This is a genomic window from Olleya sp. Ti.3.14 (assembly GCF_038154885.1).
In the GTDB taxonomy this organism is placed as follows: domain Bacteria; phylum Bacteroidota; class Bacteroidia; order Flavobacteriales; family Flavobacteriaceae; genus Olleya.
Map to the genome: position 1 here is coordinate 1 of NZ_JBAKAO010000002.1, position 230,686 is coordinate 230,686.

Genomic DNA, 230,686 nt, shown 5'->3' on the forward strand with positions numbered 1-230,686 from the left:
AATGTATTATCTGTTGCTGGAGAACCTGCTCCAGTTGGAGCTCCTGTTCCAGCTGGTTGAACAACTACTTCCCAAGCAGCTTCTGTCCCTCCTAAGGTCCAAGATAAATCTACAGATGTTGATGTTACTGCGTCTAAAGTAAGTCCTGAAGGGTTTGGACATGTAGCGTTGTATATAAGCACATTGTCAATTAGCCAATACCAAGCCCAAGAATCGGCATCATTATATATAAATCTAACTTGCATAGCTGTGTTAGCATACGCTGTAATATCTATATGTTGTTGGTCTGGTGCATTAAAGCCACCTATACTAGCGGTTTGATTTAATACTTCGACCCAAGTAGTACCATCAAAAACCTCAACGATAGCATTGTCTGCTCCAATATTTCTGTAATATTGGTCAAAATCTAGAAATAGTGCAGTTGCTGCCGAAGCATCAAAAACAGGAGACGTTAACGTTTCTAATAATAAAGTCCCGTTTCCGTTTGCATCACTATCTGCTATAGCTGCATTTGTGCCATCTAAGCTTGAAAAACCTCCTTGAATTCCAGAAATCCATGAATCACCTGTTGCTGCTCCTGCATCTGTTATCGTCCAGGTTGCAGGTATGGAGGCATTAAAATTTTCTTGTAAATAAGTTTGTGAATTAGCTTGCCATCCTGTTAGTAGAAATAGTAAAGCTAAAATGAACGTAGTTTTTTTCATTTTAATGAGATTGGGTGTTAGTTTATTTTTTTGAAAACCTTGCGAAAAACACAAGTTGGTTATTTAAAGGTATACTTTTATTAAGAATAATTTAACACAGATAGACGTAATGCGTTTTTTTTCGACGAAAAGAGCATTAATTGTTAAAATTGTAAGATTTATATATGGTGTTTAGAATATTATTTGGAAATTATCACGTTTCTTTTTATTTCATTGCCAAATTCATCGACTACAACAAGTGAATGTTCTCCAATTTCGGGCTTAATTGCGATATCATGAATATCTGTAGTTTGACCAATGTAAGTTTTGTCTATATACCAAAAAAGAGTGCTATTTTTTTTAGAATGTGCAACTTTTAAAACGAGTTCGTTCGTCGTTTCGTTAAAATCCTTAGGTAGATAAATAGTACTTTCATTTTTAGGATAAATAAATTGCATTGTGACTTCATTTTCACCTAAACAATCAAATCTAAAAGTTGGTAGTGATTTATAAAATGGATTCTTTTTTTTATAATAGTATTCCATTAAAGGAGGAAGTGTAAACCAAGACTGAGTGTTAATGTTGTTTAGGTCTTCGCAAGAGGTATTAACCTGATAAGTGTTTGTTTTGTCTAGGTGAATTAACTTATGATAAGGACACGGTTTTGTTTTGAGACCACTTAGTTGTACGTATTGAAGCTCTGTATCTAAACAGTTAAGCGAGGCTCTGTAGCCACTAAGTCTACAGATTCTAGTTTCTTGCATTTCATCAAAAGGTTTTTTAAACCATTGACTATTTGGAAGCGCATCAAATACGTCAAATAAAATTGGAGCTGCAGATTGTACGCCAACTAATCCTGGTCTACCTTCTCCGTCAGCATTACCTACCCAAACACCTACAACATAATCTTTGGTTGTACCAATTGCCCAAGCATCTCTAAAACCGTAGCTAGTACCTGTTTTCCAAGCGATTTGTTTAGAATTGTCAAAAAACTCCCAATTGTCATCGCCTTCTGGTCTGTTTACCTCCTTTAAACTTTGATACGTTAGATAGATTGAGGCAGCATCAAAAAGTGTTTTTTGATTAGTTTTTTTTCCAAAATCAATGGTTTGCGAGTCGTAGAAAGTAGGTTCGCAAAATTCATTAGAATAATACTCGCTTGAAGTGTCGTTAAAATGATTTATAGTAGAAGAGAACGCTGCATAACTTTTACATAAATCCCATAAATTACTTTCTGCTCCACCTAAAATTAAGGATAATCCGTAATGATTTGCATTATAGGTTATGTCTTTTAGTTTTAAATCTTTTAGATAATGATGAAATCTATCTAAACCAAACGCTTGTAACATTCTAACCGCAGGAACATTTAAAGAGCGTGATAAAGCGCGTTTTGCAGGAACAGCTCCATCAAATTCTTTATTAAAATTTTCGGGACTATAATTTCCAAATTGAGAAGGTATGTCTGCAACTAATGTGTTAGGAAGTATGTCTCCTGCATCAAGCATAGCAGCATATAAAAAAGGTTTTAATATACTACCAGTACTTCTAGGCTTGTTAATTATGTCTACATTTTTTTGATGCGCTTTATCTGTTGGAGCGTTACCAACATAGGCTAAAACTTTCCTAGTTTTAACGTCTAAAACTAAAACAGCAATGTTATATATTTCATTTTGTTTTAAAATGTTATAATGATTAAAAACAATGCTGTTTACTTGTTCCTGAAGTTGTTTTTGAATTGTTGTTTTAACTCGTTCTCCTTTATTAGTTTTTGAAATAGTTTGTAGTAAATGAGGTGCTGTTTGTGGTAATGGATATGGTTTTTGTGGCAAGATTTCAGCTAAAGAAAGAGTATAGGTTAATGAATCAATAGTATTGTTTTCTAATAATTTTTTTAATAACCTGTTGCGTTTTTCTAGTAATTTTTTTTGATTTTTACCTGGGTAAATTAGGCTTGGTGCATTGGGTAAAACAGCTAAAGTTGCGCTTTCTGCCCATGATAAATCATGAGCATTTCTGTTATAATAACGCCAAGATGCAGCATCTATACCAACAACATTTCCGCCAAAAGGCGCATGACTTGCATAAAGCGATAATATTTTTTCTTTACTATGCCTTAACTCTAATCTAGTGGCTAAAATAATTTCTTTAAACTTTTCTAAATAGGTTCTTGATTTTCCTTTTCTAGATAGTCTAATAACTTGTTGGGTAATTGTACTTCCACCACGTTTGACTTCACCAGAACTTAAGTTTTCTTTTAAGGCTTTAATTATAGAGATAGGATTAAATCCAGGATGTTTATAAAAATAGTCATCCTCAAAAGCGATGACACACGTTTTAAATTTTTCCGGAATACTATCGCTTTCTGGAAAACGCCACTGTCCATCTTTTGCTATTTGAGCACCTAATAATACATTAGTGTTACTAGTAATAACAGTTGCTGTTGGATCTTTAAAAAGAATACTTGGTAAACAAAAAAAATAGGCTACTAATAGTATAAAAAACACTATTGTTTTTTTTAAATGTTTAGAAATAATAGCAATTAACCTATACATGAGTGCTACAAAAAGGCTTTAGTTGTTTTAATAATTGTGAATTTAAAAAAATACATTTATACTTGATGATAATATCTTAATTATAAACGTGAAAAGCTACCGACTTACTGTTAATATCATTTTATTTTTGTCTCTATTTTTTGCAACTCAAAATGCAATAGGGCAGTTGGGATTTTGTAATGGTAATTCTGGAGATATTATTTTTAGTGAAACTTTTGGAACTGGAATAGGTCAAAGTGCTTTACCTGCAGGAACAACAACCTATACCTATGCTAATGGGTCTGAGCCAGAAGATGGTTTTTATACGATAAGTAATACCTCTAACTTTTTTGATTGGTTTATACTTCAAGATCATACTTTAGATGATGTTAATGGTAAAATGTTGGTAATAAACTCTGATTTTACAACAGGTGAGTTTTACCGAACAACTATTAATGGACTTTGTGTGGACACATCTTACGAGTTTTCTTCGTGGTTAGTAAATTTGACACCTTCTACCGGATTTTGCGGTTCAGGAGCTATACCTATAAATGTAAGTTTTGAGATTTGGGATAGTACAGATTCTAATTTATTAGCCTCTGGTAGTACCGGAAATCTAGGTAGTTTACCATTTCCAGAATGGTTACAGTATGGATTAGTTTTTCAGACGCTTCCTGGTCAGACTTCCGTTATATTAAAGATGAAAAATAATGGTGTTGGAGGATGCGGAAATGATCTTGCAATTGATGATATTGTTTTTAAAAGTTGTGGAGATAATATATCAATAGCAGATGCATCAGCTTCTAATATGATAAGTTTATGTAGTAGCCAAACACCTTTTAGTACGTTTTTGACAGTAACACCAGATAATAGCGTATTTAGTACTCATTTTTATCAATGGGAAGAGAGTTTAGACGGAACCACATGGACCGATATTATTGGAGAAACAACTCAAAATATAACCATAAATGGTATTACAGATACTAGGTATTATAGGAGTAAAGTAGCTGAATCTGTTGCAAACTTAAATAACAACCTATGTAATGTTGTATCAGAAGTTTTTCAGGTAGATGTAACACCACTGCCACCTGTTCCAACACTTGCGTGCTGGGAAACCGCAACTATAAATAATACGACTTGTTCATGGGATATTGTTGGTACGCAACCAATTCAGCCTATTTTAGCATGCTGGGAAACAGCGATATTTAACACCACAACTTGTACTTGGGAAGTTTCTGGTGCGCAACCATTACAACCTTCAGGATTAGAATGTTGGCAAACCACTATATTTAATACTACTACATGTGTTTGGGATATTATTGGTGACCAGCCATTTAATGAAGAAACTGAATTTGTAAATTTCTGTCAAAATGAAACGATTACTTTACAAGCCATTACAGATATAATTAGTCCAACATATATTTGGGATACAGGCCAAACGACATCGTTTTTAGAAGTAGATGCTTCTGGCGTTTATACAGTAGAAGCAACAGATGGTTGTTTAACTACCATTATAACTTTTACTGTAGCGCAATTAGAAACACCATTAATTGAGTCTGTTACACCCAACGGAAACGATATTGTGGTAAACACAAGCAATACTGGTGATTTTGAATATTCTATAGATGGTATTAACTATCAAAATACCAATGTGTTTTTTAATATTGAAGGTGGTTTGTATACTATTTATATTAAAGCCAATGGATGTAATGATATAGTGACCACATCGTTTTTACACTTTTACATACCACAATTTTTTACACCAAATAACGATACAAACAATGATACCTTTGATTTAAAAGGAATCCAATATTTTCAGTCCTCAGAGGTTTATATATATGATCGTTTTGGTAAGCTTTTAAAAAGCTCAAAAAATAAATCCTTTTCTTGGGATGGTACATTTAACGGAAGTCCAATGCCTACATCAGATTATTGGTATGTTATAATAATAGATGGTCAGCGTCGTGTTGGACATTTTACTTTAAAACGGTAAGGATTTCTGCGAAAGCAGTATTATAAATTTAAAGTTTTTAATACAGATTTAAGTTCGGTTTCTTTTTGCGTTCCAATAATAAATTTACTTCCATCTTTAAGTGTGATAGATAGTCCTTTATTACCTTTTATGTTATAAACTGTTCCGTATTTAGTCCATAATCTAATTCCCCAACCACCAACAAAACCATAGTTTACAACTTCCATGGTTTTAACATCGTTTAATTTAACCTTCTTTTTTACAAAAGGATTAAAAGACATTCTAATTTCGGAATGGTCAATTTCTGTTTTTAAACGAATTAATCCAAAAAGCCCAATAACCAAAAAAAGGATTATTGTAAAAGCAATTAAGCCTTGATTAGATAAAGGTTTGTCTCCAAAACTTTGACCAATAATTAGTTGTTTATAAATACCGTATATTGGTATTAATCCAATGCCAATTAATAGCACCCAAAGCCACCATTGGTTAAATCTTTGCACTTCTTTAAAATTCATAGTTTTAGTATTAAAAAAATACCACTTTCGTGGGAAACTTTTATTTTTCAACTTCAATCCATTGTCCTTTGTTTCTAACAAAAAAGTTGTTATCGTACATTGCTTCAGCTTGTAATCCTGGTAAATAGTATTGTCCTAAATACGAAGCATTAAGCATGACGTTAAACGTGTTGGTTTTTTTAGGTCCTAAGTCAAAATAAAAATTAACACGATCGTCTCTAATATCTGTAAACCTAGCCTGACTTGAAGTTGAAGCTCCAAAGTCTGTAAAACGTGTATTTACTATTTCCCAACCTGATGGAAAAATTTGAGTCAATGCAACGTCATTTATGTTGTAGTCTTTAGTATTAGTAATTTGTACTGTTGCAACAAAATCTTGACCTTGTTGTAGTTTGGAAACATCAATTTTATTACCCTTTAAATCTTTGTAAATTATACTTGTGGTCAGACCTCTTTGTTCTGCTAACTCTTGACCTAATGGTAGTTTTCCAGAGTTTAAAACACGTATGTAAACTATGTTTTGTTTGTTGTTTTTAACGGTTATAGTGTTGCTTCCATCGTTAATTGCTAAAGTACGTTGTGCAATAGCATTTTTAGTATCTATTGTTTCGGTTTTACCATTAATTGTGTAGCTTAATTTCATGGCTTTTCCGCCATTAGCATTAACCATTTTAGCCATAGCTAGTAAGCTATATGCAGTGGTTTGTGTACTCATCCAACGTTGATTTGATAAATCATTAGCAATAGTTTCAGATAAATCTTTAACACGTTTGTCTTTGGTTAAAATCATAGTTTCTAAAGCCATCGCTCTGTTTCTGTCAACAGATCCATAGGTGTAATAATTATATTTTTGTGGTTTAAAGTTAATATTTGCAGTACTTGACACTTGGTTGCTGGCTTCGGTTTGACCAGCTAAAGCATAAGCAGCTGCTAAACGCCATTTGGCTTCGTTAGAAATTTCTGAAAATTCGCGTAAACGATTCATAGCTCCCAAATCTGCACTTCCAGCTAATGCTAAAGTGTATAAGCGATAGGCTTGTGCTAAGTCGGAATTATATGTTCTGTAGCTTGGTCTCCAACTTTGTGCAGCTTGTTTTTGGTATTTAATCCAATTACTTTTAAAAGTTAAAGGTAGAACAAATCCTTTTTTCTCTGCTTCTAATAAGAAATGTCCAGCATAACTAGTTCCCCAATCATTAGCACTATTTTCTCCAATCCAATAGCTTAAGCCACCATTTGGTCTTTGAAAATGACCTAAACGTTTGATTCCGTTTTCTATGTTTGCTTGGATTTCTTGTTTTTTATTGAAAGGTAAATCAAAAATATCTTGTAAAAATAACTGCGGAAATACGCTTGACGTGGTTTGCTCTACACAGCCATGAGGATATTGTACTAGATATTGTAATCTTCTAGTAAAATCCATTGGAGGCAATGTTGAAAACTCAACGCTTGCACTATTTGTTCCTGTAACACCAAATGTCGAAAAGTCAATAGTTTTAGATCCATTTGAATCTAAAGTAGCATCTAAGCTTTTAGACGAAATTGGATTTACGTTTTCGACATCAATCTCTACTTTATAAGTTGAAGACTCCCCATTTCCAGTTGCAATAACTTCAACAGTATTAATGCCTTTTGCTTTACTAACATCTAATTCAAAATAAGCCATTTGCTCATCTGGACGCGCAAAAGTTAGTGTCTTAGTTTGGTCTCCAACAATTGTAATTCCGTTGCTTAATTTTAATTTAACCGAGACGTTTTTTACGTTAGGTTCCATAGCAAAAACAGTAACAGGTAGTGTTACCTTTTCTCCTGGACTTAATTTTCTTGGAAGTGTAGCTAATACCATTAAAGGTTTTTTGACCTGTACAGATTTGTCAGTGCTTCCATAAGCTTCGGTTGTGTTATTACCTGCAACAACCATAGTTCTGACTGCTCCAACGTAATTTGGTAGTTTAATTTTATGTGTTTTTCTTCCGCCTGCTTCTAACTTAAATGGTCCTAAAAATTTAACTACAGGTTTAAATCTGTTAGCTTTTTTGTTTTTTCCATCAGCTGCATTTCCATCTCCTCCAATAGCAAAAACTTGTTCTATACTTCCGCTATATGCACCAACAACATCATCAAAAACGTCCCAAGTTTTAACGCCTAAAGCCTCTCTAGCATAAAAGGATTGCCATGCGTTTGGTGTTTTAAAACGTGTTAAGTCTAAAAGACCTTCTTCCACCATAGCAATAGTATAGGTCATGGCTTTGTTATTTTTTTCTGAAACAAATACTTCAAATTCTTGTTCAGGTTTTAATACGCTTGGCATTCTTATTTCTGGCTCTAATTTGGTATTTGGATCTTCAACCAATAACGGAATTACACCAAATAAGCGTAACGGTAAATCGTTAGCTGTAGATGCATGTGGTTGTAACAATGAAATATTAATAAATACGTTTGGAGCCATCTGTTTAGTAATTGGAATGTCTACAGTCGTTTCTCCTTTTTTAGTTTTTACCCATTTAGTTTGTAAGACTTCAGATCCGTTTTCTATACTAACTAATGCGCGACCTTCTGTACCTGATGGGAATGTGATTTTTGCAGTTTCGCCAACATTATAGTTTTCTTTATCTGCAGCAAACACTAACATTTTTGCAGCTTCTTTATCTCCAGAAGGTTGACGTTTCCACCAGTCTTTATAAAAGTATGCAGTGCGACCAGTCATGTGACCAGATACAGGGTCTTTTATGGTAATATAATAACGACCACCTTCATTATCTGGCACTTTAATATTAAAGGATGTTTTACCGCTTGCATTGGTATTTACCTTACTGTTTAAAAACGGTTTATGGTAGCTGCTTGATGTATATTGTGATAGGTTGTCGTAAGACGAGTTCCACCACCAACGCCATTCTATTTTATAGACTTTAATCTCTAAATTATTGCGCTTAATTGGTTTGCCTTGATCGTTTACGGTTACTAAATCAAACGTATGATTTTCGTCTGTAAAAAAGGAACCATAAGCTTTACCTTTAGGTGATTTTAAACCAACAAATGAGTTGTATGGAGCGTAAGGCTTGGTGAAAGCATCCATTGAAAAATCGCCTCCGTTTTCAAAAGCACGAACTAAAAATTGTGCATTTAGCATACCAGGAGCATCTTGTCCAATGTTTAAGTTTTTGGTAATATTTGCTAAACCTTCGGCATCTACATTACCTTCAAATATGGTAACCTCTTCTGTATTAAAGTTTTTTGATGGATCTAAAAATTGATAATCTTCGTAATTTTTAAAACCAGAATAAGAGGTGCTAAATTTTGCTTTAATTTCGGCTTTTACATTTTTAGCTGGAGCACCATGTAGCCAATTTACAGCTAGTTTTCCGTTTAATGGCGTGTTAGATTTAAGTATATCGTCTTCAAAATCTATTTTAATTTTAAGGCGATTAGGTTTTACAGTTTCGACTTTAAGTCCTTTATAAAATGTTGCTCCTCCAACGCTAACTTTTGCATTCCAGTTTCCTGTTTTGTCTTCAGTAGCAGTTGGGATATTAAATTGATAAAAATTATTTAAGCCTTGATTACTTATATTCTTATAAGCTAATTTGCCATTAGCATCGGTTACTTCTAATTTTACGGGATGTCCTTTTGGTAGCTTGTTTGCTATGTCATTTAGCATAAAAGTTAAATGAATAGAATCTCCTGGTCGCCAAACGCCTCTTTCGGTATAAATATAACCTTTTAGCCCACGTTGTAATGTTGCTCCTGAAACATCAAATTTACTAAGTGATAGCGAGTTTCCGTCGCGTAATTTCACGTAAGTGTTATTATTACCTTTAGACACTATTGCAAAAGCAGCTAACTTATCTGTTTTTATTTTTGCTAATCCATCGTTATCGGTATTAGTAGTTGCTAATTCTTGTTGTTGGAAATTATATAATACCACTTTAGCAGCAGGTTCTGGATTAGTGCTAAGTATATTGGTTACTGCAAAATGGTAGGTGTTACCAGCGCCTTTTTTTACAATAGCTCCTAAATTAGAACCAATTAAGTTTTGCGAAATCACCTTATTATTATAGTAAGCATCATTGCAAGGATTGTTGCGTTCTCTCCAATTATAATTATTGTCGCGATAGCTGTAAGTGATATTGTCCCAATATTCTTCTTCTCTTAAATCTTCGTCTTCTGTGGATGTGTAAGTATAATCTCCACCACCATAATAATAGTCGTCTTCATAATAGTAGTCATCCTCATAATAGTCCTCTTCATCATTGTTACTGACATTTGCATTGGCGTCACAATCGTACAACGAGTATGCTTTTTTATAATCTAACTCTACGCGATAAATTGCGCCTGGATCTGATTTTATATATTTAGAAAGATCAATGCTATATGTTTTCCATTTTCCATCATTTTCTATTGGGTTTTCAATTAGTTTTATGGTGTGTTTAGCAATACGACGACCAACACGTCTTATTTGGTTTTGATTATTACTTTCTAGAGTATTGTCTTGTAAGAATTGTAAGATATTATCTTCAAAAATTTTGATTACTCTAACGTCTACAGCGCTTAAGTTTACAGCTTCAAAATTGAATTTTAACTCTTGCGAATCTGGTAAAATTACACCACTATTAATTAGTTTAACTTGAGGTTTGACGTCTTCAAAAGCAATAGTCTCGCTAAATGGTGTTCTTAGTTTGTAATCGTCCACGTTTTTTATGCCTTGAAAAACATCGACTTGTACATTACCTGTAATTTTTGATTCAGGATAGGCTTTTAACACGTTTCCGTTTACTATAAATTTAGGGTTTTTGCTATTTTGGATAGTGACTAAACCATCAAAATTTTGCTGTTTTTTAATTGGGTCAGAAAAGTTAATTGATAAATATTGTTCTGGTGTCTGAATAACGTTTACAGACATGATTTTAAAATTATTTTTTCCAGGAATTGGAAATGTATTTTCTCCAGAGTTGTCTGCTTTTATTGCATTACCATTCCATTTAATTAAAATTTCAGAATCTTCAACTAAACGATTAATACTATCTATTTTAAATTCAAAATATTTTGAAGGCTGGCTCTTTTCGTTCCATTCAATTTTTAAGTCTTTTCCTTTTTGCGTTGCGCTAATTAGTTGTTTGGCTTGTTGTAACGTAATAATGTCAGATGCTTTTGCTACACCTAAAAGATATTGCCACTCCTTAGAGTAAGATTGTAAATCGTTAGTTTCAACAATAAAATTTGGAGTAATAGTTTTAAACTGAAACGTATAGCTGCTAAATTGTTTTGGAAGGTCTTTATATAATTCCCCTAAATTAATTGTCGCTGCATATTCTGTATCTGGTTTCAGGTTTTCATCAGGAACAAATCTTAAGGAGTGATCGTTTATTACAACAATTTTACCTTCAACGTAAGGTGAAATTTTAAACACATTTTTATCTAGCACTTGGTCAGGTTGCCATCCGTCTACCACTTTTGCTAAATTAATATTAATATTATCTGCCACAGACACACGTCCTGACGTTGTAAAACTAATGTAATCTCTAAATTTAAAAAGGTTATCCGTTTCAGTGACTTCTTTTTTACAAGAAGTAGCTAGTATAAACACGAAAAACAAGATTGATAGCGATTTTAATTTCATGGTAAATAGTATTATGTATCGTTTTATAGATGTAAGATCAATTGATGAGAAAAAAAACGTGATGTCTAGTTTTTATATCAAAAACTGATGTTAAAGTTATTGCAAATTTTGAATTTTAAGGCATTAATCACAGACAATTATTAATTATTTTCAATCTATTTTTTTGAATAAAAGCTTAACAGTATTATAAGACAGGACGTATTTTAAAACGAAGAAATATTAGTATATTCGCTAAAAATTAAATAATTCGTAAAAATTAAAGAAATATGCAAGCAGTTTCAACTGATTTCGGAATAAAAGAAGCTTTACAACAGTTAGGCTTAAAAGATATAAATGAAGGGACTTCAACAGGGTCTAATAATTTTGGAAGTGGAGATTTAATCGCTTCATATTCTCCTACTGATGGTAAATTAATAGGAAAAGTGTCTACAACAACTAAGGAAGATTACGAAAAAGTAATCACTACAGCGACAGAAGCTTTTAAAAGCTTTAGAGCGATGCCTGCACCACAAAGAGGTGAAATTGTAAGACAATTTGGTAATAAATTAAGAGAATTAAAAGAACCTTTAGGGAAGTTAGTCTCTTACGAGATGGGTAAATCTTTACAAGAAGGATATGGTGAAGTACAAGAGATGATTGACATCTGCGATTTTGCAGTAGGATTATCAAGACAACTTAATGGACAAACAATTCCGTCTGAACGTCCAGGACACGTAATGCGCGAGCAATGGCACTCTTTAGGTGTTGTTGGAATCATCTCAGCATTTAACTTTCCTGTAGCAGTTTGGGCCTGGAACACAGCTTTAGCATGGGTTTGTGGTGATGTATGTATCTGGAAAGGCTCAGAAAAAGCACCACTTTGCTCTGTAGCTTGTCAAAATATAATTGCAGAAGTTTTAAAAGACAACAATTTACCAGAAGGTATTTCTTGTATTATTAATGGAGACTACAAAGTAGGAGAGTTTATGACAACAGATCATAGAATTCCGTTAATATCTGCAACAGGATCTACTAGAATGGGACGTATTGTTGGAGCAACAGTAGCAGAGCGTTTTGGAAAATCGTTATTAGAATTAGGAGGAAACAACGCCATCATTATTACACCAACAGCAGATTTAAAAGTAGTTGTTCCTGGTGCTGTATTTGGAGCAGTTGGTACTTGTGGTCAACGTTGTACATCAACAAGAAGACTAATCATTCACGAATCAGTTTACGATAAAGTAAGAGATGCTATTGTTGGTGCTTATGGGCAATTAACAATTGGTAATCCTTTAGATGAAAAAAATCACATTGGACCATTAATCGATAAGGATTCAGTAAATACGTATTTAGCTGCAATTGAAAAAGCAAAAGCGGAAGGAGGTAACGTACTAGTAGAAGGAGGCGTTTTAGAAGGTGAAGGTTATGAGTCTGGATGTTATGTTAAGCCAGCTATAATTGAAGCAGAAAACAGTTTTGAAATTGTACAACACGAAACTTTTGCACCAATTTTATATTTAATGAAATATTCTGGTGAGGTTGAGAACGCAATTGCTGTTCAAAACGGAGTAGCACAAGGATTATCGTCTGCAATCATGACTAACGAAATGAAAGAAGCAGAAAAATTCCTATCCTTTGCAGGATCTGATTGCGGAATAGCAAACGTAAACATTGGAACATCTGGAGCAGAGATTGGTGGTGCTTTTGGAGGAGAAAAAGAAACAGGTGGTGGACGTGAGTCAGGATCTGATGCTTGGAAAGTATACATGAGAAGACAAACAAACACAGTAAATTATTCAGACGAATTACCTTTAGCTCAAGGTATTAAGTTTGATTTATAATAATTATTTTTTCGCTTTCGCGGAAATTAAGCCACATCGAAAGATGTGGCTTTTTTTTGTTTTAAGCTAACTTTTTACGTCGTTGGTCGATTTTTAATGGTCTATATTTCATTTAGTTAAGATAAATGTTAAAAGATTTTTAATTTTTTAATAACTTGATAGTCATTAACTTAAAACCAAACCATAATGAGTAAAAAAACCGGTTATCTTCTGGGTATTTTGCTGACCATTATCTTAGGTACAATTTTGTACTGGTATTTATGTTGTAAACCATGTCTTGAAGCAGATAAATTTGCTATAGATAATACAACAGATACAGAGGATGTTTCAGTAAAAACAGATCAAAAAACAGCAACCATTAATGCATTTACAGTAAAAGATGTTAATGGTGATTTAGATTTTCAAATTAATGATAATTTAAACTTTAAAACCTCAAGCCCTTTAATTATTGATTCTATCGCATCCACTGTGGATGAAGGCGCAAATAAACTTATCGCGTATTACAATAGTAATCCTAATAAACTATTAAATATTTATGGTCATTACCGTAGTGATGAGGTTAATAACTCTGTATTTTCAAATTTAGGTTTAGCACGTGCCAATGCTGCAAAAAATTATTTTGTATCAAAAGGTATGGCTTCAAAAAATATTAATACTTACGGTAAATTGGATGATAATTTTAACGCTAATACAGAAGGTGTTCTGCAAGGACCATTAAGTTACGAGGTAAAGACTATTGCTGCAGGAGACACAAGTATTGAGGAGTATACCAAAAAGTTAGGAGACACCATAAAAGCAGATCCTTTAATTTTATACTTTGATACTGCTCAAGCGACCATTAGTTTGTCGGATAGTCAAAGACTAAAAGTTTCAAATATGGTAAAATATATAGATAAGGTTGATGGTGCATTAATTACTGTTACTGGCTTTACAGATAATACTGGCAGTCGACCAACTAACATAAAATTAGGGCAAGGACGCGCTGATTTTACAAAACAATATTTAGTCCAAAATGGAATAGACAGTAGTAAAATACAGTCATTTTCCAAAGGTCCAGATTTACCTATTGCAGATAATGCTACAGAAGAGGGTCGCGCAAAAAATAGAAGAGTAGAAGTAACCATTAACTAACAAAAAATAAAAATTATGAATGTATTATTAACTATAAGTATTCCATGCTGGTTAATCCCATTATTAGTAGGAGCAATATGTGCAATATTAGGCTATTTATTAGGTCGTTTATTTGGAGGTAGCAATCAGGATAATAGCAATAACATAGATTTAAATGTTTATAAAAATAGAATTAGCAAGTTAGAAACCGATTTAGCTGCCTGTAAAGCAAGTAAAGATGGCGTGTCACGATCGTCTGGAGCTGGTAATACCGCAACTTCATTTACTTCAAATGTAACACCATCATCAACTTCAGCAATTAAAAAAGATGTTGTAGCTAGTGCTGCTCCTATAACTCCTAAGGTAACCGATTCATCTGCTATTGCTTTTGATGCAACAGCAGCTAAAACAGCATTGGGTAAAAAAATAAAACAAGACGATTTAACTGTGGTTGAAGGTATAGGACCAAAAATTAAAGAGTTATTCCATAGTCATAACATTACTACCTGGAATGCTTTAGCAGGTTGTACAGTCCAAAAATGTCAAGAGGTACTTAAAAGTGGAGGTAAACGATTTGAAATACACAAACCAGGCACTTGGCCTAAACAAGCAGATTTGGCTGCAAAGGGATTGTGGCAAGAGTTAAAAGATTGGCAAGACCAATTAGATGGAGGAAAATAATAATTGTTTTAACAAATCAAAAAAGCCAATATTTACAATTGTAAATATTGGCTTTTAAAGTAATTTAAAACCTTATTCAATGCCGAAACTTTGTCGGGAGAATCAAGGTTTTTGTGTTAATTAATGGGTTTGCTATTGCATAATAGCTGCATTAATTAACTATTTATAGTTGTTGTTTAAGTTTACTTTAAACAATAACTTTAATCTTAATTGTATTTTACTTTGCGTAAAATACGCAAGACGTCTTTGTACTTTCTGTATATTTCTGGAAGCGGTTTTAAATATGGTTTTGCCTCATTTAATTTGTCCAAAGCTTCATGAAATAAATTCAGATAACAAATAAGATACGTATCAGGTAGGTTGTTTAGATCTTTTATTTCGTTATTATTTAAAATTTGTCCTTTTTTTAGTTTTTCTAAAATCACATTATTACTATTATATATGTGGTGTAATACCTTTTTGTCAAATTGTGGAGGATTAAATACTAAGGTAGACTCTATGTTATAACTAACATTATCATTAAAATTAATAACAGTTTTTTCTAAAGGATAATATTTATAAGAATTTTGAAGTCCTAGTTTTAAGTATTCAATAATCGTAAAAGAATCTTCATTAAAAGTAATTGCAACTTCATCTAAAGTTGAAAAAAATAAACGGACTTGCTCATTAATAAGCTCAATGTCTACTCTAGAGTAAAACGTTTCATCTTTAACTTGCTTTTTTTCGCCTGACCAACACAGTACAAAATATTCTTTAAAAACAATATAATTAGGGTTGTAGTCTTGGCGTTTTTTCATAAAATCAAAAACTCCATCTAAAGTATATTGGATGTTGTTTTGTGCGTGATTTTCTATAGCTTCTACAATCTTAGAGTTTACATCTAGTATTTCGCTGTTAAATACTTTAGGCATACTAATGCTGCCATCTCTAAAAAAGACTGATCCACCGTAATATTTCCAAATGTTTTTTCTAAGTGATGTCAAACCATTATTGGCACGTATAGTAACTAATCCAACGACTTTGTGGTCTGGTAAGTGTGGAAAAGGAATGTTCTCGTATTGTACAATTGGTGGATTTGATAAATAAGCGTTGATTAAGTTTTGGATTTTAGAATCGTCAAAAAAATCAACGCCAATTATTGTGTTATCTTCATCCTCTACGCCTATAACTATGTACGAGTTGTTTTTTGGGTTAGAATTGGATAAAGCGCAAACATGTTTTAAAAATTTAGCTTTACCTTCTTTTTGATTAATATCAATTTTTCGCTTTTTATCATAAAAACTATTCTCATCGTTATGTGCAAGTAAGTTTTTAATAAGTAAGCGTTTATTAATCATGGATTACTCTTTTTTTACAATAATTGAGGTTGCTTGAGCTGTACAAAACATTAAAACATCAGCAATGTTAACATGTGCTGGACGTGATACTGCAAAATAAATAACCTCTGCTAAGTCTTCTGGCTGTAGCGCTTTGTAGCCTTTGTATACATTATCTGCTTTGGCGTCTCCTTTAAATCTAACCTGAGAAAATTCTGTCTCTACCAAACCAGGATTTATGGCTGTGACTTTAATGCCAAAAGGATTAAGGTCAATACGCATCCCTTCTGTAAGTGCAACAACAGCATGTTTACTTGCACAATACACATTGCCTTTAGGGTAGACTTCTTTTCCTGCAGAAGAGCCTATGTTAATAATGTGTCCAGATTGGCGAGCAGTCATTTGTGGTATAATGGCTTTGCTAACGTATAACAACCCTTTTACATTAATGTCCATCATAGCATCCCAATCGTCTAAATCGCCATCTTGTATTGGGTCTAATCCATGTGCATTTCCTGCATTATTAACTAATATGTCAATATGTTTAAATGTTTCTGGTAAACTATTAATTGCCTTAAATACTTCTTTTTTGTCTCTAACGTCAAAATTTAACGTGTAGACATTAGTTTGTTTTTCTAAAGCTTTTTTAATGGTGTCTAATCTTTCTTGACGACGTCCACAAAGAATTAAGTTAATACCTTGTTTTGCAAATTCATGAGCTGTTGCACGACCTATTCCGCTAGTTGCTCCTGTTATTAATGCTGTTTTATTCATTTAATTATGTCTTGTTTAAGCAATTATTTGTTTTTAGTTTTTGATCTTGTTTTTAAGGTACTTTATGTCCTTGACTGGCTACCAAAATTAAAAACCAATCTTCTAATTCTAAATTTATTTTTGTTGCTGCAATTGCGCCAGATAATCTGTTGCTATTTGTGGTGCCAACTACAGGTGTGATGTTGGCAGGATGTTTTAATATCCAAGATAAAAGTAATTGATCTTCAGTAGTATTGTATTTTTGCGATAATACTGCTAATTGTTTATGTATTCTTCTTGTTTGTTCTGTGTCTTCCTTAAAAGTTATACCTAAAGGGGACCAACACATAGGTTTGATATTGTTTAGTAGCATGTCATCCAATGTGCCATCATGCATTGCTGTATGATGAGTCAGAGAAAATTCGATTTGATTTACAGAAACATCAATTTTTTGAGATAATAAATTGGTTTGAGAAGGTGTAAAATTAGAGACTCCAAATTCTTTTATTTTACCTTGTTGTTTTAGTGTTGTAATAGCTTCAGCTACTTCGTCAACTTGTAATAAAGGACTAGGTCTGTGCAGTAATAATAAATCTAAATAGTCCGTTTTTAAGTTTTTTAGGGATTGCTCTGCAGACCAAATTATATAATCCTTGCTATAATTATAATGTTTAACTTTTAATTGCGGACGTGCATTGCCAATATACTCTATTCCACATTTAGAAATTAATTGTATCTGGTCTCGGTCTATATTGCTTTCCGCGAAAGCGTTACCAAACTCAGCTTCTGTTGTATAATCGCCATAAATATCTGCATGGTCAAATGTAGTAATCTGATTATTAATACAATGGTGCATTAATTTGATGTATTCAGTTTTACTTAATTGTTTTCCCCATTTTCCCCAAGTCATGGTTCCAGCAATTACTTTAGAGTACTTATTTTTTGTCATAGTTTAAAATCTTCAATAAAAGTAAAACATAAATTACTCTTAAAAGTCTAATAAACACCCTATTTTTAACCAATTATTAACACGATTGCAATAAAAAAATTAACAATTTGCACCACTTGAATTAGAATAGATAGTTCATTGCCTTTAAAAATATTACATAATGGAACAAACAAGTACAATTGATATTAAATCGATTAACGAGAAAATTGAAAAGGAAAGTGCATTTGTAGATTTACTAATGCTTGAAATGAATAAAGTTATCGTTGGACAAAAACACATGGTCGAGCGATTATTAATTGGACTATTAGGACAAGGACACATTTTGTTAGAAGGTGTACCTGGTTTAGCAAAAACATTAGCTATTAATACATTATCTCAGGCTATTGATGCTAGTTTTAGTCGTATACAATTTACACCAGATTTATTACCGTCCGATGTTGTTGGTACCTTAATTTTTAATATGAAAGAGAATGATTTCTCTATCAAGAAAGGGCCAATCTTTGCTAATTTTGTGTTAGCGGATGAGATTAACAGAGCACCTGCAAAAGTACAATCTGCTTTGTTAGAAGCCATGCAAGAAAAGCAAGTGACCATTGGAGACGAAACCTTTAAATTAGATAAGCCATTTTTAGTAATGGCAACTCAAAACCCAGTAGAACAAGAAGGGACGTATACTTTGCCAGAAGCACAGGTGGATCGTTTTATGCTAAAAACGGTTATAGATTATCCTAAACAAGCCGAAGAGCAACTAATTATGCGTGCTAATTTAAAAGGTAATTGGGACAAGGTAAATCCTGTCGTATCTGTAGCGCAAATATTAAAAGCGCAGGAAGCAGTTAGAGAAGTCTACATGGATGAGAAAATTGAAAAATATATCTTAGATATTATTTTTGCGACACGTTATCCAGAAAACTATAAACTAGCAGATTTAAAACCGTTAATTAGCTTTGGTGCTTCACCACGTGGAAGTATTAATTTAGCAACAGCAGCAAAATGTTATGCATTTATAAAGCGTCGTGGTTATGTAATACCAGAAGATGTGCGTGCTGTAGTGCATGATGTGTTGCGTCACAGAGTTGGAATTACCTATGAGGCTGAAGCCGAAAATGTAACATCTGTAGATATTATTAATAAAATAGTTAACGAAATTGAAGTTCCATAATTGAGTTATTACTAATTTTTTTTAATTGTAAACTCAAGACTGCATACTGCATACTTAAAAAATGGATACTAAAGAATTACTAAAAAAAGTACGAAAAATAGAGATTAAGACACGTCGTTTGTCTGATCATATATTTGGTGGAGAGTACCACTCAACCTTTAAGGGTCGAGGTATGACTTTTTCTGAAGTAAGACAATACCAATATGGTGATGATGTTAGAAACATAGATTGGAATGTTACTGCACGTACCAATCAACCACATATTAAAGTTTTTGAAGAAGAAAGAGAATTGACCATGATGTTAATGGTTGATGTCTCTGGATCAGAATTATTTGGTACAGAAAACCAATTTAAAAGTGAAATTGTTACCGAAATTGCTGCAACATTAGCCTTTTCTGCAACGCAAAATAACGATAAAATTGGATTGATTTTATTTTCCGATCAAGTCGAATTATATATACCACCCAAAAAAGGACGTTCTCACGTTTTACGAATCATAAGAGACTTAATAGAATTTGAGCCTAAAAGCAAACAAACCAATATTGTTGAAGCTTTAAAGTTTTTACGTAGCGTGATGAAAAAGAAGGCGATTGTGTTTGTAATGAGTGATTTTATTGCTGACGATTACCAACAAACCCTTAAAATAGCTGCAGGAAAGCATGATATTACAGGGATTAGGGTTTTTGATAAACACGAGGCTAGTATTCCTAATTTAGGAATGGTGCAGATGGAAGATGAAGAAACTGGCGAATTAATGTTAGTAAATACAGGATCAAAATCAGTAAGACATAATTACGCTAAGTTTTATAACCAGAAAGTAGTCTATTATAAAGATAGTTTTGCTAAATCTGGAGCAGGTAGTTTAGCTTGCAGAACAGATGAGAGTTATGTAAAAAAACTATTAGGTTATTTTAAAACTAGAGGATAATTAATTAGAGTAAAGTAAAAACTTAACAGTGAGCACAAAAATAAATTATAATAGGTTGGGTACAATTAAGACTATAAGCATAGGTCTTGTTGCTTTTACCTTTTTGCTTTTACCATTCATTTCTTTTTCACAAGTTAAAGCTACAATTGATTCTACTTCCATTAAAATTGGCCAACAAATTACTTATAAGATTGAGGTAGAAACTGATACTTTAAATAGCGTAGTGTTTCCGGTTGGTCAAACTTTTATGCCTTTAGAAATGATTGAGGCCTATAAAACAGATACAACAAAGCAACAAGCTAAATATAAGCTGATTAAAAAATATGGATTAACCCAGTTTGATTCTGGTCAATACGTTATTCCTAAACAAAAAATAATTATTGCAGGTAAGCAATATATAACAGACTCGTTATTAGTTACAGTTAACAACATAGTTGTAGACACAACAAAACAAAAATTATTCGACATCAAACCTATGATAGCGGTTGAAAAACCAGCTAGTGATTGGTGGAAGTATGTTTTATTAGCACTAGTAATAGTAAGTCTAATTGGATTTTTAATTTACTGGTTTGTATGGCGTAAAAAACCTTTAACAGAAGAGGAGCAAATAGCTTTACTACCACCTTATGATAGAGCAAAATTAGCTTTACAAAAATTAGACGAGAGCAATTACCTGGCTTATGATAAATACAAAGAGTATTACTCAGAGTTAACCTTAGCAATCCGTAAATATTTAGACGAAAAAGTTTACGACAGAGCTTTAGAAAGCACCACAGACGAACTAATTACACGTTTAGAAGTATTAAGTGATGGTAATCAAATTGAATTAACAAAAGACCATATTAAAAAAATCGAATCGGTTTTAAAACGTGCCGATTTAGTAAAGTTTGCAAAGTCTGCTCCAGATGTAGAGTTAGCAAAAATTGATAGAACAGTAATTGATCAAGAAATTGATTATGTAAAAGAAGCGTTACCAGAAGCTTCAGAAGAAGAAAAACTTTTAGATTTAGAATATAAAAAACAACAAGAAAAAAAGGAGTTTCGTCAAAAAATATGGGTGACTATCGCTGCCATTATTTTTATGTTGGGACTAACATTTGCAGCATTTAGTTACAGGTATGGTTTTAATTATGTCGTAGACACTATTTTTCAAAAGGACACAAAACAATTATTAGAAGGTGGTTGGGTTGACAGTGATTACGGTTTTCCGCCAATAACTATATCTACTCCAGAAGTTTTAAAGCGTGATGAAGTAGTAATACCAGACGATTTAATCGATAAAATAAAAATCTCTAGTTTTAAATATGAACTAGAAGATAAGTTTACGGTAGATATCACATCTACAGTAGTTAAAAGCACACAAGATCAAGAAGATGCACCTTCTCCAGAAACTAATGTATTAAAAGCTATTGAAGATAATTTAAAAGCTATTGAAGCAGATGGTGGAAGAAACATAATTTCTAACAAAGACAAGTTTAAAACTCCAAATGGAGCAGAAGGAGTTAAAACATCCGGAACATTTGATTATCCAATAGATGACGATAAAGAGGATTATGTAAATGGACAATTTGTAATTTTAAGTTTTGCAAATAAAGATGTAACTCAGCAAATATTAATTACATATTTGAAGGATGATATTTATTTAGACCAAGTTGTAGAGCGTGTTTTAGCGTCTATAGAACTTAATCAAAAAGAAGACTAATGTTAGACGGAATTACATTTTTAAATAAAGAATTTTTCTGGCTGTTACTGGCATTACCATTAGCAATAGTTTGGTATGTTTTTAAGCACAAACAGCAAAACGCACAACTAAAAATATCTAGCCTTAAAGGGTTTAAAATTACTAATTCTTGGCTGCCAAAATTAAAACATTTACTATTTGCTTTGCGCCTTTTGGCTTTAGGTGTTTTAATAGTTGCATTAGCAAGACCACGCACATCAGAGACTAACACAAAAACCAAAACAACTAGAGGTATAGATATTGTTATGGCAATTGACGTATCTGCAAGTATGTTAGCAAAAGATTTAAAACCTAACAGGTTAGAAGCGCTAAAAAATGTGGCTTCGAAATTTATAAAAGGAAGGCCAAATGATAGAATTGGTTTGGTGGAATATGCAGGAGAAAGTTACACAAAAACACCAATTACTAGTGATAAGTCAATAGTTTTAAATTCACTTGAGGATATTAAATACAATACCATCATAGAAGGTGGTACAGCAATTGGAATGGGATTAGCAACAGCTGTTAACAGATTAAAAGATAGTAAAGCTAAAAGTAAAGTCATTATACTATTAACAGATGGAGTCAATAATTCTGGTGTGTTAAATCCAAAAATTGCTAGTGAGCTGGCTGTAGAGTTTAATATAAAAGTATATACTATTGGTCTTGGTACTAATGGTATGGCTCTGTCACCAGTGTCTGCATTGTCAAATGGTAGGTTTCAGTATGATAGAGTCCAAGTAGAAATTGATGAAGATTTACTAAAAGATATTGCTAAAGTTACTGGAGGACAATATTTTAGAGCTACTAATAATCAAAAATTAGAGCAAATCTATACTGAAATTAATAAGCTTGAAAAAACAGAAATTGATGAAATTAAATTTACAACTTACCAAGAGCATTTTAGACCCTTTGTTTGGATTGCAGGACTGTTATTGTTAATTGAGTTTTTAATCAGAATAACACTATTTAGAAGCTTTGTATAAATTATCAGTATAAAGCAATTGTAAAAAGTTTAAAATAAAAAGATAGTTGGCATAAATAGTAATGTTGGTTAGCTTAAAATAAAAAATAAATGTTTCAATTAGAAGAAAAAATATGGTTTTGGACACTACTGGTAATTCCAGTATTAGTGCTCTTCTTTTTATTGCTACTATTATGGAAAAAGCAAACACAAAAAAGATTTGCAAACGCAACGCTTTTAAAACGACTTAGTCCTAATAAATCAATATTTAAATCGGTATTAAAATTAGTGGTTTTATGCTTGGCTTTTGCTAGTTTAACCTTAGCTTTAGTAAACCCTAAAGTTGGTACAAGTCTAGAGACTGTAAAACGAGAAGGTGTAGATATTGTGTTTGCGGTAGATGTTTCTAAAAGTATGTTGGCAGAAGACATTAAGCCAAACAGATTAGAAAAATCACAACAATTAGTCTCTAAAATTATTGATAAACTAGGTAGCGATCGTGTAGGTATTATCGCTTACGCAGGAAAAGCATTTCCGCAATTACCAATAACAACAGACTATTCTGCAGCAAAAATGTTTTTGCAAAATCTAAATACAGATATGCTATCCTCTCAAGGTACTGCAATTAATGAGGCAATTAACCTTGCAAAAACCTATTATGACGATGACCAACAGACAAATCGTGTTTTAGTAATTTTGTCTGATGGAGAAGACCATAGTGAAGCTGCAGTGCAAGTTGCAGAAGAAGCAAGTAAAGAAGGCATAAAGATATTCACAATTGGTGTTGGAGACGTTAATGGAGGACCAATACCTTTAAGACGTAACGGAGTCCTACTTAACTATAAAAAAGATAAGCAAGGCGAAACCGTTATTACTAAACTAGACGAGGACACTTTAAAAAACATAGCTAATCAGGCAAATGGTACTTACATAAATGGTGCGATAACAGACAAAGTTGTAAATCAAATGACGGACATTTTAAATAAAATGGATAAAACAGAATTTGAAGCTAAGCAAGTCGCTAATTTTGAAAGTAGATTTCAATGGTTTTTAGGTTTAGCTATCTTACTACTTTTTATAGATATTTTCTTGTTAGAAAGAAAAACAGCTTGGCTGAAAAAATTAAATCTATTTAACGAGAATTTATAAAACCCTTAACATCAACAATTGCAAGCCTTTAGTATATTTGCGAGTTATTTAAATTAAATGAAACACTTTTTAACATACATATTTTTATTGGTATCCTTATCAATCTTAGCTCAAGATAATACGGAAGATAAAGCTATAATTAAACAAAAGTTAGAAGCTCAAGGTTATACTGCTCAAGCTAATGCTTTAGCAAATAATGACGATTTTATTGAAGCCGAAATGGAATACCGTAAAGCACTATCTTTACAGCCAAAGCAAGCAGCAGGTGCCTATAATTTAGGGACTCAGTATTTTAAAAAAGGAGACTTTGAAGAGTCATTATACAGACATCAGCAAGCAGCTAAAAATGCCACGTCTAAAGAAGAAAAACATAAAGCCTTCCATAATATAGGAAACATACTAATGGAAGAAAAAAAGTGCAAAGAAGCGGTTGAAGCTTACAAAAGCGCTTTAAGAAACAATCCGTCAGATGATGAAACGCGCTATAATTTTGCGTTAGCAAAGGAGTGTGCAAAACAGCAAGAGGACGACAAGCCTCAGGAAGACGATAAAGACGGAGAAAACGATAAAGATAAAGATCAAAATAAAGACGAAGATCAAAAAGAAAATAACGAGAAAGAGCAAGAAGATAAAAATAAAGAGGATCAAGGAGAGCAAGACAAAAAGGAAGGTGATCAAGATAAGGATGAAGATGGTAATCCTAAAGATGATCAACAAAACGATCCCAAAGAAGGTGACCAAAAAAGCGAACAAAATCAACCACAACCAGGTCAAATGTCACCACAGCAAATAAAAAACTTGCTAGAAGCCATGAATAACCAAGAGCAAAAAGTACAGGAAAAAATAAATGCAGAAAAGGTTAAAGGCGTAAAACAACAAACAGATAAAGATTGGTAACTAACATTTTATATTGTATTAATTAGATGAAATTACTGAAACACATATGTATCCTTTTATTAGCCTGTACAACAAGTTTTACTTTTGCACAAGATGAAGATGCGGTTCAGTTTCAAGCAAAAGTTAGTAAAAAAAGATTAGGCTTAAATGAGCGTTTGCGTGTTGATTTTCAAATGAATAAAGATGGTGACAACTTTGTGCCACCTAGTTTTTCAGATTTTATTGTAGTTGGTGGACCAAATCAATCGGTTAGCAACTCTTGGAATGGTAAAACAAGACGTTTTACTAAAATTTACAGTTACTTTTTAGCGCCTAAACAAATGGGTACGTTTTCTATTAATCAAGCTAAAATCGAGATTGATGGTCAAGAGTATAAGACATCACCAATAAGTATTACAGTTACAAAAGCTATTGAGAAGCCTGAAGATCCAAACGATCCAGATTATTTATTACAAGAACATATCCATTTAGTTGCGGAAGTATCTAATACTAATCCTTATCTAAACCAGCCCATAAGTGTTGTTTATAAGTTATACGTTTCGCCAACCGTTGGAATTAGTAATTACAGAGAAATAGAAAGTCCAGTTTATAATGGTTTTTGGAGCCAGAGCATGGATGATCAGAGAATAAAAGCTCAAAACGGAACTTATAAAGGTGAAGATTATAGATTTGTAACACTACGTAAAACCGTTTTATACCCTCAAAAAACCGGGAAATTAGTCTTAGAGCCATTAAGTTTGGATCTTACTATAGACGTGCCAACCAATAGACGAGACATTTTTGGTAATCGTATAAAAACACAAGCACACAGAACAATTACTGCAAGCGTTAGAACAATTAATGTAAAAGCTTTGCCAGAAGAGGGTAAACCAGATAATTTTACAGGAGCAGTTGGTGATTTTGTATTTAGTTTGACAACAACAAAAAATAGTCTTAATGCAACAGAATCTCTACAGGCTAAAATTGAGGTTTCTGGTCAAGGAAATTTAAAATTATTTGAGTTGCCAAAGTTAACAACGCCAAGTACCTTAGAGGTTTATGAGCCGGAACACCAAGAAAATGTTAGGACCAACATGGCAGGTATGCAAGGTAATATTTCAGACCTATATACGGTTGTGCCTCAATATAAAGGTAAGTTTCCGATTCCTCCAGTTAGTTTTTCTTATTTCGACTTAAAAACCGAAACATATAAGCAAATTAGCTCTGACGAAATAGTAATAAATGTATTAGAAGGACCAGTTTACGCAGAAGCGGATAACAAATTACCTGTGACCAGTAATGGTAAACAACCTGTCGTTTTAAATGAAAATCAATTCGCTTTTATAAAAGCAGATTCAAGTTTTACAGCAATACAAACCGATAATTTTTTAAACTCGACTATATTTTGGACTAGTCTTTTAGGACCTTTATTAGCAATTCCATTGGCCTTATTTTACAGAAGAAAACGAGAAGAGCGATCGGCAGATGTAACAGGAAACAAAAAACGTAAAGCAGATAAGTTGGCTAAAAAGTATTTAACTGAAGCTAAAAAAGCACTAGGTCAAAAAGAAGCTTTTTATGTTGCGCTAGAAAAAGCTTTGCACAATTATCTCAAAGGTAGACTTAATATTGAAACCTCAGATTTAAGCAAAGAAAAGATTGCAAAATTATTATCCGATAGACAAGTAGATAGTCAGGTGATTGTAGCTTTTGAAGCGATTTTAGAAAATTGCGAATTAGCAAGGTATACGCCAATTACTAACGTTACAATGCAGCAAGATTACGATAAAGCAGCAACTACAATCAATTTAATAGACAAACAGATTAAGTAGCGTTAATACATACTGAAAGCTAGATTTGACTCATTTTTAGGTAAAATATATTAAGGCAGAAAGCGGATTACATGAAACATTTACTTTACATATTATTTTTTTTCATAGGAAACTTGGTGGCTCAAAACCAATCCGTTTTTGAGCAAGCCAATGCGTTATATACAGAGGGTAAATTTGAAGATGCTATTACAAAGTACCAAGCAATATTAGACTCCAAACAGCACTCTGCAGAGTTGTATTACAATCTAGCTAATGCACACTATAAATTAAATAATATAGCACCTAGCATTTATTATTATGAAAAAGCTTTGCAGTTAAAACCCAACGACACTGAGATACTTAATAACATCGCATATGCTAAAAATATGACTGTGGATGCCATACAAGAGGTTCCGCAATTAGGTATGTCTAGATTTTTTAATAAGTTAACCAATGCCTTTGCTTTTGATGATTGGGCTAAAATAGCTATAGGCTTTATTTTAGCATTTGTAGCGTTATTTTTGGTATACTATTTTACAGATAGTACGACTCGTAAAAGAGCAGCTTTTAGCTCTAGTGTCGTATTTTTATTTTTATCTTTAATAAGTTTAGGTTTAGCGTTTCAAAAACAGACACTAGACAAAAAAGATAATCCAGCAATAGTATTTGCTCAAAAAAGCGAGGTAAAAACTGAGCCAAATAGCGTAGGGACTGACGCTTTTGTGTTACATGAAGGTACTAAAGTACAAGTATTAGATACTATTAATGATTGGAAAAAAATTAAATTAGCAGACGGTAAAACAGGTTGGATATTATCCAACGACATAAAGCTGTTAAATAATTTTTAATTATTCCTTAACACTAAAATCGTACTTTAGTTATATATTTGCCTTTCTTATTTAGACAAATATGCATAAAAAGATAGTTTCCATCTTCTTTACAATTTTATTTTTGGCGCTTATAACAGCTCCATCTATAATTATTGCTATGGATGATACTGTGGATGTATCTGTGTTTTATAGTTTGTCAGAAGAAGAGGAAGAGCACAAAAATGTAAACTTGACTTTTGTATTAGAAGACACAGAAGATGCCTTTTATGAAGCCTCTAGTATTAATAAGTATTTAGGTTACCACTTCAAAACCTATCCTAAACCACACCTTAATTTAATTTCCCCACCTCCCGAATTCATTTAATAATAAATTAGTCGGACTATTGGTCCATTTAAAATAATTATTAAAATATTACCAATAACAACTGTTATTGGTACAAATGAATTTATATATGTTTAAAACATTAAAAAATGACTTACCAGCGAGTATAGTCGTGTTTTTTGTAGCATTACCTTTATGTTTAGGTATTGCTTTAGCAAGTGGTGCGCCACTTTTTTCTGGTCTAATTGCCGGAATAATTGGTGGAGTTGTAGTAGGAGCTTTAAGTGGTTCTAAAATTGGAGTAAGTGGACCTGCAGCAGGATTAGCAGCAATAGTTTTAACAGCAATTGGATCATTAGGAGGTTATGAAAACTTTTTAGTAGCAGTTGTATTAGGAGGAATTATTCAAATAGTATTTGGTATTTTAAAAGCTGGTATTATTGGTTATTACTTTCCGTCATCAGTAATTAAAGGGATGTTAACAGGTATTGGAATCATTATCATTTTAAAACAAATCCCTCACTTTTTTGGCTACGACGCAGAGCCTGAAGGTGCTGATAGTTTTATAGAAACGTCAGGAGAAAATACGTTTTCTGCAATATTAAATATTACAGATAACATTACCATGGGATCAATGGTTATTGGTTTAATAGGTTTAGCTATTTTATTATTATGGGATAAAGTACTGTCTAAAAAAGGTAAAGTGTTTCAAATTGTCCAAGGACCTTTAGTGGCAGTAGTATTAGGTATTGTGTTTTTTGTTGTAACACAAGGCTCTAGTTTAGGTATAGCAAACACACATTTAGTTAGTGTACCAATTCCAGAAGATTTAGACTCGTTTATAGGACAGTTTAGTTTTCCTAATTTTACAGCAATAACAAATCCTCAGGTTTGGATAGTTGCTTTCACAATTGCATTGGTAGCAAGTTTAGAAACGTTACTATGCGTTGAGGCAACAGATAAAATTGATCCAGAAAAAAACGTAACGCCAACTAATAGAGAGTTGTTAGCTCAAGGAACAGGAAACATCATTTCTGGTTTAATTGGTGGTCTGCCAATTACACAAGTAATCGTACGTAGTTCTGCAAACATCCAATCAGGAGGTCGTAGTAAAATGTCTGCTATTATTCATGGTTTTTTATTATTAATTTCAGTAGTATTAATTCCTAAATTGTTAAACATGATTCCTTTATCTGTTTTGGCAGCAATCTTATTAATTGTAGGATATAAGCTAGCAAAACCAGGTTTATTCAAAAAAATGTATGACATGGGTTGGAAGCAATTTGTACCATTTGTAGTAACAGTTGCAGGTATTGTTTTTATTGATTTATTATGGGGAATTGGTTTAGGGTTGTTAGTTGGAATTGTAGTAATATTAATTAAAAGCTACCAAAATTCACACTTTTTACACATCGAAGATAATAGTAACGGAAAGCATAAAATTAAAATGACTTTTGCTGAAGAAGTTACTTTTTTTAATAAAGGTGCTATTTTAAAAGAATTAGATAGCTTACCAAAAGACACGTATTTAGAGCTTGACGTTAGAAAAACAAGATATTTAGATAACGATATTATCGAAATATTAGAAGATTTTGCATTTAAAGCTAAAGAAAGAAATATTGATATTCAGTTAATATCAGAACGAGGTATAGTTGAAAATCCAGATAGTTTTATTGAGTTTTTTAAACTAAGACCAAAATCAGCCTAAATTTTAAATCATGAAAAACAATAAATATAAAATATTGTTGCTTTCAGATTTAAATAAGTCGGCAACATCAGAACTGATAAGTACGGTAAGTTTAGCAAGAATGTTAGAGGGAGACATCACTTTATTTCATGTTAAAAAACCGACTGACATTGTAGAAAGAGAAAGCCAATTATCTGCTATGCGATCCATTAATGAGGAGCATATTTCAACTAATAAAATAATTGAAAACCTGATTAAACCAGTTTGTCAGGAATATCAATTAAATATTGGATATGATGTTGCTATTGGTAATATAAAATTCGAAATTGAAGCATATATCAAAAACTATCAACCTGATATTATTGTTTTAGGTAAAAGAAAATCTAAAACCATTAACTTTATGGGAGATAATATTACAGATTATGTTTTAAAAACACACAAAGGATCAATTATGATTGCAGTACCAAACCAATCGTTGCAACCAAATCAAGAAGCAATGTTGGGTGTTTTAAATACAAACGATCAAGCATCAGACACTAATTTTATTGAAAGATTGATTAGTAAAACTAATCAGCCTATTAAAGCATTTAAAATAGTGTCTAAGTTAGAACAATCAAATACAACAACTAATAATAAAACGGTAGAGTATGTATTTGAAAAAGGAGATGGTGCAGTAGATAATGTTTCAAAATACGCTTTAAAAAGCAAAATTAACCTAATGTGTTTTGATAATGCCCAGCAGCAAAAGTCTAACACTAAAATTAAAAGTGTAATAAGTAAACTAAATGTTTCATTATTACTAACAGGACAACAATCAAAAATGCTACAGAAGTAGTCATTAATAATATTAAAATATACAAAAATGAAAGCACATACAAAAGAAACTCAGGCAACATTAACGCCTGATAAAGCAATACAGTTTTTAGTAGAAGGAAATGAGAGATTTCAAAACAACCTTAAAGCAAATCGTAACCTTTTAGAGCAGGTTAACGATACTAGTGAAGGACAATTTCCTTTTGCAACAATATTAAGTTGTATAGATTCTCGTGTTTCTGCCGAGTTGGTTTTTGATCAAGGTCTTGGAGATATTTTTAGTGTACGTATTGCAGGTAATTTTGTAAACGAAGACATCTTAGGTAGTATGGAGTTTGCTTGTAAGTTAGCTGGTACAAAAGTTATCGTCGTATTAGGTCACACTAGTTGCGGAGCAGTTAAAGGTGCTTGTGATCATGCAGAGATGGGTAACTTAACTAAGTTAATCCAAAAAATTACACCAGCTGTAAATGCAGTAACAGAACCTAAAGACGAAAGTTTACGTACCTCTAAAAACTTACAATTTGTAGATGAAGTATCTAAGAAAAACGTGCATTTAACAATAGATAGAATACACGCAGAAAGCCCAATTTTAACAGAAATGGAAAAAAATGGCGAAATAAAAATCGTTGGCGCTATGTATGATATTAATACAGGAGCAGTAGATTTTTACTAGAAAAAGTTAATTTTTATGAGGATTTTGAAAATGAAAAGGAATAAAATAATAGCAACACTAACATTTATGTTAGTGTTGCCTTTTTATGGGCTAAGCCAAAATAGTGATTTAGGTAACTGGTTAATCTATATTGGTAGTAAAGAGCTTAAAAATGGATGGAATATTCATAACGAAGTACAATACCGTAATTACGATGCTGTAGGAGATTTAGAACAATTATTGTTAAGAACTGGATTAGGTTATAACCTAACCGATAACAATAACAACCTACTAGTTGGTTATGGTTATATATTATCAGAAAATTATGTTGGAGAAACAGATCAAAAAGTATCTGTAAACGAACATAGAATTTTTCAGCAGTTTACAACAAAGCAAAAAGTAGGTGTGCTTAATTTAAGTCATCGTTACAGGTTTGAGCAACGTTTTGTAGAAGACGATTTTAAAATGCGATTTAGATATTTTTTAGGCTTAAAAATTCCGTTGCAAAACAAGGCTGATGGAAATAATCCATTGTACCTTTCAGCATATAACGAGATTTTTTTAAATACTAAAAGCCAAGTCTTCGACAGAAACCGTTTGTATGGAGGATTAGGGTATCAATTTTCCAAAAAATTGAGGTTAGAATTAGGATACATGAATCAGTTTTTTGAAACCTCAGGCAGAGATCAAATAAACGTTATGGCATTTGTTAATTTTTAAAAATCAGCAAAGTCATAATTTACTGTTAATAAAAGCTAATACTATTGGCTAAACTTTTATTGTTGATAAAAAATGTTAATTTAGTATAAAACCAACTTTTATACTATGAAGAAATTTTTTGCCAACTTTAAAGGAGATGCATTTGGAGGTATTACAGCAGGTATTGTTGCATTACCGTTAGCATTAGCATTTGGTGTTTCATCTGGTTTAGGACCTAGTGCAGGTTTATATGGAGCTATATTTATTAGTTTTTTTGCTGCTTTTTTTGGAGGTACACCAACGCAAATATCTGGTCCTACTGCTCCAATGACAGCAGTAAGTATGGTTGTAATTGCTGGTATAATTGCAACGCATGATGGTGACGTTACTAAGGCATTGCCATATATCTTAAGCGTATTTTTATTAGCAGGTTTAGTACAAGTTGGATTAGGCGTTTTAGGTTTTGGTAAATACATTAAATATATACCATACCCAGTTGTATCTGGTTTTATGACTGCAATTGGTGTTATAATATTAGTGACACAAATCTTGCCATCCATTGGTTATTATCCAAAAGAGGATACAGAATACGTCAACAAATTTAAGCCACAAGCTGAAGAGTTAATTTTAGAAAACATACTAAAAGAAGAAGCAGGAGAAGGCATTTTAGTCTTAGAAGATTTTAAAGAAACTATAAAAAGAGCAGGAGAGTTACAACCTGAAGACATAGCAAAAGAGTCTAAAACTTTAGCTAAATCTGAAGCTTCAGGCGTGTTAGGTACGTTAAAAATATTACCAAGAGCCATCCAAAATATTAATTGGTTAGAGCTTGCTTTAGCACTAGCTACCATTTTTATAGTATATGGTTTTAAACGAATAACAACTAAAATACCAAGTGCTTTAGTTGCTTTAATAGTGGTTTCCGGAGTAGCCTATGGTTTTGGTTTAGGTTATCGTCCAATTGAAGAAATACCATCAGGATTACCAATACCAAATTTTGAAATAATAACAGGTTTCAGCTTTGCTAGTATTTCGCCCTATATTTTTACAGCTATAACATTAGCGTTATTAGGTGCAATTGACTCATTACTTACTAGTGTCGTGGCAGATAACATGACAAAAACCAAGCACAATCCAAATAAAGAATTAATTGGACAAGGTATAGGTAATAGTATCGCTTCAATTTTTGGAGGTATTCCAGGAGCAGGAGCAACTATCAGGACTGTAGTAAACATTAACGCAGGTGGACGCACCAAATTATCTGGTATGATTGCAGGTGTAATGTTACTGTTTATCTTATTAGCATTAGGACCAGTTGCTTCAAAAATTCCAGCAGCAGTATTAGCGGGTATTTTAATTACTGTAGGTATTGGTGTTATGGATTATAAAGGTTTAAAAGCTATTCCTGCATTACCAAAAGACATGAAGATTGGACCTCTTAAAGTCAGCTCTGAAGTATTAATAATGCTTATCGTTTTAGTCCTTTCTAGTGTTTGGGATTTAATTTACGCAGTAGGTATTGGTTTAATTATCGCCTCGTTACTATTCATGAAAAAAATTGGAGACTTAACTGCACAACGTTCAGACGTTAAACCGTTAAAGGAAGAAGCTTGGTCTGACGAGACTAATTTCCCTGTAGCCTTAAAAGAAGAAGTATTTATTAAACACATCAAAGGACCATTGTTTTTTGGTTCAACATCAGACTTTCAGCAATTAGCAAAACAAATCCCAGGTACAGCAAAAACAGTAGTAATTAGATTGGGTCGTATGCAGTATATGGATCAATCTGGATTATATGCAATGGAAGACGTTTTGGTAGATTTAAAAAAACAAAACATAAATGTGTTGTTTGTTAACCTATTAAAACAACCACGATACATGATGGAACGTATTGGTATTATTCCAGAATTAATACCAACACAACATATTTTTAAAGACTTTAATTCATGCTTATATTGGATTAAAACTAATGTAGAGGATAAATTTTAAGGTAGTCAATAATGGATATCAAAAAAGTATTTAAGAATAATCAAAAGTTTGTACAAGGTAAATTATCCATAGATAAGGACTATTTCGAAAATTTAGGTAAAGGACAAAGTCCAGAATTACTATATATAGGTTGTAGTGATAGTCGTGTAACTGCCGAGGATTTAATGGGTTTAGGTCCAGGAGAAGCTTTTGTACATCGTAATATTGCAAATATGGTATCAGGTAACGACCTAAGTGCCATGTCAGTTGTAGAGTATGCAGTGGTACACTTAAAAGTTAACCACGTTGTAGTTTGTGGGCACTATGCGTGTGGAGGCGTAAAAGCAGCGATGCAATCCGCAGATTTGGGCGTATTAAACTCCTGGTTGCGTAACATACGTGATGTATATCGTATACATAAAGACGAGTTAAACGCAATACAAGACGACGAAAAAAAATACGATCGCTTAGTAGAGTTAAACGTAAAAGAACAATGTGTTAATCTATTAAAAACAGCTGCAGTACAAAAAGCATACAGAGATCGAGACCTAAAAGTACATGGTTGGGTATTTGATGTACATACAGGTAAGCTAATTGACCTAAAAATAGATTTTGATCATTACCTACAAGACATAATGGAAATTTATCACTTAGATTAAAGCTTAAACTTCAGATTCAGTAGTCGGTTCCTCTGGATCAATTATAGGCTCTTCCAATAAAGTATCATCAGACTTAATAATACTAGGAAAAATCATTGGAGCTAATGATTTTACAGGAGCATATAAAACAGAATCTTCAATATCCTCCTCCTGCACAAAAGGGATAGTGTTATTCATTTTATCAAAAACAATCAATAAAACACTTAAAATTAAACCAATTTTAAGCGCACCAAAAGCAGCACCTAAAAGTTTGTTTAAAATTCCTAAAGACGCAAAATCAGCTAACTTAGTTAACGCTTTACCAGCTAAGCTAATTACTAAAATTATAATCACAAAAGTAATAGCAAACGCAGTAGTATTAATTGTTTTTTCATTCCAAGATGTCTTATCCATTAAAAATTCGGCAACAAAATAGCTAAAATGGATAGCACCATAAACACCAGCAATTAAAGCAACAATGGATGCAAGTTCTACAAAAAGACCCTTAAACAAACCACGTACCAAACCAAATAATAGTAAAGCACCTAAAACAATATCAATTACAGCCATAAAGTTAGATTTTAGACAAATATAAATTAACTTTGCGACTTTAAAATTAATATGGCAAGAGACGAACAGTTAAAAGAGAGATGGCAAGAGGTTGTAACCAAATTATCAAACCAATTTGCAGATGGAGATACATTAGATTTAGATGCAATAATTTATTTAATAGGTGTACAAGAGTTAGGACAATTAGACCGTAAATTTAAAAAAGACCATAAGCTAGACCTTATGCATATTGCAATCTGTAAACTGCTAACACCTTATGGGTATTACGAGTTTGATTTTGTAGACGAAGACGGTTGGCCACACTACATAGCAAAAGAAGAATTACCAAATTTAAAAGCAGGAGAACAAAGCATCTTAATGAAAGAAGCCATAGTAAACTACTTTATAGAGACCGATTATATTAAATAAATTTTGGGCGTTACCCAAGGGTCGCGCTCTCGGCAGTCGCTTTTAATTTGCTTTAAGGCAAATAAAAGAGCTTCAACAAATGCCTCCATCGCTAACGCAAATCACGATAAAATTCATAAATTTGCCAATCATTTAGAAGATCATGATAGACAAGATAAAAGAACTTATAGCAGAAGCAGAAGCCTTTAAGGCACAAACCAAAGAAGAGGTTGAAGCGTTTCGTATAAAGTATTTAGGAAAAAAAGGATTACTTAATGACTATTTTGCCGAATTTAAAAACGTGGCAAACGACCAGAAAAAAGAATTTGGTCAAGTAATTAACACCCTTAAAACTACTGCTCAAAATAAAGTTAATGCTTTAAAAGAAGAGCTAGATAACAATACACAAGACGCAGGTATAAGTGGAGATTTATCAAGACCAGGACAACCAATAACCATTGGCTCACGTCACCCAATATCTATAGTAAAAAATCAAATTATCGACATCTTTTCAAACATTGGATTTAATGTTAGCGAAGGTCCAGAAATAGAAGACGATTGGCACAACTTTACAGCACTTAACTTGCCAGAATACCATCCAGCAAGAGACATGCAAGACACATTTTTTGTGCAAACCAATCCAGATATCCTATTACGTACCCATACAAGTTCTGTACAAGTGCGATATATGGAAAACAATAAACCACCAATACGTACAATATCTCCAGGACGTGTATATCGTAACGAAGCAATATCAGCACGTTCACACTGTTTTTTCCATCAAGTAGAAGGGTTGTACATAGATAAAGACGTCAGTTTTGCAGACTTAAAGCAAACCTTACAATACTTTACCACAGAGCTTTTTGGTAAATCTAAAATTAGATTGCGTCCATCATACTTTCCATTTACAGAGCCAAGTGCAGAAATAGATGTGTATTGGGGACTTGAAACAGAAACAGATTATAAAATCACTAAAGGAACCGGTTGGTTGGAAATAGGTGGTTGTGGTATGGTAGATCCAAATGTATTAACCAATTGTGGTATAGATGCAGAAGAATATTCTGGATTTGCTTTTGGTGTAGGTATAGATCGTATAGCTATGTTATTACATCAAATAGGAGACATTAGATTGTTAAGTGAAAACGATGTAAGATTTTTAGAACAATTTAAATCCGCGTTATAAATTACTGATATTCAAATAGATAATATTTAAAGCCGACTATTAACAGTTGGCTTTTTTATTTAACAACATTTTAACTTCGTTTAGTTCGGTTTGTTCCGAACTAAGCTATAGATTTGCAATGAATTTAGGTGTCACAAATCCTAATTCCCATAATAGAATTAAAATTATTTAATTAATGAAAGAAGAAATCTGCAAACAAAAAATGAACTTGGTTGAAAAACTAGGCGTTCATTTAGAAAACAGAGAGCAATTAGCACCTGTTGCTGCGCGTATTTTGGCTTTTATCATTTTAACTGGTAAAAAAGGAACCACGTTTGAAGAAATGGTAACAGTTTTATGTGCTAGTAAAAGTACTATATCTACGCATCTTAATCATTTACAGGATTTAAACAAGATTCAATACTTCACTAAAACAGGAGATCGTAAAAAGTATTTTGTTATTAAAAAGGACACCATTATTCAGCATATAGATAATATGGTTAGTCATTGGGATGAAGAGCGTAAAATACACGTAGAAATTAAGGATTATAAAGAAAGTATCAATAATGTTAAAATTGAAAATGATGATGAAAAATTTGATTTAAGTTTTCATAACGATTATATCAAATTTATAGATGGAGCATCAGATTCAATTAAAGCACTAAGAGAAAAAATAACAGACAATCAATTCAATATTTAAATAAAGTAAAAAATGAGACATAATAAATTATTAACAATACTATCACTAAGTGTATTCTTAGTCATTGTAAGTTGTGGTAAAAAAGACCAAAACAAACCAGTAGCAGAAGCTCCTCCAGCACCTTTTCCTGTAACGCAACTAGAAAGTAAAACCGTCACTGGTTATACTGAGTATCCTACAACTATTGAAGGTAAGGTTAATAGTGATGTAAGAGCAAAAACCTCTGGCTATGTAGAAAAAGTATACGTTGACGAAGGGCAAAAAGTACGTAAAGGACAAGTCTTATTTAAACTAGAAACACAATCGTTAAGTCAAGATGCAGGTGCAGCAAAAGCACGTGTTAATGTGGCACAAGTTGAGGTTGATAAACTAATTCCTTTAGTAGAAAAAAATATTATTAGTCCAGTACAATTAGAAACTGCTAAAGCTAATTTAGCACAAGCTAAAGCTAATTATAGTGGTGTAACTGCAAATATTGGTTACGCGACAATTAAAAGCCCTATAGATGGTTTTGTTGGCGCCATTAATTTTAGAGAAGGTGCTTTAATTAGCCCTAGTGATGCCACACCATTAACAACTGTTAGTCAAATAGACGAAGTTTATGCTTTTTTTAGTTTTAACGAAGCGCAATATATAGATCATTTACAACGCTCTGAAGGTCAAAATAAAGCAGAACGCATTAAGAATTCGCCAGACTTAACCTTAGTTTTAGCTAACGGAAAAGAATATTCTGAAAAAGGACGTATTCAAACCAGTACGGGACAAATTAACCAAAGTACAGGTACAATTCAAATTAGAGCTGCTTTTGATAATCCAAACGAAATTTTAACCAACGGAAACAGTGGTAAAATTAAATTTCCAATAGAGTATAAAGATGCTATTGTTGTACCACAAACTGCAACTTTTGAGCAGCAAGGTAATATTATGATTTTTAAATTAGGAGCAGACAATAAAGTAGAAACGTCTATTTTAAAAATTAAAGGCACAGTAGATAATTTATACGTTGTAGAGTCTGGTTTAGAAGCTAACGATAAAATTATTATCTCAGGAGTAGGAAAGTTAAGAAACGGTATGGCAATTGCACCTCAGGACACGTCTTTTGAGGAAGCTATTAAACCAGTTCCAACTTTATTTAGAAATTAGATAACCACCAAACATATTTATCATGTTAAAAACATTTATTGAAAGACCAGTGCTTTCGACAGTAATCTCTATTATCATAGTTTTACTAGGGGTTATTAGTATAACTAGCTTACCTATAGAGGAGTATCCAGATATAGCACCTCCAACCATTAAAGTTGTTGCAAATTATACAGGAGCAAATGCCGAGACCGTTTTAGAGAGTGTTATAATCCCTATCGAAGAACAAATTAATGGTGTAGAAGGGATGACATACATTACCTCTACAGCTTCTAACACAGGTGCAGCCGAAATTACCGTGTATTTTGATCAACAAATTGATGCAGATATTGCAGCAGTAAACGTGCAAAACCGTGTATCTAGAGCAACACCTTTATTACCACAAGAGGTAATACAAACAGGTATTACAACTCAAAAACAAGAAACAAGTGCATTAATGTTTATCTCAATGTATTCTGAGAGCGACGATTACGATGCTACTTTTATTCAGAATTACTTAAAAATTAACGTTATTCCAGCAATGCAACGTATTAGTGGTGTTGGAGATGTTAGTGTATTCTCACAACAAGATTATGCGATGCGTATTTGGTTAAATCCAGAAAAATTAGCGTCCTATAATTTAATACCTTCAGATATTTCTGCAGCTTTAGCTGAACAAAACCTAGAAGCAGCAGCTGGATCGTTAGGAGAAAATAATGGTGAATCATTTTCATATACTTTAACTTATAGCGGTCGTTTTAAAGACGAAGCACAGTACAGTGATATTGTTATTAAAGCATTAGGAAACGGAGAATTTTTACGGTTAAAAGATGTGGCAACTATAGAGTTGGATGCACAATCTTATGCATCGAACGCCATGAGTAAAGGTAATCCTGCAGTTTTTATGGGAATTTTCCAAACTAAAGGGTCTAACGCACAAGAAATTATTGAAAACATAAAAGTAACTTTAGAACAAGTAAAAGCAGATCTTCCAGAAGGCTTAGATGTTTTTGTACCATATGATACAAGTTTATTCTTAAATGCCTCTATAGATAAAGTAATTACTACTTTATTAGAAGCCTTTTTACTGGTATTCTTGGTAGTATTTATATTCTTACAAGATTTTCGTTCTACATTAATTCCTGCAATTGCAGTACCAGTATCTATTATTGGTACCTTCTTTTTCTTGAATGTTTTTGGGTATTCTATTAACTTATTAACGCTATTTGCCTTAGTACTTGCTATTGGTATTGTGGTAGATGATGCCATAGTTGTTGTAGAAGCTGTCCATGCTAAAATGGATGAAGGCGAGCATAACCCGAAAAAAGCAACTATTACTGCCATGAGTGAAATTTCTGGTGCCATTATTTCTATTACATTAGTTATGGCAGCAGTATTTATCCCTGTAACTTTTGTAACTGGACCAACAGGAGTATTTTATGAGCAGTTTGGTGTAACCTTAATTATAGCCATTTTAATTTCGGCAGTAAACGCCTTAACCTTAAGTCCAGCATTATGTGCTTTATTATTAAAAGAACATAAAGAAGATGAAGAGTTAAAAGAAAAAGGACCATTAAAACGTTTTTATACATTATTCAATCGTGGATTTAACGCTACTATTGACAAGTATGGAAAATCGCTGCAGTTTCTATATAAGAAGAAATTTGTTTCAGCATTATTATTAATCATTGCAGTAGTCGGTATTTATTGGGCTTCAACTACAACTCCAACAGGTTTTGTGCCAAACGAAGATAGAGGAATTGTTTTTGCTAATATAGAATTACCACCAGGAGCATCTTTAGATAGAACAGATGCAGTAGCAAGAAAACTATACGCTCAAATTGAAAACATTGATGGTATTGAAGCTGTAAACTTTATTAAAGGTAGAAGTTTAATAAGTGGTGCAGGTAGTAACTTTGGTTTTGGTATTATAAAACTTAAAAACTGGGATGAACGTGAAGATGCTTCACTTTCTGCGGAAGCGATAACAGGAAAATTATTTGGTGTAGCAGCAGGAATTCCTGATGCCAATATCATATTTTTCTCTCCTCCAAGTATACGTGGTTTTGGTAACTCAGCAGGTTTTGAAATTAACTTATTAGATAAGTTTGGTGGTGAGTTTACAGATTTAGATAAAGCCAATAAAGATTTTTCTATGGCTTTAATGAGTCATCCAGAAATTAAATACGCAACATCATCTTTTAGTACAAGTTATCCACAATATGAAATGGAAGTTAATGTACCATTAGCTAAAGAAAAAGGTGTGTCTGTAAGTAGTATCTTTTCAACTTTACAAGGTTATATTGGTGGAATTTATGCTTCAGATTTCTCTAGATTTGGAAAGCAATTTAGAGTCTACATTCAAGCTTTACCAGAAGATAGAGCAGATAAAGATGCTTTAAATAGCATGTATGTAAGAACGGATTCTGGCGAGATGACACCAATTACACAGTTTGTAACGTTAGAGCGTGTATATGGTCCACAATCGGTAACGCGTTTCAACTTATTTAATTCTACTATGATTTCTGGTGCTACAAACGAAGGTTTTAGTACAGGTGATGCCATTAGAGTTATTGAAGAAGAAGTTGCAAAATTACCTAGTAATTATACAGTGGCATATTCTGGATTAACACGTGAAGAGGTTAATGCAGGAAACCAAACAACGTTTATATTTATACTTAGTATTCTATTTGTATACTTTTTATTAAGTGCGCAATACGAAAGTTATTTACTACCATTTGCTGTCATATTCTCATTACCATTTGGTGTCTTTGGAGCTTATATTACTACTAAGTTTTTAGGCTTAGAAAACAACATATATTTCCAAATTGCTTTAATCATGCTTATTGGTCTATTGGCCAAAAATGCCATACTTATTGTCGAGTTTGCTTTAGCCAGACGAAAAAATGGAGAGAGTATTGTAGATGCAGCAATCCATGGAGCCAAATCACGTTTACGTCCAATTTTAATGACTTCGTTTGCTTTTATTTTAGGATTGATGCCATTAGCATTAGCAACAGGTGTTGGATCTGAAGGAAACAACTCGATTGGATCTGGAGCAGCAGGAGGAATGTTAATTGGTACTATTCTAGGAGTATTTGTTATTCCAATCTTATTTATATTATTCCAATGGTTACAAGAAAAAGTTTCGGGTAAACCAGCAGTACAAACTATTGAAGACTAAAACAATGAAATCAATATTAAAACATAGAAACTTTAGTAAAGGCGCATTAATACTAGTTGTTGCATTAACACTACAAAGTTGTTTTGTAGCTCAAGATTACGTGAGACCAGATTTAGATGCTGAAACGCAAGCACTTTACAGAACCGATAATTTACCATCAGATAGCGTATCTATTGCAGATGTATCTTGGAAAAATTTATTTACAGACCAATACCTTCAAAAATATATAGAAGAAGGTCTTCAAAATAATATGGATGTACGTATTGCTTTGCAGCAAATATTAGCAGCTCAAGCTTATGCAAAACAAGGTAAAGCTGGTTATTTACCATCAGTTAGTGTTGGCGCAAATGCAACGCATCAAGAGTTGTCAGAAAACAGTCAATTTGGAGCTTTATTTAGTGGTGGAATAGATACTTATGATATTACAGCTAACTTATCTTGGGAAGCAGATATTTGGGGGAAAATTAGAAGTAATAAACGTGCAACTCAAGCTGCTTACTTACAAAGTGTCGCAGGACATCAAGCGGTAAAAACGCAATTGATTTCTAGTATTGCGAATACGTATTATAATTTATTGGCTTTAGACGCGCAATTAGAAGTAACTAAACAAACCATTGTAACTAGAGAAAGTGGTGTAAAAACGATTAAAGCATTAAAAGATGCTGGACAAGTAACACAAGTTGCAGTAGACCAAAACATCGCACAATACAACAGTGCTAAAGCATTACAGGTAGATATTGAAGTTGCTATTTTTAAAACTGAAAACACGCTAAGTATTTTATTAGGAAAAACACCTCAAACTTTTGAAAGAAGTAGTTTAGATATCCAAAATATAGATCAAGATATAGTATTGGGTGTTCCTGCAACATTGTTAAGTAACAGGCCTGATGTCATGGCTGCAGAGTATGGTTTAATAAATTCGTTTGAGTTAACTAACGTCGCTAAAAGTAATTTATATCCTTCATTAACATTAACCGCTTCTAGTGGTTTAGAAAGCTTAGATGTAGACAATTTAATTAATGCCAATTCGATTTTTGCAAATATCATAGGTGGAATTACGCAACCTATTTTTAATCAACGAAAGTTAAAAACTCAAAGAGAAGTTGCTTTTGCACAACAAGAACAAGCGTTACTTAGATTTAAACAAACGTTGTTAGTAGCAGGAAGTGAAGTGTCTAATGCGTTATATACATATAAATCTGAAACTAAAAAGTTTGAGTTTAGAAAAAATGAAGTGGAAGCTTTACGTACAGCCGAAGCTAATTCTAACGAGTTACTTAAAAACGGTTATGCTAATTATTTAGACTTATTAACAGCTAGAGAAAGCGCTTTAAATGCGGAACTTAATATTATTAACAGCCAATTACAGCAACTAGTGTCTATCGTAGATTTATACGAAGCACTTGGTGGTGGATGGAGATAATAATGTAATCTAAATGAAATGATAACCAAAGCTCAATTGCTACAATGTGCTATTACTAAGTTTACTAGATTTGGTAGTAAGCACGTTACTTTAAACGATTTAGCAACTGAGCTTGGCATATCTAAAAAGACAATTTATTCTTTTTTTAAAAACAAAGAAGACTTAGTTACTGCTAGTTTAGAGAGTTTGTTAAACGAGTATAAAACTGATATAAATGGGATTGTTAGTAGCAATGGTAAAGATCCTATTTTGTGTGTTATATTAATTTACCAAAGAGGGTTTGAGTACTTAAAATATTTTAAGCCCTCTTTTTTATTTGGTCTAGAAAAATACTATCCAAAAGCTAATCTTTTATTTAATAATTTTATTGAACAACTGTCTAATAAAACGGTTTATAATTTATTTAAAAAAGCCCAAGATATTGGAAGTATAAAGCCAGATATAAATATAGAATTAGTTGTAAAAATCTATTTTTTTAGAGTGGATAATCTGCTTTTCAAGACAAACAACTTATTTGACTTATATCCTAAAGAAGAATTATTTAATCATTTTGTCATTTATAATATTAAAGGGATAGTAAGTGATGACTATTATAATCCTTATTTTGAATAACAAATAAAAAAAGCCTTAACAATTATGTTAAGGCTTTTTAATGTTTAGACTAAAACGGAGATTATTGTAATAAACTATAAACAAATTCTGGATAACCACGCTCTCCTGCGTTATTAGTTAAAGCTAAAAATTGTAACTTATAAAGGTTTCCATTTGCATCATTTACTATGTAAAATACATTTTCTTTTAATGAAGGAGAACTACTTGGTCCACCACTGTTTCTCCAGCTACTTCCAATGCTTCTTTGGTCTTCTGAGAATTGTGTATTGTCTACATCTGTAAGTGTAAAATTTTCATATGTTAACTCTGTTTGCGTTTCAGTATCTATTACATATGCTTTGGTGTTTTGCTTTGCATTAGTAACAACAAAATCAGAATAAAAGTATGGACCATAGCTATCTGCACCTATAAATACTTCATCTGTAAACGTTGTAAAACTTAAGTCCCATGCTTCTTTTGCTGGTTCAATATTAATTTCGCTATTGGCATCAAAGCTAAAAAAGGTATAATTATGAGTTGTGTTTTTTGCAATGGTAACTTCTTGGTGAGTCGTATCATCTAAATCAGCATATTGTAAAATATAGTTTGTGCCATCTTGCAATACTCTAACTTTTTTCCAACCTCTCTCGTCATCTGTAGTGTCAATACTTCCTGTTGCAGGAGTTTCTGTTCCGACAGTATAACCCAAGTTTACCAGGTATACTGGATTATTTGCATCTGTTGCTGTAATAGCAGAAAAGGCAGTACCATTTAACGCTCCATTTGGCGCATCAACATATTGCATGCTAGCTTGGTTATAAGTATTGGTTTTAACCATAGGTTGTAAATCTATAACTTCTTGATTTGTAGAAGTTACAGCATCAATATCTGTAGTTGATAATTGAGCAGCTGCCATTGCTATTGTTCCATTTATAACCACTCTAAATTCTGTGCCAGAGTAAAAACCTAAATCCCAAGAGTCACGTTGTACGCTTGTGGTTGTATTTGTACTTAAATCTACAAACACTTGATTTTGTTGGTTTGGACCACCAACTGTTGGTGCTATTGCTGCACCTTCTATAACAACGTCTATTGGTTGTAATGGTGTATTATCGTCATCGCTACTACAATTAGTAAAGACTAATGCTGTCATGCAAAGGGCTAAAGTAAAAAGTCTGTTTTTCATTTTATTGGTTTTTTAAAAATTTAAATTATATAATAGTTTTAGGTAATATGATCGACCGTAACCTAGTAATAGGCTACTGTTATTTGTACTATGTGCTCCTGTTGTATTTGCACCATTAATAGCAACGCTAGTGACATCCAATAGGTTTCTGCCACCAACTGTAGCTTGTAGTTTGTTATTAAAAAAGGATTTTTTTATGGACGCATCCATCCAACTGTAAGCAGCTGTGTTATATTTTTTAAAGGTGTTGTTTCCACTATCATCTGTACCTTCTGCAATGTAGTTTTGTTGTTTTCCGTTATGTTTTAAAAGGACGGTTAAAGCAGTGTCCCATTTTTTTAATAAATAGGTAGCACTTGTGTTAAGTTGTATGGCATATAAAAAGTCGTTTTCAGCATGGACTTCATCATTCATTATTCTTGACACGCCTTGTAAAGTTGCACCTAAATTAAAGGTCCAATAGTTGTGTTTTATAGTGTTTTCTGTTGTTATTCCAAATAATTTATAGGCATCAATATTGATATATTGGTATTGTAGTGGAGAAGGATTGACTAAGGCTAGTTCAATCTTGTCTTTTAGCTCTATGTAACTTAATTTTAAATTGTTAGTAAGTGTTGTGTTTCCAAACCAACTACGCTTTTTAAGATTTAAAAAAGTAGAAAAACCTTGTTCAGGATTTAGGTTTTGGTTGCCTCTTACGTCGTGATTAGAATCTACAAAATAGTAGTATAATTCTTCAAAATTTGGAGTTCTGTAAGACGATCCAATACTGGCTCTTAATTCATAACCTTTATTTAGCAAATATCTTGCACTAAATGACCCTAGAAATTGCGATTTAAATTTTGAATTATATTCATAACGCAATCCTGGACGTAAGGACAATTTGTTTGTTAATTTAAATTCTGAAGAAGAAAACACTGCATAATTGTTTTGCTTTTGGGTTTTATCTTGCTGTGTTACTTCACCTGTAGCTTGTGTGTCAAACCCTTTTATAAATCTAGCTTCATAACCCAATTGATAATTATAGAAGTCATGTTTTGAAAGGTTGTTTATGGTTCCTTTGGAGAAAAGGACATTGCTAGATTGATAGGTTTCATCCGTTTCATTATTTTTATTTTTAGTTAAAATAAAGTAGTTAAACTGGTTTAAATCGCGTTTTTGTGTTTGATAAGATATGGACGCATTGTAATTTGCACCAGAGTTTAATGATCCACTAATATTTAAATTGTTTACAAAACGGTTGGTTGTAAATATTTTATCTGTTGCAGATGGATTACTAGTTTGTGATTGCACATTAATATTTGCTCTAACTGCAGCATCGTAGTAGTTTAAATCTTCATTAAAAAACTCAAATTTGTAAAATAATCTAAATTTATTGGCAGTATAATTAATACTAGCTTTAGAGGTTAATTGTGTTTTTGGTAACCAATCATATCCTCTTAATCCATCATTGATATAGTGGTTTTGACCTTTTTTATTATTAAAAAAACCAGCAAATTGGTTGCGGTTAAATCCAATTTTTGCAGACCATTTTTCGTTAAAATTATGTCCAATATTTAATCCTTGGATATGTCTACCTTCATCACACAAAGCGTATTCATCGCTAACGGTTTCTTCTTGTATAAACGTTTGTATTTCCCAGTTATGGTTAACCGTTTTTTTAGTAATTATATTAATTACACCAGACACAGCGTTAGCACCATATTCTACTCCCATTGCACCTTCAACGATTTCAATACGTTCGATATCGTCTAAATTTATTTGCGTTAAATCAATATTATTACCAACACCATTATCGCTTACTAAAGGTATATTATCCACAAGAATATTAAAATACTGAGCATCTAAACCAAAAAAAGAGATTGTTGATCGTCCAGTCTGTGCACTTGGTATGATGTTTAGATTAAGGTTAAAATTTAACAAGTCTGCTAAATTATTTGCAGCTTGCTGATCTATTTTTTTTCTATCAATAACAATAACGTTATGCACAGATTTTTTAATCGATTGTGGATTGTATTGACCTGTAATGACAACTTCATCAAGCTTTTGGACTACTGTGGTGTCGTTGACAATAGCTTTGTTTTTTTGTGCAGTTGTTATTCCAACTAAAAAAAAAGAAAAATAAACCGTTAAATATTTTTTATTTAGAATCATTCTTGATTAAATTTGCTGCAAATATAAACGTTATTTTAATTCAGTCTAAATAAGAACAATCTTTTTTCAAATAAAAAAAACAACCCATTTAAAATGAAACATTTAACAATTTTATCTATAGTATTTTTAGTATTTACGTTTACAATCAATGCTCAAAACAAAAAAAAGCAAGATCAGGAAGCAATTAAAAGCATGTGTGGCTGTTATGAAGTAACCTTTAATTTTGCAGAGACTTTTAACTACAGTCAAGACTCACTATACAAACCCTCAGAAACTAAAGTAGATAAAGGTTTAGAATGGGCTCAATTAGTAGAGGATAGTGATAACAAAATTTCGATTCAGCATTTATTACAGGTTGGAAGCCCAGAGTCTCCATATATTGTAAAACATTGGAGACAAGATTGGTTATTTGAAAACACAGATTTTTATATGTATAATGGTGACAATAAATGGACTTATGTGTCAAAGCCTAAAAAGGAAGTTAAAAATCAATGGACACAAAAAGTATATCAAGTAGATGATAGTCCACGTTATGAAGGCTCTGCAACTTGGGTACATGTTGATGGGAAAAGTTTTTGGGAAAATACAACAACAGCACCTTTACCAAGAAGAGAATACACAAAAAGAAGTGATTATAACATCACTTTAAGAGGTAATAGACACGAAATAACAAACACTGGTTGGGTACACGACCAAGATAATGATAAAGTGTTAAGAGAAGAAGGTAAAGAAGACGTCACTTTAGCTAAAGAAAAAGGTTATAACACTTATGTAAAGGTAGACGATAGTAAATGTCAAGCAGCACAAGATTGGTGGAAAGCTAATAGTGCAAAATGGGTTAAAGTCCGCACAAAATGGGAGTCTGTTTTTGCAAGACATCAAGATCTAGCTTTACAAGCTAAGGTAGATAATAAAGTATTATATAAGTATTTATTTGATGATGAAAACTATTCTACATCAGACCAAATAAATCCATTAATCGAAAGTTTTATAATAAAGTAAAATATAATTTGAATGAAAAAAGTAATTACAGTTTGCCTACTACTAATTAGTATGACGCTTAGTGCTCAGGACAATGCCTTTTTAGGTAGAGGTTTTTGGGGACCATCAGTAACCATCCAAGACGTTAAATCTAAAATAGCAGAAGGAAATAATCCAGCCGAATTAAACGAAAATAATTTTGATCCAGTAGTATATGCTATCCTACAATCTGCACCAAATGATGTTATTAAATACATACAATCATTGGATGGTAATGATGTTAATAAGTTAACACATGATGGTCGTACATATATCTTTTGGGCAGCGTATATTGGTAATGACGCCATAATGGAATATTTTATTGGCAAAGGTGCTAAAACAGATATTTTGGACGACCATGGATATACACCTTTAAATTTTGCTGCTAATGCAGGACAAACAAACATTAAAGTCTATGAGCTTTGTATAGCAAATGGCGCAAACTTAAAAAAAGATTTAGACCATAATGGTGCTAATGCTTTACTATTAGCAGCTCCAACCAACATTACATTAACCAATTACTTTGTGTCTAAAGGCTTAAGTCTAAAAAGTGTAGATAATAATGGTAACGGAATCTTTAATTATGTTGCTAAAACTGGTGATGTAGAATTGCTAAAAGGCTTAATAGAAAAAGGATTAAAAGGTACAAATCAAGCCTTTATTTTTGCAAGTCAAGGGACTAGAGGTAAAACCAATGGATTGCCTGTTTATAATTATCTAGAAGGTATAGGTTTAAACCCAAATACTAATTCTCCAGATGATGTATCACCTTTACATAATGTAGCAGCAAGAAGTAAAGATTTAGAGGTTTTAAAATATTTTATTGAAAAAGGTAATAGTGTAAACGCTGTGGATAAAAACGGTAACACACCTTTTTTAAATGCAGTTAGACAAAATAATATCGAAGTAATATCTGTGCTTTTACCACAAGTTAAGGATATTAATTATGCTAATAAAAAAGGAGAAACAGCTTTAATGCTAGCCATTCAAAATAATACTGCAGACGTGGTAAAATTAATATTGTCTAAAGATGCTAAAATAGATCTTGTGGATACCTACGGAAACAATTTGGCTTATTATTTAATTCAATCTTTTAGCCCAAGTAAAGAGAAAGATTTTACAGCTAAATTACAGCTTTTAGAAACTAAAGGATTTGAGTTTACAACACCTCAAAAAGATGGAAATACATTATTCCATTTAGCTTTAGATAAAAATAATGTAAACTTTTTAAAACAAATCAATCAATTTGATGTGGATGTAAATACTGCAAATAACGAAGGGTACACACCTTTACATTTAGCAGCAATGAAGGCTAAGGATAATACGCTTTTAAAGTATTTAATAGCTATTGGAGCAAATAAAAAAGCAACCACAGGTTTTGAAGAAACTGCATTTGATTTAGCCTCAGAAAACGAAATTTTAAAGAACAAAAAAATAGCATTAGACTTTTTAAAATAAGATATAATGAAAAACATAAAACTAATTTTTAGCATAGCTATTCTTAGCATAGCCTTGTTTTCTTTTACAACAATAAGCACATCTACTAAGTACAAATGCATGGTGCAAATGACCAATTATGTTGGTGAAGGTGCATACGTAGTCATCTCGTTAATTAATCCAGATGGGCAATATGAAAAAACATTATATGTTCAAGGAGATGATGAGGAGTGGTATAATGACATTACTGAATGGTGGAAATTTCAAGGTAAAGTCAGAGCAGATATTGATGCCTTAACAGGAGCTACAATTTCTGGAGGAGAACGTGCTATAAGTGTAATCCAAATCGAAGATTCTAAAATAGATGCAGGTTACAGTATACGTTTTGAGTCTGCAGTAGAGGATCAAGAATATTACACAAAAGATGTCCAGTTTTTACTAACTTCAGAGAGTGTAAAAAGTAAAACAGAAGGCTCAGGATTTATACGTTACGTACGTTTAATGCCAAATTAAACCCATATTTATGACCCTTTCTATTTGGAGATATAGTCACCTTACACTAGCTATAGCCTCATTTGTATTTGTTTTTCTAGCAACAATAACTGGTATTGTTCTTGCATTTCAGCCAATATCAGAGCAGATGCAACCCTTTAAAATAGAAAGTGTTAATCAGTTGGATATAGACCAAACGATAACGACGTTCAAGGATAAATATCCCGAAATTATAAATATAGAAGTAGATGCAAATCAGTTTGTGTCTGCTTCTGTAATTACTGCAGATGGTACCTCGTTAAATGGTTATTTTAATCCAAAAACCGCTGCTTTTTTAGGCGAAAAACCTGAAATTTCAACCTTTTTTAAATTTACTACCAATTTACATCGTTCGTTATTTTTAAAAGGAATAGGACGTTTTTTTGTGGGTTTAGGCTCGTTTTTGCTATTCTTAATAGCAATTACAGGTTCTATTTTAATTATTAAACGTCAAAGCGGAATTAAGCGCTTTTTTGCAAAAGTGGTTAACGATAATTTTTCGCAATATTGGCATGTGGTTTTAGGACGATTATCCTTAATTCCTATTATAATTATCACGTTAACTGGTGTGTATTTATCACTGCTTAAATTTGATTTAATTTCAGAAAAAAAGCAAAAACACACTGTTGATTTTCAAACTACAGCTTTCGCTGAAAAGCAGCCTGATACAAATATTTTTAATACTACACGATTAACTGAAGTTGTTAATTTAGAGTTCCCGTTTTCCGAAGACGAAGAAGACTACTACATCTTAAAATTAAAAGATAAAGAAGTCCTAGTCCATCAATATTCTGGACAAGTTTTAAGTCAGGTAGACTATCCAATGGTTACATTATTATCTAACCTAAGTCTAACATGGCATACAGGTAAAGGTAGTATCGTTTGGTCTATAGTATTATTGATTGCCTGTCTTAATATTTTATTTTTTATCTATTCTGGATTTAAAATGACCATTGAAAGAAGAAAAAACAAAGCATTACCTAAAAATAAATTTACTAAGGATAAAGCTGAGGTTATTATTCTTGTAGGCTCAGAAACAGGACAGTCTTATGCTTTAGCTACAGCATTTTTTAAGGGAGTAATAGCTAGTGGTAAAACAGTTTACATATCAGATTTAAATAGCTATACGACGTATAAAAACGCCAAGCAACTTGTTGTATTTACTTCCACATATGGCGAAGGTGAAGCACCTGTTAACGCTAAAAATTTTATTACGCTTTTAAAAAGTGTGCCACAAGAGCAAACTATAAATTATGCAGTTGTTGGTTTTGGGTCCTTAAAGTATAAAGCATATTGTAAATATGCCCAAATGGTGGATGCTAGTTTGCAATTACATCCCAATTTTAGACCTAATCTGCAATTGCAAAAAATCCATAACCAATCGCAATCTACTTTTAAAGATTGGTTACAGCAGTATAATACAGTAGTTGGTACAAATGTTAGTCTAATACTAGATAATCCAGCAATAAAAACTAAAAAGCAACAAACATTTAAAGTTATAAATAAAACGTTATTAAATGTTGACAATACGTTTGTATTACAGCTAAAACCTACCAAGAAAATTAATTTTAAATCTGGTGATTTGTTAGCTGTGTACCCAAAACAAGATGGAATAGAAAGGCTTTACTCGATAGGTAAAATGGACAATCAAATTGTTATAAGTGTCAAAAAACACGAGTTTGGTGTATGTTCTACTTACTTTAATACATTAAAAAAAGAGGACGTGGTTAATGCAATAATAAAACCTAATCCTACTTTTAATCTTCCTGTAAATGCTAAACGTGTCGTGTTAATTGCAAACGGAACAGGAATTGGTCCTTTTTTAGGAATGATAAACACGAATCCACAAACTGAAAAGTATTTATTTTGGGGTGGACGTACCAAGCAATCTTTAAGTTTATATCAAAAATATATAGATAGTGGATTACAACATAATACGCTAAGCAGTTTTAATGTCGCTTTTTCTCAAGAACAAAAAGAGAAAATTTATGTGCAAGATATTGTTGCTAAAAATGCAGCAACTATAACACAGGTTTTAGAGGATGATGGCATCATCATGATATGTGGCTCTTTAGCAATGCAAAATAATGTCTTGGAAGTCTTAAACCATATTACCACAACTAAATTACAACTGCCTATTAGCTTTTATATAGATAATAAGGTGATAAAAACGGACTGTTATTAATCTTGTAAAACTTAAATTATGTGCACTAATATAGAAGCTATTTCAAAAACCTCACAAGGCGAATTAAACTACTGTAAAGGATGCAAGCAGTTTCATTTTGAGTTTAATAATATTTATTTTGAATTTACGCCAGAACAATTTGAGCAATTTAAAGCCTACATTTTATTTGTTGAAGCAGACTATTGGGAACATAAATATGCTTGTGCAAATGTTAAGCGTAAAATACCAATCCCAACTTTGCAAGACAATTTGGTTTTAATGTTTGATAGGCAAGAAATTAAAGAGCTTAAAGTACTGGTTAGCGATAAAAACAAGGCTGTTTTTGATACTTTACTTAATGTAGACGATATAGATTACACTTATATTGTTAACTAGAATAGCTTAAAATTTATTATTATCTTAAATTTGCAGCTTAATACTATTTTAGAGTTTTTTTAAGTCATGAAAAAGGATATCCAAATACCAGTTGTAGAAAATGTTTATATAGCTATTGTTAATGAGTATAATGATATATACAAAACACAAGACTGGAACGCTTATATTATAAATGATAAAGCGGTTGATTTAGACATGGTATTGATTGTAACTAGCGGTTTTTCGGAGGATAAAATGACTTCTATTTTTAGAAAAAAACTAGACAAGCTACCTAAAAAAAGCTACGCTAAAATCGAGTTGATGCAAGAAGATTTATTTGCTTTAAACAATCAATTTAAGGTTACCTTTTTTGAAGGCAATACTATGTTTGACAAAACGTATACTTTTAGAAAAAACACAATTAATTTAAAGGCTTTACAACCTATACCTTTAATGGAAGCACGTGGTGTTTTGGTTAAGTAAAATTATAAAAGATTAGATAATACGGTTAAAAACAAATTGTGATTAGTCTTTAGCTTGGCTAATACTAGCGTTAGCGATTGCAGTGTAAATCCTTTTTATGAGGCACGATTAAAAAGATTGTAACGTAAAGCGCGACCCTTGGGTAACGCCCAAAATAAAAATGGTTGAAATTAAAAAGTCCCTTTGTTTAGCACAAAGGGACTTTTTTTAATCTAATTTATCGGTTAGTTTTTGAAACACTTTTTTAGCGTCCTTACCTTCGTATAATACAGCGTATACTGCATCTACAATGGGTAAGCGTGTTTTCTTTTTGTTTTTCTCGTTAAGTAAATGGGCACTTTTTGTTGCATAGTAACCTTCTGCTACCATACTCATTTCCATTTGTGCAGATTTTACGGTGTAGCCTTTACCAATCATGTTTCCAAACATGCGGTTTCTAGAAAATGTGGAGTAGCCTGTAACTAATAAATCGCCTAAGTAAGCCGAGTTGTTTATGTTACGTTTCATTTTGTGCATTTTCTTGATAAAGCGTTTCATTTCGCGTATTGCGTTGCTCATTAATACACTTTGGAAGTTGTCTCCATAACCTAAACCGTGTGCTATACCTGCTGCAATTGCGTATATGTTTTTTAGCATTACTGCGTATTCTGTACCAATAACATCGTCACTTGTTTTTGTTTTAATATAGTCACTGGATAAAACGTCTGCTATGGCTTGCGCTTTTTTCTGGTCTGCACAGGATATGGTTAGGTAAGATAAACGCTCTAAGGCGACTTCTTCTGCGTGACAAGGCCCTGCAATGACACCTATGTTTTCAAAGGGTATGTTATAGTTATCATGAAAATGCTCGCCTAATAGTTTTCCGGTTTCTGGAATAATACCTTTTACTGCAGAGACTACGTTTTTGTTGGTAATATCTACGGTAAGTTTTTGTAACTCAGAATGTATAAAAGCGGATGGTACTACAAAAATTAGTACATCTGCATAGGCAGCCATTTCGTTAATGTCGTTACTTAGTTTAAGTTGTTCTAAATGGAACTCGACAGAACTTAAGTAGCTAGGATTATGTTGTTCTTTTAATAAATGCTCTTTAGTATAAACGCTACGCATGTACCATCCTACTTCCTCTAGGTTTTCGCACAGCATTTTTACAATAGCAGTAGCCCAACTTCCGGATCCAAAAACAGCGTATTTTAATTGTTGACTCATATAAGGGATTAAATTCTATATCAAAAATACATAAAATTTTACTTCTTTAATTTTATCTAATTAACAAACCATTATCATTTTTGGCACGCCTTTTGAAATTAGTCTATTATCAATCCTTAAAACGACACATTATGAAGACAATAAAACTACTTTCAGGTTTTGCTTTAATAGCAATATTATTTACCTCTTGTTATAGCGAGGTTATTGTAGACGACTATAATGGTTATAATGAGCCAGTACCAGTTAGTATTAACCAAGTGCTTAACTCGCACGAGTTATGGTACGTTGCAGTGGATGAAACTATAGGTTATGGCGAGTCTCCTTTTTTACAGATAGCATTCACCATTTCTTTTAGAAACGGTACGCTGTACGCTAATAATAATTTAGTTGGTATTGGTAGTCAAGGTAACGGATTTGGTATCCCAATTGGAAATTATAATGCTTACAACATGATATTAGACGTAGACCATGATATTGATGGTTATGATAGCTTTGATGTGTATCAAATAGATAATAATACCATAGAGTTGTACAACCCGTTTACAGACACCTCGTACTTTTTACATGGTTACCAACGTAGCACTTTTGATTATGATTATGTGTTTTATGACAACTTACAATATTTTTTACAAGAATATGAAGCTTGGGAAAAAACATACACAAGCAATTATGGTGCTTTAAATGAGTTTGATAACGAAAATTATTTGCAATTTTTATCAGGCGGAAACGATAACACGTTTAGAAGTAGTCAGGATCCAAACGGAATTAATCCAAACAATTTATATTGGGATTACTCAGGATTTTATAACGTAGGAAACTTTAGCGGAAACATGTACTTAAAGTCATTAGTATTAGATTATGATTATTTTGATAATGAGCAGTTTGAGTTAAGTATTATCAATGATCAACGTATAGAGTTATTCCATCCAAGTTCTGGAACCGTTTACGAGTTTACTGGTAGAGGATATATCCAATATTTAAAGGTTGGTACAGAACTTAATAGAGCTAAAACTTCTGGTCTTAAAAAACGTGTACAACACACTAAGAAACAAGATAATCCTAGAGAAAACTCTAGAGCTTAATATATTGAATTAGTCATTTAGTTAGTTTAAAAACCGCTTAGAGCAAGTCTTTAAGCGGTTTTTTATTGTATACTTTAACAAAGACTTGGCATAAGAGTTGTTAACATAAGTTGCAGTTAGACAACTAATTTTTTAACTTTATAAATATTAAATAACACTAAACAACAATCATAATTATGGGATTATTTTCATTTATTAAAAATGCAGGAGCTAAAGTTTTTGGAATAGGAAAAACTGATAAAGAAGAAGCTGCAGCAGCCGAAGCAGCAGAGGTTAAAATGGAAACATTAGCTGCTAGAAAATTAGAAGAAACAGCAAGCGATTTAGACTTACAAGTAGAGGGTTTAAGTATCTTTATAGATGATGATGCAGCAACCATTACTGGAGTAGCAGCAGATCAAGCAACCAAAGAAAAAGTAGTATTATTAGTTGGTAATAGTGATGGTATTGCAACTGTAGACGACCAGATGACAGTAGCTGTAGCAGAAGTTGAGGTGCCAGAAGCACAGTTTCATGCTGTAGTAAGTGGAGATACTTTAGGTAAAATAGCGAAGCATTATTATGGTAACGCTATGAAATATCCAGAAATTTTTGAAGCCAATAAACCTATGCTTACAGATCCAGATAAAATTTATGTTGGGCAAGTATTACGTATACCTGCTTTAGACTAAACGCATTATATATTATATAAAAAACGCCAACTTAATAGTTGGCGTTTTTTTTGTTTTTTACTTAACGTCATTTATAATATTAATAACATGTTTAGTAAAATAAGCTAGCATAATTAGTAATCCAACTATATTTAACCAAACAACTTTTTTGTTTGATTTTAAGTTTTGTTTGATGTTTACTGAGATAGTGTAAATCACGTAAATTAAGCCAATTGTAAAAATGTATTTCAAGGTTGTGTCTAGCTTTATCTTATTTTTTTTCTGTTTTAAAATATATAAAAAATGGCATTATTATAAATAACACAACTAGAATAGGGATATAATTAAATTTGTAGTCACCTCTTAACATATGATTATTAACTAACCAAAAAAATCCATAACCAAAAAGAGTAGCAATAAATGATATGATATAATAAAGTATAAACTTTTTTAATGTTTTCATGTTTTTTGAGTTTAGAGTATTTGAATTCATATACCATTCTTTTTTAAAAATGATTAATTAGGTTTTTATATAATTCTATAATTGGTTCTATTGGGTCAGTCCAATTATCAAATTCTAGATTATAGTTAGTTTCAATGCTCCAAACATTATCATATTGACAAGTTATATTTGGATCAAATTTTTCTTTATTAGCAATTTCACTCAGTATGTTTAATGCGTTGTTTTTACTTAAGAAGTACTTTAGATTTGAATGTTCTGTCGTAACATTCAGTCTGCTTTTTTTTTGTAAAAACAGATTTTTTAAATGAGATGTGGTATTTACAGTAAAAGGTATTGGATGAAGTGTGTCATTTAGTTGACAGCGTATAGTTGCAATATAATTGGTTCCTGTCTGATTTATTATGGTAAAAAGATTGCCTTTATAGGTAAAGGTTATTTTATAAATAACGTTAGGACTGCGGACTCCCATACCAATGGATATGTTTTCATCTGTAAAATAAAATTCCCCATTTTCTTTTTCGGCTAAATTCTTGAAAAATTCTTTGTACATATACTGTTGATTGTTACTATATCCAATTTAGTAAAAATTTTAGAACTAATTTGAAGGTTTAATCTTATCTATAAAAATTCATTTCATCTAAATAAGACCAAACGTGATTTGGCAGTAACGGTTTTATGTTTTTACCAGCTTTGATACTGTTTCGTATTAAAGTAGACGATATCTCCATTATTGGAGCCTCAACATGGTGTATTTTTGGGTGGTTATCAAATTGGGTTTCTACTTTACCTTCACTTATTCTAGGATAGACATAAATGTCGTGATGGTCCAAAATTACCTGATAGTTTTTCCATTTATGGAAGCTTTTTAAATTGTCTTCTCCCATAATTAGCGCGAACTCTTTTTCAGGATATTTCTCTGTTAAATAGGCTAATGTATTGACTGTATAATTGGGTTGTGGTAAGTTAAACTCGATATCACTTTCTTTAAGCGTATCGTAGTCTTTAGTCGCTAGATACACCATTTCTAAACGATGATGGTTATCTAACAGCGTGCTTTTTTTCTTAAATGGATTATGTGGTGTTACCACAAACCAGATTTGGTTTAAGTCGCTATTTTCCACTAATTGGTTAGCAATTATTAAATGTCCAATATGTATTGGATTAAAAGATCCAAAGTATAAGCCTATTTTCATTGCGTTGTCAATCCTAGTATAATCTGGTTGTAATTATTTATTAATAAAATCGCTAACTAAATGCTCTGCTTCGTTTAGCGCTTTTTCAAGATTATCATTTTCTATGATAACATCAAATAAAGGTGCTGTAGCTAGTTCTGCACTGGCTTTACTGATGCGCATGTTAATTTTGTCATCACTTTCTGTCTTACGCTTTTTTAAACGTATTTTAAGCTCGTCAATACTTGGTGGCTTCACAAAAATAGCAATGGTTTCTTCTGGAAATTTACGTTTTATACGTAAGCCACCAGACACATCAATATCAAAAATCACATTTTTGCCTAAAGCCCAAATACGCTCGACTTCGGTTTTTAAAGTCCCATAAAAGTTATCTCTGTATACCTCTTCCCACTCTAAAAAATCGTCATCTTTTATGTGTTGTTTAAAATCTTTAGCAGATAAAAAATAGTAATCCTTGGCATGCTCTTCCGTACCACGTTTTTCTCTAGAGGTTGCAGATATTGAAAAGGCTAAATTTAAATGGTCTTGCTTTAGTAAATGTCTAACAATGGTTGTTTTTCCGGATCCCGAAGGAGCTGAAAATACGATTAGTTTACCTTGTTTTTTAGTGTTTTTAGTCAATGTGCTAATAATTTTTAATGTTGGACACTACTATTACAACTCGTGTAATGGTGGTTAGTGTGGTTGTTTTTTGTGTTTTTTATCTGTTAAAGAACATTAAGTAATTGTTCTTTAATTTTTTCTAATTCGTCCTTCATTTGCACAACTAATTGCTGCATAGGTGCGTAATTACTTTTTGATCCAATGGTATTGATTTCTCTACCAATTTCTTGAGCGATAAAACCTAGTTTTTTTCCGTTAGAGTCTACACTGTTTATACTTTCTATAAAGTAATTTAGGTGGTTGTCTAGACGTACTTTTTCTTCAGTAATATCAAATTTTTCAATGTAGTACACCAGTTCTTGTTCAAAACGGTTTTCGTCATATTTTTCTTTAAGCTCTTCAACCCCTTTACGTAGACGTTCTTTAACACCTTCCACACGATCAGGATCCATTGCAATAACTTGTTGTAATAAATCTGCAATGTTTTTAATACGGTCGTTAAAGTCTTGTTCTAAAACTTTTCCTTCATTAAGTCTGTAGTCTTTTAAACTATCTAAAGCGACATTAATTTCGGCTTCAATTTGTTTCCACTCAGTGTTATCAATTTCTTCCCTAACAGTATTTAAAGCATCAGGAAAACGTACAGCCATTTTAAGTAATTCCATCTCGTTACCATCATTATACACTGCTTTTAATTGCTCCATATATTGCTTTACAACAGGAGCATTAATTTGTGTCGAGGTATCATCTGCAGTGGTTTCTACGTATATAGAAAAGTCAACCTTACCACGTTCTAATTGCTTAGCCATTAGTTTACGTAAGTCTAGCTCTTTCTCTCTGTAAATTGAAGGCATACGTGCATTCAAATCTAGGTTTTTGCTATTAAGCGATTTTAACTCGATAGTTATTTTTTTTGTTGGTAATTGTAATACAGATTTACCATAACCTGTCATTGAATATATCATATAAACACTAATTAATTGCTACAAAGGTAAGTAAAATGTTAACGCCTAAGAAATCCAAATTTTATTATGCATGCAGAATATATTATTGTAATTTTGAAATAACAAAAGTTAACGACTATGTATAAAAAAGATTTTGAAATTAGATGGAGTGATATTGATGCTAATAGACATTTAGCAAACTCGGCTTACATTAATTTTATGTCGCATACCAGAACCGCTTTTTTACAAGATCATGGGTTTTCTTTAATGGCTTTAGGTAAAGCTGGTATTGGTCCTGTGGTGTTCCATGAGCATGTTCATTATTTTAAAGAAGCGTTTTTAGGACAGCCAATTACGGTTAGTTTAGAAGTGTCAGGATTAAGTGAAGATGGTATGTTTTTTAAATTTGACCATAATTTTTATAATAGTAAAGGACAAAATTTAGCGTTTTGCGAAATCTCGGGAGCTTGGATAGATTTACATACCAGAAAGCTTACTGGTTTATCTGAAGACTTATTAGATATGGCTAATAAATTTCCTAGAACAGCAGACTTTACCATATTGACTAAAGAAGACATGCGTAAGCATGGACGCTTGCCTAAGGATTTAATACTTTAGGTTTTTTAGTTACCAAATACACGCCAAAAAATATTAACGAAGACGCTGTTAGTTTAACTACTGTAACTGCGTCACTACCTGCTATTACTGCATATATACCAGCAATTAATGGTTGTAAGTATATAAACACTGTGACAGTAGAGGCTCTTAGGTGTTTTAATGCTAAAGGATTAAGTAAGTAGGTGCCAAAGGTTGCACCTATAATAACAAACACTACAGAAAACCATATGTAAGGTGTGAAGGTTGCTGTGTTTATGGCTAAAATATCATTAAATCCAAAAGGTAAAACCATAAAAAAGCCTATTAAAAATAACCATCTTATAAAAGTAAATGGATGGTAGCGATAGGTTAGCTTTTTAATTATTATAATGTATATACTATAAGAAATGGCATTTAGTAATATCATGATATTTCCTAAAAAGACATTATCACCTGGACTTGCGGATTTACCATAGACGGTAAGTATTGTTGCACCTGCAAATCCAAAAAGCACACCTAATATTTTGATTTTTGTAATTTTTTCTTCTAAATAAAATGAAGATAGTAATAATACGATAATAGGGCTTATTATCATTATTACAGAAGCGTGTATTGGTGTGGTTAATGCTAATCCTTTAAAAAATAAAAGCATATTTGTTGCCACTCCAAAAAAGGCTGCATAGATTAGGGTTAAAAAATCTTTTCGTTCTATTTTTTCTTTTGGTCCTAAGCTACTAAATAGCCAGAATAATATTGCTGCGCCACCAACACGTAGTACAATAAAACCAAATGGCTTTATAAAACCACCTACCATAACGTCTTTAGCAAAGGTGTAGTTTAGTCCGTAAAGTACTTGGACCATAAAGGCTGCTAATAATGCCCAATACCTAGTTTTCATTAAGTGCTAATTTGGTCGATGCTGTGGTTTTTTTGGAATTGCCAATAAAAATAGACTGATTAATAACTACAACTGGTCGACTTAAAAAGGTGTAGTGTTCTAGTAGGTACTGTTTGTAATCTTTTTCGGTTAGGTTTTGATCTTTAAGTCCCATGTCCTTGTATAGTTTAGCACGTTTGCTAAATAAGGCTTCGTAACTACCTGATAATGCTGCTAAATCTTCAACTTGTTTTACGGTTAAAGGGTTTGCTTTTATGTCTTGTAATTCAAAATCTGATGGTAGATTAAGCTCTTTTAAAATACGTAAGCAAGTACTGCAGGTTTTAAGATAGTATACTTTTTTCATGGTACATTTTATTTTTTGCTAAGGTCGTTTTTTTTGTTAAAAACTACTTCATTTTTTTATTAAAACTAGTCCTTGCAAGGCGAAGCTTCCGCGAAAGCGTTATGTATAATTGGAAAATTACAAGAGCGTGCTATAAAGCACATGGTATTGGCTTTATGATGTAATTGGTTGGCTTTATTAATCATGCGTGCGTCTGCAACTGTGACTTTTGGGTGTAATGTGACGCTGGTAAATTGACCGCTTCCATCTTTGTTTTCTTGCATTATGCCTTCTGCATGGTCTGTGTAGTCTGTAACTATTATATTGTTGGTTGCACATAGGTGTAAGTACCATAACATGTGGCATGATGAGATGGATGATAGTAGTAACTCTTCTGGATTATAACGTGTGTCATCGCCTAAAAAGGTAGGGTCTGCACTTGCTAGTATAGTTTGCGATTTATTAGGGTTTGTAATGGTGTGATTACGTTTATAATCTTTATAATTAGTTGTCCCTTGACCAAGATTAGCTGTCCACGTTATAGTTGTTTGGTAGTTGTGTGTTTTCATGTTATAATTTTAAACACTAAAGTTAAAAATTGAAGTCTAATTAGTTTTATTTTTTTTAATTTACTTTCTTGTACAAAAAAATAAAAACCATGGACTTTACATTTGATGTTACGCTAAAAAACAGAGCGATTTTTAAACAATTTTTAGAGACTTTTACGCTAGAGCAATTAAATAAAGTCCCAAATGGTTATAGTAATAATATTTTTTGGAACATTGCGCATACTGTTGTAACGCAACAATTGCTAGTGTATAAGTTTTCTGGGTTACCTATGGTTGTTAGTGATGCACTTGTTGAAGCATACAGAAAAGGAACAAAAACAGAACGAGCGGTTAGTCAAGCTGAAGTTGATGAAATAAAGGATTTACTAATTAGTACTATTGAAAAAACTGAGGAAGATTATAAAAACGGTGTCTTTAAATCTTATCAAGAGTATACTGTGTCTACTAAAAGTACTTTAAAAAGTGCAGCAGATGCTATCGTGTTTAATAACTTTCATGAAGGGATCCACTTGGGTTATATCCTTGCGCTTAAAAAAAATATTTAGTAGTTAATATATTGGTCTACTACTGTAAAAGGTATGGTAAACTCTAGTAACTGTGTGTTGACATGACCTAAGTCAAAATTGTCGTATATTATAATTACTCCGTTGTCATTAAAGCCAATGGTTTCTGGTAGTTTAAAGTCGCTAGTGTCGTTGTTTATGCTTGTGTAAGTAGTCATTAACTCCTTGTCATAATACTTTTTGACAATAGCTTTAAAAGCGTCAATATCGTTAATAAGCTCTTTTGTTGTTAATGATTTTCCATTGGTTAAATCAAAATTAAAAAACTTAAACTTTAAGTTGCTACTTGCTGCTCCAGTGTTGATACTTCCATTCATAGATATACTAACTAACGCTTCGTTTTGGTAAGATACTTCTCCATCAATTAAAGCTTCCCATCTTGGAAATTTACTTTCAAAATCGGATAAAAATGATTTATTAAAGTTTGTGTAAGCCTCGTTAAATGCTACAATGCTTTCTTCAATAGTTTCTTTTTTACTTTTAGCACTATCTATATTTAATATCTGACAAGCAAAATTGTTAAGTGTAGCATTTATGTTTTTTGCAGTTTTGGTTTTACCATTTGCTTTAGGCAAAACGATTTCTACAAAGGTTTCTTTTTCATTGGATATTTGAGTTTCAGAAAAAGTAATAGTCTTGTCTTTTTGACAAGAAGTTATCATTATTAAGCAGTAAACTACAGTAATAAGTAACGATTTAGAGTTAAATAAAGTGTTAAACATAGACTAAAGATATTGTTCTAGTTTGAATACAGCGAATTAAAAACTATTTTTATTGTTAACAAAAGTTTTCTTCATGAAATTTAATACAAAAACAATACATGGTGGTCAAAAACCTGATCCAGCTTATGGTGCAGTAATGCCACCAATATATCAAACATCAACCTATGCACAATCAACACCAGGAGGACATAAAGGCTTTGAGTATTCTAGAAGTCATAACCCAACAAGGCAGGCTTTAGAAAATGCATTTGCTAGTTTGGAAAATGGTGATTTTGGATTAGCATTTGGATCAGGATTGGCAGCTATTGATGCAGTTATGAAATTATTAAAACCTGGTGACGAAGTCATATCTACTAACGACTTGTATGGTGGTACTTACCGTTTGTTTACTAAAATTTTTGAAGGATTTGGTATTAAATTTCATTTTGTTGGTATGGATAATGCTGCCAATATAGATAAGTACATAAATACAAACACTAAATTAATTTGGGTAGAAACTCCAACAAACCCAATGTTAAACATTATTGATATTGCAGCTGCTTCAAAAATTGCAAAAAAGCATAACGTACTATTGGCAGTCGATAATACGTTTGCGACACCTTATTTGCAGCAACCTTTAGATCTTGGTGCAGATATTGTTATGCATTCTGCAACTAAATATCTTGGTGGACATAGTGATTTGGTCATGGGAGCCCTAATAGTAAAAGATCAAGACTTGGCTAAAAAACTATATTTTATACAAAATGCTAGTGGAGCAATCTGTGGTCCTCAAGATGCTTTTTTAGCTTTGCGCGGAATAAAAACATTGCACGTTAGGATGCAGCGTCATTGTGAAAATGGTAAGGTTGTAGCCGAATTTTTAAAATCGCATCCTAAAGTTGAAACAGTCTATTGGCCAGGATTTGATACGCATCCTAATCATACCATTGCTAAACAACAAATGAAAGATTTTGGAGGCATGGTTAGTTTTGTTACTAAAGGAAATAATTATGATCAAGCGATTAAATGTATTGAAAATCTTAAAGTATTTACATTAGCAGAATCCCTAGGTGGTGTCGAGTCGCTTTGTGGGCATCCAGCAAGTATGACGCATGCTAGTATTCCAAAAGTAGAACGCGAAAAAATAGGTGTTGTTGATAGTATGATAAGATTAAGCGTTGGGATAGAAGATGTAGAAGATTTAATAAACGATTTACAACAAGCCTTAGGTTGATATCTAGGTTGTAGGCATAAAAAAAGGTCCAGTTTTAACTTGACCTTTTTTTAATATTGCTTTGATTAATTAATCAAGGTAATAAATGTATCCTACATTTAACCAGACTAACCAATCATTGTATTTGTTATATTCTAACTGGTGATTTAAACCATCAATCCAATCGTTAAAATAATATTGACCTCTAAGGTCTAACATTAAATCAGCCATAGTATTTAACTTATATCTTACACCAATACTTGAAACTACAGACCAAGTAGAACCACCACTAACATCAATAGGATTTTCTAAAGGAGGTCTAGACCAAGGGTTATAAAAATTATTTAAGTTATTAATATTTCCAGGGTCACCTTCGCCAAGGTATGACGTACTAACTTTAGGATTAAAAGATACATAATGCGCACCTAAACTAACAAATGGAGCAAATCTGTAACCAAACGCCTGAAAAGATCTAATGCTTAATGGAAAATACTCTAATTGCATTCCAATATCAAAATTATTGGCTTCACCAGAGTGTGCTCTTAATCTATCTGCATCAGCACTAGTTTGTTCTGGTTGAACAAATAAACCATGATGATCTAGTTTGGTTTTGTTGTAAGAAATTTCTGTACGTAATTTAAAGTGATCGTTAAAGTAATTGTCTGTAGTGTAGCAATTACAATCTGCTTGATAAGCAAAATTAATATAATGCACCAATCCAATACCAAAACCTGTGTTACCAGAGTTAGTTGAAAAATCATTTCGTTCTCCAAAATCAGATTTAAAAGCAACAGGTCCAGTAATTATCCCAATTTCATGAGAGAAGCCTAACTGAGAAAATGCGTTACTAGTACTTAACAATATAAGTGTGACTAGTATCAATTGTTTAAGGTTAAACATAATAAGGCTATAGTTTAGAGGCTATTTATTAAGCAAATATATAAAATCACGACGAACATACAAATTTTACAGATAACACGTAGCCTTTTATTTTAAATTTTAATATTTATTAATTCTACTATAACGTTTGCGAAAATTAAAAAAAAATAGGTGTACAAATAAAGATAATGTATCTTTGTATCACATTTTTATGGATTGTATAACACTATCGTAATTATTTACATAATGAAAGATAAAATTGAAGCATTTTTAGATTTAGTAAAACAAAAAAATGGCAATGAGCCAGAGTTTTTACAAGCAGTACACGAAGTTGCAGAAACTGTAATTCCGTTTATAGAAGAAAATCCAAAATATCAAGGTAAGATGTTGTTAGAGCGTATGGTAGAGCCAGAACGCACAATAATTTTTAGAGTACCTTGGATTGATGATAAAGGAAATACACAAGTTAACAGAGCTTTTAGAGTTGAGTTTAACTCGGCAATTGGGCCATACAAAGGTGGATTGCGTTTTCATCCATCAGTAAACCTAAGTATTTTAAAATTCTTAGGATTTGAACAATTATTCAAAAACTCTCTTACAACTTTGCCAATGGGTGGAGGAAAAGGAGGAAGTGATTTTGACCCTAAAGGAAAAAGCGATAACGAGGTCATGCGTTTTTGTCAATCTTTTATGACAGAATTATTTAGACATATTGGAGCAAACACAGACGTGCCAGCAGGAGATATAGGAGTTGGTGGACGTGAGATAGGATATATGTTTGGACAATACAAACGTTTAAAAAACGAATTTACAGGAGTATTAACTGGTAAAGGATTATCTTATGGTGGATCTTTAATCAGACCAGAAGCTACTGGTTATGGTACAGTATACTTTGCAAAAAACATGTTAGCAACTAAAAACGATTCATTTGAAGGTAAGACAGTTGTTATCTCTGGATCAGGAAATGTTGCACAATATGCTTGTGAAAAAGCAACCGAGTTAGGAGGTAAGGTAGTAACTATGTCAGATTCTTCTGGATATATTTATGATAAAGATGGTATCGATGCAGATAAATTAGCATATATCATGGAAATCAAAAATGTTAATAGAGGTAGAATTAGTGAATATGTAGATAAGTATAGCTCAGCAACCTTCCATGAAGGAGAAAGACCTTGGAGTGTTAAATGTGATATTGCTATGCCTTGTGCTACGCAAAATGAGTTAGACAAATCTGAAGCTGAAACTTTGGTAAATAATAATGTTATTGCTGTTGCAGAAGGCGCAAACATGCCAACAACACCAGAAGCAATTGAAGTGCTTCAAAAAGCTAAAGTATTGTTTTCTCCAGGTAAAGCATCTAATGCAGGTGGAGTTGCTACTTCAGGTTTAGAAATGAGTCAAAACTCTTTACGTTATAATTGGACTAGAGAAGAAGTAGATGCTAAACTAAATCAAATCATGGATGATATACATGCATCTTGTGTAAAATATGGAACTCAAAAAGATGGAACCGTAGATTATGTTAAAGGAGCAAATGTTGCTGGATTTGTTAAAGTTGCAGACGCTATGTTAGCACAAGGAGTCGTTTAAGATTTTATTGTAATTTTTATAAAAACCCCTTAGTTGCTTAATGTAACTAAGGGGTTTTCTGTTGTATAAAACAGACACACAATACAATAAATTATAGTATTTTTGAGTTTTATTAATTTACTTTTATAAATGTCTAAAATCAAAATAGTTTTCAATGTGTTTGTTATAGTGCTTAGTTGTCTTTTTGTGGTTAAGACTAATGCGCAAGATTTTTCTGACTCTTGGAAGGGTCATTTCTCATATTTAGACATTAAGGATGTGTCTCAAGGAAGCACTAAAATTATTGCTGCTGCAGAAAATGCTGTATTTATTTATGACAAAAACACTAATGTATTAGATAAACTTTCTACAATTAATGGGTTATCTGGAGAGACTATTTCTGCTATACAATATATAGAGGACAGTAGTTTGATACTACTAGGTTTTGAAAATGGTTTAATTCAAATTTATAAAGAAAGTGATAATACTATTTTATCTGTTGTAGATATTCTTGAAAAGCCAACAATTCCACCCAGTGATAAAAAAATTAATCATTTTAATGTTTTTGATGGCAAAGCATATGTTGCTACAGATTACGGAATTTCTGTTTACGATATAAATAATTTAGAGTTTGGTGACACTTATTATATTGGTTCAAATGGTACGCAAATAGTTGTTTCGCAAACCACTATTTTTGAAGATAAAATTTTTGCAGCAACCTCTATAGGTATTAAAAGTGGAGCATTGTCAAACCCAAATTTAATAGATTATCAAGAATGGAACCATTTAGTAGGGTTTTATTGGTTAGGTATACAGGCAGTTGGTGATAAGTTGTTTGCGTCAAGAACAAATAGAAGTGTTTATGAATATACAACTAGTGGTGTTCAGCTTAAAGCAACTTATCCAAATAATATTGTAGATATTAGAGCTTTTGACAATCAATTAATTGTTACTACAGAGAAAGAAGCTAATGTATATAATCCAGAGGGATTTGTAAATTTAGCGCAAGTAGGAAACATACCAGAATATATTACTAAGTACACATGTGCTGTAATTGATGAGACTAATCAGATTTACGTAGGTACTGTAGGAACACTTTCAACAGCTAAACCTGGTTATGGTTTGTTAAAAACAAATGTTACAGACACCTCTATTCAAGAGGAAATACATCCTGACAGTCCATTATTAAATAAGTTTTTTAAAATAAAAACTTTAGCAGGTCATATTTATGGAACACATGGAGGTTATGATGTAACATATAACCCTTATGCTATTACCACGATGAGGTCGGGAATTAGTCATTATTTTGATGATGCATGGCAGAATATAGTTTATGATTCCATTCGACCAATTGCGGATTATCCTCTGTCATTTTCTCACGTATCTATCAATCCATTCAATCCTGATTTGGCCTACATTAGCTCGTCTGTATTTGGTGTTTTAGAAATAGAAAATAATCAGCCAAGTGAATTTTTTAGTAGTGAGAACAGTACCATCCAGCCATTTTTCACATTCAATAGTTTTGTTTTTGCTTCAACTTTTGATAGTCAAGGAACATATTGGGTTTTAAATGCAAGGTATGAGTCTCCTTTAAATAGGTATAAGGATGGTGAGTGGACTTCATATAGCTTTTTAGATTTGATAGATCCAGCAACCAGTAATAATGGTTTTTCATCCATAGTTTTTGACGCTAATAATAATATTTTTATGGGTACTCATCAATATGGTCTAATAGGATTTAACGAAAATGGAGGGAATTATATTTTTGAAAATATTGTTGAAGAAGAAGAGAATATGCCTTCTCCATCAGTAAAGTGTATTGCTATAGACCGTAATGGCCAACTATGGTTTGGTACAGATAAAGGTTTAAGAATTGTTTATAATACAGAGCAATTTATGTCAGGATTTCCAGAAGTTGATAATATTGTGGTGCTAGATGATGGTATTGCTAGAGAGTTATTATTTCAACAATACATAACAGATATCGAGGTAGATGGATCTAATAATAAATGGATTGCTACATTAGATACAGGTTTGTATTATTTTTCGTCAGACGGTCAAGAAACCATCTTTCATTTTACAAAAGATAATTCACCTTTACCTACAAACGATGTTTTAGATGTAGATATTGATAGTGTAAACGGTATTATATATATAGCAACAGACAAAGGTATGGTGTCCTTTCAGTCAGATGCCTCTAAACCTAAAAGCACCTTAGAAGATGCTTACGTATACCCAAATCCAGTACGACCTAATTTTAATATCCTAACCGAGAAGGTTAAAATTAGAGACATATCAGAAAACGTAAATATTAAAATTGTTGATATTGAAGGCAATTTGGTAGCAGAAGCAGAGTCTAGAACAAACTCTAGATTTAAAGGTTATAACCTTGAAATAGATGGTGGTACAGCATTATGGAATGGTAAAAATTTAGGAGGTAATATTGTGGCATCTGGTGTTTATCTAATCATGTTAAACGATTTAGATACCTTTGAAACTAAAGTGTTAAAAGTGATGGTGGTTAGATAATGTTAACAACAACAAACGCTATTGTTCTCTCAAAACTTAGATTTAAAGATAACGACTTGATTGTTAAGTGTTATACTCAAAAACAAGGTGCGGTTAGTTACTTGCTAAAAGGGGTTTTATCTTCCAAAAAAGGCAATAAAAAAGTAGCTTACTTTCAATCGTTATCTCAACTCCAATTAAAAACAGACTATAAACCTAATAGGTCGCTGCAATATATAAAAGATGTAAAAACAGATTTTTTGTATACTTCACTTCATACAAATATATTAAAAAGTGCAATTGTAATGTTTTTGGCTGAAATCTTAGCTCAGGCATTACAAGAAGAAGAACAAAATGATGCACTTTATAGATATATACAAATCACATTACAGTGGTTAGATGCTAATGATAGTTATTCAAATTTTCATCTATTATTTCTTTTGGATTTAACTAAGTATCTTGGTTTTTATCCAGATCAAACAGAGATTGATACAGCTTCATATTTTAATTTAATGGATGGCGAGTTTCAGCATGAAAACAATTCTAAATATGCCATTACTGGCGAAAATTTAACACTATTAAAACAGTTGTTAGGCATGACATTTGATGATATAAAAACCATTAAAATTAGTGCAAAACAGAGGCAATCATTTTTAACTATAATTTTAGTCTATTTTGAACTACATTTAGGCAACTTTAAAAAACCAAAATCTTTACAAATCCTCAATGATGTTTTTAATTAAAAATATGAAATTATTATTAAGTTTATATCTAATAACTTTTTTTACACTTTCCTTGTCTGCTCAATCAATTACAGTGATTGATATAGACTCTAATCAACCCATTGCAGGCGTAGCTATTTACAATAAAAGTCAATCCAAAAGTCAAATTACTAATATAGATGGTATGGCTGATTTAAGCAATTTTAATGCTTCAGAAGTGCTATTCTTTCAGCATATTTCTCACACAATACATCAAGTTAAAAAAAGTAATATTACTAATAGTAAAGTCTTCCTTGAGTCTAATGAACAAGGTTTGGACGAAATTGTTATTTCTGCCTCAAATTTTGGACAAACAAAAAGGGAGATTCCTAAAACAATAGCTACCATAAATGCCAAGGATATAAGCTTTACTAATCCTCAGACTAGTGCAGATTTATTAGAGGGAACAGGTCAAGTATATATACAAAAAAGTCAATTAGGTGGTGGTAGTCCAATGATTAGAGGTTTTTCTACCAACAGATTACTAATTACTGTGGATGGAGTAAGAATGAATAACGCTATTTTTAGAGGTGGAAATCTTCAAAATGTTATTTCTATAGATCCTTTATCTATTCAAAATACAGAGGTAACTTTAGGTGCAGGTTCTATTATTTATGGTAGTGATGCAATTGGTGGTGTAATGAGTTTTTATACTAAAAAACCTGAGTTTTCTTATACAGATACGCTTAACGTAAAAAGTAATGTATTGATGCGTTATGCCACTGCTAGTAAAGAAAAAACGGGACATATTGATTTAAATTTTGGTCTAAAAAATTGGGCGTTTTTAACTAATGTTAGCTACACGGATTTTGGAGATTTAAGAATGGGTAGTCATGGTCCTTCAGAATATCTAAGACCAGAGTTTGTAGTGACAAATAATAATCAAGATGTTATAGTGCCTAATGATAATCCCAAAATTCAAAAAACAACAGGTTATGATCAAATTAATGTTATGCAAAAGGTTAGTTATAAAGCTAACGATGATTTAGATTTTGATTTAGGATTGTTCTATACCACAACCTCTGATTACTCAAGATATGATAGGTTGATACGTTATAGAGGTGATGATTTAAGATCTGCAGAATGGAATTATGGACCACAAAAATGGTTTATGTCTAATTTAAGCGTTACAAAAAGAAGCAGTAATGCAACGTTTTATGACAACATAAAAACAACTTTAGCTTATCAAAATTTTCAAGAAAGTAGAATGGATAGAGATTTTCAGGATACTGATAGAAATGTTAGAGAAGAGTCTGTGGATGCGGTTTCGTTTAATATAGATTTTGAAAAAGAACTAAGCACGACATCAAAAATATTTTATGGTTTTGAATATGTATACAATAAAGTAGGATCAATTGGTTTTACTGAAAACATAGAGAATAATACTACTTTAAACACAGTATCTCGTTATCCAGATGGTGCCACTTGGCAAAGTGCAGCTCTTTATGCTAGCTACAAATTTAGACCAACTAAAAAGTTTGTTTTTCAGACAGGTTTAAGATATAATACAGTAATCCAAAAAGCAGATTTTACAGATAATAACCAGTTTTTAGATTTACCATTTTCAGAATCTAATAATACCGCAAATGCTTTAACAGGGACTGCAGGTGTAACGTTTGTGCCTAATGAGACATTACAATGGAAATTTAACTTGTCCTCTGCTTTTAGAGCACCAAATGTTGATGATACGGGAAAGGTATTTGACTCAGAACCAGGATCTGTTGTAGTGCCAAATGATGATTTAGACCCAGAATATGCCTATAGTGGAGAGTTAGGTTTAAAGTTAAATTTTGACAAAGTGGTTATTTTTGATATGGCAACATATTATACTTATTTGGATAATGCTTTGGTTAGAAGGGATGGTACTTTAAATGGTGAATCACAGATTATCTATGATGGCGAGTTAAGTAATGTGCAATCAATGCAAAACGCTTCTAAATCTTGGATATATGGTTTTGAAGTTGGAGCACAAGTTAATTTTTCGGATGCTTTTAAATTAACATCCCAATACAATATTATTGGTGGTACAGAGGAAACAGATGGTGTAGAAGTACCAGTTAGACATGTTGTGCCTAATTTTGGAAACACACATTTAGTATGGCAAAAAAATAGGATTAAAGTAGACGGTTTTGTTAATTATAATAATGCGTTGTCATTTGACCAACTAGCACCTTCAGAAGCTGAAAAAGATTACATATACGCATTGGATCAAAACGGTAAGCCTTACTCACCATCTTGGTACACTTTAAATTTAAGAACGCAATACGAAATTGGTGATGCTGTAGTGGTGTCTGCTGCTTTAGAGAATATTACAGATCAACGCTACAAAACGTATTCTTCAGGGATTGCGGCTCCAGGTAGGAACCTGATAGTCTCCTTACAATACACATTATAACAAAAAAAACCTCAATGTAAATATTGAGGTTTTTTTATAGTTTATTTTTTTAAAGCTTTTTTACTAAGTATTATGCCATTACTTAATTCAATTTGTGCAATATAAGCAGTTGGATTAAGACTTGTAAGGTTGTAAGTTTCGGTATTATTTTCTCCTTTTAAGTTGTATAATAATCTACCCAACATATCATAAATTTTTATAGATTTTATGGTCAGGTCTTTGTTGTTTAATGAAAACGTCACAGTATCATTCTGGTCTTCGTAAATAATTAAATTCTCAGATGTAATAAGTGTTTCGTTAACAGATAAACTAGGTTGAGTAAATACAATTTCAAATCTATTATTAAATTCACCTGCTTCTGAAGTAAATGAATAATCTCCTGCATTTAAATCTTGATAAGTGTTAGTAAGATTATCTTTTAAGTAAATCGTGTTGTTTGATAAAAATTCACCTTGAAACTGATTAATAGATATAGTATAAATTGTTGGTGTATTAATGTTATTGAAAAAACCTAGGTTTATAGTTTCGTTTAAATCTAAATCGCTTGGTGATTTACCTTGAATTGCTAATTTTTTTGAGTCACTTGGTAATACTGAGTAAAATGAAAAATCAGCAATGGTTGCACCATTTTTTTTAGCATCGTAATATGCTCCATCATTGGCAGCAGTTGCACCAGGAACATAACCAATAACTGTTTGGTTAAACAAACCTGTATCTGTTGTCATATTTAACCATAATTTGTTATTTGTAATTGTAGCTGTAGCTGAATTTGTATTGGATGCTCTAAAAAACTGAGTGTTATTATTTTTAACACGCATGGCATTATTAAAAGTAACAGTACCAGTTGCAGATGCAGGATTGTCTGAATATGTTACAAAAAAACCTTGACCAGAAGGTATGTGTCTAGTAGGTGTTATTCCGTCTCCACCAGCAAGTTCTGCTGTTCCATTAATTCTAGCATAGTCACTAAACGAAAAATTTAAGGCTTGATTACCATTAGCTGTACCATCAGGAGCTGTTGCGTGTGACCATAAATATAATTCGCCATCAAGTTTACCATTGGTTGGATTAGATTGGTAATTGTTTTCTGCAAAAAATAAATCAACATCAATAGCAGAAGGATATGGATTACCTATTAAATTCCAGTTGGTGTCATTTGTTTCGGTATCATTTCTCTCAACAGGAACCGTTATATTTCCATTATTTAATGTACCCCTAAATGAATAGCTATAACTACCAGCTCCAAAAATGAAAGCGTCTTGAGAATGTGTAGCAGTATAGCCAACGCCAGGAGCCATTAAATCGCTAGATCCTTTTAAAAACCAAACATCTCCATTGTCATCGATGTCATCTACTCCAGGACCATTAACTAAGGTGTTATCATTATTTGTTTCGTATTGTGAGTCAACAAAGTTTGCTGCGTTAAATTCAAATCGTCTATATTGACTAGATTGAAACAAGGCGTTGCCAAAAGTTTCGTTAGCAACAGGAGAACTCCAATAGGTGTATTCATACCATTGATTAATAAAGGACGTATTTCTTTCTACTACAGCTGCATTATCTGTTGTAAAAAAGGAACTGCCTGTATCATCATAAGTTGCAGAGTTGTCTACTTGTACAAAAGAGCCTGTATTTTGAATAGCTATACGACCATTATTTGTTACATCTGTAATAATTTGGACATACTCGTTAGATGAAACGGTAAGATTAACTCCAGGATTTATAACTAGGCTACAAGCAGTAAAACTAGGTTGACCAACAGTACTAGTGTTGTAGTTGCTAGCCAAAATAGCAGTGGTAGATCTGTTTGGAGTTGTTGGTAGCCAATTTGTGCCATCCCAAGTTACAGTTGAGGTGCAATTTTGCGTTCCCCAAATCTCAATGTTATCTATAGCTATATCTTCATGATTTCCGTTTAATCGTATTCTAATATTTATGTCTAAAAGGTTACCAGTTCCGGTAATGGGTCTAGTATGTTGTGTAAAGGTATCTGTAATTGCTACACCATCACCAATGCCATCAAAATCAGTATCTATTAAAGGCGCTCTGTTTGCGCCAACATTATCATTTTCTATCCATAATAAATTAGAGTTGGTTCCGCTATTATCAATTTCGTATGTAAATCTTACATTATCACCATTATCCCAATGTTCTGTTCTAGTTCCACCGTTAGTAGTTTGGTCGTCTTCCGCTAAGTGTACTCTAAATTCTAAGTTTGTATAATTACTTATGTCTATATTTTCAATAAACAGTCTAGCAGGTAAAGGTGCACCTTCACCATCTGTGTCTTGTGCTGCAAAGTAAAAGCCTCCTTGTAAATTATTAAATAAGACTCCGTTTGGACCATGGTTAAAGTCTGTTCCGTCTGTTCTTAAAAAGTAGTCGCGACCATTGTCTGTAAATTCGGTAATATTAGTCGTGTAGCCACCAGGAGTTTCAAAATTTAATTCAGCGATTTTAGTTTGTGATAAACTTAGTGAAACGGTAAGTAAGGAAACTATTAAAAGTAAAGATTTAGCTTGCATTGAGGGTTTTTTAAAAAGATTATAGCAAGTTAAATATAGGTTGTAGACCTTGTTATAACAAAAAACTTCAACTTTATTAGTTGAAGTTCTTTATTTAGTGATAAAGTGTAAACTATAATTACTGTTTGATAGCTTTTTTAGAAATTAATTGGCCATCACTTAATTGTATATGTGCAATGTAGGAAGCTTGACTCAGGTTTGAAAGGTTATAAGTTTCGGTGTCAGAGTTTCCTTTTAAATCATATAATAATCGACCTAAAACATCATATATTTTAATAGACTTTATGGTTAAGTTTTGACTTGTTAAGCTAAATGTTATATCGTTATTTTTGTTTTCGATTATCGAAATGTTTTGTTCGGATATTGTTTCTTCTGAAACAGATAAGCTAGTGTCTTTAAAAACAATTTCAAATCTATCATTAAATGTTCCTGTTTGTGATGTGAAGTTATAATCACTATTTGATAAGTCATGAAGACTTGACATTAAGTTGTCTTTTAAATAAACGGTATTGTTGGATAAAAAGTCTCCTTCTAGTTGTGCTATTGAAAACGTGTATACCGTTGCTGTTGTAATATTTGTATTAAATCCTACAGGTATAACTTCGTCTATAGTTAAGCTTTCTGGAGCCTTACCTTGTATTGCTAGTTTGTCAGAGTCTCCTGGTACTGATGTGAATATTTCAGCAGCATTATTATTATAAAGTGTTTTGTTAGCGTCATAGGCTTTACTGTCTTTTCCGTCTGTTGCACCATTTACATAAGCTACTAGTATTTGATGAAACACACCTGTGTCTGAGGTTAGGTTTACCCAAAGTCTATTGCTTAATGTATTACTAGATCTAAAAAACTGACTATTACTTGTTGCATCCGCAGTACGTAAACTATTATTAAACGTTACACTACTATTAGCAACTCCTTGTACAAAAAAGGCTTGACCCGATGGTATATAGCTGGTTGGTATAATACCATCTCCTCCTGCTGTGTTACCACTTCCAGTTGTAATGATGGCATAATCACTACTATTAAAATTTGCACCTTCATTTCCGCTTGCATTTGCGTTTGCAGGTGTATTGTGTGACCATAAATAAGCGACACCTTGTATAGAAGCAGCGTTACTAGTTAAAAATGCATTAGCATCTATTGCAGATGGATAAGGGTTACCAATTAAATTCCAGTCTTCATCTCCATTTGCACCATTATAAGCAATTGGGCTAGTAATAATTCCGGTGTTAAAAGCGCCTTCAAAAGTATAAGTGTATTGAGAACCGACAGAAAAGCCAATTGGCGAATGCATAGATATGTATCCAACACCTGGAGTCATAACTGTGCTTCCTGGTATTAATGCCCAATCATTTCCATCGTCATCAATTCCGTCTGGTCCAGGAGTAAAAGTATTGGTGTTATTGATTTCAGTTAAATTATCTAAAAAGTTTACAGCATTATATACATAGCGTCGACTTGGATTAGCAAAAGCTAAACCTTGTCCAATGGTAGTATTTTCAACTGGCGAACTCCAATAAGTGTATTCATAAATACTATTAAGTGGTGTCGTACGTTTGTTAACTAAGGATGCTCCATCAGTATTTAGCGTAAATGCTGCTGCATCGTTATTCTGAACAAAGTTTCCTTGCGTTTCGACATATAATTCTCCGTCAACAACAACGTCATTTTCAATTTCCACGTAAGTGTTATTATTTACGGTTAATCTAAATTCTGTTCCAGAAGGATTGCTATTAATAGTTAAAGAACATGCGCTAAAACTACCAAAATTTGCAGTATCATAACTATCGTTTATAATTACTTTGGTGTTTAAGTCTGGAGTACCATTATCCCAAGCACCTAAAGTCCATGTTGTTGTGCCTACGTTAATACGTGCTGCATTTGTAGCAGTACTACAAGATGCATCTTCAGTCACCTCGCAATAAAATTGGTAATCTTGTAGGTCTGCTCCTGTGATTGATAATGTGGTTGAGGTTTCTCCAGTGACTGTTCCTGGAGCAAAAGAGGTACTAATTATACTAGTCCATCCATTAGAAACCGTATCGTTATAATACCATTGATATGTTAACGTTCCTGAGTTTCCAGCTGTTGCTGCTGTAGTAAATACAATAGCGTCGTTACAATTATCTATATCCTGAGGCTGTAAAGTTATTGTAGGTGTATTAGCAAGTATTACAAACGTACCTAAGTTGCTTATGTCACCTGATGTTGCTGTCGTCCATTCTGTAGCATCAAATGCAGGATTCGGGCTAACCACGTCAGTATTTCTTCTATAGACATAGCCTGGAGCGCCAACTAGCGTGTCATGGAAATCATCCACAACAACGCCTGTTGCTATTAAGGTAAGCTCAAGCCTATCGTCTTCATTAAATCCTGCTGTAGAGCCACCAAAGATAAAATCATGTGCGCTTCCTGTGTCTGTACTAACCTTTCCTACCAATACTTGACCATCAGCTATTGTACTTCCTGTTCCTGTGGTTGGGAATGTATAAGCGTGTGAACTACTAGTGCTGGTTAATGTACCAAAACGATTAATTTCATATAAGGTTAAGTCGACAGTAGCTCCTGTTCCGTTAAAAATTTCAATATAACCTAAAGATCCTGATGAACTATCATAGATTTCCGTCATCATTAATCCTGTAGTGTTACCACAGCTTCCTGAATTGTCAATTAATGTAAATGGTGTACTTGCAGGACAGCCTAAATCATCAGTGATTTCAATAATTCCTGATGTTGCTCCTGTAGGAATTGTAACCTCCATTGTGGTCGCAGATAGATTATTAACTGTAGCAGCTAGTCCGCTTACGGTTGCTGTTGCTGTTGTTAAATTTGTACCTGTTATTGTTACAATAGTGTTTTCTGGACCAGATGTTGGTACTATTGTTATGCTTCCAGGATTGCATAATCCATTACCTTGTACTGTAAACGTAAAAGGATTCTCGTCTAAATCGTTATTAGTTATTGTAATGGTAGCAGTTCTGGTTCCAGAAGCTATAGGCGAAAATGTTATTTCAAAAAGACCTGGTGGATTTTGATTTGGTGTGACCGTAAAAGGTGAAGGATTTAAACTTATGGTAAAATCACCTGGATTAATTCCTCCAACAGTAATGTTGGCAATATCTAAATTAGCTGTTCCAATGTTTTGAATTCTATAAGATTTAGTTTGAGAGTTTCCTATGTTTTGAGCAGCAAATAATGTATTGTCTAAGCTGCTTGGTGTAATATCTCCATTAGCAATATCTGGAAAGGCTCCTAGATTTCCTTCTACATTAATCTCTTGTTCTGGTGTAGTACCAGTACCTTGTAGTAAAATAGTACAAGTGCCTTCATTTGCATCATTGTTGTTTATTGTAAGTGTAGCGTTTTTAACACCTATAGTCGTAGGCGTAAATCTAACAGTTACAGTTTGCGTACTACCTGCTGTAACAGTAAAAGGTGTTGCAGGTGTGACAATACTAAAGCTAGTTGCGTCTGTACCACTTAGTACTAAGGAAGCGATATCTAAATCTAAAGTACCATCATTATCAATATCAAAAGTAATGTCTGAATTAAATCCTGTGGCTTGTGATCCAAAAGCTATAGAGTAACCACAAGCTTGGTCTGTATTAGAGTCGTCCACTAATTGTAACTCTGGAATAGAACAAGGAGAAATTAAAGTGTTTGCTCCTGGTGAACCACCTGTTGCAACTTCTTGCCAGTTACTACCAGTATTAGAGTTATCTAGAGTAGCATCAATAACATGTAATGTTGAGCCATTATTGTCTGCACCATCACCATCATCATAAAATACACTATCAGCTATTGTTGTTCCATTTGCAGCATATAAGAAAATGGTATCACTAGTATTATTAAGATTATTTGTATTATTTGTCGAAGCACCTATACCATAATTTGGCGTGAAAGGGCAATCATTATTATAAACACCATCTCCATTACTACCTAATGATACAGTGATACACGTACCATCTGCAATACTTGTAGCAGCAGGAAAAGTAAACAATACACTTCCGTTATCTACAATATAATTACTTAAATCTTGTGCACTGCCTGAAACATTACATATTTCTATCCACTCATCATCATCGCCAGAGGAGTTGTAAGATAATTCAGTAATAACAACCTCTGCTAAAGGTGCTAAAACGTCTCCAGACAGTGCAACGGTTTTATCTGTTGCCAATGCACTTGTAGCTGTAATGTTACCAGAATACGTGTTAACTGTCAAACCAGAAATTAAGCGTGTGTAAATTGTTGTAGATGTTACTGTACCAACAGCTGGTGTTAAATTAACTGTAGTGCCAAAACCAGCTCCAGAAGTTGTTGAAATTTCAAAATTAGTTGGTGCAGTTAACACTAAATTTGAGGTTAGTAAAAAACCTTCAGCAGTAAACGTTTGCTCTGTAGATGGACCTGCTCCAAGTGTGTAGTCTAATCCTGTTAAAGCTGTTGGATTTAATACAATTGTTGGTCCTGTAGGAGCATCTCCTTCCAATAAAACATCATCTATAACCCAAGTTTCGTTATCCGAGTTATTAGACATTTCAATTTTTATTCTAAGATTTGAAGAGCTTGGTAAATTTGTGATTGATAAATAACTATACCCATCTGTCGTTCTGTTTCCACCACCTAAAGGAGCAAATATAGCTGTCGTATTGTTTCCATCGTAATTAATAGTTGCAACACCTGTTCCTGCGTTAGTGCCACTAAATCCCCATTTAGCGTTGTTATTTCCGTTAATTTCTAATTCATCGGAATAGGTTGTCCCACCATTAGTACTAATGGAAATTATTACATAATCTGAACCATCTGCACCATTACCTGAAGTGCCTGCAAAAGATGCTAATCTAACACTAAAGTCAATATTAGAATAAGTTGAAGCGTCTACAGGAGAAAACTCTATTGTTCCTGTTGTGTTATTAATACCAAAGCCAGTAGTTGCAGAAACGTAGTTTGGTGTATTAGGGAAAAGCCCTGAGCCAGTTATTGTTGTACCTGCCGAGTTTGTGTAATTTAAAGTGGGTAAACCACCATCAAAATCTTGCTGGCCAATTGTTGTTTGACCAAAAGTAAAGGTGACTGAAAATAGTAGTAGTAGAGCGAGTAGGATTTTTTTCATAATCAAGGGATTTGGGCAAGCAGCTAGTTAATGTGTTACAGTCAAATTGTTTCACAAAAATAATAACGTACCATCAAGTTAATCTTTAAAGTTTATTATTATAATGTTATTTTTAGCACATGAATGTAACTAATACTTTTACTGTAGACGAAGCTAAAAAAAAGCTAGAGCATTATTGTGCGTATCAAGAACGTTGTCACCAAGAGGTTAGACAAAAACTAAAAAGTATGCATATGATACCTGAAGCAACAGATATTATAATTGTACACCTTATGGACCATAATTTTCTTAATGAAGAACGTTATGCTAAATCTTTTGTTCGAGGTAAGTTTAGAATCAAAAAATGGGGTCGTCGTAGACTTTTACTCGAATTAAAGAAAAAGGATATATCCAAATATAATGTAAATCAGGCGTTTAGGGAAATTGAAGAAGCGGATTACATCGAAGTTTTTAATGATTTAGCCGAAAAAAAAGCACAAACTTTAAAAGAGACCGACAAATACAAGAAAAAGAAGAAGCTTATTGACTATTTATTGTATCGTGGTTGGGAAAATCATTTGGTTTATGATAAAGCAAATGAGCTGATAAAATAGAGCATAAAAAAACCTTTTAATGTATGACACTAAAAGGTTTTTTTTATGTTGTAATTTTAAGTGCTATAAGTTGAAAACAGCACCAACATTTACGGTAAATTGATTATGAATTTTTTCAGCAGGAGTTAAAATATCCGAATTGTATTTAGCAAACGTTGTTCCAAATTCTGAAAATATTCCAAAACCACTAGAGAAAAAGTAACGCATTCCTAAATGTCCACCAAAGTTTTTTAAACTTAAGCTAATACCAGGATATAAATCAAAATTATCACTGATGTTTAAAACGCTACCTAAGTTAGCATTAAAACGACCTTCAATCTCTACTCGATCTTCAAAATCTGCACTTAAACCATTATTTAAGTTTAATGCGTAACCAGTTACTATTCCAACAGAAATGTTTTCGCCTAAACCATAGTCGTAAGTTACCGTAATACCGTTAACGTTATCCTGAAAGTTTGCTCCGATTTGTAATTTTTGATCGCCTTTTCCTTCAAAAGACTGAGCGTTTACTAATCCTATAGTTAGTAAAACAGCTAATAAAAGTAATCCTCTTTTCATTTTAATTTGCTTTAAAGTTTTTGTTTGTATTAACAATGGCTTTATTGTTTTTCCAATTAATCCATTTTTGACCTTTAATACGTCGCATTAAGTTGTCAAAATTACGCATTATAAAGACATTGTATACTGCTTTGCTTAAATTTTTTGGATTTCTGGCTATTGCACGCAAGCTCATAGAAAAACCTGGTGTTATGTAGCGCATGTAATGCCAATAGCCTTCTGGCATGTATAAAACTTCTCCATGGTTTAATTGACATTGCCAACCATTAGCGTTTTTTAAAGCAGGCCATTTTGCAAGATCTGGATTAGAAAAATCTATATCTTCTCGTGTAATTAAAGCAAATGGGACTTTATATAAATGCTTGTTTTGTTGTTGGTCAAACAAAATAACTTGCTTTTCGCCTTCAAAATGAAAGTGAAAAATATTTGCTAAATCTATATCATAATGCATGAAGGTGTAGCTGTCGCGACCTCCAAAAAAAAGCATAGGTAATCCCTTCATTAGTCTTAAACCAAAGTCTGGAAAGCTAAAATCCTTTTGAAGCTGAGGGACTTCTTTTAAAATATTCCATAAAAATATTCTAAATTTTGTTGGCTCGCGTTTAAGCAAATCAACATAGTCGCTCATTTTCATTTTAGCGTGTGGCTCATTAAACCCATCTTTATGGTCAACAGGTCTGTCGTCATATAAAGGGACTGTTTTGTCTCCAGCAACTGTTTTAATATACTCTAAATTCCATTTAGAATATGCAGGCCAATCTGTTATAAACTGCTCAATAACAACAGGTTTTTGAGGCTTAAAATAGTTTTTAATAAATTCCTGTTTTGTTATTGTTTTAACTCTTGGTATGTCTTGAAGGTTTAAACTCAAATTTTTAAAATTAGGGTTCAAAGTTAATAAAACGTTACCAAAAAAAGTGTAAATGTTTGTGTTACACTTTAGTTAAAGTTAAAACGCATACCAAATAATACGTTACTTGGAGGCATTGGTGTAAAACCAGTTTCGATATAATCTGCATCAAAAATATTACTTGCAGTAGCTGTGAACTCTAATTGTTTAACGGATAAAATTAAAGAGGCATCCCAAACATTATAGCTTTGTCCTGTTGTACGTTCGGCATGTTTATAGACTATGTTTTGTCTAACATTTTTAAATAGTTGCGTGCTTAAGCGTGTTGTGTAATGATGCTTTAAAGTGTTTAAGGAGTATCGTGATAATTCTTTATTTTGATCTAAAATATCATCTTGTAAAAAGGTGTATCCAATAGCTAAGGATTGATTGTAATCTAAAATTTTAAAATTGTAAGAGCCATCTACTTCAAACCCCTTTGTGTTAACTTCTGCAATATTGGTCGCTGTATAAATAGTTTCAGCAGCATTAGGTCTTATAAAATCTATAAGGTTTTTTGCGTCTCTGTTAAATAAAGCAATCGAACCTGAAAAATTATTAGTGTTGTATTTAATACCAAGCTCTTGTGCAAACGCTTCTTCAGGCTCTAAATTTGCATTTCCAGAGGTTCTAAAATCATTATAAAATAAATCTGTATAGGTTGGGATACGGTAGGTATAACCAATGTTTCCGTAAAGCTTTATATTGTCGTTAACTTGGTAGCCAAGATCTAATCCAGGAAAGGCATGAAATTTAAAATCTGAAAAGTATGTTACTGCAATTCCTGGAGTGATATCTAGTTTATCCTTTAATAATTTAAATTGGTGTTCTAAAAATAAGTTAGTCATAAATCGATTACGATTTCCTAAATTATTACTTCTAATGTAAATTTTAGAAACATCCACACCAAAACCAGTAACACCAGCTGTTGAGGTGTAAGACGCATTTACTTCTGCTCCCATTTTGTCAGTAATGTGTAGGTTTCTAAAAAATGAAGGATCTTCTCGTTTTAGTAAAAACAAATCTTCGTTACGTTTCCAATATATACGAGGTTTGATTTTAAATTTATCTGTATTAAAAGTTGTTGTAAATCCGATTAAACTGTTTTTAGTTTCTTCATATTCATTAAATGTTGGATTGGTCGTGTAAAAGTTTTCTGCTCCAAATTTACGATCAGAAAAAGTTGTAATCATCTCTATAGCTTGTGCTTTTTTGTTAAACACACTTTTTATAAAGTAGTTAGTATTGTCGTAGTCTGAGTTGTTTCGGTAACCTTCAGATGTCATTTTGCCTACGTGAATAATGTGTGATGAGTTGTCTAATTCTGAGCCAACAGTAACACCTGCATTTAATTGACCAAAAGAACCAGTTTCTAAATTTGCCGAAACCGAATTGTTTAAATTAGTTTTAGTTACAATATTTATTGCTCCAGTAAATGCATTTTGACCAAATACTCTAGCAGCAGGACCTTTTATAATCTCGATACGTTCAATAACCTCAATAGGTAAGGCAGCGTTCATGGTGTGATGACCAGTTTGTGCATCGTCCATTTTTATACCATCAATTAATAATAGGGTTTGGTCAAAACCACCACCTCTAATATATAAATCGGCTTGACTACCAGCAGTCCCACGACGTCTAATATCTACTCCTGCAACCTGTTGTAATAGATCTGCAACATTGGTTGCTGCACTGTTTTTTATGTCTGAAGACGAAATAACAGTAATAGTTCTTGAGTTTTCCTTAAAAGGAAGCTCAATTCTAGAGGATGTAATTATAACCGAGTCTAATTGCTGTTGTTGCTCTAAATCTTGAGCATAAGATGTCAAAGATAATAGCCCAATTAAGGTAAATAAATGAGTAAATTTCATAATAAAATATATTTGCATTTTTTGCAGTGCAAAATTCGTAACTTTCCGGATCACTAAAGTAGTCCAGTTTTAAAACAATGAGTAGTCCGGTTGAAGGTATATTACAAACGTTAATTCACTTTGAAAAATCGCCCAATACTCCGATTTATATTCAGATAGCCCAACAAATGATAAATGCTATCCAACGTGGTTATTTACAAGAAGGAACAGTATTACCAGGAACTCGAAAATTTAGTAACGTATTTAATATAAATAGAAATACTGCTGTTGCGGTTTATGACGAGCTTGCCTCACAAGGTTGGGTGGATATTGTAGCTAATAAAGGCACCTTTGTGCTAATGCCAGAACGAAAAACTGCTGCCATAAAAGGCGTTTTACAAGGTGTTGAGCAATTAAAAACGTATCCAGAAACAGCGGGATTTCCGTTTCAATCGTCTTTTAATTTAGCTTCAACCGAAGAGTTTTCTGTAAGTAATTATGTGATTAACGATGGGCAACCTGATTTAAGATTGCATCCAACGCATCAATTTTCTAAATGGTATAGTGCTTCAATGAAGCGTTCATCTTTAATTTCTAAATGGAATCAAACACAAGAACAATCCTATATAACTTTTAATATTCAGTTGTGTAATTACTTAAATGCAACTAGAGGCTTTTATATAAAACCTAATAATATAGTAAGTACACGAAGTACAGAAATGAGTTTATATATCATTTCTCAACTATTAATAAAACAAAAGGATGTCGTACTTGTTGGTAATTTAAGTCATTATAAATCTAATATGATTTTTCAGCAAGCAGGCGCAAATTTAATTACTATTCCTGTAGATGCACATGGTATTGATGTGGATTTTATCGAAAAAAACTTTACTAAAAATAGTATTAGATGTGTGTATGTTTGTGCACACAGACAATATCCAACAACAGTGACATTGACAGCAGAGCGACGTTTAAAATTATTACAATTAGCTAAAGCTTATAATTTTGCTATAATTGAAGATGATTTTGATTACGATTTTCAGTTTGAAGGATCCGCTATGTTACCTATGGCTAGTGCAGATGCAGAAGGCGTAGTTATATACTTAGGACGTTTAGGACAATCTTTTTTTCCTAGTTTTCAAATAGGGTTTGTAGTGGCTCCAAAAAATATTATAAACGAAGCTAAAAATTATCTTCAAATTTTAGACAAACAAGGCGATTTAATCCAAAAGCAAATCCTTACGGAACTAATATCTGAAGGAGAAATACATAGGTTAATTAAAAAAAACGTTACTATTTATAAGCAACGACGTGATTATTTATGTGCTTGTTTAATGACTTATTTTAAGGATGATGCCACTTGGCAAGTTCCTGCAGGAGGTTTAGCGGTTTGGATAAATTTTAAGCCTAGTGTATCACTTGTAAAATTAGCCGAAAAAGCAAAAAAACATGATTTGTTTTTGCCAAAAACCATCTTGTATCAAAGTAAAACTGTTTGTGCTATACGTTTGGGTTTTGGGCATTTAAACGAGACTGAAATTGAAACCATTGTCAATATTTTAAAACGTTGTTTTGATGCGCTAAAGCATCCATCGATTAATTAATCTGTATAAACTATTGTGCCATGATCTCTGTATTGCTTTTTATCCATCCACTTAAAGTCGCCTGCTTTGGTTGCATCAAGCATGTTGGCGTTTAAGGCATCTGCAAGTAGTAAGGCAAGATTAAAGGCTTCTTCTTTGTTTTGTGTAGTGCTAGCTTCAATTTTTTTATTATTCGTGCAAAAAAGATTGATAGCATAAATGTTTTCTGTAATGTTTGTGGATGCTGCACTAACCCAAACCGCTGTAGTTATTTTAGTTGAAAAAACAGAAGCATAATCTATTCTTGGAAGAGGTAGCCATTTACCAAAGTTAAGACCTAATATAGAATAAGTTTTTCTGTAGGTATTAGATTTTAAATCTATTTGACAGCCTTCCGTTTGTAATAATAAAATGCTAAATGCTATCGGGACAATGCCATATATAAGTCCTGAAAACACAATGTACAAACATAGTATTGCAGTTGTAATACCAAGGATGGTTTTCCATATTGGTACTTTTTTAATGTAGTCTACGGTATATTTCATTTAAAAAAAATCTATTTAATATCAAATTCCGTGTTACAATCAGCACATCTGTATTTATCTTTAGAGTAGAAGGGAAGTGTACCAGAAATAAATCCAAAGATAAAAGCAAAAAAAGATTTAAGATCTTTAATGGTAGAAAACATCGCGACCTTAGTACTATTACAATTTGGACAGTGTATTGCCTTGCCTTCATCATCAATAGAGTATTTATTAATACTTTCTAAAATATGTTGCGCTTGCATAGCATCTGTAGATAAAACCTTAAGCTTAACGCCTCCAATAGCATTACTAACTAAAGGATCTGTATCTATAGTGATATTGTCACTTAAAAAGACTTCAATACCCTCAGATTCTAATCGTCCTTTTATTATTTGGGCTTCAGCTGTATATTGAAATTTAGCTATAGTTTTAAAGGTTTGAGACATAGACTATTGATTTGATGTTTGTGTTAAATATACGACGTGTTGTTTCATTTTTAAAATGAAATTAAATAAAATAATTATTGTTTTTCGATAATTTTATTATATTTGTTATTGTTAAACGATAATAATTATGAGAAAATTAAGTATTTTAAAAGCTATAGTAGACTTTTTTTGGATAATCTCACTTCCATTAATTCCTGTGTTATTTATTTTTATTGGGTTTGTAATATTTGATAATAGTTTGGATGGATTTCCTATAAAAATGAATGGCATTGAAATTAAGAGTTTTGATAGGTTAAGTAAAGCTATATTAATTACCTTAATGTGTTCTTATTTAATTTTAATGTATTGTGTATTTTTATTTAAAAAAGTGCTGAGGTACTTTAATAAAATTAATTTGTTTGACAATGTAGTTATCTATAATCTAAATAACATTGGTATTTGGTTAGTGATTGCTGCTTTTTTGCAAGGTGTCCCAACTTTTATTTATAAAATTTTGTACAAACAGAAATTAGAGCTTGAAATTGGTTTTAGTTCTTTTTTAATAATGCTTTGTTTTGGGTTATTTTTTATGGTACTAAGCGAAGTGTTTAAGGTCGCTAAGTATACAAAACAAGAAAACGATTTAACTATATAGCCTATGTCCATAATAGTAAATTTAGACATAATGTTAGAAAAGCGAAACATGAAAAGTAACGAGTTGGCTGAAATTGTTGGTATAACCACAGCTAATCTATCCATACTTAAAACAGGTAAAGCTAAAGCTATACGTTTTTCTACTCTGGAAGCTATTTGCAAAGCATTAGACTGTCAACCTGCAGATATATTAGAGTTTATAGAAGACTAATTATATAGTTGCTGTACAATTAGATAATTACGATCAATAAAACTTTAACATTTCACAAAGTTTTTGTTTACAATAATTCAAACATTTTACCTAATTTTACACATATGTTTGCACTTGTAGATTGTAATAATTTCTATGCCTCCTGCGAACGTGTTTTTAACCCTAATTTAATAGGAAAGCCAGTCGCTATTTTAAGTAATAACGATGGTTGTGTTATCTCACGTAGTGATGAGGCTAAAGCGTTAGGTTTGCCAATGGGAGCACCAATTTTTAAATGGGAATCCTTTTGTAAAGCTAATAACGTTACCGTTTTATCCTCAAATTATCCATTATATGGTGATATGAGTAGTCGTGTTATGTCTATTTTAAAGCAATATTCACCAGATATTGAAGTGTATAGTATAGACGAATCCTTTTTACACTTTCAAGGATTTGATAATTACGATTTTACTAAATATGGATTAGAGATAAAATCACGAATTTTAAAATGGACAGGTATACCAACATGTGTCGGTATTGCACCAACTAAAGCTTTAAGTAAAGTCGCTAATAAGATTGCTAGAAAGTATCCTGATCAAACTAAAGGTGTCTACGTTATAGATAGTGACGAAAGTCGTCTGAAAGCTTTAAAATGGCTGCCTGTTGAGGATGTTTGGGGATTGGGAAGGCAGTTGTCTAAGCAATTATTAGCAAAAGATTGCAGCACTGCTTACGATTTTACACAATTGTCTGACGCTTGGGTTCAAAAAAACTTTTCGGTTGTGGAGTCTAAGTTAAAACGAGATTTACAAGGGATTCCAACTTTAAAGTTAGACGAAATAGTTACCCAAAAAAAGATGATTGCAACTACACGTAGCTTTGATTATAGTTATTCGGATATAGAATATATTAAAGAACGTGTTGCGACCTTTGCAGTTAGTTGTGCCGAAAAATTAAGAAAACAAGGCTCTAGTTGTTACGTAATAATAGTTATGTTAAAAAGTGATAAGCATAAAAAAGAATTAGAACAGCATCGCATTAGTACAAGTGTAAATTTGACTTATCCCACTAACTCGTCTTTAATTATAAGTAATTGTGCCATCAGTGCATTAATGTCTATCTTTAAAAAAGGAATACAGTACAAAAAAGCAGGTGTTATTGTTACAGGGTTAGTGCCAATGGATAATCATCAATTACATTTGTTTGATCAAGAAAATCCAAAACATCAACCATTAATGAAGTCTATAGATAGTCTGAATGCTAAGTATAAAAATAATAAAATTAGGATAGCTAATCAAGACTTAAAGCGTACATGGAAGATGCGTCAAGATAGACTATCGCCAAAATACACAACCAATATAAACGATATTATAGTCGTTAAATAGTATAGTTAAAAATAATACCTTAGTAAACAAAACTATGATTGCACATAAATCAGGAAGCTTAACCTTCTTTACACCAGATGCTGTAGACAATGCAGCCGGACAATTTTTTGATACTGGAATTTCGGCAGGTTTTCCTTCTCCTGCAGAGGATTTTAAAGAGCATCGTTTATCATTAGACGAAGAACTTGTAAAAAATAAGGAAGCTACATTTTATGCTAAAGTAAGTGGTCAATCTATGATTGGAGCTGGATTAGATGATAACGATTTATTAGTTATTGATCGTAGTTTAGAACCTGCAAATAATAAAATTGCAGTTTGTTTTTTAGATGGTGAATTTACAGTAAAACGTTTAAGAGTCTCTAAAGATGAAGTGTGGTTGCAACCAGAAAACCCCAATTATCCAATTATTAAAATTACAGAGGATAATAATTTTTTAATTTGGGGAATAGTTACAAATGTGATTAAAAAGGTATAATTTTTATATTAGGTATAAAACAAAAAAAACGCGAAACATATGTTTCGCGTTTTTTATTATGATTTAATAATATTAGTCAGCCAATATTATTACTTTGTTTCCATTCATTTCAAGTGTACCAGAGTTTATTTTTAATAAAGTTGTGTTTTTATCACCTGATGTAAAGCGATCTGCTACTTCTTTATCTAGTACAATATTACCAGCTATTTTAACGGTTCCTTCTTTTAATAAAGACACCACTGGTGCGTGATTGTTTAACATCTCAAAGTCACCATTTACTCCAGGAACAGTAACGCTAGTTACTTCTCCTTTAAATAATGTTGCTTCTGGTGATACAATTTCTAAATGCATGTTTTTAATTTTTTAGATTAAGCTTCAGCAAGCATTTTTTCTCCTGCTTCGATAGCTTCTTCAATAGATCCTTTAAGGTTAAATGCAGCTTCTGGTAAGTGGTCTAAACCACCATCCATAATCATATTAAATCCTTTAATAGTTTCTTTAATGTCTACTAAAACACCTTTAAGACCTGTAAACTGCTCAGCTACGTGGAATGGTTGAGATAAGAAACGTTGTACACGTCTTGCTCTACCTACAGCCATTTTATCCTCTTCAGATAATTCCTCCATACCTAAAATGGCGATAATATCTTGTAATTCTTTATAACGTTGTAATAACTCTTTAACACGTTGTGCACAGTTGTAGTGCTCATCACCTAAAATGTCTGCTGTTAAAATTCTAGAAGTAGAATCTAATGGATCTACTGCTGGATAAATACCAAGCTCTGCAATTTTACGAGATAATACTGTTGTAGCATCTAAGTGAGCAAACGTTGTTGCTGGTGCAGGATCCGTTAAATCATCCGCAGGTACATATACCGCTTGTACAGATGTAATAGAACCTCTTTTAGTTGATGTAATACGCTCTTGCATTGCACCCATTTCTGTTGCTAATGTTGGTTGGTAACCTACTGCAGAAGGCATACGACCTAATAATGCAGACACCTCAGATCCAGCTTGTGTAAAACGGAAGATGTTATCTACGAAGAAAAGTACATCTTTTCCTTGTCCTTCTCCAGCTCCATCACGGAAGTATTCTGCTATAGTTAATCCTGAAAGTGCTACACGAGCACGAGCTCCAGGTGGCTCATTCATTTGTCCAAATACGAAAGTAGCCTTAGACTCTTTCATTATATTTTTATCCACTTTTTGAAGATCCCATCCGCCTTCTTCCATAGAGTGCATAAAGTCATCACCATACTTGATAATTCCAGACTCTAACATCTCACGAAGTAAATCGTTACCTTCACGTGTTCTTTCTCCAACTCCCGCAAAAACAGATAATCCACCGTGTCCTTTTGCAATATTGTTAATTAACTCTTGGATTAATACTGTTTTTCCAACTCCTGCACCACCAAATAATCCAATTTTACCTCCTTTTGCATAAGGCTCAATTAAGTCAATTACTTTAATACCTGTAAATAATACTTCCGTAGATGTTGATAAATCTTCAAATTTTGGAGCAGATCTGTGTATTGGTAATCCTGCATCTCCTGCTTTAGGTAGTTCTCCTAAACCATCAATTGCATCTCCAATCACGTTAAATAGACGTCCGTAAACATCTCCACCAATTGGCATTTGTATTGGAGCACCAGTAGCAATAACTTCTGTTCCTCTACTAAGACCATCTGAAGAATCCATAGCGATTGTACGTACAGTGTCTTCACCAATGTGAGATTGTACTTCTAATACTAATTTTGAACCATCAGTCTTGATAATTTCTAATGAATCGTAAATTTTTGGTAGTTCAGAACCAGCAGCGAATTCTACATCGATAACTGGACCTACTATTTGAGCAACTTTACCTGTAACTTTTGACATTACTTATCTATTTAATATTATGGTATTTAATTGAAAGAAAACACCTTCTGTTTTCGCGTGCAAAGATAGGTGTTTTAATTTAAAAAAAAAGGAGGATTTCCTTTTTTATCTATAAAAAAACACCTGCTATCTTAACACAGAATAACAGGTGTTTATAATTTATATAATTTTTGTTTTTATTGTAGTGCTGGAGAATATGTTACACCAAAGTCTTCTGCTTTAGCAACATTACCTGAAGCTACAAAGTTTGATCCGTAAGTTGCATCTATAGCTTCTAAAAATTTATTAGCCATTAAAGCGTATCCTCGTGCTGTTAAATGCACACCATCTAAACTTACTAAACCACCAGTAACTAGACTTGTTGATAAGTTGTAATCATCAAATTCTACTCCCATTACAGAGGCTTGACTTAAAATAGCGTTTAAATCTACTAAAGCTAGACCTTTAGAGTTTGCTACACTTGCAATAGTTGCGTTGTAGGCATCTGTTGCAGTTTTGATTTCAGCTTGTTCTGATGGTAATACTACCCATTTGTCTGCCAAAGGTAAACTAACACCTTCTACAGAGAATTGTCCTGCTAAGGCTTGTGGTAAACCCTGTCCCATTAAAGTTGCAACATTGGCAGTATTAACTGTTCCTATAATTGAAGAGCTAGGTAATACCAATAAATCAGCTTCAGTAGCCTGTCTTGATTGTCCATAAGTAGCACCTAATAAATTTGCTACTAATGGTGCTGCGGATGCAGGTAAACCAAATTGTGCTATAAAACCTGGGAAGGTTGGACTTGCATTTAATTGTTGAATTATGATTGCAGAAATATCTGCTAAACTTTCATCTTTAATAACAACAGGACTTGCTGATGTTTCAGAAAATACAATTGCTCTAGCTGGATCTACTGCATTAAATATTGGGTTTAAAGCTCCAAATATTGAGTTTAATAATGGTATTTGTGGTCCAAAGCTAGGGTTTGTAGGATCTAATGGGTTATGCGGTACAGTTGTAAAGTGTGGTAAGTCGGTAATGTATGGCACATTAGTTACAACTCCGTTAGGACAAACAGCAGTTAATTGATTAACCATATCAGTAAAAACTACATCAAAAGTTGCAGTAGGTGTGATAGGGTCTGATCCATCTCCACCTGTAGTTGCATATCCTAAAACATCATTACCACCAATTTCAGACAGTGTAAAAAATGTTGGGTTTTGTGCAATTGCATATTCTAACATTGAAATTGTTGAACTTGTAGCCATACGACCAAAGTAAGGGTTTGCAGTAGCGTATCCATTAAAATCTATATGTGTACTTTTAGCTCCAGGAACACCTACATTAGTAAAGATGCTACCATCTGCAGCTAAACTAGTTGTAATATCTGTTGTTGGTGTAGCAGGTAAAACTTGTGGTCCAGAACCATTAAAAAATAATCTTGGATTAGCCACAACTGTTGATCCAAATACAAGACCTCCAATATTATCATTCATTAATGGTAGCGTTATAGCAGTACCATTTACCTTAACAAATTGTTTAGATAATGTGTTTGGAAATGAATTTTCTTGAGCTGCTTTAAATAAAGCGCCATCAGTGTATCCAGAAGTAAATGATGCGCCTAAAGCTACGTATTTTGAAAAATCTACAGAACCATTAGTTAGTGTTGGTAATACAACACCTGTGTCTGGTTGTACATCTAAAAACTCTTCATAATCTGATTCATCATTACAAGATGTGAAGCCAATTGCAATAGCAATAAGTCCAATGTATTTTATGTTTTTTAAAGTCTTCATTATTATTAGTTATTAATAGTTATTGATGCATAATACATAGATCCAATAAATCCTGTACCAAAAGCAGTAAAGTACTCGTTACCTGTAAGGTTTGTAGCTCCTACTTTGATAACTGATTTTATGCTAGGTACTTCATAATTAATTTGCGCATCTAATACATGAAATTCTGGTACTATACCATTTCCAAATGTTGCTTCCCAGAAATAATCATCACTAAACCTATATGCGATGTTAAATCCAAAGTTTTCAAATAAATCTGTATGACCAAAAGTTGCTTTAAATTTGTGTTCTGGTGTATTAAAGCTAGTTTGGAAATCTGGGTTAGCAGCTTGATCAAAATCTTGTTTAGTAAAAGTATAACTTCCTCCTAGGTCAAATCCATTTAGTACTTTAGTAGAAAGTCCAATAGATGCTCCATAAGAGTTAACATCTGCATCAGAGTTTGTGTAAGCACTATAAGCTTGATAATCTCCATTAGCAATTGCTTGAGCAGAAAGTCCTCCATCACCAAGTCCTCCATTACTTACGGTTCCGTAAAAAGGAGCTATTACAACTTCTTGAGAAATAAAGTCTTCGTATTTGTTGTAATAAGCACTAATATCAACTATTACACTTTCGTATTTTCCTCTATAACCAACTTCAAGAGAAGTTACTTTTTCCGGTTTAATAATTTCAGGGTTAGCAACTGTTAATAAAGCTGGGTTTCCTGCAGCAGCAAAAGCTGTAACAGAACTTGCTGAATATGAGTTGTTGTATGCAGCTGCACCTGTTTGAGTAACTGTACTAGGTTGTCCAAACATGGTTTGACCTTCAAAACTAACATTAAAATCTCTAGTATATCTATTTAAGTTATCAGGAGCAGAACCTACTAAAATTGCTCTACCAGCATCTAATCCAATAAATAAATCTTGAGTTGTCGGGTTTCTAAATCCTGTTTGTACAGAAGCTCTAATATTATGATTTCTGTTTAAAGTTAAACCAGCTGATAATCTTGGAGAGAAGAAACCATCAAATAATTCTGATTTGTCATAACGACCTGATAAGGTTAATTTAAGCTCCATTTCTTCTGATAATTCAATATCTTTCTGTATTTGAGAATATACTCCAAATTCAGAATATTCAATTGGGCTTTGTCCATCAGTGTATATTGTACCACCAGAATTTAGTGTGTATTTTCTATAAGAACCACCAACTTGTATATCTGCAATATCCACTAAGTGGCTAAAGTTGTAATTTGCATCACTATGAAAATATTTTGATGCATCTTGAAATTTAGATCCAGTAGCTAAATTTGGATCATTTATACTTTTGTTAAATGCACTTTTAAATTGTGGCGATCCTGGTTCGTATCTTCCTGTGTCTGCTGCAGCTCTTGCTGCATCATGTTTTTGTTGGTCTGTTAATCCTAATGGGTTACCACCAAGTTCAATCCCAGCATAAGTTGCTATATAATCTCCAAACCAGTCTTCGTCGCTTTTCCAAGCTCTGTTTATGTTAATTCCTGTAAACACCATGTCATAAGAATCTCCTGCTTTGTCAGACACTTCATAAGCTCTAACAAAAAAGTTGTCGTTTCTTACTTCTAGTTTGTGTTGTTGTTGGAAAAAACCATCAATATTATATCTGTTTGTTCCTTGATAAATAGTGGTACCTGTTCCTACTTTACCAACATATGAAAACTCTAAACTGTTACCTTCAATTGGACGGTAATATAAACCCCAATCAGCTTTTACACTTTCAGCGTTATATTGTGTTAAGTCTCTTTCATTATAACCTGTTCTACTTACTACAACATCTGGTATAACACCTAGACCTGATGCAGCTCTAATGTTAGTTGAAACTTCATCACCATAGACATTTATTCCGTCATAATTTGTGTTTGATCTTGTTCTAGTTGGGTCAAGTTTATCAACTTCACTAGTCGCTTGCCAATCTGTACCTTTTAAGTAACCAAAGTTAATTTTTGCAGCAAATTTATCGCTAAACTTGTGTGCCATTCTTACACTTAAATCAGTATACGGATTGTCACCTGCAGCTTCTTGAGATGTTATACCTCTTTTAAAAGAAGCACTAATACCTTCATGATCAAATGGGTTTTTACTTCTCATAAATAAAATACCATTAAATGCATTTGCACCATATAAGGCAGATGATGCACCAGGTAATAATTCTACACTTAATACATCAGTTTCTGTCATACCTACTAAGTTACCAATAGGGAAGTTTAAAGCAGGAGTAGAGTTGTCCATACCATCAACTAATTGCATAAATCGTGTATTTGCAAAAGTTGCAAAACCACGCGTATTTACAGATTTGAAGGTTAAACTATTAGTGTTAACATCTACACCTTTTAGGTTTTCTAAACCATCATAAAAATCTGCAGATGCAGTGTTTTTAATTTCTTTTAATCCAAATCGCTCCACAGTAACTGGAGATTCAAAAATACGTTCTGGAGTTCTGGACGCAGAAATTACTACTTCGTCTAACGCTGTACCTTCATTAAGGACAACATTAATAATTTGTTTATTAGTTGTTACTTCAACATCTTTAGAAGCAAAACCTACACTACTTATTTGTATAGTGAAAGGAGGATTTTGATCAGTCGTTAACGAAAAGTTACCATCAAAATCAGTTGCTGTTCCTACTGATGTGCCAGTAATAATAATGTTTGCACTAGGAATTGGTTGCTGACTTACATCATCTACTACTGTTCCTGTGATCGTTGTTTGCGAAAAAGTTAGTCCGCAAAAGCACAAAAATACAATTGAAAGGATTGTTCTCATTTTTTAGATTTAGTTAATTTATAATGCCAATATACGTTTTTTAACGAAATTTTTAGAAAAAGTGAGAATAAATTATGCATGCATAATAAGTATTTCTAAAAAAAAGACGCTTTAAAGCTAATTATTCACAAAAAACAGGGTTGGTTTTTGCGTAATTAGAAGCTTTAAAGCGTCTTTGATGTATAAACAGTTATCTAATTACTCTACAGTAACAGATTTTGCTAAATTTCGTGGTTGATCGACATTTTTTTCAAGCATTACCGCAATATGGTATGATAATAGTTGAAGAGGAATTGTTGTAAGTAATGGAGTTAAAGACTCTATTGTCTCTGGTACTTCAATTACATGATCTGCAACATTTTTAACGTCTACATCTCCAGTGGTAACTATACCTATTATTTTTCCTGATCTAGATTTAATTTCTTGAATATTGCTTACAACTTTTTCGTAGTGTCCTTTTTTAGTAGCTATTACAAAAACAGGCATTTGCTCGTCAATCAAAGCAATTGGTCCATGCTTCATTTCTGCAGCAGGATAACCTTCTGCATGAATGTATGATATCTCTTTTAGCTTTAATGCACCTTCCAAAGCTACAGGAAAATTATATCCTCTACCTAAATACAAACAGTTTTTAGCGTCTTTATATATTTCGGCAACTTTTTTAATATGTTCATCTGCTTTTAAAGCTTCTTTTACTTTTTCAGGTATTAGCTCTAACTCTTGTAAATGATGATGGAAATCTGTATTTGACATACTTCCATTAGCTTTAGCTAACTTTAAAGCTATTAAAGTCAAAACAGTAATTTGTGTTGTAAAAGCTTTAGTTGAAGCCACGCCTATTTCGGGTCCAGCGTGTGTATATGCTCCTGCATTTGTTTCTCTGGCAATAGTAGATCCAACAACATTACAAACTCCAAAAACAAAAGCGCCTTTTGATTTTGCTAGTTTAATAGCTGCAAGTGTATCTGCTGTTTCTCCAGATTGAGAAATTGCTATTACCACATCCTTTTCTGTAATTACAGGATTACGGTATCTAAACTCTGATGCGTATTCTACTTCTACAGGTATTCTTGCAAGGTCTTCAAAAATATACTCGGCTACTAAGCCTGCATGCCATGAAGTACCACAAGCTACTATAATAATACGATTAGCATTCAAAAACTTTTCTATATTATCATCTATACCAGCCATGCGGATTATTCCTTCTTTGGCTAATAAACGACCTCTGTAAGTATCCCTGATTGCATTTGGTTGCTCATGGATTTCTTTAAGCATAAAATGCTCGTAACCACCTTTTTCAATTTGCTCAAGATTAAACTTAAGTTCCTGCATTGAGGGATTAACTTCAGTATCGTCCTTGATTTTTCTGATTTTTATTTTTTTATTTCGACGCACAATTGCCATTTCTTCATCTTCAAGATAAATAGCATTTTTTGTGTATTCAATAAAAGGAGAGGCATCACTTGCTATAAAAAACTCGTCTTCTCCAATACCAATTGCTAAAGGACTACCTAGTTTAGCTACGACAATTTCGTTTGGCTTGTTTTTGTCAAAAACAGCAATAGCATAAGCTCCTACAACCTCGTTAAGTGCTAATTGTACAGCTTTACCTAATTTTACGTTTTGTTTTTTCTTAACTTCTTCAATCAGATTTATTAAGACTTCTGTATCTGTATCTGATTTAAAAACGTAACCTCTTTTAATAAGCTCTGTTTTTATCGAGTCGTAATTTTCAATAATTCCGTTATGAATTATAACTAGATCACCTGAATTAGAATAGTGTGGGTGAGAATTTACATCATTTGGTACACCATGAGTTGCCCATCTTGTATGGCCTATTCCAATTGTTCCTTCTGTTGTGATTTCTTCTTTTACACGTTCTTCTAGATCAGCGACTTTACCTTTAGTCTTAGCTAATTTGATATCAGTACCATCATAAAGCGCAATACCTGCACTATCATAACCTCTGTATTCTAATCGTTTTAAGCCTTCCATTACAATAGAATAAGCTTCTCTATGACCTATATATCCAACAATACCACACATAATAATTTAATTTTCAGGTTCTGTATAAAAAATTTCAAAACTAGCTCTTACGTTTTCTGGAACAGCTGGTGTATTTCCATAAAGTATTGTTCCTTCTGGAGCGATAACTGAACTTTGAGGAATAATATTTACAATGTTACTTTCATTAGTATTAAATACTTTTGAAGTTCCAAATAAGTTAATATTATTGGTAACGTAAATACCTAGTTTTGTATTAGTCGAGTCATTTAATAAGATGTTATTAATATGCTCAGTAAGTCTAATTTTATATTTTACTCCGTTTCCGCTATCATCTCTTTCAAGTTTTGGAGAGTAAATTATTTTTGAGTTATAAGGATCTGTTGAGTTACTAGTTACATCAACAAAATAATCGATAATTGGAAGGTTATTTTTTAAATCATAAATCATTATCCTGTCTGGCTCTGATGTTCCTCCAGTAGAAGTACTATGATCTACATATAGATTTAAATTAGCTTCATTAATCAACCATTGTCCATTTTTACCTTTAAAGTATTCCCAAGAATCTTGAGTAGCGTTGTTTTCGTCAATAATGTTACCATTAAATAAGTCTAAAACAGTCATTGATCCTTCAAATCCTTTAATGAATAATTGATCATCACCAGAAGTGCTATTTCCGTCTGTTAATGGTGTAAAGTTTGAAAGGTTTTTAAAAGTATTAAACTTGTTACCGTTAAAGTTAAAGGTGTAGGTTCCTGTTTCTCTATCTCCTGCGTCATCACCATCATATTCATACTTAATTTCAACTTTAGCATTAGTAGTAAGGTCTAAAAACAGTAAGCTACCGTCAACAGAAGTATCGTTTTGTTCAACTTTTAAAATTAGTCCTCTAAAAAAGTTTTTAAAGTCAGCTGCATTTGTAATTGCAGGGTTTGCGCTTCCGTCTGCAGCAAAGATTATGTCTTCCCAAAAGTTAGCAGGTACAATACTTGGATCGTTTAAATCAACATAAATTCCGGGTGCTAATCTTTCTTCAACTTCAGGGTCTTCTCCTGGTTCAACTTCTGCTTGAATTACATGCTCTAAAGCACTAGGTGTAAATGTTTGATTAGGATCTGCAGGATAAAGTAATTGTTCTTCAAAAGCTTCTAAGTTTAAATTAGTGTAAGCGTTTGAATAATAAGCTTGTTCGTCCTCAAAATTTGTTTCAGGATCTAAGTTTCTTAAAAAGTAACTAGATTTGTAAATAGATAATTTAAAAGGGCTTGAAGAATCACCATATATTGAGTCTAGTGTATAAGTTGAGTTACCATCTTCATCAGTTTCAGTTACTGTAGAAAAATACGGAAGATATAATTTAACAGAAAGTATTGATGGATTGTCACCAAAATCTGGAGCTAAATCGTCAGGTGTAATTTGAGAGATAAAACTTGCAGCTGTTGATCCGTAATTAGGATCGTTATATATACCTAAAACATTACTAGATAAACCACTTGTTTGTACTCCCTCTAATTTTTTATTGTATGCTATAAAAGGGAATACTCTACTACTTGTAGAAAAATTTTGAGCACCTCTAATATCACTTTCTACATTTACAAAATCTTTGTCGCAAGCAATAGCGGTAAAGGCAATAATCATCAAAACGACTAATGGTTTGATGCTTTTTAATATAAATCTTTTCATAGATATTTCTTAAATATGGCAATATTGCGTTAGTCTAAAACGCTAGTTGTATAAAAATTAGTGTATGCTTCGCTAAATTCGTCTTTAGCATGAAAATCTAGAACAGGTTTTTTAGATTCTTTTAAATAGGATGTTAGCTCTTCAGGTAAATCTTCTGATCCAACAATTAAGGCGTCAGAGTTGTCTATTGCTACCTTCATTAGATTATTATAAGTAGGCTTAACTAAATCCTTTATTTGATCTTCATCAATATTATCAAATTTAATTTTATCAACTAATTTTGAATTTAACTCGTTTTCAAAGCCACTTTTATATACTGAAGTAACAATTTTACTTTCGTTAAATAAAGGTTCGTCTTTGTAAAATTGCTTTAAATATAGTGGTAGCAAAGAGGCTAACCATCCATGAACGTGAATAATATCTGGTGACCAATTTAATTTTTTAACGGTTTCAATAACACCTTTAGCAAAAAAGATAGCTCTTTCATCATTATCAGAAAATAAATTTCCATCCTCATCTGTAAGTGTTGCTTTTCTTTTAAAATATTCATCGTTATCTATAAAGTAAACTTGAATACGTTCTTTAGGTATAGAGGCTACTTTAATAATTAAAGGCATGTCTAAATCGTTCACAACTAAATTAATACCAGAAAGACGGATAACTTCATGTAATTGATGTCTTCTTTCGTTGATATTTCCATATCTAGGCATGAAAATTCTTATTTGTCCACCTTGCTGATTGATCATCCTAGGTGTTTCAAATGACATTGAAGAAATTTCTGTTTCCGGTAAATAAGGCACCACTTCAGATGATACATATAATATCCTCTTATCTTTCATATATTGTATAGCTTTTTCAGAATTATCATTAAAAAACACGCAAAAGTACAAAATTTTATGCAGATTGCCACTAAAATATTAAGTTTGCATCCGTTAATTAAATATTAAAAATGCTTGTATTTACTAATAAATCTAAAATTGGTGCCCATATTTCTTCTTTAAAACATGAGGGAGAAACTATTGGTTTTGTGCCTACTATGGGAGCTTTACACCAAGGACATTTGTCATTGGTAAAGGAAGGATTGGCTAATAACTCAAGGTTAGTTGTTAGTATTTTTGTTAACCCTACTCAATTTGATAATGCTGACGATTTAGCAAAGTATCCACGAACTTTAGAGGACGATGTTGCTCTTTTAAATACCGTTTCTGACAAAATAATTGTGTATGCACCAACCGTAGATGATATTTATGATGGTAATACAAAAGCCCAACAATTTAGTTTTGATGGCTTGGAGTTTGAAATGGAAGGAAAATTTAGAGCTGGACATTTTGATGGTGTAGGTACTATTGTTAAACGATTATTTGAAATTGTAACACCTAATAATGCTTACTTTGGAGAGAAAGATTTCCAGCAATTGACAATTATAAAAAGATTAGTGAGTAAATATCAGTTGCCTGTAACAATAGTTGGTTGTGATATTTTTAGAGAAAGCTCAGGTTTAGCTATGAGTTCTAGAAATGTACGTTTAAAACCTGACTACAAACAAGCAGCACCTTTTATATACAAAACACTTAAAGAAGCTAAAGTTAAGTTTGGCACAAAAAGTGCAGATAAAACAACAAAGTGGGTCCAACAACAGTTTGATAAACATGAGTTATTGCAATTAGAATATTTTATTATAGCTGATGTTGACACTTTAAAAACCGTAAAAAGAAAAAATAAAACTAACACTTACAGAGCGTTTATTGCAGTTTATGCAGACGACATCAGATTAATAGATAATATCGCTCTAAATTAATTATCTTTGCCCTATGCAAATACAAGTAGTAAAATCTAAGATTCACAGAGTAAAAGTAACAGGAGCTGACCTAAATTATATAGGTAGTATAACCATTGACGAGGATTTAATGGATGCAGCAAATATTATTCAAGGTGAAAAAGTGCAAATTGTTAACAATAACAATGGTGCAAGACTAGAAACATATGCCATTCCTGGCCCAAGAAGCAGTGGTGAAATCACATTAAATGGAGCAGCCTCAAGATTAGTTGCAAAAGACGACATCTTGATATTAATAACGTATGCGTTTATGGATATTGAAGAAGCTAAAGTGTTTAAGCCTTCTTTAGTATTTCCTGACGAAGCGACCAACCTGTTAAAGTAAATGTCCAAAAGGCTTCTAGTAAAAATATTAAAAATAACGCTCCCAATTTTATTGGGAGTTTTTTTAATATGGTATTCTCTATCTCAATTATCTTTTACCGATATAGTTCAGTTTGCTAAAAATGCAGATTATAAATACATTTTATTAGGTGTTTTTTTTGGCTTACTAAGTCACTTGTCTAGAGCCTATCGTTGGTTGTTTATGTTAGAACCTTTAGGTTATAAAATAAAATTAGGTAATAGTATAATGGCTGTATTTGCTACTTACTTAATTAATTACACAATCCCTAGAGCTGGAGAAGTAGCAAGAGCAACTATATTGACTAATTATGAAGGCGTCCCTTTTGAAAAAGGATTTGGTACAATAGTAGCAGAGCGTATAGCAGATATGATTGTCATGTTAGGTATAATAGCAATTACTTTGTTTTTGCAGTTTGACTTTATATACAGTTTTTTAGTGGATAAATTTGATTTTACTAAAATCCTTGTTGCAGGACTAATCTTAACGGTTTTTGCACTATTTTTTATTCTTTTTATAAAAAGAAGTCAGTCAAAAATAGCTTTAAAAATTAAAGGATTTGTAACTGGTTTGATTGAAGGAGCTCTTAGTATTTTTAAAATGAAAAAAAAGTGGGCCTTTATATTTCACACTTTATTTATTTGGACCATGTACGTGCTTATGTTTTATGTAACTACGCTAGCTTTTCCCGATTTAAACGCTATGCCATTTGGAGCTGTTTTAATAGGGTTTATTTTAGCAAGTTTTAGTATTGCAGCTACAAATGGAGGTATAGGGTCGTATCCAGAAGCTATTGTTATTGCTTTTACTTTATTTAATCTGCCAGTGGACCCAAGTCGTGCATTTGGTTGGATTATGTGGAGCTCGCAAACAATTTTGGTTTTTGTTTTTGGAGGAATTTCGTTATTATACCTTCCCTTTTTTAACCGAAACAAATAATTTGTAACTTACACCCAAACTTAATCATCACACATCATGAAACATATATTTTTTCTATTTGTAGGTTTATTTTTAACGTCTAACCTTAGTGCGCAAACTATATATAAAGAGCTTAACTCTGAAAGTCTAGGAGAAACTAGACAAATAAAAATCCAATTACCAAGAAACTACGATACATCAAGTAAAAAATATCCCGTTATATATGTTTTTGATGCAGATTACTTGTTTGAGCCTGTTGCAGGAAATGTGGACTATTATGCCTATTGGGAAGACATACCAGAGGCTATTGTTATTGGTGTTAATCAATACGGATTAAGAGAAAACGATTGTTATTATAGCGAACAAAACTCTCTGCCAATCGAAAGTGGTGCAGCCTTTTTTGAGTTTATTAGCATGGAGTTGGTTCCGTTTATAGATAAAACCTTCCGTACAGAAAACTTTAAAGTTGCTGTAGGACATGGTAAAACAGCAAATTTTATTAATTACTATCTGTTAAAAGGTATTCCTTTATTTCAATCTTATATTGTTTTAAGTCCAGAGTTAGCTCCAGATATGGCTAATTATTTAACAGAAGTATTTCCTAAACTAGAACAAAAAACGTTTTACTATTTAGCAAGTACTACCAATGATGCCTCAATAATTCATGAACAAACAGAAGCTTTGTCTAACGCATTAAAAGCAGTAGATAATAATAATGTTTTAAAAACATTTGAGACGTTTGATGGACCATCACACTATACATTACCCACTCACGCAATTCCTAAAGCATTAGAGAGTATCTTTTTAGTGTTTCAGCCAATTAGTAAAAAAGAGTACAAAGAAACAATTCTAAATCTAGAAGGCAATCCAGTGGATTACCTGACTGAAAAATACCAAATGATTGATGAGTTGTTTGGAATAGAAAAACCAATTTTAATTAACGATTTTAAAGCAATTGAAGCAGCTATTAAAAAGAAAGAGAATTGGGAATATTTTGAAGATTTAGGAAAACTAGCAAGAAAAGAATATCCAGATACATTATTAGGAAATTATTATTTAGGACGTTTTTATGAAGAAACAGGTGAGCCTAAAAAAGCAATGAAAACCTATCAATCAGCATATGTACTATCAGAAATAGCAGGTATTACTAAAGATCATGTTTTAGAATTATCAGAACAGATTAAAGCAGATTTTGGATATTAACTTATGGCTAAAGTAAAAACCACCTTTTTTTGTCAAAATTGCGGTACGCAATATGCTAAATGGCAAGGACAATGTAATGCCTGTAAGGAGTGGAATACAATTGTTGAAGAGGTTGTGCAAAAACCAGAAAAAAGCGATTGGAAAACACCGACTAATAATACAAAACGAGCATCAAAACCATTAAGAATAAACGAAATTGATTCCACTAAAGAAGCAAGATTAGATACACTTGATGCAGAGTTTAATCGCGTATTAGGAGGCGGAATAGTACCAGGATCTTTAACGCTTTTGGGTGGAGAACCAGGTATTGGTAAAAGTACATTGTTACTTCAAATTTCATTAAAATTACCCTATAAAACCTTATACGTTTCTGGAGAAGAAAGTCAAAAGCAAATAAAAATGCGTGCCGAGCGTATAAACCCGGAAAACGAAAGTTGCTACATTCTTACTGAAACAAAAACACAAAATATTTTTAAGCAAATAGAAGCCTTAGAGCCAAATATTGTAATAATAGATTCCATACAAACATTGCATTCTGATTATATAGAGTCCTCAAGTGGAAGTATCAGCCAGGTTAAAGAGTGTACGACAGAGCTTATTAAATTTGCTAAAGAAACCAATACACCAGTAATTTTGATTGGTCATATAACAAAAGATGGTAACATCGCTGGACCAAAAATATTAGAACACATGGTAGATACAGTGCTTCAGTTTGAAGGAGATCGTAACCATGTTTTTAGAATTTTACGTGCGCAAAAAAACCGATTCGGATCTACACACGAACTTGGAATATATGAAATGCAAGGTTCGGGATTAAGAGAAGTTTCTAATCCAAGCGAAATATTAATTTCAAAAAAAGATGACGAGTTGTCTGGTAACGCTATAGCAGCAACATTAGAAGGTATGCGTCCATTAATGATTGAGGTTCAGGCATTGGTTAGTACAGCAGTTTATGGTACGCCTCAACGTAGTGCAACTGGATTTAATGCTAAACGACTAAATATGTTGTTAGCAGTTTTAGAAAAACGTGCAGGCTTCAGGCTTGGCGCAAAGGATGTTTTTTTAAATATAACTGGAGGTATATCTGTGGATGATCCAGCAATAGATTTAGCTGTGGTAGCAGCAATTTTGTCCTCAAATGAAGACGAAGCTTTACAAGCAAATTTTTGTTTTGCTGCAGAAGTAGGTTTATCTGGAGAAATCAGACCAGTACAGCGTGTGGAACAACGTATACTTGAGGCAGAAAAACTGGGCTTCTCCACTATATTTGTATCTAAATACAATAAAATTTCTTTAAAAAATACAGCAATAAAAATCCAATTAATCTCTAAAATTGAAGACTTAGTAGATTTGATAATTACGTAGTGGATTTTATTAGATTCTTGCTTTCATGATTATTTTACTTTTTCGTGTTGCTGTTTTAAGCTTTTTTTATGCTCAATAATCAGAGTTTTAAACAGAATTCCTTAATTTCGCGACTCTATAACGAAATTAGAAAAAATGAGCGCAGGATTCACTGAATATAAAGGACTTAACTTACCAAACGTAGCAGAAGAAATTCTTAAATATTGGCAAGACAATAACATCTTTGAAAAAAGTGTAACAACTCGTGAAAACGCAGAGCCTTACGTGTTTTTTGAAGGACCACCTTCAGCTAACGGATTGCCTGGAGTACATCACGTTTTAGCACGAGCTATAAAAGATATTTTCCCACGTTACAAAACCATGAAAGGTTTTCAGGTTAAGCGTAAAGCTGGATGGGATACTCACGGTTTACCAATAGAACTTGGTGTAGAGAAAGAACTGGGTATTACCAAAGAAGATATTGGTAAAACTATTTCGGTGGAAGACTATAATGCAGCCTGTCGTAAAGCAGTCATGCGTTATACTGATGTTTGGAATGACCTAACTCAAAAAATGGGATATTGGGTAGATATGGAAGATCCATATATCACCTACGAGCCTAAATATATGGAAACCGTTTGGTGGCTTTTAAAAGAGATTTACTCTAAAAAGTTAATGTACAAAGGGTATACTATTCAACCATATTCTCCAAAAGCAGGAACAGGATTAAGCTCGCATGAGGTTAATCAACCTGGAGCATATCAAGATGTAACAGATACAACTATTGTTGCTCAGTTTAAAGCTATTGAAAGTACATTACCAGACTTTTTACAAAACGAAGGCGATATCCATTTTACAGCATGGACTACTACACCTTGGACATTGCCAAGTAATACAGCATTAACGGTTGGCCCAAAAATAGATTATGTTTTGGTGGAAACGTATAACCAATATACATTTAAGCCTATTAATGTAATTATGGCTAAGGCTTTAGTTGCTAAACAATTTGCAGGAAAATCGTTTAATCAAGTACAGACTAAACCAGAACTTTTAGACTATAAAGATGGTGATAAGCAAATCCCTTTTTATGTTGTAAAAGAATTTAAAGGAAAAGATCTTGTTGGTATCAAGTACGAACAATTATTACAATACGCATTACCAAATGATAATCCACAAGATGCTTTTAGAGTCATTGCTGGAGACTTTGTAACTACTGAAGATGGTACAGGAATCGTGCATACAGCACCAACATTTGGAGCAGATGATGCCTTAGTAGCAAAACAAGCTTCACCAGAAATACCACCATTATTGGTAAAAGACGATAATGGAAATTTAGTGCCTCTTGTAGATTTACAAGGTAAGTTTAGACCAGAAATGGGAGAGTTTGGTGGAAAGTATGTTAAGAATGAATACTATAATGATGGCGAAGCTCCAGAACGATCAATAGATGTTGAGCTAGCGATTAAGTTAAAAGAAGAAAATAAAGCCTTCAAGGTTGAAAAATATAAGCACAGTTATCCACATTGCTGGCGTACAGATAAACCAATCCTATATTACCCATTAGATTCTTGGTTTATTAAAGTGACTGATGTAAAAGAAAAAATGGTAGCTAATAATGATACCATTAACTGGAAACCAAAATCAACAGGTACAGGACGTTTTGGTAATTGGTTAGCCAATGCAAACGATTGGAATTTATCTAGATCACGTTATTGGGGAATCCCTTTGCCAATCTGGAGAACAGAAGATGGTAAGGAGGAAATCTGTATTGGATCTGTTGAAGAGCTTAAAGCCGAAATGCAAAAAGCAGTTTCAGCTGGTGTTTTAGCTAAAGATATCTTTGAAGATTTTGAGGTTGGAAACAATTCCGAAGAAAACTATGCTAAGTTAGATTTACATAAAAATATTGTAGATGGTATTGTATTAGTGTCACCTAGTGGCCAGCCAATGCAACGTGAAAGCGACTTAATAGACGTTTGGTTTGATTCTGGATCAATGCCTTACGCACAATGGCATTACCCATTTGAAAACAAAGAAAAAATAGATAATAACGAAGCTTTTCCTGCAGATTTTATTGCAGAAGGAGTGGATCAAACTAGAGGTTGGTTTTATACCTTGCACGCAATTGCAACAATGGTATTTGACTCGGTTGCCTATAAAAACGTAGTGTCTAACGGATTAGTGTTAGATAAAAACGGACAGAAAATGTCTAAACGTTTAGGTAACGCGACAGATCCATTTGAAACTTTAGATACTTATGGAGCAGATGCAACACGCTGGTACATGATATCTAACGCAAATCCATGGGATAACTTAAAGTTTGATTTAGATGGTATTGAAGAAGTAAAACGTAAGTTTTTCGGTACACTTTATAACACCTATTCATTCTTTAGTTTATATACTAACTTGGATAAGTTTAGTTACGCTGAAGCGGAAATTCCATTAGCAGAGCGACCAGAATTGGATCGATGGATTTTATCAGAATTGCATACTTTAATTCAGAAAGTTGATGAGTATTATGCAGAATATGAACCAACTAAAGCAGCACGTGCTATTTCAGACTTTACACAGGATTATGTAAGTAACTGGTTTGTACGTTTAAGCAGAAGACGTTTCTGGAAGGGAGACTATCAAAAAGATAAGATTTCGGCATATCAAACCCTATATACTTGTATGGTTACCATAGCTAAGTTGGGAGCGCCAATTGCACCATTTTTCATGGATAAGCTGTATTTAGATTTAAACTCAGTAACCAATAAAGAGGTTTTTGAGAGTGTGCATTTAGCAGAGTTCCCTAAGTTTGACGCTAGTTATGTTGATAAATCATTAGAGCGTAAAATGGAAAACGCGCAAACCATCTCTTCTTTAGTGCTATCATTAAGAGCTAAAGAAAAAATAAAAGTGCGTCAACCGTTGCAAAAAATTATGATTCCGATAGATTCGGAACAACAAAAAGAAGAAATTCTAGCAGTTGCGGATTTAATTAAGCATGAGGTAAACATAAAGGAAATCCAACTTTTAGAAGATGCATCAGATATATTAGTAAAACAAATCAAACCTAACTTTAAAACGTTAGGACCTCGTTTTGGTAAGGACATGAAAACTATCGCAGGAGCAATAAATAAAATGACTGCAGACGATATTAAAATTGTTGAACAAAAAGGAGAAATAGATGTTGATTGTAATGGAAAAATAGTTAAATTACAACGTGATGATGTCGAAATTACCTCTCAAGATATTGAAGGGTGGTTAGTTGCAAATGAAGGTAATATTACAGTAGCTTTAGACGTTACAATATCAGATGCTTTAAAAGAAGAAGGTATAGCTAGGGAGTTAGTAAACCGTATTCAAAATTTACGTAAAGACTCTGGATTTGAAGTAACAGATAAAATTAGTGTGCAATTACAAGAAGATGTTAACATCACGCAAGCGGTAAAAACAAACTTAGATTATATTAAAGCAGAAACTTTAACTGATGATCTAAAAATTATTAATCAATTAAATAGTGGTATAGAAATTGCTTTTGATGACGTAAATACCAAACTATTTATACAAAAAATTTAAAATTATGGCTTCAGATATTAATATTAGATATTCAGATAAAGAATTAGCAGGATTTAAAGTGTTAATCCAAGATAAAATAAAACAAGCTAAACATGATTTAGAGCTTATTCAAAGTGCGTATATGAATGACCATAATAATGGTACAGATGATACATCACCTACATTTAAAGCGTTTGACGAAGGAAGCGAAACAATGAGTAAAGAATCTAATTCAGCATTAGCGATTAGACAAGAAAAATTTATTCGTGATTTAAAAAATGCTTTAATCAGAATTGAAAACAAAACTTATGGTGTTTGTCGTGTAACTGGAAAGCTAATAAATGCCAAGCGATTAGAATTAGTACCTCATGCAACATTAAGTATAGAGGCTAAAAATATGCAACAATAATAAAAGATATAGTCTTTAATTTTATAAACGCTTCAATATATTTTGAAGCGTTTTATATTTAAAATAGTTTGACCTTTTGACACTTAAAACTACCATTTTATTAGTATTAATAGCAATTACATCTGTATGTGCTCAAAAAAGTACTGAAAAAATATGGAATGCAGATGTGATAAATACAATAGTAATAGATGGAGAAAATGTGTTTAATATTACTGTTTCAAATAGTCCATCTAACACTATCTTATTAAAGGTGAAAATTGAAGGCGAACATGCTAATCAACTAGTAATGGTTGACAGTATTGTAAACAAGCAATTGTATATATCCTCATCATTTCAACCATTATTTATAAAAGACAACGACAAATTAAGTGCGCACAAGGTTATGTCTGTAGAGTATCAATTGTTGGTACCCAAAAACATTAAATTAGAGATTAAAAGTAATATTGGATCTGTGGATTTGGTTGGAACGTATCCATCAGTTTTTATTGAATTAAATCAAGGAAATTGTAATCTTAAACAGTTTTTAGGAAATGCCTCCATTAATACAGTAAATGGTGATATTAATATCGAAACAGATCACGCAAAAGTAGAAGCTTTTACTAAAACGGGACAGATTACATTAACCCAATTTAAATTTTTAAAATTTAATCTAAATTGTCATACCATTAATGGTGATATAAAGATTACTAAAACTGAAAAATAGCACTACTTTTGTTTAATTAGATTATGAATTTAAAAAAAGCCACAGCATTAATTTTTGTTATTTTACTTATTGATCAAATAAGTAAAATTTACGTAAAAACACACTTTGTTTTGGGCGAAGATGTAACTGTTTTTAACTGGTTTAAAATTTATTTTATTGAAAATAGTGGTATGGCTTGGGGAACAAAACTAAGCGATATTTTACCATTTATGACTGATAGAACAGCAAAATTAAGCTTGACAGTATTTAGGGTTTTTGCTATTATTGGTATTGGATATTGGTTAGTTAATACTATTAAAAAGCAACAATCTAAAACATTAATATTAGCATTAGTATTTATTTTTGCTGGTGCCTTAGGTAATATTTTAGACTCTGTGTTTTATGGTGTTATGTTTGAAGACAGTATTAGTCAAGTTGCTTCTTTTTTACCTGGTCAAGGTTATGATAGTTTGTTACATGGTAAGGTTGTAGATATGCTATACTTTCCGTTATGGAAAGGCTATTTACCAGAATGGATTCCAGGAATTGGTGGAGATTATTTTACGTTTTTTGAACCTGTATTTAATATTGCAGATGTTGCAATTAGTATTGGTTTTGGAATATTAATTTTCTTTAACAGAAAAGCGTTTCCTAAAAACGAACAAGATTAAAATTTATAGACTTGTTTTGGCGTAGCACAATAATCTAAAGGAATATCTTTATCAAAAACATCTTCAATTTCAGCTTCAGCTTCAAAAAAGGATAAGCCAACTTTTAGGGTGTTGGGTTTGCAAGACGCTAATAAATTATCATAAAATCCTTTACCATAACCTACACGATTTCCTTTTAAATCAAAAGCTAAAAGCGGTACAAATACGACGTCTATATTATGGTTTAAAATCTCAATGCCATCTATTGGCTCTGGGATATTATAATCACTTAGTTTAAATGTGGTAGCGTCTGTTAGTAAATAATTGGTTAATGTGTTGTTGGTAAAATTACTTTTAGAAACAACTATGTTTTTATCCTTTCCTGATAAGATATTTAAAATATAATCGGTATTAACTTCATGTTGTGATGTGATAGTTAAAAATAAATGGTAAAAACTATAATCCCAAATGGGAAGGGTTAGTAACTGATTAGCAATAGTAATGCTTTGTGCTTCGATTTGATCTTGATTAAGTAAGCGTCTTAGTGATTTATATTTTTTTCGTAATTCAATCTTTTTCATCTTAAACTATTTTAAGACTTCTGTAGAGATATGAAACAATGCGTCACCTTGATAAACAATAGGTGATTGATTAATATTAATTATGTAACCAGAGTGTTTTGCTTTAACAAAGTGATTAAATTTGCCATAAGGATCTGTTATGTTTCCTATGTCATCACCTATTTTAACCTCTATACCAACTTTTATAGTAGCTTTAAACATACCAGAGTGTTTGGCACGCATCCATGAGCTTTCGGTTATTTTAATACACTCTTTTTTAGGTTCTGTAACCTTAAATTGTCTGCGTAACATCCCAAAATGATTCATGATGCGTTTTGCACCATTAACACCTGTATTAGTAACCGTATTGTCTAAATCAAAAGATTTTCCACCTTCATAAAGTAAGATGGGTTTTCCTAATTTGTTGCACGCGTTTCTAAACGATTTATTAAGGTTTTTAGAATATAAAATAAATGGTGCTCCAAATATTTCGGCCATTACATCATCATCTTCGCTGCCTTTTTCAATGCGTATTTGTGGTGCATTAAAACGATACGCACCTCCTGTATGAAAATCTACTATAAAATCTACATGTGGTACAACTTCATGTATCAACTCGTAAGCCACACGACTGGCTAATGACCCATTTTTTACTCCAGGAAACACACGGTTTAGATCACGACCATCAGGAAAAGCGCGAGCCATGTTTATAAAACCAAAAATGTTAAGTACAGGGATACAAATTGTGGTACCAATTTTAGGTTTATTTATCCCTTTAGAGATTAATTGTCGTACAATTTCAATACCATTAATTTCGTCACCATGTATACCTGCTGTAAATAAAATAGTAGGACCAGGTTTTCTAGAGCGTTCTATAATAATAGGAACATCTACTGGAGTTCTTGTATGTAACTTAGCAACATTAAAACTGACCTCTGCACTTTGACCAGGTTTTATAGCTTCACCTAAAATTTCTAAAACGTCGTTTGTTTGCATCAATTATTTTTTGGTATTTCTTTCTATGTAATTAATAATGCTTTTAGCAATGTTTTTACCTGTAGCATTTTCAATACCTTCCAAACCAGGACTAGAGTTAACTTCTAGTAATAAAGGACCTCTGTCCGATTGTAGCATGTCAACACCACATACTGGTAGCTTCAATGCTTGTGACGCTTTCATTGCAACGCTTAATTCAGCTTCACTTAATTTAATAATCTGTGCATTTCCACCACGATGTAAATTAGATCTAAATTCACCTTCTTTACCTTGGCGTTTCATAGCTCCAACAACTTGACCGTCAACTACAAGCGCACGTAAATCAGCACCTTTAGCTTCTTTTATAAATTCTTGAACAATTACTCTAGCTTCCAAGCCATTAAAGGCTTCTAAAACAGATTCGGCAGCATTTTTGCTTTCTGCTAACACAACTCCTAAACCTTGTGTACCTTCTAGTAATTTAATAATTACTGGCACGCCACCTACATGCTCTATAACTTCTTCAACGTCTCTAGAGTAGTTTGTAAAAACCGTTTTTGGCATTCCAATTCCGGCTTTACTTAATCTTTGTAAACTTTTAAGCTTATCTCTAGATCTTAAAATAGCTTCAGAAGATGCTGTTGTAAAAACATTCATCATTTCAAATTGCCTTACCACAGCGCAACCATAAAAAGTTATTGAAGCACCAATACGTGGTATAATTGCATCTACATAATCTAAATAACGATCTTTGTAGTAGATGGTTGGTTTTTCTTTTTCAATAATAATATCACATTTTAAAGGATCTATTATTTCTATTTTGTGGCCTCTATTTTCGCCTTCTTCAACTAAACGGTCTGTGGAGTATAAGTTAGCGTTTCTAGATAAAATTACAATGTTCATTTATTTGTTATAGTTAAAGGATTGGTTTTGTATATCGACATCTACTAAAAATTTTCGTTTTAAAAACTGTCTACCAATTAAAACCGGAAATCTCATATCGTCTCTTGTGCTTAAAGTTAAGTTAATCTTGTATGTTTTACCAAAAAAAACAACATCTGTTTTTATTTTATAACGGTTTTCTACAAAGCCATTGCTGCTTTTTACATCAGTAAAAGTGTAATCTTTAAAAACTTTAGTTTTACTATTAAAATTAGGATGACCTTTGCTGTAAAATGTGCAATGTAGGCCATCTTCTTTAACTTCTACCAGAGAGCAGTGTATTGCAGACGTGTAAGCACCTGTATCTATTTTGCAGTCTATTTCAAAAAGATCTAACACTGGAAAGTTAATTTTGTCTGTTCTTCCTATGGTTTTTTTTGTCATTTGTAAAGTTTAAAAAGAGGTGCAAGGTACTAAATAACTAAGCGTGATTAATTTATTTTTAGGTTAAAATTTAGGCGATAAAGGTTAAGTTGTTTTTAAATAATTACCTTTGAAAAACTATCAATTTTCTTCGATTTTAAAGTGTAAGATGAGTCAAACTTCTTTAGATGTACAACTTAAAACTCTTCCAGAATCACCTGGAGTTTATCAGTATTTTGATACAGAAGGTACAATAATATACATTGGTAAGGCAAAAAATTTAAAGAAGAGAGTAAGTTCGTATTTTACAAAAACTCACGAAAACGGTAAAACTAGAGTTTTAGTAAAACGTATTGCTAACATTAAACACATTGTTGTACAGACAGAAACAGATGCGCTTTTATTAGAAAACAATCTAATTAAAAAACATAGACCACGTTATAATGTTTTACTAAAAGACGATAAAAGCTACCCATGGATTTGTATAAAAAAAGAGCGTTTTCCAAGAGTATTTAGTACAAGACGCTATATAAAAGATGGAAGCGAATATTTTGGACCTTACACCAATATTAAAACGGTTTATACCTTATTAGATTTAATTAAAGGCTTGTATCAGATTAGAACATGTAATTATGATTTGGCAGAAAGCAAAATCGAGTCAGGAAAATATAAAGTATGCCTAGAGTACCATTTAGGGAACTGTAAAGGACCTTGCGAAGGTTATGAGGATGAGGAAAGTTATAACCAAAACATAAAGGCAATTAGAGAAATTTTAAAAGGAAATTTTAAAGAATCTTTAGGAGAATTTAAAGAGCAAATGAGCAAATATGCTCAGGATATGCAGTTTGAAGAAGCCCAAAAAATTAAAGAAAAAATTCAGGTTCTAGAAAAATATCAAGCCAAATCTACTATTGTAAATCCTAAGATTAGCAATGTAGATGTGTTTTCCATAGTTAGTGATGCAGGTCATGGCTATATTAACTTTTTGCAATTATCATATGGGTCAATAATTAGGTCACATACTTTAGAGATTAAAAAGAAGTTAGACGAGACTGATAAAACCTTACTAGAATTAGCAATTGTAGAAATCCGAGCACGTTTTAACTCAAGGTCTAAAGAAGTTTACGTACCTTTTAAAGTAGATTTAGGTCAAGATATAAAAGTAACTATTCCACAATTAGGAGATAAAAAACATATCTTAGACTTATCCGTTAGAAATGCTAAATATTACAGATTAGAGCGTTTTAAACAGGTAAAAATTACAGATCCAGATCGTCATGCTAATCGTATCATGGCACAAATGAAGGTGGATTTGCGATTAGGTGAAGAGCCAAGACATATCGAGTGTTTTGATAACTCTAACATACAAGGGACAAATCCAGTAGCAGCTTGTGTTGTGTTTAAAAACGGAAAGCCTAGTAAAAAAGATTATCGTCACTTTAATATCAAAACAGTAGAAGGTCCTGATGATTTTGCATCAATGGAAGAAGTGGTATTTAGACGCTACAAACGTTTGTTAGAAGAAAAACAACCTTTACCACAATTGATAATTATTGATGGAGGAAAAGGACAATTATCTTCAGCTTTAAAAAGTTTAGATGCTTTAGGGTTAAGAGGAAAAATAGCCATTATAGGAATTGCAAAACGATTAGAAGAATTATTCTATCCAGACGATCCAATTCCCTTATATTTAGATAAAAAATCAGAAACACTAAAAATAATACAACAGTTACGTAATGAAGCCCATCGCTTTGGGATAGAGCATCATCGTAACAAACGAAGTAAACAAGCATTAAATACAGAAATGGAAACCATTCCTGGTATTGGAGAAAAAACAATTGTAGAATTATTAAAAGTATTTAAGTCCGCAAAGCGAATTTCAAATGCTAAAATTGACGAGCTAGAAGAGGTTGTCGGAAATTCTAGAGCAACAAAAATTTATAATTATTACCATAAAGAATGAAGCAGATATACATTATAATTATAACATTATTAACGTTAAGTACCAATCTTAACGCGCAAGAAACACAAGCTGCAGAGCCAAAGGTTGGGCTAGTCCTAAGTGGTGGTGGAGCCAAAGGTTTTGCTCACATTGGTGTTTTAAAAGTTGTAGACAGTTTAGGGATTAGGGTAGACTATATTGCTGGTACAAGTATGGGAGCAATTATTGGGTCACTTTATGCTTCAGGATATTCAGGCAAACAATTAGATTCTATTTTTAAAGGCGTAAATTTTGATGACATTTTAAATGATAATATCCCAAGATCAGCTAAGTCAACCTATGAGAGAGAAATTTCAGAAAGATACGCAATAACACTACCCTTTGATCATCTTAAAGTAAAGCTGCCAACAGCATTATCTAAAGGGCAAAACACCTTTAATTTATTAACAAAATTGTTGCTTCATGTAAGTAATGAGGACGACTTTTCTAAATTACCAATACCTTTTTTCTGTATTGCTACAGATGTAGAGACTGGTCAGCAAGTTATTTTAGATAAAGGTAATTTACCACAAGCAGTTAAAGCATCAGGAGCTTTTCCTTCATTATTTCAACCAGTAGATATTGATGGTAAATTGTTAATCGATGGTGGTGTTGTAAATAATTACCCAATAAAAGAGTTAAAGGCAAAAGGCATGGATATTATTATTGGTGTAGACGTACAAGACGGATTAGCCAATAGAACAGATCTTTCTTCAGCACCACAAATTTTATTTCAGATAAATAATTTTAGAACCATTAATGACATGAAAATCAAGTCTAAAATGACTGATATTTATATTAAACCAGATATTTCTAAATTTAATGTCGTGTCTTTTGATGACGGAAATCAAATAATTCACAATGGAGAAGTTGCTGCAAAAAAAGAAATAGATATTTTAAAACAATTAAAAGCAAAGCAACATTACACACCAAGTAAAAAGCAAACAGACCTGTCTCCAGATAGTTTACAAATTAATTATATAGAAACTAACGGAATAGATAAATACACAAGATCTTACATCCTAGGAAAATTAAAAATCAGACCTTACAGCAAAATTTCATACAACGACCTATCAGAAGGCGCTAACAATATAGTAGCAACCAATAACTTTGACAGCTTTTTTTACGAGTTAAAACCAGAACAAGACAATACTTACAAGATAATCACCAATGTGTCCGAAACTAAAAAAACAACCTTTTTAAAATTAGGATTACACTACGATGATTTATATAAAAGTGCCATTTTGGCCAACATAACTAAAAAGCAATTTTTATTAAAAAACGATGTAGTGTCAATGGATTTTATAATAGGTGACCACGTTAGGTATAACTTGGATTACTTTATAGATAAAGGGATATATTGGAGTGTTGGTTTAAAATCAAGGTATAACGAGTTTAGTCAAGGCATTGTAGCCAACGCATTTTTAACACCAACACAAATTAACACAACAGGTGTAAATAAAATAAATGCCGAGCTCTCAGACTTTAATAACCAAGTCTACCTACAAACCCTTTTTAGAAACGATTTAGTATTATCACTAGGTGTTGAGCATAAAAAATTAAGAGTAAAAACCGAAACTATTTTATCCTCAGAAGATGAAACAGAGACACTTTTTGAAAACAGTAACTATGTCAGTCTTTTTGGAGAATTAAAATACGATACCTACGATAGTAAATACTTCCCGACAGAAGGCATGCTTTTCTCTGCGCAAGGTAATCACTATGTGTATTCCTCAGATTTTTCAAGCACATTTTCTCCATTTACAATTCTAAAAGCAGAGTTAGGATATGCTTTCAAAGTATCTGATAAATTATCGTTTAACTTAGTCACAGATGGAGGATTTAAAATAAACCCTAAAGCAAATCGCTTTTTAGACTTTGTGCTAGGTGGTTATGGTAATAATTTTATCAATAATTTTAAACCCTTTTACGGATACGATTTTCTGTCCATAGCAGCAGATTCTTACATTAAAGGAGGCGTAAATTTAGATTATCAGTTTTTACCTAAAAACCACATAATGGTAGCAGCAAACTATGCCAATGTAGAAGACAGGTTGTTTGATGGTACAGATTGGTTTTCATGGCCAGAATATTCAGGATACGCAGTAGGTTATTCGTTTGAATCGTTCTTGGGTCCCATAGAAGCTAAGTATACCATCTCTCCAGAGACTAAACAAAGCTATTGGTTTTTTAACTTAGGATATTGGTTTTAATTGGGCGTTTTGTACTTAAACCTTTAAGGGTTTAAATACAACCAGGTCATCCATTATATCTTTTTTTGCCATATATGGCAGCAAAAAAAGGATGCCATTACTACCCTTAACGCAAGGTTAGACGCAATGGTCTTTTTTTCAATTTAAAAACACTTCCTAAACTCATAAAATTTTACGATATTTGTTACACTATGAAGACAATTTGGAGCGATTTACTATCACATTTAAAATTCTTGATTAAGCGTAATCCAGAGTGATCTTTCTTCCTTGTTAAGCATTTAGTAAAGCGTCACAAGTTTCTTAGACGTTATTTTTTTCAATTTAAAACTATAACAAAATGCCATTTTATCATAAACTAGGAAAAATACCACCAAAAAGACACACCCAGTTCAGAAAAGCGGACGGTACATTGTACGCAGAGCAGTTATTTGGTACCATAGGATTTGACGGTATGTCAACAAACTCCTATCACGAGCATAGACCAACACAAGTAAAAGAAATTAAAAAACAATACAGTGTTGCACCAAAAATTGCTAAAAAAAACCATATACAATCCTACCGTTTAAAAGGGTTTCAAGTCAAACCAGAAAACGATTATTTACAGTCTCGTAAAACAGTACTTATAAACAGCGATTGTAGTATCATTTTAGCAGCACCAAAACAATCAACAACAGATTATTTTTATAAAAACACAGACGCAGATGAGCTTATCTTTATCCATAAAGGTACCGGAAAACTGCGCACACACCTAGGTAACCTAGACTTCAAATACGGAGACTATCTATTAGTACCAAGAGGTGTAATTTATAAAATGGATTTTGACACTGAGGACAATCGTTTATTTATTGTCGAGTCTAAAAGACCAATTTACACACCCAAGCGTTACCGTAACTGGTTTGGTCAATTATTAGAGCATTCGCCATTTTGCGAACGTGATTTAAGACAGCCACAAGAATTAGAAACACATAACGAAAAAGGAGACTTTTTAATGAAAGTTAAAAAGCAAGACGATATTTTTGAAATGGTTTACGCAACACATCCTTTTGATGTCGTAGGTTACGACGGTTACAACTATCCATATGCGTTTTCAATCCACGATTTTGAGCCCATTACAGGACGAATCCACCAACCACCACCAGTACATCAAACCTTTGAGACAGACGCATTTGTAGTTTGTAGTTTTGTGCCAAGACTGTACGATTATCATCCAGATAGTATTCCAGCACCTTACAATCATAGTAATATAGATAGTGATGAGGTATTGTATTACGTTGACGGAGATTTTATGTCTAGAAACGATATTGATGCAGGACACATATCCTTGCATCCAGCAGGAATACCACATGGTCCACACCCAGGAGCAACAGAGCGTAGCATCGGGAAAGTAAAAACAGACGAGCTAGCAGTAATGGTGGACACGTTTAAACCATTAATGGTAACTGAGGAAGCGCTTAAAATAGCAGACGAAGACTATTACAAATCGTGGCTAGAGCATTAAAATTAAAAAGGATTTCAAAACAATAATTAATTAAGATTGAAATAAAAATTCAAGAATTTTAAATGAGGACTAAGGGTTAGTTGGTAGCCTAAAGCTTTTATTCTTGTTGCTTTATTCTTTCTTCTATATAAAGTATTATGAGTAAAAAAGAAGTAAAATCAGTAGACTACGGTTTAGAAAAAATATTTGAAGGTGCGCAAGATTTCTTGCCACTTTTAGGAACAGATTATGTAGAGTTTTATGTAGGTAACGCAAAACAAGCAGCACATTTTTATAAAACAGCGTTTGGCTTTCAATCTCATGCCTACAGAGGGTTGGAAACAGGGTCAAAAGATTCTGTAAGTTATGTGTTAAAGCAAGACAAAATCCGTTTAGTACTAACAACACCATTAAACAGTAAGTCACCAATTAATGATCACATTGTAAAACATGGAGATGGTGTAAAAATTGTAGCTTTATGGGTTGAAGATGCTAGAAAATCTTACGAAGAAACTACAAAACGTGGTGCAAAATCATACATGGAACCAATCGTTGAAAAAGACGAATTTGGCGAAGTAGTAAGAGCTGGAATTTATACTTACGGAGAAACAGTACATATGTTTGTAGAGCGTAAAAACTACAATGGACAATTTTTACCAGGATTTGTAGAGTGGAAAAGTGACTATAATCCAGAGCCAGTTGGATTAAAATACATTGACCACATGGTTGGTAATGTAGGTTGGGGAGAAATGAATACTTGGGTAAAATGGTACGAAGATGTTATGGGATTTGTTAATTTCTTATCGTTTGATGACAAGCAAATCCATACAGAATATTCTGCTTTAATGTCTAAAGTAATGAGTAATGGTAATGGACGTATCAAATTCCCAATTAACGAACCTGCAAAAGCTGCAAAAAGATCTCAAATAGAGGAGTATTTAGACTTCTACGAAGGATCAGGAGTACAACATATTGCAGTAGCAACGGATGATATTATTAAAACAGTATCTCAGCTTAAAGCAAGAGGTATCGAGTTTTTACCACCACCACCACAAGCGTATTATGATGATATACCAAACCGTTTAGGTGTGCATATGGAAATGATGAAAGAAGATATCAGTGAGCTTCAAAAGTTATCAATTATGATTGATGCAGATGAGGAAGGCTATTTACTTCAAATTTTCACTAAGCCAGTAGAAGATAGACCAACCTTATTTTTTGAAATCATACAACGTATGGGAGCACAAGGTTTTGGTGCAGGAAACTTTAAAGCATTGTTTGAATCTATTGAAAGAGAGCAAGCTAAACGAGGAACACTTTAACAAAATTTTATAGTTTAGTAACAAAAAAATGCCATCAAATACTCAGATGGCATTTTTTTGTTTTATACTTTTGGAATAGTAATTGTATTATAAGTTATAATATAATCTGTAACTTAAAAATTAAGTTATATAATTACAATAGTTATGAAAAAACAAATACTTATAATATTAGCAATATTTACCGCTAGCATGTCTTTTGCTTTCCAACAAGAACCTGCTTTTAAAGATGGCGAATGGTTTAAATTTAAGATGAGCTATAGTGGTTGGATGAAAGCTGGTAACGCTACCCTTCAAGTAAAGGAAACTACACTAAACGGTAAACCAGTATTTCATGTTGTTGGAAAAGGTTGGACAACCGGAATGATTAAATGGTTTTTTAAAGTAGAGGATCGTTACGAAAGCTATTTTGATAAAAACACAATTTTGCCATACAAGTTTATCAGAGATATTGATGAAGGTGGTCACAAAAAAAATATCGAAATCGAGTTTGATCAAGCCAATAAAAAAGCGCTAGTTTATAACAAAAAACACGATACAAAAAAGACACTTACAACAAAGCCAAATGTACAAGATATGGTGTCTACATTTTATTATTTAAGAAATAAATTAGATACAAGTACACTTAAAGTTGGTGACGAAATTAAATTGGATATGTTTTTTGACGAAGAGAACTATGGTTTTAAGCTAAAATTTTTAGGAAAAGAAAATCTAAGTACAAACTTTGGAACTGTTGAAACACTTATGTTTAGACCATATGTAATGGCTGGACGTGTTTTTAAAGAAGAAGAAAGTTTAACGCTTTGGGTGTCTAATGATAAAAATAAAATACCTTTACGTATTAAAGCAGATTTAGCTGTGGGATCGTTAAGAGCAGATTTAGAAGCCTATAAAGGATTAAAGCACAGCTTCAAAATTATTGTAGACTAATTAAAGCATGAGTGTAGACCAAAAAATAACCAACCAGTTAGAAGATAAATATAACGCATTAGATCAAAATGTAAATACACATTTAGAGGGTTTATTGCATAGTAAGCCTATCGATTATTGGGACTACATTCAAACAGATGCGCTTTTAAACTTACAAGTACAACGCACAACTTTGCCAGACGAAATGGTCTTTTTAATGTACCATCAGGTAAATGAGTTGTTGTTTAAAATGATTTTGTGGGAGATTGACCAAGTCGCAAAAAAAGAAAATATAACAGCTTCTTTTTTTGAAACTAAAATCATGCGTATCAGTCGCTATTTTGATGTATTAACATCTTCGTTTACAGTAATGAAAGATGGAATGGATGTCGAACAATACAATAAATTTCGTAATTCGTTAACACCTGCAAGTGGTTTTCAATCGGCTCAATATCGTAAAATTGAATTTGCTTCAACCGAGTTAATTAATCTAATTGACAATAGGTTTAGAGAAACCATAGATCGTAATACTTCTTTTGAACATGCGTTTGAACATTTATATTGGCAAGCAGCAGGAAAGGACTACAAAACTGGTAAAAAAAGCTATACATTAACAGTTTTTGAAGCTAAATACAAAGACGAATTTATTAGATTTGCAGAATTCTATAACACACATAACTTGTGGACAATCTTCAAAAGTTTACCACAAGATGTTAAAGAAGATAAAGATTTAATCAAAGCAATGCGTCATTACGATTACACAGTAAATATTACTTGGGTAATGGCTCATTATAACACTGCAAATCACTATTTAAATATTGGTGGAAAAACTGCAGAAGCAACAGGAGGAAGTGAATGGGTAAAATATATGCATCCAAAGTATCAAAGACGAATATTTTTTCCGGATTTATGGAGCAAACAAGAATTAGAAGATTGGGGCAAAAATGTTTGATATTACTAGCTTTTGCTTTAGTAATAATTAGTTGTAAAAAAGAAGATAAAACACCAATAGACACTGTTTCGGTTATTGAGCCTGAAGAGGTTTATGAGTTTGGTTTTAAACTTAACGATTATATAGTTAAGCGCGATACCATTAGAAAAGGTGATAGCTTTGGCGAAATCTTACAACGTAATCAAATAGACTATTCTAAAATATTTCAAATTGCCCAACAAACAAAGGATAGTTTTGATATTACGCGATTACAAATTGGTAAACCTTATACACTGTTGTGTTCAAACGATTCGCTTCAACAACCAAAATGTTTTATATATCAACCTACTAAAACGGACTATGTTGTAATCAATTTTCAAGATTCAATTCATGCTTATTCAAGCACTAAGCCTATAAAATTTGTAGAGAAAGAAGTCTCAGGTGTTATCGAGTCTAATATTTCTGAAGCTTTTGCAAAGCAAGGTAAAAGTGTATTATTAGCTTATAAAATGTCTGATATTTATGCTTGGACGATTGACTTTTTTAGACTTCAAAAAAACGATAAATTTAGATTAATTTATACCGAAAAATATATCGATGATAGTATTTATGCTGGAATTGATAATATCAAAGCAGCTTACTTTCAGCACAACGGAGAAGATTTTTATGCTTTTGAATTTGAAACAGATACTGTTAGAGGATTAAAAGATTATTTTACCGAAGATGCAAAAAATTTAAGACGCGCATTTTTAAAAGCACCTGTCGAGTATAAACGTATTTCTTCTAGATATAATTTAAACCGTAGAATTGCTTTGTATGGTAATCGCGTAAGACCACATAAAGGGACTGATTTTGCAGCTAATATTGGTACGCCAATTAGAGCAACCGCAAATGGGACTGTAATTGAATCTGCAAAACGTGGCGGAAATGGTAACTATGTAAAAATTAAGCACAACTCGACCTACAGCACGCAATACTTGCACATGAGTAAGCGTAAAGCTAAAGTAGGCGATTTTGTTAAACAAGGAGATGTTATTGGTTATGTAGGTATGACAGGTAATACATCTGGACCACATGTCTGTTATCGTTTTTGGAAAAACGGAAAACAAGTTGATCCATTTAAACAAAAATTACCAGAAGCAGAGGCTATTTCGGATAGCTTAAAAGCTAAATATTTAAAATTTGTAAAACCACTTAAAACGCAATTAGATGAGATTGAATTTATCCTTCCAATTGACGAAAATCAAATTTTAGATATTCAAGAAACGTCTAAAAACTCAATAACTTATACTAAGTAATGGCATTACCTTCAATCAACCCGACGACCACTAAAGCTTGGAAAAAATTACAAGCACATTTTGAAAACGTAAAAGGTTTAGAAATGAAAGATTTGTTCGCTCAAAATAATGATAGAGCAAATCACATGGCTATTAATTGGGAAGATTTTTATGTAGACTATTCAAAAAACAGAATTACTTCTGAAACTATTAACTTACTACTAGAATTAGCAGAAGAAACAAAGTTAAAAGACGCTATTCAGTCTCAGTTTTCTGGAGAAGTCATAAATAAAACGGAAGGTAGAGAGGTGTTGCACACTGCATTGCGCGCTAAAGCTACAGATACGATTTTAATTGAAGGCAAAAACGTTATGCCTGAGATTTTTGAAGTAAAACAAAAAATTGAAACATTCTCTAATCAAGTAATTTCTGGAGCACTAAAAGGATATACAAATAAAGCCTTTACAGATATTGTAAACATTGGTATTGGTGGTAGTGATTTAGGACCAGCAATGGTTGTGGAGTCGCTTCAATATTATAAAAATCATTTAACAACGCATTTTGTAAGTAACGTAGATGGTGATCATGTTAACCAAGTTTTAAAAACATTAAATCCAGAAACAACTTTATTTGTAATTGTATCTAAAACATTTACAACGCAAGAAACGTTATCTAATGCTAATACTATCAGAACTTGGTTTTTAGAACATGCTAAACAAGAGGATGTTGCAAAACATTTTGTAGCAGTGTCTACTAATATTGAAAAGGTAAAGGCGTTTGGGATTGATCAAAATAATATCTTTCCAATGTGGAATTGGGTTGGAGGTCGTTTCTCGTTATGGAGTGCAGTTGGATTAACAATTAGTTTATCGGTTGGCTACAAAAATTTTGATTCGCTTTTAGCTGGAGCAAATAAAATGGATACGCATTTTAAAAGTACAGACTTTGATCAAAACATTCCAGTTGTTTTAGCCTTATTAAGCATTTGGTATAATAATTTTTTTAATGCTGAAAGTGAAGCTGTAATACCGTACACACAATACTTAACTCAGTTTGCAACGTACTTGCAACAAGGTATTATGGAAAGTAATGGTAAAAGTGTTGATCGTAATGGTGATCTTGTTAATTATCAAACAGGAACATTAATTTGGGGAGAACCAGGAACAAATTCGCAACATGCATTCTTTCAATTAATTCATCAAGGGACCAAATTAATTCCAGCAGATTTTATTGGTTTTGCACAGTCATTACATGGTAATCAAGATCATCAGGATAAATTAATGTCTAATTATTTTGCGCAAACAGAAGCTTTATTAAATGGTAAAACAAAAGCAGAAGTTGAAGCAGAATTTGAAGGTCAAAACCTTTCAGTAGAAAAAATAAAAGAATTAACACCATTTAAAGTATTTGAAGGTAATAAGCCAACAAATACCATCTTCATTAAAAAGCTTACACCCGAAAGCTTAGGTAAGTTAATCGCTATGTACGAACATAAAATATTTGTACAAGGAATAATCTGGAATATATATAGTTATGATCAGTTTGGAGTTGAGTTAGGAAAGCAACTGGCAAATAAAATTTTAAATGAGTTTGACAATCAGGCTTTTGATGATCATGACGGTTCCACGTTAAATTTGCTTAATATCTACAAAAAATTAAGGTAAGCATTGTTAAAAAATTTGTTTATTGGTTGATTTGATTTGTATTATGTAATACTAAAAAGTATACGTAACTTCGCTTTGTGTAAAATTGTTAACGTTAAGTTAATATTGCAACTATAATTAGTCGTATTTTTGCACAAAATTTGAAACTAACAAATCATAATTAAACACAATGAAAAACACAATTAAAGTTATGTTTTTAGCAGTAACACTTATGTGTACTGCATTTACTATGGCTCAAAGTACTGTTACAGGAACAGTTATGGATGCCGATTTAAACTCACCGCTACCTACTGCTAGTGTTGTAGAGAAGGGTACTACAAATGGAACTACTTCTGATTTTGATGGAAATTTTACTTTAAAAACTAAATCGCCTTCAGGAGTTATCGAAATTTCTTACGTTGGTTATGGTAAAATTAGTATGCCATTCAGCGGAGATACTGATTTAGGTAATTTATCTTTAATTTCTAACAACTCCTTAGATGAAATTGTAATTGTTGGATCTGGAGTAATTGACTTAGCTAGTGGTAGAAAGACACCTGTAGCTGTATCAACAATTAAAGCTGCGGAAATTCAAGAAAAAGCAGGAAACTGGGATTTGCCAGAAGTATTAAAATCAACACCTTCTGTACAGAATGTTAAAGGCGGAGGTTTTGGAGACGGTCAAATGTTTTTACGTGGTTTTGATCAAACTAATACTGCATTCTTATTAAATGGGCAACCAATTAATGGTATGGAAGACGGTAAAATGTATTGGTCTAACTGGTCAGGAGTAATGGATGTTGCTAATGCAATACAAGTACAGCGTGGTTTAGGGGCTTCAAAATTAGCGATTTCTTCTGTTGGAGGAACTGTAAATATTGTAACTAAAACTATTGATAGAAAAGAAGGTGGTTTTGTACAACAAATGATTGGTAATGATGACTACACAAAAACTACTGCATATTTTTCTACAGGAGTTAATGAAAAGGGATGGTCTTTCTCAGGATTACTAGGTCATTGGCAAGGTGATGGATATGTTGACTATACAGCTGGACAAGGACAAACGTATTTCTTTTCTGTAGGTTATCAACCAAACGAAAAAAATGCATTTAACTTTTTGCTTACAGGAGCACCACAATGGCATGCTGCTGCTGGAAGAGGATCTATAGGAACCTTTCTAGAAAATGGTAGAAAATATAACGACTGGAATGAATCAGGAGTTAATAGTTCAAACACAATTGACAAGGGAGGCATTTACCCAGGAGGTAGAAATATATACCACAAACCTGTAGCTAATTTAAGTTGGGATTATACTATTAATGATAATTCATCATTATCAACAGTTTTATATGGTTCTTTAGGTCGTGGTGCATTTGCTTCTGCAATAATAAATGATGGTGTTGGATATGCAAGAGGATCATACAATAACCATAACTGGTTTGGTCTAGTTTCTAATTATAATAACAAAATAAGTGAAACATTAAACCTAAACTTTGGTGCAGATGTTAGAACATATAACGGTGTTCACTTTAGAGGTGTAAATGAATTTATTGGAGGACAAACTTCATTATCTGCAAATAGTACATTTCTTGGAGATTATACTATTACTGATACTTATGGAGGGATTAATCCTTGGGGTATGGTATTTAACCCAAATACAGATGCAAATCAACGTTTAGGGTATAACTACGAAGAGACAATTACTTATTATGGTGTATTTGGTCAGTTAGAGTATTCTAAAGATGCTGTTTCTGCCTTTTTCCAAGGAGCAATATCAAATCAAGATCACCAAGTAACTAACGAGTATAGTTATGATGTTGCTACAGATTCTGATAAAGTATCTAACTTTGGTTTTAATGTAAAAGCAGGAGCTGCTTATGCAATTAACAACTATAATAAAGTGTTTGTAAATGCAGGATATTATTCTCGCCAACCTTTTCATGACAATTTATATGATAATGTTAGAAACAGTGTGGATTTAATTGTTCCTTCTGTTGAAAATGAAAAAATCACTGGTTTAGAAGCTGGATATCAGTTTGGAAGTGATAAAATATCTGCAAACTTTAATGTATATCATACTATTTGGGATAATAGAACAGATCCATCTAATAATGGTGAAAATCAAGAATCTGCTACTTATGAGTCATATCAAACACAAGGGATCAAGCAAGTTCATAGTGGTGTTGAGTTAGAGGTTTTTACAAGACCTTTTAATAACTTAAAAGTTAATGGTTTCTTATCTTTGGGTGATTGGAAATATGAAGGTAATGCAAGTAGAAGAACTTTTGATGGAGATGGAAATGAAATAGGAACTCAAACTGAGATTGATGTTGATGGTCTAAATGTAGGTGGTGCTGCAAAAGTTACTGGAGGAATAAACTTAGATTACGAATTTCTTCCTAGATTTAGTTTCGATACAGCATTCAATTGGTACAATGATCAACATTCAGAAGGATCATTTAGCAAAGATGCACCTCCTTTATCACTACCATCTTATACAACTGTAGACGCAGGATTATCATACAAAATGTTAGTTGGCGAAAATGGTAGTAATTCTTTACAATTCAGAGTAAATGTGAATAATTTATTTGATGAAGTATATTTAGAGTCTGTTTTTGGTTCTACTGAAGCTTCAATTAATGATTCTGAAAATTATAAAGGAATTAACAAAAGCAATAACGGACGTTTTGGTTATGGAAGAACTTGGAACGCTAGTATTCGTTATAACTTCTAAATCTAATTAAGAATAAATTTTAAAAGCCTCTTCAATTGAAGAGGCTTTTTTTATGTAATTAATTATTACCTTTATACCTTAACTAATAAACTAAAAATATATGTATTCAACATTAAAATGGTTACATCATTATTGGGCATATTTAGTGCTTTTTATGATTGTAGTGGCAACCTTTAACGCAGTGTATAAAACAGTGACAAAAAAGGAATATGAGGCTAGAGATTTTAGAATGTCTCTTTTTACATTAATTGTATCTCATATACATTTGTTAATTGGTATTGTGCTTTGGTTTGCTGCAGACTACTTCTCTGAAATGAGTATGGGCGAAATCATGAAAAATGCAACAATGCGATCAAATGTTGTTGAGCATCCTGTTGCTATGATTCTAGCTGTAGCCTTAATTACTATTGGATATTCTAAGCATAAAAAGAAACTAACATCTACTAACAAACTTAAGTCAATTGCAATCTTTTACAGTATTGCATTAGTTTTAGTGTTAGCTAAAATACCATGGAAAGCATGGTTAAATTTATAGTATAAAAAAAGCGACCTTAATTAAGGTCGCTTTTTTTATTTATATAATTTAAAAATTAATTCTTTTTAACTTCTGTTTCAGTTGTGGTGTCAGTGTCTTTTACCTCCTTAACTAGGTAGATGTAAACAGGGAAGTGATCACTAAACCCATTAGTAAATCCACCATCAGCAAAACTTCTTAAAGGATAACCTTTATAACGACCCTTTTTGTTTACTAAATAGTATTTATTAAATATACCTGCTTTATAGTAGGTAAAGTTTGAATAATCCTTGTCTAAAAAAGGCTTAGTTATCATGATTTGATCAAATAAACTCCATGCATCTCTATAGGCAGTAGTACCTAGTCCCTCTTTTTTAAACATATCAATATAAGGATTGTAAATACCTTTAAAGTCAACTTTGTTTTTATCGCTTTCAGCTTTTAAAACATCCTTAACACTAGAGTTTGTTGGATCATCATTTAAATCTCCCATAGTAATAATTTTTGCATAAGGATCTATAGATTGTAAACTATCAATGATACTTTTGTTTAGCTTAGCAGCAGCAACACGTTTTGGTCTGCTTCTAGCTTCTCCACCACTTCTAGATGGCCAGTGGTTAACAATAATGTGCATTGTTTCTCCTTCTAGTTTTCCTGTAACTAATAGTTGGTCTCTTGTGTTAACGCGTTTACGTGTTTTATCATCGTAAATTTTTAAAGTGTGTGTGCTTTTTGATACCACTTGAAATAATGATTTTTGATAAAGCAAACCAACATCAATACTTCTGTTATCAGGACCATCAAAATGTACTATACCATAATCCTTACCTAATAATAAAGGGTCGTTTACAACATCTTCAATTACATTAATGTTTTCAACTTCACAAATTCCGATAAGTGCAGGTGTGTTATTAGTAACGTCACTTCCAACATCTGCGATAACACGTGCCATGTTATGTACTTTTTTCTTGTACACTTCAGAGCGATCTGCTTTAAGTTCCATCATTGGACTAGCCTCATCATATTTTGTTGGATCATTAATCGTGTCAAATAAATTTTCAAGATTATAAAAAGCAACAGTATGTACTTTAAACTTCTTCTTTTCTTGAGCATTTACAGAAAAAACAACCGTTAAACAAAACGCTGCAGCCCAGAATTTAAAATTTTTCATGTATTCTAATATTATGTTATAGTTATGTTAATACAAAACTCCTGCCAAAAGTAGATATTTATTATAAATAATGTAAATTTGCACGCCTTAAATAATGATTATTTAACGGTTAAGCATTTTTATTAACTATAATTTCTAGTATGAAAAAAAGTTTTTTAATTTTTTTATTCGGAATTTTCTCAACGTTTACACTTGTTGCACAACAAACTACAGTTAAAGGTAGTGTTAAGGACGCAGTAACGGATGAGCCTATTCCAGATGTAACAGTATCCATTCAAAAAACAGTATTGACTGAAAAAACAGACGGGTTTGGTCAGTTTACTTTTAAGAATGAAGTCCCTTTAGGAGAGCAAATTCTTAAAATTGAAAAAGATGGGTTTACTACAAAGTTTTATCCAATCATTATCAACGAAGGTAAGACGCTTGATATCCAAGATATGACTTTAGATCTAGCGGTTACAAATGAGCAAGATTTATTTACCATTACTTTATCTGATGACGAGTTAAATGATGACACAAGTGGTTCTGATAATATTTCAGGATTGTTATCTGCTTCTCAAGACATTTTTCAGCGTACAGCTGCTTTTGAATTTAGTTCTTCATTTTTCAGAATTAAAGGTTTAGATTCTGACAACGCCAAAGTATTAATTAATGGTGTTGAAATGAATAAGCAAGATACTGGTCGTCCACAATGGAGTAATTGGGGAGGATTAAACGACGTTATGCGTAACCAAGAGTTAAGTTTAGGGTTAACACCATCAGCTTACACATTTGGAGGTGTATTAGGATCTACAAATATTAATACTAGAGCTTCTAATTACAGAGAAGGTGGTCGTATTACTTACTCTTCTTCAAACAGAAGTTATACAAATCGTTTAATGGCTAGTTATGCTTCTGGATTAATGGAAGATGGTTGGGCATATACACTTATGATTGGTAGACGTTGGGGAGACGAAGGTTTTCAGGATGCGTCATTATATGATTCAAATTCATTTTTTGCTTCTGTAGAAAAGAAAATAAACGATAAGCATAGCATTAACTTTACATCTATATACGCACCAAACAGAAGAGGAAAATCTTCTGCAAATACACAAGAGGTTTATGACCTTAAAGGTATTAAGTATAATGAGTTTTGGGGAGATTTTGATGGAGAGCAAAAAAATTCTCGTATTAAAGAAGTGGAAGAGCCAATTTTAATGTTAAACCATTATTGGGATATCACTGAAAAAACAAGCTTAAATACAAACATAGGTTACCAATTTGGTAAAGTAGGAAACAGTCGTTTAGACTATGCTGGAGGAGAAAATCCAAGTCCTGCATACTACCAAAACCTACCAAGTTATTTTCTTGAAGATGACGATTTAGCTGGTGCATATGAAGCTGAACAAGAGTTTTTAAATGATGGTCAAATTGATTGGAACAGAATTTTAGATGCTAACTTAACTAATAATATAACTGGTGCAAATGCTGCCTACGTATTATATGAAGATAGAAACGATGATAAGCAATTAACATTAAATACTATTTTTAATACTGAGATTAACCAAAACATTCTGTTTAATGCAGGTGTAAATTATAAAAAATTAGATTCTGAAAACTTTGCTGAAATTATTGATTTATTAGGAAGCACAACAGGAGCTTTAAATGTTGATTCTTTCAGTCAAAATCAATTTGATTTAAACAATCCTGACCAAGTTGCATTTGTAGGAGATAAATTTAGATACAACTATAATTTATACGTTAACGAAATATCTGGTTTTGCTCAAGCACAATTTAAATACAACAAAGTTGATTTTTATTTAGCAGGAAGCGTAACAAAAACAGATTACCAAAGAGAAGGTTTATATAAAAACGAAAACCAAGTATATATCGAAAACGGTATTGAAAGAGACAACTCATTTGGTAAAGGAGATAAAATCGAATTTACAGGATATGGTGCAAAAGCAGGATTTACTTATAAAATATCTGGTAAACATTTATTAGATTTTAATGGAGCTTATATCGCTAAAGCACCTTCTATTAGAAACACGTATACAAACTCAAGAGAAAGTCATGATTATGTTGGTGTTATTAATGGTGTAAATAATACAGATATTAATATTACTGAAGAGAAAATTTCATCAGTAGATGCAAGTTATATCTTTAGATCTCCAATTATCAAAGCTAAATTAACAGGTTTTTATACTAAAATAGAAGATGCTAACGAAGTAGGTTTCTTCTTTACACAAGGTAGTACTACAGGATTTATCCAAGAGGTATTATCAGGAGTGGAAAAACAACACATTGGTGGAGAGTTTGGTATAGAAGCACAAGTAACACCTACTATTAAATTAAAAGGTGCAGCATCTGTAGGACAATATACTTACAACAATAATCCAAACTTATATGTAACATCAACTTCAGAAGATTTTATTGATGTACAAGGTGGAGATGTTGTTAATACATCTGGATTAGTTAGTACATCTAACTTAAAGGATTATAAAGTGGCAGGTGGACCGCAAACAGCTTATTCAGTTGGATTTGAATACAGAGATCCAGATTACTGGTGGTTTGGTGCTACAGCTAACTTTTTTGATAATGCTTACATAGACGTAAGTCCATTATCTAGATCGACTGAGTTTTACACAGATGCAGATGGATTACCGTATAACGATTACGATCCAGCAATTGCAAAAGAGTTATTACAACAAGAAAAATTTGATAGCTACATGGTAGTAAATTTAGTTGGAGGTAAGTCTTGGAAGATTGGAGATAAATTTATTGGTTTCTTTGCAAGTGTAGGTAACCTTTTAGATAAAGAATACAAAACTGGAGGTTTTGAACAAGGTAGACGTGCGGATTACAGAGCTTTAAGAGATGATGTAAACCTTGAAAAAAGAGTTTTTGGACCTAAATACTGGTATGGTAGAGGTGCTAATTACTTTGTAAATGTGTATCTTAGATTTTAAAAAGAAAAAGAAAAATTATTAATAATTAACATTACAATTATGAAAACGAATAAATTTTTAACATTAGCATTTAGTTTTATGGCTTTATTGGCTGTAACTTCTTGTGTAGAAAATGACGATTATTCAGTTCCAGAATCTCAAGGAAATGAAGAGAATGCTGCCTTAAATAAATTACTTTCAAAAATTGAATCAGGAGAAGTTGAGTTACAAACAATAACTCAAGTTAAGTCTAACTTTGTACAATACGAAGCGACGCAATTTGTATCAGAAATAGCGGTTAAAGGTTATGTGTCTTCAAGTGACGAAACAGGAAACTTTTATAAAGAATTTTTTATCCAAGACAGTCCAACTGACCCAACACAAACTTTAAAGGTAGTGTTAAATCAAGCAGATACTTATAACCAATTTAATAAAGGTAGAGAGGTTTATATCTATCTTAAAGATTTATACATTGGTGAAACTAATACTGGTGATGATGTTGTAACTATTGGTGGTAAATTTGATACGTTTGATAACGATGTTTTAGAAATGACATCTAACCAAATACCTAACCACTTATTTAGATCAACAACTACAGAAACACTTATGCCTGTAGAATTAGAATTATCTGATGTAGGAGAAGAGCATATTGGTATGTTTGTAAAATTAGTTAACGTACAATTTCCTGCAGGTTTAGAAAACAAACCTTACGTAGATCCTACAGACGATTTTGATTCTCAAAGATCTATTGAAAGCTGTTCTGATTCTGGAACTTTTACTTTAGAGTCTAGTACATTTGCTGCTTTTAAAAATGAATTATTACCAACAGATGGAAAAGGTTCTATCTCTGGGATAGTAAACAAAACTTATGATGGTTACGACTTAATTATCAACTTAAATACTACAGATGATGTCGTAATGGATGGTTTTAGATGTGATCCTTTATTTCAAGATTCATTCTCTGCTGCTAACTTAGATAAGTGGACAACGTTTAGCGTTACAGGAGCACAAGAATGGTATTATAACAACTTTGGTAACCCAAGTGATAGTGCAACTATGAATGGTTTTGCTAGTGGAGCACAAACAAACGAAGATTGGTTAATCTCATTACCAATTGATTTATCTTCAGTACCATCTGCATTTTTATCTTTCCAAACAGTAAAACGTTATGGTGGTAATAACTTAGAAGTATTTTATGCTACAGATTATACAGGAGGAAATCCTAATACAGACGGAACATGGGTTGCATTAGCACCAACGTTAGATACTAACGAAGGTAGCTGGTCATCTTGGACAGATTCTGGTAGCTTAGATTTATCTGCTGCTGCTGGTGGAAATGTATTTATTGCTTTTAAATATACTTCAACAAGTTCTGCTGCTTCAACATGGGAAGTAGATAACGTAAAAATTTCTGCAGAATAATTTTTGCAAAAACTAATATCTAAAAAAAAACCTGCTACATTGTAGCAGGTTTTTTTATTCAATTTATGACAACATTCGATCAACTTTTTTTTACTGTTTTTACTGCGTTTAAAGCGCGTTTTAAACAAAAGTCTAATACTATTGCTTTAGTTTATATCTCTGCGTTACAAATCGCCTTATTCTTTTTATTAGGTGTTTTTACCGCAACATTTTTAACCAAAATGAATGCATCTACTATTTCAAGTCAAAAAGCATGGACCTTATTTGTGCTTATTGCGATAGCAATACATATTAAAAACTGGTTAAAGTACAGTGGTAAAACTAGAAAGGTACTTAACGCTAAGTTTAACAGAAGTAAAGCAAGCAGTCACAATCTAACATTATTGTTAAGTTTGCCTTTAGTTAGTTTAATACTTGCAATAATTTTACTGCAAAGTATGTAATCCTACTTAACGTATTAAAAAAAGCCTGCTATATAATAGCAGGCTTTTTTTATGTCTCATGATTTGATTATAACCAGTAATGGATTCAAAACGACCAATAGCCTATTTGGTCTTTATTTACAGGGTCTAACTCTAGACATTTGTGCTATAGCGACAACTCCCAATAAATTGATTAATGCAAATTTTAATAAAGAAGGGTAACAAAACTAAAAGCTTCTTTATATAAACGTGTATAACTAAAATTTAAAAATGTAAATCATGAAAACTCTATTAAAATTTTTATTAATCGTATTTGTATTTGCTTCGGCATTTACTACAAACGCACAACAGGATGACAATAACTATTTTCAATTGTCACCAAGAATTGGTTATGACTTTCCAAGTTATAACAATAACACACCTTTTATAGATTATAATGGTGGAATGGATTTGGGATTATCCTTAGATTATTACTGGAATTGGTTTGGTCTAGGGTTTGATTTTGATTACATCAAAAACCAACCAGAAAGCACCTATCCAACAGACAATCTTTTTTACGCAGGAGGAGGTCAAATTAATAATTTCATTTTGTCAGAAGATGATATTTCTAGAGTCTTCTTGGGTATAGGTCCAAACTTTCAGTATCGTAGTCAGTCTAGACGTTTCTCTGCAGAGCTGAATACAAGAGTTGGTTTAGCGTCAATAAAAGGTGGAAGAACATTGTTAACAGACGATCCTGCTTCAACACTATTAAACTTTCATTCTGGTTACGACCTATCTAGTGTTTTTAGTTTTAAAGGACAATTGCGTTTTACCTATTACTTAAACGATAATTTTGGGATTAATGTAGGTGCTTATTATTTAAAACATTTTAGTGCTACAGAGCAATTAGATCCAACATTAAATATAGCTGCAGGATACCATCCTTTTAACACGGTTAACGATGTAGACGTAAATTTTAATAGCCTAGATCAAAGTGGTCCAATGTTAAGAGAGGAACCTTGCGATTGTGATATATCTTCAGTAGGACTATTTGCAGGCGTAACTTTTAAATTTAATAAAAAAGAAAAAGAATCTGTTTGCGAAGTTTGTGGAGAAGACCATATGCCTAGATGTTGTGCAACTTGTGGTTGTGGTGTAACGGTTACTGCTAGAGATAAATATACAGATGAAACACTACCTTATACAGATGTTGTTTTAACGGATTTAAACGGAAATATTGTACAGTCTGGTATTACTAACGCATATGGTGTTGTGGTGTTTAATGATGTTGCCGAAGACAATTTAATTGTTAAAGGAAAATTATATGGTGTTAATTTGGAAGAAACAAGTATTACCAAGGAGGACTTTAAAGCTTGTAAGAAAGATGGTAATAGCATTCAAAAAGTTATTAGATATGGTGATTTAAACTTCATCTTAAAAGGAAACGTAGTAGAGTGTAATACAGACAAAGGTATTCAAGGGGTTGATATTCTTCTTAAAGATAAAGTTAAAGCTGGACAAAAAAATACGTTGTCTGACTTAGATGGAGCATTTATTTTTCACTTAAAACAAGCGTCTACTTATGCGTTAAACGGAAATAAAGATGGGTATTTTTCGAATGAAGTAGAAGTGTCTACATCAGATGTTGATCGTAATAAATCACTGTTTATTGATTTCGAAATGTGTGTGAATCCTTGTGGTCAAGCCATTAAATTAGATAACATTATTTTTAATTTAGATAAATGGGATATTCTTCCTGCAGCAAGACCAGACTTAGATTATGTTGTAAAATTAATGCTAGATAATCCAACTATTAAAGTGGAAATGTCATCGCACACAGACTCTAGAGGTAGTAACCAATATAACCAAGAGTTATCTCAAAAAAGAGCACAATCTACAGTAGATTATTTAATGACTAAAGGTATTTCTAGAGACCGTTTAATTGCTCGTGGAGCAGGAGAGTCAGAATTATTAAATCGTTGTGCAGATGGCGTGCAATGCTCGGAAAACGAACACACCATTAATCGTAGAACGGAATTTAAAGTTGTGTGTATCAATTAAATTAAAAGCTATAAATCAATGTCAAATTAAGGTAGTATATAAAACAAAAAACTGCCTTAATTTATTAAAAATTATAATCATGAAAACAATATATAAAATGAAAAACAACGATTCAGAATCTAGATTTTTCACATCAATAAAATTAGTAGTAGTAACCGTTTTAGTTTTATTTGCTTCTGCATGTAGTGATGACGAGGCTTGCGATTATACCACACCAACAGACACCTTTCCATTTTCATGTGACTCTGGTATGGACGTAGCGTTTTTAATAGACTATACAGGTAGTATGGGAGAAGCTATTGAAGGTATTAAAAGTTCAATTTCATCAATAGCAACAAGTATTGTAACAGAGTCTGGTGGTGATTACCGATTGTCGTTATCAGTTTTTGACGAGGTTACTGCAGGTACTACTCCTAGTTACAATACTCAGGTTGGATATGCTAATTTACCTGCTGCACAAAAACAAGTTATTACTTCAGGTACAACTACTGCGCAATACTTAACCATGATGGAGCCATTTGCTACTGCAAATCAAACAACTTTTAGCACGCAATTAGCTAATTTAAATAGTGCAAATATGTCATTGGGTTCTGGCAATGGTTTTGCAGAACCAGGAGCATTATTATTGGATCAAATTTTAAATAATAATTTTTCGGGATCTTGGAGATCTGGTATAACTAAATTAGTATTTATAATTACAGATGCACCAGCAGGTGGAGATGATGATATTAATACTGCTATTGATGATACCTTTTTAAATGGATTGGCTACTCAAGCTAATTTGGATAACGTACAGTTAGTTTTAGTATCGACATTAGCATCGTCTAATTATGAGCTAGAGCTTATTAATAATAATATTTTAGGAGATAAAATGATTGTCCCTAACTTTAATAATATAGCTGAAAATATTATCACACTAATCGAAAATATTTGCGACGGAAACGAAGAATAATCATTACATAATTTCAAAATTAGTCTAACAAACTCAAGACTGTTAATACAAATAGTCTTGAGTTTTATTAAATTTTAAACAATGAAAAAACTATTTAGACTACTAATAATGTCTCTTATTTTATCGTCATGTACAGATGCAAATAATGGTTTAACTAAAGCATTAGCTATACAAAACATTAAAGCTTGCGATGCAGAAAATCCAGTGGAATTTATAAAAGGAATTTATGTTGGTAAAATGACTTATCAAAATGCAGGAACAAGTCTAGTAGAGTTAGGTTACATTAAAAAATTAGCAAAATCTGGGATTGTAGTCTTGGATTCATTATCCTCTAGCAATCAACAAATGTCAGATCATATCAGGATAAATACCGTTTATAATGTTTCCATTAAACCAGAATATAAAAAGCATGTTACCAAGCAGAAGGACAATATTGCTTTTGTTAGATTAGTCTCTAGAGAAGTACAAGAAGTAACATCTATTTCATTAAAAAACGATGTTAGAGCAGAGGTGATGGCAACTTTTAAAAAGTTAAAAACACCATTTTATGACATTCAATTTGATCAATCAACCAGGTTAAAAACAAGACAAGATGTGTTTACAGAAGTCATTGGTTTTAATAAGTCTAATAAAGACGGTTGGACAAGCTGCTTTTTAAAAGAAAACAAACAGTAATAAAATATATTAAAAAGTAAAATACTAACTTAGTAATCTAGCTATTAATTTAAACCACCAACCAATGAAAAATTTAACATCAAAGTCATTACTAATCATTTGTTTAGTACTAGGGTTTTTACTCTTTCAAGAGTGTCAAAAAAACAACGATTCTTACAAAGAACCAATAGGTTTAATCTCATTAAAAAAAGCAGAAATGTATGAGAAAAACTATCTTGAAAATCAGTATAAATTTATAAACGAAAAATTAAATCAGCCATTAGTGGATACCATAGAAGGTGTCGACATGCAGGACAATAAATATATTAAAGACTCTAGAGCTATTCGTTTTAGTCTTGAAGAATTAGAAAACTACATAAAATACGTTAAAGCTTATACTGATAAAGAATATGCAAAAGACGAAATTAGTTTAAGAGTATATTTTGGAGCTAAAAATGTAAAATTTGAAAAAGATAAAGATAGCGTCATGCGATCAACCCTATTTTTTATTCCAACGGTTAAAGAAGTTACTAGAAACACTGAAGCTCCACATCAAAACATTAACCAGTTAAACCCACTTAACTATGGTAGTGCAGGAGATCCTGATAGTATAGAATATAAAACTAAAGGATAATCTAAATAATGCTTAGCCAAGATATTATATTAAGATTAATAATGTGGTTACCACAAATTGCAGCTTTTGTTTTTGCAATAGTAATGTGGCCAAAGTATAAAAATACTACACAACGTAATTTTATATACTTTTTAGGTTTTGTATTAATTATTGAGTGTTTAGGCTATCTATTACCAATTATATGTGATGTTAAAAGTGCCTATGTATATAATTGTTATACTATAATATCAGGATTGTTTTTACTTATTTGGTTTAAATCCATTTTACAAACAAAAAGACTGGTCATCGTCTTTATTTCTGTCTTTATTGTATCAATTGGTTATTGTCTGTTTTTTCAAGAGTTTGGTGTATTATGGAAAATCCCCTTAGTCGTTTTAGCAATTGCAATACTAATTTGTAGCACAGTATTTTTTTCTGATTTATTAGCCAAAAATGAGGTTGTCAATTTTAAAACCGATCAAAAATTTTGGATTGTTACAGGGTGTTTAGTGTTTTATATTGGCTATTTACCATTAGTATTGTTGCAAAAATATTTTGGGTTGTCAGGTATTTACTATCGTATTCCTATCACGATTAACATCAGTTTAATGTATGGATTTATAATAAAAAGCTTTTTATGTCTGAAAAAGAATTAATTTTCATAGCATTATTTTCAGTTGCTTTATTAGTGGTTTTATCACTAATATTTCTGTTTATGACGTTCAATAACCGTAAAAACAAACTCATCCAAGAACAATTAGAAACCAAACTAAACAATCAAAAACGACAACACGAGCTGGAACTTAATGCGCTTAGAGCACAAATGAATCCACATTTTGTACACAATTCGCTTAATGCCATTCAATATTATATTCAGCTAAACGAAGTTGAAAAAAGTGAAGATTACCTATCTAAATTTTCAAAATTAATGCGACAATTTTTTGAGTATTCTCGAAAAGAACGCATTTCGGTAGCGCATGAGATTTCGCTTTTAAAAAATTATTTAGATATAGAAAAGCTTCGTTTTGAAGACGATTTTGACTTTCAATTAAATATAGATAAAGCATTGGATACACAAGATTTATTTTTGCCTCCAATGATTTTACAACCTATTGTAGAAAACGCCATTAACCATGGTATCTTTCATAAAAAAGGAAAAGGAGAAGTTAGTATTGACTTTGTGAGCATCAATGATTATAGTTTTAAAGTTGAAATTACAGATGATGGAATAGGTATTAATAAGTCTAAACTTATGAATGCCAAAAAGAAACAAACGCATACAGAACATTCTAGTTTTGTGTTAGAAGAGCGTTTGACTTTACTAAAGGATAGTAAGCATTGGGATGTCGCGTTTACAATTCAGGATCGTGCAGATACATCCGATAAAACAGGAACCAAAGTCACCTTGATTTTTAAGGAAGGCTTAAATGAAGACGATTATGACCATTAAAACCATATTAATAGACGATGAGCGTAAAGCGTTAGCTATTTTAAAAAATAAGCTTCAACGTTTATGTCCTAATGTTCAAATAATAGCAGAAAGCCAAAGCCCAAAAGAAGGGATTGAGTTAATTAAAAGCCTAAAACCAGACTTGGTGTTTTTAGATATTGCAATGCCAGAATTAAGTGGGTTTGATGTATTAAAGCAATTTGAAAATCCTGATTTCGAAATCATTTTTGCAACAGCTTTTGATAATTATGCTATTGAAGCTATAAAGCATTGCGCTATTGGTTACTTGGTTAAGCCTGTTGATAATAAAGACCTGGTAGTAGCTGTGGCTAATGCCGAAAACAATATTGGTGATAAATCTGCGCTTCAAAAAAATAAACAGTTAATTGAAAACTTAGGTGTACAAACGTTTCAAAAAAAGAAAATTATAATTCCGTCTGTGGAAGGCTTAGAGTTTATTAAAATTGAAAACATTGTGCATTGCGAAGGCGAAGCGGGTTATACTAAAATTCATTTAAAAGAGGGTAAGCCATTATTAAGCTCCAATAGTATTGGGCATTTTAATAAATTATTAGAGCATAGCGACTTTTATTTAGTACATAAATCACATTTAATAAACTTAAGTTATATAGAAAAATACCTGAATGAAGGTTATGTAATCTTGACTGGAAATGCAAAAATTCCTGTCTCGCGTAATCGCAGACAGGAATTTTTAGATCAGCTTAAAAGCTGATATATTACTGTACAGTTAATGTGTACTGTGGTGTTTTATTTAATGGACAAAAGTATGTGTATTCTCCTTTTGCTAATGTTGTTGCGCTAGACGTTTGCGTTTCTCCATCCTTAACAACACTAGTTACGTAAGCAGTTTTAATGTGGTTTTCTGGGTTAGAAGCATCAGCACCTTTTTTAATTAGTACAAATCCAACATCTGTTCCAACCGCGTTATTTGCTATTTCGAAAATATAAGTCCCTTCACTTATAGTTAATCCTTTTTGAGTAAACTCACCCGTAGTTTGCTCTAATGCTACTGTTTTTACAGCATCATGTTTCATCATTTTGTCTTGTGCATTAACAGATACTAAAAGTGTTAATGTCATTACTAAAGTTGCGATTAATTTTTTCATTGTTATTTATTTTTAAGGTTTATAATTAATTAATTAAGATATTACTGTTTCTAATGGTTGTGCTACTGGAAAATCTACAGGGACTTGTGTTGTATTATGGATGTAGTTAGAGATTGTTTTATCACCAACTAAAGCAATAACATCAATTAAGTTTCCGTGGTTATAACCAGCGTCTAAGAAGTTGTTTAAAATTGTAGCGTCTGTTTTTCCTCTGGTTTCTGTAATGTTTTTAGCTAAAGCAGCTAAAGCATTAAATTTAGTATCAAAAGAGGCTTTTCCTGCTCTTAATTCTAAAATTTGGTCGTCTGTAAAACCATTCATTTTACCAATTGCAGTGTGTGCAGATAAACAGTAAATGCAACTGTTTACTTCACTTACAGCAAGGTTTACTACTTCTTTTTCTTTAGCTTTTAAAGAGGTTTTTGCATTTGCAAAATTCAAGTAGTTTTCTAAAGCAGTTTCGCTATTAGCATACGTTGCATATAAATTAGGAACAAATCCTACAGCTTTTTCTAATTGGTCAAAAATAGCTTGATTGGTTGCGTTTACTTCGTCTCTTTTAAGTGCTTTAATAGGTGTCATAATCTTATGTTTTTAATGTTGTGTTTTTATATAATTGAGTTGTCAATAATTCCTTTGTTGATTTCTGCATCACAATAGTAATCGTGTAATTGTTTATGCTCACAATGTTCTTGTGGATTGATAGATTTGGTTAGCTTTCTTTTTGCTTTTGTAAAGATTTCAATTAGATTGAATATAGATATGGTCGTTTTCATAATGCTCTTGTTTTTATATTACAGTGCAAAGATGCGACGCGAAAGCGGGTTTTAAAACGACGATATTACCTTAGTAATTGTCGATTTTTCCCAAATTGTATTTTTGTGAAGAAATAAAGGCCTTAAATAAAGTTTATAAACCCTTTTTAAAGTCAGAAAGGGTAATGCTAGTTTGTTTTTTAAACAATCTGCTTAAGTGTGAAGCATCCTCAAAACCAATATCGTAAGCAATTTGCTTAGCAGTTTTGTCAGTATACATTAATTGTCGTTTGGTTTCTAATACTAAACGCTCATGAATAATTTTTAAAGGACTTTGTCCCGATTTAGCAAAGCTATTGGATAGCGTTTTTGGAGACTTAAATAATTTTTCTGCGTAAAAACTAACTTGATGGGCTTCTTTAAAATGGGTTTCTACTAATAAGTTATACTGTCTTAATGTTTCGTCAGTAGCTTTATTAAGTGGTGCAGATGGTGTTTCATTTTTAAGTAAACGTGTGGTCTTTATTATAAATCGTGCTAATAACATTCTAAGCATTTCGGCCTGAATAGTATCTTCTGTTTCAATTTCATCTAAAAACATATCATGGAGCACATTAAATTTGTGTTGCTCATTTTCGTTTAAAGAAATCACCGGAATAGTATCATTCCCAAAAAATAAAACACCAGCACAACCCACTTCTTTGTCATGGTCTTTTATGCAATAAAACTCTTGGTTAAATTGATAGACTACGCTATCGTCCCCATCAATGTATTTAAAATTTTGGATAGGCGTTAAGGATAATATTTGATGCGGTTTTAAAACCAAAGGGACACCATCCACTTCTGCAGTAATGGTATTACTACCAGTAAGAATAAAGGTATAAAGCCCAATTTGCTTTGAGGTTGTAAATTGTTTTAAAAGACTTTGGTCAGAGATTTTTAATGTTCCGTTAGTGGAAAACTCTGTAAATGTTTTTAGCATAAGTATATAGTCTGATAAAGTAAGGCTACATTACATTTAAAAATAAATTTCTTGAGCCAATCTAAACGTATTGGCATGTGCCTCTACAATGGTTTTAATGTCTGGACTATAACCGCCGCCCATACTACACATAACTGGTATGTTGTTAGCTTTACAGGTTTCTAAAACAAATTGATCACGAGTTTTACAACCATCTACCGTCAATCCAAGTTTACCTAATTTATCAGTAGCAATTACATCTACACCACATAAATAGTATATAAAATCGGGTTGGAAATTTTTAATTAGTTTGGGTAATGTGTCCTGTAAAATAGAAAGATATTCCGTGTCTCCAACATTATTTTCTAAAGCAATATCTAAATCACTTTGTTCTTTTTTAAATGGATAATTATGTTTTCCATGCATTGAAAAAGTAAACACTGATGGGTCATCCATAAATATTTGTGCAGTTCCGTTACCTTGATGCACGTCTAGATCTACAATTAAAATACGTTTAGCTAATCCTTCTTTTTGAAGAAATCTGGCGCCAATGGCTTGATCATTTAACATGCAAAAGGCTTCTCCGCGATTAGTATAGGCATGATGTGTTCCGCCAGCAATATTCATAGCAATACCATTTTTTATTGCATATTTACTTGCTTTTATGGTACCATCTGCAATCACAATTTCACGTTCAATTAAAACCTCACTCAACGGAAACCCAATTTTACGCGCAGCACGCTGATCCAATGTAATATTAAGCAAATCGTAAAAATACTCGGGATCATGTACTGCTAATATTGGTGCTTCATTTAGCATTCTATTAGGTTCAAAAAAATTATCCAAAGTACAAGTGCCTTCATGGATTAATTGTTCAGGAAGCAACTCGTATTTTAACATAGGAAAACGATGTCCTTCAGGCAATGGATGACAATAAATAGGATGATAAGCTATTTTTAGCATAGGTAGATTAACGGTTCAAGTTTTAAATTTAAGACTAACTCTTTTCAAAAAAAAATTATCGAAGTTTTATAATTTAGTATCTTCTTAACAACTTATCATATACCTTTGTGCTTCAAATTAAAGTATAACATGGCAAGACTTAACTTTTTAGTTATTTCTCTTTTAATTGGGTTGTCTACCTGCTTCACTTCTGAGGTTGAGGTCGCTGCGGTCGTGCAAAATACTTTTCCACAACACACAGTACAGTCTAGTGCAGCCTTACACTCTCAAGGTATAATTGTTGATTCTCAAATTGATCTTACAGTTAACGTACAGCCAGAAGACAACATTACATTTTTTAAGCAATTTGCTGTTGTAAATGCAGTTAGTAAAGAGCAGCAAGAAAATTTCTTGGTGTATCAAAAAACTAGCAAGTCTATTGATGTTGGACTGTCTAAAACACAAATTATTTACCCTTTTCATTGGTTTACGTAAACGCAATTCGTTTTTATTAACTATTGCAACGCTAGTCTTTTACGTAAAGATTTAGTGTTGATTTATTATATATTAAATCAAAATATTAAAACAATGAAAATTTCATTCACACTACTAGCTATACTAGTAACATTAAGCGTATTCGTACCTTTTTTTATATTCATCTTTAAAGGTTTAAATAACACTACAAAAACAAAGCATAAAGCAGAAAATCTACTAAAATCTAATGGGTTTAAGTACAATCTAAAAGAGGTTTGGAACAATAAATTTATCGGTTTAACCGAAGATAAAAAAGTACTATCCTATGTCGCTTTTAAGCCAGACGAAAACCAAGTGTATAATTTTGAGCTATCCGAAATCAAGTCATGCGAAGTCATTTCCGATTATAAAAAAGACATAGATAAAGTAACAAGATTAAAGCATTTAGATTTAAAAATCTGGTTTTATACAGCTAACAAAGAAGCTGTAGTTATTAGCTTTTTTGATACAGATGAAGCCTTTACAGAAGATTATGAAGCACGAAGAATAGAAAACTGGAAAGACATTATTGATAATAACTTAAAGGTTACAGTCAATGCTAAAATGGCATCTTAACGTATTAAATTAGTCTTATTAAAAGCATCAATCTATAAGCTAGATTGACGCTTTTTTTATTTATGTAGTTTTAACTGTATGCGTTTACGCGGCACATCTACTTCTAAAACTTTAACAATTACTTGTTGGTGTAAATGGACATGCTCATTAACATCTTTTACAAAACTGTCGGATAGGTTAGAGACATGTATTAAACCACTTTCTTTAATTCCGACATCTACAAAACACCCAAAATTAGTAATGTTATTGACTATTCCTGGTAATAGTTGTCCAGCAACTAAATCGGTTATTGTTTTAATGTTTTGATTAAAAGTAAATACTTTAGCCTCTTCTCTAATGTCTAATCCTGGCTTTTCAAGTTCTTTAATAATATCTTCTAAGGTTAATAAACCAACAGTATCAGTACAATATTTTTTTAAATCTATTTTTTTAAGTAACTCTTGATTGCTAATCAAATCATTTAAAGTGACCTTTAAATCTTTGGCCATTTTTTCGACTATATTATAACTTTCAGGATGCACTGCCGAGTCGTCTAACGGATTTTTGGCCTCTCTAATTCTTAAAAAAGCAGCGCCTTGTTCAAACGCTTTTCCGCCTAAACGGGGTACTTTTTTTATCGCATTTCGGCTAGTAAAAACACCGTGCTCATTTCTGTAGTTAAAGATGTTTTCGGCTAACTTTGGACCAATACCAGAGACATAGCTTAGTAAAGATGTACTGGCAGTATTGATGTTTACACCAACACTATTTACGCAGTTTTCTACCACAACATCTAGTTCTTTCTGTAGTTTGCTTTGATCCACATCATGTTGGTATTGTCCAACACCAATAGACTTAGCGTCAATTTTCACTAATTCTGCTAAAGGGTCTTGCAGGCGTCGTCCAATGGAGACACTTCCTCTAACAGTGACATCGTAGTTTGGAAACTCGTCTCTTGCAATTTTTGAAGCAGAGTAAATACTCGCTCCAGCTTCGCTAACCACAAAGACTTGTATGTCATTTTTAAATTTTATTTTTTTAACTAACGCTTCCGTTTCTCTGGATGCTGTTCCATTACCAATAGCAATAGCTTCAATGTTGTAAGCTTCCGTTAAAGTGGATAGCTTTTTTATGGCACCAATGCTATCACTTTTTGGAGGATGCGGATATATGTTTTCGTTATGTAATAAAACCCCTTGTGCATCTAAGCAGACTATTTTACAGCCTGATCTAAAACCTGGATCAATCGCTAATACTCGTTTTTCGCCTAAAGGCGAACCCAATAATAGTTGTTTTAAGTTTTTTGCAAATACCGAAATAGCAGATTCATCCGCCTTCTCTTTCGCTTTTTGTAACGCTTCATTGCTTAAAGACGGGAATAATAGTCGTTTGTAAGCGTCGCTAATGGCTAGCTCAATCTGATCTGCGCAGGCATTTTCGCTTTTAATAATTCGTCTATCAATATTTTCTAACGCCTTTATTTTATCTATTTCAATTTTTACTCGAATAAACCCTTCTTTTTCAGCTCTTAAAATGGCTAATAATCTGTGCGAAGGGATGCGACTTAATGCCTCTTCCCATTCAAAGTAGTCTCTAAATTTTTGAGCATTTTCGTCCTCTTTTTTCGTTTTTACCACTTTCGTGGAAATCATAGCATGACGCTCCAATTGGTTACGTAAATTATTACGAATATCTGTTCGCTCGTTAATCCACTCTGCAATAATATGTCTTGCACCTTCCAAAGCATCATCAATCGTTTTGACGTCTCCTTTCACGTATTTAAATGCGATAGATTCCACATCGTTTGCATTTTGAGACATGATAACTTTAGCTAAAGGTTCTAATCCATTTTTTCTTGCAGTTTCTGCCTTAGTTTTTCTGCTTTTTTTAAACGGTAAGTATAAATCTTCAAGCGTTGTTAAGTCATTACAAGCTTTGACCTTGACTTGTAAAGGATCAGTTAAAACACCTTGCTCTTCAAGTGCTTTTAATATTGCTGTTTTTCGTTTGTCTAAAGCTTCAAATTCATCTTTAAATTTAACGATATCTCCAATTTGAACTTCATCCAAATTACCTGTTGCTTCTTTTCTATATCTGGATATAAAAGGAATAGTTGCGTCTTGATTTAGTAAATCAATGGTGTTTTTTACCGATGTTTCAGGAAGTTTTGTTTTGGAAATTATATAGTTTAAAAGCATAAAAAAAGACCTTATTTTTTTAGTAAATAAGGTCTTGTAATATATTTAACTCTGATTAATTTTCCGAGTAAAATCCTAAAGAATTCTAGTTTTCTCCAGATTGCATTTTAGCATCATTAATCATTTTTTCGTTTGGTAAAATGGCTACGTTTACACGTCTGTTTTTTGCTCTACCTTCTGCAGTGGTATTATCGTTAGTTGGTTGTGTTTCTCCAAACCAATTAGTAGTAAATCTGCTGCTGCTTAATCCTTGATTTGTAAGGTAGTTGGTTACAGCATACGCTCTGTTTTTGGATAGTGTCAAGTTGTTTTCTTCACTACCAACACTATCTGTATGACCAACAACTAAGATGTTAGTATCAGGATACTCTTTAAATACAGCTACAAGTTTGTTAAGTGTCTCTTGCGACGCACCATTAACATTATATTTTGCTGTGTCAAAATACACACCACTATTTTCGTCAAATGTTACAACAATACCTTCGTCTACACGCTCCACTGTTGCTCCTGGAATTTCTTCCTCAATTTTTTGTGCTTGTTTATCCATTTTGTTTCCAATAAGGATTCCGGCTCCACCACCAACAACTCCACCAATAACAGCACCTAATTCTCCGTTACCACCTTTGCCAACATTGTTACCAATTATGGCTCCTAAAATGGCTCCTCCAGTAGCACCAATGACACCACCTTTTTGTTTATTATTTGCATTTTTTACACTGCTACAATTAGTAAAGCTAAAAGCCATAGCAACTGTTAATGCACTTATTGATATTTTTTTTAATATAGATTTCATAGTTTTTATAATTTAGAAAAGTTCATGTTAATTGTAAATGGTTTACCATCAACTGTAAGGGTTTGTTCCCATCTCATGTTAGTTTCTGATAATTGGGCTAATTTTAATCTAAACCCTTGATTGGTTTCACTTTTCCCTTTAGCATCGGTTGGCTTTAATAAGAAGTTGTATAACCCTGTAGTTTCGTCTACCTCCTGAATAGTAAAGTTAAAGTTTCTTTCTCCTGTATTACAATTTGGAGTGTTTATGGTATAAATACCTGTATTATTATTTGGTATAAACTGCCAAGTACTTTGCTCAAAACATTCCTTAGATGTGTCATTTAATAATGATACATTATAAGTGCCTGATTGATTGTAATTAATGGTGTTTAAAACCCATTGACCTTTAATGGTTTTTTCTGATTGTCTTACTGTTTTTGAAGATCCACAGCTAAATAGTAGACTTAAAAACAAAACGGTTATTATTTGCTTCATGATTGTTTAATTTATTTTATACAAAGGTGCAACACTAATGTTAATGTTGTATTACAAGATTATTATCTTAGGTTATATAATTACCATTTTTAAAATTGTAATTGCTAAGGTAGAGAAGGTGTATGCTTGCGATTAGAAGAATTAATTGTCAAATTTAGTAAGCGTATATTCTCCAGTCCTTTTATTATAGTTTCCTAAAAAGTAGCTAGATTGATACTTAAATAAGGTTTGCAAATGTGCATTATTGTACGTTCTATTAGCGTCTTGAAAGTTTTTGATTTGATCAAATTCGTTTAACGGAATGTCACCTGTTTTGTGATTTAAATCGTTGTCAAATAAACAGCTTATTCTAGTAGATTTTGTTCGAGTGTAGCTATTAAAGCTGTCTAATATTAGACCATATGCAATTACACCAAAAGCGCCAAAATTGACCATTGCAAAACCTCCTCTATCTATTTCTACACTAGCTCCTAATGTTATAATTAAGTCTTCATTTTTTGAATAAGCAGTAATACCTATTTTAGACTGTGTTATTTTTCTTAAAAATTTAGAGGTTTTTTCTAGTTCTCTGTAATCATCAAATGCACCACCTTCCTGAATTATTGGTGTGTTTTTAAACGTGATTTCTTCTTTGGCGTTAATATTAAACGTTTTTATTAATCCAAAATCATCTAAATTATAAGCACTAAAACTTAAGTGATCTAATGTAGAATAAATGGTTAACAGTTTATCTTTATGAATAAAGGAATTAGAATTTGCGCCATGATGATTATTAGTATAACCTGTATTGATAATGCTATTAAAGCTATAAGAGTCACTTTCTAGATCTAAACTAATAACGTAAGTATACTTGTTAAAAAGATTATTGGTAATTGTAAGTTTATTATTGTCTACATATAATTTTGTAAACGCATTAGTTTGCTCTAAACTGTTGGGAACATTACTATTAACAACCTCAATAGCTGCGTAGTTCGGATTACCAAATAGCAAAGGATATAATGGGTAATCTCTGTCAATGTTATTAACTATTGCTTGCGATGATAAATCGTAATTGGTTGTCTTAATAAGACCCTTATCAGTTAATGTTCTAGATATTAAAACATCTTCTTTCCTACTAACAGATAAAATATGAAGCTTATTTTTTAAGACTAGATATTCGACTATTTTTTCTTTTTTAAATTCAATGTTTAAGTCTTCTGTTATTTTAAAATTTCCTGTTTTAAAACTTAACGAAACCGAACTAAAATGAGATTTGTTATTATTACTAAAAAACAGCGTATAAGTCTCTAGGTCATATATTGCACCAATTAAAATCTTACCCTTTTTAGGAATGATTACATTATTTATTGAGCCGATTAATTGTTTATTTTGATCATGAAGATTTCCAAAAATCACCTTTCTGTTTGTGAAAAACATGGCGATTTGGTTATTGTCTTCATTAACAACAGGAATAACGTCCTTAGGGTACAGTTGTTTTGTTTCTTCTTCAATATTAAATCCAACCCATTCTTCTTGAGCAGAAGTTAAGGTGCTAAAAACAAATGTAAATAGTATTAAGGCGTACTTCATAAACTTTTTTTACAATAATAATTTTGGTTAACTAATATGTAATCCATTACTAACATTAGCATCATCGGGATTTACAAATACTAATTTGCCTTCCGCATTTTCTGTCATTAAAATCATACCTTGACTCTCTACACCACGTAATGCTCTTGGTGCTAAATTAACTAAAACAGTCACTTTTTTACCAACAACTTCTTCTGCAGTAAAGCTTTCTGCTATTCCAGAGACTATTGTGCGTATATCAATACCTGTATCCACTTTTAAGATTAAAAGTTTTTTAGCTTTAGGCATTTTTGTAGCTTCTAAAATGGTTCCAACACGTATATCTAACTTAGTAAAATCATCAAAAGTGATTTCATCTTTTTGAGGCTCTACTACTTTATTAGCAGCTTCATTAGCTTTTTTACTTGCTTCTAGCTTATCTATTTGCTTTTGGATTGTTTCGTCTTCTATTTTACTAAATAACAATTCACCTTTACCTATTTGGTGCAAAGCAGGAAGTAATGTGTCTTTAGTCGATATATCGTTCCAAGAGTTTTCTGTTGTATTAAGAATGTTTTTTAATTTGGTAGAAGTAAATGGTAAAAACGGTTCTGATAATGTTGCTAAAGCGCTTGCTATTTGCAATGCGACAAACATAATTGTTTTGGTTCTAGCTTCATCTGTTTTAACTAGTTTCCAAGGTTCTTCATCTGCTAAATATTTGTTTCCAAGTCTTGCTAGGTTCATTAACTCCTGACCAGCTTCTCTAAAGCGGTAACGCTCTAAAGAGCTTTCAATAACTGCAGGATATGCTTTGACAGTAGCTAAAGTTTCTTCGTCTATAGCAGAAAAATCAGATGGTGTCGGTACAACACCTTCGTAGTACTTATTAGTTAAAACTACAACGCGATTAATAAAGTTTCCAAAGATTGCTACTAGCTCGTTATTGTTTCTTGCCTGAAAATCTTTCCAAGTAAAATCATTGTCTTTAGTTTCTGGCGCATTAGCAGTTAAAGCATAACGTAACACATCCTGTTGGTTAGGAAAATCTTGTAAATAATCTGGCAACCAAACAGCCCAATTTTTAGAAGTCGATAGTTTGTTGCCTTCTAAGTTTAAAAACTCGTTAGCTGGAACATTATCAGGCAAAATATAGCTGCCTTCTGCTTTAAGCATAGCAGGAAATATTATACAATGAAATACTATATTATCCTTACCAATAAAGTGTACTAATTTAGTGTCTTCATCCTTCCAGTATGGTTCCCAATCTTTACCTTCTCTTGCTGCCCATTCTTTGGTTGATGATATGTAACCAATTGGTGCATCAAACCATACGTAAAGCACTTTGCCTTCTCCTCCAGGAACAGGAACCGGAATTCCCCAATCTAAATCTCTAGTTACAGCACGAGGTCTTAATCCATCATCAATCCAAGATTTAACTTGACCATAAACGTTAGGTTTCCAGTCTTTTTTGTGACCTTCCAATATCCATTTACGTAAAAAAGCTTCGTGTTTATTTAAAGGTAAAAACCAATGTTTTGTTTCTTTTAAAGTGGGAACATTACCAGTTATTGCCGATTTAGGATTAATTAAATCTGTTGCATTATGTGACGTTCCACATTTTTCGCATTGGTCACCATAACTTTCTTCGTTACCACATTTTGGACACGTACCAATTACAAAACGGTCTGCTAAAAATTGGTTAGCTTCTGCATCATATAGTTGTTCTGACACTTCTTCAACAAATTCATTTTTATCGTATAAAGTTTTAAAAAACTCAGAAGCAGTATCGTGGTGAATTTTTGCTGAAGTACGTGAGTAGTTATCAAACGTAATTCCAAATTCTTCAAAAGAATCTTTAATTATTTTATGATAGCGATCTACAATTTCCTGAGGTGTAACCCCTTCCTTTTTTGCTTTAATAGTAATTGGCACACCATGCTCATCACTACCGCAAATAAAGGCTACATCGTTACCAGTTAGTCTTTTATATCTAGCGTAAATATCTGCTGGAACATAAACACCTGCTAAATGTCCAATATGTATTGGTCCATTAGTATAAGGTAATGCTGCAGTAATTGTATATCTTTTTGACATCTTTGTTATCTTTTGAAGGTGTAAAAATACGTAATTTGATAGCCATTTAGAAAAAAAATGTAATTTTACATTATGTCAAAAAAGAGATTATTATTGTTAGTGTGTTGTGCTGTTTTTTTCTTAGGAAATACAACAGGATTTGCGCAAAATAAAACCGAAACTAAATTGATACAGCCACCATATTTAAAAGCAGGAGATACTGTTGCTATTGTTGCGCCTTCTGGTGTTTTGAAAAATAGATTTGATGAAGTAAATCGTGCGAAGCAGCTTTTAGAAAGTTGGAAGTTACATGTCGTTATTGGTAAGCATGTTTTTAATCAGGCAAACCACTTTGCAGGTACAGATCAAGAGCGTTGCGAAGACTTTCAGATGGCCTTAGACGATCCTAAAATTAAGGCTATATGGTCTGCTCGTGGTGGTTACGGAACCGTTAGGATTTTGGATAGCTTAGATTATACCAAATTTTTAAAGCAGCCTAAATGGATTATTGGTTACAGTGATATTACAGCGTTACATAACCAAATACATAATTTAGGAGTGCAATCACTACATGCAATAATGGGAGTAAGTTTACCTGAAAATTTAGAGGACATTGCAGATAGTATTGCAACTTTTAAAAATACGCTTTTTGGACAACCTTTACGTTATGCTTTAAAGGGATCAAAATATAATAAATCTGGAGATGCTAATGGTGTTTTAGTAGGTGGAAACCTAACAATTTTACACACTATGTTAGGCTCTAAAGATAGTATAGATACGGATGGTAAAATTTTATTTATTGAAGAAATAGGAGAGTACAAGTATCATATAGATCGTATGTTACAAAGTTTAAAACGTGCTGGTTATTTTGATAATTGTAAAGGTGTTATCGTTGGTGACATGAGCAGAATGCGAAAAAACACAACATTATGGGGAACTTCAATTGAGCAATTAATTTTGGATGCGTTGTCTGATTATAATTTTCCTATTGCGTTTAATATGCCTGCAGGACATGAAAAAGATAACAGAGCTTTAATTTTAGGACGTCAAGTAGTATTAAAAGTAGATAAAAGTAAATCGACTTTAATTTTTGAAGAATAATGGCTAGTCATAATGAACTTGGTAAAAAAGGAGAGCAACTAGCTGTAGATTTTTTAATTGAAAACAAGTACGATATAATAGAACAAAATTATCGTTTTGATAAAGCTGAGGTAGATATTATTGCTCAAAAAGCTGATGTTTTAGCCATAATTGAAGTCAAAACAAGGTCCACAGATACTTTTGGAAATCCTCAAGACTTTGTAAAACCAAAACAAATCCAACGTTTAGTAAAAGCTGTGGATGAGTATGTTACGGTAAATGGATTGGATGTTGAAGTCCGTTTTGACATTATCGCAATAGTCAAACAGAATAATCAATTTAATATCAAACATTTAGAAAATGCCTTTTATCATTTTTAATTTGTCGTGATTGCTATAAAAAAGGTGTGCTAATAAAATCAGTACCTTGATGTTTAACTTTTTAGTTACCTATTCTTCTTTTTTTGGTTGAGTTAGTGTTTTAAAATAAGCTTCAAACGCTTTAAAATCGTATGGTTTTTTGATTATTTTTTTATCACTATCTAAAACAAAATAACTTGGTGTAGATTTTACGTTATAGTTGTTTCCAATCTCATTATCCCATTTTCCTATACCAAAAACATGGTAAAACTCAGGATAGTCATAGGTCATGTCTTTCCATCTGTAACGGTCTTCATCTAAAGCAATCGCAATAACCTTTAATTGTTTATTGTCTAAAGTTTTTACATACTTACGTAATTCTGGAATCTCTTCTAAACAGTGTGAGCATGTTGTGCTCCAAAACACGATTAGGTAATTATTAGACTCATCTAATTGATATAGGTTTTTTACAGTTGCCTCGCCTTCTTCATCATAGATTACTATTTCAAAATCTTGTCCAATATTACCAACAGATGCATTTTTAAAATAAGTTAAATCTTCTATCAATTGCGTGTCGTTTTCCGCCTTAGCTAAAGCTAATAAGTGGGTGTCCGTAATATGGTTAGCAACAGGTTCAACTTCTTCTAAAGCAAATTGATTCCATAAAATTTCTAACATTACTTTTTTAATCTTAGGATTGTTACCAATAGCTTTTACTACAGTGTCTATGTTATTTTTGTAGGAAGTAAGTTGGTCATTGCTATCACTAAAATTAAATACATAATTTAATGTTGCTTCAATTAAAAAGTTTGAATTTTGAAGTACTGGATTTCCAAAATTGATATGTTTAAAGTAGCTGGTTTTAGCATTTTCTGTAAACGTTTTGGCGTCAATTAAATTTTCAGGAATGTAAGGTTGGCTGGCAGTTATAAAATTAAGCACTAATTTACCTTCCGACGCCTTTTCAAACTCTGACTGCGTTGTTTTTAAGATGTCAATTATGTTTTTAAAATCTTTTTCTTTTTTACCTCCAGAAGAATAAAAAGCATTTAGGCTCTGTCCAATCATAGACATGCTATTATTGTAAGAAATCCAAAGTTTGTTTTCTTCGGAAGTTACAAATTCTAGACCTTTTTCTAAATCAAAGGTTAACTCAATATCCTCGTTGTTATACAAAAAATCGAAGTTATATTCGTCTTGTGGTTGTGCATAAACAATACGATACGTGCCAGGAGCTTGTGTTTTTTTAAGATTAAAAATAAAGCTTCCGTCTGCTGCAATATCTGCATTGTCTACAAAAATTGAAGTGTCTGCAGTAACTTGGTATAGAAATGCAAATTTAAATTGATCTGCTGGAGTAAAAGTTCCTTTAATTGTGTTTTGAGCCATCAAAAAGATTGGTAATATGGCAAATAAAAACAGTATTTTTTTATTCATTTTTTGTGATTTTCTTTTATAATTTCAAAAACTATTCCAATATTGGTTGTAAGGCAATTAAAGCTTTTTTAACCGTTTTTATATTGTCAAAGGTAAGTAATAAACGTAAGCCATTTCTGGTTTGTTTTTCTTTCATTTTACAAGCCTGAGGATGTGTTTGTACATACTGTAGTAATTTTGTAAAATTTGGACTTTGGTAAAAACTGCTTTGTTGATCATTAATAAAATAACAAATTAGCTTTCCTTGTTTCATTATTACTTTTTCAATACCTAATTTGGTAGCTACCCATTTGATGCGTACGCTATTTATTAAATCCACAACCTGTGTTGGTAACTCTCCAAAACGATCAATAAGTTGTGCTTCAAATTCGGTTAATTCAGCTTCGGTTTTAAAATTGTTTAATTGGGTGTAAAGACTTAATCTTTCGGCAATATTGTTAACATAGTCGTCAGGGAATAAAAGTTCCATGTCTGTGTCAATAGTAATGTCTTTAACGTATTCTTTATTTTCTAAAGGTTCATCATATAACTCTTTAAACTCATTTTCTTTAAGTTCTTCAATTGCTTCATTTAGTATTTTTTGATAGGTGTCAAAACCAATTTCATTTATAAATCCGCTTTGTTCACCTCCTAATAAATCTCCTGCTCCTCTTATTTCAAGGTCTTTCATAGCAATATTAAAACCACTACCTAACTCAGTAAACTGCTCTAAAGCTTGTATGCGTTTTCTGGCATCGTCTGTCATTGCAGAGTATTCTGGAGTTATAAAATAACAAAATGCTTTTTTATTACTACGTCCAACACGACCACGCATTTGATGCAAATCACTTAATCCAAAATTATTAGCGTTGTTAATAAAAATGGTGTTGGCATTTGGTACATCCAAACCGCTTTCAATAATTGTTGTACTGACAAGCACGTCAAATTCGCCATCCATAAAACCAAGCATCAAGCTTTCTAGTTTTTTACCTTCAAGTTGTCCATGACCAATACCTATTTTAGCATCAGGTACAAGTCTTTGGATCATACCAGCAACTTCTTTAATGTTTTCTATACGGTTGTGAATAAAAAAGATTTGTCCACCACGTTCTATCTCGTAGCTTACAGCATCTCTAATAGACTCCTCTGTAAATCTAATCACGTTACTTTCTATTGGATAACGATTAGGTGGAGGTGTAGTAATGACTGATAAATCTCTTGCTGCCATTAAACTAAATTGCAACGTCCTAGGTATTGGAGTTGCTGTTAACGTTAATACATCTACATTATCCTTTAAAGTTTTTAATTTTTCTTTTACAGCAACACCAAATTTTTGTTCTTCGTCAACAATAAGCAATCCTAGATCTTTAAACTTAACATTTTTACTTGCTAGTTGATGCGTGCCTATAATGATATCAACGTGACCTTTTTCTAATTTTTCTAAGGTTTCCTTTTTTTGTTTTGCAGTCCTAAAACGGTTAACGTAATCTACAGTTACCGGAAAGTCTTTTAAACGTTCTGTAAAGGTTTTATGGTGTTGAAAGGCTAATACTGTTGTTGGTACTAAAACTGCAACTTGTTTACCATTATCCACTGCTTTAAAAGCTGCACGAATGGCTACTTCGGTTTTACCAAAACCAACATCTCCACATATTAAACGGTCCATTGGACGCTCGCTTTCCATGTCTGCTTTTATATCTGCAGTTGCAGTAATTTGATCAGGTGTGTCTTCGTATAAAAAAGAAGCCTCTAGCTCGTGTTGTAAATAGCTGTCAGGTTTGTATTGGTATCCTTTTTCTAGCTTACGTTTTGCATATAATTTTATTAGGTTGAAAGCAACGTGCTTAACCCTAGATTTAGTTTTTTCTTTAAGAACTTTCCAAGCTTTACTTCCTAATTTGTATACTTTGGGAGGTTTACCATCTTTACCATTAAACTTAGTTATTTTGTGTAATGAGTGAATGCTTAGATATAGGACATCACGTTCTCCATACACTAATTTAATAGCTTCTTGTTTTTTACCTTCGACATCTATTTTTTGAAGTCCTCCAAATTTTCCTATTCCATGATCAATGTGGGTTACATAATCACCAATGTCAAGGTTTGTAAGCTCTTTTAAGGTTATGGCTTGCTTTTTAGCATATCCATTTTTAAGATGAAATTTATGATAACGTTCAAAAATCTGGTGATCTGTATAAACGACTATTTTAAGGTCGTGATCTATAAATCCTTGGTACAGTGATTGGGTAATGGTTTGGTAATGGACGTCTTGTTCAACATCGTCAAATATATCATGAAAACGTTTTGCTTGTTGCTCACTGACACAAGCTATATAGTTTGTGTAATCGTTATTATGATTACTATTTAGGTTATCTATTAATAAGTTAAACTGTTTATTAAATGTAGGTTGCGGTGTGGTATTATGTTGTATGACTTGTGTTGCACTAAAAATTGAGTCTGTACCAAGTTCTACGATGTTAAAATCTAATAGTTGTTTTTTTAGCTCGGCAGCATTACAAAATAATTCTAGTGGTTCTGCGTGTTTAATGTCTTTGTTTAATTTAACAAAAGCAGCAATTGCTTTGTCAAAAAAATCGTCCACACGATCAAAGGTTAAGTCAAAATTTTTGCCAAAAACGACTGTTTTTTGAGCAATGTATTTTAAAAAACTTTGTCTGGACTCGTCCATTAATTTATTAGCAACATTTGGTATGATACTAATTTTTTTAATTTGCTCTGTAGATAATTGTGTTTCTACATCAAAAGTCCTGATACTATCTACTTCGTCTCCAAAAAACTCGATTCGGTAGGGTTCGTCATGACTAAATGAAAACACATCTACAATTCCTCCACGTACTGAAAACTCTCCAGGTTCTGTTACAAAATCAACACGTTTAAATTTATACTCAAATAGGACTTCGTTAACAAAGTCTATTGATAGGTTATCATTAACGGTTATTTTAAGTGTATTACGCTCTAGCTCTTTTCTGGTGACTACTTTTTCAAACAGTGCGTCAGGATAGGTAACTATTATAGCGGGTTTTTTACGTGAGTTAATACGGTTTAAAACTTCGGCACGTAGAAGTACGTTTGCGTTATCAGTTTCTTCTATTTGATAGGGTCTACGATAGCTTCCTGGATAAAATAGGACGTCTGTTTTGTTAATGAGTTGTTCTAAATCGTTTAGGTAAAAAGCTGCTTCTTCTTTGTCATTAAAAATAAGTAAAAAGGGTAGCTGTGTTTGTTTAAAAGATTGTGCTACAACGTAGGATAATGATGAGCCTACAAGTCCTTTTAAATGTGTTTTACTTTGGGTTTGGGCAATAGCAGTTTGCAGTTTTTGCAATTGCAAAGACTGTAAATAGGTTTGCGAGATTAAGGTTTTACTCACTATAAATTTAGTTTGTGCAAATATAAGCAATGCATAAATTATTAGCTTTTAGATTTACAAAATTTAACTTTTTAGAAATATCCATGGGTAGATGCGTTAAGGATGGAGTGGTTTGTCTGAGCTCCTCGCAGAGAGCGAGCCACGAGAGCCTGGTTTTTTACACCTATTAAAGGGTGTAAAATAAACGCCCAAAAAAATAGAAACTTTTAATTTTAAAAGGTGTACGGTTTGACTATATTTGTAGTCTAAAATTAAACAAAAAAGTATGTCATTTTCAGATTTATTCGATAGTGGATTTAAAAAGCGTAATGAGGATCATTTTGCTGCAATTGTACGTGTAGCAATGAGTGATGGTGTGATTAGTGAGTCAGAAAAAGCGTTTTTAGATCGTTTAGCACGTAATTTAGATATTAGTGAAGGCGAGTATAAGCAGATATTAATTGATTATAAAGAGCATCCAATTAACCCTCCAACATCTTATGACCAACGTTTAGAGCGTCTGTATGATTTGTCAAGAATGGTTTGGGCTGATCATATTGAAGGTCCTAAGCAAACAGCTGTATTGGAGCGTTTATGTGTTGGTTTAGGTTTTAAATCTAGCAATGCTAAATATATTACGCATAAGGCTTTAGAGTTAGTGCATGAAGGTGTTGATTTAGATACTTTTGCTGAAGAAATTAAAACGATGAACAGATAATCCTGTTTGATAACTATAAAAAAAAGCGAACTTTAAAGTTCGCTTTTTTTTTATTTTAAATATTCTTCTATTTTGGTAATTAAGGCGTTTTCGTCAAATGGTTTTTGGATAACATCGTTAATTCCTGCTTTTTTATAGCGTTTTAAATCGTCTTTCATAACACGAGCGGTTAGCGCTATTACTGGGATTTTTTTATGTTCGCGTTCTGGCATTTTTCTAATTAGTTTGGTAATCTCGTCACCATAACTATTAGGTAATTTTATATCCATAAGTATTAGGTCAAACTCAGAGTTTTCTATTCTTGGAATAACGTCTTCTCCTTTTGTTACTATGTCTAAAAAGTAATTACCTCTAGAGGCTAATATTTTTAGTATGGATAATTGAGTAATTTCTGAATCTTCAACTAATAAAATACTGTATTTTTTATTTGATCGTGGTGAAGTTACAGCGTCTTTCTTTTTAGTTTTTATTTTATGGTTTTTATCTAAGCTAAAATTGATATTGGTAGAAAACGTGCTACCTTCCCCTTCTGTACTGTCTACGCTAATTTTGCTATGTGTTAAGCTTACTAAATGCTTGGCAATTGCTAATCCTAATCCTGCACCTTTGTAGGCTTGAGAGTTATTTAATTGTGTAAAACTTGTGAAGACATCTTCTATTTTGTCTTGAGGGATTCCTATTCCTGTATCTATTATTTGGAAGTGTATGCTTGCTTTTTGAGCTCTGATTTGGTTTAAAGACGCATTAAAGGTAATGGTACCTTCTTCTGTAAATTTTATAGCGTTTTCTAGAAGGTTGCTTAATACCTGTCTTAATCTTAAAGGGTCACCACCAACAACTTCTGGTAGGTTATCATTAAAATTAGTGATTAACTCTAATCCTTTTTGTTGTGCTTTAATTTCAAAAATACTTTTTATGTCTTCTAGTAATTGTCTAATATCAAAAGGACTAATAACAAGGTCTAACTTACCTGCTTCAATTTTAGAGATGTCTAAAATATCTTCTATTAATTGTTTTAGGTAAGTAGATGACGAGTCTATTACTTTTAAGTAATTTAATTGCTCGTCATTTAAATTGGTCTTTTTTAATATATCAGAAAACGTTAAGATTCCTGTTAAAGGGTCTCTTAACTCATGACTAAAGTTTGCAATAAATGCATTTTTAAAGGCTTCTTTTTCTTGTAGGTATTCGTTTTTTAACTCTAAAATTTGAGAGTTTATAACAGACTCATTTCTAACCTGAGCTGTTGTTTGGTAATTTTCATAATGCGTAGTAAGATCCAAAACAGCTACTAAAGGCGGTTGTTTACCGTCAAAAGTTTTTACAATAATGTCTGTTATTATAGTTTGGTTTTCAGGATTTGTTAAATGAATACAAGAAAATACGTGTCTTTGGTTTGGTTCTAGAAGTGTACTATGTATACTTTCAAAAAAAGGATGAATTGTGGAAATGTTTTTTCCAACGACCTTAGTAAATATAACATCGTCAGACTCTAATATTTTACCATCTAAGTCTACAACTATGTATTGATTTGTGGATTGCGAATATTCTTTTTTGTATTGTTCTAGCATTATTTTTTCGCTTGTTAAATTACAGCTTCTGCTAAATTAATAAAAACATCGTCAACGTTAGTACCAGCTTTTGCACTTGTATAAAAATCGACAAAGCGTCCAAAAACATCTTTGTTCTGTTTAATAAACTCGTTAGTAACCAAATCTTTTTTGTTACCAATAACTTTAATTGGTGTTTTTGGGTAGCGGTCTTTGATGTAATCTAAATCAGCTTCTATGTTTTGATAGGTTGCAGGTCTAGTCATGTCAAAAACATATAAAAAACCATTGGTACCTATAAGGTATGATGGTCTAGTATTTGTGATATCATCGTTTCCTTCTAAGTCCCAAATAACAAGCGTTATATCTTTATCTGTTTTTGGTATTGATACTTCTTTTTTTAAAATGTGTACACCAATAGTTACTTTGTAGTCTTCTGTAAATGTGTTTTCTACAAATCGTCTTATTAAAGAGGATTTACCAACACCAAAGTGGCCTATTAAAACTATTTTTTTAGATATTTTCATTGTCAAAGTAATCTTTTAGTTTAGTGTTAAAAATATCACTGTTTTCTAAATCTGTTTTGTTTATTATGTTTTGTGCAAAGTCTAGAAGTTTGTCTTCAAGTTTGCTTCTAAAGGTAGCTGTAAATGCACCTGAAATTACAACAGCAATATAATAATTAGAAAAATTTTGAAGATGAATGTGGTAGTTTTCATATTCTATATATTCTAAATTTTGAATTTGAGTTGTAAAGGCATCTTGCGCAAAACTTTTTATGGCTGTTAACATACCAGCAACCGTGTCTTGGTCTATTCCTTGGGTTTTTGAGTATTCTGATACAATTAGTCCAGAGCCACTTTCAATAACCATTATTTGCTCTATCTTAGATTTAAATTGATCGTGAATAATCATATCTCCTTCTGATACTCCTGATTTTTTTGATCTAAATTTTCTTTTTATCGAAGCCCAAGAAAAGGTGTTGTTTAAGCTTTTATTTATGTTTTCAGATAGGATTTGTATTTCTTTCTGTACATATTTTTTAATCATTTTACCCATTATTGGGTATAAGGCTTCAACTACTGCATCCTGAGAGTTTTTAATTTCTTCTTGTAACGTTTGCGTAATTGTTGGTCCTAATGTTTTTGGCATTTCCTTGATAAACGCTTCTAGTTTATCTTCTAGAATAGGGTCTATATGTTTAGATAAATTATTTTGCTTGTTAATTAAATCTTCAAGTTTTTTAAGCTTTTCTTCAATTGACAAGGCGTACTCATGCTCATCTTTAAGCAAGATGTCCTTAAGGATTTTTAATTTATCTTCTTGGTTCATGCGGAAGTCAATTTGTTATTGACTTATTTTTTCGCCTAATTTGGTAAATAGTTCACCTAAAAGTTTACGATCCACTTTTTTCTCGTTTAAATCGTCAACTTTATCTTCTAAATTGTTTTCTAGCTCTGTAATTCTAATATTAATATCAGTGCTTAGATTATCAATGTTTTGAAGTAACTCAGACTTAACTTCGTCCATCAAAGCTTCTAATTCTTTTTTCTTAGCAAGGATATCATTTTTTAGTGTTTCAAACTCACTATCGTAAGCTTGCATGTTTTCACCAAAAATAAGTTGCTTAATCGCATCTATTTTTGAAGTTGCTTCAGAAGATGCTTGCATGTTGTCTTCGTTGATTTTGTCTGTATTTGCCATCAGGATAATTTATGTTTCAAAAGTAGCAAAAAAATAAACACAATGTTAATTAATCAGCGTTTTGCATGAATTCTTCAGCTTTAAGTACCATGTTTTTGCTTCCGCAGAAAAAAGGAACGCGTTGGTGTAGTGCTGTTGGCTCAATATCCATAATTCTGTTGTAACCATTACTTGCCTTTCCGTTAGCTTGTTCTGCTAAAAAAGCCATAGGATTACATTCATACAATAATCTTAATTTACCGTCTTCATTTTTTGAGCTTTTAGGATACATATAAATACCTCCTTTAATCATGTTTCTATGAAAGTCAGAAACCAATGACCCAATGTACCTAGATGTATAAGGTCTATCTCCTTCTTCCATTTGACAGTATTTAATATAGTTTTTTACACCCTGTGGGAAGTGTGTATAATTACCTTCGTTTACAGAGTATATGTTTCCGTTTTCCGGAAACTGCATATCTGGATGTGATAAATAAAAAGTACCGATTGCTGGATTTAATGTAAACCCATTAACACCATGACCAGTGGTGTATACTAGCATTGTAGATGTACCATAAACCACATATCCTGCAGCAACTTGTTGGTTTCCTGGTTGTAAAAAATCTTCGATAGTTACAGGTGTTCCAACTGGCGTAACACGTCTATAAATTGAAAAAATAGTTCCTACAGACACGTTAACATCAATATTAGAAGAGCCATCTAAAGGGTCAATTAATACAATGTATTTATTTTGATTGTTATCATCTTGACTATTTATTGTAATAAAATCATCTTCTTCTTCACTTGCAATACCACATACAATATTACGATTTGTAAGGGTTTGGATAAATTTATCATTGGCATAGACATCTAGCTTTTGCTGGTCCTCACCTTGTATGTTTGTATCTCCTGCAGCACCAATAATATCTACAAGTCCAGCTTTGTTAACTTCATGGTTTACAACCTTGGCAGCAAGACGTATAGAGTTTATTAATCTAGAGAGTTCTCCGGATGTGTATTTAAACGAAGCTTGGTTTTCAATAATAAATTCTCCTAACGTTTGATTTTTTTTAGACATGTGTTTAGATGTAGTTGTTTGCACAAATATCGTATATTTTAACAATTATAACGTTGTAGTTGTCCATAATTTGGTATTATAAACATTCTTAAACTATATTTGATTAAATTAAAATTTTATGGAGTTTACAATTCGTTTTGCCGAAAAAAGAGATGTTCCGGCTATGCTTGACTTGATAAAAACACTAGCTGTTTTTGAAAAACAACCAGAAGCAGTCATTATTACAGAAGCAGATTTATTGGAACAAGGTTTTGGAAAACAACCCTTATTTACAACTTTTGTGGCCGAAAAAAATGATGAAGTTGTAGCTATGGCTTTAATATATATTCGTTTTTCTACCTGGAAAGGTAAGACAGTACATTTAGAAGATTTAATTGTTAAAGAAAACTATAGAGGAGAAGGTCTAGGTACTTTACTTCTTGACGAGGTTATCAAATACGGTTATAGTTTAGGTGTTAAACGTATATGTTGGGAAGTTTTAGATTGGAATGAACCTGCAATAAAATTTTATGAAAGTAAAGGAGCCACTTTACTAAAAGATTGGTTTTTAGTACAAATGGATCAATCAAGTATTGAAAATTACATCCAAAAATTATAAATGAGAGTATTTAAATTTGGAGGTGCATCTGTTAAGGATGCCAAAGGTGTTAAAAATCTAATTTCGGTTTTAGATCAAGTTGGACATGATAATACGTTAATTATTGTGTCTGCAATGGGTAAAACCACTAATGCTTTAGAGCAGGTTATAGGTAACTATTTTGATAACAAACCAGAATTACAGCAAGCTATACAAGCAGTTGTGACTTATCATAACGATATTATATCAGAGCTTTTTGAAAATAAAAATCATCCCGTTTTTGATATTACAAATGCGCTTTTTGAAGAGCTCACCACTTTTTTGAAAGCAAATAAATCTCCGGATTATAATTTTGTTTACGATCAAGTGATAGGATTTGGAGAGTTAGTATCTACCACTATAATTAGTCAATTTTTAAACTTAAAAGGATTTACTAATAATTGGATAGATGTTAGACAATTAATTAAAACAGATGACTATTATAGACGCGCAAATGTTAATTGGGACCTAACACAGCAGTTAATTACTAAACATGTTGATACTAGTAAACTTAATATAACTCAAGGGTTTTTAGGAAGCGACAAAAATAATTTTACAACAACTTTAGGTCGCGAAGGTAGTGATTATACAGCAGCCATTTTGGCTTATTGCCTAAGTGCAGATAGTGTTACCATCTGGAAAGATGTACCTGGTGTTTTAAATGCCGACCCAAGACACTTCAAAAATGCACAATTATTAAATGCCATATCATATACAGAAGCTATTGAGCTGGCTTTTTATGGAGCCTCAGTAATACATCCTAAAACATTACAACCACTGCAACGTAAAGAAATACCATTGTACGTTAAATCGTTTTTACAACCAAATGAAGATGGAACAATAGTTAGTAAAATTAAAGGAATTGAGCCAAAAGTACCCTGTTTTATAGTAAAGCAAAACCAAGTCTTATTATCATTATCTACTTTAGACTTTTCCTATATTGTAGAAGATAATATTAGCGAAATATTTAATTTGCTATCAAAATATAAAATGAAAGTTGATGTTATCCAAAACTCTGCGATTAGTTTTTCTGTTTGTTTTGATAATAATTACAATAATTTAGAGCCTTTATTGTTACATTTAAAAGCTAAATTTAAAGTGACATGTAATGATAACGTATCTTTGTACACGATTAGGCATTACAATCAAAAAGCAATTGCCGATTTGGAAGTCGGAAAAACAGTTTTATTAAAACAAATGTTTCAAGAAACACTACAAATAGTAACTAAATAAATCTATTGATTACATTTGTAAACTCTAATATGAATAAAATTAAATGGGATTAGTCACTGCAAAAGAAGTTTCAAAAGCTATAAAACTTGATAAATACGGGTTTTTAGGGACTTTTGTTGGTTGGTTATTAATGAAAGTTTTAAAGATATCTACTTTAAATAAAATCTATAATCGTAATAAACATTTATCACATTTAGAATTTTTAAACGGAATTTTAGATGAATTTCAAATTAAATTTGAAATACCTGAAGAGGATTTAAAGCGTTTACCTAAAGATGGCGCATACATTACAGTTTCTAATCATCCTTTAGGCGGAATTGATGGTATATTACTTTTAAAATTAATGCTAGAACAACGCGAAGATTTTAAAATAATTGCTAACTTTTTATTACATCGTATAGAACCGATGAAGCCATATATAATGCCTGTTAATCCTTTTGAGGACAGAAAAGATGCAAAATCTAGCATAGCAGGATTTAAAAGTGCAATTTCACACTTACGCGATGGTCACCCTCTAGGTATATTTCCTGCAGGAGAAGTGTCTACTTATAGAGACGGTAAATTGGTAGTAGATAGACCATGGGAAGAAACAGCTATGAAGTTAGTCCAAAAAGCTAAAGTACCTGTAGTACCAATATACTTTCATGCTAATAATAGTAAGTTGTTTTATAAGCTATCTAAAATTAGCGATATCTTTAGAACCGCAAAATTACCATCAGAGTTGTTGACTCAAAAAAGACGAGTGATAAAGGTTAGAATAGGAAAGCCAATCTCTGTGAACGATCAAGCCGAGCATGAGTCGCTTTCAGATTTTTCTGAATTTATAAGAAGAAAAACCTATATGCTATCCAATGCATTTGAACCAAAAGAAAAAATAATAGATTCTATTTCTTCTAGTTTAAAAGTACCCAAATCGGTAAAAGCACCTAAGCAAATCGTCACACCTGTTAGTCAAGAAGCTATGATTAAAGAGGTTGATTTTTTAAGATCTCAAGATTGTAAGTTATTAACTAGTAAAAATTACGAAGTGTTTTTGGCTACTGCCGAAAACATGCCAAACTTGCTGCGTGAAATTGGTCGTTTGAGAGAGATTACTTTTAGAGAAGTAGGAGAAGGGACAAATGAGCCTATAGATTTAGACCAATTTGATAATTATTACCACCATTTATTTTTATGGGATAGTGAAGCTAATGTTTTAGCAGGAGCATACAGGATGGGATTAGGATCTCAGATTTTTGCCAATTATGGGATTAATGGGTTTTATCTGCAAGACTTGTTTGGTTTTGAACCAGAACTGTATAAAATGATGAGTGAGTCCATTGAAATGGGTCGTGCATTTATAATAAAAGAGTATCAGCAAAAACCAATGCCTTTATTTTTATTATGGAAAGGTATTGTTCATACTACGTTACGTCATCCTGAGCATAAGTTTTTAATTGGTGGTGTTAGTATCAGTAATCAATTTTCAGAGTTTTCTAAATCGTTAATGATTGAGTTTATGAAGTCTCATTATTACGATCCTTATGTAGCCCAATATGTACATCCTAAAAAAGAATTTAAAGTAAAACTTAAAGATGCAGATAAGGACTTTGTATTTGATGCAACAGAAGCTGACTTAAACAAGTTTGATAAAATTATAGACGAGATTGAACCAGGAGCATTAAGGCTTCCTGTACTACTTAAAAAGTACATCAAACAAAATGCACGTTTAGTGGCTTTTAATGTTGATCCACTATTTAATAATGCAGTAGATGGTTTAATGTATATTAAAATTGAGGATTTACCAGAAAGTACAGTAAGACCTGTTATGGAAGAGTTTCAAGCAGAATTAGAGCGTAAAGTTACTGAGCAAAATGAGTAACAGAATTGTAATTTTAATTGCTTTTTTTGTTAGCACATTAACATTTGCGCAGACCTATTCTGGTACTGTACATGACGCAGATACAAATCAATTGTTATCTAGTGTTACCGTTTATTTTGATGGTACAACCATTGGAGTAATCACAGATCTTGATGGTAATTTTTCTATCACAACACAAAAAACTATAAACGCACCATTAGTAATTAGTTATATTGGGTACGAGACGTTAATAATTGATAAAAAAACACTTCAAAATAATCCTATAATAAAGCTTAAACCTCAAGCTACAGATTTGGACGAGATAGTCTTAACTGATGATGACTGGTCAAGAGAAAAAAAAATAGGATATTTTAAACGCGAGTTTTTAGGACAGTCAATCCATAGTGAAGATTGTAAGATCAAAAACCTTGATAACATTAGATTTAGATATAGCAAAGTAGATCAAACTATGTACGCTACAGCAAATCAACCCATAGTTGTAATAAATAAGTATTTAGGTTATAAAGTCGAGTATAACTTAGTGGATTTTGAAATCATGTTCCATACATCAGCAGCAGGATTTGATTATGTTAAAGAAGTATTTTACAGTGGTACTAGTATTTTTACCGAATTAAATAAAAAAGTAAAGAAACGTTATCTCAAAAACCGAAGCTTTGTTTACAAGACCTCATTATTATATTTTATGAGAAGTTTAGCAGCAAGTAATCTTAGGGAAAATGGATTTAAGTTATTTAAAAAAGAGGATGAAAAATCTTCCGATCCATTATTTGAAACCATTCAAAATGCAGTTTTTAAAACTGAAAAAACAGAACAAAACACTACAAAAGTCTCCTTTTTAGACGCTAATAAAGTCGTTGTTAGTTTTGAAAACTTAGAGCAAGCCTTTTTATTGCCAAACTCAAAAGATCTTACTTTTTATATAGACAGCTTTGGTATACACTTTCCTATTAACAATGTATTGTTTGGAGGTCTGTTTGGACAAGATAGATTGGTAAATATGCTACCATCGGATTATAATTTACAATAACTATTACTTATTGCAATTAACCTGAGTTTTTACAAAAAAGTCATTGACAACACGTCTACTTTCGTTTAATTGATCTAAATCAATCGTGTAAAATAGGTTTTTTCCTTTTACTTTTTGTTTAAGTAAACCAATTTTTCTAATCTCGCCAAGGTGTTGCGAGATAGTTGGTTGTGACAATCCAGTGCTTTCCACAAGCGCATTGCAATTGCAATCTTTGTTTTCGCTTATGTACTGTATCATGGCTATTCTAGCAGGATGACCCAATACTTTAGTAATACTTGCCACTTGATTTTGCGATGTATTAAATAGCTGTTTTTTTGAAAAGCCCATAGTCATTATATGATTAATATTATTATTAAAGTGATATTGCAATATCACAATGATAAATTTAATTAAAAAACCAAAATCAAGCAAGACTTTGGTTTTAAATTTGATTTTTTAAAATTATTTACCAAATAACCTTTGGAAAAAGTTTTTAGTTTTTTTAGTCGTTTCCTCTATAACTTCTTTAGCATCTTCTGCCAAATCTTCTAGTTTATCACCTGCTTCGTCTGCAAATTTTGAAGCTTTTTCTTTGGCGTCATCTAGCATCTCTTTTGCATCCTCGTTAATAAATTCAGTTGCTTTTTCTTTAGCTTTTTGATATGTTTCTTTAGCATCATCTGACAACTCGTCAAATTTTTCTCCTGCCTCTTTGGCTATTTTAGATGCTTTGTCTTTAGTATCGTCCATAAACTCTTTAGCATCTTCGTTTATAAACTCGCTAGCTTTAGCTTTTGCTTTCTCAAACGTTTCTTTAGCATCCTCTTTTAGATCTTCAAATTTAGACTCTGCTTTATCAACAACTTCTGATGTCTTTTCTTTAACAGCTTCTAAGGTTTCTTCGGATTTTTCTTTGACGTCTTCAGCTACATTATTTGCAGTGTCTTCTAAACTGTTTAAAGTTTTCTCTGCTTCACTTTCAATATTTTTGTGCTCTTCATTCATGATTTATCGATTTTATTTTTCTGAAAGCTAATATATTACAATAATTTATGATTATTTTAAAAATATTTTATCAATAGGTTCCCAAAGCTCAATTTTATTACCATCATTATCTAAAATCCAACCAAATTTTCCGTAGCTGTATTCTTCAATTTCACCTAGTACAGTTACGCCTTCTTCTTTTAAAGCGGATAGTAATTCTGTTAAGTTCTCTACACGATAATTAAACATAAAGTCTTTTTTAGAAGGCTCAAAATGTTGGCTATCTTCTTTAAAAGGACTCCATTGTGTCGAGCAGTCATTACCATCTTTATCTTTCCACCAGAAGGTTGAGCCATAATCATCCGTATCAAATCCTAAATGTTTTTGGTACCAATCCTTTGTTGCTTTTGGGTCTTTAGTTTTAAAAAATAGACCACCTATTCCTGTAACGCGTTTTTTCATTTTTTTAATTTTAATACAGATTCATAAATTGTTATCCATTCTTCAACACTCATTTTACCTAATAACTCCTCAATTAAATCGTAAGGGATGTCATCCATTTTTTTAAATCTGATACAACTTTTACCCATGTCTAATTTGTATTTACAATGTTTTGGGTACTCTGCAACAAACCAATCGTATAATTCTTTTTTTGCATATAAACCAGAATGATATATTGCTATAAAGTTTTTTTGAGAAGCTACATTAATAAAAGGTAAAGGCGGAAACGGTTTGCAATGGTAACCAGCTGGATATATAGATTTTGGTACATAATAAGCCAACATACTATAACCCATGCCTGCTTCCAAACCTTTTGGCATGTGTTGTATTATTAAATTATGCAGTTTAGTTATAGGTGCTTTTCTGTCTTCTGGAAGTTGATTGATGTAGTCTTCTGGTGTTTTTGCGGTTGAGGTCATTTGGTTTAATTTTATTTTTATGTAACTAGATAAACTGTGATTTAATTTTATCTACTATTGTTTGTGCTAGTTTTTCTTTACTTTCAATGGTCCATCCAGCTACGTGTGGAGATAAAATAACATTATCTGCTTTTATTAAATATTTGAAGGCTTCTGGCATTTTATTATCGGTAAAAAGATTTTCGAAGGATGATTTTTCATATTCTAAAACATCTAAACCTGCACCTAATATTTTTCCCGTTTTTAATGCTGAAACTAAATCTGATGTGACAACGCTTTTGCCTCTAGCTGTATTTATTAACCAAAACGGTTTTTTAAAACCGTTTATAAATTTTGCATCAATCATATTAATGGTAGATGGTGTTTCTGGTGTATGTAAACTTAATACGTCTGCTTGGTCTTGTAACTTAGATAAAGGTACTTGTGTAGCGTTAGTATCTGCTACGTTTGGTTTAAGGTCATAACATAAGACCTTAACGTCAAAGCCACGTAGTTTTTTTGCAAAGGCTTTTCCCATATTACCGTAACCAATTAAGCCAACGGTTTTACCATCTAATTCTAATCCACGATTGTCTTCGCGTAACCATTTGCCTTCTCTAACTTCTTTGTCGCCTTTATTAAGCTTGTTAAATAGACTTAATAGCATTGCTAAACTATGCTCTCCTACAGCATTACGATTACCTTCGGGAGCTGCAATTAAAGCTATGCCTTTACTTTGTGCGTAGTCACAATCTATGTTTTCTAGACCTGCACCAACACGTCCTATAAATTTTAGGTTGGTTGCTGCATCTAAAAAAGTTTTGTCAATACTAAATCGGCTGCGTATTATAAAACCATCGTATTGATTTATTTTTTGTTGGATGTCTATTTTGGAAGAGGTATAATCTTCGTGATTTGTAAAGCCTAAATCGTTAAGCTGATTGATTAGCAATGGATGATTGGCGTCAAGGTGTAATATTTTCATTTATTAGAGACTGTCTAAATGTGTTAAACAATTTTAATAAAAGTAATGTTTTTATGCGTTAGTGGTAGCAGTGACATCCTTTTTTTTGCTGCCATATATGGCAAAAAAAAGATATAACGGATGACACGACCTTTAGGTAACGCCCAAATTATTTAAAATCCTAAGATTGATTTTGCAATGATAAAGTACAGTAAAATACCAAAGACGTCGTTACTTGTTGTTATAAATGGTCCTGTTGCTACTGCTGGATCTATACCTCTTTTATCTAAAAATATTGGGATAAATGTACCAATTAATGCTGCCATTATAATTACAGCAACTAAGGCTATTGCTATGGTTATTGAAATTATATAGGGTGTTTTAAATGCAAAATGTGTTACTGCTATAGCGACTAAGGCTAGTGCTAGACCGTTTACTAATCCTAAGATAGACTCTTTAAATAAACGTTTTATGATGTTGCCATCTATACTGTTGTTGGCTAATCCTTGAACTACAATTGCAGAGGATTGTACACCAACATTACCTGCTGTTGCTTGTATTAATGGAACAAAACTTAGTAGGATTATAAACTCACCCATGGAACCGTTAAATCCTTCGATGATGCTGGCTGCTCCAAGTCCGCCAAACATGCCAATTAGTAACCATGGTAATCGTGCTTTAGTTAATTTAAGGATGCTATCATCTGCTTCTACATCTTGCGATATACCTGCTGCCATTTGATAATCTTTGTCTGCTTCTTCACGAATAACATCAACGATATCATCAATAGTAATACGACCTAATAGTGTTTTATTTTGATCAACCACAGGAATCGCTTCTAGGTCATACTTTTGCATGATTTTTGCGACTTCCTCTACATCTTCTTCCACGTACACATAGTCCACATTGCTGTTGGCTAATTCTGCTATTTTTTGATCACTTTTTGCTGTTAATAAGTCTTTTAGTGATAGTCGACCTAATAGTTTTTCTTGTTTGTCTACGACGTAAATAGAGTGTACGCGACTAACGTGTTGTGCTTGACCACGAATACGACGCAGACAGCCTGCTACTGTCCAAGTTTCGTAAACCTTGACAAGCTCTTTTGCCATTAAACCACCTGCTGTATCCTCGTCGTATGCTAATAGTTCTTGGATTTCGGCTTTGTGCTCTTGGTCTTCTATTTGAGATATTACTTCTGCTTGACGCTCTTCTGGAAGCTCTGCAATAATATCTGCAGCATCATCTGTGTCAAGTTCTTCTATTTCTTCTGCAATTTCTTTAGCAGACAGATTTTTTAAAACCTTTTCCCGATTGTCCTCATCTAATTCCATTAGGACATCAGATGTGGTTTCAGAGTCTAGAAGCTTAATAACATACATAGCCTCGTCTAGATTTACTTCATCTAAGATTTCGGCAATATCTGCGTAGTGAAACTCCTCTAAAAGCGTTTTAAGTGCTTTATCGTTTTTTTGTTCGATAAGTAACTCTACTTGCTCAATAAGTGCATCTGTAAGCTGAAATTGTATGTTTTGATTGTCTTCCACCAAATAATTATTTGTCGTTTTCGATTAGGCTAGTTAACTCTAAAAATTGGGCAACGCTTAGTTGCTCTGGTCGTTTGTCAAAGATAGGGTTTGCTTTTAAATTATCTGACAATTCCATTGTTTTTAAACTGTTACGAATGGTTTTGCGTCGTTGCTGAAAAGCTTGTTTTACTACTCTGAAAAATAGTTTTTCGTCACACGGTAAACTATAATCTGCTTTACGTGTTAAACGTAATACTCCAGAATCTACTCTTGGTGGTGGATTAAAAACGGTTGGAGGTACTGTAAATAAGTACTCGGCATCATAAAACGCTTGAGTTAATACAGACAATATACCGTAAACTTTACTCCCTTCTTTGGAGCAAATACGTTGTGCTACTTCTTTTTGAAACATACCAGAAAATTCTGGAATTTGATCACGAAGCTCTAATGTTTTAAATACAATTTGAGTTGAAATATTATAAGGGAAGTTACCAATTATTGCAAAAGGTTGGTCCTTAAAAGTCTGGCTTAAGTCGTATTTTAAAAAATCTTTTTCAATGATTCTTGGCGCTAAGTTTAGATAGTTGTTTTGTAGGTATTCTACACTTTCTGTATCTATTTCTATAACGTATGTTGTAATAGGTTTTTGTAGTAAGTATTTGGTTAAAACACCCATTCCTGGTCCAATCTCTAAGACGTTTTTATAACCATTTAAAGTTAATGCATCAGCAATGTCTTTAGCAATACCTTCGTCTTCTAAAAAGTGTTGACCAAGAAATTTTTTTGCTTTAACCTGATGGTTGTTATGTTTTTGATGTGCCATAAAATAGGTTGTTTTTCAGCTTAAGCTGAATTATTTAAACGTTACCGAATACTCGTCCACAATTTGAAGCTCTGTTCTAAAGGCTAACATTTTGTCTGCAAATTTTTTAAGACCTTCATTTCTAAGGTTGTCAGCGTCTTCTTTGTAATAGGCATCCAAAGCTTCTCTAGAATAGGATTTATATTGAATGGAATAGGTTTGTCCACCCATTTCTTCATCTACTAAAACCTTTGTAAGTGTTGCTTTTTCAAACTTACCAGTTGCTAACACTGTTGGTATGTGTTGCTTTATCCAGATTAACCACTCGTCGTGAGCACTATCATCTATATTTACTGTGACGTTATATATGTACATGGTCTATAAGTTTTTTGCAAATAACATAAGTTCTGAGTCGTCCTCAAAGGGTTTTACCATTTTTATGAAGTTAAAACCTAATTTTTCTATTAATTTAATGGATGCAACGTTATTATCTTTAGTTATTGCTCCAATTTTTTTAAGATCAAAGCTATTTTTTGCTAAATCTAATATTGCTAAAGACGATTCTAACCCATAGCCTTTACCTTCATATTCTGGTAACATTGCAAAGCCAATATCAGGTAATTCTAAATTTGCTCGTTTTGTTAAACCGTTTGTGCCAATTGGTTTGTTGTTTTCTGCTTTTAAATGCAATTTGTAAAACCCATAACCGTGCGTTTTGTAGTCATTTAAATGACCCTTTTTAATGCGTGCTTTGGCTTGGTTAATAGTGTTTACTTTACGGTCACCAATAAACAATTTAAATTTTGGAGTGTTAACTAAATCTATAAAAAATTGAGCATCATCCAATGTAAACTTAGTAATTATAAGTCGTTCTGTTTCTGCTACTACCATAATGTTAGTTTAAGGTGTCACCACGAAGCGCTCTAAATTTTTTACGAGCATCGACTGCGTATATGCTATCCGAATGATTGAACAATAATTGTTCGTATAATTTTTTAGCTTCTTCTGGTTGATTTAAGTGATTTACTAATAGTTCTGCTAAATTGTATAGTGCGTTATCTAATAAAATACTGTCTTTAAAGTCTGTTATAATACGTTGGTAATTTGACTTTGCGTTTTCAAATTCATTTTTAGTTTCGAATAATGCTGCTTGTTTTAGTAAGGCTTGAGGTACAATAACTTCTGTTTTATGATCCGTTAAAACGCTATTTAGAATACTAATGGCTTGGTCATTTTTATTTTGAAACGCTAATAAATCTGCTTTAGCATATTTAGTTAAAGCTACTTGTAGTGAGTCTTCTGCTCTGTTATCGCTAATTAGTAATTTTAAATCTAATGCATCATTAGCGGTTAATTGAGAGGTCGAGGATTTTAATATTTTTAGCTGTGATTCTGCCCATTTAAAATCACCTTTATAATAACTAGCTTTTGCAATCTTAAATCTTGCTTCCTGTGCTATGGTGCTGTTTTTTAGGTTGCGTTCTATTTGGGTGTAGTATATTAAGGCTTCGTTAAATTTTTCTTTTAATATTAATATGTCACCTAATTCTAATTTAACTGGAGCTAAATCATATTCTGAAATTTTATATTTTAATGTGTTTTTTAATATTGAAATGGCTTGATCTTGCTGGTTAAAATTAAAGGCTAAAAAGTGCGCGTAGTTAATTTGTAAATTTAGTGTTTGTGGTGTTTTACCATAGGTTTCAAAAAGCGTTTCATAGTCTTTCTGGATGTTGGGATAGTCGTTAGCACTGGCTATTTTTGTTTTAATTAATAGCACTTTTAAGTTACCAACAATTTTGGTGTCAATGTCTTGAGTGTTTTGAATTATAAAATTAAATACAGCTATGGCATCGTCGTATTGTTTTTGGTTTTCTGCAATTAAACCTAATTCTACCAAACGATCTAAGCTTTGCATTTGTCTTTTGTAAATTGCTTTTTCTTGAGCAAAAGCTTTATTGTAATCTTTTTGCTGAATGAATAACCAACTAAGCATCTCATTCCAGATTAAATCTTGTGATTGTTGAATTTTTTTTAAGAGTATTTTTTTTAAAAATATATTATTTTGATTGGAGGCATCATCCGAAATAAACTCGCTAATACTTCTTTTAATGGTGTTTAAATAACTGTAGCTAGTTTCTACTAAATCTATATAGCTTTCAAACATTTTTTCTACTTCACCTTGTGCGCCATAAATGCGTGCTAATTGCATATTAAACTCTAACCTAGGATTAAGTTGCATAGCTTTTTTGTATGTAGTTATGGCTTGGTTTAAAAGTGATAGATTTTCAAAAGTCCTACCAACGCGATAGGCATTATTTGTGTTTTCGTCTAAGGATTTAATTGCTTGATGATAATATTTAATAGCATTTATACTGTCGTTTTGTAGGTTGTAGTTGTAACCTAGTTCTACTAATAATTCTGGATATTTATTGGTATCAATTACTTCTAGTAGTCTTGCTTCTGCATCTTTATATAGTTCTAATTGTTGTTCTACTTTTACTAATTGTAATAAGTAGTTGGTGTTATTTGTGTTTTTGTTGTATAATTTTTTATAGCTGGTTAAGGCTTTTTCAAACTCACCATTTGTAAAATATTCGCGTGCTACTAAGTCCTCCTGTGCATTTAATGTCACAGAAAATATCAAGAGTATTATTAAAATGTAGCGTTTAATTATCATTGTTGTAAATATAAAAATACGAAAGCTAGTAAATGTAAATTATGTGCAAAAAAAATGCCCGAACTAAGTTCAGGCATTTAGCCAATCTAATAAATGTGCTATTAATCATATATATATTCAATATAAGATTCAATTACTTGATTGGGGTTTATCTATGTAATTTTACTTTTTATTGTTTTACTAGTGCTATTGTCTCTTTGTCGTTGCTTTGGTCGTTAGTTTTGTTTAAAACTTTCACCATAACAGCTAAAAGAAGCATGAAAAGCAGCAATCTTGCAACGGTTTTCATAATTAGTAGGTTGTTTTGGGTGTATCAAAGAAAACTTATTTTTTGTTAACCACAAAACAAAACGTATTAAAAACGACAAAACAACGTGTTTTTTAACGTTTAATCGATTAAATTAATTTTATAAATAAGAAAAAACCTACAAAATTAATTAATATATTCAAAACCTGTATAAGGGACTAATACGTCTGGAATCTTAATTCCGTCTGCTGTTTGGTAGTTTTCTAATATTCCTGCTAAAACTCTAGGTAGTGCTAAAGAGCTTCCGTTTAAGGTATGTGCTAATTCGTTTTTACCTTCACTATTTTTAAAACGAAGCTTTAAGCGGTTGGCTTGAAACGTTTCAAAATTAGAAACGCTTGATATTTCTAACCAACGGTCTTGTGCTGTAGAAAAGACTTCGAAGTCATAAGTTAATGCAGAAGTAAACCCTGTGTCACCACCACATAGTCTTAGGATTCTGAATGGTAAATTAAGTTCGTTTAATATTGCTTTAACGTGGTCAACCATACTGTCTAATGCTTTGTAAGAATTATCAGGATGCTCTACACGTAAAATTTCAACCTTATCAAATTGATGTAAACGGTTTAATCCACGCACGTGTGCACCATAACTTCCTGCTTCAACTCTAAAACATGGTGTGTAAGTGGTTAGGCACTTTGGTAAATCTTTTTCGTCTAATAAATCGTTTCTGTAAATATTTGTTGCTGGAACTTCTCCTGTAGGGATTAAGTAAAGACTTGGACTAACATTGGTAGCATGATACATTTGTCCATCTTTATCTGGTAATTGTCCTGTTGCTAGAGCTGAAGCTTCGTTTACAAGATGTGGTACTTGTACTTCCTCATAGCCAGCAGCTGTATTTTTATCTAAAAAATAGGCAATTAATGCACGTTGTAACTTAGCGCCTTTACCTTTGTATACTGGAAAACCTGCTCCAGCTATTTTTGTACCTAATTCAAAATCTATGATGTCATATTTTTTTGCTAGTTCCCAATGTGGTAATGCACCATCATGTAATTTAGGGATTTCACCTTCGGCATATACTTCTTCGTTATCCTCTTCGCTATTACCTTTTGGTACAGAAGCGTGTGGAATGTTTGGGATTTTGTATAATAGTTGATTTAAAGCTTCGGCTGTAGTAGTAAGCTTGTCGTTTAGCTCTTTAGATTCGTCTTTAAAATCTGCTGTTTTAGCTTTTAAAGCATTTGCTTTTTCGGCTTGACCGGATTTATATAAAATACCAATTTCTTTAGAGATAGCATTGGATTCTGCTAAAACTGCATCTAATTTAGTTTGTAAAGCACGACGCTCTTCATCTAAATTTATTACCTCTTCAATCAATGTAGAAGCATCTATGTTTCTAACTGCTAATCTATTAATAACTAAATCTTTGTTTTCTCTGATAAATGGTACTTGTAACATATGTTTTGTTTTGGGTGTTACTTCATGCTTTGGCACACTATAATTGTTGTGCTAGGTGACAATTTGTAACTTCAAATTATATGTTGTAAAAGTAGTAAGATTTTGGTTGCTTTAAAATAAATTATTTATCTAATTGCGAAGGTAATACCCAATCGCTGTGCTTAAAGGGTTGCCACTTGACACTAGCTAAATCTGTTTTAGTATTAATTAGCGTTTTATGAGGTCTTCCATTAACGCTTACTTTTGCACTAACGTACACAGCAATATCTTGACCTTTTGACTTGTAGTCCTTTTTTAAATGCTGTGCAAATTGCCATATTACGTCAGGTCTTGTAGTGACCAAGCGTTGTTGTTTTTTGGTTAAATAATCGTTTAAATTTATTAAGGTTTCTTGATTGGTGTTTTTATCGACTACTTTATAGGTTGCGTATCCAGATTTTGATCTAAGCATCATTCGCCAAGATAATCTATGACCTTCTTCTGTCCATAAAACATTATCGTTTATAAAATGATGACGTAAAGGTAGAATGATTTGAATTATAAAATATATGGTTGTAGCTCCTATTAAGATTGGTTTGTAATTAGGGATAATAACTTGGTTATCCTTATATAAAGGTTTGTTTTTAAGAAATATTTTTTTAACTAATTCTGGAGCAAAAAAGAATAAGCTAAATGCCAACGCTAAATAAGGAAAAATGCCTACTTGAAATACAATAGAATTAAATAAATGGAATATTATAGAACTATAAAAGGCTAGTTTTCTGGTTGGTTTATAAAGCAATAATGGAATTATTAATCCATCATATAAAATACCTCCATAAGCTACAAAAAAAGGTAAGTATTGATTTTGTAATAGTTGCCCAATAATTGGGTAGTTAATTTTGTTTTCTAACAGCTGTCTGGGTACGCTTAGGTCTAACCAATCAGGATACATTTTGGCAATGGAGGCGTAGGTGTATAATATTAACAATTGTGCTACAAATATCCATTTACACCAGCTAGGCATGCTTATTTTTTTTATCTCGGGATTGAGTTTGGCGTCAATTGATGCGTAATTATTAGCAGGCAAAAACACCATAATTCCGCTTAGTAAACATAATAAGTAATAGTGGTTGTTGTAGGATGATTTTTGCATTAAATATGTAGTTGTCCACATAACAGTAAATGCAATCATGCTTAATCTGTATTTGTAACCAACCATGATTAGCAGTCCAAAACAACCCATTATAAAGTAATACACATACATCCAATTACCAGGTAGTGGCTGTAAAAAATCAAAACCGATAAAGTTAAACGTAAATTTTGGTTCTATTAACGTATTTTTAATCCATCCAGTAAAAATGGCTCCTACGGATTCTAGAAAACACAACAGGCCAAAAATAATTCTGAAAACTATTAAAGCGCTATTGTCAATATGTTTAAATAGAAATTTATTTATCATACGTCTTTAAAAATTCTGATGCATTATGGTTGTCAATTTCTAATTGTTTTTTTAGTAAGTCTAGGCTTTCAAACTTTTGCTCATCTCTTAGCCTATGTAGTAGCTCAATTGATAGGGTTTTGTTATATAAAGATTTATTTAAGTTGAAAAAATGAATCTCGATACTTTGGGTAGTACCACTTACTGTTGGATTTGTGCCAATATTCATCATTCCAAATTCAAGTACATTATCTATTATGCCTTGAACGACGTAAACGCCTTGTTTAGGAATAAGTTTATAAGTTTCTTCAATTTTAAGATTTGCAGTAGGAAAGCTTATTGTTTTACCAATGCCTTTGCCTTTAATAATAGTTCCTGTCAGCATAAAATTATAGCCTAAGTACGTGTTAGCTGTTTTGATGTCTCCTTCGTTTAATGCAGCTCTAATTTTTGTAGAACTTATGGCAACATCATCTATATCTTGCATAGAAATCTCTTCTACATCAAAATTAAATTGCTCTCCAAATAGTCTTAGGTCATTGATGTTAGCATTTCTGTTACGACCAAAATGATGATCATAACCTATAATAACGTGCTTTGCTTTTAATTGATTGACTAAAATGTCCTCTACAAATGACTCAGCGGTTAATCTAGAAAAGTCTTTGGTGAATTTTTTTACAACCAAATTGGTAATTCCAAAACGTTTTAATAATAATTCTTTTTCACTTATTGTATTAATTAGCTTAATGTTAGCGTCTTTTTGAAGCACCATCCTTGGATGCGGGAAAAATGTTAATAAAGAAGGTTGAAGTCCTTTATTATTTGCAACCTCAACTAACTGTTTGATTATTTTTTGATGTCCAATATGAACGCCATCAAATGTGCCAATAGTTAATACAGTGTTTTGTGTTTGATTTGTTTTCAACTTTCTAATATTATACTACAAAAGTAAAAAAGCCAATTGGATTAAATCCAATTGGCTTTTAAGATTATTGTATTTATCTTTTTATTTCTTGATAAAAGGGAATGTTACAGCATTTCCGGCTTTAGATATTTTAATAAAATACATTCCATTACTAAATGGAGTAGTGTCTATAGTAAGATCTTGAGCGTTGTTAATGTTGTTTTCAGTGATTAACTGACCAAGCATGTTGTATACTTTGTATGCATTTGGTAAATCATTGTCATTAGCTGCTTTTATAGTTAATACACCAACAGATGGGTTAGGGTATATAGATAAAGTACTAGCTAATTCAAAATTATTAACTGATAAGAATGCTAATTGTGATCCAAAGTAATAAGTATCTGCGATACCTGTAGTAAATGATGCAGATAATATTAAGTCAGTACCAAACGCACTAATTGTAACAGGTACAACTTCGTTAGTACCTTCTTTTTTAACTTGTAACGCACTTCTGTTATTTCCAGTAGCAGTTTCCCAAGCAGCTATTTCAGCTTCAGTAAAGTAGAAGTTAATTGAAGATGCGTCACTAGAACTAGCATTTGTGGTTGTGATATCAAAAGTTTTAGCAGTTACAAAACCAGCAGCATCAGTTGCTCCAGCGTAAGATACAGCTGCAGCTCCAGCAGTTGTTGCATCTCTAGATACAGCTACTGTAGTACAACCATGAGCAAATCCTCCTGTGTTATCAATATCTAACATGATATTTCCAGTTGAAACATCTGTCGAGTAAGCTTGACCAGCAGCAGTTAAGTTAATTTGGTCAGGTGTTGTAGTGTTAACATCTGTTTGTACTAACGTGTTAACGTTTGATGTTACAGCAACATTATCTATAGCTAAAAAGTCTTGATCTGTACAATCCCAATGTCTAAAAGCAATATAAACATTTGATTGACCAGCAAATGCCGAAATATCAAACGTATGAGATATAATTGCTCCTGTATTTCCAGCATCACCTAATATTTCTGTCATTGAAGTCGCAGAATTTACTAAGGTTGCAATATTGTTTGTGTTACCTACATGGATGCTATATTTTTCTTCGTCCCAACTTGCTGCAGCCACTTGAGTAGTCCAGCTCATTGTAACTGTTCCAGAAGCAGCAGATAAATCTATTGCTGGAGTTACAGCCCAATTATCAGGAGTTAATGGAACTTGTATCCATGAACGTGACATTAAACTAGGACTTAAAACAACGCCTAATGTAAATTGATCTCCAAATGAATTACCATCACCATCGGCATCTGTGGTTGTCCAGTCAGAAATATCTTCATCTTCAAAGTCATCACTAAAATATGTAACATTTGCAGTGTTTGAAACTACAGCGTCATCATTTAATATGGTAACATTGTAAGGTACTGTTGATACCGTAGCATCACCTGTAGTTGTTAAATTTAAGGTTAATTCAATAGTTTCATCAGCTTCAACAAAGCTATCATTAAACACTCTTAAAGTAACAGCATTACTAGGTGTAGTTGATCCAGCAGGAAATGTTACAGAGTTATTCATTAACATAAAATCTTCATTTTCTGTAGCTGTTCCACTGTTTGATAATGTTACTGTAGAAGCTGCAGTACCACCTAAAGAGATTGTGAAATCAATTGTATAATCTTGGAAATTACAATCACTACCTTCAGCTATTTGTCCAGGGGAAGGTGTTCCAGAAGACGTGTTGATAAATGGAATTGTTGAAGAGTTACATGCATTAGAGCTAGCTAATTCCATTCTACGAGGCGAATTGGTCATTACAATTAACATTCTGTCCTTTTGATTTTGAGTAAAGTTATTCATACAGATATCGTTTGAATAATCCATATAATTGGTAGTTAAATCAGCAACACCATCACAAGTTGTCGTTGCTGGACAGTTACCACCACTAGATGTTTGTTGCGTTGGTGTATCTGCACAAAAATCATCTCCACAGTTAGCATCACCCCAAATATGTCTTAAACCTAGGTAGTGACCTACTTCATGAGTCATTGTTCTACCTCTATCATAAGGTGCGTTTAATAAAAAGCTCCCATCATTGCTACCAATATCTCCAAAAGTACTATATGCAGCTACAACACCATCCGAGTTAGCGCCACCATTATTTGCATTTAAACCTTGTAATCCTGAAGCATTAGGAAATTGTGCATAACCTAAAAGCGTCTGATCAGTAAATTGAACAGACCACATGTTCATATATTGTGTAGGATCCCAAATTGTAGCAGGTTTAAGCACTGTATCTGTACTACCTCCTGGTCCAGACCATGTTGTACCTAAAGCAGTAGAGTCAAAACGATTAATACCATTAGTTGGATTACCATTTTCATCTTGTTGAGCAAGACAAAATTCTATCTCAACATCAACTCCAGTTCCATCACCAGGTGTACCTGTTAATTTTCTAAAATCTTCATTCATTGCATCAATTTGAGAAATTACTTGTGCGTCAGTAATATTTGGTGCTACACCAATTGCTTGTCCTGAGTGAACAACGTGTACTACTACAGGAATTGAAATAACAACCATACTTCTGCTATCTGGATTTGCTAGGCGTTGTTGTTTAGCTTCTTCAATTTTGGTAGCCATCCAATCTTCAAATTGACCATCTGTAGCTCTTTCAGGAAATTGTTGAGCTAAGTAAGCTTCATATTCTGTGCTTGAACATTTTACATAACCCGTGTCCTCTAGACTACGAGCATTTTCAGGGGTTACGTTTTTTTGACCGTTATTTCTCTTTTCCTCTTGAGCTGTTAAGCTTAAAGTGAATAGTATAGAAAAAAGATAAAGTGTAATTTTTTTCATCAAAGGGTTTTTTAGTTTAATCCGATAAATTTATGGAAAAATTGCTAATTAGGGTGTTAAATTTTAAAAGGAATATTATTTTTTTACACATTTTATTAAGAATTCTCATTATTTTAGTCTAATAATTCAACTAAAACCAGCTGTCATGAAAACAAGATTACTCAATTTATTTAAAATACTTATGATGCTTTCATTTGTATTTTCCTATGGTCAACAGGACTATTGGATTAAATCTACCGAAGCTAAAACTTCTAATTTAGAAAAAGTTAGACGTGCTTCTTTTCCAGATGATTATCAAGTATTTTCCTTAAACGTTGCTAAATTTAGATTAGCAATTAAAGACGCTCCTTTAAGAGGTGAAAATATAGGTAAGTCTAATGTTATAGCTTACTTTCCTGATGCTACTGGTAAGTTAGAACGCTTTAGTGTTTCTGAATCTCCAATTATGGAGTCGGAATTAGCTGCAAAAAATCCGATGATTAAAACGTATAAAGCTGTAGGACTTGATGATCCAACAGCTACAATGCGGTTTAGTTTAACTCAATTTGGATTACATACAATGTCATTGTCAGGAAAAAGAGGGTCATTATTTATCGATCCTTACACTGTTACTAATGACTTTTATATTGTGTATCAAAGAACTGCTTTAGGTCAAGATTTACAAGGTTTTGAGTGTTTGACAGATGAAAACATAGAGCTTAGATCACTTACTAATGAAACAGCAAGAGCTTTAGCTGATACCGACGATATGCAACTGAGAACCTATCGATTAGCTCAAACCTGTAATGGTGAGTATGGAGCATTATTTGCTGGAACAGGAACAGATGCTCAGAAGAAGCAAAATATTCAGGCTCAAATGGCAATTACTATTAATAGAGTAAATGAAGTTTATGAAAGAGATTTGGCTATAACACTGGTGTTTATTAATCAAAATGACCAATTGATTTATTATAACGCAGCGACAGATCCTTGGACAGGAGAGTTTAATACAAAAACACAGGAAGTGATTTCTACAACATTAAATGATGAAAGCTTGTATGATATAGGTCATAATTTTAATACCTCTGGAGGAGGTAGTGCAGGTTGTTTGGGTTGCGTGTGTCTTGATGGTGCACCACCTTATACTGGAAATCAAAAGGGTAGAGGTTATACTGGACGACCAAATCCTACAGGAGACGCATTTGATATTGACTATGTTGCGCATGAAATGGGTCATCAATTTGATGGATGGCATAGTATGAATACTTGCAGTCGTTCAGGAAATGGTATGACAGAAGTAGAGCCAGCTTCTGGTAGTTCAATTATGGGTTATGCTGGTATTTGTGCTACTAACGTACAATCTAATAGTGATGCTCATTTTAACTATGTAAATATTAGAGATATATCTGCTAATATCCAACCAGGAGGAACTAGTGATTGTGGTGTGACTATGGCACTAACTAATCAACCTCCAGTTGCAGATGCAGGTTCTGATTATTCAATTCCACCAAGTACAGCTTTTGTTTTAAGAGGGTCAGCAACAGATCCTGATGGATTAGCAAGTTTAACGTATAATTGGAGTCCTAATGATCCGTCTCAGGCAACAACAAACGGAGCGCCACAACCAAATTGGACTACAGGTCCAATGTATAGATCTATATTGCCAACTGATTCTCCAGATAGATATATGCCAAGTTATAGTGATGTGGTAGCTGGTAATTTAACACCAACTTGGGAAGTGACTCCTGCTGTTGCAAGAACCATGAATTTTTCCTTTATAGTAAGGGATAATGCTAGTGGTTTTGCTAATGGTATTGGACAAACTGATGCAGATTTAATGGTGGTTGACGTTGTAGGTACGCAGCCATTTACTGTTGTAACTCCACCAGCTTGGGGTTCTGGAAGTGATCAAACTTTAATATGGAATGTTGGAGATACTGATGGAACAGTTATTAACTGCCAATCGGTAAATATTAAATTTTCTACAGATGGAGGTTTAACTTATCCAATAACTTTAGCATCTGGTACAGCTAATGATGGGACAGAAGTTGTGACTATACCTGCAATTGCTGATACAAATAATGCCAGAGTAATGGTTGAGGCTACGGATAATATATTTTATGCTATGTCTAGCGTGTTTTCAATAAGTAATACGCCTTCTTTTGTGCTTAATAATGCTACAGGAGCTCAAGTTGCTTGTAGTATAGATGCGGTGGATTATAATGTAGATATGATTACTGTTAATGGTTTTTCAGAGACAACTAACTTCACGTCTTCAATCAGTCCAGCATTACCAAGTGTAAATGTGATATTTACACCTTCAAGTTTAAATACTGATGGAACTACTCTAGTAAGCGTTTCTGGTTTACTAAGCGCTGCAGCTGGTGACTATACAATTACTATTACAGGTACGTCTGCTACACAAACTAAAGCAGTGGATTTACCTTTAACAATTATTGACGGTATCTGTGCATCTGTTGCTAATACAAGTTATCAAACTAGTACGACTTTAGTTCAATTTGCAGATATAAACAATACTTCTGGTAAACCTTCTGGTTATAGTGATTATACAGGGTCTACTATTGCAACTCAAACAACGGATGTTAATAGAGGATCTACTTATCCATTAGTAACACATCAAAATACAGATGGTAACTATACTTGTGTAACCAATGTTTGGATTGATTGGAATCAAAATTGTTTATTTGAAGCAAATGAAAGTTATGACCTAGGCTCTGCTATTAATGTAACAAATGGACCTTCAGGAAATTCTGGACTAATGGTTACGGTTCCTTCTGATGCACTTATTGGAGCGACAACTATGCGTGTAACTACAAAGTATGCATCTGCTTCAAACTCTTGCGAAAATGGTCATGATGCTGAGGTGGAAGATTACCGTATTAATGTAATGGCACCTTTATCTGTTACAGAATTTACTGATTTTAGTAGTTTTAATGTGTATCCTAATCCTAATAATGGAGAGTTTGTTATCCAAATGAATAATAATAATTTGTCTAGTGATGTTAACGTTGTTGTTTATGATGTTAGAGGACGTCGTGTTTTTAACGAGTCTTTTCAAAATGCTACTGAATTTAATCAAACTATAAAATTAAATAACGTAGAATCCGGACTGTATTTATTAAGTATTACAGACGGAAAGTCAACTGCAACTAAAAAGTTAATTGTAAAGTAATTTACTACTCAAAATTTATAAATAAAAAAAAGGAAGCTATTTAGCTTCCTTTTTTTATTTTCCATTAAAATTATTCATTGTATTATTGATTCCAGCAGTACCAAAAGATTTTACTATTTCTGCACTTTTTTCATAGCGTTCTGGAAGTTTTTTGTTTTCATCATCTTCCCATTCGCCTAATACATAATCAACCTGTCTTCCTTTGCTAAAAGCATCGCTTATACCAAATCTAAAACGATTATATTTTGAGGTGTTTAATTTTTCTTGAATGTCTTTTAATCCATTATGTCCTCCATCACTACCTTTAGTTTTAATCCTGAGACTTCCAAACGGTAGGTTTAAGTCATCTGTAATAACAAGTAAATTATCTAAAGGAATTTTTTCTTTAGTTAACCAATATAATACAGACTTACCACTTAAATTCATATAGGTGCTTGGTTTTAGTAAAATAAATGTTCGGCCTTTATATCTAAAGGTTGCAACATCTCCTAATTTTTGAGTTTCAAATGTAATGTCCTCCTTTGTAGCTAAAAAGTCTAATATTTTAAAGCCTATATTATGGCGTGTATTCTCGTACTTTTCACCAATATTACCTAAGCCTACGATTAAAAATTTTTTCATGGGATCTAATTCTTCAATAAAATTTGAGGATTTATTGTTTGTAAACAGTTTAAAAATCCATTTAAGCATAATGTCTGTTTTTGTAAAAATAAAAAAAGCATCCTAAATTAAAAGGATGCTTTTTGGTATTTAATTTTAAAAGAAATTTAATCTTTTACTGCAGCTACATCATCTGTTTCAGTTGCTGGTACATCATCTGCATCTTCATCTTCATCTTCATCGTCTACAGTTACTGCAGCTCTAGAACGTCTTACTAAACACACAACAGTGTTGTCTGGGTGCATAAAAGTGTAAGCTTCGTTTTCTAACTTAGTAATGTATAATTTGTTACCGATTTTAAGATCTTCGATATTTGCATCGATAAAATCAGGTAAGTTTCCTGGTAAAGCTTTAACACGTAAACTACGTTTGTTTTTACGTAAAACACCACCATTTCTTACACCTCTTGGGTTACCAATAAAGTTAAGTGGGATATCCATTGTGATTTCTTTGTCTTCAAATACTTGGTAGAAATCTACGTGTAAAATATTATCTGTTACAGGGTGAAATTGAATGTCTTGTAAAATAGCATTAAAAACTGTTCCACCTTCTAATTCGATTACAACTGTGTGCGCATTTGGTGTGTATACCAATTTAGAGAATGCTAACTCAGTTGCTGAAAAATGAACTGGTTTGTCTCCTCCGTATAATACGCAAGGAACCTGACCAGCATTACGTAAGGCTTTTGTTGCTTTCTTGCCCACGCTTTCTCTTTGAGATCCGTTGATTGTAATTGACTTCATTTTATTATTTATGTTTAATTATTAAATACGTTGTTGATGTAGTTATACGTTACTACATTAAAAATTTTGAGCTAATTGATTTATTGTAATGTACATTTTGCATGACTTCGGCAAATAAATCAGCACAGCTTAAAACTTTTATTTTTTTACTTTCTTGCTTTAATGGGATAGAGTCTGTAACGATTAATTCTTCTAATTTAGAGTTCTCTATTCTTTCGTAAGCATTACCTGATAATATTGGATGTGTACAAATAGCTCTTACACTTAATGCACCACGTTCCATCATTAAATCTGCTGCTTTTGTAAGTGTACCAGCAGTATCTACCATGTCATCTACCAATACTACGTTTTTACCAGTAACATCTCCAATTAATTCCATGTGTGAAATTACATTAGCTTTAGCACGTTGCTTATAGCAAATAACCACATCACTTTGTAAAGCTTTTGAATAAGCATAAGCACGTTTTGATCCTCCCATATCTGGAGAAGCAATAGTTAAATTGTCTAGCTTTAAATCTTTTAAATAAGGTAAAAAGATGGTTGAAGCAAACAAATGATCTACAGGTTTTTCAAAAAATCCTTGTATTTGGTCAGCGTGCAAATCCATAGTAATAATTCTAGTAGCTCCTGCTGCTTCCAACATTTTTGCTACTAATTTAGCAGCAATAGGTACTCTAGGTTTATCTTTACGGTCTTGTCTTGCCCAACCAAAGTAAGGTAATACAGCTGTAATGTGTCTTGCAGACGCACGTTTTGCTGCATCAATCATTAACAACATTTCCATTAAGTTTTCGGAGCTTGGATTTGTTGATCCAATGATGAAAATACGAGTTCCTCTGATAGATTCTTCGTATGATGGTTGAAACTCGCCATCACTATAAGTTGATGTTATTACTTTGCCTAAATCTGATCCGTAAGCATGAGCGATTTTCTCTGCTAACGCTTTACTTTGCGTAATGGAAAATATTTTAGCTTCTGGCTTTGTGTTTGGCATTGTTAATCTGTTGTTTGGTAGGTTTTTAGGCTACATGATTTTTAATGAGGTGCAAATTTAGTATAATTTTTGAGCTTTAAAAGATATTAGACGCTATTTTTAAGGGATATTTCTAAAATATATTTATTTTTGTCATCTCAAATTGCTCAAGTGGCGGAATTGGTAGACGCGTCGGATTCAAAATCCGATTCTTCGGAGTGTGGGTTCGATTCCCACCTTGAGTACATTTAAAGCCTTTATAATACTAAAATATAGTTTTATAAAGGCTTTTTTATTGGTTGTAATTAGCTAGTTGTTAGCCTGTTGTCTTGTTTGATCTTATTTTGAAGAGTCTCTAAATACAATATCAGTTTCTATAGTTTCAATGGTTGTATTTGTTATTTTCTTTTCTAGTTTATTGATTAAAAGTGTGGCTGCTCTTTCGCCAATAATCTCTCCATGTTGACTTATTGTACTTAATCTAGGATTGGAGTGTCTTGCTAAAATTCCGTTAGAAAACGCTAAAACAGATAATTCTGTTGGTATTTTAATGCCTTTTTCATGGGCTATTTTCATTGCAGCAATTGCTACGGACTCGTCAGAAGCAATAAGAGCATCAAAAGTATGGTCAAATAATGGTTTTACGACAGCTTCATGTTTTTTGTAATATATTTCATGAGTTGTTATTATAATGTCGTCGTCTTTTTCTAAATTATTATTTTTTAAACCAGCTAAATAGCCTTCATATCTTAGTTTTCCTATACTTAAGTCCATATTTGCGCCAGCAAAAGCTATTTTTTTACAGCCTTTATTTTTTAAGTAATTTACAGCGTTTACAGATGCCATAAAGTCGTTAGTGATTACTTTGTCACAATCTATGTCTTCAACAACGCGATCAAACATGACTAAAGGAATTTCTTTAGCAATACAAGATTTAAAATGATCAAAAGATGCTTCGGTTTCCGTTTCTTCAGCTACAGATAAGATAAAACCATCTACAACACCTGTGGATAACATTTCTATCGTTTCAATTTCTTTGTTAAGCGAGTCATTGGATATACAAGTAATTATTTTGTAACCTTTTTTTGTAGCTGTTTTTTCTATTCCTTTTAATACTTGCGCAAAGTAATAGTTAAGCATGTTTGGAATGATAATCCCAATGGTTTTAGTGCGTTGATTTTTTAAGCTTAAGGCGTTAAAGTTTGGTGTGTAATTTTTTTCTTTAGCGTAAGCTTTTATGTCTTCTGAAGTAGATTTACTAATCTCTGGGCTATCATTTAAAGCTTTTGAAACTGTCGAAATTGAAACACTAAAATGATTAGCTATATCTTTTAAAGTAATTTTTTTCATAGTAATTGTTATAAATAAACTTCTAGTAACTCACAAGATGTTGAAGATAAAGAAATGTTTTTAATACTAGCAGGAAGTAATACTGTTTCACCTTTTTTTAATGTAAAAACATCCTTTTTCCACTCAATTTCTACGTTTCCTTCAACACATATATATATTACAAACGAATCTATATTGTTGTAATCTTTATTTAGTGTACCATCAATTTTAATAAAATTGCTTTTAAAATAGGCCGAATGAACTAAATCATTAGATTGGTTAGTCGTTTTGTTATAGTTTGTTTTATAGCTCTCTTGTACTGAAAAATCTATAACGTCCTTTGCAAGTTGTGTATGTAATTCTCTTTTTTTACCAGTAGTGCTATCTGTTCTATCATAATCGTAAATCCTATATGTGATATCAGAGGTCTGTTGTATTTCGGCTAACAACACACCTGCACCAATTGCATGTACACGACCAGTTGGGACATAAAAAGTATCTCCTTTACTTACAATCTCATGATTCATTACGTCTAATATCTTACCATCCTTTAAATATTGTTCATATTGTTCTGGAGATAATTTTTCTTTAAATCCAATGATTAATTCAGCCTCTTTTTCGGCTTGCATAACATACCACATTTCGTTTTTTCCAAAAGAATTGTGTCGTGATTTAGCGACTTCGTTACTTGGATGAACTTGTATTGATAAGGGCGTTTTTGCATCAATAAATTTAATTAACAAAGGGAAGTTGTTTCCAAATGTAGTATAAACGGTTTCGCCTAAAAAATCGCCTTTATATCTTTGGATTAATTGTTTTAATGTTAACCCTTGAAGTGGACCTTCTAGTACAATCGTTTCGTCATTATTAACGTCGGATACTTCCCAAGACTCACCTATCATGTTTTTGGAATAGTTTTTACCAAGCTCAGTTTTTAGTTTTTCGCCTCCCCAAATTCTGTATTTATAAAGCGGTTGAAATTTTAAAGGATATAATTCCATAGGTATAAAAGGTGGTATTTTGAGGTCAAATTTACCAAACTATCGCTATATTTTATAGTTTTTTACTAAACTCTTTTTTTTAATCTGTATCGTGCTTATAATTTGGCTAGCGTTTTTGTTTTTATGTATATTTACCACAACCCTAAAACCTAATTTATATGTTCCAAGAATTTTGGATAAATGTACAGTATGGTATTAACCATGTATTAGATATCAACGCTTATGACCATGTTTTATTTTTAATTGTTTTGGCAGTGCCATATCTTTTTAAAGATTGGAAACGCGTATTGTGGCTAGTTACAATGTTTACTGTTGGTCACACTATCTCTTTGATTTTGGCTAGTTACGGAAAAGTAAAAATAGATGTTAATTTAATTGAGTTTTTGATTCCTGTTACTATATTAATTGTAGCTGTTTACAATGTCTTTACAGCAGGTAAGATAGCTAAAAGTCAAAAAATTGGACTTTTGTTTGTGTCTACCTTGTTTTTTGGTTTAGTACATGGTTTTGGTTTTGCTAGAGAGTTTAGGATGAGTTTAGATCAAGGCGATAATAAGTTGTTGCGACTTGTAGAGTTTGCATTAGGTATAGAGATTGCTCAAATTATAATTGTTTTTGTAGTCTTGTTTTTAAGTTACATTTTTCAAACTGTATTTAGATTTTCTAAGCGTGATTGGGTTATGGTAATCTCTGCAATTGTTGTTGGATTAGTAATTCCGATGTTGTTAAACAGTCCGTTTTTAGGTTAATTATCATTAAAATTTTCATAAACTTCATATTTAAAATTGTGATTAAAATATGAAGCGAGTATCTTCGTTTATATATAAGCGCATCATTTTATGCGTTATAATTTCTATTACCTAATTATGTCAGACCTAAAACAACTCAAATACGATAAAGCTTATTTAAGAATAGCTACAGAATGGGGTAAGTTATCCTATTGCAAGCGTAAACAAGTAGGAGCTGTTATAGTTAAAGATAGAATGATTATTTCAGATGGTTATAATGGTACACCAAGTGGGTTTGAAAATTTTTGTGAGGACGAAGAGGGTTACACAAAGTGGTATGTTTTACATGCAGAGGCTAATGCAATTTTAAAAGTAGCGTCTTCTACACAATCTTGTAAAGGTGCAACGTTGTACATTACAATGTCACCATGTAAAGATTGTAGTAAGCTAATACATCAAGCTGGCATAATACGTGTAGTATATAATCAAGGATATAAAGATAATTCAGGCTTAAAATTTTTAGAAAAAGCTGGAATAGACATCCAATTAATCGAACAATTAGAAGACTAATGTCCAAATCCAAAACATATTTTCCTTTAATTATAGGTGTTGCAATTGCAGCAGGAATCTTTATTGGTGGAAAATTAAATTTTGGTGATTCATCAGACAGATTATTTACATCTAATAGTAAAAAGGATAAACTTAATAGGTTAATAGATTATATTGATTATGAGTATGTTGAAGATGTAAATACCGATAGTATTGTAGACGTTACCGTTAATGGAATTTTGGGAAATTTAGATCCTCATTCAGTTTATATTCCAAAAGAAAATATGCAAAAAGTTGCCGAAAACATGAAAGGTAATTTTGTAGGTATTGGTATTAATTTTTACACATTTAAAGATACTATAACAGTCATTAAAACTATTGAAAATGGTCCAAGCGCAAGAGTAGGGATCGTTGGAGGAGATAGGATTATATCTGCAAATGGCGAGTCGCTTTTAGGTGGTGGCTATGATAATGATACTTTGATTGATAAGCTAAAAGGTGAACGCTACACACAGTTGCTTTTAGAGGTTTTTAGAAAAGGAGAGCCTAAGCTGTTAACTTTTAATGTGACTAGAGATGAAGTGTCAATTAAAAGCGTAGATGCAGCATACATGCTAACAGATAAGTTGGGTTATATTAAAATTAACCGATTTGCAGAAAGTACTTTTACAGAATTTAAAAAAGCATTACTAAATTTAAAGAAGCAAGGAGCAACCAGTTTAGCTTTAGATTTAAGAGGTAATCCAGGTGGTTTTTTAGAAGTAGCTGTAAATATTGTTGACGAATTTTTAGAAGATGATAAGCTAATAGTTTATACTAAAAATAAAAAAGGAAAAGAAGATAGGAGCTATGCAACTAAACGAGGTGACTTTGAAAAAGGACAGGTTTATGTAATGATAGATGAAAGCTCTGCTTCTGCCTCAGAGATTATTGCAGGTGCTTTGCAGGATAATGATAAAGGGACTATTGTAGGTAGACGTTCTTATGGTAAAGGATTGGTGCAACGCGAAATGAAATTAGGAGACGGAAGTGCGGTAAGACTAACAGTGTCTAAATATTATACACCAACTGGTCGATCTATACAACGATCTTACGACAATGGTAACCGAGATTATTATGACGATTATTCTGATCGCCTAAACAGTGGAGAGCTTTTAGACGAAAGTAAAATTGAAGTAGCAGACTCCTTGAAGTATACAACACCAAAAGGAAACATTGTTTATGGTGGAGGAGGAATAATACCTGATGTTTTTGTTCCGTATGACACTAAAATGCTAAACGAAACCTTGACTTTTTTAGAAAAAAGAGGATTATTAAATAATTTTATTTTTGAAGAGCTAGAAAAAGAACGTGACGTTTATAAAAACATGTCTAGGCAAGACTTTTTTAATAACTTTAAAATTACGGACGAAGTTGTAAAGTCTTTCGAAGATTTTTTAAAAATAAAAACACGCTCTAACATCGTATTTGTAGCTTATAAGGAAGAGGTTAAACATTATTTAAAAGCCACTCTAGCAGAACAGTTATATGGTTTTGGTGCTTACTTTAAAATATTAAACAAGCATGATATAATGATTGATAAAGTTATTGACTTATCTAATAGTGCAAATTAAATTTTATCGTGCACCTTAGTATGTTTGCCATTATTCCATAAAGTTAAAATATCGGTTCCTACATGTGCTCCACTTCCGGAAGCAATAGCAAACTGACTTCTCCAACCAGCCAAAGTTCCAGCAACATAAAGGTTGTGTTTTATTAAATGGTCTGTGTTTTCTAGCCAAATCCTATCTTTTTCAATCGCAGCTTTTGGATGAGGTTTAACGTAGTTTTCTAATCCAGATATGGTTAATAAATTAGTGTAGCCAACAGCAATAACAACGCGTTTTGTTGTGTAAGTTTTTTTGTTTGTAACAATGCTATAGCCAGATTCTGTTTCAATAACTTGTTCTGCTTTTTCCTTGCCAATCAGTATAACTTCAGGATATAATTGCGATAATTGTAATAAACCTTCTTCAAGTAAGTCCTTTCCTAAAGTGCCTGGTTTAAGTCCTAAAACATTATTAAACAATGCATTTTGTAAATGCGAATTTTTTTGATGCGTAATTAATGCAACTTTTTTTCCTTCAGCAAAAGGTTTTTTAAGTCCAGAACCTAAAATTAATGCGCAAGATAATCCTGCAGCTCCAGCACCAATTATTATAGTATCAAAATCCATTAGCTTTTGCTTTTAACTTCTATTTTTTTAGAAATACGTAAAATATGTACTAAGCAAATAGCGCATAATGAGGCTAGTATGGTGATTATTGCAACAATGCTTTTTCCTTCAAATAATGCAGAAAAATTAAGGTTTGTAGCATTATATATTATTAAAACAACAGATATTATAGTTGTGATGTATGTAAATAGTTTCATTAAAATAAATTTTTATAAAAATACAACAATTAGGTTAAAAGTACTTTGATATTGTCGGTAAACAGTTTGACAGCAATTGCTAATAAGATGACTCCAAAAACTTTTCTAATAATGCTAATTCCGTTTTGACCAATAAGGCGCTCAATGCGTTTAGATGTTTTTAAAACAATGTAAATTACAATTACGTTTAAGATTACTGCTATTATAATATTTTTAATATCATACTCAGCACGTAAAGACAGTAATGTAGTTAAACTACCTGGTCCAGCAATTAGTGGGAAAGCTAACGGAAATACAGATGCAGTTAAAGGGTTAGTGTCTTCTTCTTTGTATAGGGTTATTCCTAAAATCATTTCTAAAGCAATAAAAAATAATATAAATGATCCTGCTACAGCAAATGAGCTAACATTAATACCAATAAGATTTAATATGCTTTTTCCTAAAAACAAAAATGAGATTAATATAATTCCAGCTATAATTGACGCTTTTTCACTTTGTATATGACCAACTTTTTTACGCAAATCAATAATTATTGGAATGTTACCTACAATATCAATTACAGCAAAAAGCACCATAAATACAGTAAATATTTCTTTAAAATTTATTGGCATAACGTATAATTTTAATTATTTAATTTTTTTGCAAAAGTAGTCTTAATTCATTGAATTTTAGTGCTAAACAATGAATAAGTTTCTAGTTTTAAAATTATAGCGCTTACTTTATTTAGATGCTTTATATTTGTAAAAAAATAAGCTAAGTTATTTTATGTTTCAATTAGGTAAAACTATAGTGTCTGAGGCTATAATAGAAAAGGATTTTATGTGTAATCTTTCTGCATGTAAAGGCGCATGTTGTATTGATGGAGATGCTGGTGCACCTTTGTCTAAAGATGAAGCTCAAATATTAAAAGACATTTACCCAAAAGTAAAACCGTATTTGCGTAAAGAAGGTATTGCTGCAATTGAAGCTCAGGGAACGTCTATTGTTACCGATTTTGGAGATATAGAAACCCCTTTAATTAATGGTGCAGATTGTGCTTATGTTATTTTTGATAAGAAAAAAACTGCGCTTTGTGGTATTGAGGAAGCCTATAATCAAGGCGATGTAGATTGGAAAAAACCAGTCTCTTGTCATTTGTATCCAATAAGAGTTAAGGATTATACTGAGTTTTCTGCTGTTAACTATGATAAATGGGATATTTGTGATGATGCCTGCACCTTAGGTAAAGAATTGCAAGTACCAGTTTATAAATTTGTTAAAGAAGCACTTATTAGAAAATTTGGAGAGGATTGGTATACAGAACTTGAAAAAGTTGCCGAAAAAATGTCTAAATAATTCGGCTCTCCCAATAGCTTTAAATAAACTATAAAAATCATACTTTAATTCTCTTAAAGAAAAGTAAAAAAAGCTTTACTATTTAAGACTAAAATCTCATCTCTTTTTATTTTAATTTAAAAAGAAAAAGTGAGATAATTTTGTAATGCTCTATTCAAATAAAAACAATTTTTTTTAACATTATTTATATCAAATTTTGATACTAATTGACGTTTGTTATAAAATACGTTTTGAGTGCTTTTAGTAGCAACGTTTTTGTGGTGCTAATTGTAATAATTTACAAAGTAATAATAATCACAGTTTCATTTTTTTTATGCCATGTACGTATTTTATTTTTAATAATGCAAACAAAACAAATCTTTTAGGTTTAGTTGTATGTCGCTGATAAATAAGATGCTACAAAAGTATTTTTTGTTAAAGGTTACATAGTGACTAGAGTGTTAGTCAGTTAGAAGTGTAGTATGTATTTTAAATTTGATGTAAAAAAAATGACCATTAAATTACAACTTATTTTTGTTTGTTTATGTGTTTTAAGCGTTTAATTTCAATGTTAAAAAAATATTAAAATGTTAAAAAATCCGAAACATCAACAACAGCCACTTGTAGACCTACATTTCAACAATCGATGTTAAAAACTTTGAAAACATTTAGCTTAAACAAGCTTTTTAAATCATAGATTATTTCCAATCTTTGTTAGTCCCAAGTCAAAGCAAATAATCGCATATTATAATCACAGAAAAACATAGTACAATGTCGCAAGAAGTAGAGCCAATTTTAGCAGAAAATAAAGATAGATTCGTAATTTTTCCTATCCAACACCATGATTTATGGGAGTGGTATAAAAAATCTATGGCTAGTATTTGGACAGCAGAAGAGATTGATTTACACCAAGACATTTCAGATTGGAAAGAAAAATTAAATGACGACGAGCGTTACTTTATCAAACATGTTTTAGCATTTTTTGCAGCTAGCGATGGTATTGTTAACGAAAATTTAGCTGAAAACTTTGTAAACGAAGTACAGTATAGTGAGGCAAAATTCTTTTATGGTTTCCAAATTATGATGGAAAACATACATAGTGAAACGTATTCATTATTAATTGATACTTATGTTAAAGATGAAACTGAAAAAAATGGCTTATTTAATGCTATTGAAACGTTTCCGGCTATTAAGAAAAAAGCAGATTGGGCATTAAAATGGATAGAATCTCCTAGCTTTGCTGAACGTTTAATTGCGTTTGCAGCAGTAGAAGGGATTTTCTTCTCAGGTTCATTTTGTGCTATATTTTGGTTGAAAAAACGTGGTATTATGCCAGGTTTAACGTTTTCTAACGAGTTGATTTCTCGTGACGAAGGAATGCACTGTGATTTTGCAGTACACCTTCATGAAAACCACTTAGTCAATAAAGTGCCAAAAGAACGTATTAAAGAAATTATAGTAGATGCCTTAAACATTGAAAGAGAATTTATAACAGAATCTCTACCAGTAAGTTTAATTGGTATGAATGCTAATTTAATGACTCAGTATCTTGAGTTTGTAACCGATAGTTTATTAGATGACTTAGGTTGCGATAAGGTATATAATACCGCTAATCCATTTGACTTTATGGAAATGATATCACTACAAGGTAAAACTAACTTTTTTGAAAAAAGAGTTGGTGATTACCAAAAGGCTGGTGTTATGAACAAAGAAGTTGATGAGGATAAATACAATATGGATTTCGACTTTTAATACCGAAATCTAATCGTAGATAATTTTTATTGGATTATTTAGTTGTTATAGCATTGCATGCAACGCTTAACAAACTTTTTATACCCAACCCAAAAAAAATAATTAATACTTAAATAACTAACCTATTGAAAAACAGGTTGGTCTATATTTAGGTCAAGAAGTTAACCCCTTTTCTGAAAGGCAAATCAGAAAAGAATAATAAACAGTGTAAAGTATGTATGTAATTAAAAGAGACGGAAGAAAAGAGCAAATAATGTTCGATAAAATAACTGCTAGAGTGCGTAAATTGTGCTATGGTTTAAACGAACTTGTAGATCCATTAAAAGTTGCTATGCGTGTAATCGAAGGATTATATGACGGAGTTACTACTAGTGAACTAGATAATCTAGCTGCAGAGGTATCTGCAACAATGACAACATCTCATCCAGATTATGCACGTTTAGCTGCTCGTATATCAGTATCTAACTTACACAAAAACACTAAAAAGACATTTAGTGAAGTCATGCATGATTTATACATGTACGTAAACCCAAGAACAGGTAAAGAAGCTCCTTTATTGTCAGATGAGGTGTATAACGTGATCATGGAGAATAAAGATAAATTAGACTCGACTATTATATATAATCGTGATTTTAGTTATGATTATTTTGGGTTTAAAACTTTAGAGCGTTCATATTTATTAAAACTAAATGGGAAAATTGCCGAAAGACCACAGCATATGTTAATGCGTGTTTCTATAGGTATCCATTTAAACGATTTAGAAGCAGCTATCGAAACATACGAGCTGATGTCTAAAAAATATTTTACACACGCCACACCAACACTTTTTAATTCTGGTACGCCAAAACCACAAATGTCTTCATGCTTTTTATTAGCTATGCAAGACGATAGTATAGATGGTATTTACGACACATTAAAGCAAACCGCTAAAATATCACAATCTGCAGGAGGTATTGGATTGTCAATCCATAATGTACGTGCTACAGGTAGTTATATTGCAGGTACAAATGGTACTAGTAATGGTATTGTGCCAATGTTAAAGGTATTTAATGATACTGCACGTTACGTGGATCAAGGTGGTGGAAAGCGTAAAGGTAGTTTTGCAATGTATATAGAGCCTTGGCATGCAGACATCTTTAGTTTTTTAGATTTAAAGAAAAATACAGGAGCAGAAGAGTTACGTGCGCGTGATTTATTTTACGCCATGTGGATGCCAGATTTATTTATGGCACGTGTCCAAGATAATGCAGAGTGGACATTAATGTGTCCAAACGAATGTCCAGGATTATCTGATGTGCATAGCGAAGAGTTTGAAGCACTATATACTAAGTATGAAGCAGAAGGTAAAGGACGTAAGTCTATAAAAGCACGTGAGCTTTGGGAGAAAATTTTAGAATCTCAAATCGAAACAGGTACTCCTTATATGTTGTATAAAGATGCAGCAAACCGTAAGTCAAACCAGAAAAATTTAGGGACTATTAAGTCGTCTAACTTATGTACAGAGATTATGGAGTATACTTCTAAGGATGAAGTTGCTGTTTGTAATCTAGCGTCTATAGCGTTACCAATGTTTATTAAAAACGGAGAGTTTGACCATAAAGAGTTATTCCGTATTACTAAGCGTGTTACTAAAAACTTAAATAAAGTAATTGATCGTAATTACTATCCTGTTAAAGAAGCAGAAAATTCCAACTTCCGTCATAGACCAGTTGGTTTAGGTGTGCAAGGATTGGCAGATGCGTTTATTAAATTGCGTATGCCTTTTACTAGTGATGCAGCAAAAGCACTAAACCAAGATATTTTTGAAACCCTTTACTATGCTGCTTTAACAGCAAGTATGGAAGAAGCAAAAGTAGATGGACCATACCAAACCTATGAAGGATCACCAATTAGTCAAGGACAATTCCAACACAATTTATGGAATATCCAAGAGGACACTTTAAGTGGACGTTGGGATTGGGATAAGTTAAGAAGCGATGTTAAAAAACATGGTGTGCGTAACTCATTATTAGTAGCACCAATGCCAACAGCATCTACAAGTCAAATATTAGGTAATAACGAATGTTTTGAACCTTACACCTCTAATATTTACACACGTCGTGTATTATCAGGAGAGTTTATTGTAGTAAATAAGCATTTACTTGAAGATTTAGTAGACTTAGGATTATGGGATGATAATCTTAAAAACGAAATCATGAGAGCTAACGGTTCTGTTCAAAATGTAGATATTATTCCTCAGGACATAAAGGATTTATATAAAACCGTTTGGGAGTTAAGCATGAAAGACATTATTGATATGTCTAGACAACGTGGTTATTTTATTGATCAATCACAATCGCTTAACTTGTTTTTAGAAGGTGCAACTATGGCTAAACTAACATCTATGCATTTTTACGCATGGAAAAGCGGTTTAAAAACAGGAATGTACTACTTAAGATCTAAGAGTGCAGTAGACGCTAAAAAAATGACGGTTACAAAAATAAAGAAGGCAGAACCAGTAGAAGTAAAAGCTACGGTTGAGGTTGCAGAAAATGATGGTGTAGCTCAAAAACAACAAAAAGCAGCTAATACAGCAGCTAAGTTTGCAAATACATCTAGTGCAGAAGCAGAACCAATGACACCAGAAGAAATGAAAGCTTTAATTGCTCAAGCTAAAGATGCTGAAGGTGATGATTGCTTAATGTGTGGTTCTTAAATAAAAAAGCAGGTATATAAACTTGCTAGTATTAAGTGTTATGATAAAAAAAGCATCCACATTCGGATGCTTTTTTTTGTTCAAAAACTACAATAAATACTATATTACTAAACCAAAGTAAAGTGTTAATGGAGATACCGCAAAGTATAATATTACAATCAGAATGTAAACATTGTGAAACACCAGCAAAGGAAGAAGCTTCTTTTTGTTCTGAATGTGGATATCCAATAAAGGGTAGCGATCAGGATATTGCAAAGTTTTATGCTAAACGCGTAATGGATAAGCGTAAAACGGACAATGCTTACGAGAAAATAAAATCGGCTAGAAAAACCTTATTTATAATTGCAGGTATTATTACTGTATTTGGTTTTTTTATCTATTATAAAACTGAAGATATAGTGCCTTTAAGCATTAACTTGGTTGTTAGTATTGTTTACGTCGTTTTGGGTTTTTGGTCTAAACAACGACCTTTAATAGCTTTGATTTTAGGATTATTGTTATATCTAACTTTAATAATAATTACAGCTATTGCAGATCCTTTAACATTAGTAGCAGGAATAATCTGGAAAATATTAATCATTGGATATCTAGCCAAAGGGATTTACTCGGCATCCTCAATTAATAAAGCTGCGTAATGTCTATTTTCTGTAAAAATTGTAATTATATTTTTGAAACAGAAGTTAAATTTTGTTCGCAATGCGGACAGTCTGTTGTAAAAAATGTGTCTACTAATAAGCTTAAAAAGGTGTCTACCATTATTGGTTTTTATATAGCAATGTTGGTTTATATGTTGTTAGTTTATTACATAGATATCACGTTTCCTAATAATTTAGAGGCCGAAATTATTACAGTCCTAGGCTTTGCGTGCATTGTGATTGGTTTTGCGTCGTTTGATTTGCAACCCGTTTTACAATTATACCACTACAAAGATTTAAAACTTAAGCATCTTGCTTTTGCGATTGTTACACCAATATTAACAAGCACTTTTGTTTACTTTTTTATTGGGTTTATTAATAATTTTGTTGCGGATGGCGCATCTGTAAACTATTTTCAAGAGTATTTGTACTTGGATTATCCTTTATTTTGGGCAACACTATTTATTGCGTTAATGCCAGCAGTTATAGAGGAGTTGGCTTTTAGAGGCGTCTTGTTTAATGCCTTAAAAGAGGTAACAAGTACAAAGCTTACTATAATAGCGACAGCGTTTTTATTTGCGGTAATTCACTTTTCAATATTTTCTTTTTTGTGGATTTTTCCTTTTGGATTATTGTTAGGGTTTTTAAGAAGTCGCTATAATACACTTTGGTTAGGCATGATTATTCACTTTATCCATAATTTTATAATCTTAATGATTGATTATTACAATTTTTATAACTTTTAGACACAAAAAAAAGCATCCAAAATTGAATGCTTTTTTTAAAATATATGTGATGTCTAACTAGTTTTGTTGTGCCATTAAAGCAAAAAACTTATCAATGTTAGGCAGTATTAAAATTCGCGTACGTCTGTTTCTAGAACGTCCTTCGCTAGTGTCGTTATCTGTAACTGGTTTATAGCTGCTTCTACCAGATGCAATTAATTTTTCTGGTGCCACACCAAAGTCTTTTTGTAGTTTTCTAACTACAGAAGTGGCACGTAATACACTTAAATCCCAGTTGTCAGCTACTTTATCTGTACTGATTGTTCTAGAGTCTGTGTGACCTTCAATCATAACATCTAAGCTTGGCTCAGAGTTTATAACGTCAGCTAATTTTTTTAATATTTTGTCTGCTTTTTTGCTAATTCTGTAGCTTCCGCTATTAAATAGCATTTTATCAGAAATAGATATCATAACTACAGTTTCCTCGATGCTAATCGCGATATCATCACTTTCATCTAAATCTGTAGTGTCAACAAAACGTTTTAAGTTTAATGATAAAGCCATGTTCATTGAGTCTTCCAATGTCGTAACATATTTCATTACTTCTGGACTAACACGACTTAAAGTTTCGCGCATACCAACTTTAGCTTTTTCTGAAATAACAGCTTTGTTTCCAACTGCGTCAAATTTAGTCTGATTTTCTTCAGTTAAAACACCTACTTCATCAGTCAGATTATTGATTTTAGAATTATAATCATTTACTCTAGCTTCAATTTTTGCAAATTTAGCTTCTAATTCTTCTTTTTCAACCTGAGTCTTTTGTAGCTCGCTAGTTATTTGTCCTTTTTCTTGTTCTAATGCGACAAATTTCTTTTTAGAAACGCATGATGACAATATTACTAAAGCGAATAAGGCTATTGATGTTTTTTTCATAAATACATTAATTTTTTAGTTATTCTATTTACGAATGCTAAGCTGTTTTGGATGTTTTAATCTTGGGTTTATTGAAAACGATGTGTGCTTTCAGTTTAATTTTTAGACTGTAAACGCCTGTTTATTATGGTTTTAATTAGGTCAGGCTAAGTCTTTGTTTTTTAAATTTTGAATACCATAAAGTAGTATGGACTGTATTTAAAGTATTAGTTATTGATGTATAGGCATAAAAAAAGCTACCTGGTTAAGGGTAGCTTTTTAATATAAATGGTATTTAATTTATTCCTCTTCTAAAGTAGCAGGAGTTACAGACGCATCATGAGCGTTATGGTACTCTTCTAAAAGATTCATAGTAGCACTAAGTAAATCTTTAGTTTCTGATAATAAATTAAAATATAAGGTTGTATTTTTTGGACTAGACTCTTCAGTTCTTGTACGCTCTACTTGCTTAATAATTTTAGAGGAAACAAGTTCCATTATTTCATTCTTTCTTCCTAAAATATCTCCTATTTGTTCAAATGAGCGTGAGTTAAATGCGTTTTGTGTATTATTGAAAAACAAATCAAAACGTGCATCAATTTCTTTAAGCTCTTTTATTTGACTGAATTTTAATTTTTTATGATTGTTGTTTACGTGTTTATGACTCATTTTAGTGATGTAGTCTAACGACTGCGTCATGTCTTGTAAATAACCTAAAATATTGATGTAAAAGTTACTTGCGTTTAAGCTAGATTCATCTAAGTTTTTAATAAAATAAAAGATATTGTCTCTAAGCGCATCTACTTCTGTAGACAGTTTAATAACTTGTTTTTTATTCTTTTTAAGTAATGCGCTATCCTGTTTAGCTAAACCATTAATAGCATTAGTGTAAATTTTGTTTCCTCTTTTTACAACGTTAGCAATGTTTTTAGCACTTTCGTGAATTACACCTTGTACAGAGCTGCTTTCTGAGTCTGTTAAGCTATCCTCTGGAGCAGTTTTGTTAGACGTCTCTTTGTGTGATAAATAATTTCTAACTAGTAAAATAGCAGTTAATAATAATAATATTGGTGTCATCACTTTAGGATTCCACTTTATTAAAAACACGACTGTACCTGCAGCAAAAAAGGCTCCAATAGCAGTTCCAAACCAACCACCAATTACATTTAATACACCAGCAACTCTATATACAGCACTTTCGCGTCCCCAAGCACGATCCGCAAAGGATGTACCCATTGCTACCATAAACGTTACGTAAGTTGTAGATAAAGGCAGTTTCATAGATGTTGCAATTGCAATTAATACACCAGCCACCATAAGGTTAACAGAAGCTCTAATCATATCAAAAGCTGGTAAATCTTTACTTTGCGTTTTAGTTAAAGCTTTAGCAGCAGGCTTTTGAAAGCTTTTGTCAATTTTTGCTTGCGTTGATTTTGGTACAATAGCACTAAAGTAATCAGATAAAGCTGAGGTTCCTTTTACAATACCTCTAGATAACATGTTAGGTTCAAACTTTTCATGCGTATCACCTTGGCTAGATAAGTTAATTTCAGTTTCGGCTACTGTTTTAGCTTTTTTAGAAAACCATAACGTTAATACCATAATAGCTCCAGAAATAAACAACAATAAAGGCTCGGCTGGTACTTTTTTCTCTAAAATTGCCATAGAGAAATCTGCTGGTAATGTTCCTGAAGTAGCAAAGGCTGTTTGCATAGCTTCAAACGAGTGGTAAGCTGCCATAGGTACACCAATAAAGTTTACCAAGTCATTTCCTGAAAAGGCTAATGCTAATCCAAATGTACCAACTGCTATTACTATAATAAGAACACTTTTTTTAGTTAATTTTTGAAAAATATAAGAAAATAAAGTCCAGAAAATAACGCTTCCTATTAGTATGTATAATTCGTTCCCTTCTACAACACTATTAATACTTTTGTAAAAAGGAGTCCCTTTAAGACCTTTTAAAAAGATAAAGTAAGTTATTGAAGCTAACGATATACCACCAAAAATAGCTCCAAAATATTTAGATTTTTTTTCGTATTGAAAAGTAAAAATTAATCGCGATACCCATTGTACTAATGAGCCAACAGTAAATGCTATAAAGACAGACATTACAATTCCTGTAATAATTTCGACAGCTTTTTTAGTGTTAATATAGTTTCCTAAATCAGCAAATGTTTGCGTGTCTGAAGCACTAATTTTAATTAATGACATTACAACTGCTGCACCAAGTAGGTTAAATACAATCGATACAGTAGTGGATGTTGGTAAACCTAATGTATTAAAAAAGTCAAGTAGTAAAATATCAGTAATCATTACTGCCATAAATATATACATGATCTCCTCAAAGCTAAACATAGCAGGTACAAAAATACCTTTACGTGCTACTTCCATCATTCCGCTAGAAAATACAGCACCAATAAAGATACCTAAACTAGCAACTATCATGATCGTTCGCATAGAAATAGCTTTGGAGCCTATAGCTGAGTTTAGGAAGTTGATGGCGTCATTACTAACACCTACAACAATATCAACGATTGCTAATACTGTTATGGCAATCAACATAAATAAATAAATATTATCCATAGTTTTTAATTAAAATAAGTTTGCAAATATCTTTACTGTTTTCGAGTGCAATGTTATGACAATGTTATGTTTTATTGTTAAAAATGAAGGTCAAATCCAAGTCTAAAGGTAATGTTATCTTCGTTACCGCTTACAGTTGTGTAACTTAAATCTGTTTGTACTTTTAGTTTGTGTCCAACAATGTATCTAGATCCTCCTAAAGTGTACTGATCTGTCGGTAAGTTTCCGGTTACAGCATCATAAGTTACTGTGGTGTATCTAGCTGCAATTTCATAATTACTTTTAAATAAATAGCCTGCTTGTAAATTTAGGGCTTTACCTGTTAAAACAATATCTCCAGTTGGTGTTGTACCATCTGTGTCAATTGCTATAGGTTGATCGGCCTCTCTATTAGCATATTCTCCCATAAATGAAAATCCTTTGTATTTAAACATAGCATCTGCAAAAATAGTAGATATGTTGGTTTCATACAATGTACCATCACTTTTAAACAGGTAGTCGCCTAAACCGCTTCGTTCGCGTACAGCGTTTTCGTTAAAATTATAAGTGAACCCTAACATTAATTTAGGCTTAGATTCTCTTTTTAAATCTGCTTGTATATAGTCTCCTTTAGATTGAAACTTACCAAAAGGTAAAAACTCTAAACGACCTGTATATTGTAGACCACCTTCGTTACCTTCGGAGACATTACGACCTTCGCCTTGAGAAATAGCTAATTTTTGACGCATTAAAAAATCACCTCCTAAGTTTGATATGTGACGTAATTGTAGTCCTAAGTCACGATCAATATTAAAACGACTGTTTAATAAAGAACGATCAATTAATTGCAGATTTGCGGATGACACAACACGCTCTACATTACCTGGTAATTTTGTTTGTCCAGCCCAAAGCTCCCAATTATCAGCAAATTGCCACATAATTACAGCATCTAAAATATATCTAGGTGTATTACGATTAAATTGGTTTGCACCAGAAATATCTCTGTTAGATAAACCTAATTCTATTTTGTATTTTAATTTTGGACTGTAGGCAAAACCATCAAACTTTAAACGTGCACGTCGCACAATAAAGTTGTGTTCTGGACTAGTATATTGCGACCCATCATGATCCCAAGAGGATATAGATCTAACCTGAAAGCGAGGTGCAAATTTTATACTAAAAGAACTGTCCTTTGCTGTAAAATTAATTAGTCCTTTACCAAAGGACGTATCACTAATTTCTTGAGCACGCACAGTTAAGATTACGCACAAGAATAGTGCAATAGATAAAATAAGTTTCATTACAAGGTATTAGTTTTTGTCGCTGCAAAGAAATAACTCTAATGTTAACTTAATGTTTCCTAAGTATTAACCTTATAAAATTAATAAAAAAAAGACTGCTTTGGCCAAAAGCAGTCTCATTAGAAATCATAATAATGTAGTCGACAAAAACTAATAGATTATATGAAATACTAATTGTGTTGTCTTAAGACATCAACAAATATCAACACACAAAGTGATTTTAATGTAACCCTAATATTATGTAATTATTAAGGATTATTATGTTAATTTAATTTGTTTAACGATTGTTTTTCAGTGTTTTATAATTCCAATGTTAATTTAATGTTACGTAAATGTTGCATAAATGTTATGAATTGTATATCTTTGAAGTATAATGTTAAAACCCATAATTATGAAGAAATCAATTTTAGTTTCAATTGCTTTTTTATTTACTGTGGTTTCTTTTGCTCAAGACAAAAGGGATTTAAAACTTAATAAAAACACTAACTTAATAGAAGTTGTTTATTATCACGACAATGGAGTTGTAAGCCAAACAGGAGCTTATACGACAGATGGTAAGTTGCAAGGTGAGTGGTTAAGTTTTGATACAGCAGGCAAGAAACAAGTTTCAGCAAGTTATGATAATGGTAAAAAAGTCGGCAAGTGGTTTTATTGGAATGATACCACTCTTAAAGAAGTAGATTATAGTAATAACAAAATTGCTAATGTTAGCGAGTGGGAAGTAAAAAATCCAGTAGCTACTAGTAATTAAGTTATTATATCAAAAAAAAAGCCTTGCATTTGCAAGGCTTTTTTTTTGATATATATTTTGGTTTAATTGATTGTCCAACCAGCTCCCCAAGTTGTGTAATCTGTTCCAGTTGCAGAACCTTCTGCAGTGAAAAAGTCAGCATCTGTAAAAGTTACAGTAGTATCATTTTTAACTTTAGTTAAAACGTCAACAAAAGTTACTCCTGTTACCTGAAGATCGTCACTTACAACTCCGTTTCCTGTGTCAGCATCATCTAAATCAAAACCTTCAGCATATCCAGTAATCATTATGTTATTAAATATACCTTGTGTACCAGCTCTTAATCTAACTGCTTCTGATGAGTTAGCTGAACCCTCTCCGATAATAGAAACATTGTTTACAGTTGGCTTAGAAAATATTCCTGTAGCATTACTAAAGTCCGTATTGTAGCCATCAGCTTCTATTGCTTTATCGTCTGATGCTCTATTAGAGATGTAAACATTATTTAATGTTCCAGAAAAACCTTCAGTCCAGTCTACAGAGTCGTCTTCTGCATTGATTACAGAGATGTAGCTTGCATTAACTGTTCCTCCAAAAAATTCGATTCCATCATCTTTTCCTGCAAAAGCCTGGATGTAGTTTACAGAAGTTCCGTTACCTACGCCATAAAAAGAGAATCCGTTATTTTCAGATTGTCCATCTGCCGCACCACCAGAATACTCAACACGTACATAGCTTAAAGAACCAGAATTGTCATTTGCAATATTTCCACCGTAAGGTAAACTTGCAATCTCTGAAGTTGCAGTGTTGGTTCCAGTAACCGAGTTGATAGGTGCTTTTCCTAGTAAGATTAATCCTCCCCAATCTCCAGCAGCAGGACTTGTAGCATCAGATGTAAAAACTATAGGGCAATCTGCAGTACCATTAGCTATGATTTGTGCACCCTGAGATATTGCAATATATACATCTGCTCCAGATGATAATGCTTTAATAGTCATACATGGTGGAATAGTTAAAGTAGTTCCACTTGCCATAATTAAAGATCCATTTAACTTGTAAGTGTTGTTAGCATCTAGCGTTAAATCTTCTGTATAAGTTCCAGATAAGAAAATAGTTGAAGGGTCCGTTGAACCTCCTCCAGACGTATTATTCGTTACACTATTGTCGTTAATTACAATATCAGATGTGTCATCAGTTGAGCAAGAGAATACTGTTGCTGCTAATGCTAAGCCTAAAATTATTTGTTTTTTCATTGTTTTTAGTTTTTTAGTTGTACTATGTTTTTGTGTTATGTTTATTAAAATTTATATTTAAGTTGAAGTCCTATATTCATACCTCTTTTGTAATCTGTAACACCTTTTCCGTTTGCAGATACTACTAATACATCGCCTTGGTTTTGGTCTTCTCTAACGTATTGAATAGTTGGGTCTAAAAGGTTTTTAGCGCTTAAGTTGATTTCAAAATTATCATTGATTGTGTTTTTCCAGATAAAGTCTAATGTTGGTACGCTTTTTTCTACAATGTTTCCTAAATCACCAGAACCCAATGCGTCGATACGGTCAGAGAAGTATGAAAAGACTAAGTTGGCAACAGGCTTGTAGTTTTTAAATGTTGGAGAATAGCTGATGTCTGCATTTAGGATAAATGGTGAAGCACCTTGTAATTCATCTTCGGTTTTATTGAAAGCTAAATCAAAAGTACCATCTATGTTTTGGTATAAATCCTGTTTAGTTTTCATGTAAGTGGCATTTACTCCAAAAGATAAATTGGTGTTTTGATCTGCGTCCACTAATAAATCTTTTCTTAATTCAACTTCAACACCATAAACAGTTGCTTGATCTCCTGTTCTTACATAACGTTGTGTTCCTGTAGCGTCACCTACTACCACTAGGTTGATTGGGTTGTCAATTTGCTTTGTAAATGCACCTATTGAAAAGATTTCACTTTTACTAAAAAACCACTCATATTTTAAATCAATATTTAATACTTCAGAGTAACCAAGTGCATCTGGATTACCACCTATACGAGTTGATACGTCTTCGTAAACAAAAGGAGCTATTTCTTTAAACTCTGGTGTAGATACTGTTTTACTTGCAGATAATCTTAGGTTTTGATCATCCGTTAGGCTGTATTTAATGTTTAAACTTGGCAAAATAAATGTTTCTTCAGATACTTTAGAGTCTACACCATTGTTTCCTAAGTTGATCACGTTGTAATCAATACTTTGTTCAAAATTTTCTAATCTTACGCCTGGTACAAACAACCATTTTTCTCCTGCTTTAATTTGGGCATCTACATATCCAGCATAAATATTAAGCTTTCCATTGTAAGTGTTTTCAAAAAGTCCAGGTCTGTTAGTATTAGAAAGTGTTGGGTAAGGTTTTAGTACTTTAATTTCGTATAAACCGTTTGACGATTCAGTAAGATTTAAGTTGTCAAGATTAAAAACTGAATCAAAGTTGTTTACATCTGTTATTTGGTAGCCATTATCAACTATATCGTAACCATATCTAACATTATTAAATTGTCTTGTTTTGTTACGACCATTGTATCCAAAGTTAAATTTAAGATTGTCATTAATTTCGTAAGCTAAATTGATGCGACCATTGTATTCGTCATCTTCAATTTTTTGAAAGTAACGTTGGTTGTCAAATACTACATTGCTGTAAAAAGTAGGGTTAGTTGTTGGGTCATTATCTAAAGCATAGTCGTAGTTTTCTACACTAAAACGCTTACGGTCTGGTTGATCTGAAAACACTTTGTTGTATCCAAATCCCCAATCTAAATCAAAATTACCCGATTTGTGATTTCCTATTAATTGATTGACAAACATTTTAGTTTGGTCAAATTGTATGTTTTGTTGGTAAAACCCTTTATCTGTGTTTAGAATGGCATCTCTGCTTCTTCCATTACCATCTGTTCCATAATATCCAACCTCGTCAGAAGAGCTATTAATAAATACAGAATTAAAACTTAGGTTATTATCAGAGTTTATTTTGTAATTAATATTAGCCATAGCTGTTGAGGTTGTAGAATACTCATATTCTTCAGCAGCTTCAAATGCTTTTTTCTCCACTGTAGAAAAATCTACTGACCTACCCTGTCTGTATTCGTAGTTGTTTTCAAATCCACCAGTTACAAAAAAGCTTAATCTAGAACCGTTTTCAAAATTAAAAGAGCTACCACCTGATGCACCATAAGCCACATTTATTGGTGTGTCTACAGCTACAGGATCTACACCATGAGATAATATAATTGCAAATGGATTATGCTCATTTCTACCATAAAAACCAAAGTAACCTGTACCTTCACTACGTACAAAGTTTTTGTCAATAGCATTAGTGTTAAAGCCACTACCTGTAAAAGCAGTTGCAAAGCTACCACCTTTATGTTCTTTAGAAGTGATATCTACATTTCCAGCAGCAAAGTCTCCGTAAAATTGAGAAGCATAAGCTTTACTAATCGACACGTTTTGAATAACGTCTGATGAAAATAGATTTAAATCAATATTTTTTTTGTTAACATCATTAGATGGTAATGATAATCCATTCATGGTTGTGTTAAGGTATCTGTCTCCAAGACCTCTTACATATACGTTGCTTGATCCTTCTTGCTTAGATACACCAGATATTTTGGCAACAGCACCAGCAGCATCACTAACTCCTTTTCTTGATAATTCTTCTGCACCAATACTCTGTTTGATTTCGACCGCTTTTTTCTGGTCTAACAGCAATGCAGTTTCGCTTTCACGCTTGGTAGTAACCGTTTCTAAAATTACTTCGTCTAAAGACGCAGCACTTGCTCCCATTGCAATATCAATTGTTGTTGTTTTTCCAGCTTCCACTGTAGCAGCAATGGTTTGTGTTTGGTAACCAACAAAACTAAATTCTATATTATAAGCACCTGGCTTAAGGTCGGTAAATTGATATTGACCATTATCATCAGATGTTGTACCAATAGTAGTGCCTTTAATTAAGATGTTGGCAAATGCTAGCGGTTCGTCGTTAAATTCTTTATCAGTTAAAGTTCCTGATATCGAACCATTTTGAGAATAAGTTGCGATGCTAAATAAAGCAAAAAGTAAGTATGTTAAATTTTTCATTTTGACTATTAAAATTCTTGGTGCAAAGAAACCTTGATGTTGTAAAGTCAAGGTTAACTACAGATTAATAGTTAGTCACCAAAAAGTTAGCTAAAGGTTAACAGGGTCGTTTTGGTATCACTTTCTGTAAACATTAAGTTAACATTAGAAATGTACTTTACTTTATTTTTCAAATAGTTATCTTGCAATACTAAATTTTGAATATGAATTGGGAGCAATTACTATCGTTAAAGCGCTTTGGCGACACTAATAAAAGATTAAGAAAAGAACAAGATGAGACCAGATTAGGTTTTGAAGTAGATTATGACCGTGTCATTTTTTCGTCAGAGTTTAGAAGTCTTCAGGATAAAACGCAAGTAATACCATTGTCTAAAACAGACTTTGTGCATACACGATTAACCCATAGTTTAGAGGTTAGTGTTGTGGGACGTTCATTAGGTAGAAAAGTTGGACAAAAAATTTTAGAAAAGCATCCACATCTTCAAAATATACATGGCTATTTGCCCAACGACTTTGGTGCAATTGTAGCGTCCGCAGCATTAGCACATGATATTGGTAATCCACCTTTTGGGCATTCTGGTGAAAAAGCAATTGGCGAATTTTTTATTTCTGGTGAAGGACAGCATTACAAGCATGATTTAACCGATAGTCAATATCAAGATTTGTGTGATTTTGAAGGTAATGCAAACGGTTTTAAAATTGTTACTCAAAGTCGTGCAGGAAGAGAAGGTGGTTTAAGATTAAGCTATGCTACGCTAGGCGCTTTTACTAAATACCCAAAAGCCTCATTACCTAAAAAACCAACACAACATATTGCAGATAAAAAGTATGGTTTTTTTCAAACCGAAAAAGAATCATTTAAAGACGTTGCAGAAGAGTTAGGTTTAATCCCAAGAGGTGATGTGGCCAACTTAAGCTACTCTCGTCATCCTTTAGCTTTTTTAGTTGAAGCTGCAGATGATATATGTTATACAATAATAGACTTTGAAGACGGAATTAATCTAGGGTTAATTGAAGAGGAGTATGCATTAGAATATCTTATTAATTTAGTTCGAAATTCCATTAACACTAATAAATACCATAAGCTAACTAATACTAAGGATAGGGTAAGTTATTTACGTGCATTAGCTATTAATACATTAATTAACGAAGCAGTAACCATATTTATGGAAAACGAAGAAGCTATACTTAACGGTCAGTTTAGTATTAGCTTATTGGATAAAAGTAAGTATGAAGCACAAATCAATGATATTATAAAATTAAGCATTGATAAAGTGTATCAATCTAAAGATGTAGTAGATAAAGAAATTGCTGGTTATCAAATATTAAATTCATTATTAAATACTTACAGTAAAGCTGTCAATAATACTTTTTTAGGAAAAGCTACTAATTATGATAAGTTAATAATGAAAGGTTTACCGTCAACATTAGACTTTAATACAGACAGTTTGTATGTAAGATTGCTAAATGTGTGTCATTATGTGTCTTTAATGTCTGATAGTCAGGCAATTATTGAATACAGAAAAATAAAAGGGTTTAGTTTATAATTCGTATTTCTTCTAATTAAATGAATTTTTAACAATAAAACTCTTAAAAAAATATTAAAAACCGGTATTTTTATGCTCTTAAAAAAATAAAATGAAGAAGAAAATTATTATCCTAACGTCATGCGTTTTAGTATGTCTTGCTTTTTTTACCCTAACTAAAGTAAAAAACTCTGAAATTTCTGAGATGGCTAACGCTAAAGAAATTCACAAAAAACATTTAGAAAACAGTCCTTTTAAAGACGTTTTAAAATTAACTAAACCAGAAAGAAAAGCTGCTGGATTAACTCCTAACAAATACTACGAACAAGAATGGGAGTTAACAATGGATCCTATTTTAGGAAGACCAACAACAGAAAATCTTAAACAAATTAGAGAGGCTCAACAAGCTAAAAGACAAGCCTTTTTAGCCTCAGGTAGAGTTCCAGGAGATGCTATTGATAACAGTTGGACAGAAAGAGGTCCTAATAATGTTGGAGGAAGAACAAGAGCTATTATGTTTGATCCTAATGATACAACTAACCAAACCCTTTTTGCAGGTGGAGTTAGTGGAGGTTTATGGAAAAACACTAATATTTCTGACGCTAATTCTAGCTGGACTAGAATTGATATTCCAGAAAATTTAGCAGTTAGCTGTATCACTTATGATCCAAATAATACTAACATTTTTTATGTTGGAACAGGAGAATCTTACGTTGGAGGAGATGTAAATGGAGATGGCGTTTGGAAGTCTGAAGATGCAGGTACAACTTGGGCTAAAGTTTTAGGAGGTATCTCTGGACCAACAACAGCACAAACTATTATAAATAATATTACGGTTAATGCGCCAAGCAGTATTGCTGGAGATTATATCTCTAATCCTACAAGCATTTTTGGAGGAAGTATTGATACTGTAATTACAGCCGAGTTTATTTTAGCGGATGGATCTGTACCATTTACAGGTACTAACGGTCAAACATCCAATAATCCTAATGAAGGTTGTGGGCCATCAACTATAGATATGACTGGAAAAATCGCTTTGATAAGAAGAGGGGTTTGTACATTTATTGAAAAAGTTAAATCAGCACAAGATGCTGGAGCAATTGGAGCTATAATAATGAACAATGTGGATGACGCATTAATTAATATGTCAGGAGATGATGACTCAATTGTAATTCCTGCAGTTATGATATCTCAAGCAGATGGGGATCTTATTGAAGCAGCTATTAATGCAGGTACTGTAACTGGCTCTTTAAATCCGCAAATTGGTGTTTTAAATGGTAATTTAGTGCCAGGAATACAATTTATAAACGATATTAAAGTAAGAGATAATAATGGTGTTTCAGAAGTGTATGTAGCAGCAGGAGATAGTTTTTATGGAGCAGCAAGTACAGCAACATTTTTAACAGGTCCAGAGTTTGGATTATATAAATCAATTGATAACGGTACAAATTGGAATGAAGTAAATTTACCTACAACAACTTTAGGTAATAAGTTTTGTCCAAACGACATCGAAATTGGTGCAGATAACAAAATTTGGTTATCAACCACTAATAGTACAGTTTTTGGTGATGGTGGAGGAAACATCCTTAACTCTACTGATGGTGTAACGTTTACAGTTAAACGTACTGTTCCAGATGCTACTAGAACGCAAATAGCGGTTTCGTCATCTAATGCAGATGTGGTTTACGTATTAGCGCAAGGTAGTAATGCTGCAGCTCCAGTTTTAATGGAAAAAACAGTTGACGCTTTTACAAATAACTTAACAGTGAGTTTGCCTAACGATGCAGATACAGGTATTCCAGCTAATGACTTTACAAGAGGTCAGGCATTTTACGATTTAATGTTAGAGGTAGACCCTAATAATGACCAAACTATATTTGCAGGAGGTATTGATTTATTTAAGTCAAATAATGCAGGTGCTAACTGGAGTCAAATCTCTAAATGGTCAAATAATAATAACCTTGCAAGTTTAAATATTTCTTTAGTTCATGCAGATCAGCATGCAATGACCTTTGCAAATGGGTCATCAACAGTAGTTGCTTTTGGTAACGATGGAGGTGTATATTATTCTGCAAATGCAGGATCAAATACAACGTCAAGAAATAAAGATTTTAACACCTCGCAATTCTATACGGTAGGTGTAGCTCCAACAACAGCTTTTACAGGGGATTATTTTGCAGGAGGATTACAAGATAATGGAACACAATTATTTGAAAATGCTAATCCAAATCAAACAGATGCTACGATTGAAGCTTATGGTGGAGATGGTGCTTTTACATTTTTTGACCAAGACGGAACAGATCAATATTTTGTAAGAAACTACGTGTATAACTCAGGGATTAACGTTTATAATTTTGCAACAAGTTCTAATGTTACAATTAACAATGAAACTGCTTCAAATGGAGCGTTTATAAACCCTCAAGCATTAGATTCTAATTTAGATATTTTATATTCTAATTATTCGTCAGGAGGAAATAGTATTATTAGAAGATATTCTGGGATTAAATCTCAGTCTACACTTCAAGCAGCAAGTTTAACAGACCCATTATTAACAAGCACACCAACTGCTTTTACGGTATCTCCTCATACCACGACCTCGTCTAAAGTTTTAGTAGGTACAGTATTAGGAGATGTATTTTTAATAGAAAATGCAAATCTAGCTTCACCAACTTTTACACAATTAGATCCTTCAAATGTGATTTTTGGAAGTGTTTCTGATATAGAATTTGGAGCTACTGAAAACGAAATTTTCTTAACAGTTCATAATTATGGTGTTCAGAGTATTTGGTATTCTAACGATGGTGGTTTAGTATGGCAAGCTAAAGAAGGGGATTTACCTGATATGCCAGTTAAAGCCATTTTACAAAACCCTTTAAGTCCAAACGAAGTTATTATTGGAACAGAATTAGGTGTTTGGTTTACAAATAACTTCTCTGATGCTAATCCAAACTGGAGTCAAGCTTTTAACGGAATGTCAAATGTTAAAGTAACAGACCTAGATTTAAGAGATGACAATATGGTTTTTGCATCTACTTATGGTAGAGGAATCTTTTCTGGAGAGTTTAAAATTGATGCAAATGGTGACGAAGATGGTGATGGTGTTCTAAACGGAGTCGATAATTGTGTTAATACAGCTAATGCAGATCAAGCAGATGCAGACGGAAACGGTATTGGAGATGCATGTCAAGATACAGATGGTGACGGAATATTAGATATAAATGATAACTGTCCATTAATTGCAAATCCAGGTCAAGAGGATGCAGATGGAAATGGTGTTGGAGATACATGTCAAGATACAGATGGTGATACTATTTTTGATGATGTCGATAACTGTATAGCAGTGTCAAATACAGATCAGCAAGATACTAACGGAAACGGAATTGGTGATGTTTGTGATACTAGTTATACTAATGCAGATAATATTGCTTTACAAATTATTTCAGAAACTTGTGATGGTCAAGATAATGGAAAAGTAGTAGTTACGGTTAATGAAACTTACGTGGATTATGTTGCAACTTTAGTAGGTAATGGATTAAACTTATCTCAGTCGTTTACTAATGATACCTATACTTTTGAAGATTTACCTGTTGGCTCTTATACAGTTTGTGTCTCTGTAGATGATATTGCAATAGATTACGAGCAATGTTTTGAAATTAATATAGATGAAGCTGGTGTAATAGAATTACAGATTGCTAATAACAATACTCTTAATTCAGATACTACCAATGTAGAGGTTAGTAGAGGTACTGCTCCATTTACAGTATTATATAACCAAGAAGTTATCATGATTACTTCTGAAACTAATTTTGATTTAGATCTTGTTGGTAATGGAGAGTTAGAGATAAAAACTGCAAAAGCATGTGAAGGTACTTTTAGAAAAACAATTCAAAATGCGATAAGCTTAAAAGCTAGTCCTAATCCAGTAATTGATAATCTTAAAATAACAATTCCAAGTTCAGATTCTAAATCTACAATCGGAATTCAAATTTATGATGTTACAGGTAAGTTAGTACTTAATAATAACTACCAAAAAACTAGTGCAAATTATATTCAAGTTCCTTTTGCTAATCTAAATTCAGGAATCTATTTTATTAGAGTAGATTTAGATACTCCAGAGGTTTTAAAAATTATAAAAAAATAAAGAAAGATGAATAAGATATTTAAATTAATACCTGTATTAGCAATAACAGCATTTTTTAGTGCGTCTTGCAGTAGCAGTAGTGATGATGGAGGAGGTGCAGCTCCAGCTGTACCAAATACTGCTCCAACAGCAGTTTCAAATTTAGTGTACCCAAGTTCAGATTTGTTATGTATAGATAGTAACATTACATTTGAATGGGCTGCAGCAACAGATGTAGATAATGATGTTTTAGAATACACAATCAGAATTGCAACAGATAGAGATCAAACTAACATCATAGCACAACAAACAACCACTAATACTTCAATAACAATCCAATTAGGAGCAGGAACAGCGTATTATTGGAACGTTATGGCTTCAGATGGCGAGGATAATGCAGCAGCATCACCTACCTTAGCGTTTTATACTGAAGGAAACGGAGTAGCTAATTATGCTCCATTTACAGCAGCATTAAATGCACCAGCTTTAGATGCTTTTGTAGCTGCAGGAACAACAACTTTAGATTGGACAGGTTCAGATGTAGATGCAGGAGATACATTAACCTACGATTTATATTTTGGGACTTCTACAAATCCTGCTGTTAGTCAATTAGATTTAGCAACATCAACTTTTGATGTAACTACTGTTGCGGCTACAACATATTATTGGAGAGTGGATACTAAAGATAATAACGGAGTAAAAAGTATTGGTCAAGAGTGGTCGTTTACCACAAACTAATACACTATTTACCTTATAATTTTAAATGGCAGACTAATTTTTTAGTCTGCCATTTTTTTTAGCAGTCCACTTAGACTTTTAGAGTCAAGCTGAATAGATTGCTGTAATTCTAAAACGGTTCCGTGTTCAATAAACTGATCTGGAATTCCTTTTAGAATTACCGTATTTTTATAATTATGTTTTACTGAAAATTCAGCTATTGCGCTACCAAAACCACCTACAACTGAAGCGTCTTCAATAGTAACAATAGTCGTATGTGTTTTAAATATTTTATGAAGCATCTCCACATCCAATGGTTTTATAAAGCGCATGTCGTAATGAGAAAATGCTGAGGTATCTTCAATTAAATCGAATGCTTCAGTAACATTTTTAGCCATATTCCCAATTGAAAGTATTGCGGTTGTTGTCCCTTGTTTTATGCACTCACCTTTTCCAATTTCAATTTTAGAAAATGGTTGCTGCCAATCTAAATTTTGACCACGTCCTCTTGGGTATCTAATAGCAATGGGCTGTTTTAAACCCAACTGCGCAGTGTACATAATGTTACGTAACTCGACTTCATTTCTTGGCGCAAAAATTATCAAGTTAGGGATGCAACGTAAATAAGATAAGTCGTAAACACCATGATGTGTTGCTCCATCTTCACCAACTAATCCTGCACGATCTAAACAGAAAATGACAGGTAGGCCTTGTAAAGCAACGTCATGTATCACTTGATCATAGGCACGTTGTAAAAAGGTTGAGTAGATATTACAAAACGGAACCATACCTTGTGTAGCCAATCCAGCAGCAAATGTAACTGCGTGTTGTTCGGCAATTCCAACATCAAAAGCACGCTCCGGAATTTGCTCCATCATATATTTTAAAGAGCTTCCAGTTGGCATTGCAGGTGTAATCCCAATTATTTTTTCGTTTTGTTGTGCTAATTCAACAATAGTATGCCCAAAAACATCTTGGTATTTAGGTGCTTGTTTGGTGTTTGATTTTGGGTTTAGCTCGCCAGTATCTTTATTAAACTTTCCTGGTGCATGATAGGTAACTTGGTTTTCTTCGGCTTGACGTAAACCTTTTCCTTTAGTGGTGATTACATGTAAAAACTTTGGACCTTTTACGTTTTTTAAACGCTTTAATTCTGAAATTAATAGTTGTAAATTATGGCCATCTATTGGTCCGGAATAGTCAAAATTTAAAGCTTCAAAAATATTGTCTTGCTTTTCTGTGCCTTTTTTAACGTTAGTTAAATATTGCTTTAACGCACCAACACTTGGATCAATTCCAATAGCATTGTCGTTTAAAATAACTAATAGATTGGCATCTGTAACACCTGCGTGATTTAAGCCTTCAAAAGCCATTCCGCTTGCTATAGAAGCATCACCAATTACTGCAATATGTTGTGTGTCTAAATCACCTTTTAATCTAGAGGCAATTGCCATACCCAAAGCTGCAGATATAGAAGTAGAGGAGTGTCCAACACCAAACGTATCAAAGTTGCTTTCTGACCTGTTTGGAAAACCGCTTAAGCCACCAAGTTGTCTGTTGGTTTCAAAAGTATCGCGTCTACCAGTTAAAATTTTATGTCCATAGGCTTGGTGTCCAACATCCCAAACTAATTGGTCTTTTGGTGTGTTAAATACATAATGAAGCGCTATGGTTAACTCAATCACACCAAGACTTGCCCCAAGATGTCCTTCTTTTGTGGCTACAATATTGATAATAAAATCACGAAGTTCTTTAGCAATAATAGGTAAGTCGTCTTGTTTTAAAAGACGAAGCTGTGTTGGGTTTTGTATTTTATTAAGGAATTTAGTCATTGCTTTACAAATGTAGTACTTGAAATTGTATTTTTGATTTTTAATAGTCAACTTTCTGATATGATAAACCCATACGACGATACTTATTTTATGAAAAAAGCACTTCAGGAAGCTGAAGAAGCTTTTGATAAAGGCGAAATACCTGTTGGAGCTGTAATTGTTATTAAAGACCGCATAATTGCTAGAGCACATAATTTAACCGAGCTTTTAAATGACGTTACTGCGCATGCCGAAATGCAAGCCATTACTGCTGCTGCCAATTTTTTAGGCGGAAAATATTTAAAAGATTGTACGTTGTATGTCACTTTAGAGCCTTGCCAAATGTGTGCTGGTGCTTTGTATTGGAGTCAGATTTCTAAAATTGTTTATGGTGCAAGAGATGAGGATCGTGGTTGTATTGCATTAAATACAAAGCTACATCCTAAAACTAAAATGGAAGGTGGTGTGTTAGCTGAGGAAGCATCAGCTTTACTAAAACGCTTTTTTGTCGAAAAACGAAATTTAAATTAATAGATTGTTGTTTGCGGTTTAGTGCATTAGGGATAGAAACGACATCCTTTTTGTTTTACTAAAAAAACAAAAAGATACAGTGGATAGCGCGACCCTTTGTAGCTTTTCAGCGGAAAAGGGTAATGCCCAAATAAATTATTAAAATCGTCTTTTATCGCCTTCTTTTTTACGCATGTCTTCTATTTTTTCTTTAGTTAACATGTATTCTTTGGCGTCTCTGTCTTTCCATCTGTGGTACGTAAATAACGGAATGACTATGAAAAACAAACCTAAAACACCAAAGCCTATTAGTTTTTGTCCATAGTCAACTTCTAGCCAATAGCCACAAATTATGCTTGCTACAGATGCGATAAATGATAATGCGATTAGGTATTTCATGTTTTAATAGGACGTTATTTTTTGTAAAGATATAAAATGCGTTACTAAGTCGTAGTGTAGTTAATTAATTGACGTCTGTAAGCGGTTAATAATTTAGATTTTGAAACAAATCCAATGTATATACCATCTTTAATTACAGGTAAGTTCCAAGCGTTTGAATCTTGAAATTTTGTCATAACTGTTTTCATAGAGTCATTTTTATAATCAATAATATCTGGTGGATTATGCATTAAATCTTCTACTAAAGTCGAATCGTAAAGTGCTTGATTAAACATGATTTCTCTGACATCATCCAACAGAATTATACCAACTAAAGCTTTGTTTTTATTAACCACAGGAAATAGATTTCTGGTGGATTTTGCAACACCTTTATGTAACATATCGCCAAGCGTCATGTTTGGGTTTAGTTTTACAAAATTGGTTTCTATTACACTATCTAAAGACATTAGGGTTAAAACACTTTGGTCCTTGTTGTGGGTTAATAATTCGCCTTTTAAGGCTAGCTCTTTGGTATAGATGGTAAAATCTATCGCGTTTTTTTTAATAATGAATGACATACTTACAGCTATCATTAATGGGATAAATAATTCATATCCACCAGTAATTTCGGCAATTAAGAAAATGGCTGTTAATGGTGCGTGCAGTACTCCTGCAATTAATCCAGCCATACCAATTAAGGTGAAATTGGTCTCGGACACATTAAATCCTAAACCTAAATTGTTGATTATTTTGGCAACCACATTACCTAATGCGCTACCCATTACCATGGTTGGAATAAAGATTCCTCCAGCTCCTCCAGCTGCAAATGTGGTAGTCATTGCTATGGCTTTAAATACAGTAATCCCAATTAGTAATCCAATGACTACCCAAATATTATCCTTTAAATGGTCAAAAGGAGTTGTGCCTAATGCAGCTAAATGGTTTCCTGCTAATAGGTTATTTATAAATCCAAACCCTTCTCCATACAATGGTGGGATAAAATATAACATGACACCAATTGCTAATCCACCAATTATTAATTTTATTAATCTAGATTTAAAACGCTCGAAGAATTTTAAAATATAGAAATACATTTTAGTGAAATAAATAGAAGCAAATCCAGTTCCGATACCTAAAGCTACGTAAAAGAGAGTGTCTTTAATTTCGAATTTATCAGCAAAATTAAAGTTGAATAATAAGTCGTCACCCAAAAAAAAGTATGACGTTAATACGGAAGAGACTGATGCTATTAATAAAGGTAATAACGAGGCGAAGGTTAGGTCCAAACTAAATACTTCAACCGCAAAAATTATAGCTGCAATTGGCGATTTAAATATAGATGAAATGGCACCTGCTGCTGCACAGCCAATTAATAAAGTACGTGTTTGTTGATTAACATGAAACAGTTTGCCTAAGTTAGAACTGATTGCAGATCCTGAAGCAATAGCTGGTCCGAGTAATCCGACAGATCCCCCGAAACCAACAGTTAGAGGTGCGGTTATTAAAGGAATGTAAATTTTGGAACGCTCTATTAGTCCACTACGTTTTGATAATTTAAATAAAATAGAAGGTATAGCATGTTCTACCTTTTTTTTAGTCACATATTTTGTAAATAAATACACTAAAAACAATCCAAAAACTGGTAGTATAAAATAGACTTGATTTTTAGAAAACACGACTAGGTTATCTAAAGCACTTTCAATAGTAAACGTAATGTTTCTTAATGTTACCGCAGCCAATCCTGCCAATAGTCCAACTAGTCCACTTAAAATATAAGTAAAGTTTTTTTCGGAGATGTTTTTAATTCTCCAAATAAAAAAACGTTTATGTAGTGGCTGCTTTGGCATTAATTAAATGTAATAAAAAATCCTGCAATTTGCAGGATTTTTATTTTTATGACTGTAAATCTAATTTAAGATTTAATTCCTTTAATTGTGCATCATCAATTGGAGCAGGCGCGTCTATCATGACGTCTCTACCAGAATTGTTTTTAGGGAATGCAATAAAGTCTCTAATAGTTTCTTGACCTCCTAAAATAGATACTAATCTATCAAGACCAAAAGCTAATCCACCATGTGGAGGTGCGCCATATTCAAAAGCGTCCATTAAGAATCCAAATTGAGCTTTAGCTTCAGCTTCGCTAAATCCTAAATGTTTAAGCATGATAGCTTGCGTCGCTTTGTCGTGTATACGTATTGATCCACCACCAATTTCGTTTCCGTTAAGGACTAAATCGTACGCATTAGCTTTAACATCTCCTGGGTTAGTGTCTAATAATTCTATTTGACCAGGTTTTGGTGATGTAAACGGGTGGTGCATGGCGTGGTAATGACCGGTTTCTTCATCAAGCTCTAATAATGGGAAATCAATTACCCATAATGGTGCAAATACTTTAGGGTCACGTAAGCCTAAACGTGTTGCTAATTCCATACGTAACGCACTTAATTGTGCACGCACTTTATTAGTGTCTCCAGAAAGCACACAAACTAAATCGCCTGCTTTTGCGCCTGTTTTTTCTGCCCATTTAGCTAAATCGTCTTGGTCAAAAAACTTGTCTACAGAAGATTTAAATGTTCCGTCGTCATTACAACGTGAGTAAACCATACCTAAAGCACCAACTTGTGGACGTTTTACCCAATCAATTAATTTATCAATTTCTTTTCGTGTGTACTCGTTTCCGCCAGGAACAGCAATACCAACAACTAGTTCTGCCGAGTTGAATACGCCAAACTCTTTGTGTTGTGCAACGTCATTAAGCTCTCCAAACTCCATTCCAAATCTAATGTCTGGTTTGTCATTTCCGTATAAACGCATCGCATCGTCATATAACATACGTGGGAATTTGTCCACCTCGACACCATTTACTTCTTTAAGTAAGTGACGTGTTAAGTTTTCAAATACATTTAAAATATCTTCTTGCTCTACAAACGCCATTTCGCAGTCAATTTGCGTAAATTCTGGTTGTCTGTCGGCACGTAAATCTTCATCTCTAAAACATTTAACAATCTGGAAGTATTTATCCATTCCACCAACCATAAGCAATTGCTTAAAGGTTTGTGGTGATTGTGGTAATGCGTAAAATTCACCTTCGTTCATTCTAGAAGGTACTACAAAATCTCTAGCACCTTCTGGAGTAGATTTGATTAAGTATGGTGTTTCAACTTCAATAAAACCATTTCCTGACAAAAAGTTTCTAACCTCTTGCGTTACTTTAGCTCTAAAAATCAAGTTGTTTTTTACCGGATTACGTCTAATATCAAGGTAACGGTATTTCATTCTGATATCTTCACCACCATCCGTTTTATCTTCGATAGTAAAAGGAGGAAGTAAAGATTCATTTAGAATGTTTAATTCCGAAACTAAAATTTCGATATCACCAGTTGGGATATTAGGGTTTTTAGAAGCACGCTCAATAACAGTTCCTTTAACTTGTATAACAAATTCGCGACCAAGCTTTTGTGCTTGTTCCATTATTGCTTTTGGTGTGCGTTCCTCATCAAAAATAAGTTGCGTTATTCCGTAGCGATCACGTAGATCTACCCACATCATAAACCCTTTATCTCTTGATTTTTGTACCCAACCTGAAAGGGTAACTTCTGTATTTATATGTGATGCAGTTAACTCACCACAGTTATGACTTCTGTACATAATAGTTTATTAGAAATGCAAAAGTAAAAAATCCGAAGTAAAGACTTCGGATTTTTTGTTTAAATCATTTAAATGTATGTGCTAAACTGAAAATTTACTCTTCAATTGCAGTTTCTAATGTAATATTGTCTTCATTTTTGTCTGAAGAAAATTTATCTCTTATCCACATTTTTAATTTAATTGATAAGAAAAATAATATTGGAACAACTATTAATGTTAGGAAGGTTGCGATTAATAAACCGTAAATAACCGTCCATGCTAGTGGTCCCCAAAATACTACGTTATCTCCTCCCATGTAAATGTTAGGATTAAGATCTGCGAATAGTGTAAAGAAGTTAATGTTTAGTCCAATGGCTAACGGTATTAATCCAAAAATGGTAGTGATTGCTGTTAGTAATACTGGTCTTAAACGTGCTTTTCCTGCATTTACAATACTTTCAAATAGGTCTTCATTTGTAAGGTACTCATCTTTATCTAAATCTAATTTTGCTTTCTTTCTGTCAATAAGAAGTTGGGCATAATCTAATAATACCACACCATTATTTACAACAATTCCAGCAAGCGATATAATACCAACCATGGTCATCATAATAACGAAAGAACTTCCTGAAATTACAATACCACCAAATACACCAATAAAACTAAGGAAAATAGCAATCATAATTATTGTTGGTTTTGAAACCGAATTAAATTGAAATATTAAGATAAAAAAGATTAATCCAAGTCCAGTAAAAAAGGCGCCAACTAAAAATAGCATTTGCTTATTTTGCTCTTCAATTTGACCTGTGTAATCTATTTTGATACCTTTAGGTAAGTTTTCAAAACTTTTCATTTCGTTTTGAATTTGACTTACAATAGCAGCAGCATCTGTAAAACCTGGTGATAAAGCAGAGTAAACAGTTACAACACGTCTAGTGTCTTTGTGTTTAATAGCACTAAAACCTGAGTTGTTTTCGTATTTAATAACCGCAGAAACTGGTACACTTTTTATTTGGCCTGTATTATCTCTAAACGTAATGTTTTGATTAAATAAAGCACTTTTGTTATATCTGTTTTCTTTATTAAAACGAACATAGATATCGTAATCGTCACCATCTTCTTTATAAACACCTGCTTTAGATCCAAAAACTGAGCTACGTAATTGCTGTCCAACTTGCGCTGCACTAATACCTAGTTCTCCTGCTTTTTCTCTGTCAATGGTAACACGCATTGTAGGTTTGGCTTTGTTTACATCAATCTTTAGCTCGTCAATACCTTGAATGTTTTTGGTGTTAATAAACTCACGCATTGTTTCTGCTGTAGCAATAAGTTCATCATAATCTTCACCTTCAATTTCAATATTTATAGGCGCTCCAGCAGGAGGACCATTAGCATCTTTTTCTACCGAAATCAATACTCCTGGAAAAATACCTACTAATGCTGTTTGTACTTTTTGTCGTAAAACCTCACTGTCTTCGCCACGTCTAAATTTGTACTCACGCATAGAAGCTGTAATTTTAGCTTTGTGTGGCATTTCTGCAGCAGATCCACCATCGGTTTGCGGATTTCCTGCACCTTCACCAACTTGAGATACAGTGCTTTCTACTAAATAATTGTAGCCATCATCCATGTAATGGTCATCATTTAATACAGTAAATACACGTTGTTCTATCTCTTTGGTAATCGCATTTGTTTTTTCGATAGCAGTACCTTCAGGATATTCTATATAAACAATAATCTGATTTGGTTTGTTATCTGGAAAAAATTCTACTTTAGTTCGTTTAGCACCTAGAGACATACCAAATGCCACAAATGAGGCAATAAGTAGTAAAAAGGTACCAATACTTAATAGGTATGGTTTTCTTCCTGATAATGCCGCACGTAATTTACGCTCGTACCAGTTTTCTAAATTAACTAAAGCTTTGTTTTGGAAACTGTTTGCCCATTTTCTGATAAAGAATCGGTAAGCCCAAAGCATAACAGCTGTAAAAATCATTACAGTACCTAAACCTCTGTATGCTCCTCCAAAAATTAATATTAATATCCCAATGATAGCAATTATAGAGGATGTTCTTATGATTTGCTTTAAAGGCATGTCCTTATCTTCAATAGTCATGTACTTTGATACTAAAACCGAATTAAAAAATATGGCAACAAATAAAGAGGATCCTAAAACTACGGATAATGTTATAGGTAAAATTTTCATGAATTCTCCCATAATTCCTGGCCATAATCCTAAAGGAATAAAGGCTGCAACAGTTGTAGCTGTTGATATGATAATAGGAAAAGCAATTTCGCCAATACCTTTTTTAGCAGCCTCAATTCTGCTCATCCCTTCGTCCTCCATTAAACGGTAGACGTTTTCAACAACAACAATTCCGTTATCTACTAGCATACCAAGTCCCATAATAAGACCAAAAAGTACCATGGTATTTAAACTTTGACCTAATAATTGTAATATCATTAGCGACATAAACATGGACATTGGTATTGCAAAACCAACAAATAATGCATTTTTAAATCCTAAAAAGAACATTAAAACCGTAACAACTAGTATAACACCAAAGATGATGTTGTTTACTAAATCATCGACTTGACCAATGGTTTTTGAAGATTGATCGTTTACTACAGTAACAGTTAAATCTGGAGGAAATACATTGTCTATTGCATCTGCAACAATAACCTGAATTTGCTCTGCAGCAGCAACCATGTTTTTACCAGCACGTTTTTTAACGTCTAGCATGACTACAGGATGACCATACTCTCTAGCAAATGTTGTTTTATCTTCTTCTTTAAAAGATACTGTTGCTAAATCTTTAAGGTATATTGAGTTTCCGTTTTCTGCTTTTACAACAAAGTTTTCAAGCTCAGCAGGTGTTTCAATTTCACCTAAAACTCTAATAGTACGACGTTGTCCACTTGCTTTTAAGTTACCAGCAGACATCGTTAAGTTACCATTGTTAATAGCACCAATAATATCGTTAAAAGTAACTTGTGCTGCCATCATTTTATAAATGTCTACAGCGACTTCAACTTCTTTTTCTTGAGCACCACGAATGTCCGCTTTTTTAATTTCTTGCAGGTTTTCTATTTCATCTTGAAGATACTCAGCATATTCTTTTAGTTTTTGAATAGGGTAATCTCCAGAGATGTTAATGTTTAAGATTGGCATTTCTTCTGAAAGGCTTAATTCAAACACATCAGGTTCTACTTTTGCACCATTAAAGGTAGGCCAATCTTCGCCAGAAGTTTCTGTGTCAATTTCATCTTTTACTTTTTGTTTGGCTTGATCTACGGTTAAACCATCATCAAACTCGACTATTAATATCGAGTAGTCTTCTTGCGATGTTGAGGTGATTTCGACAACATTACTAACCGTTTTTAATTTATCTTCTAAAGGATCTGAAATTAATTTTTCAATATCCTCTGCAGTGTTTCCTGGGTAAATAGAACTAACGTATATTTTAGTTTCGTTTACTTCCGGAAAGTTTTCTCTTGGCATGTCAAAAAACGCAGAAATCCCTAAGTAAAAAATTACTGCAATTAGGACATACATCGTGGTTTTGTTATTTATTGCCCATGATGATAAACCAAATTCTTTATCGACTTGTTTTTTCTTTTTAGTCATTATTTAGTTGGTTTAGTATTTAATTACTTTAACAGTTTGTCCATCCTTTACACTACGTGCACCTTCTTGGATTAACTCGGCTCCATTTGTAATACCTTCTAAAACCTCGATCACATCACCTTGTGTTTTTCCGGTTTTAATAATTACTTTATTTACGGTTCCTTGATTATTATCCTTTTTGTCTTTTACGATGTAAACATATTGTTCGCCTTCAGCATTTTCAGATATAATGCTTTGTGGTACTAAAATAGCTTTAGGGTTAGTGTAATCATTTATTTTAAGCTTTGCAGTTAAGTTAGGTTTGATAGTTTTGTCCTTGTTTGGTACAGCAACCTCAATTTTAAATGTACGGTTAGCTACGTTAATAACATCACCTGCTTGACGGACTTTAGTGTCTATGGATGTTCCTAAAACTGGAAATTGAACAGTAACATTTTTTCCTTGTACTACAGTAGGAATATAGCTTTCTGGAACATCTGTCTCGATATACATATCGTCTAGGTTTACAATTTGCATTAAAGGTGTTTGACCTGCTCCAACAACACTTCCTTTTTCTGTAATTACGTCATCAATAGTTCCTGAAAACGGAGCTCTAACAACGGTTTTACTAAGTTGTTTTTGTAATTGGTTTATAGCTTCTTCTTGAGCTTCGTAAGATGATTTAGCTTGTAGGAATTGGATTTCGCTACCAATTTTTTGATTCCATAATTTTTGTTGACGTTCAAAAGTTGTTTTAGCTAAGGCTGATTGTATTTTAAGTTGCGCTAATTGTTGGCTTAATCCACCATCATCAATTTTTGCTAAAGTTTGTCCTTTTGACACACGTTGACCTTCTGTAACATAAACATTTGTTAAAATGCCACTATACTCTGGTGTTATAACCAATAGGTTTTTAGTTGTTACGTTACCTTGAAGCTCCAATACGTGATCAAAAACTTCTTCTTTTGCAAGGATTGTAGTAATTAAAGGAATGTTTTGAGTGGTATCTAAAGTTTTAATTCTTTCGTCTAATAATTTTATTTTGGTATTAATTTCTTCTTGTTCAGATACTAATTCTGCACGTTTAGTACGAATGTCTTCTAAATTATTTTTTTCTAGAATTTTTTCTACTGAGTTTTTTTTGTCTCCTCCACATGAGGCTAGTAAAACAGCTATAAAAGAAAGCGTTAATATATGTTTCATAATTAATATTTTGTAGGATTGATGATTAGTTAGTTGTGTTTAGTAAAGTTTCTAGTTCTGCTTTTTTGGTAATTACATCTAACATGGTTTGAAGTAACTCTTGTTGTGCAGTATATAATTGCGTTTGCGCTTGTCTAAGTTCAAAACTAGAACCAATTCCTTCAAAAAATTTGGTTTGATTTTTAGTTTCAATACGCTCTGCAAGTATTAAATTTTCTTTTTTGTTTTGATAATCTTCGATAGCAAATTGGTAATCGCTTTTTGCAGATTGAATTTGAAGATTAAGCATTTGCTCAGTTTCGGTAAGGTTTATTTCAGCCTTTTCTAAATTTATTTTGGCACGTTGTGTCGCTGCATTACGCATACCAGAGCTAAATATTGGTACATTTAAACTTACTCCAAATATGGAAGATCCAAACCATTTTTCGCTAGTGTTTGTAAAGTTAAATGACTCTCTGTTACCTGTGTAACCTCCATTTATAAATGCACTTAAACTAGGTAATGCTTTGCTTTTTTCTAATTTAACTAATAATTCTTTAGTTGTTTTATCGTTTTCTGCAATTTTATAATCAATGTTATTTTCTACATTATTTTCAGAATCTAAAAGTTGCATAGTTATGTTTTGAAGCGCAAGTGTGTCCAAATTTTCTGTTAAAACTATGTTGTCATTAATAGGCTTTCCTATGGTTAAATTTAACATCTGATAGGCTAAGTCTTTTAATCTTGTAGTATTGTTTAAGGTGCTTTTTACACTTGATAATGTTATTTTTAGTTGCTCGACACTTTCTTCTTCTTCTAAACCGTTTTCAAAAATCTTGGTGATATCGTTTAGATTTTTTTCTAAAACACTTATGTTTTTTTCTAAAATAGCAACGCTTTCTTCTGCTAATAGCACATTTCCGTAGGCGTTGATAACAGCTTTTCTTACCTCTAAATCAGTTTTTGTTTTTGCGTTTTTAGAAATTTCTAAATACACTTTAGCAGACTGTAATCCTACTAAATAAGAGCCATCAAATAATAATTGACTTAGGGTAGCAGTACCAGTTAGTGTATGTTGTGATCCAACTTGTATAATTTGATCACCAAAAACAAATACATTACGTTTTAATGCATTTTGGTAATCAACGGTTGCATTAAGTTGAGGTAAACCTGTAGCAGTAGTTTCCCATTTTTGTTTGATTGCAGCTTCAATGTCTAACGCTGCATTTTTTGATGACCTGTTATTTTCTAAAGCATAATTAATAGCTTCTTGTAAAGAAAACTCGGTTGGAGTTTCTTGAGAATAAACGATAGATGTTAGTGCTAAACTAAATGCTAATATTAGTTTTCTCATTAGTTAAGGGTGGTTTTGTTAATAAATTTATTAAGTGTAAGTAGTCCGTTTTCTGTACAAATGGCTCTAAGGTGATATTCCAAATAGCTTTCCATTAAATATTCCATAGTAAATAGTTTGGTAGGAAAAATGTTTTCATCTTTAATTCCAGACATACCATTAAAATACATTCTTGAAATAAAATCGACATCAATGTTTTTTCTAAACAAACCTGTTTGTACACCTTTTTCCATACTTTGTTTAACCGACACGTACATTTTTTCAAATTGTTTAAGGTGTAAAACGCTGTATATCTGAGGGTAGTATTTTTTTAATTGAAATTGAGGTGATGCTTTTTCGTTTTTTAAAAAGGTCATTACAAACATTTTAATGTCGTACAGCTCCTCAATAGGATTAAGTGATTTGTTTGAAATACAATCAATGCCATCACAAATGTTTTCAAACATGTGCGATGTGGTTGCTTCTACTAATTTTGTTTTATTAGCAAAATGCTGATAAATTGTTTTTTTAGAAATACCTAAAGCATTAGCAATGTCATCCATTGTAACGCTTTTAAAACCAAGTGATAAAAACAACTCGGCAGATTTATGTATAATTTTGTCTCTCATAATTTCGTGCAAATGTACAATAGGAAACTTTAAAAACAATAAAAGTTTCCAAAGTTTTAATTATTATTTAACATTGGACTTTTGCTAGACAATAGTTTGTTAGCAGTATTTGCTTTATTTTTGCAGGATGCAAAACATTTTATTTTATCAGTCTGCATTTACAGACTATTTAAAAGACTATTCGTCGCCAAAACAACCAGAAAACTTATATAGTCCAATACACTATATATTGCAATTAGGTGGTAAACGTTTAAGACCTGTGTTAACATTAATGACAGCAGAAATTTTTGGAATAGATTACCAAAAGGCATTAGATGCAGCATTAAGTGTAGAGGTGTTTCATAATTTTTCGTTAGTACATGATGACATTATGGACGATGCGCCTTTGCGACGAGGTCAACAAACAGTGCATGAGAAATGGGACCTTAATACTGGTATTTTATCTGGAGATGCCATGTTAATTATGGCTTATCAGTTATTTGAAAACTATAAACCAACAACATTTCAGGCGTTAGCAAGACTGTTTAGTAAAACAGCTTTAGAGGTTTGTGAAGGTCAGCAATATGATGTTGATTTTGAAACCAGAGACGATGTTACTATACCTGAGTACTTAAAAATGATTGAGTATAAAACAGCTGTTTTAGTTGGTGCAGCCATGAAAATGGGAGCGATAGTTGCCGAAACTACTGAAGAAAACCAAAATAACATTTACCAATTTGGAAGATTATTAGGAATTGCTTTTCAATTGCAAGACGATTATTTAGATGCATTTGGTGATCCAGAAACCTTTGGTAAACAAGTTGGTGGAGATATTATTGAAAACAAAAAGACCTATTTATACTTAAAGGCTTTGGAGTTTTTAAACAAAAAGGATAAAGTAAAATTAGAACAATTATTTTCTGTGCAATTAGATGATAATTCTGAAAAAATTGAAACTGTAAAACAATATTTTATAGATTCTAAATCTGCAGAAGCAACTCAAGAAGCTATAAAAAGTTACACTAAAAAAGCATTTGATGTGTTAGATGTTTTAACAATCTCTGAGGATAAAAAAGAATTGCTTCGCGAGTTTGGAATGGGATTAATGACTAGAACGGTTTAAAACAAGTACATGACTTTACCTGCAACTTTTGAAGATTTAATTGTTGAAGCAAATAACTTACAACTTTATAAAAAGTTAGTGTTGCAACTTAATAAAGATTTTTTGTACGCA

191 protein-coding genes, 1 tRNA gene and 1 pseudogene (1 of these 193 cut by a window edge) are annotated in these 230,686 nt (G+C 32.4%); 102 read left to right on the top strand and 91 right to left on the bottom strand.

Features of this window, described 5'->3' with window-relative positions; all coding sequences use genetic code 11:
* Positions 1 to 704: choice-of-anchor J domain-containing protein (locus V6251_RS04275; RefSeq protein ID WP_341587170.1), on the bottom strand; the 704-nt coding region annotated here is incomplete at its 3' end.
* A gap of 179 nt (positions 705 to 883) precedes the next feature.
* Positions 884 to 3,235 carry a penicillin-binding protein 1C gene (gene pbpC / locus V6251_RS04280; protein ID WP_341587171.1) on the bottom strand — a complete coding sequence of 784 codons (2,352 nt, stop codon included), beginning with the start codon at positions 3,233 to 3,235 and terminating at the stop codon, positions 884 to 886.
* Positions 3,236 to 3,323: 88 nt separating this feature from the next.
* Here pbpC and V6251_RS04285 point away from each other — a divergent pair, with 88 nt between their 5' ends.
* On the top strand, positions 3,324 to 5,207 hold the full coding sequence (locus tag V6251_RS04285) for a T9SS type B sorting domain-containing protein (protein ID WP_341587172.1): 1,884 nt from the start codon (positions 3,324 to 3,326) through the stop codon (positions 5,205 to 5,207).
* A gap of 20 nt (positions 5,208 to 5,227) precedes the next feature.
* Here the strand turns inward: V6251_RS04285 and V6251_RS04290 are convergent, their stop codons facing one another.
* Both V6251_RS04290 and V6251_RS04295 read right to left on the bottom strand, forming a co-directional pair.
* Entirely contained in the window at positions 5,228 to 5,701 is a 474-nt protein-coding gene (locus V6251_RS04290) for a hypothetical protein (protein ID WP_339808121.1), read from the bottom strand.
* Between the two features lie 40 nt (positions 5,702 to 5,741).
* Entirely contained in the window at positions 5,742 to 11,318 is a 5,577-nt protein-coding gene (locus V6251_RS04295) for an alpha-2-macroglobulin family protein (RefSeq protein ID WP_341587173.1), read from the bottom strand.
* 266 nt (positions 11,319 to 11,584) lie between these two features.
* On the opposite strand from V6251_RS04295, the gene amaB reads away from it, so the two are divergent.
* The 3 genes from amaB (at position 11,585) to V6251_RS04310 (ending at position 14,929) form a co-directional block, all read left to right on the top strand.
* Positions 11,585 to 13,138 (top strand): L-piperidine-6-carboxylate dehydrogenase, encoded by a 1,554-nt coding sequence (amaB, locus tag V6251_RS04300; RefSeq protein WP_028283938.1) that lies wholly within the window; start codon positions 11,585 to 11,587, stop codon positions 13,136 to 13,138.
* 186 nt (positions 13,139 to 13,324) lie between these two features.
* On the top strand, positions 13,325 to 14,269 hold the full coding sequence (locus V6251_RS04305) for an OmpA family protein (RefSeq protein ID WP_341587174.1): 945 nt from the start codon (positions 13,325 to 13,327) through the stop codon (positions 14,267 to 14,269).
* A 15-nt stretch (positions 14,270 to 14,284) separates the two neighbouring features.
* The gene (locus V6251_RS04310) at positions 14,285 to 14,929 is read left to right on the top strand and encodes a hypothetical protein (protein WP_341587175.1); all 645 of its coding nucleotides are present in this window, start codon (positions 14,285 to 14,287) and stop codon (positions 14,927 to 14,929) included.
* Between the two features lie 206 nt (positions 14,930 to 15,135).
* On the opposite strand, the gene V6251_RS04315 is transcribed toward V6251_RS04310, so the two are convergent.
* From V6251_RS04315 to V6251_RS04325, 3 genes are read right to left on the bottom strand one after another with little or no spacing between them, the layout of a single operon-like run.
* Positions 15,136 to 16,266, bottom strand: coding sequence for an ATP-binding protein (locus tag V6251_RS04315; protein ID WP_341587176.1), 1,131 nt, complete (start codon positions 16,264 to 16,266; stop codon positions 15,136 to 15,138).
* Positions 16,267 to 16,269: 3 nt separating this feature from the next.
* Positions 16,270 to 17,019 carry an SDR family NAD(P)-dependent oxidoreductase gene (locus V6251_RS04320; RefSeq protein ID WP_341587177.1) on the bottom strand — a complete coding sequence of 250 codons (750 nt, stop codon included), beginning with the start codon at positions 17,017 to 17,019 and terminating at the stop codon, positions 16,270 to 16,272.
* Positions 17,020 to 17,071: 52 nt separating this feature from the next.
* Positions 17,072 to 17,947, bottom strand: a complete 876-nt coding sequence (locus V6251_RS04325) for an aldo/keto reductase (protein WP_341587178.1) — start codon at positions 17,945 to 17,947, stop codon at positions 17,072 to 17,074.
* A 160-nt stretch (positions 17,948 to 18,107) separates the two neighbouring features.
* On the opposite strand from V6251_RS04325, the gene V6251_RS04330 reads away from it, so the two are divergent.
* From V6251_RS04330 to V6251_RS04400, 15 genes are all read left to right on the top strand, one after another.
* A complete protein-coding gene (locus tag V6251_RS04330; RefSeq protein WP_028283944.1) occupies positions 18,108 to 19,109 on the top strand; it encodes an AAA family ATPase in 1,002 nt (333 codons plus the stop codon).
* A gap of 61 nt (positions 19,110 to 19,170) precedes the next feature.
* A complete protein-coding gene (locus tag V6251_RS04335; protein WP_341587179.1) occupies positions 19,171 to 20,037 on the top strand; it encodes a DUF58 domain-containing protein in 867 nt (288 codons plus the stop codon).
* Between the two features lie 28 nt (positions 20,038 to 20,065).
* Complete coding sequence (locus V6251_RS04340; RefSeq protein ID WP_341587180.1) at positions 20,066 to 21,739, top strand: hypothetical protein; 1,674 nt, start codon at positions 20,066 to 20,068, stop codon at positions 21,737 to 21,739.
* The gene (locus V6251_RS04345; RefSeq protein ID WP_341587181.1) at positions 21,739 to 22,743 is read left to right on the top strand and encodes a vWA domain-containing protein; all 1,005 of its coding nucleotides are present in this window, start codon (positions 21,739 to 21,741) and stop codon (positions 22,741 to 22,743) included. The genes V6251_RS04340 and V6251_RS04345 overlap by 1 nt, the downstream gene beginning before the upstream one ends.
* Before the next feature lie 89 nt (positions 22,744 to 22,832).
* Positions 22,833 to 23,870, top strand: coding sequence for a VWA domain-containing protein (locus V6251_RS04350; RefSeq protein WP_292943026.1), 1,038 nt, complete (start codon positions 22,833 to 22,835; stop codon positions 23,868 to 23,870).
* Between the two features lie 57 nt (positions 23,871 to 23,927).
* Positions 23,928 to 24,767: an aerotolerance regulator BatC gene (locus tag V6251_RS04355; RefSeq protein ID WP_341587182.1), complete on the top strand. Its 840-nt coding sequence runs from the start codon at positions 23,928 to 23,930 to the stop codon at positions 24,765 to 24,767.
* Positions 24,768 to 24,793: 26 nt separating this feature from the next.
* On the top strand, positions 24,794 to 26,578 hold the full coding sequence (locus V6251_RS04360) for a BatD family protein (RefSeq protein ID WP_341587183.1): 1,785 nt from the start codon (positions 24,794 to 24,796) through the stop codon (positions 26,576 to 26,578).
* A gap of 71 nt (positions 26,579 to 26,649) precedes the next feature.
* Positions 26,650 to 27,405: an SH3 domain-containing protein gene (locus V6251_RS04365; RefSeq protein WP_341587184.1), complete on the top strand. Its 756-nt coding sequence runs from the start codon at positions 26,650 to 26,652 to the stop codon at positions 27,403 to 27,405.
* Positions 27,406 to 27,466: 61 nt separating this feature from the next.
* Positions 27,467 to 27,751 carry a hypothetical protein gene (locus tag V6251_RS04370; protein ID WP_341587185.1) on the top strand — a complete coding sequence of 95 codons (285 nt, stop codon included), beginning with the start codon at positions 27,467 to 27,469 and terminating at the stop codon, positions 27,749 to 27,751.
* An 88-nt stretch (positions 27,752 to 27,839) separates the two neighbouring features.
* Positions 27,840 to 29,417 (top strand): SulP family inorganic anion transporter, encoded by a 1,578-nt coding sequence (locus V6251_RS04375; RefSeq protein WP_341587186.1) that lies wholly within the window; start codon positions 27,840 to 27,842, stop codon positions 29,415 to 29,417.
* A gap of 10 nt (positions 29,418 to 29,427) precedes the next feature.
* A complete protein-coding gene (locus tag V6251_RS04380; protein WP_341587187.1) occupies positions 29,428 to 30,231 on the top strand; it encodes a universal stress protein in 804 nt (267 codons plus the stop codon).
* Between the two features lie 27 nt (positions 30,232 to 30,258).
* Positions 30,259 to 30,885, top strand: coding sequence for a carbonic anhydrase family protein (locus tag V6251_RS04385; protein ID WP_292943046.1), 627 nt, complete (start codon positions 30,259 to 30,261; stop codon positions 30,883 to 30,885).
* Positions 30,886 to 30,915: 30 nt separating this feature from the next.
* Entirely contained in the window at positions 30,916 to 31,584 is a 669-nt protein-coding gene (locus V6251_RS04390) for a DUF2490 domain-containing protein (protein ID WP_341587188.1), read from the top strand.
* 105 nt (positions 31,585 to 31,689) lie between these two features.
* Positions 31,690 to 33,552: a SulP family inorganic anion transporter gene (locus V6251_RS04395; protein WP_341587189.1), complete on the top strand. Its 1,863-nt coding sequence runs from the start codon at positions 31,690 to 31,692 to the stop codon at positions 33,550 to 33,552.
* Positions 33,553 to 33,563: 11 nt separating this feature from the next.
* Positions 33,564 to 34,190 carry a carbonic anhydrase gene (locus V6251_RS04400; protein ID WP_341587190.1) on the top strand — a complete coding sequence of 209 codons (627 nt, stop codon included), beginning with the start codon at positions 33,564 to 33,566 and terminating at the stop codon, positions 34,188 to 34,190.
* A 3-nt stretch (positions 34,191 to 34,193) separates the two neighbouring features.
* Here the strand turns inward: V6251_RS04400 and V6251_RS04405 are convergent, their stop codons facing one another.
* A complete protein-coding gene (locus tag V6251_RS04405) occupies positions 34,194 to 34,739 on the bottom strand; it encodes a CvpA family protein (RefSeq protein WP_341587191.1) in 546 nt (181 codons plus the stop codon).
* Positions 34,740 to 34,790: 51 nt separating this feature from the next.
* Here V6251_RS04405 and V6251_RS04410 point away from each other — a divergent pair, with 51 nt between their 5' ends.
* The 7 genes from V6251_RS04410 (at position 34,791) to V6251_RS04440 (ending at position 43,326) form a co-directional block, all read left to right on the top strand.
* On the top strand, positions 34,791 to 35,147 hold the full coding sequence (locus V6251_RS04410) for a hypothetical protein (protein ID WP_292943063.1): 357 nt from the start codon (positions 34,791 to 34,793) through the stop codon (positions 35,145 to 35,147).
* A gap of 142 nt (positions 35,148 to 35,289) precedes the next feature.
* Positions 35,290 to 36,309, top strand: coding sequence for a phenylalanine--tRNA ligase subunit alpha (pheS, locus tag V6251_RS04415; RefSeq protein WP_341587192.1), 1,020 nt, complete (start codon positions 35,290 to 35,292; stop codon positions 36,307 to 36,309).
* A gap of 175 nt (positions 36,310 to 36,484) precedes the next feature.
* Positions 36,485 to 36,988, top strand: coding sequence for a GbsR/MarR family transcriptional regulator (locus V6251_RS04420; RefSeq protein WP_341587193.1), 504 nt, complete (start codon positions 36,485 to 36,487; stop codon positions 36,986 to 36,988).
* A 12-nt stretch (positions 36,989 to 37,000) separates the two neighbouring features.
* Entirely contained in the window at positions 37,001 to 38,131 is a 1,131-nt protein-coding gene (locus V6251_RS04425; protein WP_341587194.1) for an efflux RND transporter periplasmic adaptor subunit, read from the top strand.
* Between the two features lie 22 nt (positions 38,132 to 38,153).
* Complete coding sequence (locus V6251_RS04430; protein WP_341587195.1) at positions 38,154 to 41,291, top strand: efflux RND transporter permease subunit; 3,138 nt, start codon at positions 38,154 to 38,156, stop codon at positions 41,289 to 41,291.
* Between the two features lie 4 nt (positions 41,292 to 41,295).
* On the top strand, positions 41,296 to 42,714 hold the full coding sequence (locus tag V6251_RS04435; RefSeq protein WP_341587196.1) for an efflux transporter outer membrane subunit: 1,419 nt from the start codon (positions 41,296 to 41,298) through the stop codon (positions 42,712 to 42,714).
* 18 nt (positions 42,715 to 42,732) lie between these two features.
* Positions 42,733 to 43,326, top strand: a complete 594-nt coding sequence (locus V6251_RS04440; protein WP_341587197.1) for a TetR/AcrR family transcriptional regulator — start codon at positions 42,733 to 42,735, stop codon at positions 43,324 to 43,326.
* Positions 43,327 to 43,387: 61 nt separating this feature from the next.
* On the opposite strand, the gene V6251_RS04445 is transcribed toward V6251_RS04440, so the two are convergent.
* Positions 43,388 to 44,491, bottom strand: coding sequence for an HmuY family protein (locus tag V6251_RS04445; protein ID WP_341587198.1), 1,104 nt, complete (start codon positions 44,489 to 44,491; stop codon positions 43,388 to 43,390).
* A gap of 12 nt (positions 44,492 to 44,503) precedes the next feature.
* Complete coding sequence (locus tag V6251_RS04450) at positions 44,504 to 46,645, bottom strand: TonB-dependent receptor plug domain-containing protein (RefSeq protein ID WP_341587199.1); 2,142 nt, start codon at positions 46,643 to 46,645, stop codon at positions 44,504 to 44,506.
* A 93-nt stretch (positions 46,646 to 46,738) separates the two neighbouring features.
* Between V6251_RS04450 and V6251_RS04455 the strand changes: the two genes are divergently transcribed.
* The 6 genes from V6251_RS04455 (at position 46,739) to V6251_RS04480 (ending at position 52,655) form a co-directional block, all read left to right on the top strand.
* Positions 46,739 to 47,647 (top strand): DUF6607 family protein, encoded by a 909-nt coding sequence (locus V6251_RS04455; RefSeq protein WP_341587200.1) that lies wholly within the window; start codon positions 46,739 to 46,741, stop codon positions 47,645 to 47,647.
* A gap of 12 nt (positions 47,648 to 47,659) precedes the next feature.
* Positions 47,660 to 49,123 carry an ankyrin repeat domain-containing protein gene (locus V6251_RS04460; RefSeq protein ID WP_341587201.1) on the top strand — a complete coding sequence of 488 codons (1,464 nt, stop codon included), beginning with the start codon at positions 47,660 to 47,662 and terminating at the stop codon, positions 49,121 to 49,123.
* Between the two features lie 6 nt (positions 49,124 to 49,129).
* Positions 49,130 to 49,615 carry a DUF2271 domain-containing protein gene (locus tag V6251_RS04465; protein WP_341587202.1) on the top strand — a complete coding sequence of 162 codons (486 nt, stop codon included), beginning with the start codon at positions 49,130 to 49,132 and terminating at the stop codon, positions 49,613 to 49,615.
* A 10-nt stretch (positions 49,616 to 49,625) separates the two neighbouring features.
* On the top strand, positions 49,626 to 51,818 hold the full coding sequence (locus V6251_RS04470; RefSeq protein ID WP_341587203.1) for a PepSY domain-containing protein: 2,193 nt from the start codon (positions 49,626 to 49,628) through the stop codon (positions 51,816 to 51,818).
* 18 nt (positions 51,819 to 51,836) lie between these two features.
* Positions 51,837 to 52,193, top strand: a complete 357-nt coding sequence (locus V6251_RS04475) for a DUF6686 family protein (RefSeq protein ID WP_028283973.1) — start codon at positions 51,837 to 51,839, stop codon at positions 52,191 to 52,193.
* A gap of 66 nt (positions 52,194 to 52,259) precedes the next feature.
* Entirely contained in the window at positions 52,260 to 52,655 is a 396-nt protein-coding gene (locus V6251_RS04480) for a hypothetical protein (RefSeq protein WP_341587204.1), read from the top strand.
* Positions 52,656 to 52,862: 207 nt separating this feature from the next.
* Here the strand turns inward: V6251_RS04480 and V6251_RS04485 are convergent, their stop codons facing one another.
* On the bottom strand, positions 52,863 to 53,864 hold the full coding sequence (locus tag V6251_RS04485) for an NAD(P)H-dependent glycerol-3-phosphate dehydrogenase (RefSeq protein ID WP_341587205.1): 1,002 nt from the start codon (positions 53,862 to 53,864) through the stop codon (positions 52,863 to 52,865).
* Positions 53,865 to 53,995: 131 nt separating this feature from the next.
* Between V6251_RS04485 and V6251_RS04490 the strand changes: the two genes are divergently transcribed.
* Together V6251_RS04490 and lysM are read left to right on the top strand one after the other, a co-directional pair.
* On the top strand, positions 53,996 to 54,946 hold the full coding sequence (locus V6251_RS04490) for a nicotinic acid mononucleotide adenyltransferase (RefSeq protein ID WP_292943111.1): 951 nt from the start codon (positions 53,996 to 53,998) through the stop codon (positions 54,944 to 54,946).
* 176 nt (positions 54,947 to 55,122) lie between these two features.
* Complete coding sequence (gene lysM, locus V6251_RS04495) at positions 55,123 to 55,617, top strand: peptidoglycan-binding protein LysM (RefSeq protein ID WP_341587206.1); 495 nt, start codon at positions 55,123 to 55,125, stop codon at positions 55,615 to 55,617.
* A gap of 485 nt (positions 55,618 to 56,102) precedes the next feature.
* Here lysM and V6251_RS04500 read toward each other — a convergent pair whose 3' ends face one another.
* The 4 genes from V6251_RS04500 to V6251_RS04515 all read right to left on the bottom strand — a co-directional run bounded on the left by V6251_RS04500 (position 56,103) and on the right by V6251_RS04515 (position 58,820).
* A complete protein-coding gene (locus V6251_RS04500; protein ID WP_341587207.1) occupies positions 56,103 to 56,609 on the bottom strand; it encodes a hypothetical protein in 507 nt (168 codons plus the stop codon).
* A 64-nt stretch (positions 56,610 to 56,673) separates the two neighbouring features.
* Positions 56,674 to 57,252, bottom strand: coding sequence for a nicotinate (nicotinamide) nucleotide adenylyltransferase (gene nadD, locus V6251_RS04505; RefSeq protein ID WP_341587208.1), 579 nt, complete (start codon positions 57,250 to 57,252; stop codon positions 56,674 to 56,676).
* Between the two features lie 33 nt (positions 57,253 to 57,285).
* Positions 57,286 to 57,873, bottom strand: coding sequence for a guanylate kinase (gmk, locus tag V6251_RS04510; RefSeq protein ID WP_341587209.1), 588 nt, complete (start codon positions 57,871 to 57,873; stop codon positions 57,286 to 57,288).
* Positions 57,874 to 57,959: 86 nt separating this feature from the next.
* A complete protein-coding gene (locus V6251_RS04515) occupies positions 57,960 to 58,820 on the bottom strand; it encodes a YicC/YloC family endoribonuclease (RefSeq protein WP_099568223.1) in 861 nt (286 codons plus the stop codon).
* A 117-nt stretch (positions 58,821 to 58,937) separates the two neighbouring features.
* Between V6251_RS04515 and V6251_RS04520 the strand changes: the two genes are divergently transcribed.
* The gene (locus V6251_RS04520) at positions 58,938 to 59,417 is read left to right on the top strand and encodes an acyl-CoA thioesterase (protein WP_341587210.1); all 480 of its coding nucleotides are present in this window, start codon (positions 58,938 to 58,940) and stop codon (positions 59,415 to 59,417) included.
* Here V6251_RS04520 and V6251_RS04525 read toward each other — a convergent pair.
* The 3 genes from V6251_RS04525 to V6251_RS04535 form a co-directional block, all read right to left on the bottom strand.
* Positions 59,398 to 60,294 (bottom strand): DMT family transporter, encoded by an 897-nt coding sequence (locus V6251_RS04525; RefSeq protein WP_341587211.1) that lies wholly within the window; start codon positions 60,292 to 60,294, stop codon positions 59,398 to 59,400. The genes V6251_RS04520 and V6251_RS04525 overlap by 20 nt on opposite strands.
* Positions 60,284 to 60,640, bottom strand: coding sequence for an arsenate reductase family protein (locus V6251_RS04530; protein ID WP_341587212.1), 357 nt, complete (start codon positions 60,638 to 60,640; stop codon positions 60,284 to 60,286). Before V6251_RS04530 ends, V6251_RS04525 begins: the two co-directional genes overlap by 11 nt.
* A gap of 65 nt (positions 60,641 to 60,705) precedes the next feature.
* Positions 60,706 to 61,188, bottom strand: a complete 483-nt coding sequence (locus V6251_RS04535; protein WP_341587213.1) for an OsmC family protein — start codon at positions 61,186 to 61,188, stop codon at positions 60,706 to 60,708.
* Positions 61,189 to 61,277: 89 nt separating this feature from the next.
* Between V6251_RS04535 and V6251_RS04540 the strand changes: the two genes are divergently transcribed.
* Positions 61,278 to 61,733, top strand: a complete 456-nt coding sequence (locus V6251_RS04540) for a DinB family protein (RefSeq protein ID WP_341587214.1) — start codon at positions 61,278 to 61,280, stop codon at positions 61,731 to 61,733.
* Here the strand turns inward: V6251_RS04540 and V6251_RS04545 are convergent.
* Entirely contained in the window at positions 61,730 to 62,413 is a 684-nt protein-coding gene (locus V6251_RS04545) for a PdaC/SigV domain-containing protein (protein ID WP_341587215.1), read from the bottom strand. The two genes, V6251_RS04540 and V6251_RS04545, sit on opposite strands and share 4 nt — an antisense overlap.
* A gap of 133 nt (positions 62,414 to 62,546) precedes the next feature.
* On the opposite strand from V6251_RS04545, the gene V6251_RS04550 reads away from it, so the two are divergent.
* Positions 62,547 to 63,686, top strand: coding sequence for a cystathionine gamma-synthase (locus V6251_RS04550; RefSeq protein ID WP_341587216.1), 1,140 nt, complete (start codon positions 62,547 to 62,549; stop codon positions 63,684 to 63,686).
* A gap of 69 nt (positions 63,687 to 63,755) precedes the next feature.
* On the opposite strand, the gene V6251_RS04555 is transcribed toward V6251_RS04550, so the two are convergent.
* Positions 63,756 to 64,565 carry a THC0290_0291 family protein gene (locus V6251_RS04555; RefSeq protein WP_341587217.1) on the bottom strand — a complete coding sequence of 270 codons (810 nt, stop codon included), beginning with the start codon at positions 64,563 to 64,565 and terminating at the stop codon, positions 63,756 to 63,758.
* Between the two features lie 225 nt (positions 64,566 to 64,790).
* On the opposite strand from V6251_RS04555, the gene gdhA reads away from it, so the two are divergent.
* From gdhA to V6251_RS04575, 4 genes are all read left to right on the top strand, one after another.
* Positions 64,791 to 66,134: an NADP-specific glutamate dehydrogenase gene (gdhA, locus tag V6251_RS04560; protein WP_292943151.1), complete on the top strand. Its 1,344-nt coding sequence runs from the start codon at positions 64,791 to 64,793 to the stop codon at positions 66,132 to 66,134.
* A 129-nt stretch (positions 66,135 to 66,263) separates the two neighbouring features.
* On the top strand, positions 66,264 to 68,642 hold the full coding sequence (porZ, locus tag V6251_RS04565; protein ID WP_341587218.1) for a type IX secretion system anionic LPS delivery protein PorZ: 2,379 nt from the start codon (positions 66,264 to 66,266) through the stop codon (positions 68,640 to 68,642).
* Positions 68,642 to 69,364 (top strand): DNA repair protein RecO, encoded by a 723-nt coding sequence (recO, locus tag V6251_RS04570; RefSeq protein ID WP_341587219.1) that lies wholly within the window; start codon positions 68,642 to 68,644, stop codon positions 69,362 to 69,364. The genes porZ and recO overlap by 1 nt, the downstream gene beginning before the upstream one ends.
* Before the next feature lie 4 nt (positions 69,365 to 69,368).
* Positions 69,369 to 71,777: a TonB-dependent receptor gene (locus tag V6251_RS04575; RefSeq protein ID WP_341587220.1), complete on the top strand. Its 2,409-nt coding sequence runs from the start codon at positions 69,369 to 69,371 to the stop codon at positions 71,775 to 71,777.
* Positions 71,778 to 71,818: 41 nt separating this feature from the next.
* On the opposite strand, the gene V6251_RS04580 is transcribed toward V6251_RS04575, so the two are convergent.
* Together V6251_RS04580 and V6251_RS04585 are read right to left on the bottom strand one after the other, a co-directional pair.
* Positions 71,819 to 74,302, bottom strand: a complete 2,484-nt coding sequence (locus V6251_RS04580) for a T9SS type A sorting domain-containing protein (RefSeq protein ID WP_341587221.1) — start codon at positions 74,300 to 74,302, stop codon at positions 71,819 to 71,821.
* Positions 74,303 to 74,420: 118 nt separating this feature from the next.
* A complete protein-coding gene (locus V6251_RS04585) occupies positions 74,421 to 79,415 on the bottom strand; it encodes a choice-of-anchor D domain-containing protein (RefSeq protein WP_341587222.1) in 4,995 nt (1,664 codons plus the stop codon).
* A gap of 119 nt (positions 79,416 to 79,534) precedes the next feature.
* On the opposite strand from V6251_RS04585, the gene V6251_RS04590 reads away from it, so the two are divergent.
* Positions 79,535 to 80,008 carry a regulatory protein RecX gene (locus V6251_RS04590; RefSeq protein WP_341587223.1) on the top strand — a complete coding sequence of 158 codons (474 nt, stop codon included), beginning with the start codon at positions 79,535 to 79,537 and terminating at the stop codon, positions 80,006 to 80,008.
* 63 nt (positions 80,009 to 80,071) lie between these two features.
* Here the strand turns inward: V6251_RS04590 and V6251_RS04595 are convergent, their stop codons facing one another.
* The 3 genes from V6251_RS04595 to V6251_RS04605 form a co-directional block, all read right to left on the bottom strand.
* The gene (locus tag V6251_RS04595) at positions 80,072 to 80,566 is read right to left on the bottom strand and encodes a DUF6646 family protein (protein WP_341587224.1); all 495 of its coding nucleotides are present in this window, start codon (positions 80,564 to 80,566) and stop codon (positions 80,072 to 80,074) included.
* Position 80,567: 1 nt separating this feature from the next.
* Positions 80,568 to 81,437 carry a cupin-like domain-containing protein gene (locus V6251_RS04600; RefSeq protein WP_341587225.1) on the bottom strand — a complete coding sequence of 290 codons (870 nt, stop codon included), beginning with the start codon at positions 81,435 to 81,437 and terminating at the stop codon, positions 80,568 to 80,570.
* Positions 81,438 to 81,505: 68 nt separating this feature from the next.
* Positions 81,506 to 83,326, bottom strand: a complete 1,821-nt coding sequence (locus V6251_RS04605) for a TonB-dependent receptor plug domain-containing protein (protein WP_341587226.1) — start codon at positions 83,324 to 83,326, stop codon at positions 81,506 to 81,508.
* 77 nt (positions 83,327 to 83,403) lie between these two features.
* On the opposite strand from V6251_RS04605, the gene V6251_RS04610 reads away from it, so the two are divergent.
* A complete protein-coding gene (locus V6251_RS04610; RefSeq protein ID WP_341587227.1) occupies positions 83,404 to 84,909 on the top strand; it encodes an aminotransferase-like domain-containing protein in 1,506 nt (501 codons plus the stop codon).
* On the opposite strand, the gene V6251_RS04615 is transcribed toward V6251_RS04610, so the two are convergent.
* Entirely contained in the window at positions 84,906 to 85,433 is a 528-nt protein-coding gene (locus V6251_RS04615) for a hypothetical protein (protein WP_341587228.1), read from the bottom strand. The two genes, V6251_RS04610 and V6251_RS04615, sit on opposite strands and share 4 nt — an antisense overlap.
* An 11-nt stretch (positions 85,434 to 85,444) precedes the next feature.
* Entirely contained in the window at positions 85,445 to 85,858 is a 414-nt protein-coding gene (locus V6251_RS04620; protein ID WP_341587229.1) for a putative signal transducing protein, read from the bottom strand.
* 127 nt (positions 85,859 to 85,985) lie between these two features.
* On the opposite strand from V6251_RS04620, the gene V6251_RS04625 reads away from it, so the two are divergent.
* The 4 genes from V6251_RS04625 to V6251_RS04640 all read left to right on the top strand — a co-directional run bounded on the left by V6251_RS04625 (position 85,986) and on the right by V6251_RS04640 (position 88,541).
* A complete protein-coding gene (locus V6251_RS04625) occupies positions 85,986 to 86,492 on the top strand; it encodes a DUF2975 domain-containing protein (protein WP_341587230.1) in 507 nt (168 codons plus the stop codon).
* A 3-nt stretch (positions 86,493 to 86,495) separates the two neighbouring features.
* On the top strand, positions 86,496 to 86,702 hold the full coding sequence (locus V6251_RS04630) for a helix-turn-helix domain-containing protein (protein ID WP_341587231.1): 207 nt from the start codon (positions 86,496 to 86,498) through the stop codon (positions 86,700 to 86,702).
* A gap of 104 nt (positions 86,703 to 86,806) precedes the next feature.
* Positions 86,807 to 88,066, top strand: coding sequence for a Y-family DNA polymerase (locus tag V6251_RS04635; protein WP_341587232.1), 1,260 nt, complete (start codon positions 86,807 to 86,809; stop codon positions 88,064 to 88,066).
* A gap of 34 nt (positions 88,067 to 88,100) precedes the next feature.
* The gene (locus V6251_RS04640; RefSeq protein ID WP_341587233.1) at positions 88,101 to 88,541 is read left to right on the top strand and encodes a LexA family protein; all 441 of its coding nucleotides are present in this window, start codon (positions 88,101 to 88,103) and stop codon (positions 88,539 to 88,541) included.
* A 72-nt stretch (positions 88,542 to 88,613) separates the two neighbouring features.
* Here V6251_RS04640 and V6251_RS04645 read toward each other — a convergent pair whose 3' ends face one another.
* The 7 genes from V6251_RS04645 to V6251_RS04675 form a co-directional block, all read right to left on the bottom strand.
* Entirely contained in the window at positions 88,614 to 88,892 is a 279-nt protein-coding gene (locus tag V6251_RS04645) for a F0F1 ATP synthase subunit epsilon (protein WP_341587234.1), read from the bottom strand.
* A 17-nt stretch (positions 88,893 to 88,909) separates the two neighbouring features.
* Positions 88,910 to 90,418 (bottom strand): F0F1 ATP synthase subunit beta, encoded by a 1,509-nt coding sequence (atpD, locus tag V6251_RS04650; RefSeq protein ID WP_341587235.1) that lies wholly within the window; start codon positions 90,416 to 90,418, stop codon positions 88,910 to 88,912.
* A 176-nt stretch (positions 90,419 to 90,594) separates the two neighbouring features.
* Positions 90,595 to 92,196: an SGNH/GDSL hydrolase family protein gene (locus V6251_RS04655; protein WP_292943217.1), complete on the bottom strand. Its 1,602-nt coding sequence runs from the start codon at positions 92,194 to 92,196 to the stop codon at positions 90,595 to 90,597.
* A 5-nt stretch (positions 92,197 to 92,201) separates the two neighbouring features.
* Positions 92,202 to 94,979, bottom strand: a complete 2,778-nt coding sequence (locus tag V6251_RS04660) for a TonB-dependent receptor (protein WP_341587236.1) — start codon at positions 94,977 to 94,979, stop codon at positions 92,202 to 92,204.
* 198 nt (positions 94,980 to 95,177) lie between these two features.
* Positions 95,178 to 97,025 (bottom strand): glutamine--fructose-6-phosphate transaminase (isomerizing), encoded by a 1,848-nt coding sequence (gene glmS, locus V6251_RS04665; protein ID WP_341587237.1) that lies wholly within the window; start codon positions 97,023 to 97,025, stop codon positions 95,178 to 95,180.
* Positions 97,026 to 97,031: 6 nt separating this feature from the next.
* Positions 97,032 to 98,666: a DUF4270 domain-containing protein gene (locus V6251_RS04670; RefSeq protein ID WP_341587238.1), complete on the bottom strand. Its 1,635-nt coding sequence runs from the start codon at positions 98,664 to 98,666 to the stop codon at positions 97,032 to 97,034.
* Between the two features lie 29 nt (positions 98,667 to 98,695).
* Positions 98,696 to 99,505 carry a glycogen/starch synthase gene (locus tag V6251_RS04675; protein ID WP_145005597.1) on the bottom strand — a complete coding sequence of 270 codons (810 nt, stop codon included), beginning with the start codon at positions 99,503 to 99,505 and terminating at the stop codon, positions 98,696 to 98,698.
* A gap of 110 nt (positions 99,506 to 99,615) precedes the next feature.
* Between V6251_RS04675 and panC the strand changes: the two genes are divergently transcribed.
* From panC to V6251_RS04720, 9 genes are all read left to right on the top strand, one after another.
* On the top strand, positions 99,616 to 100,464 hold the full coding sequence (gene panC, locus V6251_RS04680; protein WP_341587239.1) for a pantoate--beta-alanine ligase: 849 nt from the start codon (positions 99,616 to 99,618) through the stop codon (positions 100,462 to 100,464).
* A gap of 13 nt (positions 100,465 to 100,477) precedes the next feature.
* The gene (gene panD / locus V6251_RS04685; protein WP_341587240.1) at positions 100,478 to 100,828 is read left to right on the top strand and encodes an aspartate 1-decarboxylase; all 351 of its coding nucleotides are present in this window, start codon (positions 100,478 to 100,480) and stop codon (positions 100,826 to 100,828) included.
* Positions 100,829 to 101,785, top strand: coding sequence for a lysylphosphatidylglycerol synthase transmembrane domain-containing protein (locus V6251_RS04690; protein WP_292943236.1), 957 nt, complete (start codon positions 100,829 to 100,831; stop codon positions 101,783 to 101,785). It abuts the gene before it with no gap.
* A 36-nt stretch (positions 101,786 to 101,821) separates the two neighbouring features.
* The gene (locus V6251_RS04695; protein ID WP_341587241.1) at positions 101,822 to 102,967 is read left to right on the top strand and encodes an alpha/beta hydrolase; all 1,146 of its coding nucleotides are present in this window, start codon (positions 101,822 to 101,824) and stop codon (positions 102,965 to 102,967) included.
* A gap of 3 nt (positions 102,968 to 102,970) precedes the next feature.
* The gene (radA, locus tag V6251_RS04700; protein WP_341587242.1) at positions 102,971 to 104,332 is read left to right on the top strand and encodes a DNA repair protein RadA; all 1,362 of its coding nucleotides are present in this window, start codon (positions 102,971 to 102,973) and stop codon (positions 104,330 to 104,332) included.
* A gap of 135 nt (positions 104,333 to 104,467) precedes the next feature.
* A complete protein-coding gene (ileS, locus tag V6251_RS04705) occupies positions 104,468 to 107,875 on the top strand; it encodes an isoleucine--tRNA ligase (protein ID WP_341587243.1) in 3,408 nt (1,135 codons plus the stop codon).
* A 4-nt stretch (positions 107,876 to 107,879) separates the two neighbouring features.
* Positions 107,880 to 108,263 (top strand): TraR/DksA family transcriptional regulator, encoded by a 384-nt coding sequence (locus V6251_RS04710; RefSeq protein ID WP_145005623.1) that lies wholly within the window; start codon positions 107,880 to 107,882, stop codon positions 108,261 to 108,263.
* Between the two features lie 76 nt (positions 108,264 to 108,339).
* The gene (locus V6251_RS04715) at positions 108,340 to 108,966 is read left to right on the top strand and encodes a DUF4097 family beta strand repeat-containing protein (RefSeq protein WP_341587244.1); all 627 of its coding nucleotides are present in this window, start codon (positions 108,340 to 108,342) and stop codon (positions 108,964 to 108,966) included.
* A gap of 23 nt (positions 108,967 to 108,989) precedes the next feature.
* Positions 108,990 to 109,616 (top strand): lipoprotein signal peptidase, encoded by a 627-nt coding sequence (locus V6251_RS04720; RefSeq protein WP_341587245.1) that lies wholly within the window; start codon positions 108,990 to 108,992, stop codon positions 109,614 to 109,616.
* On the opposite strand, the gene V6251_RS04725 is transcribed toward V6251_RS04720, so the two are convergent.
* The 4 genes from V6251_RS04725 to V6251_RS04740 are packed head-to-tail and all read right to left on the bottom strand — an operon-like array spanning position 109,613 to position 112,456.
* Entirely contained in the window at positions 109,613 to 110,176 is a 564-nt protein-coding gene (locus tag V6251_RS04725) for a 5-formyltetrahydrofolate cyclo-ligase (protein ID WP_341587246.1), read from the bottom strand. The genes V6251_RS04720 and V6251_RS04725 overlap by 4 nt on opposite strands.
* Before the next feature lie 6 nt (positions 110,177 to 110,182).
* A complete protein-coding gene (locus V6251_RS04730; RefSeq protein WP_341587247.1) occupies positions 110,183 to 111,151 on the bottom strand; it encodes a succinylglutamate desuccinylase/aspartoacylase family protein in 969 nt (322 codons plus the stop codon).
* Positions 111,152 to 111,154: 3 nt separating this feature from the next.
* Positions 111,155 to 112,033 (bottom strand): 30S ribosomal protein S6--L-glutamate ligase, encoded by an 879-nt coding sequence (rimK, locus tag V6251_RS04735; RefSeq protein WP_145005641.1) that lies wholly within the window; start codon positions 112,031 to 112,033, stop codon positions 111,155 to 111,157.
* On the bottom strand, positions 112,034 to 112,456 hold the full coding sequence (locus tag V6251_RS04740; RefSeq protein WP_145005644.1) for an ATP-dependent zinc protease family protein: 423 nt from the start codon (positions 112,454 to 112,456) through the stop codon (positions 112,034 to 112,036).
* 148 nt (positions 112,457 to 112,604) lie between these two features.
* Between V6251_RS04740 and uvrC the strand changes: the two genes are divergently transcribed.
* The 10 genes from uvrC to V6251_RS04790 all read left to right on the top strand — a co-directional run bounded on the left by uvrC (position 112,605) and on the right by V6251_RS04790 (position 127,454).
* Positions 112,605 to 114,398, top strand: a complete 1,794-nt coding sequence (gene uvrC / locus V6251_RS04745; protein ID WP_341587248.1) for an excinuclease ABC subunit UvrC — start codon at positions 112,605 to 112,607, stop codon at positions 114,396 to 114,398.
* Entirely contained in the window at positions 114,395 to 116,629 is a 2,235-nt protein-coding gene (locus V6251_RS04750; RefSeq protein ID WP_341587249.1) for a patatin-like phospholipase family protein, read from the top strand. The genes uvrC and V6251_RS04750 overlap by 4 nt, the downstream gene beginning before the upstream one ends.
* A gap of 337 nt (positions 116,630 to 116,966) precedes the next feature.
* Positions 116,967 to 118,127, top strand: a complete 1,161-nt coding sequence (locus V6251_RS04755; protein WP_341587250.1) for a homogentisate 1,2-dioxygenase — start codon at positions 116,967 to 116,969, stop codon at positions 118,125 to 118,127.
* Between the two features lie 137 nt (positions 118,128 to 118,264).
* Positions 118,265 to 119,428: a 4-hydroxyphenylpyruvate dioxygenase gene (gene hppD, locus V6251_RS04760; RefSeq protein WP_341587251.1), complete on the top strand. Its 1,164-nt coding sequence runs from the start codon at positions 118,265 to 118,267 to the stop codon at positions 119,426 to 119,428.
* Positions 119,429 to 119,572: 144 nt separating this feature from the next.
* Positions 119,573 to 120,355, top strand: a complete 783-nt coding sequence (locus V6251_RS04765; protein ID WP_145005659.1) for a DUF3108 domain-containing protein — start codon at positions 119,573 to 119,575, stop codon at positions 120,353 to 120,355.
* A gap of 7 nt (positions 120,356 to 120,362) precedes the next feature.
* Positions 120,363 to 121,286, top strand: a complete 924-nt coding sequence (locus V6251_RS04770; protein ID WP_341587252.1) for a tryptophan 2,3-dioxygenase family protein — start codon at positions 120,363 to 120,365, stop codon at positions 121,284 to 121,286.
* Entirely contained in the window at positions 121,244 to 122,563 is a 1,320-nt protein-coding gene (locus V6251_RS04775; protein ID WP_341587253.1) for a M23 family metallopeptidase, read from the top strand. Before V6251_RS04770 ends, V6251_RS04775 begins: the two co-directional genes overlap by 43 nt.
* Positions 122,563 to 124,206 (top strand): glucose-6-phosphate isomerase, encoded by a 1,644-nt coding sequence (pgi, locus tag V6251_RS04780; protein WP_341587254.1) that lies wholly within the window; start codon positions 122,563 to 122,565, stop codon positions 124,204 to 124,206. The genes V6251_RS04775 and pgi overlap by 1 nt, the downstream gene beginning before the upstream one ends.
* Before the next feature lie 169 nt (positions 124,207 to 124,375).
* A complete protein-coding gene (locus tag V6251_RS04785; RefSeq protein ID WP_341587255.1) occupies positions 124,376 to 126,919 on the top strand; it encodes a TonB-dependent receptor in 2,544 nt (847 codons plus the stop codon).
* A gap of 100 nt (positions 126,920 to 127,019) precedes the next feature.
* Positions 127,020 to 127,454 (top strand): hypothetical protein, encoded by a 435-nt coding sequence (locus V6251_RS04790; RefSeq protein ID WP_145005677.1) that lies wholly within the window; start codon positions 127,020 to 127,022, stop codon positions 127,452 to 127,454.
* Positions 127,455 to 127,509: 55 nt separating this feature from the next.
* Here V6251_RS04790 and V6251_RS04795 read toward each other — a convergent pair whose 3' ends face one another.
* Positions 127,510 to 128,604: an endonuclease/exonuclease/phosphatase family protein gene (locus tag V6251_RS04795; protein ID WP_341587256.1), complete on the bottom strand. Its 1,095-nt coding sequence runs from the start codon at positions 128,602 to 128,604 to the stop codon at positions 127,510 to 127,512.
* A gap of 140 nt (positions 128,605 to 128,744) precedes the next feature.
* On the opposite strand from V6251_RS04795, the gene V6251_RS04800 reads away from it, so the two are divergent.
* From V6251_RS04800 to V6251_RS04845, 10 genes are all read left to right on the top strand, one after another.
* Positions 128,745 to 131,552, top strand: coding sequence for a TonB-dependent receptor (locus V6251_RS04800; RefSeq protein WP_145005683.1), 2,808 nt, complete (start codon positions 128,745 to 128,747; stop codon positions 131,550 to 131,552).
* Positions 131,553 to 131,591: 39 nt separating this feature from the next.
* Positions 131,592 to 132,953 carry a DUF5689 domain-containing protein gene (locus V6251_RS04805; protein ID WP_341587257.1) on the top strand — a complete coding sequence of 454 codons (1,362 nt, stop codon included), beginning with the start codon at positions 131,592 to 131,594 and terminating at the stop codon, positions 132,951 to 132,953.
* Between the two features lie 65 nt (positions 132,954 to 133,018).
* Positions 133,019 to 133,396, top strand: a complete 378-nt coding sequence (locus V6251_RS04810; RefSeq protein WP_341587258.1) for a hypothetical protein — start codon at positions 133,019 to 133,021, stop codon at positions 133,394 to 133,396.
* A gap of 258 nt (positions 133,397 to 133,654) precedes the next feature.
* Positions 133,655 to 135,418 carry an OmpA family protein gene (locus tag V6251_RS04815; protein ID WP_341587259.1) on the top strand — a complete coding sequence of 588 codons (1,764 nt, stop codon included), beginning with the start codon at positions 133,655 to 133,657 and terminating at the stop codon, positions 135,416 to 135,418.
* A gap of 79 nt (positions 135,419 to 135,497) precedes the next feature.
* Entirely contained in the window at positions 135,498 to 136,370 is an 873-nt protein-coding gene (locus V6251_RS04820) for a hypothetical protein (protein WP_341587260.1), read from the top strand.
* An 81-nt stretch (positions 136,371 to 136,451) separates the two neighbouring features.
* The gene (locus V6251_RS04825) at positions 136,452 to 137,045 is read left to right on the top strand and encodes a hypothetical protein (RefSeq protein ID WP_341587261.1); all 594 of its coding nucleotides are present in this window, start codon (positions 136,452 to 136,454) and stop codon (positions 137,043 to 137,045) included.
* Positions 137,046 to 137,109: 64 nt separating this feature from the next.
* Positions 137,110 to 137,658, top strand: coding sequence for a hypothetical protein (locus V6251_RS04830; RefSeq protein ID WP_341587262.1), 549 nt, complete (start codon positions 137,110 to 137,112; stop codon positions 137,656 to 137,658).
* Between the two features lie 8 nt (positions 137,659 to 137,666).
* The gene (locus V6251_RS04835) at positions 137,667 to 138,293 is read left to right on the top strand and encodes a hypothetical protein (RefSeq protein WP_341587263.1); all 627 of its coding nucleotides are present in this window, start codon (positions 137,667 to 137,669) and stop codon (positions 138,291 to 138,293) included.
* Positions 138,275 to 139,087 (top strand): sensor histidine kinase, encoded by an 813-nt coding sequence (locus V6251_RS04840; protein WP_341587264.1) that lies wholly within the window; start codon positions 138,275 to 138,277, stop codon positions 139,085 to 139,087. Before V6251_RS04835 ends, V6251_RS04840 begins: the two co-directional genes overlap by 19 nt.
* Complete coding sequence (locus V6251_RS04845) at positions 139,065 to 139,820, top strand: LytR/AlgR family response regulator transcription factor (protein WP_341587265.1); 756 nt, start codon at positions 139,065 to 139,067, stop codon at positions 139,818 to 139,820. The genes V6251_RS04840 and V6251_RS04845 overlap by 23 nt, the downstream gene beginning before the upstream one ends.
* 4 nt (positions 139,821 to 139,824) lie before the next feature.
* On the opposite strand, the gene V6251_RS04850 is transcribed toward V6251_RS04845, so the two are convergent.
* From V6251_RS04850 to V6251_RS04870, 5 genes are all read right to left on the bottom strand, one after another.
* The gene (locus V6251_RS04850) at positions 139,825 to 140,214 is read right to left on the bottom strand and encodes a plastocyanin/azurin family copper-binding protein (RefSeq protein ID WP_101202065.1); all 390 of its coding nucleotides are present in this window, start codon (positions 140,212 to 140,214) and stop codon (positions 139,825 to 139,827) included.
* Between the two features lie 33 nt (positions 140,215 to 140,247).
* The gene (locus V6251_RS04855) at positions 140,248 to 140,796 is read right to left on the bottom strand and encodes a carboxymuconolactone decarboxylase family protein (protein ID WP_101202064.1); all 549 of its coding nucleotides are present in this window, start codon (positions 140,794 to 140,796) and stop codon (positions 140,248 to 140,250) included.
* Positions 140,797 to 140,822: 26 nt separating this feature from the next.
* Complete coding sequence (locus V6251_RS04860; protein WP_157814064.1) at positions 140,823 to 140,990, bottom strand: hypothetical protein; 168 nt, start codon at positions 140,988 to 140,990, stop codon at positions 140,823 to 140,825.
* 133 nt (positions 140,991 to 141,123) lie between these two features.
* The gene (locus V6251_RS04865) at positions 141,124 to 141,951 is read right to left on the bottom strand and encodes a helix-turn-helix domain-containing protein (RefSeq protein ID WP_090836650.1); all 828 of its coding nucleotides are present in this window, start codon (positions 141,949 to 141,951) and stop codon (positions 141,124 to 141,126) included.
* A 36-nt stretch (positions 141,952 to 141,987) separates the two neighbouring features.
* Positions 141,988 to 142,893 (bottom strand): histone deacetylase family protein, encoded by a 906-nt coding sequence (locus V6251_RS04870; RefSeq protein ID WP_341587266.1) that lies wholly within the window; start codon positions 142,891 to 142,893, stop codon positions 141,988 to 141,990.
* A gap of 129 nt (positions 142,894 to 143,022) precedes the next feature.
* On the opposite strand from V6251_RS04870, the gene V6251_RS04875 reads away from it, so the two are divergent.
* Both V6251_RS04875 and V6251_RS04880 read left to right on the top strand, forming a co-directional pair.
* A complete protein-coding gene (locus V6251_RS04875; protein ID WP_341587267.1) occupies positions 143,023 to 143,367 on the top strand; it encodes a hypothetical protein in 345 nt (114 codons plus the stop codon).
* Between the two features lie 93 nt (positions 143,368 to 143,460).
* On the top strand, positions 143,461 to 143,961 hold the full coding sequence (locus V6251_RS04880; protein ID WP_341587268.1) for a hypothetical protein: 501 nt from the start codon (positions 143,461 to 143,463) through the stop codon (positions 143,959 to 143,961).
* Between the two features lie 56 nt (positions 143,962 to 144,017).
* Here the strand turns inward: V6251_RS04880 and V6251_RS04885 are convergent, their stop codons facing one another.
* The 5 genes and pseudogenes from V6251_RS04885 to metG form a co-directional block, all read right to left on the bottom strand.
* Positions 144,018 to 146,138, bottom strand: a complete 2,121-nt coding sequence (locus V6251_RS04885) for a Tex family protein (RefSeq protein ID WP_341587269.1) — start codon at positions 146,136 to 146,138, stop codon at positions 144,018 to 144,020.
* A gap of 85 nt (positions 146,139 to 146,223) precedes the next feature.
* Complete coding sequence (locus V6251_RS04890) at positions 146,224 to 146,931, bottom strand: OmpA family protein (RefSeq protein WP_341587270.1); 708 nt, start codon at positions 146,929 to 146,931, stop codon at positions 146,224 to 146,226.
* Positions 146,932 to 146,936: 5 nt separating this feature from the next.
* Positions 146,937 to 147,407 carry a lipocalin family protein gene (locus V6251_RS04895; protein ID WP_292943365.1) on the bottom strand — a complete coding sequence of 157 codons (471 nt, stop codon included), beginning with the start codon at positions 147,405 to 147,407 and terminating at the stop codon, positions 146,937 to 146,939.
* Positions 147,408 to 147,548: 141 nt separating this feature from the next.
* On the bottom strand, positions 147,549 to 148,976 hold the full coding sequence (locus V6251_RS04900) for a hypothetical protein (protein ID WP_341587271.1): 1,428 nt from the start codon (positions 148,974 to 148,976) through the stop codon (positions 147,549 to 147,551).
* A 27-nt stretch (positions 148,977 to 149,003) separates the two neighbouring features.
* Positions 149,004 to 151,097: pseudogene (metG, locus tag V6251_RS04905) on the bottom strand (methionine--tRNA ligase); the annotation flags it as partial.
* 27 nt (positions 151,098 to 151,124) lie between these two features.
* Here metG and V6251_RS04910 point away from each other — a divergent pair.
* Both V6251_RS04910 and V6251_RS04915 read left to right on the top strand, forming a co-directional pair.
* Complete coding sequence (locus V6251_RS04910) at positions 151,125 to 152,132, top strand: S66 peptidase family protein (RefSeq protein ID WP_341587272.1); 1,008 nt, start codon at positions 151,125 to 151,127, stop codon at positions 152,130 to 152,132.
* Entirely contained in the window at positions 152,132 to 152,491 is a 360-nt protein-coding gene (locus tag V6251_RS04915) for a YraN family protein (protein WP_339808049.1), read from the top strand. Before V6251_RS04910 ends, V6251_RS04915 begins: the two co-directional genes overlap by 1 nt.
* A 69-nt stretch (positions 152,492 to 152,560) precedes the next feature.
* Here the strand turns inward: V6251_RS04915 and V6251_RS04920 are convergent, their stop codons facing one another.
* Both V6251_RS04920 and mfd read right to left on the bottom strand, forming a co-directional pair.
* Entirely contained in the window at positions 152,561 to 153,907 is a 1,347-nt protein-coding gene (locus tag V6251_RS04920) for a TlpA disulfide reductase family protein (protein WP_341587273.1), read from the bottom strand.
* Between the two features lie 31 nt (positions 153,908 to 153,938).
* Entirely contained in the window at positions 153,939 to 157,277 is a 3,339-nt protein-coding gene (gene mfd, locus V6251_RS04925; RefSeq protein WP_341587274.1) for a transcription-repair coupling factor, read from the bottom strand.
* A 265-nt stretch (positions 157,278 to 157,542) separates the two neighbouring features.
* On the opposite strand from mfd, the gene V6251_RS04930 reads away from it, so the two are divergent.
* A complete protein-coding gene (locus tag V6251_RS04930; RefSeq protein ID WP_145005756.1) occupies positions 157,543 to 157,974 on the top strand; it encodes a tellurite resistance TerB family protein in 432 nt (143 codons plus the stop codon).
* 50 nt (positions 157,975 to 158,024) lie between these two features.
* On the opposite strand, the gene V6251_RS04935 is transcribed toward V6251_RS04930, so the two are convergent.
* The 5 genes from V6251_RS04935 to fbp are packed head-to-tail and all read right to left on the bottom strand — an operon-like array spanning position 158,025 to position 162,285.
* Positions 158,025 to 159,545: an ATP-binding protein gene (locus tag V6251_RS04935; protein ID WP_341587275.1), complete on the bottom strand. Its 1,521-nt coding sequence runs from the start codon at positions 159,543 to 159,545 to the stop codon at positions 158,025 to 158,027.
* Between the two features lie 14 nt (positions 159,546 to 159,559).
* Positions 159,560 to 160,051 carry a Rab family GTPase gene (locus V6251_RS04940; protein WP_341587276.1) on the bottom strand — a complete coding sequence of 164 codons (492 nt, stop codon included), beginning with the start codon at positions 160,049 to 160,051 and terminating at the stop codon, positions 159,560 to 159,562.
* Positions 160,038 to 160,856, bottom strand: coding sequence for a cell envelope biogenesis protein OmpA (locus V6251_RS04945; protein ID WP_292943391.1), 819 nt, complete (start codon positions 160,854 to 160,856; stop codon positions 160,038 to 160,040). The genes V6251_RS04940 and V6251_RS04945 overlap by 14 nt, the downstream gene beginning before the upstream one ends.
* A 15-nt stretch (positions 160,857 to 160,871) precedes the next feature.
* Complete coding sequence (locus V6251_RS04950) at positions 160,872 to 161,228, bottom strand: fructose 1,6-bisphosphatase (RefSeq protein WP_341587277.1); 357 nt, start codon at positions 161,226 to 161,228, stop codon at positions 160,872 to 160,874.
* A gap of 49 nt (positions 161,229 to 161,277) precedes the next feature.
* Positions 161,278 to 162,285: a class 1 fructose-bisphosphatase gene (gene fbp / locus V6251_RS04955; RefSeq protein ID WP_145005771.1), complete on the bottom strand. Its 1,008-nt coding sequence runs from the start codon at positions 162,283 to 162,285 to the stop codon at positions 161,278 to 161,280.
* Between the two features lie 118 nt (positions 162,286 to 162,403).
* On the opposite strand from fbp, the gene V6251_RS04960 reads away from it, so the two are divergent.
* Genes V6251_RS04960 through V6251_RS04975 form a run of 4 tightly spaced genes read left to right on the top strand, consistent with a single transcriptional unit; the run spans position 162,404 to position 167,022 of the window.
* Positions 162,404 to 162,883, top strand: coding sequence for a GNAT family N-acetyltransferase (locus V6251_RS04960; protein WP_341587278.1), 480 nt, complete (start codon positions 162,404 to 162,406; stop codon positions 162,881 to 162,883).
* A complete protein-coding gene (locus tag V6251_RS04965) occupies positions 162,884 to 164,134 on the top strand; it encodes an aspartate kinase (protein WP_341587279.1) in 1,251 nt (416 codons plus the stop codon).
* A 43-nt stretch (positions 164,135 to 164,177) separates the two neighbouring features.
* Entirely contained in the window at positions 164,178 to 165,995 is a 1,818-nt protein-coding gene (locus V6251_RS04970) for a lysophospholipid acyltransferase family protein (protein ID WP_341587280.1), read from the top strand.
* Positions 165,988 to 167,022, top strand: coding sequence for a carboxypeptidase-like regulatory domain-containing protein (locus V6251_RS04975; RefSeq protein ID WP_341587281.1), 1,035 nt, complete (start codon positions 165,988 to 165,990; stop codon positions 167,020 to 167,022). The genes V6251_RS04970 and V6251_RS04975 overlap by 8 nt, the downstream gene beginning before the upstream one ends.
* A 3-nt stretch (positions 167,023 to 167,025) precedes the next feature.
* Here the strand turns inward: V6251_RS04975 and V6251_RS04980 are convergent, their stop codons facing one another.
* The 14 genes from V6251_RS04980 to V6251_RS05045 all read right to left on the bottom strand — a co-directional run bounded on the left by V6251_RS04980 (position 167,026) and on the right by V6251_RS05045 (position 181,735).
* Positions 167,026 to 167,352 (bottom strand): ArsR/SmtB family transcription factor, encoded by a 327-nt coding sequence (locus V6251_RS04980; RefSeq protein ID WP_145005786.1) that lies wholly within the window; start codon positions 167,350 to 167,352, stop codon positions 167,026 to 167,028.
* Between the two features lie 114 nt (positions 167,353 to 167,466).
* Positions 167,467 to 168,009 (bottom strand): hypothetical protein, encoded by a 543-nt coding sequence (locus tag V6251_RS04985; RefSeq protein ID WP_341587282.1) that lies wholly within the window; start codon positions 168,007 to 168,009, stop codon positions 167,467 to 167,469.
* 51 nt (positions 168,010 to 168,060) lie between these two features.
* Positions 168,061 to 168,450, bottom strand: a complete 390-nt coding sequence (locus V6251_RS04990; RefSeq protein WP_292943418.1) for a VOC family protein — start codon at positions 168,448 to 168,450, stop codon at positions 168,061 to 168,063.
* Positions 168,447 to 168,908: a DUF1801 domain-containing protein gene (locus tag V6251_RS04995; protein WP_341587283.1), complete on the bottom strand. Its 462-nt coding sequence runs from the start codon at positions 168,906 to 168,908 to the stop codon at positions 168,447 to 168,449. The genes V6251_RS04990 and V6251_RS04995 overlap by 4 nt, the downstream gene beginning before the upstream one ends.
* A gap of 25 nt (positions 168,909 to 168,933) precedes the next feature.
* Complete coding sequence (locus V6251_RS05000; protein WP_341587284.1) at positions 168,934 to 169,872, bottom strand: 2-hydroxyacid dehydrogenase; 939 nt, start codon at positions 169,870 to 169,872, stop codon at positions 168,934 to 168,936.
* Positions 169,873 to 170,024: 152 nt separating this feature from the next.
* Positions 170,025 to 171,398 (bottom strand): magnesium transporter, encoded by a 1,374-nt coding sequence (gene mgtE, locus V6251_RS05005; protein WP_341587285.1) that lies wholly within the window; start codon positions 171,396 to 171,398, stop codon positions 170,025 to 170,027.
* 4 nt (positions 171,399 to 171,402) lie between these two features.
* Positions 171,403 to 172,200, bottom strand: coding sequence for a 16S rRNA (adenine(1518)-N(6)/adenine(1519)-N(6))-dimethyltransferase RsmA (gene rsmA, locus V6251_RS05010; RefSeq protein WP_028284171.1), 798 nt, complete (start codon positions 172,198 to 172,200; stop codon positions 171,403 to 171,405).
* Between the two features lie 30 nt (positions 172,201 to 172,230).
* Positions 172,231 to 172,554: a DUF4286 family protein gene (locus V6251_RS05015; RefSeq protein ID WP_341587286.1), complete on the bottom strand. Its 324-nt coding sequence runs from the start codon at positions 172,552 to 172,554 to the stop codon at positions 172,231 to 172,233.
* 3 nt (positions 172,555 to 172,557) lie between these two features.
* Entirely contained in the window at positions 172,558 to 173,070 is a 513-nt protein-coding gene (locus V6251_RS05020; protein WP_341587287.1) for a GNAT family N-acetyltransferase, read from the bottom strand.
* 4 nt (positions 173,071 to 173,074) lie between these two features.
* Positions 173,075 to 174,859 carry a tetratricopeptide repeat protein gene (locus V6251_RS05025; RefSeq protein WP_341587288.1) on the bottom strand — a complete coding sequence of 595 codons (1,785 nt, stop codon included), beginning with the start codon at positions 174,857 to 174,859 and terminating at the stop codon, positions 173,075 to 173,077.
* Positions 174,860 to 175,292: 433 nt separating this feature from the next.
* Positions 175,293 to 176,570, bottom strand: coding sequence for a serine--tRNA ligase (gene serS, locus V6251_RS05030; protein WP_341587289.1), 1,278 nt, complete (start codon positions 176,568 to 176,570; stop codon positions 175,293 to 175,295).
* A 121-nt stretch (positions 176,571 to 176,691) separates the two neighbouring features.
* Positions 176,692 to 178,011: an HTTM domain-containing protein gene (locus V6251_RS05035; protein WP_341587290.1), complete on the bottom strand. Its 1,320-nt coding sequence runs from the start codon at positions 178,009 to 178,011 to the stop codon at positions 176,692 to 176,694.
* Positions 178,001 to 178,915 carry a bifunctional riboflavin kinase/FAD synthetase gene (locus V6251_RS05040; protein WP_341587291.1) on the bottom strand — a complete coding sequence of 305 codons (915 nt, stop codon included), beginning with the start codon at positions 178,913 to 178,915 and terminating at the stop codon, positions 178,001 to 178,003. Before V6251_RS05040 ends, V6251_RS05035 begins: the two co-directional genes overlap by 11 nt.
* Positions 178,916 to 178,996: 81 nt before the next feature.
* Entirely contained in the window at positions 178,997 to 181,735 is a 2,739-nt protein-coding gene (locus tag V6251_RS05045; RefSeq protein ID WP_341587292.1) for a M43 family zinc metalloprotease, read from the bottom strand.
* Positions 181,736 to 181,880: 145 nt separating this feature from the next.
* Here V6251_RS05045 and V6251_RS05050 point away from each other — a divergent pair, with 145 nt between their 5' ends.
* On the top strand, positions 181,881 to 184,907 hold the full coding sequence (locus V6251_RS05050) for a reprolysin-like metallopeptidase (protein ID WP_341587293.1): 3,027 nt from the start codon (positions 181,881 to 181,883) through the stop codon (positions 184,905 to 184,907).
* A 54-nt stretch (positions 184,908 to 184,961) separates the two neighbouring features.
* Here V6251_RS05050 and pth read toward each other — a convergent pair whose 3' ends face one another.
* From pth to V6251_RS05065, 3 genes are all read right to left on the bottom strand, one after another.
* Positions 184,962 to 185,597 carry an aminoacyl-tRNA hydrolase gene (gene pth / locus V6251_RS05055; protein WP_145005822.1) on the bottom strand — a complete coding sequence of 212 codons (636 nt, stop codon included), beginning with the start codon at positions 185,595 to 185,597 and terminating at the stop codon, positions 184,962 to 184,964.
* Between the two features lie 77 nt (positions 185,598 to 185,674).
* On the bottom strand, positions 185,675 to 186,310 hold the full coding sequence (locus tag V6251_RS05060; protein ID WP_341587294.1) for a 50S ribosomal protein L25/general stress protein Ctc: 636 nt from the start codon (positions 186,308 to 186,310) through the stop codon (positions 185,675 to 185,677).
* Between the two features lie 52 nt (positions 186,311 to 186,362).
* Complete coding sequence (locus V6251_RS05065; RefSeq protein WP_145005828.1) at positions 186,363 to 187,304, bottom strand: ribose-phosphate pyrophosphokinase; 942 nt, start codon at positions 187,302 to 187,304, stop codon at positions 186,363 to 186,365.
* A gap of 144 nt (positions 187,305 to 187,448) precedes the next feature.
* Here V6251_RS05065 and V6251_RS05070 point away from each other — a divergent pair.
* Positions 187,449 to 187,528, top strand: a tRNA-Leu gene (locus V6251_RS05070).
* A gap of 94 nt (positions 187,529 to 187,622) precedes the next feature.
* Here the strand turns inward: V6251_RS05070 and V6251_RS05075 are convergent.
* Positions 187,623 to 188,633, bottom strand: a complete 1,011-nt coding sequence (locus tag V6251_RS05075; RefSeq protein WP_341587295.1) for a LacI family DNA-binding transcriptional regulator — start codon at positions 188,631 to 188,633, stop codon at positions 187,623 to 187,625.
* Positions 188,634 to 188,641: 8 nt separating this feature from the next.
* Positions 188,642 to 189,613, bottom strand: coding sequence for a type I phosphomannose isomerase catalytic subunit (locus V6251_RS05080; protein ID WP_341587296.1), 972 nt, complete (start codon positions 189,611 to 189,613; stop codon positions 188,642 to 188,644).
* Between the two features lie 158 nt (positions 189,614 to 189,771).
* On the opposite strand from V6251_RS05080, the gene V6251_RS05085 reads away from it, so the two are divergent.
* The 3 genes from V6251_RS05085 to V6251_RS05095 all read left to right on the top strand — a co-directional run bounded on the left by V6251_RS05085 (position 189,772) and on the right by V6251_RS05095 (position 192,503).
* On the top strand, positions 189,772 to 190,362 hold the full coding sequence (locus V6251_RS05085; protein ID WP_341587297.1) for a HupE/UreJ family protein: 591 nt from the start codon (positions 189,772 to 189,774) through the stop codon (positions 190,360 to 190,362).
* A gap of 117 nt (positions 190,363 to 190,479) precedes the next feature.
* A complete protein-coding gene (locus V6251_RS05090; protein ID WP_028284186.1) occupies positions 190,480 to 190,911 on the top strand; it encodes a deoxycytidylate deaminase in 432 nt (143 codons plus the stop codon).
* Complete coding sequence (locus tag V6251_RS05095) at positions 190,911 to 192,503, top strand: S41 family peptidase (RefSeq protein WP_341587298.1); 1,593 nt, start codon at positions 190,911 to 190,913, stop codon at positions 192,501 to 192,503. The genes V6251_RS05090 and V6251_RS05095 overlap by 1 nt, the downstream gene beginning before the upstream one ends.
* On the opposite strand, the gene V6251_RS05100 is transcribed toward V6251_RS05095, so the two are convergent.
* Genes V6251_RS05100 through V6251_RS05110 form a run of 3 tightly spaced genes read right to left on the bottom strand, consistent with a single transcriptional unit; the run spans position 192,500 to position 193,913 of the window.
* Positions 192,500 to 193,105 carry an FAD-dependent oxidoreductase gene (locus V6251_RS05100; protein ID WP_341587299.1) on the bottom strand — a complete coding sequence of 202 codons (606 nt, stop codon included), beginning with the start codon at positions 193,103 to 193,105 and terminating at the stop codon, positions 192,500 to 192,502. The genes V6251_RS05095 and V6251_RS05100 overlap by 4 nt on opposite strands.
* Positions 193,105 to 193,302 (bottom strand): hypothetical protein, encoded by a 198-nt coding sequence (locus tag V6251_RS05105; RefSeq protein WP_145005845.1) that lies wholly within the window; start codon positions 193,300 to 193,302, stop codon positions 193,105 to 193,107. Before V6251_RS05105 ends, V6251_RS05100 begins: the two co-directional genes overlap by 1 nt.
* A 29-nt stretch (positions 193,303 to 193,331) precedes the next feature.
* Entirely contained in the window at positions 193,332 to 193,913 is a 582-nt protein-coding gene (locus V6251_RS05110) for a MarC family protein (protein WP_145005848.1), read from the bottom strand.
* 154 nt (positions 193,914 to 194,067) lie between these two features.
* On the opposite strand from V6251_RS05110, the gene V6251_RS05115 reads away from it, so the two are divergent.
* The 5 genes from V6251_RS05115 (at position 194,068) to V6251_RS05135 (ending at position 200,444) form a co-directional block, all read left to right on the top strand.
* Positions 194,068 to 194,637 (top strand): DUF3109 family protein, encoded by a 570-nt coding sequence (locus tag V6251_RS05115; RefSeq protein ID WP_145005851.1) that lies wholly within the window; start codon positions 194,068 to 194,070, stop codon positions 194,635 to 194,637.
* A 750-nt stretch (positions 194,638 to 195,387) separates the two neighbouring features.
* Complete coding sequence (locus tag V6251_RS05120) at positions 195,388 to 196,368, top strand: ribonucleotide-diphosphate reductase subunit beta (protein WP_145005853.1); 981 nt, start codon at positions 195,388 to 195,390, stop codon at positions 196,366 to 196,368.
* A gap of 214 nt (positions 196,369 to 196,582) precedes the next feature.
* On the top strand, positions 196,583 to 199,063 hold the full coding sequence (locus V6251_RS05125) for a ribonucleoside-diphosphate reductase subunit alpha (RefSeq protein ID WP_341587300.1): 2,481 nt from the start codon (positions 196,583 to 196,585) through the stop codon (positions 199,061 to 199,063).
* Between the two features lie 128 nt (positions 199,064 to 199,191).
* Positions 199,192 to 199,698 (top strand): zinc ribbon domain-containing protein, encoded by a 507-nt coding sequence (locus tag V6251_RS05130; RefSeq protein WP_339808025.1) that lies wholly within the window; start codon positions 199,192 to 199,194, stop codon positions 199,696 to 199,698.
* Positions 199,698 to 200,444 (top strand): CPBP family intramembrane glutamic endopeptidase, encoded by a 747-nt coding sequence (locus V6251_RS05135; RefSeq protein ID WP_341587301.1) that lies wholly within the window; start codon positions 199,698 to 199,700, stop codon positions 200,442 to 200,444. Before V6251_RS05130 ends, V6251_RS05135 begins: the two co-directional genes overlap by 1 nt.
* A gap of 57 nt (positions 200,445 to 200,501) precedes the next feature.
* On the opposite strand, the gene V6251_RS05140 is transcribed toward V6251_RS05135, so the two are convergent.
* The 3 genes from V6251_RS05140 to V6251_RS05150 all read right to left on the bottom strand — a co-directional run bounded on the left by V6251_RS05140 (position 200,502) and on the right by V6251_RS05150 (position 205,201).
* Positions 200,502 to 201,356 (bottom strand): OmpA family protein, encoded by an 855-nt coding sequence (locus V6251_RS05140; RefSeq protein ID WP_341587302.1) that lies wholly within the window; start codon positions 201,354 to 201,356, stop codon positions 200,502 to 200,504.
* A 279-nt stretch (positions 201,357 to 201,635) separates the two neighbouring features.
* On the bottom strand, positions 201,636 to 203,921 hold the full coding sequence (locus V6251_RS05145) for an inorganic phosphate transporter (protein ID WP_341587303.1): 2,286 nt from the start codon (positions 203,919 to 203,921) through the stop codon (positions 201,636 to 201,638).
* Positions 203,922 to 203,998: 77 nt separating this feature from the next.
* Positions 203,999 to 205,201, bottom strand: coding sequence for a porin (locus V6251_RS05150; protein WP_341587304.1), 1,203 nt, complete (start codon positions 205,199 to 205,201; stop codon positions 203,999 to 204,001).
* 391 nt (positions 205,202 to 205,592) lie between these two features.
* On the opposite strand from V6251_RS05150, the gene V6251_RS05155 reads away from it, so the two are divergent.
* Positions 205,593 to 205,952 (top strand): toxin-antitoxin system YwqK family antitoxin, encoded by a 360-nt coding sequence (locus tag V6251_RS05155; RefSeq protein ID WP_292943495.1) that lies wholly within the window; start codon positions 205,593 to 205,595, stop codon positions 205,950 to 205,952.
* A 62-nt stretch (positions 205,953 to 206,014) separates the two neighbouring features.
* Here the strand turns inward: V6251_RS05155 and V6251_RS05160 are convergent, their stop codons facing one another.
* Complete coding sequence (locus tag V6251_RS05160; protein WP_341587305.1) at positions 206,015 to 207,184, bottom strand: multidrug transporter; 1,170 nt, start codon at positions 207,182 to 207,184, stop codon at positions 206,015 to 206,017.
* 44 nt (positions 207,185 to 207,228) lie between these two features.
* Positions 207,229 to 210,033 carry a TonB-dependent receptor gene (locus tag V6251_RS05165; protein WP_341587306.1) on the bottom strand — a complete coding sequence of 935 codons (2,805 nt, stop codon included), beginning with the start codon at positions 210,031 to 210,033 and terminating at the stop codon, positions 207,229 to 207,231.
* A 203-nt stretch (positions 210,034 to 210,236) separates the two neighbouring features.
* Between V6251_RS05165 and V6251_RS05170 the strand changes: the two genes are divergently transcribed.
* From V6251_RS05170 to V6251_RS05180, 3 genes are all read left to right on the top strand, one after another.
* Positions 210,237 to 211,580 (top strand): deoxyguanosinetriphosphate triphosphohydrolase, encoded by a 1,344-nt coding sequence (locus V6251_RS05170; RefSeq protein ID WP_341587307.1) that lies wholly within the window; start codon positions 210,237 to 210,239, stop codon positions 211,578 to 211,580.
* Positions 211,581 to 211,671: 91 nt separating this feature from the next.
* Entirely contained in the window at positions 211,672 to 215,700 is a 4,029-nt protein-coding gene (locus V6251_RS05175) for a thrombospondin type 3 repeat-containing protein (protein ID WP_341587308.1), read from the top strand.
* Between the two features lie 6 nt (positions 215,701 to 215,706).
* Positions 215,707 to 216,417 carry a hypothetical protein gene (locus V6251_RS05180; protein ID WP_341587309.1) on the top strand — a complete coding sequence of 237 codons (711 nt, stop codon included), beginning with the start codon at positions 215,707 to 215,709 and terminating at the stop codon, positions 216,415 to 216,417.
* Between the two features lie 41 nt (positions 216,418 to 216,458).
* Here V6251_RS05180 and dxs read toward each other — a convergent pair whose 3' ends face one another.
* The gene (gene dxs, locus V6251_RS05185) at positions 216,459 to 218,228 is read right to left on the bottom strand and encodes a 1-deoxy-D-xylulose-5-phosphate synthase (RefSeq protein WP_341587310.1); all 1,770 of its coding nucleotides are present in this window, start codon (positions 218,226 to 218,228) and stop codon (positions 216,459 to 216,461) included.
* A gap of 60 nt (positions 218,229 to 218,288) precedes the next feature.
* Here dxs and V6251_RS05190 point away from each other — a divergent pair, with 60 nt between their 5' ends.
* A complete protein-coding gene (locus V6251_RS05190; RefSeq protein ID WP_145005903.1) occupies positions 218,289 to 218,738 on the top strand; it encodes a nucleoside deaminase in 450 nt (149 codons plus the stop codon).
* Between the two features lie 138 nt (positions 218,739 to 218,876).
* Here the strand turns inward: V6251_RS05190 and V6251_RS05195 are convergent, their stop codons facing one another.
* The 7 genes from V6251_RS05195 to V6251_RS05225 form a co-directional block, all read right to left on the bottom strand.
* Entirely contained in the window at positions 218,877 to 219,116 is a 240-nt protein-coding gene (locus tag V6251_RS05195; protein ID WP_028284207.1) for a hypothetical protein, read from the bottom strand.
* Positions 219,117 to 219,160: 44 nt separating this feature from the next.
* The gene (locus tag V6251_RS05200; RefSeq protein ID WP_341587311.1) at positions 219,161 to 220,942 is read right to left on the bottom strand and encodes a chloride channel protein; all 1,782 of its coding nucleotides are present in this window, start codon (positions 220,940 to 220,942) and stop codon (positions 219,161 to 219,163) included.
* A 46-nt stretch (positions 220,943 to 220,988) separates the two neighbouring features.
* Positions 220,989 to 222,743: an aspartate--tRNA ligase gene (gene aspS, locus V6251_RS05205; RefSeq protein ID WP_341587312.1), complete on the bottom strand. Its 1,755-nt coding sequence runs from the start codon at positions 222,741 to 222,743 to the stop codon at positions 220,989 to 220,991.
* 94 nt (positions 222,744 to 222,837) lie between these two features.
* Complete coding sequence (locus tag V6251_RS05210) at positions 222,838 to 226,350, bottom strand: efflux RND transporter permease subunit (RefSeq protein WP_341587313.1); 3,513 nt, start codon at positions 226,348 to 226,350, stop codon at positions 222,838 to 222,840.
* A 12-nt stretch (positions 226,351 to 226,362) separates the two neighbouring features.
* Positions 226,363 to 227,532, bottom strand: coding sequence for an efflux RND transporter periplasmic adaptor subunit (locus V6251_RS05215; RefSeq protein ID WP_341587314.1), 1,170 nt, complete (start codon positions 227,530 to 227,532; stop codon positions 226,363 to 226,365).
* Between the two features lie 25 nt (positions 227,533 to 227,557).
* On the bottom strand, positions 227,558 to 228,865 hold the full coding sequence (locus V6251_RS05220; RefSeq protein ID WP_341587315.1) for a TolC family protein: 1,308 nt from the start codon (positions 228,863 to 228,865) through the stop codon (positions 227,558 to 227,560).
* On the bottom strand, positions 228,865 to 229,473 hold the full coding sequence (locus tag V6251_RS05225; RefSeq protein ID WP_341587316.1) for a TetR/AcrR family transcriptional regulator: 609 nt from the start codon (positions 229,471 to 229,473) through the stop codon (positions 228,865 to 228,867). Before V6251_RS05225 ends, V6251_RS05220 begins: the two co-directional genes overlap by 1 nt.
* Before the next feature lie 127 nt (positions 229,474 to 229,600).
* On the opposite strand from V6251_RS05225, the gene V6251_RS05230 reads away from it, so the two are divergent.
* Both V6251_RS05230 and V6251_RS05235 read left to right on the top strand, forming a co-directional pair.
* A complete protein-coding gene (locus V6251_RS05230; RefSeq protein WP_292943534.1) occupies positions 229,601 to 230,575 on the top strand; it encodes a polyprenyl synthetase family protein in 975 nt (324 codons plus the stop codon).
* Between the two features lie 9 nt (positions 230,576 to 230,584).
* Positions 230,585 to 230,686 carry the 5' end (the start) of a hypothetical protein gene (locus V6251_RS05235; protein WP_341587317.1) on the top strand. Its footprint extends 249 nt past the window's final position, so the window shows 102 of its 351 coding nt (coding positions 1–102); it begins with the start codon at positions 230,585 to 230,587; its stop codon lies off the right edge, out of view.

What these genes read in the sequence shown, in the direction of transcription:
- V6251_RS04525 (WP_341587211.1), bottom strand. Translation starts at nt 60,294, where the DNA reads ATGAAAACTAGGTATTGGGCATTATTAGCAGCCTTTATGGTCCAAGTA.
- V6251_RS05035 (WP_341587290.1), bottom strand. Translation starts at nt 178,011, where the DNA reads ATGATAAATAAATTTCTATTTAAACATATTGACAATAGCGCTTTAATA.
- V6251_RS04420 (WP_341587193.1), top strand. Translation starts at nt 36,485, where the DNA reads ATGAAAGAAGAAATCTGCAAACAAAAAATGAACTTGGTTGAAAAACTA.
- V6251_RS04390 (WP_341587188.1), top strand. Translation starts at nt 30,916, where the DNA reads ATGAAAAGGAATAAAATAATAGCAACACTAACATTTATGTTAGTGTTG.
- V6251_RS04830 (WP_341587262.1), top strand. Translation starts at nt 137,110, where the DNA reads ATGAAAAATTTAACATCAAAGTCATTACTAATCATTTGTTTAGTACTA.
- panC (WP_341587239.1), top strand. Translation starts at nt 99,616, where the DNA reads ATGCTTGTATTTACTAATAAATCTAAAATTGGTGCCCATATTTCTTCT.
- V6251_RS04580 (WP_341587221.1), bottom strand. Translation starts at nt 74,302, where the DNA reads ATGCAAGCTAAATCTTTACTTTTAATAGTTTCCTTACTTACCGTTTCA.
- V6251_RS05065 (WP_145005828.1), bottom strand. Translation starts at nt 187,304, where the DNA reads ATGCCAAACACAAAGCCAGAAGCTAAAATATTTTCCATTACGCAAAGT.
- V6251_RS04465 (WP_341587202.1), top strand. Translation starts at nt 49,130, where the DNA reads ATGAAAAACATAAAACTAATTTTTAGCATAGCTATTCTTAGCATAGCC.
- V6251_RS04800 (WP_145005683.1), top strand. Translation starts at nt 128,745, where the DNA reads ATGAAAAAAAGTTTTTTAATTTTTTTATTCGGAATTTTCTCAACGTTT.
- V6251_RS04930 (WP_145005756.1), top strand. Translation starts at nt 157,543, where the DNA reads ATGTCATTTTCAGATTTATTCGATAGTGGATTTAAAAAGCGTAATGAG.
- V6251_RS04770 (WP_341587252.1), top strand. Translation starts at nt 120,363, where the DNA reads ATGAGTGTAGACCAAAAAATAACCAACCAGTTAGAAGATAAATATAAC.
- V6251_RS05150 (WP_341587304.1), bottom strand. Translation starts at nt 205,201, where the DNA reads ATGAAACTTATTTTATCTATTGCACTATTCTTGTGCGTAATCTTAACT.
- V6251_RS04785 (WP_341587255.1), top strand. Translation starts at nt 124,376, where the DNA reads ATGAAAAACACAATTAAAGTTATGTTTTTAGCAGTAACACTTATGTGT.
- V6251_RS04825 (WP_341587261.1), top strand. Translation starts at nt 136,452, where the DNA reads ATGAAAAAACTATTTAGACTACTAATAATGTCTCTTATTTTATCGTCA.
- V6251_RS04530 (WP_341587212.1), bottom strand. Translation starts at nt 60,640, where the DNA reads ATGAAAAAAGTATACTATCTTAAAACCTGCAGTACTTGCTTACGTATT.
- rimK (WP_145005641.1), bottom strand. Translation starts at nt 112,033, where the DNA reads ATGAACATTGTAATTTTATCTAGAAACGCTAACTTATACTCCACAGAC.
- V6251_RS04810 (WP_341587258.1), top strand. Translation starts at nt 133,019, where the DNA reads ATGACAACATTCGATCAACTTTTTTTTACTGTTTTTACTGCGTTTAAA.
- V6251_RS05120 (WP_145005853.1), top strand. Translation starts at nt 195,388, where the DNA reads ATGTCGCAAGAAGTAGAGCCAATTTTAGCAGAAAATAAAGATAGATTC.
- V6251_RS04350 (WP_292943026.1), top strand. Translation starts at nt 22,833, where the DNA reads ATGTTTCAATTAGAAGAAAAAATATGGTTTTGGACACTACTGGTAATT.
- V6251_RS04430 (WP_341587195.1), top strand. Translation starts at nt 38,154, where the DNA reads ATGTTAAAAACATTTATTGAAAGACCAGTGCTTTCGACAGTAATCTCT.
- V6251_RS04900 (WP_341587271.1), bottom strand. Translation starts at nt 148,976, where the DNA reads ATGAAGTACGCCTTAATACTATTTACATTTGTTTTTAGCACCTTAACT.
- V6251_RS04790 (WP_145005677.1), top strand. Translation starts at nt 127,020, where the DNA reads ATGTATTCAACATTAAAATGGTTACATCATTATTGGGCATATTTAGTG.
- V6251_RS05190 (WP_145005903.1), top strand. Translation starts at nt 218,289, where the DNA reads ATGATAAACCCATACGACGATACTTATTTTATGAAAAAAGCACTTCAG.
- V6251_RS04875 (WP_341587267.1), top strand. Translation starts at nt 143,023, where the DNA reads ATGGCAAGACTTAACTTTTTAGTTATTTCTCTTTTAATTGGGTTGTCT.
- V6251_RS04460 (WP_341587201.1), top strand. Translation starts at nt 47,660, where the DNA reads ATGAAAAAAGTAATTACAGTTTGCCTACTACTAATTAGTATGACGCTT.
- V6251_RS04555 (WP_341587217.1), bottom strand. Translation starts at nt 64,565, where the DNA reads ATGTTTAACCTTAAACAATTGATACTAGTCACACTTATATTGTTAAGT.
- V6251_RS04740 (WP_145005644.1), bottom strand. Translation starts at nt 112,456, where the DNA reads ATGACAAAAAAAACCATAGGAAGAACAGACAAAATTAACTTTCCAGTG.
- V6251_RS05105 (WP_145005845.1), bottom strand. Translation starts at nt 193,302, where the DNA reads ATGAAACTATTTACATACATCACAACTATAATATCTGTTGTTTTAATA.
- V6251_RS04395 (WP_341587189.1), top strand. Translation starts at nt 31,690, where the DNA reads ATGAAGAAATTTTTTGCCAACTTTAAAGGAGATGCATTTGGAGGTATT.
- V6251_RS04815 (WP_341587259.1), top strand. Translation starts at nt 133,655, where the DNA reads ATGAAAACTCTATTAAAATTTTTATTAATCGTATTTGTATTTGCTTCG.
- V6251_RS04885 (WP_341587269.1), bottom strand. Translation starts at nt 146,138, where the DNA reads ATGCTTTTAAACTATATAATTTCCAAAACAAAACTTCCTGAAACATCG.
- V6251_RS04945 (WP_292943391.1), bottom strand. Translation starts at nt 160,856, where the DNA reads ATGAACCAAGAAGATAAATTAAAAATCCTTAAGGACATCTTGCTTAAA.
- V6251_RS05130 (WP_339808025.1), top strand. Translation starts at nt 199,192, where the DNA reads ATGGAGATACCGCAAAGTATAATATTACAATCAGAATGTAAACATTGT.
- V6251_RS04360 (WP_341587183.1), top strand. Translation starts at nt 24,794, where the DNA reads ATGAAATTACTGAAACACATATGTATCCTTTTATTAGCCTGTACAACA.
- V6251_RS05060 (WP_341587294.1), bottom strand. Translation starts at nt 186,310, where the DNA reads ATGAAGTCAATTACAATCAACGGATCTCAAAGAGAAAGCGTGGGCAAG.
- V6251_RS05175 (WP_341587308.1), top strand. Translation starts at nt 211,672, where the DNA reads ATGAAGAAGAAAATTATTATCCTAACGTCATGCGTTTTAGTATGTCTT.
- V6251_RS04940 (WP_341587276.1), bottom strand. Translation starts at nt 160,051, where the DNA reads ATGAAAATATCTAAAAAAATAGTTTTAATAGGCCACTTTGGTGTTGGT.
- V6251_RS04725 (WP_341587246.1), bottom strand. Translation starts at nt 110,176, where the DNA reads ATGAAAAAGATTGAATTACGAAAAAAATATAAATCACTAAGACGCTTA.
- recO (WP_341587219.1), top strand. Translation starts at nt 68,642, where the DNA reads ATGTTAACAACAACAAACGCTATTGTTCTCTCAAAACTTAGATTTAAA.
- radA (WP_341587242.1), top strand. Translation starts at nt 102,971, where the DNA reads ATGGCTAAAGTAAAAACCACCTTTTTTTGTCAAAATTGCGGTACGCAA.
- V6251_RS04860 (WP_157814064.1), bottom strand. Translation starts at nt 140,990, where the DNA reads ATGAAAACGACCATATCTATATTCAATCTAATTGAAATCTTTACAAAA.
- V6251_RS04370 (WP_341587185.1), top strand. Translation starts at nt 27,467, where the DNA reads ATGCATAAAAAGATAGTTTCCATCTTCTTTACAATTTTATTTTTGGCG.
- V6251_RS04890 (WP_341587270.1), bottom strand. Translation starts at nt 146,931, where the DNA reads ATGAAATCTATATTAAAAAAAATATCAATAAGTGCATTAACAGTTGCT.
- pheS (WP_341587192.1), top strand. Translation starts at nt 35,290, where the DNA reads ATGATAGACAAGATAAAAGAACTTATAGCAGAAGCAGAAGCCTTTAAG.
- V6251_RS05085 (WP_341587297.1), top strand. Translation starts at nt 189,772, where the DNA reads ATGTTCCAAGAATTTTGGATAAATGTACAGTATGGTATTAACCATGTA.
- V6251_RS04910 (WP_341587272.1), top strand. Translation starts at nt 151,125, where the DNA reads ATGTCAAAAAAGAGATTATTATTGTTAGTGTGTTGTGCTGTTTTTTTC.
- V6251_RS04960 (WP_341587278.1), top strand. Translation starts at nt 162,404, where the DNA reads ATGGAGTTTACAATTCGTTTTGCCGAAAAAAGAGATGTTCCGGCTATG.
- pbpC (WP_341587171.1), bottom strand. Translation starts at nt 3,235, where the DNA reads ATGTATAGGTTAATTGCTATTATTTCTAAACATTTAAAAAAAACAATA.
- uvrC (WP_341587248.1), top strand. Translation starts at nt 112,605, where the DNA reads ATGAGTCAAACTTCTTTAGATGTACAACTTAAAACTCTTCCAGAATCA.
- V6251_RS04670 (WP_341587238.1), bottom strand. Translation starts at nt 98,666, where the DNA reads ATGAAAAGATTTATATTAAAAAGCATCAAACCATTAGTCGTTTTGATG.
- V6251_RS05160 (WP_341587305.1), bottom strand. Translation starts at nt 207,184, where the DNA reads ATGAAAAAACAAATAATTTTAGGCTTAGCATTAGCAGCAACAGTATTC.
- V6251_RS04435 (WP_341587196.1), top strand. Translation starts at nt 41,296, where the DNA reads ATGAAATCAATATTAAAACATAGAAACTTTAGTAAAGGCGCATTAATA.
- V6251_RS05170 (WP_341587307.1), top strand. Translation starts at nt 210,237, where the DNA reads ATGAATTGGGAGCAATTACTATCGTTAAAGCGCTTTGGCGACACTAAT.
- V6251_RS04755 (WP_341587250.1), top strand. Translation starts at nt 116,967, where the DNA reads ATGCCATTTTATCATAAACTAGGAAAAATACCACCAAAAAGACACACC.
- V6251_RS05220 (WP_341587315.1), bottom strand. Translation starts at nt 228,865, where the DNA reads ATGAGAAAACTAATATTAGCATTTAGTTTAGCACTAACATCTATCGTT.
- V6251_RS04935 (WP_341587275.1), bottom strand. Translation starts at nt 159,545, where the DNA reads ATGCTAGAACAATACAAAAAAGAATATTCGCAATCCACAAATCAATAC.
- V6251_RS04805 (WP_341587257.1), top strand. Translation starts at nt 131,592, where the DNA reads ATGAAAACGAATAAATTTTTAACATTAGCATTTAGTTTTATGGCTTTA.
- V6251_RS05075 (WP_341587295.1), bottom strand. Translation starts at nt 188,633, where the DNA reads ATGAAAAAAATTACTTTAAAAGATATAGCTAATCATTTTAGTGTTTCA.
- serS (WP_341587289.1), bottom strand. Translation starts at nt 176,570, where the DNA reads ATGTTACAAGTACCATTTATCAGAGAAAACAAAGATTTAGTTATTAAT.
- V6251_RS04475 (WP_028283973.1), top strand. Translation starts at nt 51,837, where the DNA reads ATGTGCACTAATATAGAAGCTATTTCAAAAACCTCACAAGGCGAATTA.
- V6251_RS04795 (WP_341587256.1), bottom strand. Translation starts at nt 128,604, where the DNA reads ATGAAAAATTTTAAATTCTGGGCTGCAGCGTTTTGTTTAACGGTTGTT.
- V6251_RS04400 (WP_341587190.1), top strand. Translation starts at nt 33,564, where the DNA reads ATGGATATCAAAAAAGTATTTAAGAATAATCAAAAGTTTGTACAAGGT.
- V6251_RS04515 (WP_099568223.1), bottom strand. Translation starts at nt 58,820, where the DNA reads ATGATATATTCAATGACAGGTTATGGTAAATCTGTATTACAATTACCA.
- V6251_RS04655 (WP_292943217.1), bottom strand. Translation starts at nt 92,196, where the DNA reads ATGAAGACTTTAAAAAACATAAAATACATTGGACTTATTGCTATTGCA.
- V6251_RS05015 (WP_341587286.1), bottom strand. Translation starts at nt 172,554, where the DNA reads ATGTACATATATAACGTCACAGTAAATATAGATGATAGTGCTCACGAC.
- V6251_RS04375 (WP_341587186.1), top strand. Translation starts at nt 27,840, where the DNA reads ATGTTTAAAACATTAAAAAATGACTTACCAGCGAGTATAGTCGTGTTT.
- V6251_RS05195 (WP_028284207.1), bottom strand. Translation starts at nt 219,116, where the DNA reads ATGAAATACCTAATCGCATTATCATTTATCGCATCTGTAGCAAGCATA.
- V6251_RS04450 (WP_341587199.1), bottom strand. Translation starts at nt 46,645, where the DNA reads ATGATTCTAAATAAAAAATATTTAACGGTTTATTTTTCTTTTTTTTTA.
- V6251_RS04720 (WP_341587245.1), top strand. Translation starts at nt 108,990, where the DNA reads ATGAATTTAAAAAAAGCCACAGCATTAATTTTTGTTATTTTACTTATT.
- V6251_RS04615 (WP_341587228.1), bottom strand. Translation starts at nt 85,433, where the DNA reads ATGAAATATACCGTAGACTACATTAAAAAAGTACCAATATGGAAAACC.
- V6251_RS05210 (WP_341587313.1), bottom strand. Translation starts at nt 226,350, where the DNA reads ATGACTAAAAAGAAAAAACAAGTCGATAAAGAATTTGGTTTATCATCA.
- V6251_RS04640 (WP_341587233.1), top strand. Translation starts at nt 88,101, where the DNA reads ATGATTGCACATAAATCAGGAAGCTTAACCTTCTTTACACCAGATGCT.
- V6251_RS05000 (WP_341587284.1), bottom strand. Translation starts at nt 169,872, where the DNA reads ATGAAAATATTACACCTTGACGCCAATCATCCATTGCTAATCAATCAG.
- V6251_RS05050 (WP_341587293.1), top strand. Translation starts at nt 181,881, where the DNA reads ATGAAAACAAGATTACTCAATTTATTTAAAATACTTATGATGCTTTCA.
- V6251_RS04750 (WP_341587249.1), top strand. Translation starts at nt 114,395, where the DNA reads ATGAAGCAGATATACATTATAATTATAACATTATTAACGTTAAGTACC.
- panD (WP_341587240.1), top strand. Translation starts at nt 100,478, where the DNA reads ATGCAAATACAAGTAGTAAAATCTAAGATTCACAGAGTAAAAGTAACA.
- V6251_RS04540 (WP_341587214.1), top strand. Translation starts at nt 61,278, where the DNA reads ATGGACTTTACATTTGATGTTACGCTAAAAAACAGAGCGATTTTTAAA.
- hppD (WP_341587251.1), top strand. Translation starts at nt 118,265, where the DNA reads ATGAGTAAAAAAGAAGTAAAATCAGTAGACTACGGTTTAGAAAAAATA.
- V6251_RS04380 (WP_341587187.1), top strand. Translation starts at nt 29,428, where the DNA reads ATGAAAAACAATAAATATAAAATATTGTTGCTTTCAGATTTAAATAAG.
- V6251_RS04775 (WP_341587253.1), top strand. Translation starts at nt 121,244, where the DNA reads ATGGAGCAAACAAGAATTAGAAGATTGGGGCAAAAATGTTTGATATTA.
- V6251_RS04365 (WP_341587184.1), top strand. Translation starts at nt 26,650, where the DNA reads ATGAAACATTTACTTTACATATTATTTTTTTTCATAGGAAACTTGGTG.
- V6251_RS05125 (WP_341587300.1), top strand. Translation starts at nt 196,583, where the DNA reads ATGTATGTAATTAAAAGAGACGGAAGAAAAGAGCAAATAATGTTCGAT.
- V6251_RS04985 (WP_341587282.1), bottom strand. Translation starts at nt 168,009, where the DNA reads ATGAATGAAGAGCACAAAAATATTGAAAGTGAAGCAGAGAAAACTTTA.
- V6251_RS05045 (WP_341587292.1), bottom strand. Translation starts at nt 181,735, where the DNA reads ATGAAAAAAATTACACTTTATCTTTTTTCTATACTATTCACTTTAAGC.
- V6251_RS05140 (WP_341587302.1), bottom strand. Translation starts at nt 201,356, where the DNA reads ATGAAAAAAACATCAATAGCCTTATTCGCTTTAGTAATATTGTCATCA.
- V6251_RS04880 (WP_341587268.1), top strand. Translation starts at nt 143,461, where the DNA reads ATGAAAATTTCATTCACACTACTAGCTATACTAGTAACATTAAGCGTA.
- V6251_RS05215 (WP_341587314.1), bottom strand. Translation starts at nt 227,532, where the DNA reads ATGAAACATATATTAACGCTTTCTTTTATAGCTGTTTTACTAGCCTCA.
- V6251_RS04520 (WP_341587210.1), top strand. Translation starts at nt 58,938, where the DNA reads ATGTATAAAAAAGATTTTGAAATTAGATGGAGTGATATTGATGCTAAT.
- V6251_RS04920 (WP_341587273.1), bottom strand. Translation starts at nt 153,907, where the DNA reads ATGAATAAAAAAATACTGTTTTTATTTGCCATATTACCAATCTTTTTG.
- V6251_RS04610 (WP_341587227.1), top strand. Translation starts at nt 83,404, where the DNA reads ATGAGTAGTCCGGTTGAAGGTATATTACAAACGTTAATTCACTTTGAA.
- V6251_RS05110 (WP_145005848.1), bottom strand. Translation starts at nt 193,913, where the DNA reads ATGCCAATAAATTTTAAAGAAATATTTACTGTATTTATGGTGCTTTTT.
- V6251_RS04595 (WP_341587224.1), bottom strand. Translation starts at nt 80,566, where the DNA reads ATGAAAAGAGGATTACTTTTATTAGCTGTTTTACTAACTATAGGATTA.
- nadD (WP_341587208.1), bottom strand. Translation starts at nt 57,252, where the DNA reads ATGAAAATAGGCTTATACTTTGGATCTTTTAATCCAATACATATTGGA.
- V6251_RS04310 (WP_341587175.1), top strand. Translation starts at nt 14,285, where the DNA reads ATGAATGTATTATTAACTATAAGTATTCCATGCTGGTTAATCCCATTA.
- V6251_RS04915 (WP_339808049.1), top strand. Translation starts at nt 152,132, where the DNA reads ATGGCTAGTCATAATGAACTTGGTAAAAAAGGAGAGCAACTAGCTGTA.
- V6251_RS04320 (WP_341587177.1), bottom strand. Translation starts at nt 17,019, where the DNA reads ATGAATAAAACAGCATTAATAACAGGAGCAACTAGCGGAATAGGTCGT.
- V6251_RS04550 (WP_341587216.1), top strand. Translation starts at nt 62,547, where the DNA reads ATGAAATTTAATACAAAAACAATACATGGTGGTCAAAAACCTGATCCA.
- V6251_RS05155 (WP_292943495.1), top strand. Translation starts at nt 205,593, where the DNA reads ATGAAGAAATCAATTTTAGTTTCAATTGCTTTTTTATTTACTGTGGTT.
- V6251_RS04865 (WP_090836650.1), bottom strand. Translation starts at nt 141,951, where the DNA reads ATGCTAAAAACATTTACAGAGTTTTCCACTAACGGAACATTAAAAATC.
- V6251_RS04470 (WP_341587203.1), top strand. Translation starts at nt 49,626, where the DNA reads ATGACCCTTTCTATTTGGAGATATAGTCACCTTACACTAGCTATAGCC.
- V6251_RS04455 (WP_341587200.1), top strand. Translation starts at nt 46,739, where the DNA reads ATGAAACATTTAACAATTTTATCTATAGTATTTTTAGTATTTACGTTT.
- pgi (WP_341587254.1), top strand. Translation starts at nt 122,563, where the DNA reads ATGGCATTACCTTCAATCAACCCGACGACCACTAAAGCTTGGAAAAAA.
- V6251_RS05090 (WP_028284186.1), top strand. Translation starts at nt 190,480, where the DNA reads ATGTCAGACCTAAAACAACTCAAATACGATAAAGCTTATTTAAGAATA.
- V6251_RS04635 (WP_341587232.1), top strand. Translation starts at nt 86,807, where the DNA reads ATGTTTGCACTTGTAGATTGTAATAATTTCTATGCCTCCTGCGAACGT.
- V6251_RS05100 (WP_341587299.1), bottom strand. Translation starts at nt 193,105, where the DNA reads ATGGATTTTGATACTATAATAATTGGTGCTGGAGCTGCAGGATTATCT.
- V6251_RS04625 (WP_341587230.1), top strand. Translation starts at nt 85,986, where the DNA reads ATGAGAAAATTAAGTATTTTAAAAGCTATAGTAGACTTTTTTTGGATA.
- V6251_RS04590 (WP_341587223.1), top strand. Translation starts at nt 79,535, where the DNA reads ATGAATGTAACTAATACTTTTACTGTAGACGAAGCTAAAAAAAAGCTA.
- V6251_RS04325 (WP_341587178.1), bottom strand. Translation starts at nt 17,947, where the DNA reads ATGACAAAAAATAAGTACTCTAAAGTAATTGCTGGAACCATGACTTGG.
- V6251_RS04970 (WP_341587280.1), top strand. Translation starts at nt 164,178, where the DNA reads ATGGGATTAGTCACTGCAAAAGAAGTTTCAAAAGCTATAAAACTTGAT.
- amaB (WP_028283938.1), top strand. Translation starts at nt 11,585, where the DNA reads ATGCAAGCAGTTTCAACTGATTTCGGAATAAAAGAAGCTTTACAACAG.
- V6251_RS04410 (WP_292943063.1), top strand. Translation starts at nt 34,791, where the DNA reads ATGGCAAGAGACGAACAGTTAAAAGAGAGATGGCAAGAGGTTGTAACC.
- dxs (WP_341587310.1), bottom strand. Translation starts at nt 218,228, where the DNA reads ATGACTAAATTCCTTAATAAAATACAAAACCCAACACAGCTTCGTCTT.
- V6251_RS04855 (WP_101202064.1), bottom strand. Translation starts at nt 140,796, where the DNA reads ATGACACCTATTAAAGCACTTAAAAGAGACGAAGTAAACGCAACCAAT.
- V6251_RS04730 (WP_341587247.1), bottom strand. Translation starts at nt 111,151, where the DNA reads ATGCAAACAAACGACGTTTTAGAAATTTTAGGTGAAGCTATAAAACCT.
- V6251_RS04345 (WP_341587181.1), top strand. Translation starts at nt 21,739, where the DNA reads ATGTTAGACGGAATTACATTTTTAAATAAAGAATTTTTCTGGCTGTTA.
- porZ (WP_341587218.1), top strand. Translation starts at nt 66,264, where the DNA reads ATGTCTAAAATCAAAATAGTTTTCAATGTGTTTGTTATAGTGCTTAGT.
- V6251_RS05095 (WP_341587298.1), top strand. Translation starts at nt 190,911, where the DNA reads ATGTCCAAATCCAAAACATATTTTCCTTTAATTATAGGTGTTGCAATT.
- V6251_RS04980 (WP_145005786.1), bottom strand. Translation starts at nt 167,352, where the DNA reads ATGGGCTTTTCAAAAAAACAGCTATTTAATACATCGCAAAATCAAGTG.
- V6251_RS04295 (WP_341587173.1), bottom strand. Translation starts at nt 11,318, where the DNA reads ATGAAATTAAAATCGCTATCAATCTTGTTTTTCGTGTTTATACTAGCT.
- V6251_RS04585 (WP_341587222.1), bottom strand. Translation starts at nt 79,415, where the DNA reads ATGAAAAAAATCCTACTCGCTCTACTACTACTATTTTCAGTCACCTTT.
- V6251_RS05145 (WP_341587303.1), bottom strand. Translation starts at nt 203,921, where the DNA reads ATGGATAATATTTATTTATTTATGTTGATTGCCATAACAGTATTAGCA.
- V6251_RS05025 (WP_341587288.1), bottom strand. Translation starts at nt 174,859, where the DNA reads ATGATAATTAAACGCTACATTTTAATAATACTCTTGATATTTTCTGTG.
- V6251_RS05135 (WP_341587301.1), top strand. Translation starts at nt 199,698, where the DNA reads ATGTCTATTTTCTGTAAAAATTGTAATTATATTTTTGAAACAGAAGTT.
- V6251_RS04820 (WP_341587260.1), top strand. Translation starts at nt 135,498, where the DNA reads ATGAAAACAATATATAAAATGAAAAACAACGATTCAGAATCTAGATTT.
- V6251_RS04480 (WP_341587204.1), top strand. Translation starts at nt 52,260, where the DNA reads ATGAAAAAGGATATCCAAATACCAGTTGTAGAAAATGTTTATATAGCT.
- V6251_RS04645 (WP_341587234.1), bottom strand. Translation starts at nt 88,892, where the DNA reads ATGCATTTAGAAATTGTATCACCAGAAGCAACATTATTTAAAGGAGAA.
- glmS (WP_341587237.1), bottom strand. Translation starts at nt 97,025, where the DNA reads ATGTGTGGTATTGTTGGATATATAGGTCATAGAGAAGCTTATTCTATT.
- V6251_RS05180 (WP_341587309.1), top strand. Translation starts at nt 215,707, where the DNA reads ATGAATAAGATATTTAAATTAATACCTGTATTAGCAATAACAGCATTT.
- V6251_RS04330 (WP_028283944.1), top strand. Translation starts at nt 18,108, where the DNA reads ATGGAACAAACAAGTACAATTGATATTAAATCGATTAACGAGAAAATT.
- V6251_RS04445 (WP_341587198.1), bottom strand. Translation starts at nt 44,491, where the DNA reads ATGAAAAACAGACTTTTTACTTTAGCCCTTTGCATGACAGCATTAGTC.
- aspS (WP_341587312.1), bottom strand. Translation starts at nt 222,743, where the DNA reads ATGTACAGAAGTCATAACTGTGGTGAGTTAACTGCATCACATATAAAT.
- V6251_RS05230 (WP_292943534.1), top strand. Translation starts at nt 229,601, where the DNA reads ATGCAAAACATTTTATTTTATCAGTCTGCATTTACAGACTATTTAAAA.
- atpD (WP_341587235.1), bottom strand. Translation starts at nt 90,418, where the DNA reads ATGTCAAAAGTTACAGGTAAAGTTGCTCAAATAGTAGGTCCAGTTATC.
- V6251_RS04990 (WP_292943418.1), bottom strand. Translation starts at nt 168,450, where the DNA reads ATGAAAAAACGCGTTACAGGAATAGGTGGTCTATTTTTTAAAACTAAA.
- V6251_RS04490 (WP_292943111.1), top strand. Translation starts at nt 53,996, where the DNA reads ATGAAGACAATAAAACTACTTTCAGGTTTTGCTTTAATAGCAATATTA.
- V6251_RS04845 (WP_341587265.1), top strand. Translation starts at nt 139,065, where the DNA reads ATGAAGACGATTATGACCATTAAAACCATATTAATAGACGATGAGCGT.
- gdhA (WP_292943151.1), top strand. Translation starts at nt 64,791, where the DNA reads ATGAAAGATAAAATTGAAGCATTTTTAGATTTAGTAAAACAAAAAAAT.
- V6251_RS04870 (WP_341587266.1), bottom strand. Translation starts at nt 142,893, where the DNA reads ATGCTAAAAATAGCTTATCATCCTATTTATTGTCATCCATTGCCTGAA.
- V6251_RS04425 (WP_341587194.1), top strand. Translation starts at nt 37,001, where the DNA reads ATGAGACATAATAAATTATTAACAATACTATCACTAAGTGTATTCTTA.
- V6251_RS05165 (WP_341587306.1), bottom strand. Translation starts at nt 210,033, where the DNA reads ATGAAAAATTTAACATACTTACTTTTTGCTTTATTTAGCATCGCAACT.
- V6251_RS04335 (WP_341587179.1), top strand. Translation starts at nt 19,171, where the DNA reads ATGGATACTAAAGAATTACTAAAAAAAGTACGAAAAATAGAGATTAAG.
- V6251_RS04305 (WP_341587174.1), top strand. Translation starts at nt 13,325, where the DNA reads ATGAGTAAAAAAACCGGTTATCTTCTGGGTATTTTGCTGACCATTATC.
- V6251_RS04385 (WP_292943046.1), top strand. Translation starts at nt 30,259, where the DNA reads ATGAAAGCACATACAAAAGAAACTCAGGCAACATTAACGCCTGATAAA.
- V6251_RS04765 (WP_145005659.1), top strand. Translation starts at nt 119,573, where the DNA reads ATGAAAAAACAAATACTTATAATATTAGCAATATTTACCGCTAGCATG.
- V6251_RS04620 (WP_341587229.1), bottom strand. Translation starts at nt 85,858, where the DNA reads ATGTCTCAAACCTTTAAAACTATAGCTAAATTTCAATATACAGCTGAA.
- V6251_RS04660 (WP_341587236.1), bottom strand. Translation starts at nt 94,979, where the DNA reads ATGAGAACAATCCTTTCAATTGTATTTTTGTGCTTTTGCGGACTAACT.
- lysM (WP_341587206.1), top strand. Translation starts at nt 55,123, where the DNA reads ATGGGATTATTTTCATTTATTAAAAATGCAGGAGCTAAAGTTTTTGGA.
- V6251_RS05020 (WP_341587287.1), bottom strand. Translation starts at nt 173,070, where the DNA reads ATGGTAGTAGCAGAAACAGAACGACTTATAATTACTAAGTTTACATTG.
- V6251_RS04290 (WP_339808121.1), bottom strand. Translation starts at nt 5,701, where the DNA reads ATGAATTTTAAAGAAGTGCAAAGATTTAACCAATGGTGGCTTTGGGTG.
- V6251_RS04950 (WP_341587277.1), bottom strand. Translation starts at nt 161,228, where the DNA reads ATGGCAAATACAGACAAAATCAACGAAGACAACATGCAAGCATCTTCT.
- V6251_RS04965 (WP_341587279.1), top strand. Translation starts at nt 162,884, where the DNA reads ATGAGAGTATTTAAATTTGGAGGTGCATCTGTTAAGGATGCCAAAGGT.
- V6251_RS04840 (WP_341587264.1), top strand. Translation starts at nt 138,275, where the DNA reads ATGTCTGAAAAAGAATTAATTTTCATAGCATTATTTTCAGTTGCTTTA.
- V6251_RS04315 (WP_341587176.1), bottom strand. Translation starts at nt 16,266, where the DNA reads ATGATTAATAAACGCTTACTTATTAAAAACTTACTTGCACATAACGAT.
- V6251_RS04975 (WP_341587281.1), top strand. Translation starts at nt 165,988, where the DNA reads ATGAGTAACAGAATTGTAATTTTAATTGCTTTTTTTGTTAGCACATTA.
- V6251_RS04405 (WP_341587191.1), bottom strand. Translation starts at nt 34,739, where the DNA reads ATGGCTGTAATTGATATTGTTTTAGGTGCTTTACTATTATTTGGTTTG.
- rsmA (WP_028284171.1), bottom strand. Translation starts at nt 172,200, where the DNA reads ATGGCACATCAAAAACATAACAACCATCAGGTTAAAGCAAAAAAATTT.
- V6251_RS05200 (WP_341587311.1), bottom strand. Translation starts at nt 220,942, where the DNA reads ATGCCAAAGCAGCCACTACATAAACGTTTTTTTATTTGGAGAATTAAA.
- V6251_RS05080 (WP_341587296.1), bottom strand. Translation starts at nt 189,613, where the DNA reads ATGGAATTATATCCTTTAAAATTTCAACCGCTTTATAAATACAGAATT.
- V6251_RS04675 (WP_145005597.1), bottom strand. Translation starts at nt 99,505, where the DNA reads ATGAAAGATAAGAGGATATTATATGTATCATCTGAAGTGGTGCCTTAT.
- V6251_RS04835 (WP_341587263.1), top strand. Translation starts at nt 137,667, where the DNA reads ATGCTTAGCCAAGATATTATATTAAGATTAATAATGTGGTTACCACAA.
- V6251_RS04500 (WP_341587207.1), bottom strand. Translation starts at nt 56,609, where the DNA reads ATGTACAAAGAATTTTTCAAGAATTTAGCCGAAAAAGAAAATGGGGAA.
- V6251_RS04355 (WP_341587182.1), top strand. Translation starts at nt 23,928, where the DNA reads ATGAAACACTTTTTAACATACATATTTTTATTGGTATCCTTATCAATC.
- V6251_RS05225 (WP_341587316.1), bottom strand. Translation starts at nt 229,473, where the DNA reads ATGAGAGACAAAATTATACATAAATCTGCCGAGTTGTTTTTATCACTT.
- V6251_RS04485 (WP_341587205.1), bottom strand. Translation starts at nt 53,864, where the DNA reads ATGAGTCAACAATTAAAATACGCTGTTTTTGGATCCGGAAGTTGGGCT.
- pth (WP_145005822.1), bottom strand. Translation starts at nt 185,597, where the DNA reads ATGCTTAAATGGATTTTTAAACTGTTTACAAACAATAAATCCTCAAAT.
- V6251_RS04605 (WP_341587226.1), bottom strand. Translation starts at nt 83,326, where the DNA reads ATGAAATTTACTCATTTATTTACCTTAATTGGGCTATTATCTTTGACA.
- V6251_RS04545 (WP_341587215.1), bottom strand. Translation starts at nt 62,413, where the DNA reads ATGATAACTTCTTGTCAAAAAGACAAGACTATTACTTTTTCTGAAACT.
- V6251_RS04695 (WP_341587241.1), top strand. Translation starts at nt 101,822, where the DNA reads ATGAAACATATATTTTTTCTATTTGTAGGTTTATTTTTAACGTCTAAC.
- V6251_RS05115 (WP_145005851.1), top strand. Translation starts at nt 194,068, where the DNA reads ATGTTTCAATTAGGTAAAACTATAGTGTCTGAGGCTATAATAGAAAAG.
- ileS (WP_341587243.1), top strand. Translation starts at nt 104,468, where the DNA reads ATGAGCGCAGGATTCACTGAATATAAAGGACTTAACTTACCAAACGTA.
- V6251_RS04710 (WP_145005623.1), top strand. Translation starts at nt 107,880, where the DNA reads ATGGCTTCAGATATTAATATTAGATATTCAGATAAAGAATTAGCAGGA.
- V6251_RS04535 (WP_341587213.1), bottom strand. Translation starts at nt 61,188, where the DNA reads ATGAAAACACACAACTACCAAACAACTATAACGTGGACAGCTAATCTT.
- V6251_RS04850 (WP_101202065.1), bottom strand. Translation starts at nt 140,214, where the DNA reads ATGAAAAAATTAATCGCAACTTTAGTAATGACATTAACACTTTTAGTA.
- fbp (WP_145005771.1), bottom strand. Translation starts at nt 162,285, where the DNA reads ATGTCTAAAAAAAATCAAACGTTAGGAGAATTTATTATTGAAAACCAA.
- V6251_RS04995 (WP_341587283.1), bottom strand. Translation starts at nt 168,908, where the DNA reads ATGACCTCAACCGCAAAAACACCAGAAGACTACATCAATCAACTTCCA.
- V6251_RS04895 (WP_292943365.1), bottom strand. Translation starts at nt 147,407, where the DNA reads ATGAAGCAAATAATAACCGTTTTGTTTTTAAGTCTACTATTTAGCTGT.
- V6251_RS04575 (WP_341587220.1), top strand. Translation starts at nt 69,369, where the DNA reads ATGAAATTATTATTAAGTTTATATCTAATAACTTTTTTTACACTTTCC.
- V6251_RS04630 (WP_341587231.1), top strand. Translation starts at nt 86,496, where the DNA reads ATGTCCATAATAGTAAATTTAGACATAATGTTAGAAAAGCGAAACATG.
- V6251_RS04690 (WP_292943236.1), top strand. Translation starts at nt 100,829, where the DNA reads ATGTCCAAAAGGCTTCTAGTAAAAATATTAAAAATAACGCTCCCAATT.
- V6251_RS04440 (WP_341587197.1), top strand. Translation starts at nt 42,733, where the DNA reads ATGATAACCAAAGCTCAATTGCTACAATGTGCTATTACTAAGTTTACT.